At 42.3% G+C, this 230,686-nt stretch carries 192 protein-coding genes, 1 tRNA gene, 1 other RNA gene, 5 pseudogenes and 1 CRISPR repeat array (2 of these 200 only partly in view); of the genes and pseudogenes, 105 read left to right on the top strand and 94 right to left on the bottom strand.

Annotated features, from left to right (window positions below; genetic code table 11):
• Positions 1–455 carry the final stretch of a sensor histidine kinase gene (locus HUN01_RS13525; RefSeq protein ID WP_181931709.1) on the top strand. It extends 823 nt beyond the left edge of the window, so the window shows 455 of its 1,278 coding nt (coding positions 824–1,278); its start codon lies off the left edge, out of view; its stop codon occupies positions 453–455.
• 228 nt (positions 456–683) lie between these two features.
• On the opposite strand, the pseudogene HUN01_RS13520 reads toward HUN01_RS13525, so the two are convergent.
• Both HUN01_RS13520 and ald read right to left on the bottom strand, forming a co-directional pair.
• Positions 684–2,014: pseudogene (locus tag HUN01_RS13520) on the bottom strand (IS4 family transposase).
• 416 nt (positions 2,015–2,430) lie between these two features.
• A CRISPR array of direct repeats spans positions 2,431–3,995; the repeat unit is 37 nt; unit sequence GTTTCAATCCCTAATAGGGATTTTGATGAATTGCAAT.
• 301 nt (positions 3,996–4,296) lie between these two features.
• On the bottom strand, positions 4,297–5,388 hold the full coding sequence (gene ald, locus HUN01_RS13515) for an alanine dehydrogenase (protein ID WP_181931708.1): 1,092 nt from the start codon (positions 5,386–5,388) through the stop codon (positions 4,297–4,299).
• Between the two features lie 436 nt (positions 5,389–5,824).
• On the opposite strand from ald, the gene HUN01_RS13510 reads away from it, so the two are divergent.
• The 6 genes from HUN01_RS13510 to HUN01_RS13485 all read left to right on the top strand — a co-directional run bounded on the left by HUN01_RS13510 (position 5,825) and on the right by HUN01_RS13485 (position 11,958).
• On the top strand, positions 5,825–5,995 hold the full coding sequence (locus HUN01_RS13510; RefSeq protein WP_012410338.1) for a chlorophyll a/b-binding protein: 171 nt from the start codon (positions 5,825–5,827) through the stop codon (positions 5,993–5,995).
• Between the two features lie 375 nt (positions 5,996–6,370).
• On the top strand, positions 6,371–6,664 hold the full coding sequence (locus HUN01_RS13505; RefSeq protein WP_181931707.1) for a hypothetical protein: 294 nt from the start codon (positions 6,371–6,373) through the stop codon (positions 6,662–6,664).
• Between the two features lie 136 nt (positions 6,665–6,800).
• A complete protein-coding gene (locus HUN01_RS13500) occupies positions 6,801–7,808 on the top strand; it encodes a WD40 repeat domain-containing protein (RefSeq protein ID WP_181931706.1) in 1,008 nt (335 codons plus the stop codon).
• Positions 7,809–8,474: 666 nt separating this feature from the next.
• On the top strand, positions 8,475–9,527 hold the full coding sequence (locus HUN01_RS13495) for a permease (RefSeq protein ID WP_181931705.1): 1,053 nt from the start codon (positions 8,475–8,477) through the stop codon (positions 9,525–9,527).
• A gap of 63 nt (positions 9,528–9,590) precedes the next feature.
• A complete protein-coding gene (locus HUN01_RS13490; protein WP_181931704.1) occupies positions 9,591–10,364 on the top strand; it encodes a TIGR03943 family putative permease subunit in 774 nt (257 codons plus the stop codon).
• A gap of 94 nt (positions 10,365–10,458) precedes the next feature.
• Positions 10,459–11,958, top strand: a complete 1,500-nt coding sequence (locus HUN01_RS13485) for an Ig-like domain-containing domain (protein ID WP_181931703.1) — start codon at positions 10,459–10,461, stop codon at positions 11,956–11,958.
• 300 nt (positions 11,959–12,258) lie between these two features.
• Here HUN01_RS13485 and HUN01_RS13480 read toward each other — a convergent pair whose 3' ends face one another.
• From HUN01_RS13480 to HUN01_RS13470, 3 genes are all read right to left on the bottom strand, one after another.
• Positions 12,259–13,041, bottom strand: coding sequence for a sulfite exporter TauE/SafE family protein (locus HUN01_RS13480; protein ID WP_181932679.1), 783 nt, complete (start codon positions 13,039–13,041; stop codon positions 12,259–12,261).
• A gap of 328 nt (positions 13,042–13,369) precedes the next feature.
• Positions 13,370–14,656 (bottom strand): sulfite oxidase, encoded by a 1,287-nt coding sequence (locus HUN01_RS13475; protein ID WP_181931702.1) that lies wholly within the window; start codon positions 14,654–14,656, stop codon positions 13,370–13,372.
• A gap of 39 nt (positions 14,657–14,695) precedes the next feature.
• Complete coding sequence (locus HUN01_RS13470) at positions 14,696–16,246, bottom strand: aminotransferase class V-fold PLP-dependent enzyme (protein ID WP_238846246.1); 1,551 nt, start codon at positions 16,244–16,246, stop codon at positions 14,696–14,698.
• A 1,012-nt stretch (positions 16,247–17,258) separates the two neighbouring features.
• On the opposite strand from HUN01_RS13470, the gene HUN01_RS13465 reads away from it, so the two are divergent.
• On the top strand, positions 17,259–18,803 hold the full coding sequence (locus HUN01_RS13465) for a hypothetical protein (RefSeq protein WP_181931701.1): 1,545 nt from the start codon (positions 17,259–17,261) through the stop codon (positions 18,801–18,803).
• On the opposite strand, the gene HUN01_RS36075 is transcribed toward HUN01_RS13465, so the two are convergent.
• Together HUN01_RS36075 and HUN01_RS13460 are read right to left on the bottom strand one after the other, a co-directional pair.
• Positions 18,800–18,931, bottom strand: a complete 132-nt coding sequence (locus HUN01_RS36075) for a hypothetical protein (RefSeq protein ID WP_257798169.1) — start codon at positions 18,929–18,931, stop codon at positions 18,800–18,802. The genes HUN01_RS13465 and HUN01_RS36075 overlap by 4 nt on opposite strands.
• A 23-nt stretch (positions 18,932–18,954) precedes the next feature.
• A complete protein-coding gene (locus HUN01_RS13460) occupies positions 18,955–21,099 on the bottom strand; it encodes an NAD(P)/FAD-dependent oxidoreductase (RefSeq protein WP_181931700.1) in 2,145 nt (714 codons plus the stop codon).
• Between the two features lie 161 nt (positions 21,100–21,260).
• On the opposite strand from HUN01_RS13460, the gene HUN01_RS13455 reads away from it, so the two are divergent.
• The gene (locus HUN01_RS13455) at positions 21,261–21,494 is read left to right on the top strand and encodes a hypothetical protein (protein WP_069071020.1); all 234 of its coding nucleotides are present in this window, start codon (positions 21,261–21,263) and stop codon (positions 21,492–21,494) included.
• Between the two features lie 237 nt (positions 21,495–21,731).
• Here HUN01_RS13455 and HUN01_RS36070 read toward each other — a convergent pair whose 3' ends face one another.
• Positions 21,732–21,857, bottom strand: a complete 126-nt coding sequence (locus HUN01_RS36070) for a hypothetical protein (RefSeq protein ID WP_257798166.1) — start codon at positions 21,855–21,857, stop codon at positions 21,732–21,734.
• A gap of 468 nt (positions 21,858–22,325) precedes the next feature.
• Here HUN01_RS36070 and HUN01_RS35350 point away from each other — a divergent pair.
• The 3 genes and pseudogenes from HUN01_RS35350 to HUN01_RS13445 all read left to right on the top strand — a co-directional run.
• A pseudogene (locus HUN01_RS35350) lies at positions 22,326–22,505 on the top strand (Rieske 2Fe-2S domain-containing protein); the annotation flags it as partial.
• Positions 22,506–22,918: 413 nt separating this feature from the next.
• A complete protein-coding gene (locus HUN01_RS13450) occupies positions 22,919–23,074 on the top strand; it encodes a hypothetical protein (protein ID WP_181931699.1) in 156 nt (51 codons plus the stop codon).
• Between the two features lie 72 nt (positions 23,075–23,146).
• On the top strand, positions 23,147–24,721 hold the full coding sequence (locus HUN01_RS13445) for a mechanosensitive ion channel family protein (RefSeq protein ID WP_181931698.1): 1,575 nt from the start codon (positions 23,147–23,149) through the stop codon (positions 24,719–24,721).
• 90 nt (positions 24,722–24,811) lie between these two features.
• Here HUN01_RS13445 and cimA read toward each other — a convergent pair whose 3' ends face one another.
• Entirely contained in the window at positions 24,812–26,503 is a 1,692-nt protein-coding gene (gene cimA / locus HUN01_RS13440) for a citramalate synthase (protein ID WP_181931697.1), read from the bottom strand.
• A gap of 75 nt (positions 26,504–26,578) precedes the next feature.
• Between cimA and HUN01_RS13435 the strand changes: the two genes are divergently transcribed.
• From HUN01_RS13435 to HUN01_RS13415, 5 genes are all read left to right on the top strand, one after another.
• Entirely contained in the window at positions 26,579–26,917 is a 339-nt protein-coding gene (locus HUN01_RS13435) for a 2Fe-2S iron-sulfur cluster-binding protein (protein ID WP_181931696.1), read from the top strand.
• Positions 26,918–26,934: 17 nt separating this feature from the next.
• Positions 26,935–27,330: a hypothetical protein gene (locus tag HUN01_RS13430; protein ID WP_181931695.1), complete on the top strand. Its 396-nt coding sequence runs from the start codon at positions 26,935–26,937 to the stop codon at positions 27,328–27,330.
• Positions 27,331–27,547: 217 nt separating this feature from the next.
• Entirely contained in the window at positions 27,548–29,551 is a 2,004-nt protein-coding gene (gene thiO, locus HUN01_RS13425) for a glycine oxidase ThiO (protein WP_181931694.1), read from the top strand.
• A 227-nt stretch (positions 29,552–29,778) separates the two neighbouring features.
• Entirely contained in the window at positions 29,779–29,958 is a 180-nt protein-coding gene (psb34, locus tag HUN01_RS13420) for a photosystem II assembly protein Psb34 (protein WP_181931693.1), read from the top strand.
• Positions 29,959–30,362: 404 nt separating this feature from the next.
• Positions 30,363–32,576 carry a tetratricopeptide repeat protein gene (locus HUN01_RS13415; protein WP_181931692.1) on the top strand — a complete coding sequence of 738 codons (2,214 nt, stop codon included), beginning with the start codon at positions 30,363–30,365 and terminating at the stop codon, positions 32,574–32,576.
• 179 nt (positions 32,577–32,755) lie between these two features.
• On the opposite strand, the gene HUN01_RS13410 is transcribed toward HUN01_RS13415, so the two are convergent.
• From HUN01_RS13410 to HUN01_RS13400, 3 genes are all read right to left on the bottom strand, one after another.
• Entirely contained in the window at positions 32,756–33,880 is a 1,125-nt protein-coding gene (locus HUN01_RS13410; protein WP_181931691.1) for a site-2 protease family protein, read from the bottom strand.
• A gap of 397 nt (positions 33,881–34,277) precedes the next feature.
• On the bottom strand, positions 34,278–35,111 hold the full coding sequence (locus tag HUN01_RS13405) for a sulfurtransferase (protein ID WP_181931690.1): 834 nt from the start codon (positions 35,109–35,111) through the stop codon (positions 34,278–34,280).
• Between the two features lie 56 nt (positions 35,112–35,167).
• Positions 35,168–35,587 carry a DUF6220 domain-containing protein gene (locus tag HUN01_RS13400; RefSeq protein ID WP_181931689.1) on the bottom strand — a complete coding sequence of 140 codons (420 nt, stop codon included), beginning with the start codon at positions 35,585–35,587 and terminating at the stop codon, positions 35,168–35,170.
• Positions 35,588–35,951: 364 nt separating this feature from the next.
• On the opposite strand from HUN01_RS13400, the gene HUN01_RS13395 reads away from it, so the two are divergent.
• A complete protein-coding gene (locus HUN01_RS13395; protein ID WP_181931688.1) occupies positions 35,952–36,614 on the top strand; it encodes a LuxR C-terminal-related transcriptional regulator in 663 nt (220 codons plus the stop codon).
• Positions 36,615–36,713: 99 nt separating this feature from the next.
• On the opposite strand, the gene HUN01_RS13390 is transcribed toward HUN01_RS13395, so the two are convergent.
• The 3 genes from HUN01_RS13390 to HUN01_RS13380 form a co-directional block, all read right to left on the bottom strand.
• Complete coding sequence (locus HUN01_RS13390; protein ID WP_181931687.1) at positions 36,714–38,426, bottom strand: putative bifunctional diguanylate cyclase/phosphodiesterase; 1,713 nt, start codon at positions 38,424–38,426, stop codon at positions 36,714–36,716.
• A 542-nt stretch (positions 38,427–38,968) separates the two neighbouring features.
• Positions 38,969–39,658 (bottom strand): 5'-methylthioadenosine/S-adenosylhomocysteine nucleosidase family protein, encoded by a 690-nt coding sequence (locus HUN01_RS13385; protein ID WP_181931686.1) that lies wholly within the window; start codon positions 39,656–39,658, stop codon positions 38,969–38,971.
• Positions 39,659–39,697: 39 nt separating this feature from the next.
• Positions 39,698–39,904 (bottom strand): hypothetical protein, encoded by a 207-nt coding sequence (locus HUN01_RS13380; RefSeq protein WP_181931685.1) that lies wholly within the window; start codon positions 39,902–39,904, stop codon positions 39,698–39,700.
• 101 nt (positions 39,905–40,005) lie between these two features.
• Between HUN01_RS13380 and HUN01_RS36570 the strand changes: the two are divergent.
• From HUN01_RS36570 to HUN01_RS13325, 11 genes and pseudogenes are all read left to right on the top strand, one after another.
• Positions 40,006–42,742 (top strand): annotated as a pseudogene (locus HUN01_RS36570) (efflux RND transporter permease subunit).
• Positions 42,742–43,794, top strand: coding sequence for a hopanoid-associated sugar epimerase (gene hpnA / locus HUN01_RS13370; protein WP_238846244.1), 1,053 nt, complete (start codon positions 42,742–42,744; stop codon positions 43,792–43,794). Before HUN01_RS36570 ends, hpnA begins: the two are co-directional and overlap by 1 nt.
• A gap of 42 nt (positions 43,795–43,836) precedes the next feature.
• Entirely contained in the window at positions 43,837–44,856 is a 1,020-nt protein-coding gene (gene hpnH / locus HUN01_RS13365; RefSeq protein WP_181931684.1) for an adenosyl-hopene transferase HpnH, read from the top strand.
• 26 nt (positions 44,857–44,882) lie between these two features.
• A complete protein-coding gene (locus tag HUN01_RS13360) occupies positions 44,883–45,224 on the top strand; it encodes an alpha/beta fold hydrolase (protein WP_181931683.1) in 342 nt (113 codons plus the stop codon).
• A gap of 718 nt (positions 45,225–45,942) precedes the next feature.
• Positions 45,943–46,464, top strand: a complete 522-nt coding sequence (locus tag HUN01_RS13355) for a phycocyanin subunit beta (protein ID WP_069068364.1) — start codon at positions 45,943–45,945, stop codon at positions 46,462–46,464.
• Positions 46,465–46,561: 97 nt separating this feature from the next.
• Positions 46,562–47,053: a phycocyanin subunit alpha gene (gene cpcA / locus HUN01_RS13350; RefSeq protein WP_012411562.1), complete on the top strand. Its 492-nt coding sequence runs from the start codon at positions 46,562–46,564 to the stop codon at positions 47,051–47,053.
• 162 nt (positions 47,054–47,215) lie between these two features.
• Entirely contained in the window at positions 47,216–48,028 is an 813-nt protein-coding gene (locus HUN01_RS13345; protein ID WP_181931682.1) for a phycobilisome linker polypeptide, read from the top strand.
• 150 nt (positions 48,029–48,178) lie between these two features.
• A complete protein-coding gene (locus tag HUN01_RS13340) occupies positions 48,179–49,048 on the top strand; it encodes a phycobilisome linker polypeptide (protein ID WP_181931681.1) in 870 nt (289 codons plus the stop codon).
• Positions 49,049–49,115: 67 nt separating this feature from the next.
• The gene (locus tag HUN01_RS13335) at positions 49,116–49,373 is read left to right on the top strand and encodes a phycobilisome linker polypeptide (protein WP_181931680.1); all 258 of its coding nucleotides are present in this window, start codon (positions 49,116–49,118) and stop codon (positions 49,371–49,373) included.
• The gene (locus tag HUN01_RS13330) at positions 49,373–50,218 is read left to right on the top strand and encodes a HEAT repeat domain-containing protein (RefSeq protein WP_181931679.1); all 846 of its coding nucleotides are present in this window, start codon (positions 49,373–49,375) and stop codon (positions 50,216–50,218) included. The genes HUN01_RS13335 and HUN01_RS13330 overlap by 1 nt, the downstream gene beginning before the upstream one ends.
• A 170-nt stretch (positions 50,219–50,388) precedes the next feature.
• Positions 50,389–51,114, top strand: coding sequence for a HEAT repeat domain-containing protein (locus HUN01_RS13325; protein WP_181931678.1), 726 nt, complete (start codon positions 50,389–50,391; stop codon positions 51,112–51,114).
• A gap of 118 nt (positions 51,115–51,232) precedes the next feature.
• Here the strand turns inward: HUN01_RS13325 and HUN01_RS13320 are convergent, their stop codons facing one another.
• Both HUN01_RS13320 and HUN01_RS13315 read right to left on the bottom strand, forming a co-directional pair.
• Positions 51,233–51,955 (bottom strand): nuclease-related domain-containing protein, encoded by a 723-nt coding sequence (locus HUN01_RS13320; RefSeq protein ID WP_181931677.1) that lies wholly within the window; start codon positions 51,953–51,955, stop codon positions 51,233–51,235.
• A gap of 116 nt (positions 51,956–52,071) precedes the next feature.
• Entirely contained in the window at positions 52,072–52,722 is a 651-nt protein-coding gene (locus HUN01_RS13315) for an HD domain-containing protein (RefSeq protein ID WP_181931676.1), read from the bottom strand.
• A 283-nt stretch (positions 52,723–53,005) separates the two neighbouring features.
• On the opposite strand from HUN01_RS13315, the gene pruA reads away from it, so the two are divergent.
• Complete coding sequence (gene pruA / locus HUN01_RS13310) at positions 53,006–55,978, top strand: L-glutamate gamma-semialdehyde dehydrogenase (RefSeq protein WP_181931675.1); 2,973 nt, start codon at positions 53,006–53,008, stop codon at positions 55,976–55,978.
• 434 nt (positions 55,979–56,412) lie between these two features.
• Entirely contained in the window at positions 56,413–56,685 is a 273-nt protein-coding gene (locus HUN01_RS13305) for a hypothetical protein (protein WP_181931674.1), read from the top strand.
• A 216-nt stretch (positions 56,686–56,901) separates the two neighbouring features.
• Here HUN01_RS13305 and HUN01_RS13300 read toward each other — a convergent pair whose 3' ends face one another.
• From HUN01_RS13300 to HUN01_RS13280, 5 genes are all read right to left on the bottom strand, one after another.
• Positions 56,902–57,111, bottom strand: coding sequence for a ribbon-helix-helix domain-containing protein (locus tag HUN01_RS13300; RefSeq protein WP_181931673.1), 210 nt, complete (start codon positions 57,109–57,111; stop codon positions 56,902–56,904).
• 589 nt (positions 57,112–57,700) lie between these two features.
• A tRNA-Pro gene (locus HUN01_RS13295) sits at positions 57,701–57,774 on the bottom strand.
• Between the two features lie 50 nt (positions 57,775–57,824).
• Positions 57,825–58,190 carry a DUF1818 family protein gene (locus tag HUN01_RS13290; RefSeq protein ID WP_181931672.1) on the bottom strand — a complete coding sequence of 122 codons (366 nt, stop codon included), beginning with the start codon at positions 58,188–58,190 and terminating at the stop codon, positions 57,825–57,827.
• A 28-nt stretch (positions 58,191–58,218) separates the two neighbouring features.
• A complete protein-coding gene (locus HUN01_RS13285; RefSeq protein ID WP_238846378.1) occupies positions 58,219–58,764 on the bottom strand; it encodes a hypothetical protein in 546 nt (181 codons plus the stop codon).
• Between the two features lie 177 nt (positions 58,765–58,941).
• On the bottom strand, positions 58,942–59,178 hold the full coding sequence (locus HUN01_RS13280) for a DNA-directed RNA polymerase subunit omega (protein WP_069068377.1): 237 nt from the start codon (positions 59,176–59,178) through the stop codon (positions 58,942–58,944).
• A 161-nt stretch (positions 59,179–59,339) separates the two neighbouring features.
• Between HUN01_RS13280 and HUN01_RS13275 the strand changes: the two genes are divergently transcribed.
• A complete protein-coding gene (locus HUN01_RS13275; protein ID WP_069068378.1) occupies positions 59,340–59,759 on the top strand; it encodes a fasciclin domain-containing protein in 420 nt (139 codons plus the stop codon).
• A gap of 192 nt (positions 59,760–59,951) precedes the next feature.
• Here the strand turns inward: HUN01_RS13275 and HUN01_RS13270 are convergent, their stop codons facing one another.
• Positions 59,952–61,415, bottom strand: coding sequence for a glycoside hydrolase family 13 protein (locus HUN01_RS13270; protein ID WP_181931670.1), 1,464 nt, complete (start codon positions 61,413–61,415; stop codon positions 59,952–59,954).
• 560 nt (positions 61,416–61,975) lie between these two features.
• On the opposite strand from HUN01_RS13270, the gene HUN01_RS13265 reads away from it, so the two are divergent.
• The 5 genes from HUN01_RS13265 (at position 61,976) to HUN01_RS13245 (ending at position 67,406) form a co-directional block, all read left to right on the top strand.
• Positions 61,976–63,703, top strand: coding sequence for a S8 family peptidase (locus HUN01_RS13265; RefSeq protein WP_181931669.1), 1,728 nt, complete (start codon positions 61,976–61,978; stop codon positions 63,701–63,703).
• 114 nt (positions 63,704–63,817) lie between these two features.
• Positions 63,818–64,117: a hypothetical protein gene (locus HUN01_RS13260; protein ID WP_181931668.1), complete on the top strand. Its 300-nt coding sequence runs from the start codon at positions 63,818–63,820 to the stop codon at positions 64,115–64,117.
• 228 nt (positions 64,118–64,345) lie between these two features.
• The gene (locus HUN01_RS13255) at positions 64,346–65,635 is read left to right on the top strand and encodes a glucose-1-phosphate adenylyltransferase (RefSeq protein ID WP_181931667.1); all 1,290 of its coding nucleotides are present in this window, start codon (positions 64,346–64,348) and stop codon (positions 65,633–65,635) included.
• A gap of 73 nt (positions 65,636–65,708) precedes the next feature.
• Positions 65,709–66,278 (top strand): AAA family ATPase, encoded by a 570-nt coding sequence (locus tag HUN01_RS13250; protein WP_181931666.1) that lies wholly within the window; start codon positions 65,709–65,711, stop codon positions 66,276–66,278.
• 120 nt (positions 66,279–66,398) lie between these two features.
• Positions 66,399–67,406, top strand: a complete 1,008-nt coding sequence (locus HUN01_RS13245) for a DnaJ C-terminal domain-containing protein (RefSeq protein ID WP_181931665.1) — start codon at positions 66,399–66,401, stop codon at positions 67,404–67,406.
• 120 nt (positions 67,407–67,526) lie between these two features.
• Here HUN01_RS13245 and HUN01_RS13240 read toward each other — a convergent pair whose 3' ends face one another.
• The 4 genes from HUN01_RS13240 to HUN01_RS13225 all read right to left on the bottom strand — a co-directional run bounded on the left by HUN01_RS13240 (position 67,527) and on the right by HUN01_RS13225 (position 71,166).
• Complete coding sequence (locus HUN01_RS13240) at positions 67,527–68,759, bottom strand: RNA-guided endonuclease InsQ/TnpB family protein (RefSeq protein ID WP_181931664.1); 1,233 nt, start codon at positions 68,757–68,759, stop codon at positions 67,527–67,529.
• Between the two features lie 149 nt (positions 68,760–68,908).
• Positions 68,909–69,589, bottom strand: a complete 681-nt coding sequence (locus tag HUN01_RS13235) for a glutathione S-transferase family protein (protein WP_181931663.1) — start codon at positions 69,587–69,589, stop codon at positions 68,909–68,911.
• Between the two features lie 182 nt (positions 69,590–69,771).
• On the bottom strand, positions 69,772–70,308 hold the full coding sequence (locus HUN01_RS13230; protein ID WP_181931662.1) for a peroxiredoxin family protein: 537 nt from the start codon (positions 70,306–70,308) through the stop codon (positions 69,772–69,774).
• A gap of 246 nt (positions 70,309–70,554) precedes the next feature.
• Positions 70,555–71,166, bottom strand: a complete 612-nt coding sequence (locus HUN01_RS13225) for a peroxiredoxin (protein ID WP_069068387.1) — start codon at positions 71,164–71,166, stop codon at positions 70,555–70,557.
• 130 nt (positions 71,167–71,296) lie between these two features.
• Here HUN01_RS13225 and HUN01_RS13220 point away from each other — a divergent pair, with 130 nt between their 5' ends.
• Positions 71,297–73,495 (top strand): amylo-alpha-1,6-glucosidase, encoded by a 2,199-nt coding sequence (locus tag HUN01_RS13220; protein WP_181931661.1) that lies wholly within the window; start codon positions 71,297–71,299, stop codon positions 73,493–73,495.
• A gap of 408 nt (positions 73,496–73,903) precedes the next feature.
• On the opposite strand, the gene HUN01_RS13215 is transcribed toward HUN01_RS13220, so the two are convergent.
• Positions 73,904–75,937: a serine/threonine protein kinase gene (locus HUN01_RS13215; RefSeq protein ID WP_181931660.1), complete on the bottom strand. Its 2,034-nt coding sequence runs from the start codon at positions 75,935–75,937 to the stop codon at positions 73,904–73,906.
• Positions 75,938–76,349: 412 nt separating this feature from the next.
• On the opposite strand from HUN01_RS13215, the gene HUN01_RS13210 reads away from it, so the two are divergent.
• The 4 genes from HUN01_RS13210 to HUN01_RS13195 all read left to right on the top strand — a co-directional run bounded on the left by HUN01_RS13210 (position 76,350) and on the right by HUN01_RS13195 (position 81,804).
• Positions 76,350–76,781 (top strand): EamA family transporter, encoded by a 432-nt coding sequence (locus tag HUN01_RS13210; protein WP_181931659.1) that lies wholly within the window; start codon positions 76,350–76,352, stop codon positions 76,779–76,781.
• A gap of 285 nt (positions 76,782–77,066) precedes the next feature.
• Positions 77,067–78,125 (top strand): IS630 family transposase, encoded by a 1,059-nt coding sequence (locus HUN01_RS13205; protein WP_338044505.1) that lies wholly within the window; start codon positions 77,067–77,069, stop codon positions 78,123–78,125.
• 416 nt (positions 78,126–78,541) lie between these two features.
• Positions 78,542–79,813 (top strand): Pvc16 family protein, encoded by a 1,272-nt coding sequence (locus tag HUN01_RS13200; protein WP_181931658.1) that lies wholly within the window; start codon positions 78,542–78,544, stop codon positions 79,811–79,813.
• Positions 79,810–81,804, top strand: coding sequence for an ATP-binding protein (locus tag HUN01_RS13195; protein WP_181931657.1), 1,995 nt, complete (start codon positions 79,810–79,812; stop codon positions 81,802–81,804). The genes HUN01_RS13200 and HUN01_RS13195 overlap by 4 nt, the downstream gene beginning before the upstream one ends.
• Before the next feature lie 144 nt (positions 81,805–81,948).
• Here the strand turns inward: HUN01_RS13195 and HUN01_RS13190 are convergent, their stop codons facing one another.
• Positions 81,949–82,659: a Uma2 family endonuclease gene (locus tag HUN01_RS13190; protein ID WP_181931656.1), complete on the bottom strand. Its 711-nt coding sequence runs from the start codon at positions 82,657–82,659 to the stop codon at positions 81,949–81,951.
• A 344-nt stretch (positions 82,660–83,003) separates the two neighbouring features.
• On the opposite strand from HUN01_RS13190, the gene HUN01_RS13185 reads away from it, so the two are divergent.
• The 5 genes from HUN01_RS13185 to HUN01_RS13165 all read left to right on the top strand — a co-directional run bounded on the left by HUN01_RS13185 (position 83,004) and on the right by HUN01_RS13165 (position 91,001).
• A complete protein-coding gene (locus HUN01_RS13185) occupies positions 83,004–84,164 on the top strand; it encodes a hypothetical protein (protein ID WP_181931655.1) in 1,161 nt (386 codons plus the stop codon).
• Positions 84,165–84,286: 122 nt separating this feature from the next.
• Positions 84,287–86,038: an eCIS core domain-containing protein gene (locus HUN01_RS13180; RefSeq protein WP_181931654.1), complete on the top strand. Its 1,752-nt coding sequence runs from the start codon at positions 84,287–84,289 to the stop codon at positions 86,036–86,038.
• Between the two features lie 333 nt (positions 86,039–86,371).
• On the top strand, positions 86,372–88,294 hold the full coding sequence (locus HUN01_RS13175) for an eCIS core domain-containing protein (RefSeq protein ID WP_181931653.1): 1,923 nt from the start codon (positions 86,372–86,374) through the stop codon (positions 88,292–88,294).
• Between the two features lie 62 nt (positions 88,295–88,356).
• Positions 88,357–88,977, top strand: coding sequence for a HEAT repeat domain-containing protein (locus tag HUN01_RS13170; RefSeq protein ID WP_181931652.1), 621 nt, complete (start codon positions 88,357–88,359; stop codon positions 88,975–88,977).
• A 668-nt stretch (positions 88,978–89,645) separates the two neighbouring features.
• Positions 89,646–91,001: an aromatic ring-hydroxylating dioxygenase subunit alpha gene (locus HUN01_RS13165; RefSeq protein WP_181931651.1), complete on the top strand. Its 1,356-nt coding sequence runs from the start codon at positions 89,646–89,648 to the stop codon at positions 90,999–91,001.
• A gap of 24 nt (positions 91,002–91,025) precedes the next feature.
• On the opposite strand, the gene HUN01_RS13160 is transcribed toward HUN01_RS13165, so the two are convergent.
• The 5 genes from HUN01_RS13160 to HUN01_RS13140 all read right to left on the bottom strand — a co-directional run bounded on the left by HUN01_RS13160 (position 91,026) and on the right by HUN01_RS13140 (position 95,878).
• Positions 91,026–93,422, bottom strand: coding sequence for a helix-turn-helix domain-containing protein (locus tag HUN01_RS13160; protein ID WP_181931650.1), 2,397 nt, complete (start codon positions 93,420–93,422; stop codon positions 91,026–91,028).
• Positions 93,423–93,542: 120 nt separating this feature from the next.
• Positions 93,543–93,848, bottom strand: coding sequence for a PIN domain-containing protein (locus HUN01_RS13155; protein WP_181932677.1), 306 nt, complete (start codon positions 93,846–93,848; stop codon positions 93,543–93,545).
• Between the two features lie 766 nt (positions 93,849–94,614).
• Entirely contained in the window at positions 94,615–94,878 is a 264-nt protein-coding gene (locus HUN01_RS13150; RefSeq protein WP_181931649.1) for a hypothetical protein, read from the bottom strand.
• Between the two features lie 86 nt (positions 94,879–94,964).
• Positions 94,965–95,393 carry a hypothetical protein gene (locus HUN01_RS13145; protein ID WP_181931648.1) on the bottom strand — a complete coding sequence of 143 codons (429 nt, stop codon included), beginning with the start codon at positions 95,391–95,393 and terminating at the stop codon, positions 94,965–94,967.
• 86 nt (positions 95,394–95,479) lie between these two features.
• Entirely contained in the window at positions 95,480–95,878 is a 399-nt protein-coding gene (locus HUN01_RS13140; RefSeq protein WP_181931647.1) for a hypothetical protein, read from the bottom strand.
• 239 nt (positions 95,879–96,117) lie between these two features.
• On the opposite strand from HUN01_RS13140, the gene HUN01_RS13135 reads away from it, so the two are divergent.
• Both HUN01_RS13135 and HUN01_RS36565 read left to right on the top strand, forming a co-directional pair.
• Positions 96,118–97,374 carry an alkaline phosphatase PhoX gene (locus tag HUN01_RS13135; protein ID WP_181931646.1) on the top strand — a complete coding sequence of 419 codons (1,257 nt, stop codon included), beginning with the start codon at positions 96,118–96,120 and terminating at the stop codon, positions 97,372–97,374.
• 97 nt (positions 97,375–97,471) lie between these two features.
• Positions 97,472–97,549 carry a hypothetical protein gene (locus HUN01_RS36565; protein ID WP_420832811.1) on the top strand — a complete coding sequence of 26 codons (78 nt, stop codon included), beginning with the start codon at positions 97,472–97,474 and terminating at the stop codon, positions 97,547–97,549.
• Positions 97,550–97,552: 3 nt separating this feature from the next.
• Here HUN01_RS36565 and HUN01_RS13125 read toward each other — a convergent pair whose 3' ends face one another.
• Both HUN01_RS13125 and HUN01_RS13120 read right to left on the bottom strand, forming a co-directional pair.
• Positions 97,553–97,966: a putative toxin-antitoxin system toxin component, PIN family gene (locus HUN01_RS13125; RefSeq protein WP_181931645.1), complete on the bottom strand. Its 414-nt coding sequence runs from the start codon at positions 97,964–97,966 to the stop codon at positions 97,553–97,555.
• Positions 97,963–98,202 (bottom strand): hypothetical protein, encoded by a 240-nt coding sequence (locus tag HUN01_RS13120; protein WP_181931644.1) that lies wholly within the window; start codon positions 98,200–98,202, stop codon positions 97,963–97,965. Before HUN01_RS13120 ends, HUN01_RS13125 begins: the two co-directional genes overlap by 4 nt.
• 251 nt (positions 98,203–98,453) lie before the next feature.
• Here HUN01_RS13120 and HUN01_RS13115 point away from each other — a divergent pair, with 251 nt between their 5' ends.
• The 3 genes from HUN01_RS13115 (at position 98,454) to HUN01_RS13105 (ending at position 101,132) form a co-directional block, all read left to right on the top strand.
• On the top strand, positions 98,454–99,389 hold the full coding sequence (locus HUN01_RS13115; RefSeq protein WP_181931643.1) for a ferritin-like domain-containing protein: 936 nt from the start codon (positions 98,454–98,456) through the stop codon (positions 99,387–99,389).
• A 23-nt stretch (positions 99,390–99,412) separates the two neighbouring features.
• The gene (locus HUN01_RS13110; protein ID WP_181931642.1) at positions 99,413–100,171 is read left to right on the top strand and encodes an isoprenyl transferase; all 759 of its coding nucleotides are present in this window, start codon (positions 99,413–99,415) and stop codon (positions 100,169–100,171) included.
• 448 nt (positions 100,172–100,619) lie between these two features.
• The gene (locus HUN01_RS13105) at positions 100,620–101,132 is read left to right on the top strand and encodes a hypothetical protein (RefSeq protein ID WP_181931641.1); all 513 of its coding nucleotides are present in this window, start codon (positions 100,620–100,622) and stop codon (positions 101,130–101,132) included.
• A 118-nt stretch (positions 101,133–101,250) separates the two neighbouring features.
• On the opposite strand, the gene HUN01_RS13100 is transcribed toward HUN01_RS13105, so the two are convergent.
• From HUN01_RS13100 to trxA, 4 genes are all read right to left on the bottom strand, one after another.
• Positions 101,251–102,180: a GUN4 domain-containing protein gene (locus HUN01_RS13100; RefSeq protein ID WP_181931640.1), complete on the bottom strand. Its 930-nt coding sequence runs from the start codon at positions 102,178–102,180 to the stop codon at positions 101,251–101,253.
• An 18-nt stretch (positions 102,181–102,198) separates the two neighbouring features.
• Positions 102,199–103,080, bottom strand: coding sequence for a hypothetical protein (locus HUN01_RS13095; protein WP_181931639.1), 882 nt, complete (start codon positions 103,078–103,080; stop codon positions 102,199–102,201).
• A gap of 260 nt (positions 103,081–103,340) precedes the next feature.
• Positions 103,341–103,505 carry a hypothetical protein gene (locus tag HUN01_RS13090; protein ID WP_181931638.1) on the bottom strand — a complete coding sequence of 55 codons (165 nt, stop codon included), beginning with the start codon at positions 103,503–103,505 and terminating at the stop codon, positions 103,341–103,343.
• A 240-nt stretch (positions 103,506–103,745) separates the two neighbouring features.
• Complete coding sequence (gene trxA / locus HUN01_RS13085) at positions 103,746–104,063, bottom strand: thioredoxin (RefSeq protein WP_181931637.1); 318 nt, start codon at positions 104,061–104,063, stop codon at positions 103,746–103,748.
• 604 nt (positions 104,064–104,667) lie between these two features.
• Between trxA and fabG the strand changes: the two genes are divergently transcribed.
• Positions 104,668–105,414, top strand: a complete 747-nt coding sequence (gene fabG, locus HUN01_RS13080; RefSeq protein WP_181931636.1) for a 3-oxoacyl-[acyl-carrier-protein] reductase — start codon at positions 104,668–104,670, stop codon at positions 105,412–105,414.
• 258 nt (positions 105,415–105,672) lie between these two features.
• Here fabG and HUN01_RS13075 read toward each other — a convergent pair whose 3' ends face one another.
• Positions 105,673–106,755, bottom strand: a complete 1,083-nt coding sequence (locus HUN01_RS13075; protein ID WP_181931635.1) for an MraY family glycosyltransferase — start codon at positions 106,753–106,755, stop codon at positions 105,673–105,675.
• A 158-nt stretch (positions 106,756–106,913) separates the two neighbouring features.
• On the opposite strand from HUN01_RS13075, the gene groL reads away from it, so the two are divergent.
• The 7 genes from groL to HUN01_RS13040 all read left to right on the top strand — a co-directional run bounded on the left by groL (position 106,914) and on the right by HUN01_RS13040 (position 115,294).
• Positions 106,914–108,587 (top strand): chaperonin GroEL, encoded by a 1,674-nt coding sequence (groL, locus tag HUN01_RS13070; RefSeq protein WP_181931634.1) that lies wholly within the window; start codon positions 106,914–106,916, stop codon positions 108,585–108,587.
• A gap of 301 nt (positions 108,588–108,888) precedes the next feature.
• Positions 108,889–110,031 (top strand): magnesium/cobalt transporter CorA, encoded by a 1,143-nt coding sequence (gene corA / locus HUN01_RS13065; RefSeq protein ID WP_181931633.1) that lies wholly within the window; start codon positions 108,889–108,891, stop codon positions 110,029–110,031.
• Positions 110,032–110,095: 64 nt separating this feature from the next.
• Entirely contained in the window at positions 110,096–110,791 is a 696-nt protein-coding gene (locus tag HUN01_RS13060) for a hypothetical protein (protein WP_069068953.1), read from the top strand.
• Positions 110,792–110,839: 48 nt separating this feature from the next.
• Positions 110,840–111,274: RNase P RNA component class A (gene rnpB, locus HUN01_RS13055), an RNA gene on the top strand.
• A gap of 124 nt (positions 111,275–111,398) precedes the next feature.
• On the top strand, positions 111,399–112,118 hold the full coding sequence (gene rnc, locus HUN01_RS13050) for a ribonuclease III (protein ID WP_181931632.1): 720 nt from the start codon (positions 111,399–111,401) through the stop codon (positions 112,116–112,118).
• Positions 112,119–112,210: 92 nt separating this feature from the next.
• Positions 112,211–113,272: a Gfo/Idh/MocA family protein gene (locus HUN01_RS13045; protein WP_181931631.1), complete on the top strand. Its 1,062-nt coding sequence runs from the start codon at positions 112,211–112,213 to the stop codon at positions 113,270–113,272.
• Between the two features lie 519 nt (positions 113,273–113,791).
• The gene (locus HUN01_RS13040; RefSeq protein WP_203219535.1) at positions 113,792–115,294 is read left to right on the top strand and encodes a tetratricopeptide repeat protein; all 1,503 of its coding nucleotides are present in this window, start codon (positions 113,792–113,794) and stop codon (positions 115,292–115,294) included.
• Between the two features lie 60 nt (positions 115,295–115,354).
• Here HUN01_RS13040 and HUN01_RS13035 read toward each other — a convergent pair whose 3' ends face one another.
• On the bottom strand, positions 115,355–117,484 hold the full coding sequence (locus HUN01_RS13035; protein ID WP_181931630.1) for a sensor histidine kinase: 2,130 nt from the start codon (positions 117,482–117,484) through the stop codon (positions 115,355–115,357).
• 296 nt (positions 117,485–117,780) lie between these two features.
• Here HUN01_RS13035 and HUN01_RS13030 point away from each other — a divergent pair, with 296 nt between their 5' ends.
• The 3 genes from HUN01_RS13030 (at position 117,781) to HUN01_RS13020 (ending at position 120,318) form a co-directional block, all read left to right on the top strand.
• Positions 117,781–118,521, top strand: a complete 741-nt coding sequence (locus tag HUN01_RS13030) for a RibD family protein (protein WP_181931629.1) — start codon at positions 117,781–117,783, stop codon at positions 118,519–118,521.
• A 142-nt stretch (positions 118,522–118,663) separates the two neighbouring features.
• Positions 118,664–119,845, top strand: a complete 1,182-nt coding sequence (locus HUN01_RS13025; protein WP_181931628.1) for a GNAT family N-acetyltransferase — start codon at positions 118,664–118,666, stop codon at positions 119,843–119,845.
• 89 nt (positions 119,846–119,934) lie between these two features.
• Positions 119,935–120,318 (top strand): DUF4346 domain-containing protein, encoded by a 384-nt coding sequence (locus HUN01_RS13020; RefSeq protein ID WP_181931627.1) that lies wholly within the window; start codon positions 119,935–119,937, stop codon positions 120,316–120,318.
• A gap of 74 nt (positions 120,319–120,392) precedes the next feature.
• Here HUN01_RS13020 and psb32 read toward each other — a convergent pair whose 3' ends face one another.
• On the bottom strand, positions 120,393–121,130 hold the full coding sequence (psb32, locus tag HUN01_RS13015; protein ID WP_181931626.1) for a photosystem II repair protein Psb32: 738 nt from the start codon (positions 121,128–121,130) through the stop codon (positions 120,393–120,395).
• A gap of 540 nt (positions 121,131–121,670) precedes the next feature.
• Between psb32 and surE the strand changes: the two genes are divergently transcribed.
• From surE to HUN01_RS12995, 4 genes are all read left to right on the top strand, one after another.
• A complete protein-coding gene (surE, locus tag HUN01_RS13010) occupies positions 121,671–122,351 on the top strand; it encodes a 5'/3'-nucleotidase SurE (RefSeq protein WP_181931625.1) in 681 nt (226 codons plus the stop codon).
• 147 nt (positions 122,352–122,498) lie between these two features.
• Entirely contained in the window at positions 122,499–123,122 is a 624-nt protein-coding gene (locus HUN01_RS13005; protein WP_181931624.1) for a hypothetical protein, read from the top strand.
• 87 nt (positions 123,123–123,209) lie between these two features.
• Complete coding sequence (locus tag HUN01_RS13000) at positions 123,210–123,863, top strand: PAP/fibrillin family protein (RefSeq protein ID WP_181931623.1); 654 nt, start codon at positions 123,210–123,212, stop codon at positions 123,861–123,863.
• Between the two features lie 75 nt (positions 123,864–123,938).
• Entirely contained in the window at positions 123,939–124,664 is a 726-nt protein-coding gene (locus tag HUN01_RS12995; protein ID WP_238846242.1) for an MGMT family protein, read from the top strand.
• 65 nt (positions 124,665–124,729) lie between these two features.
• On the opposite strand, the gene HUN01_RS12990 is transcribed toward HUN01_RS12995, so the two are convergent.
• Positions 124,730–125,389 (bottom strand): hypothetical protein, encoded by a 660-nt coding sequence (locus HUN01_RS12990; RefSeq protein ID WP_238846240.1) that lies wholly within the window; start codon positions 125,387–125,389, stop codon positions 124,730–124,732.
• A gap of 208 nt (positions 125,390–125,597) precedes the next feature.
• Here HUN01_RS12990 and HUN01_RS12985 point away from each other — a divergent pair, with 208 nt between their 5' ends.
• Positions 125,598–125,771, top strand: a complete 174-nt coding sequence (locus tag HUN01_RS12985) for a hypothetical protein (RefSeq protein ID WP_181931621.1) — start codon at positions 125,598–125,600, stop codon at positions 125,769–125,771.
• A 191-nt stretch (positions 125,772–125,962) separates the two neighbouring features.
• On the opposite strand, the gene HUN01_RS12980 is transcribed toward HUN01_RS12985, so the two are convergent.
• Together HUN01_RS12980 and HUN01_RS12975 are read right to left on the bottom strand one after the other, a co-directional pair.
• The gene (locus HUN01_RS12980; protein WP_181931620.1) at positions 125,963–126,358 is read right to left on the bottom strand and encodes a hypothetical protein; all 396 of its coding nucleotides are present in this window, start codon (positions 126,356–126,358) and stop codon (positions 125,963–125,965) included.
• A gap of 173 nt (positions 126,359–126,531) precedes the next feature.
• Positions 126,532–126,756 (bottom strand): hypothetical protein, encoded by a 225-nt coding sequence (locus tag HUN01_RS12975; RefSeq protein WP_181931619.1) that lies wholly within the window; start codon positions 126,754–126,756, stop codon positions 126,532–126,534.
• Positions 126,757–127,151: 395 nt separating this feature from the next.
• Here HUN01_RS12975 and HUN01_RS12970 point away from each other — a divergent pair, with 395 nt between their 5' ends.
• Positions 127,152–127,592 carry an Hsp20/alpha crystallin family protein gene (locus HUN01_RS12970; protein ID WP_181931618.1) on the top strand — a complete coding sequence of 147 codons (441 nt, stop codon included), beginning with the start codon at positions 127,152–127,154 and terminating at the stop codon, positions 127,590–127,592.
• A gap of 123 nt (positions 127,593–127,715) precedes the next feature.
• Here the strand turns inward: HUN01_RS12970 and HUN01_RS12965 are convergent, their stop codons facing one another.
• The 9 genes from HUN01_RS12965 to HUN01_RS12930 all read right to left on the bottom strand — a co-directional run bounded on the left by HUN01_RS12965 (position 127,716) and on the right by HUN01_RS12930 (position 137,000).
• Positions 127,716–129,896 carry a CHASE2 domain-containing serine/threonine-protein kinase gene (locus HUN01_RS12965; protein WP_181931617.1) on the bottom strand — a complete coding sequence of 727 codons (2,181 nt, stop codon included), beginning with the start codon at positions 129,894–129,896 and terminating at the stop codon, positions 127,716–127,718.
• 193 nt (positions 129,897–130,089) lie between these two features.
• Positions 130,090–132,081 carry an FHA domain-containing protein gene (locus HUN01_RS12960; RefSeq protein ID WP_181931616.1) on the bottom strand — a complete coding sequence of 664 codons (1,992 nt, stop codon included), beginning with the start codon at positions 132,079–132,081 and terminating at the stop codon, positions 130,090–130,092.
• Positions 132,078–132,185, bottom strand: a complete 108-nt coding sequence (locus HUN01_RS36370; RefSeq protein ID WP_336884945.1) for a DUF6760 family protein — start codon at positions 132,183–132,185, stop codon at positions 132,078–132,080. The genes HUN01_RS12960 and HUN01_RS36370 overlap by 4 nt, the downstream gene beginning before the upstream one ends.
• A 38-nt stretch (positions 132,186–132,223) precedes the next feature.
• Entirely contained in the window at positions 132,224–132,607 is a 384-nt protein-coding gene (locus HUN01_RS12955; RefSeq protein WP_181931615.1) for a phage tail assembly protein, read from the bottom strand.
• Between the two features lie 352 nt (positions 132,608–132,959).
• A complete protein-coding gene (locus tag HUN01_RS12950; protein ID WP_181931614.1) occupies positions 132,960–133,307 on the bottom strand; it encodes a hypothetical protein in 348 nt (115 codons plus the stop codon).
• Positions 133,308–133,318: 11 nt separating this feature from the next.
• Entirely contained in the window at positions 133,319–133,813 is a 495-nt protein-coding gene (locus tag HUN01_RS12945) for a phage tail protein (protein ID WP_181931613.1), read from the bottom strand.
• Between the two features lie 22 nt (positions 133,814–133,835).
• Positions 133,836–134,291 (bottom strand): phage tail protein, encoded by a 456-nt coding sequence (locus HUN01_RS12940; RefSeq protein WP_181931612.1) that lies wholly within the window; start codon positions 134,289–134,291, stop codon positions 133,836–133,838.
• 177 nt (positions 134,292–134,468) lie between these two features.
• Positions 134,469–136,130 (bottom strand): phage tail sheath family protein, encoded by a 1,662-nt coding sequence (locus HUN01_RS12935; RefSeq protein WP_181931611.1) that lies wholly within the window; start codon positions 136,128–136,130, stop codon positions 134,469–134,471.
• A 30-nt stretch (positions 136,131–136,160) separates the two neighbouring features.
• A complete protein-coding gene (locus HUN01_RS12930; RefSeq protein ID WP_181931610.1) occupies positions 136,161–137,000 on the bottom strand; it encodes a Pvc16 family protein in 840 nt (279 codons plus the stop codon).
• 1,011 nt (positions 137,001–138,011) lie between these two features.
• Here HUN01_RS12930 and HUN01_RS12925 point away from each other — a divergent pair.
• From HUN01_RS12925 to HUN01_RS12905, 5 genes are all read left to right on the top strand, one after another.
• Complete coding sequence (locus HUN01_RS12925) at positions 138,012–139,130, top strand: sensor histidine kinase (protein WP_181931609.1); 1,119 nt, start codon at positions 138,012–138,014, stop codon at positions 139,128–139,130.
• Positions 139,131–139,156: 26 nt separating this feature from the next.
• A complete protein-coding gene (locus HUN01_RS12920) occupies positions 139,157–139,837 on the top strand; it encodes a response regulator transcription factor (protein ID WP_181931608.1) in 681 nt (226 codons plus the stop codon).
• A gap of 43 nt (positions 139,838–139,880) precedes the next feature.
• Positions 139,881–142,019, top strand: coding sequence for a substrate-binding domain-containing protein (locus tag HUN01_RS12915; RefSeq protein WP_181931607.1), 2,139 nt, complete (start codon positions 139,881–139,883; stop codon positions 142,017–142,019).
• Positions 141,997–142,638: an FHA domain-containing protein gene (locus tag HUN01_RS12910; RefSeq protein WP_181931606.1), complete on the top strand. Its 642-nt coding sequence runs from the start codon at positions 141,997–141,999 to the stop codon at positions 142,636–142,638. The genes HUN01_RS12915 and HUN01_RS12910 overlap by 23 nt, the downstream gene beginning before the upstream one ends.
• Before the next feature lie 94 nt (positions 142,639–142,732).
• Complete coding sequence (locus tag HUN01_RS12905) at positions 142,733–143,779, top strand: anthranilate phosphoribosyltransferase family protein (protein ID WP_181931605.1); 1,047 nt, start codon at positions 142,733–142,735, stop codon at positions 143,777–143,779.
• Positions 143,780–143,812: 33 nt separating this feature from the next.
• Here HUN01_RS12905 and HUN01_RS12900 read toward each other — a convergent pair whose 3' ends face one another.
• Positions 143,813–145,231 (bottom strand): LCP family protein, encoded by a 1,419-nt coding sequence (locus HUN01_RS12900; RefSeq protein ID WP_181931604.1) that lies wholly within the window; start codon positions 145,229–145,231, stop codon positions 143,813–143,815.
• Positions 145,232–145,516: 285 nt separating this feature from the next.
• On the bottom strand, positions 145,517–145,879 hold the full coding sequence (locus HUN01_RS12895; RefSeq protein ID WP_181932674.1) for a hypothetical protein: 363 nt from the start codon (positions 145,877–145,879) through the stop codon (positions 145,517–145,519).
• A 211-nt stretch (positions 145,880–146,090) separates the two neighbouring features.
• Between HUN01_RS12895 and HUN01_RS12890 the strand changes: the two genes are divergently transcribed.
• The gene (locus tag HUN01_RS12890) at positions 146,091–147,248 is read left to right on the top strand and encodes an AI-2E family transporter (RefSeq protein WP_181931603.1); all 1,158 of its coding nucleotides are present in this window, start codon (positions 146,091–146,093) and stop codon (positions 147,246–147,248) included.
• Positions 147,249–147,270: 22 nt separating this feature from the next.
• On the opposite strand, the gene HUN01_RS12885 is transcribed toward HUN01_RS12890, so the two are convergent.
• Complete coding sequence (locus HUN01_RS12885; protein WP_181931602.1) at positions 147,271–148,602, bottom strand: serpin family protein; 1,332 nt, start codon at positions 148,600–148,602, stop codon at positions 147,271–147,273.
• A gap of 370 nt (positions 148,603–148,972) precedes the next feature.
• Complete coding sequence (locus HUN01_RS12880; RefSeq protein ID WP_181931601.1) at positions 148,973–150,568, bottom strand: S8 family serine peptidase; 1,596 nt, start codon at positions 150,566–150,568, stop codon at positions 148,973–148,975.
• 152 nt (positions 150,569–150,720) lie between these two features.
• Between HUN01_RS12880 and rpe the strand changes: the two genes are divergently transcribed.
• A complete protein-coding gene (rpe, locus tag HUN01_RS12875; protein ID WP_069069288.1) occupies positions 150,721–151,428 on the top strand; it encodes a ribulose-phosphate 3-epimerase in 708 nt (235 codons plus the stop codon).
• A gap of 778 nt (positions 151,429–152,206) precedes the next feature.
• On the opposite strand, the gene HUN01_RS12870 is transcribed toward rpe, so the two are convergent.
• The 6 genes from HUN01_RS12870 to HUN01_RS12845 all read right to left on the bottom strand — a co-directional run bounded on the left by HUN01_RS12870 (position 152,207) and on the right by HUN01_RS12845 (position 159,231).
• On the bottom strand, positions 152,207–152,677 hold the full coding sequence (locus HUN01_RS12870) for a HetP family heterocyst commitment protein (protein ID WP_181932673.1): 471 nt from the start codon (positions 152,675–152,677) through the stop codon (positions 152,207–152,209).
• A 31-nt stretch (positions 152,678–152,708) separates the two neighbouring features.
• Complete coding sequence (locus tag HUN01_RS12865; RefSeq protein ID WP_181931600.1) at positions 152,709–152,975, bottom strand: hypothetical protein; 267 nt, start codon at positions 152,973–152,975, stop codon at positions 152,709–152,711.
• 1,322 nt (positions 152,976–154,297) lie between these two features.
• Complete coding sequence (locus HUN01_RS35340) at positions 154,298–154,552, bottom strand: cysteine peptidase family C39 domain-containing protein (RefSeq protein WP_238846238.1); 255 nt, start codon at positions 154,550–154,552, stop codon at positions 154,298–154,300.
• 374 nt (positions 154,553–154,926) lie between these two features.
• A complete protein-coding gene (locus HUN01_RS12855; RefSeq protein WP_181931599.1) occupies positions 154,927–157,332 on the bottom strand; it encodes a GH116 family glycosyl hydrolase in 2,406 nt (801 codons plus the stop codon).
• A gap of 158 nt (positions 157,333–157,490) precedes the next feature.
• Entirely contained in the window at positions 157,491–158,324 is an 834-nt protein-coding gene (locus tag HUN01_RS12850; protein WP_181931598.1) for an ATP-grasp domain-containing protein, read from the bottom strand.
• Between the two features lie 37 nt (positions 158,325–158,361).
• The gene (locus HUN01_RS12845; RefSeq protein ID WP_181931597.1) at positions 158,362–159,231 is read right to left on the bottom strand and encodes a hypothetical protein; all 870 of its coding nucleotides are present in this window, start codon (positions 159,229–159,231) and stop codon (positions 158,362–158,364) included.
• Positions 159,232–159,366: 135 nt separating this feature from the next.
• Here HUN01_RS12845 and HUN01_RS12840 point away from each other — a divergent pair, with 135 nt between their 5' ends.
• The 5 genes from HUN01_RS12840 (at position 159,367) to HUN01_RS12820 (ending at position 163,165) form a co-directional block, all read left to right on the top strand.
• On the top strand, positions 159,367–160,287 hold the full coding sequence (locus tag HUN01_RS12840; protein ID WP_181931596.1) for a metallophosphoesterase family protein: 921 nt from the start codon (positions 159,367–159,369) through the stop codon (positions 160,285–160,287).
• A 4-nt stretch (positions 160,288–160,291) separates the two neighbouring features.
• Positions 160,292–160,831, top strand: a complete 540-nt coding sequence (locus HUN01_RS12835) for a GAF domain-containing protein (protein ID WP_181931595.1) — start codon at positions 160,292–160,294, stop codon at positions 160,829–160,831.
• A gap of 47 nt (positions 160,832–160,878) precedes the next feature.
• Positions 160,879–162,138 (top strand): AAA family ATPase, encoded by a 1,260-nt coding sequence (locus HUN01_RS12830; protein WP_181931594.1) that lies wholly within the window; start codon positions 160,879–160,881, stop codon positions 162,136–162,138.
• A complete protein-coding gene (locus tag HUN01_RS12825) occupies positions 162,135–162,779 on the top strand; it encodes a retron system putative HNH endonuclease (RefSeq protein ID WP_181931593.1) in 645 nt (214 codons plus the stop codon). Before HUN01_RS12830 ends, HUN01_RS12825 begins: the two co-directional genes overlap by 4 nt.
• A 92-nt stretch (positions 162,780–162,871) precedes the next feature.
• Positions 162,872–163,165 carry an antibiotic biosynthesis monooxygenase family protein gene (locus HUN01_RS12820; RefSeq protein WP_181931592.1) on the top strand — a complete coding sequence of 98 codons (294 nt, stop codon included), beginning with the start codon at positions 162,872–162,874 and terminating at the stop codon, positions 163,163–163,165.
• 51 nt (positions 163,166–163,216) lie between these two features.
• On the opposite strand, the gene pcrA is transcribed toward HUN01_RS12820, so the two are convergent.
• On the bottom strand, positions 163,217–165,541 hold the full coding sequence (gene pcrA / locus HUN01_RS12815; RefSeq protein WP_181931591.1) for a DNA helicase PcrA: 2,325 nt from the start codon (positions 165,539–165,541) through the stop codon (positions 163,217–163,219).
• Positions 165,542–165,719: 178 nt separating this feature from the next.
• Here pcrA and HUN01_RS12810 point away from each other — a divergent pair, with 178 nt between their 5' ends.
• The 4 genes from HUN01_RS12810 (at position 165,720) to HUN01_RS12795 (ending at position 168,445) form a co-directional block, all read left to right on the top strand.
• Complete coding sequence (locus HUN01_RS12810) at positions 165,720–165,971, top strand: hypothetical protein (RefSeq protein ID WP_181931590.1); 252 nt, start codon at positions 165,720–165,722, stop codon at positions 165,969–165,971.
• 459 nt (positions 165,972–166,430) lie between these two features.
• Positions 166,431–167,399 (top strand): sodium-dependent bicarbonate transport family permease, encoded by a 969-nt coding sequence (locus HUN01_RS12805; RefSeq protein ID WP_181931589.1) that lies wholly within the window; start codon positions 166,431–166,433, stop codon positions 167,397–167,399.
• A gap of 4 nt (positions 167,400–167,403) precedes the next feature.
• Positions 167,404–167,715: a P-II family nitrogen regulator gene (locus HUN01_RS12800; protein WP_069068948.1), complete on the top strand. Its 312-nt coding sequence runs from the start codon at positions 167,404–167,406 to the stop codon at positions 167,713–167,715.
• A 16-nt stretch (positions 167,716–167,731) separates the two neighbouring features.
• On the top strand, positions 167,732–168,445 hold the full coding sequence (locus HUN01_RS12795) for a carbonic anhydrase (protein ID WP_181931588.1): 714 nt from the start codon (positions 167,732–167,734) through the stop codon (positions 168,443–168,445).
• Positions 168,446–168,586: 141 nt separating this feature from the next.
• On the opposite strand, the gene HUN01_RS12790 is transcribed toward HUN01_RS12795, so the two are convergent.
• From HUN01_RS12790 to aroF, 3 genes are all read right to left on the bottom strand, one after another.
• The gene (locus tag HUN01_RS12790) at positions 168,587–171,844 is read right to left on the bottom strand and encodes an efflux RND transporter permease subunit (RefSeq protein ID WP_181931587.1); all 3,258 of its coding nucleotides are present in this window, start codon (positions 171,842–171,844) and stop codon (positions 168,587–168,589) included.
• A gap of 61 nt (positions 171,845–171,905) precedes the next feature.
• Positions 171,906–173,345 (bottom strand): efflux RND transporter periplasmic adaptor subunit, encoded by a 1,440-nt coding sequence (locus HUN01_RS12785; protein WP_238846236.1) that lies wholly within the window; start codon positions 173,343–173,345, stop codon positions 171,906–171,908.
• A gap of 351 nt (positions 173,346–173,696) precedes the next feature.
• Positions 173,697–174,566 carry a 3-deoxy-7-phosphoheptulonate synthase gene (aroF, locus tag HUN01_RS12780; protein ID WP_181931586.1) on the bottom strand — a complete coding sequence of 290 codons (870 nt, stop codon included), beginning with the start codon at positions 174,564–174,566 and terminating at the stop codon, positions 173,697–173,699.
• Between the two features lie 1,105 nt (positions 174,567–175,671).
• Between aroF and HUN01_RS12775 the strand changes: the two genes are divergently transcribed.
• Positions 175,672–176,166 (top strand): hypothetical protein, encoded by a 495-nt coding sequence (locus tag HUN01_RS12775; protein ID WP_181931585.1) that lies wholly within the window; start codon positions 175,672–175,674, stop codon positions 176,164–176,166.
• Positions 176,167–176,315: 149 nt separating this feature from the next.
• Positions 176,316–176,963, top strand: a complete 648-nt coding sequence (locus tag HUN01_RS12770; protein ID WP_069068944.1) for a pentapeptide repeat-containing protein — start codon at positions 176,316–176,318, stop codon at positions 176,961–176,963.
• Positions 176,964–177,398: 435 nt separating this feature from the next.
• On the opposite strand, the gene HUN01_RS12765 is transcribed toward HUN01_RS12770, so the two are convergent.
• The 3 genes from HUN01_RS12765 to HUN01_RS12755 all read right to left on the bottom strand — a co-directional run bounded on the left by HUN01_RS12765 (position 177,399) and on the right by HUN01_RS12755 (position 182,273).
• Positions 177,399–179,165 (bottom strand): tetratricopeptide repeat protein, encoded by a 1,767-nt coding sequence (locus HUN01_RS12765; RefSeq protein ID WP_181931584.1) that lies wholly within the window; start codon positions 179,163–179,165, stop codon positions 177,399–177,401.
• A gap of 278 nt (positions 179,166–179,443) precedes the next feature.
• A complete protein-coding gene (locus tag HUN01_RS12760) occupies positions 179,444–179,701 on the bottom strand; it encodes a UPF0175 family protein (protein ID WP_181931583.1) in 258 nt (85 codons plus the stop codon).
• A 181-nt stretch (positions 179,702–179,882) separates the two neighbouring features.
• Entirely contained in the window at positions 179,883–182,273 is a 2,391-nt protein-coding gene (locus HUN01_RS12755; protein WP_181931582.1) for a tetratricopeptide repeat protein, read from the bottom strand.
• Positions 182,274–182,407: 134 nt separating this feature from the next.
• Here HUN01_RS12755 and HUN01_RS12750 point away from each other — a divergent pair, with 134 nt between their 5' ends.
• Positions 182,408–182,656, top strand: a complete 249-nt coding sequence (locus tag HUN01_RS12750; RefSeq protein ID WP_181931581.1) for a hypothetical protein — start codon at positions 182,408–182,410, stop codon at positions 182,654–182,656.
• A gap of 527 nt (positions 182,657–183,183) precedes the next feature.
• On the opposite strand, the gene HUN01_RS12745 is transcribed toward HUN01_RS12750, so the two are convergent.
• The 3 genes from HUN01_RS12745 to nfi all read right to left on the bottom strand — a co-directional run bounded on the left by HUN01_RS12745 (position 183,184) and on the right by nfi (position 186,646).
• Positions 183,184–185,142 (bottom strand): FHA domain-containing protein, encoded by a 1,959-nt coding sequence (locus HUN01_RS12745; RefSeq protein ID WP_181931580.1) that lies wholly within the window; start codon positions 185,140–185,142, stop codon positions 183,184–183,186.
• 182 nt (positions 185,143–185,324) lie between these two features.
• Entirely contained in the window at positions 185,325–185,873 is a 549-nt protein-coding gene (locus tag HUN01_RS12740) for an FHA domain-containing protein (protein ID WP_181931579.1), read from the bottom strand.
• A 107-nt stretch (positions 185,874–185,980) separates the two neighbouring features.
• A complete protein-coding gene (gene nfi / locus HUN01_RS12735) occupies positions 185,981–186,646 on the bottom strand; it encodes a deoxyribonuclease V (RefSeq protein WP_181931578.1) in 666 nt (221 codons plus the stop codon).
• A 243-nt stretch (positions 186,647–186,889) separates the two neighbouring features.
• On the opposite strand from nfi, the gene HUN01_RS12730 reads away from it, so the two are divergent.
• The 6 genes from HUN01_RS12730 to HUN01_RS12705 all read left to right on the top strand — a co-directional run bounded on the left by HUN01_RS12730 (position 186,890) and on the right by HUN01_RS12705 (position 190,613).
• Positions 186,890–187,411, top strand: a complete 522-nt coding sequence (locus tag HUN01_RS12730; protein ID WP_181931577.1) for a hypothetical protein — start codon at positions 186,890–186,892, stop codon at positions 187,409–187,411.
• 184 nt (positions 187,412–187,595) lie between these two features.
• Positions 187,596–188,621 carry a DUF4429 domain-containing protein gene (locus HUN01_RS12725; protein WP_181931576.1) on the top strand — a complete coding sequence of 342 codons (1,026 nt, stop codon included), beginning with the start codon at positions 187,596–187,598 and terminating at the stop codon, positions 188,619–188,621.
• Positions 188,622–188,721: 100 nt separating this feature from the next.
• On the top strand, positions 188,722–188,943 hold the full coding sequence (locus HUN01_RS12720; RefSeq protein ID WP_181931575.1) for a type II toxin-antitoxin system HicB family antitoxin: 222 nt from the start codon (positions 188,722–188,724) through the stop codon (positions 188,941–188,943).
• Positions 188,936–189,169, top strand: a complete 234-nt coding sequence (locus HUN01_RS12715) for a hypothetical protein (protein ID WP_181931574.1) — start codon at positions 188,936–188,938, stop codon at positions 189,167–189,169. Before HUN01_RS12720 ends, HUN01_RS12715 begins: the two co-directional genes overlap by 8 nt.
• Positions 189,157–189,516, top strand: coding sequence for a type II toxin-antitoxin system VapC family toxin (locus HUN01_RS12710; RefSeq protein ID WP_203219534.1), 360 nt, complete (start codon positions 189,157–189,159; stop codon positions 189,514–189,516). The genes HUN01_RS12715 and HUN01_RS12710 overlap by 13 nt, the downstream gene beginning before the upstream one ends.
• A 131-nt stretch (positions 189,517–189,647) precedes the next feature.
• Positions 189,648–190,613: an aldo/keto reductase gene (locus HUN01_RS12705; protein WP_181931573.1), complete on the top strand. Its 966-nt coding sequence runs from the start codon at positions 189,648–189,650 to the stop codon at positions 190,611–190,613.
• 34 nt (positions 190,614–190,647) lie between these two features.
• Here the strand turns inward: HUN01_RS12705 and HUN01_RS12700 are convergent, their stop codons facing one another.
• The 7 genes from HUN01_RS12700 to purC form a co-directional block, all read right to left on the bottom strand.
• Positions 190,648–191,901: a DNA cytosine methyltransferase gene (locus HUN01_RS12700; protein ID WP_420832797.1), complete on the bottom strand. Its 1,254-nt coding sequence runs from the start codon at positions 191,899–191,901 to the stop codon at positions 190,648–190,650.
• Between the two features lie 19 nt (positions 191,902–191,920).
• Positions 191,921–193,087 carry a lipid-A-disaccharide synthase gene (gene lpxB / locus HUN01_RS12695; RefSeq protein ID WP_181931571.1) on the bottom strand — a complete coding sequence of 389 codons (1,167 nt, stop codon included), beginning with the start codon at positions 193,085–193,087 and terminating at the stop codon, positions 191,921–191,923.
• Between the two features lie 177 nt (positions 193,088–193,264).
• On the bottom strand, positions 193,265–194,083 hold the full coding sequence (gene lpxA, locus HUN01_RS12690) for an acyl-ACP--UDP-N-acetylglucosamine O-acyltransferase (protein ID WP_181931570.1): 819 nt from the start codon (positions 194,081–194,083) through the stop codon (positions 193,265–193,267).
• A 305-nt stretch (positions 194,084–194,388) separates the two neighbouring features.
• Entirely contained in the window at positions 194,389–194,913 is a 525-nt protein-coding gene (gene fabZ / locus HUN01_RS12685) for a 3-hydroxyacyl-ACP dehydratase FabZ (protein ID WP_181931569.1), read from the bottom strand.
• Positions 194,914–195,012: 99 nt separating this feature from the next.
• On the bottom strand, positions 195,013–195,861 hold the full coding sequence (gene lpxC, locus HUN01_RS12680) for a UDP-3-O-acyl-N-acetylglucosamine deacetylase (RefSeq protein WP_181931568.1): 849 nt from the start codon (positions 195,859–195,861) through the stop codon (positions 195,013–195,015).
• 205 nt (positions 195,862–196,066) lie between these two features.
• The gene (locus HUN01_RS12675; RefSeq protein ID WP_181931567.1) at positions 196,067–198,631 is read right to left on the bottom strand and encodes a BamA/TamA family outer membrane protein; all 2,565 of its coding nucleotides are present in this window, start codon (positions 198,629–198,631) and stop codon (positions 196,067–196,069) included.
• A 119-nt stretch (positions 198,632–198,750) separates the two neighbouring features.
• Positions 198,751–199,488, bottom strand: a complete 738-nt coding sequence (purC, locus tag HUN01_RS12670; protein WP_181931566.1) for a phosphoribosylaminoimidazolesuccinocarboxamide synthase — start codon at positions 199,486–199,488, stop codon at positions 198,751–198,753.
• Between the two features lie 686 nt (positions 199,489–200,174).
• On the opposite strand from purC, the gene HUN01_RS12665 reads away from it, so the two are divergent.
• Positions 200,175–200,450, top strand: coding sequence for a DUF7219 family protein (locus HUN01_RS12665; protein WP_181931565.1), 276 nt, complete (start codon positions 200,175–200,177; stop codon positions 200,448–200,450).
• Between the two features lie 120 nt (positions 200,451–200,570).
• Here HUN01_RS12665 and HUN01_RS12660 read toward each other — a convergent pair whose 3' ends face one another.
• From HUN01_RS12660 to HUN01_RS12645, 4 genes are all read right to left on the bottom strand, one after another.
• Entirely contained in the window at positions 200,571–203,210 is a 2,640-nt protein-coding gene (locus HUN01_RS12660; protein WP_181931564.1) for a GAF domain-containing protein, read from the bottom strand.
• 156 nt (positions 203,211–203,366) lie between these two features.
• A complete protein-coding gene (locus HUN01_RS12655; protein WP_181931563.1) occupies positions 203,367–204,497 on the bottom strand; it encodes a glycosyltransferase family 4 protein in 1,131 nt (376 codons plus the stop codon).
• Between the two features lie 234 nt (positions 204,498–204,731).
• A complete protein-coding gene (locus HUN01_RS12650; RefSeq protein WP_069074701.1) occupies positions 204,732–205,886 on the bottom strand; it encodes an NAD-dependent epimerase/dehydratase family protein in 1,155 nt (384 codons plus the stop codon).
• Between the two features lie 177 nt (positions 205,887–206,063).
• Positions 206,064–206,585 (bottom strand): hypothetical protein, encoded by a 522-nt coding sequence (locus HUN01_RS12645; RefSeq protein WP_181931562.1) that lies wholly within the window; start codon positions 206,583–206,585, stop codon positions 206,064–206,066.
• 431 nt (positions 206,586–207,016) lie between these two features.
• On the opposite strand from HUN01_RS12645, the gene HUN01_RS12640 reads away from it, so the two are divergent.
• The 3 genes from HUN01_RS12640 (at position 207,017) to HUN01_RS12630 (ending at position 209,474) form a co-directional block, all read left to right on the top strand.
• A complete protein-coding gene (locus HUN01_RS12640) occupies positions 207,017–207,370 on the top strand; it encodes a slr0373 family blue light stress response protein (protein ID WP_181931561.1) in 354 nt (117 codons plus the stop codon).
• A gap of 99 nt (positions 207,371–207,469) precedes the next feature.
• Entirely contained in the window at positions 207,470–208,981 is a 1,512-nt protein-coding gene (ycf46, locus tag HUN01_RS12635) for a stress-responsive protein Ycf46 (RefSeq protein ID WP_069074698.1), read from the top strand.
• A 142-nt stretch (positions 208,982–209,123) separates the two neighbouring features.
• Entirely contained in the window at positions 209,124–209,474 is a 351-nt protein-coding gene (locus tag HUN01_RS12630; RefSeq protein WP_015136553.1) for a DUF1257 domain-containing protein, read from the top strand.
• 201 nt (positions 209,475–209,675) lie between these two features.
• On the opposite strand, the gene HUN01_RS12625 is transcribed toward HUN01_RS12630, so the two are convergent.
• Positions 209,676–210,035 carry a hypothetical protein gene (locus HUN01_RS12625; protein WP_181931560.1) on the bottom strand — a complete coding sequence of 120 codons (360 nt, stop codon included), beginning with the start codon at positions 210,033–210,035 and terminating at the stop codon, positions 209,676–209,678.
• Positions 210,036–211,248, bottom strand: a pseudogene (locus HUN01_RS12620) (ISAs1 family transposase).
• Between the two features lie 331 nt (positions 211,249–211,579).
• On the opposite strand from HUN01_RS12620, the gene HUN01_RS12615 reads away from it, so the two are divergent.
• Positions 211,580–211,882 (top strand): molybdopterin cofactor-binding domain-containing protein, encoded by a 303-nt coding sequence (locus HUN01_RS12615; protein WP_238846234.1) that lies wholly within the window; start codon positions 211,580–211,582, stop codon positions 211,880–211,882.
• 48 nt (positions 211,883–211,930) lie between these two features.
• Positions 211,931–212,893, top strand: coding sequence for an XdhC family protein (locus HUN01_RS12610; protein WP_181931559.1), 963 nt, complete (start codon positions 211,931–211,933; stop codon positions 212,891–212,893).
• Positions 212,894–213,118: 225 nt separating this feature from the next.
• On the opposite strand, the gene HUN01_RS12605 is transcribed toward HUN01_RS12610, so the two are convergent.
• The gene (locus HUN01_RS12605) at positions 213,119–218,476 is read right to left on the bottom strand and encodes a translocation/assembly module TamB domain-containing protein (RefSeq protein ID WP_181931558.1); all 5,358 of its coding nucleotides are present in this window, start codon (positions 218,474–218,476) and stop codon (positions 213,119–213,121) included.
• Positions 218,477–219,282: 806 nt separating this feature from the next.
• Here HUN01_RS12605 and HUN01_RS12600 point away from each other — a divergent pair.
• A complete protein-coding gene (locus HUN01_RS12600; protein ID WP_181931557.1) occupies positions 219,283–219,951 on the top strand; it encodes a nucleotidyltransferase family protein in 669 nt (222 codons plus the stop codon).
• On the opposite strand, the pseudogene HUN01_RS12595 reads toward HUN01_RS12600, so the two are convergent.
• The 3 genes and pseudogenes from HUN01_RS12595 to HUN01_RS12585 all read right to left on the bottom strand — a co-directional run.
• Positions 219,941–220,976 (bottom strand): annotated as a pseudogene (locus HUN01_RS12595) (IS630 family transposase); the annotation flags it as partial. The gene HUN01_RS12600 and the pseudogene HUN01_RS12595 sit on opposite strands and share 11 nt — an antisense overlap.
• A 175-nt stretch (positions 220,977–221,151) precedes the next feature.
• Positions 221,152–221,349 (bottom strand): hypothetical protein, encoded by a 198-nt coding sequence (locus tag HUN01_RS12590; protein ID WP_181931556.1) that lies wholly within the window; start codon positions 221,347–221,349, stop codon positions 221,152–221,154.
• A gap of 16 nt (positions 221,350–221,365) precedes the next feature.
• Entirely contained in the window at positions 221,366–221,527 is a 162-nt protein-coding gene (locus HUN01_RS12585) for a hypothetical protein (protein ID WP_181931555.1), read from the bottom strand.
• Positions 221,528–221,793: 266 nt separating this feature from the next.
• Between HUN01_RS12585 and HUN01_RS12580 the strand changes: the two genes are divergently transcribed.
• The 4 genes from HUN01_RS12580 (at position 221,794) to HUN01_RS12565 (ending at position 228,839) form a co-directional block, all read left to right on the top strand.
• Positions 221,794–223,356, top strand: a complete 1,563-nt coding sequence (locus HUN01_RS12580; protein WP_181931554.1) for an ATP-dependent nuclease — start codon at positions 221,794–221,796, stop codon at positions 223,354–223,356.
• Between the two features lie 221 nt (positions 223,357–223,577).
• Entirely contained in the window at positions 223,578–226,217 is a 2,640-nt protein-coding gene (gene gyrA, locus HUN01_RS12575) for a DNA topoisomerase (ATP-hydrolyzing) subunit A (RefSeq protein WP_181931553.1), read from the top strand.
• Complete coding sequence (lnt, locus tag HUN01_RS12570; protein WP_238846232.1) at positions 226,198–227,859, top strand: apolipoprotein N-acyltransferase; 1,662 nt, start codon at positions 226,198–226,200, stop codon at positions 227,857–227,859. Before gyrA ends, lnt begins: the two co-directional genes overlap by 20 nt.
• 575 nt (positions 227,860–228,434) lie before the next feature.
• Entirely contained in the window at positions 228,435–228,839 is a 405-nt protein-coding gene (locus HUN01_RS12565) for a hypothetical protein (protein WP_181931551.1), read from the top strand.
• 188 nt (positions 228,840–229,027) lie between these two features.
• On the opposite strand, the gene HUN01_RS12560 is transcribed toward HUN01_RS12565, so the two are convergent.
• Positions 229,028–230,032, bottom strand: coding sequence for a transaldolase (locus HUN01_RS12560; protein ID WP_181931550.1), 1,005 nt, complete (start codon positions 230,030–230,032; stop codon positions 229,028–229,030).
• 261 nt (positions 230,033–230,293) lie between these two features.
• A protein-coding gene (pyk, locus tag HUN01_RS12555; protein ID WP_181931549.1) for a pyruvate kinase crosses the window boundary here: on the bottom strand, positions 230,294–230,686 show its 3' end. The gene runs 1,038 nt beyond the window's last position; only the last 393 of its 1,431 coding nucleotides appear in the window; its start codon lies off the right edge, out of view — the gene reads right to left on this strand; the stop codon is at positions 230,294–230,296.

Genomic DNA, 230,686 nt, shown 5'->3' with positions numbered 1-230,686 from the left:
TGCAGCACCGCCTCAAAGGTAATGGCGATCGTCCTGCTATTGAAGTTATTAAGAGTTATGGAATAATACCAGAGATAAATTGCTATCTCGGTCAGATGAATCAAGTATTTATGAATATTCTAGCTAATGCAATTGATGCTCTTGATGAAGCTCTGATATTAGGTAAAATCAGTGATCAAATTCCTCAAATTCAGATTACTACAGAAGTAGATTCCGAACAATGGATTGTAATTCGGATTGCAGACAATGGTACCGGCATTCCTGAATCTGTGAAACAAAGGCTGTTTGAGCCTTTGTTTACCACAAAACCTGTCGGTAAAGGCACTGGACTCGGCTTATCAATTGCCCATCAAATAGTTTTGGAAAAACACAATGGTACATTGGAAGTGAATTCTCAAATGGGGATGGGAACCGAGTTTACAATTAGAATTCCAATCATAAGTACCCCAGATTAAAAAAACATACTTATTATGATTAATACCAAAGGGCGAATATAATTCGGGACTATACAGACAAAACCCACATGATAATGGTTTCAAGTTCCTGGAGTCTGCGTATCCTTCGCAAAAATTGCAGGTTAGTACTCTGTCAAATTCATTTTGGCGGTTAGAGGATGTTTGAAAAGTCATGATTGATGTATCAAATATTTTTTACCCCACCCTAACCCTCCCCTTGCAAAGGGGCTACCGTGTATACACAAGTCCATCCAGAGCGAGTTTCCAGCCGATAAAGATGGATTCAAATTGTCTTAAACCATGAACAAGGGTAGGCATTCCAGGAGGCCTACCAGAGGTATAACCAGACCATCCACCAAGTCGAGCAATGATCCAAGTAGCCCAGGGCAAACAACCCCGTGGATAAGGATTTTGTAATTTTTTGGTATCGCCTTCAACAGAAGATTGAAGTCCTAATAAGCATTGCTGCTGCTTTTGACAAAAGGTAAGCTCGGCAGAAAGTTGAGTATTATCGCGTCCCTCAACCATTTGTAAGGTTCGCACGGCTACGGACAAAGCAAGGATTGTTAGGCGTTGAATTGCAATACTAGACTCTAACTGAGTCGCTTCGATATTCAATCCAGCTTTTTTGAGAGTGGCAAAAAGTTGTTCAATCTTCCATCGCCATCCGTACCACTTAATGACTCGCAGTGCCTGTTCCAAGCAGACAACAACGTGAGTTGTCAGCAACCGCCAATGAATCGGTTCTTGTCCTGCGGGTGGTTGGACTTCCAGAGCTTCAACAGCAAAAAGGGTAACACTAGGAGGATAGCCAAAAACGCCTAATTTATCGGGGCGTTGAATCTCAACTTGTCCACAACGAAACAATAAGCATTGCTTCTCTTGGCATTCGCTTTCGACGTGAGTCTGCGGGAACGTTAATTATATAAGTACCTTCACAAGGCTGCTGACTTAAGTAGTCGAATAGTGATTCAGACCGCCCTAACAATCGACGATCTTGGCAAGCTCTTATCAGTAAATGATTGTTTTTATTGGGTACAGTTGCAAATTCCTCAAATAAATCCGATTCGCGGTCGCCAATATGAGTTACCATTTTTGCTCCACCCACTTCAAAGCATCGCTTACTACTTTCTGCCGATGCTAACCATTTGTAAGATTCTTTCTCCTCAATTGGTAAATTTTGATAGTCACGAGTTATGTTTATCTGCATGGTTTATAGCTCGGCTCCACAGTTTTACTGTGCTTAACCCCAGTGGAAATCCACTCTCACCATCTAATACCAATGTTGGATGGATATAAAACCCGACATCTGTGTTATTGCCTACTACTCCTAATCCTGGCGGTGACAGCCTACCTGCATGAGACTGCAAGTTAATCTCGCTAGTATCGCTAATCGCTAATACGTGTCGTTTTGCCAGATGAAACTCGCAATCATCCGAAAGGCTACGTACTAGTTCTGATAGTGTTACGTTTTCATTCTCCAAAAACCGATAATAACCCATCTGTTCTGCCCAATTTCGACTTATTTGCCGGATATTTATCGATTGGTGCTTACGAATCGCCTCGTATAATGCTGCCCCCTTTTTATCAGCCTTGGGTCTCCAAATGCCGTTCCTGGTGTCGTCGAAGCGTGAATTAAGATTGGATTATCCATAGTTTTTGCTTCTCAAAAATCCTCTGCACCTACTTTACATCCGACTTGTGTATACACGGTAGTTGCAAAGGGGAGGGAACTAGATTTTCTATTTCCCCCCTTTCCAAGGGGGGATTAAGGGGGGTAATTCGACTTGTGTGTACTACCGTAGCCCTTTATAAGGAGGGATTAAGGGGGGTAATAATTCGATTAAAATTACAACATACGACTTTTCAAACAACCTTTTAGAGAGACGCGATAAATCGCCGTCTCTACAGGGAATTTATCCTTTGATGAATTGCAATATTTTGAACTTAATTATGTTCAAACTCTGATACCAAAGTTTCAATCCCTAATAGGGATTTTGATGAATTGCAATCCTATGGCTTTGACGGCACAAATTTTATTAACACGTTTCAATCCCTAATAGGGATTTTGATGAATTGCAATGTTGTTATGTCGGTTATCTCCATAAGTAAGTGTGCAGTTTCAATCCCTAATAGGGATTTTGATGAATTGCAATGATCAAATCCAGCCACATCATCCCATAGGCTGTTGTTTCAATCCCTAATAGGGATTTTGATGAATTGCAATTTGCGTCACGTTGAGGGATTTGTTTTATAGCGTTTACGTTTCAATCCCTAATAGGGATTTTGATGAATTGCAATCTACTGACGATCTATCTTATTTTGTGAACGTTCCCGTTTCAATCCCTAATAGGGATTTTGATGAATTGCAATATCATTACGCTCGTGAAGCTGGGCAAGATACGCTCGTTTCAATCCCTAATAGGGATTTTGATGAATTGCAATAATATCGGCTTCTAATTCAGCCCATTCCTGAAATTCGTTTCAATCCCTAATAGGGATTTTGATGAATTGCAATACCATTTTACTTTATGATTATTGTGGTAATTGGAATGTTTCAATCCCTAATAGGGATTTTGATGAATTGCAATAATATCAACTTTTCCCGCTTTCCAATCCTGATATTTCTTTGTTTCAATCCCTAATAGGGATTTTGATGAATTGCAATAGAGTTGCGAGAATTGCTTGCTGATGTTCGGTTTGTTTCAATCCCTAATAGGGATTTTGATGAATTGCAATGAGGGATTGATTAATTTTCCCAAAAGATTAAACTGTTTCAATCCCTAATAGGGATTTTGATGAATTGCAATGTCCTTTCATCATGATACAAAGTGTTTTATGCCAGTTTCAATCCCTAATAGGGATTTTGATGAATTGCAATTTTAAATGCTATGGCTGTTTTACAATTCCCAAATATTAGTTTCAATCCCTAATAGGGATTTTGATGAATTGCAATTTTAGGCTCTACAAAGCGTTGGAAGTTTGCAAATGAACCGTTTCAATCCCTAATAGGGATTTTGATGAATTGCAATATCAAAAAAGTAAATTCTTATTCGATCTATATACGTTTCAATCCCTAATAGGGATTTTGATGAATTGCAATTTGAAACTCTTGAACTATCTACTGTTTAGCCTTTTGTTTCAATCCCTAATAGGGATTTTGATGAATTGCAATCTCCCCGTTTGCAACTTAAGACTGTGCGCCGCTTCACTCCTGTTTCAATCCCTAATAGGGATTTTGATGAATTGCAATCAAACATAGAATACACGTATACGCACTACGCTAAAGTTTCAATCCCTAATAGGGATTTTGATGAATTGCAATACGTAAACTTTCTGGATATGCGAAATTCTTCAGTGTTTCAATCCCTAATAGGGATTTTGATGAATTGCAATTCTTATATCTTGTGACACGGACGGAGCCTTCTATTCGTTTCAATCCCTAATAGGGATTTTGATGAATTGCAATCTTAGAAGATTTAGGAATTAAGGTTTATCATCCTGTTTCAATCCCTAATAGGGATTTTGATGAATTGCAATCGCTGGCGTCCGAAAGCCTTGCTGTATTTGGTTTTCAAGGTGCAGTTGCGCGAATGAGTGAATCATAGCACAGGGAATAGTAATAACACAAGATACAAATCGCTGAAAACCAGTTCCCATAAGGTGCGCGGATGGTTTAAAAGTACCATTACCCTCAAAGCCTTGTATAGATGCAACATACAGGCTTTTTTGCCCCATCTCATTTTGTACACCTACCCATCCGCGCATTTGGCAAGGAAATTAGTCTAACTAGCGATCGCTATCACCATTAAAATAAGCGATCGCCTAGCACTTGCAAACCTTAATTGACCAAATCAGGGAATACCTCTTGCACAGCCGGATGCACTAAATGATGATTCCGCACGTTCACACCCTTAGCTAATGCTGGGTTAACTTCCAGTGCCATAATTCCCAAATTTGCCAACTGGACAACATAAGGTAATGTACTATTATTAAGTGCCTGAGTTGCTGTCCAAGGTACTGCTCCTGGCATATTGGGAACGCCATAATGCACCACACCCTCTTCAATGTATACCGGATTAGTGTGGGATGTGGGGTGTAAGGTTTCTATGCAACCACCTTGGTCAACAGCTACATCAACTATTACAGAACCAGGACGCATTTGTTTGACCAATTCCCGGGATACTAATATTGGTGCCCTACGTCCTAACACTAAAACTGCACCGATGAGTAAATCTGCTTCTTTAACGGCGGCTTCAATATGAGCAGAGTTGCTGTAAAGCAATTCGACTCTAGAGCCAAAAAGAGTTTCTAAATAAGATAAACGCTCGACACTCACATCTAAAATCTGGACGATCGCACCCATCCCCACGGCAATTTTAGCTGCTTCTGTGCCGACAACGCCGCCACCTAAAATTACTACTTTTCCTGGTTTGACTCCAGGGACACCGCCCAAAAGTACACCTCTACCACCTTGCTGACGTTCTAGGAATCTGGCCCCAAATTGTACTGCTAGCCGACCGGCAATTATGCTCATGGGGGTGAGCAAGGGTAGTTTGTTAGCACCAGGTTGTTCTACAGTTTCGTAGGCGATCGCAGTTGTGCCACAATCAATTAAATGCTCTGTCAATTTGCGATCGGCTGCTAAATGTAAATAAGTAAATAATATCTGCCCTTTCTGCAAAAATTTATACTCAGATGTCAGCGGCTCTTTAACTTTAACAACCAATTCTCTATTCCAAGCTGTTTCTGATGTCGGGACAATCTCGGCTCCAGCACTTTTGTAGTCGTCATCAGAGAATCCAGCACCATTACCTGCTTGCGTCTCGACGAAGATGCTATGACCATTTTCTCGCAGCACCCGCACGCTAGAAGGACTTAAACCTACACGAAATTCTTGATCCTTATTTTCCTTGGGAACGCCGATTTCCATATATCGCCTCTGATATTTTTTTTGTTTAACTGTAGCCTGCCAATCTCAAGCTTGCTACTTCTGTCTTGCTACTTCAGTATTAGAGATAGCTGTATTAGAGATAGCTAATCTCTGTTCTAAGTTTCTCAATTCAATCTGAGTAGCCCAAACTCTTGCCCTTGACTATTGCCCCAGTATTTATACAATATATAAAGAATAGTAACAATTTATTAAAAGACCGATTGTATAGCTCCCGACTAGGGAGCTTTTGCTGAATTTCTCAAGTCATCTTGGTATTCAAGCACTGCAATCAGCTTTTAAGCTACCAAGCGTAGGGTAAAAGTTAAGGGGAAAAACGAATCTATTCCTTTAACCTTTACCACTTCTCACCACTTTCCCCGACTTCTGCTGCGAAGTCTGATATCATGTCCCGTTTGCCGAAAAAGGTTTCTTAAAAATGACACAAACACAACCAACGATTACACCCAAACTAGAGGAGCCTAAGTTTGGCTTTAACGAATATGCCGAACGCTTGAATGGTCGAGCTGCAATGATTGGCTTCGCTTTGATGTTGGTGATTGAATATGTCACCAATCAAGGGGTGCTATCATGGCTGGGTCTGAAATAGTGCCATCAACAAGCACGATATTGAAGTTGTAAGCTAGTAATTAAAAGAGTTTTAACCAGCTGGAACAACCAGTTGGTTTTGACTTTAACAATTGATAGCCAAGTACTTCACCTTAAATACTTTAATTAGACTTATTTATAAATAATTGACCTAGAATGTAAGCAAGAGAGGAATGGAAATACCTATTAGTGATTGAAATATCATAGACTTGCAACTAATATATGCAAGGTATATGCAAGGCAATTAATGAGTAAACTTCCTCCCCTACTAAAGAAAATCATAATTAATGCCTGCCTTGGATAAGAAAGGCAAATGACGGGTGAGGTATTCTGGGTAAATATACACAAAAGGTGAACTGGAACCAACCAAGCTGTGATGAATGCTGTATTACCTCGTTTTTTGAAGTCAACTTACCGAAAAGAGCCAATAGTCACTGTATTGATGACGATGGGCGTTATGGATGCCCTGATTGGCGGTTTGAATGATAGCTGGTCATTGTTCGCTTTTGGTTTGGGAACAGCAGGGATAGCGCTCGGCTTTAAGTTGTGGCGTGTCCAACAGCGTCGTCCCTTACCAGAGGAACCTGTAGTGCAACATTATTTGCCCTCTCGTTCTTCTAGTCCGCCTTTACCAATGTTAAGCATTTCTAAGAAAAAACCACCTCTTTAGGATATGCAGAGTTATTTAAGTAATAACTCTGCAAAATGTATTGGGGTAACCGTATCTATAAAAGTGAGGAAAAAGAGTGAGTAGTGAGGGAAGAGGTGGGGGTAGTTTTCTGCGTCCGTATATTATCCTGGCATTTATGGCAGCTGTTGCCCTTCCAGTGATTACCTGGGAAGGGTTTTACATTCATCAAGCTCATGCTGCCGTTGAAGTAACGCCAAATTCCCAAGCTACCAGCAGCTTTGGTAATGCCCAACTACTTTACACACTTAGAGGACATAAAGGAACCGTTAAATCCCTCGCTTTTAGTCCAGATAGCAGAATACTTGTGAGTGGAGGTGCAGAAAACGAGGGTATAATTCGCCTCTGGAATTCCGCAAACGGCAAAAAGTTGGCGGATATTAACAAAGCACACAAAACATCTGTAGAATCTTTAGTTATTTCGCCAGATGGTCAAACCCTTGTTAGCTGTAGTAATGACAACACGATTAACCTCTGGAGCCTGAAAAATTTTAAATTTAGCCGCTCTTTTGTCGGACATACCAGTAACGTCTTATCTTTAGCGGTGTCTCCTGATAGTAAAGTTCTCATTAGTGGAGCTTTGGATGGGATTCGTATATGGGATTTGCTACAGCAACGCCCTCTAGGAACTCTAGTACGCTTTGATAATTTGATTTATACCCTAGCTATTAGTCCAGATGGACAGACCTTGGCTAGTGGTGATAATAAGGGTGTAATCAAGCTGTGGAATTTGAGTACTGGTCAATTAGTTAGTGAATTGCCAGCTCATTCTAATGGTGTGAGCGCTGTAATCTTTACACCAGATGGACAAACATTAGTTAGTGCAAGCCGCGATCGCACAGTCAAACTGTGGAATATTAATACTGGAGAAATAGTCCGCACCCTCACAGGACATAATAACTGGGTAAATGCGATCGCCATTAACCCTGATGGAGAAACCCTTGCTAGTGCTGGCAGGGATGGGATTAAATTGTGGAATTTAACTACAGGCGAGTTGGTAAATACACTAAGTGGACATACAGACTGGGTAAGTGCGATCGCTTTTAGTCCAAATGGTAAAATTCTTGCCAGTGGTGGTTTTGATCAACAAATCAAGATTTGGGGGATTCCACCAAAACGTAAATAATCACGATGGTACAAAATAATCGTGAATTAGTGAAGTATATCCCCGACTTCTTAAAGAAGTCGGGGATCTAAATTGTCTTATATTTTGACGAAAAGGGGACTGGAGACTAGGGGATAGGGACTTTCAGCATTTACCCAACTCAGCACTCAGCACTCTTCATCGTGTTTGCTAAACTGTGGTCTTGCATTTTTAGAGTTTTTATAGTAAAAAATCAACCAAAGCTCAGATCAGATTTTGCGAGAACTAGCCAAAAGCAATCATGGTAGTAACCAAGAGCAATGTCTACGACGGGCTACGCCTACCCCAAATGTTCAATAACTGTGAATACTTGATGAAAATACAGCCAAGCTAATATCTTATCCAGCAAATTACTGTAAGTATAAACATAGATAACTTCAAATCATCTATGCAGCTACTTGCCCTCTAGAACGGAACAATTTCTGAACTTAGACAATCTTAGAAATGGTCATCGTCAGTAAATGCACTCAGGTAAAAATTACTATCTTGGCTGAAGCAAAGGTTTGTAGCGTTTAAGCGCTATTTGAAACGTAGGATAACTTGCTACTTAAATGATGTTTAATTTTCCCGAACTGCTTTTGATCCCCATTTCGATAGAATGACTAGGCAGAACCCTAAAACTCAAAACCGCTTTTGACTGCGACGCCCATGAATCAATTGAACAATGGTTTTACGATATTTCTAAGTCTGCTAGTCGAGGCGATGCCTTTTTTGCTTCTTGGGGTTTTATTCTCCAGTTTGCTGCTATTTTTTGTTGATGAGCGCAAACTAGTAGAAAAAATGCCCACAAATCCGCTGCTGGGTGCTTTAGTTGGCAGCATGATCGGCTTTTTATTTCCGGTGTGTGAGTGTGGGAATGTACCGGTAGCGCGGCGGTTCCTAATGCAGGGAGTACCCACACCAGTCGCAATTGGTTTTTTGCTAGCAGCACCAACAATTAACCCAATTGTAATTTGGGCAACTTGGACAGCATTTCGAGATCAGCCAGAAATAGTGGTCTTACGAGTCGTATTTTCCCTAGCAATTGCTACAATTATCGGGTTTGTTTTCAGTTTTCAAAAGGACTTAAATCCCATAGTCCAACCTGCGATCGCTCGTTATATGAAGTTTAATCCACCCGCGCAGCCTGAAACTAAACGCCGTGGTAAGCGTTATCAAGTACAACAGGAAGCACCTGTATCGAATCTCTTGCAATCCGGGACTTATATCTTAGGGGGAAAAGCAGGTATACCTCTGCGGATAGATCCTAGTGTGGTACCGCCTACCTTAATCTCTACCACCAGTAAACCGCTGGGAGATAAACTCCGCTTAGTGGTGGATAATAGCATCCAAGAATTGCGGGAATTGGGCGGAGTGATGATTTTAGGAAGTGCGATCGCTGCGGCCATTCAAGTTCTAGCCCCCCGTGACTTAATCCTCAGTTTAGGTGCTGGGCCTATTAGCTCAATTCTGGTGATGCTGATATTAGCAGTAGTAGTGTCAATTTGTTCTACAGTCGATTCTTTCTTTGCTCTATCTTTTGCCTCAACCTTTAGCAGTGGTTCATTACTGGCATTTCTCGTCTTTGGGCCAATGATTGACATCAAAAGTGTTGGTTTGATGTTATCTATTTTTAAACCCAAAACTATCTTTTACTTATTTGCTGTAGCAGCACAGTTGACATTTCTGTTCACTCTTTTTCTGAATTTACACGTCTTTTAAAAAAACATTTGTCATTTGTCCTTTGTTAATGACCAATGACCAATGACCAATGACTAATGCCTAATGACTAACAAAAATCCCAAATCTAAAATCCTAAATCTGTTACTCCCTTGGCTGGATGCCCTAGCAATTACAGCTTGGGGTGTTTTGATGTTGAGATATTGGCAAACTAACAAGCTTAACCTATTGATTCACCCAAATTTCTTTGGGTTGGTGATTGTGGCTGGTATCGGCTTCATCATTATTGGTTTATTCAAGATGCAGGAACTTTGGAAACGGCGTCGCCGTGATGTGACGCCAAACATGCAGCATATTAGTTTATTTCCCCCTGGTTGGGGCAGTGCTTTCTTGTTGATTACAGTGATTCTAGGTTTTATTATTACACCGCAAGTTTTTGCTAGTGATAAAGCACTCCAAGGGGGTGTGACTACTGATTTATTGGGAAGCACACGTGTTAAACCTCAAGCCTTTCGGGTTACTGTTCGTCCAGAAGAGCGATCGCTCGTAGACTGGGTACGCACCCTCAATGTCTATCCAGAACCAGATGCATATACAGGGCAAAAAGTCAAGGTGCAGGGATTTGTGATCCACCCGCCCGATATAGGAAAAGAATATTTGTTTTTAGCACGATTTGTCTTAACTTGCTGTGCAGCAGATGCTTACCCTGTGGGATTGCCCGTTAAACTACAAAATAATCAAGAGCGTTACTCCCCTGATACCTGGCTAGAAGTTGAAGGACAAATGGTGACAGAAAGTTTGGGAGATAAACGCAAACTTACCATTGCCGCTACCTCTCTCAAAAAGATTCCTCAACCGGAGAATCCTTATAGTTATTAGTCATTAGTCATTAGTCCTTTGTCATTTGTGGATGACTAACGACCAATGCCCAATGCCCAATGCCCAATGCCCAATGCCCAATGCCCAATAATCAATGACTAAATCTAAAGCATTTATTCAACCACTGGATCGGATAGCGATCGCACTAATGCTACTGCTGAGTGTGCTGATTGGGTTACTCGTATTGCAAGGTGATGTGGTAACTGCTCGTGTCCGGGAATTTACCTGGCAAAATCAACAAATTGGGGCAGAAGATAACTCCTTCACCCTCACCTTCAGCCGCCCAATGGAAGTAAAAAGCGTCGAGGAGAACTTAAAAATTGAGCCACCTCTAGCAGGTAAATTCAGTTGGGCAGGGCGGCGGATGGTTTATACGCTAGTGACACCAGCACCTTATGGCACAAATTATAAAGTGCAGTTACAGGGAGCCAAAGATAAGTTTGCCCAGCAAGAAGGCAAAAATCGGGTGATACAGGCCTTTACAGGTAGCTTCCGCACACGCGATCGCGTCATCCTTTACATCGGAACCAATCAAGAAGAACAGGGACGATTAGTTCTTTACAACTTAACCGAAGAGCAAAAAAGGGTACTTACCCCCAAAGATTTGGTAGTAATGGACTTTGAATCGTTTCCTGATGGCGAGAAAATTTTATTTTCTGCTCGCACCAGCAACAATCAAGACTTACTTTCAGCCCAGCTGTACACAGTGACAACAGGCGTTTCTGGTAAATCTGAACAAGAAGTAGAACCAGCAGGTAGAGTTGACCTGATTTTAGATAGTAAAGATTATCAAAATCTCAAATTTGACTTATCACCTGATGGGGAAACTATTGTCATCCAGCGGGGAAACAAAACTAATCCCGGCGACTTTGGACTATGGTTTATGCCAGCAAACAGCGACGGTTCAGCAGAAAAACCCACCCCTAAACGTCTGCAAAGCCAACCTGGGGGAGACTTTATGATCACACCAGATAGTCAAGCCGTAGCAGTTGCTCAAGGACAAGGGGCAGCAATTCTACCACTGCAAGGTGATGCTAGCAAACCCCTAGATTTTCTACCGCAGTTTGGTTTGGTACAGGCTTTCTCCAAAGATGGCTCTCAAGCAGCGATGGTAAAATTTAATACAGATTACACGCGAGATTTGTTTTTAGTGACAAACCAAGGTGTGCAGAAACAACTATTAAAAACTACAGGCTCAATTCTCAGCTGCCAATTTGACATCGCCTCACCCACTCTCTACTGCTTGCTAACACAGCTAGTATCCAAAGAACAATATATAGAACAGCCTTATGTGGTGGCAATTGATCTGAAAAGCGGACAACAAAAACCACTGCTAGTACTGCCTCCTGCTCAACGAAATGTGCAAATGAGTTTATCTGCCGACGGTTTAGGCTTGTTATTTGACCAAGTAGTACCGCAGACAAATCCCCCAACATCATTGCCCCCAAACACTTTGAAAACTGATGATGGAGATGCGATCGATACCAGTAGCCTGTGGTTAATGCCTCTGTTGCCCATCGCTGATGCTGAGACAGTTGAAATTAGACCAGAACAACTCCCCTTTGCTGGATTTCGTCCCCGATGGCTACCCTAAGATGATATTCCGAAAATTTACGTCTATCAAGCTGAATAAAAAATATTCGTTAGTAGTAAGGACTTTAGTCCTAGCTTTGGGGACTGAAGTCCCCACTACAAACTGCTTCTTATGGGTAATTTGGCTGACATCATAATAACGGACGAAATGAGCGATGTTTAGCGACAAACTGCTTTGCGTCTACGCTTCCACGGTCAAACTAACTTTTAATATATTAGGTAATTTTAGATTCCCAACTTTTTAGAGAAGTTAGGAATCTTTTTTATAACAAGCTGACAAATTGTCATTTATCGAAGACTTTTAAACTATCACTTGATAATTTATCCAAGCTTCCCAAAAAATATAGATTGATAGTATTCCTAAGAAAATACGAAGTCCTAAACTCACTGTGGAATCTGGTAGTTTTGGCAATGTGCGAGTACTCATTTGAACGCCTAAAAGACCTCCACATCCCAAAACTATACCTTGAACAAACAGAATATTTCCCTCTAATGTGTGTCCTGTACAGGCAGCTAAAGCAGTGATGACAATTACACCCAAACTAGTTTGAATTGCTACTTTAATGTCTTCTCCTAGTAGCAACATTTGCAGTGGCACCATAATCGTACCGCCACCTAAGCCGAATAAACCTGCTAAAATACCTGCTGCTCCCCCAGTGCCGATTTTAGAAACTAATGGGTTAAATATTGGTGCTGTATTCTCTGTATCTTTAAAGGCCAATTGCTTGCGAAGCTCAATCAAATAGATATTAGCGAGTAGGATGATGCCAAATGTAAAAAGTATTATATAAGATGGAATTTTATTGGCGAAATATACACCTATTCCAGTAGTTAGAAAAGCTGGAATTCCTAAGTAAATTACTCGTTTAAAGTCAAAGTAGCCCATCCACCAATTCTGCAAACTTCCAGAAATTGAAGTAATTACAATAGCAAGACTACTAGTAGCGATCGCCTGAACGGGAGTATAGCCTAGTGTGACTAAAAGAGGAATTGTGACAATACCGCCACCTATTCCTAAAAGTCCAGCTATGACTCCAGATATTAGACCCCCCGTCACTAAAATCAACCAACTATAATCAATCATAAATAGGTCTTTTTCTAGAGAACTGATAGTGCTGAGTGGGCATTGAGCATTGGGCATTGGGCATGGGGCATGGGGCATTGGGCATGGGGTATGGTTATTAATTAACGCGATGTGCGACTTATTCTTGAAACCCCACTTCCATTCCTCTCTCCGAAAGGTCGATAGGCTTTAATTTTTGCTGCCCTTCCAGCAACAAAAGTTTTTCCGCTTCCCTCTCCTCGTAGGAGAGGGTTAGGGAGAGGTAGGGAAGGGGTTGGGGGTTAGGTCTGAGAGAAAGTCGCACACGGTGTTAATTATTCTCCTTATCCCCTTGTCCTCCTCATCTGTTTCATCCCCGTACTGTCACCGGATGGCTAACAATGCCTCCGTATAGCAATCCAGAATCATTCCACGGAACTGTACTCGGTTGTGTATTACCTAAATTGTCAGTAGCACGAGCTTGGAGAAAATATTCCCCAGGAATTGGGTTCCATTCAATGTCCCAGCGTACCCATGCAAATGGAAAGTTTGGTTCTCTGAGTCGTGCGAATTGCCAAGTTTTACCGCCATCTAGGCTGACTTCCACACGCGTAATCTTTCCTTTCCCAGACCAAGAACGTCCACGCAGTAAGTGAGTTCGAGCCGAAAGTGTAGCAGGCCAAGCCAACTCGAAAGCGCTCTTAACATTTTGATAGGTAATCAGCTTACCTTTATATGGTGCGATCGCTGGATAATCTGCACCAACCAGCACCATTTGCTCTGTCACCCACTGGGTATATATCGGTGTTTCCGAAACTTCAATCCGCTCAATCCATTTAACGTTGGCGTTTCCTCCCCAACCAGGGAATAAAACACGGCATGGCTGACCGTGATCTGGAGGTAATGGTTCTCCGTTCATTGCATAGACAACGAGCGAGTTATCTGCTAATGCCTTACTAATTGGAACTACACTGCTGAACTTGGATTTATTTGTCTCCTTTGAATCCAGCGAATCCACATCTGCACCCTCTACTAGTACATCTTTCGCTGTGGCTTTCAATCCAGCTCGCTCTAATAACATGCCAAGCGGTACACCAGTCCACTCAGCCACACCAATAGCTCCAAGTCTCCATTTTGCTCCAGAGAGTGGTGTGTTGTAAGCTTCTTCAAAGAAGCGCCGACCATTAGCAGCACACTCAATAGCACAAGTGACTGAGATGGACGGCATGGCAACGATTTCATCGTAAGTGAACTCACAAGGTGCAGAAACGCCAGTTCCGTGAATCTTCAAACGCCATGTAATCGGGTCAAAAGGGGGAGGTGTATGGCGGTTGTGAACATAGAACCAATCATTTGGTACTAAATAACCACGCCCATACATTGCTTCCCAGTTCATCTCTAATGTGCCTTTGCTATGAGAGATATACCCTGGTGGCAATGGCTTAAGTATTTTACTGCCTTTAGTTTTAATAGCTGTCTGGCTGTGAGCAGGTGCAGGTTTAGCTAACCCAGCGACGGCTGTTGCACCAACCATAGTGGCTAGTATTTTTAGAAAGCGCTGGCGCGAAATACCTGCATCTGTACTTTTTTGCCAGATACACTCATCAACCCGTGCCTGTAAGTAATCTTCCTGATCAAAGAGGTTTTCATCGCTCAAGCTATTACCCCCTTTTAATTCGTAATTCGTAATTCGTAATTAAGGCACAGAGAATAAGGCTTGATGAAGGAGCAGGGGAAATAGGGGAAGAACTATTGCCCAATGCCCAATAAATGCCCTATGCTCTGAAAAAACTAGCTGTTTATTGCTTGTCCAGACACCAGTCATCTGATCTTGTGTGTAGTTGGGCAAATAATGAGTCAATCCGTTTTTAGCTATTTGAGCGATCGCATCTATAAAGCGATCGCAGTCTTCCAATGTATTATATACAGCAAAGCTGGCTCGGATAATACTAGGAATGTTGCGCGTAATTCCTCTGTCTACTTCCTTGGCAATCTCACAGTCTTGCTCGTCTGAAATATTCTTGAGTTTGCGAATGTATTCATAAGTGCAGAAAGCCCCAGCCCGAACCCCAATGCCATATTCTTGTGCCAGAATTTCTGCTACTAAGCGTCCATCAAACCCATCAATATCAAAGGGAATAACATGGGCTAAATTATCTCCGGGAATATGTACTTTGACCCCAGGAATCAGCCCCAGCCGTGTATATGTGAATTCAACTAGAGAGTGTTCATACTGGGCGATGCGATCGCGTCCTAATGCTTCGATAATTTCAATCGCCTTAGCAATGGCGATCGCACCCATTGCGTTTGGTGTTCCAGGGTCATGGGCCCGTTCTGTATAAAAACGTTTTATTTCTAGGTTTCTGGTGATATAAGGCAGGTTTCCACCCCCGATTTGATAAGGGTAGGAGCTATCAAAAAATTCCTTTGGCCCCAGCAAAACCCCAGTTCCATAAGGGGCATACATTTTGTGTCCAGAGAAAGCCACAAAATCTAAATGACATGGGTCATCATCTGCACCCATGTTTACTTGTTCATGCTGAATTAACTGACACACATCGGCAAATATCTTTGCACCATACCGATGTGCTAAAGCTGCAATTTCGTAAATCGGGGGCCTGTAACCTGTAATTGTTGAAGCACCTGTAATAGTTACTAACTTAATTTGCTCGGCTTCGGGGAGATTTTGATGTGCCTTGAATATATCCTCAATTTCTGCAACACTTACACTTCCATCCGGCTGAGTTCTGTACTGCACAACTTCGTCTCTAGTGACCCAAGGTAACAGGTTGGATGAATGCTCAATATCAGAAACTAAGATTTTCCCAGGTTTTTTTGCCCAAAGTGTGGCGGCTCCATTAATTGCTTCTGTTGTATTCTTCGCAAAGATTACATAGTTGTCTGAAGATGACCCGACAAAATCCCGAATCACGTTCCGACTAGCGTCATATTCTCGTGTCGTAATGACGGACTTTTGCCCAGAACCTCGATGCACACTGCCATAAGTGTCAAGCATTTCATCCACATGCTGCTTAAGGGTTGCAAAGGGAGTGGTTGTAGCTCCATTATCCAAGTTGACGTACTTGACATATTTTCCGTTAAGAGTTTTCACCTTAAAAGATAGAGATTCATCTGTGAATAACGGTCTGATTTCTTTATCCCAAAAACTGTCAAAATTTTCTGCAACCAGCGGTAATTGGGCAGCTTCTTGCTTTATATTTGCGCCCATTGCAAGTACGTCAGTCATCTTTAGCACCCCTATTTTAAATTTGGATTTTTTGGACAAGCCTAACTGCCACAACGCTTTAGTTCGCGCCACATTTATATAAATAGGCAGTAATCATGGTCTTTATAACTACTTTGTTGCTAGTGAAAAACTCGGTTATTCCAATTATTCTTTAATAAGTTAATTAAAAATGATATCCGCACTAGTACTTAATTAAAATCAAAACTACGTCAATAAAAATACAATGTAAATAATATTGATAAGTAGTCAAGTATACTTTAGACAATTTTCTTGTGGTCATTAAAGAAACTTGACATATTGAAGGTAAGTTGATATGAAAAGTCTCTCACTAACTAAGCCTGGAATTGCCGACTAGGACTGTATTTACTGAGAAAAAAGCCCATACTAAGTTGAGATTACTCTTTAAAAAAAATTTATTAATTTACTTAGGTAGTTTGCTACCCTTTTAAGAACTATTTATAAGTATTTATTCGCATTTGTCACAATTTCCTAACATTGCAGTTATGGCAGAAGCTCTTAGTTGTTTGCTGACATTAAATAGCGATCGCTCAGATTACAGAATTATCATCAAATAGTAGATACTTGTATCGACATCTATCTTAAGTAAGAAATAAGTCAGTACAAAATTGTGTTGAAGAAGACATTTTTGATTTATATCTTAAGACGGATGCGGTTACAAAAAATAAACTATAAGGTGAGGCAGTTTTTTCATGTAGAAAAACTTCATCAGCTAATAAAGCTTAGTTTTTAACGCATTAGGTTTCTCCTCCCTCCCGCCTACCCTCGAAGGCAGCCCAAGTTCCCCTTCCACCTCTTCTTGACGGGGCAGAGCATCATAGTGTTATAACGGCATCAGTCTAGATACAAAATAGGGAACACCAATTGATGATTAATTGCTGGTGCTTGGAGAGAGTTAAACTTAGCTTCTAGAGCAAACCCTGATTAGACACAGTTAATAAGCAATGCTAATGCCAGCACTGCTGAATATTTTTAAGCGGGTGAGTCAAGAGTGATGAATGAAGCTGACACCTCAAACAAGGGGGCTGTGATGGAATCCCTAAATTCTGCTAATTCGCCACAATCAGAGCAGGCGAGTTGTCCCTTTTACTCAGTTGTGCCTAATGACAATATGACAGTTAGAAAACTGCCACTCCTCATGCCAGCTGAAGATACACAATTTTCACAAGATACTACCCAGCAGGACTGGGTTGCAGAGCCTGAAAGCGACAAACAGGCACTTATTGACTCGGAATTTCAGAACCTGCTGGCATTGAACGAAGAATTACGTGCAGCTAACAATAACTTGTATGAACAAGTAGAGCAGCTAAAAGACAACCTAACTGAGTCAGAAAAGGTTTTGCAGTGGCAGAAAACGCGTTCCAGCGTTAGTGAGTCGATGCTCAACCAACATACCCAGGAACTGGCGGCGGCTCAAGAACAGATAAAGTCTTTATTTCAACAATTAGAAACTGCTGTACAAACTGTTCAACGCCAGGAAATTTTCATTGATACTTATAAAGCACAGCTCCAAATTAGCCAACAACGCCTTGCCCAGCTAGAGCGAGAATGTACATTGTTACACACTAACAACAGCGAACAGTCTCAGCAGCTATTGCAGTCAGAAACTGCTTGTCGGGAGTTACGTACTAGACTGATGCGACAGCAACGCCAGACGCTGCAATTCAAAGCAGCTCTAGAAAAATGTTTAGATACATCGGTTCCTAGCTATGACTCCCTAGAGGATGCTGCAAAACATCCTAAAGATATAACTAGTGGACAAGGAAGATTCTCTAGAAAAGCTCGGTCTTTATTTCCGAATGCACATCCAATTCAACCTTGGTCAGCAGAACCAGAATCTTTGAGTGATGATCTAGATAATTCTTGGGGCGAACCCTCAGCACCAATCCCATTCCAAAGAAATGAAGCCACTCCGACGCCATCATCTCCTTGGAACTGGACAGTTAAGAAAGATACGCCAACACCAACACAGCCAGGATCATCTCCAGAAATTGATGATTCTTCAGATACAACGGAAGTTGTTTCACCTTTGGGTTCATCTTCATCAAATTTAGATCAGCAATTAGATAGTCTAATCCAAATGTTTTTTACTTCCCAGCCTGCATCAGTATCACCACCACCACCTGCGAAAACTGATGTAGGTGATTCCCCCATCTGGGAGACTTTAGCAACAATCTTAGAAGACGATGAAGAACTAGAAAATCCACAGAAGGAGCAGTTGGAGGCAGAAATAGATCCCCCTGCAACTACCTCTAATTCTTGGACAACAGATTCTGTGCTTTCACCAGCCAATAACTTACCGATTTCCTCCACTCCACCTGACACTGAGACACCTCTTGGAGAAACTGAAGACTACTGGTCAGAAGTTTCCCAATTGTCACAGTTAGAATTGTCGGCAACTGATTTCTCCCCAGAATCATTAGGTGATAACACCAATGATGCTAATTCACCCTCACCTGTGGTTTATCCCCAGCGTCCACCCAAGGGGCGTAAGTCATTGGCATCTGTAGAACTGCCGAATTTTCGCCCCAAGAGTTAAGAGTGCTGAGTGCTGAGTGCTGAGTTAGGAGTTAGGAGTTGGAAGTTGGGAGTTGGGAGTTGGGAGTTGGGAGTCAAGTGAGTAATGCCCCATGCCCAATGCCCCATGCCCAATGCCCCATGCCCCATGCCCCATGCCCAATGCCCTATGACTAATGACTAATTCTTACTTCTGGCTTCGGAATTATGGCTTCTGGGTTGGATTTTACTACCTGACTGCGCGATCGCGGTTTGCCTGTGGCGATCGCATAGTTAATCGCCAATAGCCACAGCCACAAGCCCGGATTCCGGGGTTCTAGCCAAAAACCTACCCGATTCAAGAAGCGCGGCAACCACGGACTCAGCAAAGCGCTGATTAGGGCATGACGACCAAAGTTGAAATAACTACCAAGCCATCTGAGCAAATCCCTGGGCCCAGCAAGTTCCCAAATCCATAAAAGCAAGGCAGGATTTTTCCTAGCGGCTTTAAGCGCGAGGCGGTTAAAGGTTAACCAATCACACCGATCTTTGATGAAGTTATCTGCTACCTCTGGCGGTTCGTCTGCCAACAGCCCAAAAAAGGTGTTGAGCATGGAGTTAATCCGCTGGGGTGGTAAAAATTTTCCTGTGGGTACCATCATCCCTTTGGAAAATAGCCAAGTCACTGAAACGTTGCTTTGGTAAGCGCGTATTTGGTTCAAGTGGCGGAAACTCAACAAGTCATGTTTGAGAGCAGTATCCAACAGCATTGTTAAGCGCTCTAAGTTGCGAACTAGGGAACCAAAACCGGTGAAGACGAGGGGAGATTGGAGTGATGCGGCATCACCGATCGCAATCAATCGATCAAAGGCAACTGTGCGATCGCGACTTCCCAGACTAAAATGCCCAGGTATATACCCAAATGTCGGCTTCTTCCACACCAATTTGTCCATATCGCACCTGCGATACTCTGGCAAAATTGTGAAAAAGTCCTCGTACATCTCTAGCAAGGAACCGGGATTTTCAGCATTGACTTCGTGGTAATGAAATAAATAAATCGTTAGTTCATCATCTGCTGCGGGAAACAATTCCCAAATCAACTGCCTTCCCCGCGAAATATCCCCATGACTGTAAAGAACGTCCCCATATTGGGAATCCCATACTCCTGGCTCAAATCCGCTCTGAATTGCCGCTCCCACTGTTGGACACACACTATCAAAAGCACGACCACCATTTAATTGCCAAGCGATGGGGGACGCAGTTCCCATTGCATCTATTAGCAATCGTCCACTTACTTGCTTCTCAATCTGACTGGGCAAGTGCTTGACTTGCAAAACTACTTGTGATATATCAATATCTGCACGGATAAACTCTGTTTCATCCCAAATTTCACCGCCAGCCGCTTCCAGTTTTTGCCCACACATTTGGAGCCATTTTTCGGAATCTAAACCTAAATTTAGGACTGTGGGTGTGTGGAGGACGGGCGATCGCAGTTTGGCTGGATTATTAGCATCAAAAAACTTATTGAATCCGTCTTTGTATTCTCTGGCAATGATGGTTTCTAACTCAGCGGGGGTGACTAAACCCAGATTAACCAAGCTTTGAATCTCATCGCGGGAAATATTCCATTCTCGGTTCATTCGCCCAAAGGGCATCCGTTCCACCAGCAGGACTTTATATCCTAGTTTTGCCATCAGTGCTGCATGGATTGCGCCTAATGCGCCACCGATGTAGATGATGTCGTACTGAGGATTAGGGATTAGGGATTGGGTATTGGGATTACCTTTTACCCAGTTCCCAGTCCCCAGTCCCCTGTCCCCTTGACTGGAAAACACCACCTGCCGGGGTTGCTGCGGATTCCGTACCCCTTCGCGCCATCGTTGTTCCCACCAGTAGGCACGCGTTAGATCATATTCACCGTTAGGCATTTTCTGAAAATACTTGACGGTGAGGGGGTAAGCAGAGCCTAGTGCTGCGAAAATCGATTGCTGGGATAAATCAATTGCTGGCGGTTCTGGGTAATGATGCGGAAAACGGCTTCTGATTTCTTTAGTCAGGCGTTGCAGAATTTGTCCTTCACAGGGAAAGGGTTGTTCTGCCCAACGAAACACTTTTAGATAAGTAGTTCGTTGTACCGACCAGACAAATACCGAAAGTTCCGCAGGCAAGTTTTCGGAAAGAGCCACTCCAATAGTTGTAGTAGCACTGGGTATTTTGAGGCGAAAGCCTTCCGAGGTAAGCACTTTTTCTCCATTGCCGGGTTCAAAATCTGTTTGTAACCAGTTACGCACAGTTGCTATATCCGGAGTTGGAATTTCTAAATAAAGGATTTCTCTCATCTTTTCCTGACATCTCCGATCAATCTACTCACTAAGACAGATTTTATTAAGGCACAAAGTAAGGTACACTCCGCCCTAACTAGCTTCGTAAAGATTCAGTGAAGAAATTTTAAGAGTTTGTCAAATTTATTGTTCATTTTGTATTTCTGTAAACCCACGCCATGAATTATCCCATTCCAGACAGTCCCCAAGAAATTATTGACCTACGACAACAGCCGATTGATGAAGAACTAGTTGCTAGTGCGATCGCTGGAGTTATTAAAATTGTCCGCGCTCAAGGTCAATCTTTGGAAGAATTAACCGCTCAGTTGCTAGCAGATGATTCACTGCTGGATCAGCAACAACGTCGCTGGTTGAGCCAATTAGTAGCTCAATCCTGGGAAAATTTCTCCTAAAACCTTGTATATGATAAAGTTTTTGTCGCAGCATTAGATTTCTAGGTCTGTACCTAAATGTTAGCGATGCCTGCGGCGGGCTGCGCCTACGCATTTTAGGTATAGGAGTAACATGCCTAGAATTGGCAATTGGGTTGCTATTTTTGCATTTAAGGCACAAAAGGCACTAACTTAACCATATCAGCACTGGGCACTAGAAACTCAATCAGATGCGTCAAAGCCAGCCTAAAAATAGAATTACTCAAAACGGTTAGCCTTCTGGATTAGTTGCCAAATCAGCCAGTTTTTTTCAAGTAAATCGAAGGGTTGGAATTTCAATGTTTCATGTCGATTCACCTGATAACGATCATCGGCGCTAAACACATTGCTAATCTTACTGATGAAGGGTGATGTGGATTCTTCAGTTTTTTAGTGGTTCAGATAAGCCTTTTTCTCTTCCCCTGCACCTCTTACCGGCCTCAACGGATAATTCCCTTAAGTGAACCGTATTGGGTTAAAGGGCGGTTAAACGCCAAAAGTTAGATTCAAGTTTCTAACGCATTATCAGATTTTTTCTTTTCCCTAGTTGTTTAGGTAAGATTGTTTTTCACGAATCATTGAAAAGTATTTAAGTAAAACTTATAAAAAAAAACTAATTAATTTATATAGCTTATTTATTATCTTAACTGTCTTAACTGTCCTTGCATTCTTATTAAAAGTCTGAGACGTTAAGAAGCGTTAAGTGTGGTGTTATGCATTCCAAGCAATTTGGAGAGTTTAAACAATGATAACCACAACAGCTAGCAAATTAGCAGCAAATACCTGCAAGCTTGAGCAAGTCTTTGTTAGTGCTGGAAAACTGCCTATCAGCTACCTACAAGTGCAGACCGTTTAGTAATAGAGTTTAGGAATTGGTTCGATCGCTATTGTCACGGACAACTACCTTGGAGCGAAGTTGGAATCAATGTTTCACCAAAACGGAATATCAATAGCGATCGCCAGCAAATCCTTGATCGCTACAAACAACACACCCCAATACTGCTCGGTTAAGGATTTTTAACTCGGAATTGGGTTTGGGGTAAAGGTTAAAGGGTAAAGGTTAAAGGTTTTTTCTTTCCCCTTTCCCCCGCCCCTTATCCCCAGAGGGGGCCCCACCTTCCCCTTTTCCCCAAAACCCGACAAGTATTGCAACACACCCAACATTGTCGTAGCTGTCGAGAAGCATTTTTGGTTGTGCAACGCTTGCAAGCAGTGCTTTTAATCTACTTTGTGATTACTGTTTGCGCTGTTGCTCTCCTTCCCGATCTATGGTGTACACACAAGTATGAAATCGCTAATTAACCAATGTTTCACCCCACCCTAAACCTCCCCGATGCATTGGGGAGGGAACTAGATTTTTCTTGTTTCCCCTCTTGGCAAGGGGGGATTAAGGGGGGTAATTTGACTTGTGTGTACACCGTAGCCTTCCCGATGGATTACAACTGACTCTGGGTTTACCCTTAATAGCGATCGCACTATTAGGTCTAGGAGCTTACGCTTGGGTGAGATTCTGGGTTCATCCAAGATTTTACTTTGTGGACTACATCCATGCACACAGATAGAAGCAACTTTCAGGCACTTTTGCAGTAGTTCCCTGCTGAAATTCAATAAATGAGCCAACAGATACTCACAAGATGAATATATTAATTATCCTGGGTGAAGTCATATTTTTAATAGTCTTTTTCTCGCTGTTGAACTGGCTGATTGGCATAATCTTTAAGCAGGTTACTAAAGTTTCTTGGCTTCAAGGAATAACTGCAAATATCACATTCCTGCGCCGGAGTATCAGCAGACTTTTAATTTTAATTTCTGTGATTCTATGTCTTGTGCTGATTGGTGTGAATGGGATGGTGATTTATCGAGGTGGAAACCTTCAGGAATTTCAACTTAATCTTATTCGCAGTCTTCCTACTCAATTTTGGATCAATATTTTTACGGCAAGCTTGAAAAGTGTAAGTTTGCTATTGCTAGTTAAATTTAGCATACCACCTTTAAAGCGTGGTATAGATTGGGTCTGCAATTACGCAAAGAGAGCCGATCAAATAAAAGCTAATGATGAGAGTACTGAGGCTTTTTTTAAAGTTTTAAAAAGAATTATTATTCATACTCTCTGGATATCTTCTTTTATCATCTGTGCTAAATTTCTCTACCTCCCAGAAGTCATTCCCAAGTATATTTACATCGCTTTAAAAATATACATCATAATTACAATTGGTTTACTAATTATTAAAGCTGTTACTACCATAGTTGATACTCTCGACGCACTGAGTCTTAAATACTCTAATTCTGACAATCTACTGCGTTTATACGAGCGTTTATGCCATTTAATTCCCCTCTTCAAAAAATGTTTGGAATACATCCTCTATGTTGGCATAGTAAATCTTGTTGTTCCAGAAATAGAATTTATCGCTTGGATAAATGCTTATACACCTAGAATTGTGCAGATTATTGGGGTTTATTTTATTAGCAATGTTTTGATTGAAGTCGCTTACTTTATTCTTGATGAGTTCTATTTAAGAACTACAAATTTAAATGACTCACAGCAACAGAAACGGCTGACGCTGATTCCCTTAATACGGAGTTTTGCCAAATATTTCATCTACTTCACTGCCGGAGTTACTATACTCAAGCTGATTGGCATTGATCCTGCGCCTATATTAGCAGGTGCGGGAATTGTGGGTATAGCAGTTGGTCTTGGAGCGCAAAACCTAATTAATGATGTTGTTAGTGGATTTTTGATTTTATTTGAAAACTATTACTTGGTTGGTGATTATGTTGAAGCCGGCAAAATGGAAGAGAGAAGTGTTGAGGGGATTGTAGAGGCGATTGAATTGCGAACCACTCACCTCCGTCATCCTGATGGTCAATTGCAAATTATTCGTAATGGGGATATTGGATCAATTGTCAATTTCTCTAAACAGTATATATATGCAAGAGTGGAAGTTAGCGTTTCATATAACTCCAATTTAGATCATGTGTATAGAGTGGTTGACAAGGTAGGACAGGAGTTAAAGGCGGATGAACAGGATGTTATAGAACCCACGCGGGTAGCTGGAATAGAAAATTTCGGCGAGAATAACCTATTGCTGCTGACGCTGACAAAAGTCAAGCCTGGAAAACACCTTCATATTCAGCGTGTTCTCCGCAAGGTATTAAAGGATACTTTTAGTCAAGAAGAAATTGAAATTTGTGGTTTTTCCAAGAATTGATACTAATAGGGTTGCACGAAAAAGGGAGGCGATCGCCTCCCTTTTTCATTGATCAGTGTAAAATTTATTTACACCATTGAGTGCTATTTGTCAACTAGAAGCTTTCACCGCCGCTTCCGCTTGGGAGTGTAATAACAAACCGTATTCCAAGCCCTCCACCACAGCTTGATAGGAAGCCGCCAAAATATTGGTAGAAACCCCTACCGTCGTCCAGCGTTGGCGACCATTGCCCGATTCTACCAACACACGAGTTTTTGCCGCAGTGCCCGTGTGTCCGTTGAGAATCCGTACTTTGTAATCTGTCAAATCAAAGGTTGCAATTTGGGGATAAAAGTTCACCAAAGCCTTGCGTAACGCTGCATCCAAAGCTGCCACGGGGCCGTTACCTTCCGCCGCCTCCAAAATATTTTTCCCTTCAACAGCGACTTTGACAGTAGCTAGGGCATTGCTAGTTTCTTTCCCCTCAATCAAGTCACAGTGGACTTGGAAACCTTTGACTTCAAAAAACTTCTGGCGATCTCCCAAAGCTTCGTGCATCAACAGCACAAAACTAGCCTCGGCTGCTTCAAATTGAAATCCTTCACTCTCCAAATCTTTGAGGCGCTGGAGAATTTCCCTGGCCTCTGCCTTTTGCTGATCGAGTTCAATGCCAAAACTGCGGGCTTTGGCTAAAACATTGCTGAGTCCAGACTGTTCAGAAATCACAATGCGGCGACGATTTCCGACTTGTTCCGGTTGAATGTGTTCGTAAGTCAGGGGATTACGTTCCACAGCTGATACATGAATACCGCCCTTATGGGCAAAAGCCGAACGTCCCACAAAGGGAGCATGTTCATCTGGCGCGAGGTTGACGACCTCACTCACAAAACGACTAGCTTCTGTAAGTTGTGTGAGCTGGTCTTCTGTGATACAACTGTAACCCGCCTTCAGTTGTAAATTGGGAATTAACGAACAGAGGTTAGCATTACCGCAACGTTCACCATAACCGTTAATTGTGCCCTGTACCATCTTTGCCCCTGCCATCACGGCAGCTATTGCGTTAGCAACCGCCATTTCCGAATCGTTATGAGTATGAATTCCAATTTGGGGCATTGGGGATTGGGCATTGGGCATTGGTGATTGGGTAGATTCTTTCCCCATGCCCCATGCCCCATGCCCCATGCCCCATTCCCCAGTCACCTTGACTACATCTTGAACAATTTGGCTAATTTCGTGTGGTAAAGTGCCACCATTGGTATCACAGAGGACTAGCCATTCAGCACCAGATGCGATCGCAGCCTCTAATGTCTGTAAAGCATAATCTCGATTGTGCTTGTAGCCATCAAACCAATGTTCGGCATCGTAGATAATGCGACGACCTTGAGAACGGAGGTACTCAATAGTGTCGCGAATCATCGCCAAATTTTCTTCTAATGTCGTCTTGAGTCCTGTTGTCACATGTAAATCCCAAGACTTACCAAAAATCGTTACCCAGCGAGTTCCCGCAGCCAAAATATCCTGTAGCATCGGTTCGGTGGCAGCAGTAGAATTGGGGCGTCGAGTCGAACAAAAAGCAACAATTTCAGCTTGTTTTAGCGGATCTTCTTGAAGTTGCCAGAAAAATTGTACATCCTTGGGATTGGCACCAGGCCAACCGCCTTCAATGAAGGGAATTCCCAGTTGATCAAGTCTACGGGCAATGCGTAACTTATCTTCTATCGATACCGATAGCCCCTCGCGCTGAGTGCCATCCCGTAGTGTAGTGTCATAGAGCCAAAGTTGAGGTGAGGAATTTGTGGTCATAAAACTGGGACCGACGAGACAACTTTCGAGGCAATGTGTCAATATACAACAAAAAGCCAGTTTGGCAATTTAAAAATGCCTAAAGTACTAGCTGAAGGTAAAACAATTGATTGCGAACAGGGAAGCAATCTCCGAAAAATTTTGCTGCAAAATAGTATTGAACTCTACAATGACGGTGCTAAGGTAATAAACTGTCGGGGCATTGGCAGTTGCGGTACCTGTACGGTTAAGGTAGAGGGCAAAGTATCAGCAGCGAATTGGCGTGATCGAGCACGGCGTTCGCTTCCTCCCCATTCTCCTACAACAGACTTGCGTTTAGCCTGTCAAACTCAGGTTTTGGGCGATGTGAAAGTGACAAAGTTTGATGGATTTTGGGGACAAGGTTCTCGAATAGTGTGGACACCAAAAGGTTAAAAAGGAGTTAAGACAAGATGGGTAGATGGACACCCTTAATTTTAATGGCTGGAGGTTTAGCCATTCTGCTTGGTACATTACTGGGCATCAACTTTCCTATGGGCGTACAAAGCGCTAACGCTCCCAGTGACAAGAAATCACAAGTCCTGCCAGCTAATATCAATGTTAATAGCAGTGCTGGCAGCAAGAATGAGGAAACTGCAACTGAAGGAAATGAAACTGCTGAAACTAACGAACCCAGACGTAGTATTGTAGCTCCAAGACCTGACAACAGGAGTAGCGTTGCTCAGAATCCTTCTGATGACTCAACATCACCTGCTGACAGTACAACAGATGGCACAGATACTTCTGGAACAGACACGCCATCAAGCGATGTCAATCAAGGCAACGAACCAATTCGAGCTTTATGGTAACTGAACAGTGCTAAGTTCTGTTAGCGGTAGCGGGGCGTTTAGCTCGTAACGAGTGCTGAGTAAAAAATAAAATTAATTGCACTCAGCATTCCTGATGAAGATAGATCCGTCTTTAGTTACGAGTTATAAGTTATAAGTTATGAGTTATTAGTTATGAGTTATTAGTTATGTACTAATGATAAATGGCTAATGATAGATGACTAATGACTAATGACTAATGACTAGTGAGACTGTAATTATTGGTGGCGGCGTTATTGGTTTAGCGATCGCCATTGAACTAAAACTGCGCGGGACACAGGTCACCGTGCTTTGTCGTGACTTCAAGGCTGCCGCTACCCACGCCGCCGCTGGGATGTTAGCACCAGATGCGGAAAACATTTCTAATGAGGCAATGCGCTCCTTATGTTGGCGATCGCGTGCTTTATATCCTGACTGGACGCGCAAATTAGAAGAACTGACCGGCTTAAATACTGGCTACCGTCCCTGCGGTATTCTCGCACCCCTCTTTGAAGAGGCAGGGCAGGGAGCAGGGAGCAGTGAGCAGGGGGAAAATTCCTCTCCTCTGCACCCTTCCCCCTGCCCCCCTGCCTATTCTCCGGCTTACTGGTTAACCAAAGAGGCAATTCATCAATATCAGCCAGGATTAGGAGCAGATGTAGTAGGTGGGTGGTGGTATCCTGAAGATGCACAAGTTGATAATAAGGCTCTAGCTCAGGTATTGTGGACGGCGGCTGAGTCTGTTGGTGTTGAACTGAAAGACGGGATTACAGTAGAAGCATTTTTACAGCAGCAGGGACAAGTAGTTGGCGTGCAAACCAATGCTGGAATAATTCGCGCCGCGCACTATGTTTTAGCTTCAGGTGCTTGGTCAAATGAATTGTTACCATTACCTGTACGTCCCCGAAAAGGACAAATGCTGAGTGTGAGAGTACCGGAATTTGTACCAGAATTGCCCTTAAAGCGAGTTTTATTTGGACAGAATATTTACATCGTACCAAGACGCGATCGCCTTGTTCTTGGGGCAACCAGCGAAGACGTTGGCTTCATCCCTGACAATACCCCAGAAGGTATTCAAAAATTACTACAAGCTGCTATCCGGCTGTATCCCCAACTTAAGCATTATCCCATCCAAGAATTCTGGTGGGGATTTCGCCCAGCCACCCCTGATGAGTTGCCCATCCTTGGCACTAGCCACTGTCAAAATTTAACCCTTGCTACTGGTCATTACCGCAACGGAATTCTACTTGCGCCCATAACCGCCGCATTGATTGCCGATTTCATTTTGGAACAAAAGTCTGACCCTCTGCTTTCAGATTTTCACTATTCGCGCTTCCAGTCCAAGCCATCTACCTCCACCCCAATGCTGACTAACTCTGCCAATTTCTCTAATGGGCACCGTACCCTAGACACGATGAATCGCGTTTCTACAGATTCCCCATTAATTATTGCTGGTAAAACCTTTCAATCTCGTTTGATGACGGGAACTGGTAAGTATCGCAGCATTGAGGAAATGCAGCAAAGCGTCGCTGCTAGCGATTGCCAGATTGTCACCGTAGCAGTACGACGGGTACAAACCAAGGCCCCCGGACATGAAGGTTTAGCTGAAGCCTTAGATTGGACAAAAATCTGGATGTTGCCCAATACCGCAGGTTGTCAAACTGCTGAAGAGGCGATTCGGGTAGCGCGTTTAGGGCGAGAAATGGCGAAATTGTTGGGACAGGAAGACAATAACTTTATCAAGTTAGAAGTAATACCAGACCTTAAGTATTTACTTCCAGATCCAATCGGGACGCTGCAAGCCGCAGAACAATTAGTCAAAGAAGGTTTTGCAGTATTGCCTTATATCAACGCTGACCCCATGTTAGCCAAGCGCTTAGAAGAAGTAGGCTGTGCTACGGTAATGCCTTTGGCATCGCCAATTGGATCTGGACAAGGGCTGAAAACAACCGCCAATATCCAAATCATCATCGAAAATGCAGGTGTACCAGTGGTGGTAGATGCAGGTATTGGTTCACCCTCAGAAGCCGCTCAGGCAATGGAATTGGGAGCAGATGCCTTGTTGATTAATAGTGCGATCGCACTTTCTCCAAACCCAGCAGCAATGGCTCGTGCGATGAATTTAGCAACAGTCGCCGGTCGTCTAGCATACCTTGCTGGCAGGATGCCTATTAAAGACTACGCCAGTCCTAGTTCACCTCTAACTGGAACAATTACTAGTTAGGGAATGGGGAATGGGGAATGGGGAATGGGGAATGGGGAATGGGGAATGGGGAATGGGAGAAGAGTGTTTTCCCCTTTTCCCCCCGCACCCCACTCCCTCTGCCTCTTTTCAATGCCCCATGCCCAATGCCCCATGCCCCAATAATGTAACGATTTGTCTAGCAGTTTCAGAGCGGATCTAGCATTTATGTAACATTAAATGAACAATAAAGATAAAGGAATTAATTCATGCCCTATACGAATGAAGAAGGCGGTCTTCTGAATAATTTTGCCCGTGAACCAAAGATTTATCAAGCAGAACCTCCCACGGAAGGGCAAAAACGAACTTATATCTTACTAGGAATCGCTGCTACAGCTTTGGTTGTCGGTTTGATTCTAGTCGCCTTCTTTGTTTCTAAGAGCAGTTGAGCATAAAACATTTTAATAAAATTTCAACTTTTTTATAGTTTTTCAGGTTCCAATCTTAAGAGGGGCCTGCTTTTTTATTTTTTGTTAAAATTGAATTAGCAATTAAAGTATAATTACATACTTTATTATTTATGTAGAGATGAAGGCTTAGTTTATCCTAAGCAGCACAATATCTACTTAAAAATAATTTTTATTATGAGTTTAGTCCACTTGGATGCACCCAGAAAGGTGATATACACTGCAATACTTGTCGGTTAAGGGGAAAAGGGGAAGGGGAAAGGGGAAAGGGGAAAGAAAAAACCTTTAACCTTTACCCTTTAACCTTTTCCCCAAACCCAATTCCGAGTTAAAAATCCTTAACCGAGAAGTATTGATATACACTGTGTTTTGGCTCTTTAGCCGCTATGAGCGTGAATGATACTGCACACAACAATAATTCTACTTGGAATCGGCAAGTATACCACCGCCTGAAACTTGCCCTAAGTCTTGGTTTACGACGACAACTTTTTTTAGCTGTATGTGATGATTTACACTTAAGAAATCAGGTAGCAGCCCGTTTGCATTCTACATTGGCTTATCCTGTTGGACAGGTGCTATATCAGTCATCAAATGCTCAGGAAAATAGCACTCCAGCTTATCCGCGATTAGTCACATTGCGTTTGAATTTAAATGATCCCGATCCCATAGTCCAGATTAATCAATGGTTGGCTAATTATCCCCCGCCAATTGTTGGGGCATCAAAAGATACGCCTGGAAGACCTTTTCCAGTACCAGCATTTCAGATTGTAGGCGTGGAGCATCTCACCAAGCAACCAGTTGCGACACAGCGTTTGTTTTTGCACTATCTCCGCTTAAGCGAACAATATTTTTCTACACAAGAATCCGGCAGATTCTTAGAATCTAACTTACTGTTGTGGATACCGCGCCCTTGGTTATCTGCTATTAAGCAATCAGCACCACAATTTTGGCGTTCCAGGACTGGTGTATTTGTGTTTGCTGGAGAACCCACACCAGCAACTCAGAATTCCGGCTATCCAGAACGTTTTTCTAATTCCAGAAGTTTGGATTTAGGAAATATTGAGCAGTCGATTTTAGATGAATCAGTTAACCAAGAAGAACTTAGAACCGCAGCCACCGGGTTAAACTTTGAAAATAATTCCGATTTCCCCGCAGAGATACAAGGGAATGGCATACATAAAACCCAGGAAGTTTCGCCGTCAACAGCAGATTTATTGAAGGTTGCGCCACAACAGCAGGAATCTACTACTAGATATGGTAGTGGGAGTAATAATCAATCGCTGTCGTCTTTATCTTATGTTAGTAGTGAGTTAACGGAGCTAGTAATCGCAACAATCAACACAAATACTACTCAAAATACTGAGAATTATTTACAACCGCAGCAGATTTTGTTGGAGATTGAAAAATTACACGAAAATCTTGTTTCAGCGGAGATACTGGCAGAAGCTTATCATCGATTGGGTACTTTATACCGTCTTCGGATTGAACAAGGAGAGTCAACCCTAGAAAACCTGATGGTAGCAATTATTGCCTATCAGGAAGCAATTAGCTATGACGAAAGCTCACCGCAACTCCCAGATATCTTGAATGATTTGGGTACACTTTACTGGATGTTATACCGTACACCACCCAATTCGGAGGAAGGACAAACTTATATAGATCAGGCAATAGAATTTTATCAGTTGGCGTTAAAGATGATTTCGCCCCAGACACATTTGGAAACTTACGCTCGTGTGCAAAATAATTTGGGGACTGCTTATGGTGACTTAGCTCGTTTTTCTCACCCATCTGAAAATTGGCAGCAAGCAATTTTAGCTTACAGTGAAGCACTCAGCTATCGTACAGCCGATATGGATTCATTAAAGTATGCGGCTTGCCAGAACAATTTGGGTACTGCTTATTGGCATCTGGGTCAATATAATCAACCGATTGTACATTTAAAGAAAGCGATCGCAGCTTACAATGAAGCACTTGTACACTACAACCCCGAAGAGGAGCCGCTTAAGTATGGCATGATTCAAAATAATATCGGTACTGCCTGTTGGAATCTGGCACAATACGAACAACCTGCCCAAAATCTCCAGCGAGCTATAGTTGTCTACACCGATGCTCTCAAGTATCGCACTCCAGCTAATGTTCCCAGTGCTTGCGCCGCTACACAAAATAATCTGGGTACTGCCTACTGGCATCTAGCAAACCTATCTCAGACAACTAAAGAGGCACGGCAAAAGTATCTGAAATTATGTATCAGCGCTTATGAAGAAGCTATAGCTTTGGCTCACTCACTTAGCGGGACTTCTTTAAGTTTTGATTTGCTTGCCTCTTATAATAATTTGGGACTAGCCCATTATCAGCTAGTAATAGATAAGTCTTTTAATGGCGATAAAGCAATACGTTCTCAACACTTAGAAATAGCATTAGATAACCATTTACAAGCCTTAAAGGGATTAAGTAAACAACCAGAGGCTTATCAAACAACCTTCGCTTATGTGGTGAAAACTATTCGTGCTTTTCATAATGAATTAGGGATACAGGGGCAAAATCTAGCTTTATCTAAAGTTCCTAGTCAGTTGTTACCAGAGATTTTGTCAAAATTGTGAAGAAGGCAGGAGGCAGGAGGCAGGAGGCAGGAGGTAGGAGGTAGAAACTCTCTATAATCTGATGCGTGAGTCCTGCATGTTGTACTTCAGTTACTTGCAAACTGCTGCAATTATAAATAAAAATTTAGAGAAGCTATTAATAGCTTCTCTAAAAGGGTTTGACGTTTTTTGAGATAAATCTATGCAGGGTTAGGTTGAGTTCGACTTTGAAGTAGCTGGATAATTGCAGCTTTTTCTAAGATTCCAACTAGAACGCCATTCTCACGAATCACGGGAAGTACAGATAGCTTTTGTTGTTCGAGTAGCTGCATGACTTCCAGCAGAGGTTGATCGGATTGAACTGTGGTAGATTCAGTAATTGGTCGCATGACTTCTTTAACTTGAGTTTCTGACCACATTACTGTTGGGATGCTTCGTAAATTATCAACTGCGATCGCACCTACTAATTGTCCATCATCATCAGTCACTAAGAACCGATGCCAGTTTTGCCCACTGATGACTCGCTCATCGGCAAACTCTCTTAAGCTAAGATTACCAGATACAATCGGGCTGTCATGAGTTACAGCATCTTCGGCTGTCAAACCTGTGAGTTTTTCTTGCACTCTGGCAAATTGAGCCGCATTACCAGCATTTTGCAACAAGAAGAAGCCAATTAACAAATTCCAGATGTTACCGAAGTTGCCAAAGAATAGTAGGGGAACTATACCTGAAAGAATTGCTACCCAACCAAAGATTTGCCCAACTCGACTAGCAAAGGTGACACCTTTATAAGGATTACCTGTAATTTTCCAAACGATGGATTTCAGTATATTTCCGCCATCTAAAGGTAAGCCAGGAATCAGGTTAAATAGAGCTAGTGCCAAGTTAACAGAAGCTAGAACACCAAGAATTGCAGCTAACGGCCCTGATGCAGTGGTAGTAACACCAATCGCTGTAACGATACCGCACAATAGTAGACTTACTATTGGCCCTGCGATCGCAACCCAGAAAGCCTCACCTGGGGTTTTCGACTCTTTTTCTAAACTCGCCAAACCGCCAAATATAAACAGTGTGATGGATTTTACATCAATCCCCTGACGAATAGCAACGAAACTGTGGCCTAATTCATGGGCGACGACAGAGGCAAATAACATCAGCGCTGTCATCAATCCTAGTAGCAAAGCTAATCCCGCAGATAATTGGGGAAATTGTGCCGCCAGTCCACCGCTATAACTCCAAGTTACTAAACCCAGAACTAAAAACCAGGACGGATGGATATAGAAGGGAATTCCGAAGAGATTACCAACGCGAATTGTGCCATTCATGTCGTTCACCTTTGATTTCAGCTTTGAGAAGTTTGTTTTTGTCCTTCTCGATGTCTCTAGTGTAACGAAAGGTTAAGATATTTTAATCTTCGTGACGGTAGTGGTGTCCGTCTGTAAAGGTGCGGTTATTGGTAATCAGGAGGCAGGAGGAAAGAAGTTACTAACAAAAAGTTGTGAGTATAGCACAATACAGTTCAGATAAGACCAAAACACTTGTAGAGACGGCGATTTATCGCGTCTCGAAAACCCACAATTTTGTACAATTAGCCCCTAACTCAAGCGCATTAGGGTATAGCAGCCCACTAGTATAAAAAAATTGTATCAAGAGGCGCTGTCGATGTGATCCAAAGCGTCCTCGATCCTTAAGTGTCGATTCCTTCTGCCTCCTGCCTTCTCACTACCTCTCAATGGCTACATCAGGCAGGCGACTCCATTCATTCCAAGAGCCATCGTAATTCCGAACATTGGGATAGCCCAATAAATACTTCAAGACAAACCAGGTATATCCAGAACGCCCGCCGATGGCACAGTAGGGAAACACTTCCTTATCAGCTGTAATCCCCTTACTGTGATAAAGATTTTTCAATTCGTTGAATGATTTAAAAGTTCCATCCTCGTTGAGAGTTAAGATATGCTCAAGATGGACTGCACCTGGAATATGTCCAGTACGTTCACCTTCTTTTGGTGGTTGATCGAAAAACCACTCACCACAGTATTCTTGAATTGTTCGGACATCTAACAACACGCAATCGCTTCGACCTATCGATGCCTGAACTTCATTATGTAATACTCGCAGATGAGCATCAATACCTCTGGCACGGTAATCAGTAGAAGCAAACGTAGATAACTCAGTTGCTAGTGGACAACCTTCTGATTTCCATTTTTGATAGCCGCCATTGAGAACTCGTACATTTTCGTGCCCAAAGACTTTCAATAACCAGAAAATCCAGGCTCCTGTTCCCGGATAACTGCCATAAGCAATCACTGTGGTGTCATTGGTGATGCCTGAACGTGCCATCAGCTTCTCAAAAGCGATCGCATCCCAATTCACCTTCAAATCAGGCAATAGTAAATCTCTAAAGAAGTTCCAGAAGACAGCACCAGGTATGTGAGCATTTTTGTATGGCTTTGGGCTGATATCCACTTCAATAATACGGACATTTGGATCGTTGAGATGATCTGCAAGCCACTGGGTATCAACGAGAACTGATGGATCGGCGTATTGAGACACTTTTATTTCTCCTGTAATAGCGTGAAAAGAATTGAAACTTGTGTTTTCTCAACGATTTAGTCTTGGTTGTGGTTGGGAAATACGATGTGCGATGTCCGATGCACTAGGGTTGTGGAAATAGAGAATAAGGAAAAGCCGATGAGTGGATGGAACACTGCTAGAGGAAAAGGAGTGTGTAAATGGATTGTGAGAAATTGCAGTCCTAGCAGTACTGGCATACTTGCTGTAAGGCTTTGGATTCTTCGAGGAAACGGAATTAAAAACACCCATACCAATAAAATTAGTGAGAGTCCGCTATATCCTCGCACGAGCCAAATATGTAGATTCCACCAATCAGAGTTGTAAAAGTAAGCCATTCCAACACTGAATACTTGGGTTGCTAAACAGAGATTGAAAAACACTGCTGCGATAAAAAAACTGATTTGAATCCAGCGCTCGGATCTCTGTGTATCATCAATGCCAGAATTTACATTCATGGTTAAGTAATCCAAAAAAGCAAACAAATAGTCATTGGTCATTGATGAATGGCACTAAGTAAAGATACAGCCCTTGCTCTAACTGGTTCCCAGCCTAGAGGCTGGGAAACCATTCTGGGAGGCTCCGCCTCCAGTAGCTTGACAAGAGGCAGAGCCTCTTTAAATGCATTCCCAGCCTCCAGGCTGGGAACAAGACGACACAAGCCTTTGGGCTTTTCTTAGTGCCATTCGGTCATTGATAAAGAGTTTGTTAGTACATACCTTGCAAGAGAGTGGCTAAAAAACTAATGACAAATGACAAAAGCTAGGATAAGTCTGGTTGTTATACTGCGCCTAGACCTCGAAAGGGTACAATTTGCCAATCATGATTGCATTACAAACTCTATTTCATGCAATTGCTCAAGCTAAAGATGAACAGATGTTGCGATCGCACATATCCGTAGAAGTGAGTGAGTATTTTTCAGCTACACGATGTGGGCTGTTCTTCTTTGCCCAAATTTCTCAAATTGACAGCAAGATTCAAAAAACACTGCAAATTGCATTATCACCGCAATACAATCCAGTTGCACGCTACTTGCTAGAACGCCATGCCCCTGTTCATGAAGCTTTGGTAGTAGAACCTAAGACATGGAAGTTGATTTGTCCTCGTGCTGACCACTGGCACGTCATGGCAGGGCCAATTGTCAATAATGGTAAGTTAGTGGGCGTGGTAGGTTTGACCCGTGAGCAAGGAATGCCTGCATTTGATTCACAAAATCTCACAGATTTAAGTGCCATTTGTCTGCACATTTCTACTTGGGTGGCAATGGCGAGATTGCAACAACCACTATTACAGACAGAGCTTTTAACACCTCGTGAAATGCAAATTGCTTCCTTAGTGGCTCAAGGACAAACCAATGCAGAAATTAGTGCTGAACTTTGGATTACTGAAAACTCTGTCAAGCAAGCCTTAAAAAGGATGTTTCGCAAGCTTGAGGTTTCATCTCGTACTCACATGGTTGCAAAGCTTTCCACTGTTTCAAAATAAATGACCTTTTATTCGCTTCATTTCCCCCTGACAACCATTTTTATGAAATATTAAACTGAAACGCTATCAGGGGGGAGATTTTCTGGCTTAAGCATTCACTTATGCTGCAATTGTCTCCATCTGCTGAGAACTTTTCTGCAACATCTGGACAATTATATCAGCGGGAACAGGACAACTGAAATAGAAACCCTGACCTTCGTGACATCCCTGCATTTGCAGGTAGTCAAGCTGTTCTTGGGTTTCCACACCCTCTGCGGTGATTTTCAACCGGAGGCTCTTTGCGAGGGCAATAATGGCATCAGTGACGGCGGCGCTATCAGGATTGGACATGACATCTTGTACAAATGACTGATCAATCTTGAGCATATTCACGGGAAAGCGCTTCAAGTAGTTGAGGGAAGAATAACCAGTGCCGAAGTCATCTAGTGCCAACCATATACCCAGTTCTCGTAATTCTTTTAAAGTTTTAACCGATCGCTCCATGTCAGCCATCAAGAAGCTTTCTGTCACTTCCAGTTCCAAGCAAGATGCTGGGAGTTCCGTCTCCTCAAGGACTTGGCTGACGATTTCAACTAGATGCGGTTGTTCAAACTGTCGAGCTGACAGATTCACAGATATCCGAATTGGGGTAAATCCAGCAAGTTGCCAAGCACGGTTTTGGGCACAAGCAGTTCGCAAAACCCATTCATCAATTTGTACGATCAAACCATTGGCTTCTGCGATCGGAATAAATTTTGCAGGAGAAATCAAACCTAATGTAGGATGCTGCCAGCGAACCAATGCTTCCATCGCTGTAATTTGTCTGCTGTGTAAATCAATCAGAGGTTGATAATAAACCAGCATTTCATTACGCTTAAGCGCTCCATATAATTCATTTTCTAAACTCAGTCGCTCCTGTAACTGAGCATTAATTTCCGGCGAATAGAATTGGTATTGGCTACGCCCTTGCTGTTTCGCCTGGTACAGTGCCATGTGAGCCTGTTGCAAGAGTTGATCTACGCTATTACGATCATTTAGTCCATTAATTGTAATGCCGATACTAGCGGTGATATGAATCAAGTTACCCTCTAAAGAAAAAGGTTTACTCAGAGTACTTAACAGCAACTGAGATAGCTTAATCACACTTTCAAAAGAAACAATTTCTATGCGGGCGATGGCAAATTCATCTCCGCTTAAATGGGCAAGAATATCTGTTTTCGCCACACAGTTTGATAATCTCTGGGCAACTGTTCTTAACAACAAATTTGTTGTCTGAGGCTCCAACCCATGACTCATACCAGTGAAATCATCAATACTCAGCAAAAAGACAGCGACAAGGCGCTGGTTGTTTTCAGGTTGAGATAGGGTCTGATAGAGGCGATCGCGAAATAAATCACGATTGGCTAATCCAGTTAGATCATCATAATTACTGATGTAGTGAATTAATTCATCTAATTTGTGAAGAGTTTGTGAGGTATCCGCCATCAATGTACCCGCTTCATCAGCAAATTCTGTGGGCAATCCAGGTAGGGTTTTGGTGTTCAGATAATTTTGCAATGCAGCAGATGTCAAAATAACCGGTTTGAGGAGGTGGTGTATTGCGTAGAGGGTGGCAGCCGTACCTGCTAATGTCGCCAATAGAGCAACAATCATAACTCGCGCTGCCATCTCTAAGGAGTAAGAGTTTGAGATCACGAAACTGAAAAGTAAGGTCAAAAGTGGTACGTGAGTGCCCAAAAATGCCACCAACATGATTTTAGCGGTGTAACTTTTCTTGAGCCATCCGAAATTAGCTAGGAACGAGTACAGGTAGAGGTTGTTATTGAGCTTCATAAATTCTGTTTAATAGTTGGTAAATTAGTTCCGAGCTATGCTGACAAAAGAGGATTTTTGATTAATAATCCAGTGGAATTAGCTCTCATGGAACCCAACCCTGATCAGGTCATATATTATGATTCCCAATATCGCTTTCTACTTGATATGTATAACGATAAAGTTTCTGTAAAACTTATTCCAAAAGTGATTTCACAATCACTACTGAAATTATATTGATTGTTACACTATTAATATTTATTAGGTTGTCTTAATGTGATATATAGGAATCCGCTTTACGAATTTGCGTATGCAAGCAATTGGAAATAGGCAATTGGAAATAGGAAAGAAGGCTTATTAGTTGTACTGAGTTTTTTCAGAAATCAAATATGAGTCCTATGAAAAATCATTTTTTATAACGAACCGCAGAGGCGCAGAGAGAATAAAGAGATATTTTTAGCAATTAATTATTTAGGATTGCTATTTGTTGTAAAGGCACAGCAACGCTATGCCACTATTGGGTGGTCTATTTACCTGACAATTGCTGTAACAGATGCAATAAATTATTTCTGGCTATAGCCTGAAAAGAGCAGATTTGTAACTTGCTTTAACACCTTTAATGCTGTTAATGAACCTCGAATCAGCCGAGCAGCAGCAATGGGTTGTTGAAGCATTCCCATCGCTAAAGGAAAAGGGTTTAGGGAGCCATCAGAATTAATTGCTGATGTGAGATCGGGGATATTATGCTGACAATCATCGCTAACTACTCGCAGTATTGCTACGTCTACCCCAGCGGCATTGAAAAACTCTAGGGCGGTAAATCCTTCCATATCAACAACATCAGCCGCTAAAGTTTCACCCAAATGGCGTTTTTCGGCAGCAGACCAAATCACGCGATCGCTTGTCAGTGACTTGACTAAGGAGACTTTATCTGATATATAAGAGTGCAATTGTGCTGTAAAAGTGCGATCGCATTCTTGCCGCCTTCCCTGATAAATACAATCTTGATACAGCACAATATCACCAACTGTGTGGCGATCGCTTAGGCTGCCACATATACCCATAATCAGTACTCTGGATTTTGGAGCTATCAATTGGGATTGTTGCAGATATTTAAGCAAAGGCTTCATCCCAACAGGTATGGCTACTACTGTTGGGATAGAGCCAGTAACGCCGCTTAATCCGCGACACACAGCTTTATATTCTGCTCCTTGAGGCACCAGAATTGTGTTGATAAGTGGAAAATTAGACATTAGCGCTCTTGAGAGTCTGAATTCTGACTTCTGAATTCTTCATCTTTGAAGTTCGATTAAATATTGGTTCATTGAAAGCGACGGGAAACTCCATCCCCAGGTGTCTGTAGAGGGATAGTCGCCCCGTCGCTTGGGGCATTGGGCATTGGTATGTTCTTTCCCATGCCCCATGCCCCATGCCCGATTCCCCATGCCCAAAAACTCCATCCCGCAAGTGGCGTGGAGTTTTTCATATTTGAGTGACAATAAGTAATATTACCGTTTGGTGAGGATCAAAACTCGCAAACCAAAGCCGATTGCTGTAGCATGACTAAATAATTGTGTCACCCACACGATAATTTTCCAAGATGGTAAAGCTTCGTAACTCAAAATCCGCACGAGAACTCTTCAATATCTCTAAATTGGCGATTCAATTTTCGTGGCTGACGGTGAGTTTTTGGATTGCCGTAACGGTAGCTGGTGTTCTGGCTTTCAGTTCTCTTAAGTATGCTTTGTTTCCAGATATTACATTTCCAGTGGTGGTTGTAAATGCTACAGCCCCCCTGACAACTGCCCTGGATACAGAGGCGAAGCTCACCCAACCCCTAGAAGAACGCCTCCGCTCCCTAGAAGGACTGGAGAATATCCGTTCATCTACTTATCCTAGTCAAACAGCCGTTGCCCTCTCTTTTGCCGTTGGAACTAATTTAGAAACATCAACAAAAGAAGTTGAAGCTGCTCTCAAGCAGTTGACTCTACCTCAAGGAGCAACTTCCAAAATTATTCCCCTGAATCTAAACGAGTCAGCCGCCATTAGCTATGCCATTGAGAGTCCGACGCGGAATCTCACAGATTTGACAAAATTGGCGCAAGATGAAATTGTCAGTGCGATCGCTAAACTACCAGGAGTTCTGAAAGTTTCATTGCTAGGCGCTGCTACTGCAACTCCTCCGGTAAATCCAGCGAATGCGAGTGCAGCGGCTCTACCCCAGGGTGGCGCAACATTAGTCAGGTTTAATGGCCAAGATGCACTGGCATTTCAGGTAATCAAACGCGGTAGCGCTAACACCTTAGAAGTAGTGAGTCTAGTTGAAAAAGAAGTTCAAAGGCTACGCTCTACCCTCAAGGATGTTAACCTCACTTTAGCTGCCACCCAAGCAGAATATATCCGCCAAGCCACTCAGTCAACAATCGATGCGCTGATGGAAGCCGTTGTCTTGTCGATAGTGGTAATTTTTCCTTTTTTATGGAATTGGCGGGCAACTCTCATCTCTGCTTTGGCGATTCCGACATCTTTGTTGGCGACGTTTATCGTCATGGCAATTTTTGGCTTCAACCTAGAAACGATTACATTGTTGGCTTTGGCCTTAGTTATTGGCAGTGTCATCGATGATGCGATCATCGATGTCGAAAACATCATGCGGCACATTGATGAAGGGGAAACTCCTCGCCAAGCCGCTTTTTCAGCTACAGATGAAATTGGCTTAACAGTCATCGCCACCACTGCTACAGCAGTAGCGGTTTTTTTGCCCATTGGTTTGATGGGAGGAGTCATCGGACAGTTCTTCAAGCCATTTGGAATCACAGTTTCAGCAGCCATGATTGCTTCAACATTGGTTGCCCGTACATTGTCACCAGCCTTAGCCACTTATTGGTTAAAACCTGCTAATTCAACTCCCCAACACCGCCAGGAAGCAAACATCTGGGCGAATTTTACCCGATTTTACAGAAACTTACTCCACTGGTCTTTAAACCACCGCAAGACAGTCGTCGCATTAGCCATACTTAGTTTTATTGCAGGTATGGCACTGAGTCTACTAATTCCCAAAGGATTTATTCCGAAATTAGATCGCGGCGAGTTCAATATTACTTACACCGCCCCCTTGCCGAGTATTCCTGGTAGAGCAGAGGGACAGGGGAAAGATTCTAGTCTCCAATCCCCAATCCCCAATCCCCAATCCCCAATCCCCCAATCTCCCATTCCCCATCCCCAACCCCTTAAACGATTCCCTAGAGGTTGCTAAGAAACTAGAAGATGTAGTGAGAAAATCTCCAGTAGTGGAAACAGTCTTTACTACTGTTGGTTCTCGTGAAGGTGAACCAAATAAAGGTACGCTTTATGTGAAGCTCAAAGAAGACCGCAATATCAAGACTGCGGAAGTACAAGACCAATTACGCTCGTCTTTGCCTAATCTGCCTGGTGTGAGTACCAGTGTGGAAGATATTCAATTTGTTGACACTGGTGGACAAAAACCTTTACAGGCGTCACTACGAGGCGATAACCTCCAAAGCCTCAGCAAAGCTGCCCAGGCAATTAAAGAGCGCATTGAGAAACTACCGGGATTTGCTGATGTGACTGTAACAAGTGAAACAAATCCACAGGGTACAGTTTTTCAAATTGAGCGGCTCAACAATCAAAGGGTCGCCTATATCAGTGCCAATTTGGGCAGAGATTTGTCTTTAGGTAGTGCCACAGACCAATTGGTAGCGGAAGCCAAAGCAGTGTTACCTGCTGGTGTAACTTTAGACTTGGGAGGAGATTCTGCCCGCCAAGGTGAAGTATTTGCTAGTTTTGGCACTACTTTGGTATTATCAGCACTCTGTATTGTTGTGGTGCTGATTTTGCTGTTCAAAAGCTGGATAGACCCAGTAGTTATTGGTGTTTCTTTACCCTTATCAATTGTGGGGGCCATGCTGGCCTTGCTCTTTACCAAGAGTGACTTTGGCATGATCTCGCTGATTGGTTTTGTATTTTTGTTGGGACTAGCAAACAAAAATGCCATCTTACTGGTAGATTACATCAACCAACTCCGTAAATCTGGCTTAGACCGCACAGAGGCAATCCTCAGAGCAGGGCCAGTGCGCCTCAGACCAATTATGATGACCACAGCCTCCACCCTCTTAGGAATGCTACCGATCGCATTGGGTTTTGGTGCTGGTTCTGAATTGCGATCGCCAATGGCTGTTGCGATCGCTGGTGGACTCGTAACTTCAACTATCCTCAGTTTAATTGTCGTGCCAGTCGTCTACAGTATTTTGGATGATTGGTTTCCTCGATTTCAGAAGCAGGGGAGCAGGGGAGCAGGGGAGCAGGGGGGAAGTTGATGCAAGTCTTTGTCACGGGGGGTACTGGTTTTATTGGCGCTCACTTGGTACGGTTGCTTCTGCAACAGGGATATACAGTAAAAGCGCTGGTACGCTCAAGCAGTAATTTGGAGAACCTACGCGGTTTGGATGTGGAAATTGTCAAAGGCGATTTGAATGATCCAAATCTCTGGCAACAAATGAGAGGTTGTAAATACCTATTTCATGTGGCAGCCCATTATTCTCTGTGGCAAACAGACCGAGAGTTACTCCACCGTCATAATGTCCTGGGTACGCGCAATATTTTGGCAGCCGCTCGCAAAGCTAACATTGAGCGCACCGTCTACACCAGCTCAGTGGCAGCAATTGGGGTAGGATCATCAGGGGAGGTTGTGGATGAAACACATCAGAGTCCCTTAGAAAAGTTGGTGGGTGACTACAAAAAGTCTAAGTTTCTGGCTGAACAAGAAGCCATGCAAGCCGTTGCTACAGGTCAGGAGGTAGTTATAGTCAATCCCAGCAGCCCCATTGGCTCGTTGGATATCAAGCCTACCCCGACGGGTGATATAATCCTGCGATTTTTGCGGCGACAAATGCCCTTTTACTTAGATACTGGTCTAAATTTTATCGATGTGCAAGATGTGGCATGGGGGCATTTACTGGCTTTGCAACGAGGTAAATCAGGCGATCGCTATATCTTAGGTCATCAAAACCTCAGTCTAAAGCAACTACTTGAACAACTCGCCGATATCACCGGTCTAAGCGCACCTCAACGAACCGTACCCCCTTGGTTACCCCTTAGCATTGCCTGGGTTGATGAAAAGATTCTCGCACCCTTGGGAAAATTGCCCTCAGTGCCATTGGATGGAGTTCGGATGGCGAAACAACCTATGTATTACGATGCTGCAAAGGCTGTCCGAGAGTTGGGTCTACCCCAATCTTCGCTGAATGGGGCACTCAAAAATGCTGTAGATTGGTTTGTTGCTCAGGGGTATGTCAACCCCTCTGGGAAATTCAAAATTCAAAATTCAAAATTCAAAATTGAAAACCCCACAGATAAATCTTGGGGTTGAGAAAGTGGTGCATTTATCTTTAAAAGAGGAGCGATCGCAACAATGGCAGTTAATCTACAACAAGCTATGGATATCGGGAAGTATCTTGTTACGCAGCGTTTGAAAGGACGTAAACGCTTCCCCTTAGTATTGATGTTGGAACCTCTTTTTCGGTGTAATCTAGCTTGTACGGGTTGTGGTAAAATCCAACATCCAAAGGAAATTTTAAAGCAAAATCTCACCCCAGAACAGTGCTTTGCCGCAGTGGAAGAGTGCGGCGCACCGGTTGTCTCAATTCCTGGGGGAGAACCTCTGCTACATCCCCAGATTGATGAGATTGTTCAGGGATTAATTGAGCGCAAGAAATATATTTACTTGTGTACCAATGGTTTGCTGTTAGAAAAGAGTCTAGATAAGTTTCAACCTTCCCCTTATCTAACTTTTAGTGTGCATTTAGATGGAATGCGGGAGTTGCATGATCAGTGTGTCGATCGCCAAGGTGTTTTTGATATTGCTGTCAAAGCCATTCGCGCCGCTAAAGCTAAAGGCTTTCGTGTTACAACTAACACCACTATATTTGAGGGGACTAAACCCCAAGATATGCAAGAGTTCTTCAACTTTCTGGAAACACTAAATACTGACGGGATGATGATTTCTCCCGGCTATAGTTACGAGTGGGCACCAGATCAAGATCATTTTCTCCACCGTGAACAAACCCGCGCCCTCTTCCGAGAAATTCTGGCTCCATACAAAAGTGGTGAGAAAAACTGGAACTTCAATCACAATCCGCTGTTCCTAGATTTTCTCACTGGCGAGAAGGACTACGAATGTACGCCTTGGGGTAGCCCTAGTTATAGCGTTCTCGGTTGGCAAAAACCTTGCTATCTGCTGAACGAAGGTTATTACTCTACCTTCAAGGAATTACTGGCACAAACTGACTGGAGTCAATACGGCCAGAAGAGTGGTAATCCCAAGTGTGCCGATTGTATGGTTCACTGCGGCTACGAACCCACCGCCGCAATGGATGCAATGCAACCGCAAAATATGGCACGCGCCCTTGGCAGTGTGTTTGGCAGGAATTAGTAGGTATTAAATAGTACATACTAAGGGTGCGATGCCTGCCTGCTCACAATACGTATAATCGACTTTCTCGGATGCATCTTCCCGTTTATGTCTGCGGTGGTCGTTACGATGGTATGTCTTCTCCTGCTAATCTTGAGAAAATGTATAAAAAAATACCAGATGCGTATTTAGAGTTCTTTAAGGGTGGTCATCGCTTTCTTTACCAAGATACCCAAGCATTTAAGCGAATCATAGCGCAATATAGTTCAGATAAGACCAAAACACTTGTAGAGACGGCGATTTATCGCGTCTTGAAAACCCACAATTTCAATTTTGTACTATTAGCCCTTAACCCAAGCGTATTGAATCATAGCGTTTCTGCAAGATAAATTCGATTAGGTAATTGTACGATCGCATTGTTGACTCTGGCGATGAATCTGCGGTTGCAGTGACCTTGGCAGAAGCTAGAAGTAGCTAATATTACACAAATTTAGATTGCGATGCCTGCGGTGGGCTACGTCTACGCATTCTTTAAGGGATTTCCGTTGAAGGAGTTAGGAGTTAGGAGGCAGGAGGCAGGAGGCAGAAGGTCTTACCTCAGTTGGGGATTCAGACCCCTCTTGAATAAAAGCAACCAAATTTTTAATTTGGTGGGGGTCTTAAACCCAAGACCCATCTGGTCGCGGCAGGAAGCAGAAGAATACTGCCTATTTCATTAGCTTTTTAGCTTTTTTAAAACTGGAGAGTGATTTTTGTCATGCGGTACTAACGTCTCATAAACTAAAGAGACAAAGTGTTAACTTATGTAAATCAGATTAACAAACATAACAATAATTTGTAATAAATAATGATGCGGCAGCATTGTATAAAGAGAACTTGGAAGTAAAAAACAACATCTTAATCAGGTTTTCCAGTCGTTCGCAGAAGTTTGAAGTTTTCTAACAAAAGTTTTAATCTGAAAGCCTGGAGATCGTAAACTTATTCCGTTGGATGTCTGTTTTAGACCTTTCGTAACTCGTCAGGCAGTGCTGACATCGAAAAATAAACTGAACCATTCAGTTTTGAGTCCAATTATTCTTAACCGAGCAAATTAGGAGATTTAACGCAATGGTTTTAGATGCATTTGCAAAAGTAGTTTCCCAAGCTGATACACGTGGGGAATATCTCTCCGATGCACAATTGGATGCATTGAGCGAACTAGTCAAAGATGGTAACAAGCGTGCAGATGCTGTTAACCGTATTACCAGCAATGCATCAGCTCTTGTTGCTGCTGCGGCTCGTGATTTGTGGGCAGAACAACCCCAATTGATCACTCCCGGTGGTAATGCTTACACCAGCCGTCGTGCAGCTGCTTGTATCAGAGACTTGGACATCATTCTTCGCTATATCACCTACGCTATCTTTGCTGGCGATTCCAGCGTGCTAGATGACCGCGCCCTCAATGGCTTGCGTGAAACCTACTTAGCATTGGGAACCCCAGGAGCTTCAGTTGCTGTTGGTATTCAAAAGCTGAAAGCAGCTTCTTTGGCAATTGTTAACGACACAAACAACATCACCAGAGGCGATTGCAGTGCTTTGGCATCTGAAATAGCTAGCTATTTTGATCGTGCTGCTGCTGCTGTTGCTTAAGCAAAGCTTGCATTGCTGAATGTTGACTAAATAATTGTCCATCCATAGGACAAAACAAAATTTCAACCATAACGTTTGTAAAAGGGAAATACCAAAAATGACAAAAACACCTCTAACTGAAGCAATTGCATCAGCAGATTCTCAAGGTCGCTACCTCAGCAGCACCGAAATTCAAGTTGCTTTTGGTCGCTTCCGCCAAGCACCAGCTAGCTTACAAGCAGCAAAAGCATTGAGCGCTAATGCTCAACGTTTGACCGAAGGTGCTGCTCAAGCAGTGTATAACAAATTCCCTTACACCACCCAACAACAAGGCCCCAACTTCGCGTCTGATGCACGCGGCAAAGGCAAGTGTGTTCGTGATGTTGGCTACTACTTGCGGATTATCACATACGCTTTAGTTGTTGGTGGCACAGGCCCCTTGGATGATTTCTTGATTTCTGGCTTGGCTGAAATCAACCGGACTTTTGACCTGTCTCCTAGCTGGTACATTGAAGCTCTCAAGTACATCAAAGCTAACCACGGTCTAAGCGGCGACCCAGCTGTTGAAGCCAATTCTTACATCGACTATGTAATCAATACTCTAAGCTAGAGTGTTTCTTTAGCCCGGAGAGGAAATCAGCTCTTATGACAAGTAAGTTCTATGAGTTGTTTACTTCTCCGGGCAGTTTTATTTTCAAAAGACTGTTAAAAGACTAGAAAAAAATTTTCTAAAAAGTTTTCAGTTTTGCAGTTAAAACTGAGGAGGTTAAGGATGGCGGCTTTGGGACAAGCAGCAAGATTAGGGATTGGAGCATTTGAAAACTCAGCACTGGTAGAACTACGTCCCGATAGAACAGAAGCGGATGTGGCAGTGGTTATCCGAGCGGCTTACCGTCAGGTTTTGGGTAATGCATATCTACTAGAAGGAGAACGTCTAGAGAGTGCAGAATCACTGTTGCAGCAAGGTGCAATCTCCGTCCGGGGATTTGTGCAAGCTATTGCTCAATCGGAACTCTATCGGGATAAGTTTTTCCACTCCAATTCCCAAACTCGGTTTATCGAGTTGAATTATAAGCATTTATTGGGGCGTGCCCCGGAAGATGAGTCAGAGATTTCGTACCATGTTGAGCTTTACAACTCAGAAGGTTATGAAGCTGAGATTAATTCCTACATTGACTCACTAGAATATCAAGAAAGTTTTGGCGAGAACATTGTCCCCTACTATCGAGGCTTTAAAAGTCAAGTAGGACTGAAAAACGTTGGATTTGGCCGACTGTTCCAACTGTATCGGGGTTATGCCAATAGCGATCGCGCTCAAGGGCAAAAACAAGGACGGCTAACCTGGGAAGTGGCTAAGAATCTAGCCTCACCCATTTATCCAGTCTCCGCCGGAGCCTTAACAGGACTCTCTACAGGTGGTCGTGGAGAAACATACCGCATCAGAGTGCTACAAGCAGCTTCCCCGAACTCAACAGTAGTGCGGCGCGGTACTGCGGAATTGATCGTACCCTACGAGCAACTGTCTAGTAAATTGCAGCAGTTGAATCGCAAGGGCAGTAAGGTTATTAGCATTACAGCCGTATAAATAGAGATTGGGGACTGGGGACTGGAGACTGGGAACTAGGAATTGGGGACAAGGAGGACGAAGGGGATAACCAATACCCAATACCCAATACCCAACGCCCGATCCCTAATCCCCAGTCCCCAACTATTAATTACAAAAGGAAAATTACCAATGGCTATTACAACAGCAGCTTCCCGTCTGGGAACAGAACCTTTTAGTGACCAGTCTCCTGTGGAATTGCGTCCTAATGCAACCAAAGAAGACATTGAGAGAGTAATTTCTGCGGTCTATCGTCAGGTGTTGGGCAATAACTACATATTGACATCTGACCGCCTCACAAGTGCTGAATCTATCCTGCGCGATGGTAAAAGCACAGTACAAGAGTTTGTACGTCAAGTAGCTAAATCAGAACTGTACAAATCCAGGTTTTTCTACGACAACTTCCAAACTCGCGTCATCGAACTGAACTATAAACATTTGTTGGGTCGTGCTCCTTATGATGAGTCTGAAGTGGTTTATCACTTGGACTTGTACCAAAACAAGGGATATGAAGCCGACATTGATTCTTATATTGATTCACCAGAGTATCAATCTAGTTTTGGTGAAAATATAGTCCCTTACTATCGCGGTTTTCAAACCCAAACAGGACAGAAAACTGTAGGATTTAGCCGGATATTCCAACTTTATCGCGGCTATGCGAGTAGCGATACCTCCCAACTTAAAGGGAAATCTTCTCGCCTTGCTAGCGAACTAGGTCGCAATAGTGCATCCATCGTTGTTCCCCCCTCTGGTGGCCCCTCTGGCTTTTCATACGTTGCTTCTGAAAAAGGCGTTACCCCCAACAGTACTTTTGGTGGTGCGGGAACTTTTGGTAAAGAAGGCAGACTTTACCGCATTGAAGTGGCAGGCGTTTTTGGTGCCGGGTATCCTAGCACACGCCGTGTAAATCAAGCGGTGATCATACCTTATGAAGAACTATCTACTTACTTCCAGAGAGTGGTAAAACAAGGTGGTAAAATAGCGAGTGTGAAACCACTTTAGTATCATTTGTCAATAGTCATTATTAATGACTATTGAAAACTTAAAACTTAAAATTTGGAAGTGATTTATGGTTGGACAAATTGGTAGTAGAAGTAGTAGTCGTTACTTTCGATATGAAGTAGTGGGTCTGCGCCAAAGCGAAGAAACCGAAAAAACTAATTATCCCATTCGTTCTAGTGCCTCTGTGTTTTTCACAGTACCAGAGAACCGAATGAATCAAGAAATGCAGCGGATTACTCGCTTGGGTGGGAAAATAGTCAGCATTCAGCCATTAAACGCTGAAGCTAAAACAGATAGCGAACAAAGCGATCCTCCTTCTTCATAATGAATTTCAGTCCGCAGAAATTTGAAGATTTGTCACCGACAGGTAACTCTGGCGATGGTGAATCTTTGACAGTAGAGCAGGCGATCGCTAATCTTGAGAGTGCAGATTTAGGTCTGCGCTTTTATGCTGCCTGGTGGTTGGGTAGGTTTCGGATATGTGAAGCAGCTGCGGTGACAAAATTGATCGCAGCTTTAGAGGATGAAGCCGATCGGACACCAGAAGGCGGATATCCTCTACGACGGAACGCCGCTAGGGCCTTAGGGAAACTAGGCGATCGCCAAGCAGTCTCACCTTTAATTGCGTGTTTAGACTGCTCAGATTTTTATGTGCGGGAAGCAGCAGCACAATCTTTAGAAATGCTGGGCGATCCGGTTTGCATTCCCCCCCTGATTAAGCTATTACAAGTAGGCTTGCAGGGAGAGCAGCTGATATCAAAGCAGCCTGATTTATCTCAACCCTATGAGGCCATTTTAGAAGCCTTGGGAACCTTGAAGGCAACTGAGTCTACCCCTTTGGTAAAACCATTCTTAGAGCATCCAATTGAATTGGTGCAATATGCTGCTGCGAGAGCTATGTATCAATTAACCCAAGAACCAGTTTATGGAGAACGGTTGGTAAAGGCTTTGGCGGGTGAAAGATTGCAATTGCGTCGAGCAGTGTTAGCAGACTTGGGAGCGATCGGATATCTACCCGCAGCAGATGCGATCGCACAGACTCTTGCCGAAAATAGCCTGAAGCTCATTTCTCTTAAAGGATTACTAGAACATCAAGTTAATCACACAGCAGCAAGCACTTTGTCAGCGGGTGCAATCAAAGTGATTAATTTAATGGACTCGCTGTTGTAGTCCTAAGTTCTAAGTAATGAGTTTTCATTAATACGTTTAAATCAAATGTTTAATACACATAAACCTCCAACCCAACTGCAAAATCAGGGCTAGGGGGTTTATGTATGATGTCAACTACGGAGAAGTTCAGCTACAATTGGCTGACCACTAATGACTCATGAAAAATTATTATGAATAACAATGACCTAGCCCAAATATTGATTCGTGCTGTGGAAGAAGCAGACTCTTCGGATCGCTTATTAGACGCAGTTCAGGAGTTAGCAGCAGCTCGTATAGAGGAATCTGTTCCTACTTTGATTGCAGCTTTGGGCTACAACAATCCAGGAGCGGCGGTGGCGGCGGTAGATGGGCTGATTGCGATCGGGGAAGCCGCAGTACCGTCACTATTGGAACTGATTGATGACTACAACTACAGTGCTAGAGCTTGGGCTATTCGTGCCTTAGCGGGAATTGGCGATGTCCGGGCGCTGGATACCTTGTTAGAGGCAGCAAAAAACGATTTTTCCTTAAGTGTGCGGCGGGCAGCTGCCAGAGGATTAGGCACTTTGCGCTTGCATCAACTACCTACTGAGAAAGTGGAATCTGTTCAGACTCAGGCATTAGAGGCACTATTACTAATTTCTCAAGATCCAGAGTGGATAGTGCGCTATGCAGCAGTGACGAGTTTAGAAACACTAGCCATTGCAATAGCAGTCACTTTACCCGATCAAGCGTCACGGATTACAGATCAACTTCAGCAACTGCTCGATACAGATGCCGATCTGGGAGTTCGCACCCGTGTAAAGTTTGCACAGGAAAAAATTCAGCAGCAACAGCATCAAGAAGTTTTTGCACCGAAAAGAAAGCTACAAGATGCTGAAGTTGAAGTGCCTCATCGTGGTGGTGGCAGACGTTAACTAAGGGATTTCCAGCAAATTTATAAGTGATACCAGAGGGAGAAGGCAGCGACTATTGGTATATTGCCTACACATCAATGGCCAAGCCTTCTGCCTAACCCTCGCGCACTTCATAAACTCAAATTATAGGATTCTGACGCTTAACAGGTTTGGGCTTAGGAATCGGTTTAGTATTTGTAGGAAGTATCAAGTTTTCAACGGCTTGGGCAATTGCCTGCACTTGCATTGGAGTTAAACAATCAGGAGAACTATTTATCATCTGTAGCAGTGCAGGGATACCTTGTAAAACTGGAACTGAGCAATCATTTGCTCCTATCCATGTAGCAATTGGGAAGACTAGTGGAGCCGCAACAAACCCATTAGGAAGGTTAGGCATTAATGAAGTAATCCACTGACTAAACATTTTCTGATGGTAAATACTTTGAGAAGTCGGACTATTGTCAACTGCTACCCAATTGTTACCTTCACGCCGTTTCCATTTATCTTTATAAGCGCTAAATGAACCTTTCCAGGTTTTGACCTCTACTAAAAAAACACCACTTTCACCGATAATTAAATGGTCTATTTCCGTTAGAGAGCCTGAGTTAGTGGGGATGAAGGCATTATTAAATATCACCCATGTATCGGGGAAAGATTGCAAAAGTAGTGATACTCCCCATTCCCCCATATTGCCTTTGAATTTATTTGTTGTTTGCTTAAATTCAAACATGAATGAACCCAACCCACCTAAAAAGCCATCACCTAATCTTTCATGAATTTCTTGGTGTTTGGTAGATTTTTTGGTGTCTATTTTTTGTTGGAATACTGCCCTAAGCGAGGGTGATTGTTGAAGAGTTCTCATCAAAATTGTAGTAATATTTGTCAGTAACTGCCATTTTTAGAGTTCCCAGAATTGGAGGGAAATCGCTCTCCCCTAATTCATATAGAAAAAATTTCATGTTACTAACAGTGATAAAGCTAACGAGACAACAAAGATTGAATTTCTGCCTGGATATTGCCACGGGCAGATGGTTCGGCGAACTCTAACATTAAAGGCGTAAAGTAGATACGCGATCGCTTTAAAAATCGTTCTAAAACCTGCTGACGACCTGTGATATACTCTGCCTCTGACACCCAGCCATATTCCTGGCGAATGGCATGGGTGTATTCTCCATACTGCACTTGGTTAGTAGCCAAAATCGCTAAATCTGCATCAAGTAAAACTTGGCTATCACAATCATCTACCGCAGCTTGGTGGTCTTTAGTGTTCAGAATAAGACGGGTGACAGTAGCTATGATACTTTCTGGAATACCCAAATTACTCAGCAACTCCAAAGCATAGTCTGCGCTTCGTTCTTCATTATCTTGAGCTTCAGTGTCATATACTACATCGTGGAACCAGGCAGCTAGTTGAACAGCAGCTAGGTTGTAGGTGTAGCCTTGTAAAATCTGAATTGTGCTGAGGACATGATCAATGTGTTTCAGTGTATGGTAATAGCGACCAGGGGTAGAGTAAGCTGCAACCAAAGAATTAAAGGCTTTATCAGCCGCTACCTGGTCAACGCCAAAGGGTTGGAGTGTGTGTTGCCAGTTAGAAAATAAAATATGCGTGAGGTTTTCTGTAGGCATAAATGTAGTATTCACACTCTTAGTACGACTGAGCTAATCTATTGTGTTGCAACATCTGTCAATCAAGTTAGAAATAGATCAACAAAAGGATAACATTTGTTATTCAATTGGGCATTGGGCATTGGGAATTGGGCATTGGGAATTGGTTATTAATTCTTCTTGCTTACTCCCTCATCTTCCGTTACTCCCCACTAAATATGGTGACAGCCAAATGAAAGCGTCAAAATAGAAGACACAGGCTTTGAACAAAAAGCCTCGCCTTGATTAACGGAGTTTATTATCAGTGGTATTACAAGTACAAACAAGCACCTACGAAGCTAAAACCCAAGAAATTGCTAAACAACTTCTCGCCGCAACGCAGGAAAATCGTTCGTTTTTTTCTTCCCTGCGCGATCAAATGCGCTGGGATGATAAATTACTAGCTTGGGCGATGAGTAATCCTGGGTTGCGGGTGCAACTATTTCGTTTTATAGATACATTACCTGCTTTGCACAGTAAATCAGAAATTGCCTCACATTTACAAGAATATTTAGGAGATGAATCTGTAGAATTACCGGCAGCTTTGAAGGGAATGCTAAACTTTGCTAATCCCGATTCGATGCCAGGACAAGTTGCTGCTACAACTGTTGGGACAGCGGTTGAGACTCTTGCCCATAAATATATTTCTGGGGAAAATATTAAACAAGTCATCAAAACAGTTGAACGACTGCGAAAAGAAAAAATGGCTTTCACCATCGACTTACTTGGTGAAGCCGTAATTACCGAAGCCGAAGCGCAGTCTTATCTAGAACGCTATCTAGAATTAATGCAACAATTGGTGGAAGCATCAAAGAATTGGTCAGCTATCCCGGCTATTGATGAGGCTGATGGCGAAGCAATCCCAAAAGTTCAGGTTTCTGTTAAGTTAACAGCGTTTTATTCCCAATTTGATCCTCTGGATGCTAAAGGTAGTGAGGAGCGAGTTAGCGATCGCATTCGGATTCTCTTACGTCGTGCTAAAGAGTTGGGCGCAGCTGTGCATTTTGATATGGAACAGTATGCCTACAAGGATATAACTCTCAGCATCCTGAAAAAACTCTTACTAGAAGAAGAGTTTCGGCAACGCACAGATATCGGCATAACAATCCAAGCATATCTGCGTGATAGCGAGCAAGATACCAAAGACCTAATTTCTTGGTTGAAAGAACGTGGTTATCCCTTGACAATCCGTTTAGTGAAAGGCGCATATTGGGATCAGGAAACTATCAAAGCAGCGCAGAAGCATTGGCCACAGCCAGTTTACAACGATAAAGCGGCAACTGATGCTAACTTTGAAATTATCACTCAGCTGTTGTTAGAAAATCATCAATATGTGTATTCTGCCATTGGTAGCCATAATGTGCGATCGCACTCTCGCGCCATTGCCATCGCTGAAAGCTTAAATGTTCCTCGCCGTCGCTTTGAATTACAAGTCCTCTACGGGATGGGTGATAAAGTTGCCAAGGCGTTGGTTGATAAAGGTTATCGGGTGAGAGTTTACTGTCCCTACGGTGAATTATTGCCTGGAATGGCGTATTTAATTCGCCGATTGTTGGAAAATACCGCTAATAGTTCTTTTTTACGGCAAAATCTGGAAAATCGACCAATTGAGGAATTATTAGCAGCGCCGATTGTCAAAGAAGAAAAAAACTCTTTAACTCCTAACTCTCATTTCCTCGGTGCTGCTGATACCGATTACGCAGAGGAAGAGGTGAGAACAAAGACGGCGCAAGCTTTCCAAAGTGTTCGTCAACAGTTGGGTAAAACTTATTTGCCGCTAATTAATGGGGAATATGTCAAAACACCGGAATATGTTGATTCTCTCAATCCTTCTAATTTCAGTGAAGTAATTGGTAAAGTTGGGTTGATTAGCGTTGAACAGGCAGAACAGGCGATGCAAGCTGCAAAAACGGCGTTTTCTGGGTGGAAGAAAACACCAGCTAAACAACGCGCTGATATTTTGCGGAAAGCTGGTGATTTGATGGAACTCCGCCGCGCTGAACTTTCAGCTTGGATAGTTTTGGAAGTTGGGAAACCTGTTAAAGAAGCCGATGGAGAGGTTTCGGAAGCGATAGATTTCTGTCGGTACTACGCTGATGAGATTGAACGGCTAGATGAAGGTGTGAATTATGACATTCCTGGCGAAACTAATCGTTATATTTACCAGCCACGCGGTATTGCTGTAGTAATTTCTCCCTGGAATTTCCCGCTTGCGATCGCTTGTGGAATGACTGTCGCAGCTTTGGTTTCAGGTAATTGCACTCTCCTCAAACCTGCGGAAACATCTTCTGTAATTACGGCAAAACTCACAGAAATCTTAATTGAGGCTGGCTTTCCCAAAGGTGTATTTCAATACGTACCTGGCAAGGGTTCTCAAGTCGGCGCTTATTTGGTAAATCATCCAGATACTCATGTAATTGCTTTTACAGGTTCTCAGGAAGTCGGCTGTCGAATTTACGCAGAAGCGGCAACTTTGAAACCCGGACAGAAGCACATGAAACGGGTGATTGCTGAAATGGGTGGCAAGAATGCGATTATTGTCGATGAAAGTGCTGATTTAGACCAAGCTGTTGTGGGAGTAGTACAGTCAGCATTTGGTTACAGCGGCCAAAAATGTTCTGCCGCCTCCAGGGTGATTGTGCTGCAACCGATTTATGATGCCTTTGTGCAGCGATTGGTGGAAGCGACAAAATCCTTGAATATTGGGGAAGCAGAGTTACCAAGTACCCAAGTTGGCCCAGTGATTGATGCTAATGCCCGCGATCGCATCCGCGAGTATATTGAGAAGGGTAAGGCAGAAGCACAACTAGCCTTGGAATTGTCAGCACCCGAACAAGGATATTTTATCGGGCCAGTTATCTTTAGTGAAGTATCGCCAAATGCGGTAATTTCCCAGGAAGAAATTTTTGGCCCGGTGCTGGCGGTAATTCGGGTGAAAGATTTCCAGGAAGCGTTAGCAGTCGCCAACGGTACAAACTACGCCTTGACTGGCGGACTTTATTCTAGAACGCCTTCCCACATTGAGCAGGCGCAGACAGAATTTGAAGTCGGTAATTTGTACATCAACCGCAATATTACCGGAGCGATCGTTGGACGGCAACCCTTTGGTGGATTCAAACTTTCTGGAGTAGGTTCTAAAGCAGGTGGCCCTGATTACCTCCTGCAATTTTTGGAACCACGTGCGGTGACAGAAAATATTCAGCGCCAAGGTTTTGCACCAATTGAGGGTGCAGATTAAACTACAAGAGTAGGTAGGGTATATGCCCTACCTATTTGATAAAAATCGCTCCAACTTGCATTAATACAATGACAAATATATTGGCAGGTTTCGTGTGAGTATTCCTTTCGATATAGTCATATATGAATATGCTTTACCGCTCGAATCTCAGCAATTAGATGCTTGGAAATAGATTTGCCTCAATGTTTTAATATTATTAAAGAATCTAAGTCTATTAGAGGATATTTAAAAAGTGGTTAGCTGTGATTTCAGGCACTTATTGATCCCTCTGATAAATCCTTCAAAAGGGGGAAAAGAATCAAATTTAAGGGGAATTTAGGGATATATATAAGTTTTACTACTGACGAGATGACTTTGAAAACATCCTCTGACCAATAAACCATCCGGTAATTTTTGTAGATTAATAACCTTTAGCTAAGTGGCGATTTCAAATAATGGAAAATACATTAGTTGATAAAACCTTCCGTGACAGCGATGGCAAAATTGTTTTGGCACAGATGCCAAATTTACCGCTTATTGTTTGGATAGTAACTAGTTTACTAGCCCTAATTTTTACAAGTGGCAAAATTAATATAGTATTAGACGTACTGGCAAATGGCTCCTTGTTTACTTGGGCGTGGCTGGAATTATTTCAAGGCGTTAATTATTTTCGGAGAGCGCTAGGTCTTGCTGTATTTATTGCTATTATCGTATCAAAAATTCAGTAGTTATAACCGACTAAGTAACTAAGCCAAATTATTTATATATATAGGAACTCGATTTGATTCCTGAACTTACTTGCGTAGGAACAGGAATCCCTAACTATATTACAAACCAAGATGGATTATTAAATGCCAGATTGGAACAGACAACTCGATTTGGTCATAATTTTGCCAAGATTTCGCGTAATCAAAAAAACGACCGTCCAGCACATTTATCTTGATTTATTTTTGAAGCCTAGCTAATTCCGAAACTTCAGAATATGGCGGCTTTTCACATACTTCCGCATTCTGAACCTCTAAAGAACGCAGCAATTCCCGAATCACATCAGTAGCGGGTCTTCCTGTTTTTGCACAGTATTCTTCTAGTTTCTGCGCTTCTGTTGATGTAAGATTTACTGTCAGTCGTTTGACAGCCCATTTTTTATTGACCATTTACTTTTACTATTGCTATATTACTCCTCGTAGAGAAAATTATACCTTTGTTTCTAAGTCTATCCTAATGTGGGTTTTAGCCTATTTAGAGGACATCAATCTGGATTCCCAGATAATTGACGAAACTTCGACCTTCAACTATTGTTTGTAGTTTCTACACTGTTTTTTCTAGCCGTTTCCACGTTATTTGCGATTGTTACTGGATTACACAAATCGCGGTGACACGTTTTTCTCCAGAATTTTAGAGGATCGTTTGCAGACATGGGTACGCCCTACAGAACTTACAACTACGTCGAGTTCAGGTAAATACACTTGCGATCGCACCACTAATTAATCTTGCTTGATCACCTGCTTTATCTGTGGTGCTTTTCCAGTACTAGCTTGTGCCAAAGGAGCATCTTGGGCGTGCTAGCGTTATCGCGATCGCTGTGGTTGAGTGGCTAAAAAAAGTAACCTATAAGGTAAATGAAGGATGTTATATTTTGTGTAGCAAGTAATTGGTATGGTTAGATCAAGCTTTTCAGGTAAAAAGCCATGAAAAAGCCCGCCAGTTCTTTTAAAAAGACTAGCAGGTATGGCTTATCATCAATCGGAGCGGCGGGATTCGAACCCACGACCTCCACTACCCCAAAGTGGCGCGCTACCAAGCTGCGCTACGCCCCGGTCAGAATTACTATCATATAGCAAAACTCTAGAATAATCAAGAGGTAAATTTAAAAAACCTTCAGCATCCCAGTAGCTTGCAGTAAATCTGGAACAGCAGAAGCATCCCATTTACCTTCTACACATCGCCCTGTATTCAAGATGAAGCGCAAACTGTAAGCATGAGAATAGCCTTCCACCTCCATCCATAATAAATCGCTTTCGGCTTCACAAGCAATTTTTTCCTCCTCCATTAATTCAGTTGCGAGTTGCTTCATGGTGTCTGCTAGCTGGGCTAATAGACGGCAAAAATCATTCAACTCGGCTTCGTTTAACTCAATTGCCCAATCATCTGTACCGACTAAACCTTTAAATTCGAATGCATCAGGGTTCCAGCCAATGCGCCAACCAAATCCGCTTTTGACAACGCGTTCCATAAAAAGTTAGGAATTAATAACTCTCTCGTTATCTTAGTAAGTCGGCACCTCCCCCTTGGGATGGCTGTGGGGTAGTTGATGTACTAGGACTCGGTGCGATATTGGGGCTAGGGGATAAGGTATTTGGGACAGGAGGATTAAATATATTCACTAATACTTGTACTAGAGCATCTCGCTGGCTGCGGGTGAGACTTGTGATGGTTTTGCGATCGCCTTCTAGAGGATTTTCCCGCAGTGAATCATTCCCTGGATAGCTAGCATCATACATAATTTCATTCGCACCCAGGTAATCAGCTAAAGTCAGCTTCCAATCCAACCGATAAGTTGGGGCCCGCCCTTTGGTATAAATGTGATATCTAATCAGGCGATTTACCAGGGTGTTGTTTTCGGCAACTTTCCCATTTTCTTTGCTGATATAGTTATTTTCCCGTGGGAAATCTGGCAATTGCTGATATACCACCTGCCAAACATCGCTAGGAGTGATTCTCTGCGCGTATGCAGGTTGGATACTAAATAAATTTCTATGTATTGATTTGCCCGTTCTTGAACCCACAAGAATTACACCTACTACCATTAAGGTAAAGAGTAGTGAATGCGGAGTTCCAAGTTTTGAGAGTATTGATCTAGGTAGAAGTTTTTTCTTTTTCATAAAACGATATTTTGAAATGAGAGTGCTATCACACTGCATTTTCACTCAGCACTGGCTTAACCCTAGCTATCCGCTAACAGCACTCTCAACTCAGAACTATTTTTATAGTTCGCCGATAATTTCTGGCTGAGTCAACTCATCGGACATTTCAATAATTGCCCTTAGCACTGGCTTCATCATCGCATCTTCGTTACTTTCAAAGTCTTCATAACGCCGACGTTTAGCACGATTTGCCACCTGAACCGTAATGCGGTAACGATTTGAGGCTGCACTAATCAGATCCTCAGAACGGTGCATAATCTGAGATTGAGTTGTCTCGAACTTAGAACGCTTTAGCATAATCAGTGGTTTTTGGGGTTACTCTCCAGTGTAGCAGTACTGATAAATCTACTGCTGTGTGTTTAATTGCTAGCAACCTCTCTCTTGATAGAGGTTGAGAGTGTTTAAGTCACTATAAATTACTTATAAATAATATTACCTGACTAAAGTCACACATCCTTATGGCTGACCTTGTGGAAACTGCTGTCAACGCGGGAAACTTCAATACCCTGGTGAAGGCTGCTAAAGCTGCAAATCTCATAGAAATTTTGAAAAGTCCTGGTTCTTTCACACTATTTGCACCAACTGACGAAGCCTTTGCCAAGCTGCCAAAGGGAACTTTAGATTCGTTACTACAAGATATCCCCAAGCTAAAGAAAATTGTGGCGTATCACATCGTTAGCGGGGATGTTCGCTCTGATGACTTAGTACAGATTAATGAGGCAGAGACACTTGAAGGGTCAATTGTAGCCATTGAATCTGCCGACGGTAAATTTAAGGTGAATAACGCCAATGTCCTCAAAACAGATATTCTTACAGACAATGGCGTGATCCATATTATTGATGCGGTGTTGATGCCTGCAATGGTGGCAGGGAAGTAAGGGCATTGGGCATTGGGAATTGGGCATTGGGCATTGGTTATTATCCTCATCCCAATACGGTTTGGTTAAGGTTTTTTGATGAAAATTATAGATCCAAAGACGCGATAAATCGCCGTCTCTACAAGGATCAATCTTTCGTCTTGACGGCGATTTATCGCGTCTCTTGCCTTAACCGAACTGTATTTCCCTTCATCACCCTACTCTCAGGATGCACCCACTGCGTGCAGGAACAGTCAACGACAACTGCTGAGTTTCTCCTTCACTATTCCACTCAACTTCAGCAGTGCCATATAACAGCTTGTTGGGTTGAGTACGCAAACTGGCGATATCTGCATTTGCTGTTGCCGAACTTGTACCAGCGTTGACGGCAATTATCAACTCCTCTGTTCCCAGAGTTCGCGCAAAGATATAAAGTTGTCCTTGAGCATGGAGGACTTGGTAATCGCCTGTACGTAGGGCTGGGTAAGTTTGGCGCAGGGCAATTAATTGACGATGAGTATTGAAAATTTCTTGATTCCATTTACTCTCTAAAGGAAAGCCACGGCGCGAGTCGGGATCTATGCCACCAGGTAAACCAACTTCATCACCATAGTAAATACTAGGGGCACCAGGAAAGGTGAGTAGCAGTAGAGTTGACAATTCCACACTGGCTATATCGTCGCCTGCAATGGTCATCAATCGGGCTGTATCGTGACTAGCGAGTAAATTGAGTTGAGTTAGCTGAATTTCCCACGGGTAAAGTTGCAGTACTTCCTGAATCTTGGTGGCGTACTCGGCAGCAAATAAAGGTGGATAAGGTTGATAGTCACGGCTTTGGACTTGTTCTAAGACTACGCGATCGCCAGCTGCAAAGGCAATTGTTGGCCCGGTAAATAGATAATTCATCACCCCGTCAAATTGTGTCCCATCCAACCACTGGCGGGAATCTCCCCACACTTCGCCCACAATGTAAGCTTCGGGATTGATGGCTTTAGTGCGATCGCGAAATTCCTGCCAAAAACCAGGAGTTTTTATTTCAAATGGTACATCTAATCGCCAACCGTCGATGCCGAATTTAATCCAATATTCGGCAATCTCCATAATGTATTCCCGCACTTCTGGATTGTCGTGGTTAAATTCTGGCAAAGCACGATTTCCAGCCCAACCCCCGTAATTGGCAGGTAAATCACCAGTGTACGGTGCTAAAGGCCAGCCTTCAATTTTGAACCAATTTACCCAAGGGGAATGGGGCCCATTCTCTAAAACGTCATGGAAAAAGAAAAACCCCCGGCTGGAATGGTTAAACACCCCATCCAGAACGACTTTGATATTCCGTTGATGGGCTGCATCGAGCAATTCTTTAAAAGCTTCGTTGCCCCCTAACATCGGGTCAACTTGGTAATAATCGTGGGTATGATAGCGATGATTGCTGGCGGATTGAAAAATGGGTGTGAAGTAAATCGCGTTAACCCCCAAATCCTGGATGTAGTCTAAACCTTCCATGATGCCCCATAAATCGCCGCCTTTATAACCCTGGAGGGTTGGCATAGCATCCCAATCTTCCCAACGGGCTTCGTGCAACAGCCGTTTGCGCGGCTTTTTACTTCTAGCAAAGCGATCTGGGAAGATTTGGTAGAAAACAGCGTGCTTTACCCAGTCTGGTGTTTGAATTTGCATGAATAACTTTTTGTACGTTCAGAAGCGATCGTTGCAAATATTAGCTTCTTTATGGCTCTTACTTATGATAGAGAATCTGTAATTTGTCATTTGTCATTTGTCATTTGTCATTTGTCATTTGTCATTTGTCATTAGAAAAATAACTGACATACTGCACCTCCCATGCCCCATGCCCCATGCCCCATGCCCCATGCCCCTTTTTATTTTTCTTCACTTTGTCCGTAATGATTTAGGCAGACCTTGGATTAGTTTAATAGCTTCATACAAATTACCTGTTACCCCAGTTTTGGGTAATTCCTAGATGCAGCTGCTCAAAGATGTCTCGCGAGCCACAGCAAATCGCTATTAAGGAGACATAATTCAGGAATATGAGTTATTAATGAGCAATTGTCTTAGGAAGAACTTACCGCCTCCTAAGCTTATTTGATGTTATCTATGAAAAAAAATAGATAACTATAGTCGCATCAAATAATCAAGTCCAAAAAACTACGATCTAGAGCGGCTGGTCTTACTAAAATAACTACTTTGCTTTCAGTAAATAAATTGAATTTGAGGTAACAATGAGACACGAAAAACTTTCTCCCGGACTACTTTTGGCATTTCAAGACTATCAACATGAAGGAGATCAAGCTTTAGTTACACACAAGCGATCGCTTGGCATCATTGCCCACAAAAGTCCAGTCAAACCCACTAAGAGTGTCGTTTTTATCTACTGCGACCCTGATGCAGACTTAAGTTACTTATCACAATATAATATAGAAGTCAATCAAAATTCTGGAAGTGTGCGAACAGCTTTCTTACCATTAGATAGTTTAGATGTCTTATCTGAAGAAGATGTGATTCAGCGAATTAAGCCATCACGCAAACTTCATTTGAGGATGGACACTGCACTAGAAAAAGTCAAACTACCGGAGTTCAAAAATAAAACCGGATTGACTGGTAAAGGAGTAATCATCGGCATTATAGACAGTGGCATTGATCCGAAACACCCCGCCTTTGCTGGACGAATTTTACACATTTGGGATCAAACACTGCCAGGCCCAGGAGTCGCAGAGGGCGGCTATGGGGCTGAATTTACGGGAGCGCAACTGACAGTTTCTCAGGATACTAGCGGTCATGGTACTCACGTTGCTGGAATTGCCGCCGGTGCTGATGCTAGCTATGGCGGTGTCGCACCAGAAGCGGAATTAGTTGTCGTCAGATCAGATTTACAGGATGCCCACATTGCTGATGGCGTCCGCTACATTTTCCGAATTGCTAGAGAGTTGGGACGCCCAGCAGTAGTAAATCTCAGCTTGGGTGGACACGCTGATGCCCATGACGGTAGTGATTCACTTTCAAAAGTCATTGACGCCGAAACTGGCCCTGGAAGAATTGTTTGCTGTGCTGCGGGTAACGAAGGAAACGATAACATTCATGGACAAGCGACGATACCCAGTGGACGCACCCGTGGTATGCGCTTTAATGTTCCTTTGAATCAAGTAGGCATAGTTTGGTTAAACGCTTGGTATGCCAAAGACAGCGAATTGGAAGTGTCTGTACGGAGTCCTAACGGTTTTGTCACCCCCTTCCAAAAAATCATTACTGACGGCAACGCCGCACAAGATTACCAGTTACCAGATGCACGGGTGCAATTAGCGACACCAGGGCCAGATCAAGCCAACAGCGACCATAATTTCTTTGTGCAAATACGTGGTATTGGCCCCTCACAAGTAATGGGAGGTGTTTGGCAGCTACGAGTCCGCAACACTTCTTCTACTGATGCACGTTTAGATGTGTGGACACTAGATGACACTTCGTCAGTGTTTTTCACAGGTAAAAGCGTGAAGGATGCAGTAAAAATTGGTTCACCAGGAACCGCCAGCAGTGCAATTACAGTTGCCGCCTATACAACTAAAACCAGATACACAGATATTGATAACCAAGTGCGAGAAATGGGCTTAGAATTACATACTATTTCGGAATTTAGTAGTGAAGGGCCACTACGGAATGATGGACACAAGCCCGACGTAGCAGCACCAGGAGCAATGATTATTTCCACGCTTTCTGCCGATGCAAATTTTGACCGCTCATCGATGATTAATTCCAAGTTTGTGGTGCAAGCTGGTACTAGTATGGCGACACCGTTTGTGAGTGGGTTAGTGGCACTGCTGTTGCAGCGCGATCCCAAACTTGATCCGGCTGCTGTGAAAGACTTGCTACGTAAAAATAGTGCCATTCCCGGAAAACCCGCAGGCACATTTGATGACAAATGGGGTTATGGAGTGATTAACGCTTTAAATCTGTAATTAGACTGAGAAAGGTGGATATTATTTCTGTACAAGGATAGGCGATAATAACCTATAAATTTGATAGGTTAGGGTAGGCATAAATTGCCTACCATCTTTACTAAGGAGTTGCTGATGAATTATCAGAAACTAGATGCCGCTCTTGCTACAGCGCTGAATGATGTTCAAGATCCAGAAGAAACTAGTTTAGGGGTTTTCATCCATACTGAACCAATTTTAGATTCTGGTGCGATCGCTGTTTTAGAAAGTTTGGGCGTTAATGATGTTACTAGTGGCAAAGATATTTTCACAGCAACACTGTCAGCAAATGCTATTTCCCAGTTGTCAGAGGAATCTTGGGTGAAGTATTTGAAGCGATCGCAACAATTGCATTTACTAAGTATGAGAAAAAGTTTAGGTAGCTTCAATGTTTGATACAATGCTTTCTTGATTTCTAGGGTGTAGCCTTCACCGAAGGTGTTGGCACAGCCATGATCATCCAATTAATACAAATGTTCTATTTATTTATTTGCTAGCAGCACTATCCATCCTCAGCAGCATTTTGTAAAATTCATCCCTGAGAATATTTGATCCCCCCTTACTTGTGGTGGCAGACAGTCCTAAACTGAGAGTGAGAGTTGAAAGGCAGCTGGGAGAAATTTTGTGAAAAAAGTTTTATCAATCATTCTTGGTGGTGGCGCGGGTACTCGGCTTTACCCGCTAACCAAACTACGCGCTAAACCAGCAGTACCAGTAGCGGGGAAGTACCGCTTAATCGATATCCCTGTCAGTAACTGCATAAATTCCGAAATATTCAAAATCTACGTCCTGACACAATTCAACTCAGCTTCTCTGAATCGTCACATCGCCCGTACCTACAACTTTACTGGCTTCAACGAAGGCTTTGTGGAAGTACTAGCTGCACAACAAACGCCAGAAAACCCTAACTGGTTCCAAGGTACAGCCGATGCAGTGCGTCAGTATCTGTGGTTAATGGAAGAATGGGATGTAGAAGAATATCTAATTCTCTCAGGCGATCACCTCTACCGCATGGATTATCGCCACTTTATCCAGCGCCATAGGGAAACGGGGGCTGATATTACTCTCTCAGTCATCCCCATCGATGAGCGCCGCGCCTCAGATTTTGGTTTGATGAAAATCGATGACTCCGGTAGGGTAATTGATTTTAGCGAAAAACCTAAAGGCGAAGCATTAACCCAAATGCAAGTTGATACAAGTGTACTGGGATTATCAAAAGAACAAGCCAAGCAACAGCCTTACATCGCCTCAATGGGGATTTATGTCTTTAAGAAAGAGGTTTTGTTCAAGTTGTTGAGAGAAGGTACAGAAAGGACTGATTTCGGTAAAGAAATTATTCCAGATGCCTCTAAAGATTACAACGTTCAAGCTTACCTTTTTGATGATTACTGGGAAGATATTGGAACAATTGAAGCATTTTATCATGCTAATTTAGCCTTGACTCAGCAGCCCCTGCCACCTTTTAGTTTCTACGACGAAAAGGCTCCAATTTATACCCGCGCTCGCTACTTACCTCCAAGTAAACTATTAGATTGCCAGGTAACAGAATCAATTATCGGCGAAGGTTGTATTTTGAAAAATTGCCGCATTCAACATTCAGTTTTAGGAGTGCGATCGCGGATTGAATCTGGCTGTGTCATTGAAGAATCTTTGATCATGGGTGCAGATTTTTATCAACCTTCTGTGGAACGCCAATGCAATGTAGAAAAAGGTGACGTTCCTGTAGGTATTGGTACTGACTCGATTATTCGCGGTGCCATCATCGATAAAAACGCCAGCATCGGTCACGATGTCAAAATTATTAATAAAGATAACGTGCAAGAAGCTGAACGGGAAAATCAAGGTTTCTACATCCGCAGTGGCATCGTCGTCGTGCTGAAAAATGCTGTAATTCCTGATGGAACCATCATTTAATAGTGCTGAGTGCTGAGTTGTGAGTGCTGAGTTAGGAGTATAGTGCTGAGTTAGGAGTTAGGAGTTAGCAGTTATGAGTACAACATCTAATCACTCCTCACTCTTCACTTCTTACTCAGCACTCAGCACTCAGCACTCAGCACTCATATTACTGATTGGTCTTCCAGGTAGCGGTAAGTCAACTTTGACAAAACAATTACTGGCAGAATGCCCCCAGATGTCGCTGATTTCTACGGATGTCATCCGGGGGCAACTGTTTGGTTCCCAAGCCGTTCAGGGACCGTGGCTGCTGATTTGGCGCGAAATTGAGCGGCAATTTCAGCAAGCTATTTCCACCGAAAATACAGCTATTTTCGACGCCACCAACGCCCAGCGCCGCCATCGTCGTGAGGTCATTGCTTTAGCTCGTAATTTGGGCTTTAGCCAGATTACGGGAATTTGGGTTGACACACCAGTTTGGCTGTGTTTGGCACGTAATAAAAGGCGATCGCGTCAGGTTCCAGAAGAAATTATTTTGCGGATGCACCGTCAACTCCGGGATGCTCCCCCAAGCCTAGAAGAAGGACTAGATAACCTGATCCGCTTATCAGAAAAATCAGAGTACGGAAATTGCGATCGCTTGGTGAGCGAGAACCACACTTGATTTTATATATTTTTTGTTAATTTAAAATCAGATTCTTTTTGTTTGGCACTATACCAGACAAATTAAACATCTCTCATCTTAAAAAAAAACATAACGGGAATTTCTATAGGAGGCTGGTAGATGGCTGCAACCGACTTCAAGGACTATTACGCTATTTTGGGAGTTAGTAAGACTGCCAGTCCAGAGGAAATTAAACAAGCTTTTCGTAAATTAGCCCGCAAATATCACCCTGATGTCAACCCAAACAACAAACAGGCAGAAGCACGCTTCAAAGAAGTTAGCGAAGCCTACGAAGTTGTATCAGATCCAGATAAACGCAAAAAATACGACCAATTCGGTCAATATTGGAAACAAGCTGGTGAAGGTTTCCCATCTGGCGGTGTTGGTGCCGATATGGGTAACTTTGACTTCAGTCAATACGGCAATTTTGATGAGTTTATTAATGAGTTGCTAGGACGCTTTGGTGGTGCTGCCCCTCGTGGTGGGCGACAAAGTTACTCACAAAGTTACTCTCCCCGTAATCCTACGGGTGCGCCAAGTGGTTTTGGCGGCTTTAACGATTTTGGGTTTCAAGATGCAGGTGCAGGTACTAACCAGGATAGTGAAGCTGCGATCGCTCTAACTTTTGCTGAAGCATTTAATGGTGTGCAAAAGCGGTTCAGTTTAGGTAACGAAACAATAGATGTCCGCATCCCATCTGGTTCTAAAACTGGTACTCGCCTGCGCGTGCGGGGCAAAGGTCAAATCAACCCCATGACTCAACAACGTGGGGATTTATACTTAAAAGTTGAACTTCAGCCGCACTCGTTCTTCCAAATGGAAGGCGATAACTTGATGTGCGAAGTGGCAATCACACCAGATGAAGCTACTTTGGGAGCATCTATTGATGTACCCACTCCGGATGGTTCAGTTAATGTCAAGCTACCAGCAGGGGTGCGTTCTGGTCAATCTCTGCGTTTACGTGGCAAAGGTTGGCCTCTGGCCAAGGGTGGACGCGGCGATCAGTTAGTGAAGGTGGCGATCGTTCCACCAAAAGACCTCAGCCAACAAGAGCGGGAATATTATGAAAAAATCCGCGCTATACGTACTTATAATCCCCGTAGTCATTTGAACCAAGTCAGGCTGTGAATATTTTGGATTTGTAGAGACGCATTGTAAAGCAGCAGAAAGTGCTGTTTCGCGTCTCTACTGCTGATGAATTCACCCTGAGTTTTGCTGCGCTATTCTGGCCGCCATGACAGACGTGAACTACCCACACTGACTTGGAGTACCAAGTACAGTGTTGGCTTCTGTAATCACGAGGGAGTGCCGCAACTTGGACTTTCGCCCTAGTTTTGGTCTTACCTCCCCTCCTACAGCAGAGACGGCTGAACCTTCCGCCTTTATCATTCTGATACCCTCTGCTCTAATATTTGCGGCTGCGTTTGCATCCCGCGAATGATGAGTATGACAATGAGGACAAGTCCACTCACGGACATCCAATAGCATTTCACCTATTTGATAGAAACAATTAGAGCAAAGCTTAGAACTGGGGAACCATCTATCAATCTCAACCAACTTTCCACCTCTGCGTTCTAGCTTATAGGCTAAAAAGTTAGTGAATGTTCCCCATCCTGCATCAGATATTGATTTTGCTAATTTGTGGTTACAAACCATGCCCTTGACATGAAGATTTTCTACTATGACAGCTTGGCTATCGCTGACCAACTTATAACTAAGTTTATGCAGAAAATCTTGCCTTGAGTTACTAACTCGTTCGTATACTTTAGCAACAACTTTTCTATATCTATTTCTTGAATTACTCCCTTTAACCTTACGTGCTAATTTCTTTTGCTTACGCTTGAGATTTTTTTCATGTTTTGCAAGGTGTTTAGGGTTATCGTAAAAAGATAATTTCTCGCCATCGGTTACGACAGCAAAGTGTTTTAGTCCTAAATCAATGCCATAAATTTTACCTTCTAAAATAACCGGATTTTCACCATCCAACTCAGTCAGGATAGATGCAAGGTATTTCCCAGAGGGTGTTTTGCTCACAGTAACAGTCTTTATTTTCCCCTCAATGAGTCTATGTATTTTGGCTTTAACTATCCCAATATTACCAGGGAGTTTGACATTCCCATCTACAATCTTGACGTTTTGAGGATACTGGATAGACTGCTTACTATGCTTGGATTTGAACTTAGGAAATCCAGCACGTTTCTCAAAAAAGTTCTTATATGCTGTGGTCAAATTGAGTGTTGTAGCCTGTAAAACTTGACTATAACAGTTAGCCAACCACACCGTCCCTTCTGCCTTTTTGAGTGTAGGAAGAAATGCGTTGAGCGCTGCACGGCTAAGTCCTTTCCCCGTCTCCTTATAAGTTTCAATTGACTTATTTAGGGCATAGTTCCACCACCAACGAGCGCAACCAAAAGCTTGAGCTAGTTGATTTTGCTGTTCCAGTGACGGATATAAACGGACTTGTACAACCTTGTGTAACACTCAACATCACCTCCTTGATGCGCTTATTTTACCATAAATATATATTCTGATAAAGCACTAAAACAAAACAATTGTTGATTCGTCATACATCTAATATTTCTTTTTGCTATGCAAAAAATTAATATTAGATGCAATCCTTATCAACCGCCTTATATCCCGCCACTGATTTGGAGTACCAAATTCAGTGGGGGACTTACGGCGTAATAGTTAAAAGCTTCCATTGCTTCCGGTGTAGTCTCGGTAGTTTGCCACGATGGACGTACAATTAAGCGATCGCGCCAAGCATTTAATTTTGGATATTCACTCAAAGATATGCCTACCATTGGCATCAAAGGTACTACAGTCCCAGCAACAACTTCGGTGAGAGTGAGGTTTTGACTACCAAAGTAAGGGCGATCATCTAATAAATTTTCAAAAAACTTCAGCACTGTTGAAATTTTCTGCTTCGCTTGCTCAATTTTTTCTGGATCTGCTCCAGGAAATCCTAATATTTGAGGTAAAAACGTGGTGGTTGCTGGCAAAAGCTCATTCACTGTTACCAGTTGTACCATGCGTGCGATCGCTAAATCCTTGGCATCTTTAGGCAACATCGCAGGTGTAGGGTATTTTGCCTCTAAATAGTCCAGAATTGCTAAAGATTCTACTACATTAAAGCCATCATCTACCAAAACTGGAATGTGATGGAAAGGGTTAATTGCTAAAAAATCTGGTTTAAATTGCTCCCCATTCAGTTTTATCTCTACCAATTCAAACTCAAGTCCTTTTTCCAGCAGAGTAATCCAGACGCGGCGCGAGTTGGGAGAAATTGGCGCGTGATAAAGTGTCAGCATTAGAAAACCTCACAGCTTTATAATTAGGCCGAACATTGCCAATCTTACACCTTATACTCCAATACGGTTCGGTTAAGGTTGTTTGATGAAAATTTTAGATCCCAAAGACGCGATAAATCGCCGCCAAGACAAAAGACTGATTATTGTAGAGACGGCGATTCATCGCGTCTCTTGCCTTAGATTCAATTGAATTGTTCTAACAATGTCTCAACGCTAGCATTGTGATCTAAAAAAGAAAATAAATGCCAGTAACGAAGTTTTCCTTGTTTATCTAATACAAACTGTGCTGGCAAAGGCGCTCCCAGTGCTTGTCCTACTTGGTAAGTACGAAATATTCGACAGCTAGGATCACTCAATAACGGCATTTTTAAACCTAAATCCCTCACAACTATTTGACTCTGCCGTTCATCGGTACTAGTAATCATTAAAACTTCTATACCGCGATTTTTGAATTGTTCGTAGTTTTCATTTAAAGCTTTAATGTGAGGAAAACAAAAGGGACAATATTGTTTTTCAGTAAATATCCGAGTAAAGGCAATTAACACTGGTTGCTTACCTTTATAATCAGACAACTTTACTAATGCTCCGTTGGTAATATCTGGCAATTGAAAGTCTGGTGTTCCCACTCCCAATCTGAGTTTATTGCTAGCTGGAACTGGCAAAAAGTTGCGGAAGAATCGCTCATTTAATAAGCCACTAAAATCAGTTGAAGTAAGCATAATAAAATTTTAGATTTTGGATGATCAAAGATTTATTGGATAAGCTTTTGGGCACTTTATAAGTCACAATCTTTGTTAAAACTGATATATTTTTAACGTTGATTATGTAAATATCATTTTATGAAAAAACCACAGATAAATACGGAGGTTGACATTGTTTAATGTTTATCTCTGCTTATCTGTGGTTTTCATTGATTTTGCTCTCAACTCCAACAGGATGGATTAGAGTTTGCTAGCTAGGGAAATTTAGACAGCAGAGAAGTAAACTTTAGACTTCACTGGATCAGGGTTCATTGTCTTGTCACCAGGTTGCCAACCAGCTGGGCAAACTTCATCGGGGTGAGACTGAACATACTGAATTGCTTGTAATGTCCGCAGGGTTTCATCAACGCTGCGACCAAAAGCTAGATTGTTGATGGTGGCGTGCTGTATGATACCATCTTTATCGATGATGAACAGACCACGCAAGGCAATGCCAGCTGCTGGGTCAAGAACGTTGTAAGCGGCGCTAATCTCTTTCTTGATGTCGGAGACTAGAGGATAATTTAGGTCGCCGACGCCACCAGACTTACGATCAGTTTGAATCCAAGCGAGGTGGGAGAATTCACTGTCAACGGAAGCCCCAAGGACTTCTGTATTGATTTTCTTGAATTCTTCGTAGCGATCGCTAAATGCTGTAATTTCAGTGGGACAAACAAATGTAAAGTCTAGTGGGTAGAAAAACAGGACGACATACTTACCGCGATAATCGGAAAGTTTGATTGTCTTAAATTCCTGATCTACCACAGCCGTTGCTGTGAAATCGGGAGCTTGCTGACCAACGCGGAGGCTTCCTTCGGTTCCGTAAGTAAGGGACATTAACCTAATTCTCCTTTATCGGTTTAGTAGCGTTGAAATTGGGTCAAGTAAAACTCACCCATCCACGCTCTCACAGTTTAATTACGATCTGTTACGACTATATCATACTCATAACGATTTTGAGTAGCAAATGTCTGATTTAGATACAAGAGAATGGTTGCTCACCAATGGCTTGGGAAGTTTTGCCAGTGGTACAGTTTCTGGTGTCCGCACCCGCACTTATCATGGTTGGCTGTTTGCCGCTACAAATCCACCCTCTGGGCGGACTCTGTTGTTTTCGCACCTAGAAGCTAGCTTAGAAGTATTAGGGAAAGTTGTGGCACTGGGGACAAATTTTTGGGGTAACGGTCAGATTGAGCCAACAGGCTACAAACTGCTACGCTGCTTTGATATTAACCCAGTTCCAAAATGGACTTGGGGACAAGATAACTGGCAGTTAACAAGACAATTGTTGATGCCCTATGGCTTGGTGGGGACTGGGGACTGGGGAAGAAGCAGGGGAGCAGGGAGCAGAGAGCAGGATGAAAATTTCTCTCCTCAGCACTCCGCACCCCGCCCCTCTAATGCCCAATGCCCAATGCCCAATGCCGCCCATGCCCAATTTTGCCATAGGACTTTAATTCAGTATCGCTACGATGGAACTGAAACAGCGATTTTACGGTTGCGACTGTTGATAGCAGAACGTGACTTTCACCATCAGCAGACTGCTAGTGAAGAATTAAAGTTTTCACAATTGCTAGGGCAACAGCAAATCTGTCTACAAGCAATCAATTCTGGGCGCTTCGGTATACCTTGGCACTTGCGCTGGACACAAGGAAATTATCAACCAGATGCTGTTTGGTATTGGCATTATGGATTGTCTGAGGAGACGAAACGGGGATTAGGCGACAAGGAAGACCTTTATAGTCCTGGTTACTTGATAGTCACACTCCAACCAGGAGATGCTGTGACTCTAGAGGCACGAGTAGGTTTTCCTGACTCGGTGTCAGGCGTTCTCACCCCCAAAACCTTTGCAGAAGCCGTGGAGGCAGAGCAAGAACGGCTCTCACAGATTTTTGGATGGAGTCAGGAAGGCAGAGAGGCAGGGGAACAAGGGAGCGGGGGAGCAGGGGAGCAGGAGAATAATTACGAATGTCCAATGCCCCATGCCCAATGCCCCATGCCCAATGCTCAATCCCCAATCTGGCAAAAACTACTCAAAGCAAGCGATCAGTTTATCGTCTATCGAGCCTCAATTGCAGGCCCCACAGTCATTGCTGGTTATCACTGGTTTAATGACTGGGGACGCAACACATTAATCTCCTTACCGGGGTTAGCACTAGTTCCCCAGCGCTTTGATTTGGCAAAAGGAGTATTACGGACTTTTGGGCATTATTGTCGCCAGGGTTTGATTCCTAATGTATTTCCTGATATCAATGGTGAACCAATTTATAACAGTATCGATGCGGCGTTGTGGTGGGTTGAAACTTTAGGACTTTATTTAGAAGCTACCCAAGACTGGGAATTTTTGGCAGAGCAATTCCCCGTAGTGCAGCAAATCTACAAAGCATTTGTTGGTGGTACACATTTCCATATTCAAGTTGATGCTACTGATGGGCTAATTAGTTGGGATGCTCGTGGTGTAGCCCTAACTTGGATGGATGTGGTAATTGATTCACACCCCGTCACTCACCGTCACGGGAAGCCAGTGGAAATTAATGCGCTGTGGTATTCTACTTTATGTTGGTTGAGTCAGTGGGCAGAGCGCTTGAGCCAACTTAATTTTGGTGAGCCAGTGCGTCTCACCAAGCAAGCACAGCGTTATGCTCAACAAGCGCAACACGTGAAAACCTCGCTGCAAAAGTTCTGGAATCCTCAGTTGGGCTATTTGTACGATACTATTGAGCCGGACGATCGCCGGAATTTCCAAGTTCGTCCCAATGCCGTTTTGGCGCTGTCACTGCACCATTGTGGGTTTTCTGTTCAGCAAGGGTGTCAGATATTAGATTTGGCAACTGCCAGCTTGCTTACCCCCTATGGTCTTCGCAGTCTCGATCCAGGAGATCCAGAATACAAAGGGAAATACGAGGGCAACCAAGAGCAACGCGATCGCGCTTATCATCAAGGCACTGTTTGGGCTTGGCTAATTGGGCCATACATTCGGGCTTGGCAACGTTTTTACCCACAACAATCGCTGCCTTTTGATTGGCAACCTCTACTAGATCACTTCCTATTGGACGCTTGTCTTGATTCTATTTCTGAGATTTTTGATGGAGATGTACCTCATACACCCAGAGGTGCGATCGCTCAAGCTTGGTCAGTTGCTGAAGTAATCCGTCACATTAAATAATGCTAGGTTCTGAGTGCTGACTTTGAAGAAGAATTCAGAGGTCAGAATTCAGGAGTTAGAATCAAGAAGCTCGCGGACTCGCTAACGCTGCGCTATCAGTGGCGGGTTTGAATCCCCCACTGTCTTGTTGACCACTAAATCTTCTCTTTCAGAGACGCTGCGCGAACGATTTAGTGGGGGTGCAAAAACGCCCTTGATTCATCCGCCAGTCGCACAAAATACCCAACTGAATTCTGGCTCCTGACTCCTGAATTCTGTTTTGATAAAAAATAGCTGTACATTCACAAATTAGATGTCGTAGTTTAATAAATTAATGTCGCTAGTTTTATCCTGATAAACCCCTGTTCTAGATTTTAAATCTCTTTTACCGAAACAGGATATGGAGTGTTGATATAACTAATTAGCTGATTAGTTCTGAATGCGCTGATCGCTATTAGGTAAACCTTGCTCCTTATTTGGCTCTTTACCAGATTGCGATTGAGTAGATATAAAAGTTACTAATGCCAGAGTCATTCCAATGGCAAAGACCACTCCCAGGATTCGCAAAAAATTGGGAGTAATTCTTGTAGCTAGCTGCTCACTTAGCCTTGGTTGGTAAATAGTGTCATCCGTTGGCACTTGTTGTCTACCTTGACTAGATACTGGTCGCGGTTGATATAAAGTTACATCTCGCGGCACTTGTTGCCCATTTTGACTAGATCCAGGTCGCGGTTGAAACAATGTCCTATCTGGTGGCACTTGTTGCCCACTTTGACTAGATCCAGGTCGCGGTTGAAACAATGTCTTATCTGGTGGTACTTGTTCTCCACGTTGATTAGCCCCAGGTCGAGGTTGAAACAATGTCTTATCTGGTGGTACTCGTTGTCCGCTTTGATTAGCCCCAGGTCGCGGTTGGAACAAAGTCTTATCTGGTGGCACTTGTTGTCCACTTTGATTAGCCCCAGGTCGCGGTTGAAACAATGTCTTATCTGGTGGCACTTGTTGCCCACCTTGATTAGACGCAGGTCGTGGTTGATACAATGTCACATCCGGTTTGTTGGCGTTCGGATTATTCACAGGACTCTGTTGACTTTGCTCAATTGGGTTAAATGGTCTCGGAACGGTTTCGTGATTTGAACCTTGGTTGTATCCAGATTGAAGGGGAGGAATGGTTTCCTCGGATTGGTTTTGCTCAATCGGGTTAAATTGTCTTGGAATGGTTTCGTGATTTGAACCCTGATTATATGCAGATGGAGGACGCAGAATAGTGTCGTCGTTCGATTGTCTTGGAACGGTTTCGTGATTTGAACCCTGATTATATGCAGATGGAGGACGCAGAATAGTATCGTCGCTCGATTGTCTTGGAATGGTTTCGTGATTTGAACCCTGATTATATGCAGATGGAGGACGCAGAATAGTGTCGTCGCTCGATTGTCTCGGAACGGTTTCGCTATTTGAACCTTGATTATAGGAAGATTGCCCACTAATCTGGTCGGGTACACTAGTAGTCCCGGTGGCAAATTTGGCAGCAGCTTGCAAAGCCTGATTCAGTTCTGCTACGGTTGCAAATCGGTTTGCTGGGTTTTTGTGAAGACATTTCATCACCACCGCTTCCAATTGTATGGGTAAATGCTCACAGCCTGGTTGCGATCGCAGTGGTTTCGGTGGCTCATAAGCATGAGCTAATACCCAAGAAGCCTCACTGATATGACTACCCTTAATGCTGATTCCAAATGGGTCGGCTGCACTCAGCATTTCATAAAGGATAATCCCTAAGCTGTAAATATCACCTCTAGCATCCAAGTTTTGATCGCTTTGGATCTGTTCAGGAGGTGCGTAACGAAATGTACCGATAAATGTACTAGTTATATTTGTAATATTGGAATTTTCTGAAGATTCACTCCGAATTTTGGCAACACCAAAATCCAAAACTTTGACCCACTCTCCCAAATCTGTAGGTACTAGAAATATATTATCTGGCTTCAGGTCGCGGTGAATTACCTGAATATGTTCAGTGGTTTTGCCACCTTCCCGTTGCAGAGTCACTCCCTGATGGGCAAGCTGTAAACCCTTGCAAACTTGCGCCATAATCTTCACCGTCCGCTCAACAGATAGCCGCTTTTCGCGCAGCAATAATTGCCTGAGCGTTTGTCCCCGCAAATATTCCATCACATAAAATGGAAAACCTTCTGGGGTAACTCCACAGTCACTAATCTTAACAATGTGGTCACTTTGCAAAGCAGCACAAACTGCCACTTCACGCTCAAAACGCTTTCTCATTTCTAATGATGCCACCAGCGTATCTTTGAGCAACTTCAACGCTACCTGTTGACCAACACGGGTATCCGTTGCTAGGAAGACTTCTCCCATGCCACCCCCGCCTAACCGTCTGTCTAAACGGTATCGCTGGTTATCACCTACAAAGCGACCATTCCAAGAATTTGAAGAAGGTGGGGATTTCATCTGGGGGAACCCATCCTAGTTACTTTAAAGTGTTAGCTTTAGTCCGAGATAGTACTAGTATTACAAATATGATTGCTTGCTTCGTAACCTAGATAAATATTAGTAATATATGCTACCAGCATTTTTCTAACTATACCCAGCTTAACATAAAAGTAATGCTAGCAATTTGATAAAATGTTTAAAATTAAGACCTATGACAGTTGAAATTTGTTCCTAATGTTAAGTTAATGCAAAGTTGACGAAAGTAATAGCTTCAGTAGTGCTGAGTCTTGAGTGCTGAGTAACCAAGAGAGGGAAGCGGCAAAGCGCAAACTACGAACCTAACAAGTCAAACTTGACAGATGAGTAATTTATGCTAGCAAGATGAGCTTAAATTACACTGCTAATTTTGACTAGTGAATCAGGAGGCAAGATGGAAAGCAACACCAGAGCATGGTGGATATATGCATTATTTTCGGCTGGCTTTGCAGCATTGACAACTATCTTTGCCAAAATTGGCATAGAAAATGTGAATCCTAATTTAGCAACAGCAATCCGAACTGTTGTCATCTTAGTAGTTGCTTGGGGGATTGTACTTTTTCAGGGAAATGTAGTTAATATCTTAGCTATACCCCAAAAAACCATGATCTTCTTATTATTATCTGGACTATCTACAGGGTTATCATGGATTTTTTACTTCCAAGCCTTACAAGCCGGAAAAGCCTCTCTTGTAGCACCAATTGATAAATCAAGCTTAGTATTAGTTTTATTATTTTCAGTCATTTTTTTGGGAGAATCCTTAAGCTGGAAGATTATTTTAGGAACTGGGTTAATATTCATAGGTACTTTAGTTTTAATCATTTAAAGTCTTAACTAAGCTCGACTTTATCCCAAATTCAGAACTTGGTTCCCTGGATACGGCAAAAACTTTTTCCATATCACTAATTCTCGTTAAAATCGAAAAAGTAAAACTACCGTCACACAAAGTTTTCAGTATCAGCTTGAACATTGCCGAAAAATGGATAAAGTCGAGCTAAGAGGATGTTTTAAAAGTACCGGAAGGTATAATTTTGCTGTTATAGGAATCATATTTGATTTCTGAAAAAAACTACGAGATAATACGGACAGAATATTTGTCTAATAGCTAACAATGATAAACCAGCATCTACAAGCCGCGATCGCAGAACTACAAGAATTTATAGATGATCGCCCAGATGCGCGTGAGGTGAGGAAAGCGTTGGCAGTCAAATTGGTTTATCAAGGCTACAAGTATGAGGAAATTCAAACAATTTTAGATGTGTCACTGGGTTCGATAACAAGCTGGAAGCAAGCTTATGAGGAAGATGGAATTTCGGGACTGCGCCTGAACCACAAGGGAAAAAAAAGTTACTTAACTGCTCAACAACGAGAAGAAGTTTTAAGTTGGTTGCAAACAAAAGAATGTTGGGAACTTGGTGAACTCGAATATAAATTGGCTTTTGAATATGATGTAACTTATGAGTCAAAGCGGAGCTATTATGACTTATTTGATGCGGCAGGAATTAGTTGGAAGAAAACTACTTCTTTAAATCCAAAAGCTGACGAGGACGCTGTTGCTGCAAAAAAAAAAGAGATTGAAACACTATTGGCAAGGCATCGGCAGGAAATTGAAGAAGGAAAGTTGAGAGTATTGCTGCTTGATGAGTGTCATTTAATGTGGGGAGATTTAAGTGGGTATGTCTGGGGAAAAACTGACCAAGAAATAGCAGTGAGAGTTGTTAATATACGAGACAAACAGACATACTACGGGGCAGTTGACTATCTGGAGGGAAGCTTACTACTAAAAGCGTATAACGCAGGTAACTCAGAAAATACAATTGATTATCTACGTTATTTATTAGATCAGTCCCCCCAATCAAAGATTACTTCTTTTTGGGATGGTGCTTCTTACCATCGTTCACATCTGGTTCAAAACTTTTTAGGCGAGGTAAACCAAGATTTGTCTCAAGAGGAGTGGAAAATTCACTGCGTCCGCTTTGCTCCTAATTGCCCGTCACAAAATCCAATTGAGGATATTTGGTTACAAGCTAAAACCTGGGTGCGGCGTTTCTGTGCCTTGATTCCTTCGTTCTCACATCTCAAATGGATGTTTGAGTGGTTTATCCGGCACACTACCTTTGATTTTGCGACTCTTCAAATGTACGGAGCTTTTTCAGAAATCAAATATTAGTCCTATATGTAGGAATCCGCTTTGATTTCTGAACTGATTTGCGTGGTGCGCGTTCGCGGAGCGTGTCGCAGACAAGCGCAGCGCAAGCGCGATAGGCAGGCAATAGGCAATAGGCAATAGGCAATAGGAAAGAAGGCTTCTTAGTTGTACTGAGTTTTTTCAGAAATCAAATATGAGTCCTATAGACTGCATGAAGTTTAACGAAAAATTAAGCTAGGGGACTTTGCCCCTTGCCAAGCCTTCTTAATTGAGATGCTAAGTGCATTTATGCAGTGCTGTACTAATAGCTGCTAATATGCATTTCTATACCCTGCGGATAGTCTCTGCTACAGAATATTTAAAGTTTTGCAAAATATATTCTGTCAATGTGCTCTAGCGTACATGATTAATATGTGCTATTGCCATGAGGAATAAGGATGAGTAATGTGCTCTCTATAGCCGCAGTGACAGCAGTACTTAAAGTCTTGCTGGAAAATGGTTTAGTCAGCGATCCGATCGCTGCTAGTGTTGGTGATGTGATTGTAACTGCCCTACCGCCTGATCGAATTTCAGTTGAAGCTGACGAGCGTGCCCAAATTAACCTCTTTCTCTATCAAGTGACGCAGAATCGCAATGTTGATTGGGTATCTCAAGAATTTCGGAGTAGGCATTCGCGTATTAATGGAAACCCGCGCTCTCCAACTCCACCACTAGCTCTTGACCTCCATTATTTGCTAACAGCCTACGGAGCCAAAGACTTTCAGGCGGAGCTATTACTGGGATACGCAATGCAATTATTACATAAAACACCAGCTATCACTTCAGATATTATTGAGAATACTTTAATAAATGCATCTACAACCAATACCTCAAGTGCTTTTTCGCAAGCTGTAGCAACTGTGTCCGTATCCGATTTAGCTGAACAAATTGGGCAGATAAAATTGACTCCAGAGTTTTTTAATATGGAAGAAACTTCTAAGTTATGGTCTGTTTTACAAACGCACTATCGACCTTCAGCTACCTATCTGGCATCAATGGTATTGATTGAAAGTAGCAATGACAAGTCTGAAAGTTTCTCCATGATGCCTTTGTCTCAACCGAGTATAGAGCAAGTTATAGCTCCGGCAAAGACTGATCAAATGATTGTTGCAGGTACAACATTAGTCATTCGTGGTAAACGTTTACGTGGTGAAATCACACGAGTTCGTTTGGGTAATACGGAGACATTACTAGTACCTCAAGAAGTAAAAGAAACGCAAATCAGTTTGTTAGTCCCGCCAGATTTATACGCAAGCGTACAGGGTATCCAAGTTGTCCATCTGACAATGGGCAATGCAGGGCAAACAAATCATCTCGTTGAATCAAACGTTGCGGCTTTTGTTCTCCATCCAACAATTACAGCATTTGTCGCTCAAGTGGAAAATAGCGGCGACAATTTACGCACGGCAGAAATTACCGTTAAATTCCAACCTAAAGTAGGTAAGGCACAGCGGGTAGTTTTACTACTCAATGAGGTATCAGGTGATAGTCAGGTAGCTTACTCTTTTTTGGTTGCACCACGCACTGAAGATACTGATGTAGTTACGATTCCTGTAAAAAATGTGAAGCCAGGAACTTATATTGTCCGGGTGCACGTAGATGGAGCAGAAAGTCCACTGTTCAAGAATCAGTCTGGAGCTTATGATTCGCCACAGGTGGCTATTTTATGAATCCGACAACAATTAATCGCAATTGGGATGAAGCAAACTACTGCTACTTATCAGCAGCCCTAGCCGTGGTGCGTGGTATTTTAGAAAATCACACGGCAAAAGAGCAAAATCAACCAGAGGAGGAAAAGCAAGCTAATTTACAGCAAGCGTTACAGAAAGCTGCTGCTGCTATGCCTGCACCATCGACATTGGAGAGAATATGCAAAATGTTTAGCCTCTCATCCTTTGAACGTGATTTATTGCTGTTGTGTGCAGGTATGGAGTTGAATGGAGATTTTGCGAAATTGTGTGCTACAATGCACGGGGATTTGCAACGAGCTTACCCAACCTTGAGTTTAGGTTTGGCAGCTTTACCTAACGTCCACTGGGATGCGATCGCTCCAAATGCTCCCTTACGTCATTGGCGATTGATTCAGATTGGTGACGGTCATGCCCTGACCCTCAGTCCCCTAAGAATTGACGAGCGGATTTTACATTATCTCACGGGCATTCAATATCTTGATGAACGCTTGGCTGGCATCATTGAGCCATTACAAGAGATTAGTGATTTAGTACCCTCTCACCAAGATTTAGCAGAGCGAGTAGCGGCAGTTTGGTCACAAGCTTACAAGGTTAAAAGCTTGCCAGTTGTTCAGTTATGTAGTAAGGAAACTACTAGCAAACGCGCCATCGCTGCTAAAATTTGTCAACTCCAAGGTTTAAACCTGTGGGTAATGCCTGCACAAGTCATTCCATTAGTACCTAGCGAGTTGGATAATCTCATCCGCCTGTGGACTCGCGAGACGATTTTAAGTAAGTCTGCTTTACTTATAGACTGCAACGAACTGGATACCAATGATACAGCACGGCTAAATGCGATCGCTCGTTTTATCGAACGTACAAAGGGCTTTTTAATAGTTACTAGTCGGGAACGCATCGGCTTATCACAACGCCTAGTAGTTAATTTTGACGTATATCAACCAACTAGCAAAGAACAAAGTGCCGTTTGGCAAGATGCACTAAGTACCATCGCACCGCAAATGAACGGGCAAGTTAAAACCCTAGTGGATCAGTTTAACCTAAGTGCCCCAACTATCCGCGCTGCTTGTGCAGAAGCCGCAGGACAGTTAGCACAAACACCAGACAACGATAATATCAGCGATATTTTATGGGATGCTTGCCGTGTACAAGCACGTCCGCGCTTGGATGAACTCGCCCAACGGATTGAGCCATCGGGTGATTGGGAGGACTTGGTATTACCAGAGGCACAGAAACAAATTCTTCGGGAAATTGCGGCTCATGTCCGCCAACGTAGTACTGTATATAATAATTGGGGTTTTGGTGCCAAGAGTGCGCGGGGATTGGGAATCAGCGCTCTATTTGCAGGTGCTAGCGGCACTGGTAAAACATTGGGAGCAGAAGTACTGGCCCATAAATTGCGCCTCGACCTCTATCGCATTGACCTATCATCGGTAGTCAGCAAATATATTGGCGAGACAGAGAAGAATCTGCGCCGGGTATTTGATGCAGCAGAACAAGGCGGCGTGATTTTGTTATTTGATGAAGCTGATGCTTTATTTGGTAAACGGAGTGAAGTTAAAGATGCCCGCGATCGCTATGCCAATATTGAAGTTAGCTACCTATTGCAACGCATGGAAAGCTACCCAGGTTTAGCAGTCCTAACTACCAACCTGAAGAGTTCAATTGATACAGCCTTTCTGCGGCGGATTCGCTTTGTGGTGCAGTTTCCCTTCCCGGATACAACGCAACGAGCGGAAATTTGGCGACGCGTCTTTCCAGCCGAAACCCCAACCGCAGATTTAGATGCTCTCCAACTTGCACGGCTAAATGTCGCTGGGGGTAATATTCGTAACATAGCCTTAAATGCAGCTTTCCTCGCTGCCGATGCTGGGGAAGCAGTGCAAATGAAACACGTATTGCGGGCGGCTCAAACAGAATATAGTAAGTTGGAGAAACCCTTGACTGATGCAGAAGTTGGAGGATGGATGTGATTTTACAAGAATCCCCGTCGATTTATCGCGGGGAGTGTCAAGAACACTCTCTTCGATCCCACAAATCCATTAGAACTCTTGCAAAAGTTTTTGTGATATGTCTAGGACAGACTGTACCTACGCAAACTACCATAGTAAGCAAAATTACTCTGGTAATTCACCAAATCTTTCCCGATAGCGAGCAAGCATGGACTCCACTTGGGCAAGTTGCTGTTCGGCTTGTTGGCGCTGTTGCTGTTCTTGGTGTGCTACTTCTTCTGGCGTGGGCGTCAGTTGTCCATCGGGAGTGAAAAAGCGCAACTTCGATTCATAAATTCCCAAATATAACTGCAATTGCTGACTCCATAACCAACCTGCTTCATTTGTTTGCAGTTCTTGATAACGACCATCTAATAAATGAAATCCTTTAAATTCTAAACTTACCGGGTCAAACCAAAAATAATCAGGAGTCCGCCAAATATCTTGATAGATTTCCTTTTTCAACCCTCTATCAGTAGCAGCTGTTTTGTCAGAAAGAATCTCTACAATCACATTTGGGTATTTGCCATCTTCTTCCCAAACTACCCAGCTTTTGCGTATTTTGCGTTGGGTATTTAAAACTACAAAGAAGTCGGGGCCTCTAAATTGCTCAGACTTGCGTTGACGCGGACTGTAATAAATCGTCATGTTACCGCAAGCGTAAAAATCTTGACGCTCCTGCCACAACCATTCCAAACACTGAATCAACAGCAGTATTTGCCGCAAGTGAAGTTCTGTTTCCAAAGGTGGTTCATCACTGTATAAATCACCAGGAGGAAATATAACATCTTCTGGTGTGTCTTCTAAAATTATTCCTAAATCTTGAGCAGAAGACATAATAATTTCTATTTTGACAAGATAAATCTAACTTATAGCGGTTATCGACAAGCGTAAAGTACAATTTTGACCTCTCTCCAAACCTCTCTCCTTTTAGGAGAGAGGCTTTGAATTGTTCCCCCTTCCCGAAGCGGGCAGGGGGTTAGGGGGTTAGGTCTATTTGCATATTTGTACCTCAACGGATTGAAAATGGCTATAACCCAATTCATTCACCGCTTTCTATGATTATAAGTCTTGCTCGCACAGAGCCACTGCTGGCATAGAATAATTTCTACTTAAGTAGATAGCGATCGCAACTCAACAAACTGTATAATTTAATCCAAAAATGTGCTTGAGGATGTGAGATGAGCGATGTCTACGACGGGCTACGCCTACTTGGGCCCAAGAAAGCAGGTACATCCACTTTTTCAAATCCATCGCTTCTCTCACCAACATCTCCAACGCTGGCAAATCCAACACGCGGTTTTGGCATCACAAACAATTTCCCAATCCAAACTGCAACTGAGGTATCAAAGGACTTTCATGAAGTGCAGTCTGCTGGTGAGCAATCATTGGAACCAGAAGCTATTTCAGAAAAGCCCCTTAGTCATGACATTAGTCGAATATCGCTGTTTCATCCACAGGCAAAACGTCAACTAGGAAATACTTATCAGCCGGAAACGAATTGGGTAGCTAGTCGGGGAGGAGAAATTATCCCAGAAATTTTGCAGCGTCAAAGTCTTGCTTGTGAGGATGGAGATACTTCGGTAATCCAACGAGACGAAACTAGTAGTTTACCACCGGTTCCCAACTACCAACTTACTCCCCCTTCATTACTGCAACCTCCCGATCCTACCTCACGTTATAAACTGGGTATGGATATGCATTTGCAACTCGATCCCCAGTTTCAAGCAATGATCATGCAGCATGTTCAACAGCAGTTGAATCCGGCAACGATTCGACCTTTCCTAAATCAGATAAATTTAGGAGTCTTACCTACTCCGGGGGCTGGTAGTCCTAGCACACCCAACCCATTTGCCGCCCCAACAGTACCTGCGGCTTCTCCAACCGTACCTGCGGGTGCGGGGCCAGACACTTCCCGAACTGCAACCACAGGGGATTTGGTACAAGCGATTATGGCTGTTCCTGCGATCGATGGTGCTTTGACTTCGTTGCAAACACAAGCAAGCGATCGCATCCAACAAGATTGGCGACGCTTAAGCACAGGAGGGCAGATTGGTGTTGTTAGCACTACAGCCCTAATTGGAGTTGGAGCGCTAGCAGGCGTTCTTTCCGATCCAACCGCTCGACGGTTTGCACTCGATCAACTCAATGGACGGACGTTACCCGTACCTGGATTGAACTGGTTGCGCTTGGAAATTAATACAGGTGGCGACAACCTGATGTTAGGAATGCATATAGATGTCGGACGATTGTTACCTCCCAGCTTAGGTTTTGGTGCGTCTTCTCCCACTGCGATCGGTGGCCCACCTCAACCAGAACCTGGTGTTCCTGGTCAGCGTTGAACCAAGGATTTTTGAGAAGTTAAATTCAGGTGTGGAATAGGATAATTTATACTAAAGTCCATAAGGATTTGATGCAGACAAATTGTATCCTATGTCTTAGCGGTATATGGAGGAAAGTTGAGATGAGCAATGTCCAAAGACAAGCCGCTTTGCATCCAGGTAACCTTGGGCGTGAAAAAGCAAATACATCCACTTTTCTGAATCCATCCCTTGCCTCACCAAGTATTCCGACACTGGCGAACCCGATACGCGGCTTTGGTCTACAAAGAGTAATAGAGGCATCACCAGACCTTCAAGAGGCGCATTCTGTTGATGGGCAACTAGTAGAACCAGAAGCTATCAAACAATCGCCCCTGAGTCATGACATTAGTCGCATGTCATTGCGTCCACAAAAAGCTTTGAACAAAGGCGTAGTGAATAGATCCGAAAATTCAGTCATCCAGGGAAGCGGTATAAAAAATGCCTCTTATGGAGTCGATGTTGTGTCTCCTAGTGGTGGACAAAATCTTCCAGAGCCTGTCCTGGCAAAGATGCAAACGGCATTCAGTACAGATTTATCGGATGTAAAAGTTCATACAGACGGTCAAGCCGAAAAGTTAGGATCTCAAGCTTTCGCATCTGGTAATAATTTACATTTTGCTCAGGGTAAATACGACCCGCAAAGCCAGTCTGGTCAAGCCTTAATTGGACATGAATTAACCCATGTAGTGCAACAGCGACAAGGGCGGGTCAATATACCACAACTAGCTGGAGAAGGGAATTCCATAGTTGTGCAAGACCAGGCTTTGGAGGCAGAAGCTGATATGCTAGGTAATCAGGCGGCAGCTAGCTCTGAGGTGGACAGCAAGCAGTCTATTCAAGCTAAGAAAATAGATGGAACTGTAAGCAACGCAGTCCAGCAAAAGCCAATTGTGCAAAATGCTCTACCAGTGATTGGTGCAATAACTGCTTGGGGTGGTACTCTTGCAACTGAATCAGCAGCAGCAGCAGCAACAGTAACAGCAGCAACAATTCAAGGTCTTCAAGCCGCAGCCCAAGTAGGAGGTGCACTTGCTCCTGGACAAAGCGGTGTCCAAAGCGTTCAACTAGATAATGGATATATGTCACCTGTAGACAAACAAAAGCTACAGTTGATTACTCAGTATCGTCTGATTAATGCCTACGTGAGTCACTGGAAACGACAGCATCCTGATGTACCCTTAGCTCCACCGGCTCAGGGAACTGCCCCAACGCCAGCCCCAACTCCAGCAACTCCAACACCAACCCCAGCAACTCCAGCCCCAACCCCAACAACTCCAGCACCAGCTGCTCCCGATTCACCTAATCAATCTGGTGGCACTTTGGATTTAGCCATTTTAGAAGCTGTGAAGGCAGAAGTTCAGTTGCAGGTTGAAACACTACTCAATACAAACCAAAAAACATTAAACAGCATAGAGTATATCTGGTCAGACAGTGGAGATCACACCGCAGATTCAATCGGTACTGTTGGAGCGGTTGAGTTTAGTAATCTTAGAGGAACTTTTATTAAGGAAACTCTGCAATTAAGTAGTGATGCGGCTCAAATCCCGAACTTAGATCCGCCGAGCCGGGGACAAGAAATGGATGTGAGACAATTCCGAGGTGGAAGTATGCGCCGGGGTTCTTCAATGTCAATTGGCTATGGTGATTCACTATCCATCAATTTGACAGGTAGCGGCCCGACAATTGACCATGCAGGCAACTATGGACATGGAGAACACACTTACTCTACTGACTGGAATTGGGATGGCAATACGACACAAGGAGATTTTCCTCTGTATATTCAACCCGATGGAAAACCTACATTTGCTAGTACAAGATGGAGAGGCGAACCAGATGATAATTCCTACTTTTAGCGATCGCAGATAAATTTTCTGGAACTTGATCGCAATCTACACTCCAGGGATAGGTGTGATCCTTTACACTTATCCCTCTTCTGTCACTCTCCGAAAACATTTGCCTTTTCTAAAATCTAGAGCTTTTGTATAACAAGCGATTGCGCGATTATTTTCTAATAACAAATACAAGTCCTATTTTTTTCTAATAGTATAGCTTGTATTGATTGCCTCATGAGGCTTCTAGCGATCACTTTCCCGGAAAGTGACAGAAGAGGGATAAGTCGATAGCGATTGCAACTAGACAAATTATATAATGTCTGTTACTAAGAATATTGATGGAGGGAAGGTGATATGAGCGATGTCGGACGACAAGCCACTGGGAGTCTACACACGCTTGGGCGCCAAAAATTAGCCACATCAACTTTTACAAATCCCGCCCTTGCCTCCTCAACTATTCCTACACTAGCTTCTCCAACACGTGGCTTTGGTTTACAAACAAATAATCCTTCAATCCAAAGACTAACTGAAGCATCAATTGACCTTCAAGAGGCGCAGTCTGTTGATGAGCAATTATTGGAACCACAAGCCATCAAACAACAGCCCCTTAATCACGACATTAGTCGCATATCCTTGCATCGTCCCCAGGCAAAACTTACAGTTGGTGCGCCAGACGACTATTATGAGCAGGAAGCCGATAAAGTCGCCGATCAAATCATGCGAATGGCTAAACCTCAGCCCATAGATTTGCCGGATACACAGACTCAAGAGGAAGTACAAACCAAGCCTTTAGCAGCTGCCATAACTCCCCTAGTGCAAAGGGAAGCAAGGCCAGAAGAGGAAGAAGAATTGCAAACAAAGCGATCGCTACAACTCGCTACAAATGGTAGCTTCCAGACTGGAGACAATTTTGAAACTCGGCTAAACAGCAGTGAAAGTGGAGGAAGTCCGCTACCACATACAGTACGTTCCTTTATGGAACCCCGCTTTGGCACTGATTTTAGTCAAGTGCGGGTACATACAGGCAATGAAGCAGTGCAAATGAATCGGGATTTGAATGCCCAGGCGTTTACGCACAAGCAAAACATTTTTTTTGGTGCAGGCAAGTCACCAGGGAATGATGCATTAACCGCCCATGAACTGACTCATGTAGTGCAGCAGACAGGTGCAGCCCAGAGAAAATTAATTCAACGGGCAATTAACCCTACATACGACCTGACTCACGGTACTTTTGAAGTAAATGCCACACCAAATGGCGCAAGTCTACCTATTACTATTCGTTTCAAACCCAAAACCACTGCTCCCTACTCTAACCAGATTGGACTGATTCAGATTGTGCGTTTGACAAATGCTACCGGCACAAATGTCGAACCTCAATCTTTACCTGCGGCTCGTGGTGCTAGTCTACGCACCACCGCTGATGCCACCACAGGAGTTGAGGGCGGATATTTCACTGATGTACTGCACAATGATGCACCTGCCCACGGTGGTACAGGAACCAATGCCCCAGCCGGAAGTGCTTTACCTGCTCAGTATCCCTTTGGTAACGATCCAGCCCAACCCAATCCTGCAACCCCTGGACTTTCGCGGCCTTCATCCAGTGGTGCAAGCGGAGCTACTATCGGTTACAAACGCTCGGATGATCCCAGCGATATCAAAGCAGCAGAGCTAACCGACGCCCCTGGAGGGGCTGGTGAGTTCAACTTCGACTTTCAGACGGTGGCTAAGGGAGAAGACACCATGACAACTTACGGTGCGCTTCATTGGGGCTTCCAGATTCGTGCCGGTAAAGTTGAGAATGATCAAGCGTCAGCACAGGAAGGGCAATCTGCAACTTTTGATGTGGCTCTGGAGAAGCATCGGGATTTCTACGTGCATGAACCAGTAATTTTTTACTTTGATTTCGACAGCGACCAACTCAGTTCCACCGAAACAGGCAAAATCGATACATTCTTGGATTACCTGCGGCGCTTCCCTGATGTAAATGTTACTCCTGAAGGTTTCGCCGACAGGCGCGGTGGTGCGTCGCAGCACAACCTGGATCTGTCTTTACGCAGAGCCGAAGCAGTCGGGGCAGCCCTGCGTGCTAAGGGTGTAGCTGAAGCTCAGATTAGTGCTGTAACTATCGGCTCTGGAGCAACCGAAGACTTTACCCCTGATGCCACTACTAACCAAGATACAGAAGCGAATCGTCGGGGTAATCGCCGGGTCGTTTTGAACTTTAGGCATGTGCCAGCAGCAGCACCAGCACCAGCAGGAGGAGGAGCGACACCGTGATTTGGAGAACGGCAGGAATATTCATAACAGTTTTGATACTGTTAGTTGGAGGAAATTTGTATATGAATAATCAAGACGCTACCGCGACGCCTATGGAGCAGATCAAAGCACGGCTCTACTCCACAGATCAAGACACTAGCGGTTTAGCTCTGGGTGAATTGATCCGTTTAGGCAAACAAGCTACCCCTGTTTTGTTGGAAGCCTTGACTAATTCCAACCCCCGTACCCGTCGGCTTGCCGCTGAAGGACTGAGCGAAATTGCCGACCCCGCCAGTGCCGATGCTTTGTTCCAAGCCACCCATGACACTAATGGAGAAGTGCGTGCCCGTGCTGCCACTGCCCTACACCAATTAGGGGATAAACGTTCATTGGCCGCTTTGGTTGCCACCCTTGACGATTACCCTGACATCCTGCACAATCCCTACACAGCTTCGATGTATCCTTTAATGCGGGGTGGGAAAGAAGTTTTGCCTTTGGTTGTTCCTTTGCTAAAAGCACCTAATGATTTGACTCGTGAACGAGCTTTTTTGATTGTTAAAGCTGTGGTGAGTAAACTACCCCAAGGGCAAGACTGGAATCAGTTATGGCAGAGTTTAGGAAGTTATGATCCCATAGGGCCACAGGCAGAACGCGACAAAGCTGCTCAACAATGGGAGGAATGGTTGAGCAAAGAATTACTATAGCTGTAGCCAATCATATTAAGACATAGACTGTGACACTAAGATAAGCCCAAAGTTTTGTCCTGTCTGCTTCCCAGCCTGTAGGCTGGGAAGCAGACAGGACAAGGGCTGTGTCTTAACTTAACGTGAGTTCGATGAACCTCTCCCTCCCAGCCTGCCTCTGGGAAACGGAAAGGGAGGAGCAACGAAAAATTCAGCTTTTTGCTCCCCTCTCCGTGTCTGAGAGGTGGGGGGAGAGGTCAAATAAGACTTGTCGAACTCACCTTATTTAATTTTTTGTAAGCAAATTCACCTTTCTTGACGCCGAAGGTAGGTTGTAAATATTCCTAAAAAATTGAATGTAGAAGAAGTATTTGAGATACTCTTCAGTAAGTTACAGCAGTTTTCAAGTAAATCAAGTACAAAAGACAGGACTCAAAATAAGACACAAAGAGTTTTTGCTTCCTGCCTCAAAACTCATAACTTTGTACTTCATGTAAAAGAAAACTGCTGTAATTGCAGAAAGTTAAGTATAAACACCTCACTACTAAATATAGTGATGGTTAATTTGTACTTTTAATCTTAGAAAAGTTTAGTAGAGAAAACTTAGATTACTAACAAATGAAGCCACCGCTACAAAATTGGGATAATTATTTCTGAGGACATATACTAATAGAACTCTGGAGAAAACTATGACATTAGAAACAAAACAAATACAGGTAACACCAATAAATTCTGCTTTTGAGACTCTTGAATCTCAGTCAGAATTTAATTGGAGAAAATGTTGGTATCCTGTATGTTTTCTGCAAGACTTGCCTATAAATCGCCCTTATAGCTTTTCACTATATGATGAGCCTTTTGTTTTATTTAAAAATACAGATGGAGAGATTACTTGTTTAACCGATTGTTGTCCACACCGTGCAGCTAGACTATCTGATGGACAAATTATTGACGGTAGAATAGAGTGCTTATATCATGGTTGGCAATTTGGCCAAGATGGTCAATGTTTGCATATTCCCCAGTTAGCAACAGAGGCGAAGATTCCTGTTAGTGCTTGTGTCTCATCCTTTAAAGTTATAGAACGTCAAGGAATGATTTGGATTTGGGCTGGAGAAGTTGAAACAGCTGTTGATGAGTTAATACCAACTGTACCAGATTTGGATAAACCGGGATGTTTTAACTTAGATTACATGCGAGACTTACCTTATGACCAAAGCTATTTTATTGAAAACGTTATTGACCCAGCGCATATTCCTATTAGTCATGAGGGCATATTTAGCGATCGCACTGAAGCTCAACCACTAGAGATGGAAGTCCTTGAGAGTTCCCATCAAGGAATTCGTGGAAGGTATCGAAAGACAAAAAAACCCAATCAGCCTTGGCATTTATTAGATTTTGTTGCTCCCAGTTTAGTTCTTTACAGAATTGGGAATGGACATGAAAGCAAGTTTTGGGGATCTGCTTTATATTCAATTCCCCTCAGTAAAAATAGATGTCGGGTTCTCGTCAGAAATTATAGTAACTTTTTTGATTTTAAGACGAAGTTAATGCCTCCTTGGGTAGATCATATAATGATCCGCAACAAAGTATTGGAAGGTGATATGCCAATAGTTGTTGAACAAAAGGGACAAATTGAGCGGTTAGGAAAAAATTTACAAGAACTGTATTTACCGCTCAAAACATCAGACGTATTAGTAGTTGCATATCGCAAATGGTTAGATAAATACGGCTCGTCTTTGCCTTTTTATCAAGGTTATTCTACTGCAAAAAATATTGATAGTAGCGAAGATAGTCAACATTTAAAACCCTTAGACCGATTTTCCCAACACACACTTATCTGTAATTCCTGTAGCCAAGCTTATAAGCTAACCAAACGATTACAACAAAGCTGCGTGGGAGTTGCGATCGCTTTCGCGGCTATAGCAATACTTACAGATGCTTCTGGAATAAAAATAGCAGCAGTGTCTGCTGCTGTAGCATTAATTATTTTGGCAGTTATGGCTCAGAGACTCAAAACCCAATTTGAGGATTCCTACAGTCGCCATTAATAAATTGGTATTGCACTACGTCACTCAATTACTGTGACACAAATTTGAGCACCGCAAGTTGAAAATTTTTTCAACTTGTTTCGGTGCTTTGATTTCTGTAAATAGCTGAATTGCTCTATTAAAATTTATTTGACTTTCATCAGACTTGGCCATCTTTTGATTAGTTAAACCCAATTGAAAATAAGCTTCTGCTAGATCACATTTTGCTCCTATTTTATCCAAAAGTTCGATTGCTTCTGTATGATTAGCAAGAGCTAATGCAAAATCTGTTTGTTGCCGATGGATTTCTGCTAAACCATTGAGTGTTTTGGCTTTTACCTGCATATAGTGACTTTCTTCAGCAAAGGTCAAGGCTTGGTGGAATATTTGATTAGCCTGGGAAAAGTCTCCTAAATTGACGTAGGTTTGACCCAAAATTTGCATGAAATAGACAAATCTTCCAGTCTGTTCCACCAATCTTTCATTCGTAATATTTTGATAAGCTACATCTGCTAATTGATATGAGGCATCACGCAAACCTAAATAAGAATACACCAAAGCTAAACAGACTGAAGCTTTCTCTGCCCAGCGATGATGTTCGGTATTTTGAGCAAGGTAAATTACTTGTTGAAATAACTTTGCGGCTGCCTCTAGTTCCCACAAATCTATTTTGTAAAGACCAATACTTAATAAAGAATCTACTTCTAGCATTCTCAAATAGTAAACTTTATGTTTATTTTCTGGCTGAGGTACAAGTGATTTGAGTGCTTGGTTTGCCAGAGTAATAGTCTTTTCTTGACAAGCGATCGCTTGAATAATCTTACCATTTATCCAATATAAATCACCCAATATATTATAAAGTTCGCTAAGATTATGGTCATCTTCGAGATTTTTAACAACTTGACTAATTGCCACAAGTATCGGTTGAATTAAACCCATCCGATACAACGTACTGCCAAGAGGCAAAAACTGTTGCCATTGATTATTTCGGCTTTTTAAAATGACCTTTCCCGCCAACTCAAATTCGTTAATTTCGATGTAGTGATAATATGCTTCTAAAGCTTGCAAAGCATCTTTAAAGGTTTCAATTTGCTTAATACTAACTGTCCAAAATTCTGCGGCTTTGTGGTTGGCAATTTCCCATTCATCGCTGGGACGTAAACGTGCGATCGCTTCTTTCCGAATCACCGGATGCAGCCAGTATTCACCTTTATCACACTCCACCAAAGACCGATTTCTCAAGGAGGCGATGATTTGGCGATGTTGGTCAGATGGGACATCCCACAGTAAACAAAACAACCCTTGTGATGGGATGGTCGGTATATCTTGGTAACGATAACATCCCAAACGGCAAAGCAAGCGATAGGCTTGGGGATCAAGGGCTTGCAGACGATTGATTTGACTTACCGCTAAATTTTTTAAGTCGGTTGCTGCTAAAGGATCGGCATGATTTTCTTGCCAATAAAGAACCATGTCACCGTCGAAATCCTCCTGAATTGAACCGCAGAGAATTCCCATTGCTTTCGCATTACCGCCGTATGTGCGATGCATGATTTGCAAAGTTTGCGAGTTGATAGTTAACCCACGGTTGCTAAAAAACTGTTGCCATGCACTTTGATCCAAGCCAGGAAGCCGATAGTGATTCACATTTAGCCCAGGTTCACAAAGGCGATCGCGGCTAGTAATTAGAGTAACAGATTGCACTCTAGCGTCAGCCAACACCCGCAATAGTTCTACATAGTTGCGGTGGGAAGCAATTAACCCACCTTGTTGATCCAATGCAGGTTCGAGATTGTCGATTAATACCCCAATTCGCCGATTGTGGAGTTGGCGCTTGAGTCGTCCCAATGTCACCCCAAATTCTACCCCAGGTTCTTGATCAAAATCTTGTTTGAGCCATTCCTCTACTACTCGTTCGGCGGGGGTGATATTCTGCGTTTCCTTCGCCATCAGCAGTTCTAAAACCAAGTCAAACCCCTGAGTTTGCAGATATTGCTGCGCTAGAGTGGTTTTGCCTAAACCGCCTTCACCTTGGATGACAATGACTTTCGATCCTTGATTTACCAAAGTATTTAAGTGAGCGATCGCTGCTGTTCGTCCAATAAAATTGGTATCCTCTAATTTTGGGGTGGGATGTGGCGATCGCGAGTAATCAATCAGACTGGATGATATCGCAGTTGTTTTTCTCAGAACCCGTTCTAAAGTAGCGCGACAATTACTCTTGGTAATTTTTTCTCGCAAGACTTTAGAAAGCAGCTTCCATAACTGAGAACCAGCATCCTTGGCGTGTCCTTCCGTACAACCGTAAGAATGAGCGATATCTAAGTATTTTCTACCCAACCAAACTTGCACAAGAATCACTTTTTGCAAATCGCTCAACCGTTCCCCAGTCTGAGGGGGAATTGTAGCGTCTAACCATGCTAATGCTGCTTCAGCGTCCATTGCGTAACGACAAGGGGAGTTCAGATTTTAGGGACAACTATAAATCACTTTACAGTTATACTGCTGGAGTTTTCGGATAAGATTCTGTGAATCCGACTTTTTTCCCGACTTTTGCAAACCTTATTCAAAATTCAGCAGCAAGTTATTGAAAGGATTGCTGTTATTCCAACGATAGGTATTAAAGTCTCGTTTATCAAGCGTCAAAATCCGTCCATGTCCCAGATGTTCTGCTAAAACAACCAGAGAAGCATCTGCCATATCCATTGGCAAATCTGCATATTTTTCCATAACTTCAACCATACGTGTAATATGGTGACTTCGTAAGTCGAACACCTCAAATGCTTCCTGTGCAACCTCTCTCAAAAAACTACATTGAGCATTGTTACGACCTCCTCTGGCAAGAAGAAGGTAACAAGTTTCGGTAATAACAGGGTAAGTAGTATCCCTCTTCTGTCACTCTCCGGGAGAGCGATCGCTAGAAGCCTCATGAGGCAATCAATACAAGCTATACTATTAAGAAAAAATAGGTCTTGTATTTGTTATTAGAAAAGAATCGCGCGATCGCTTGCTATACAAAAGCTCTAGAATTCAGAAATGGCAAAAGTTTTCGGAGAGTGACAGAAGAGGGGTATCCCTCTTCTGTCACTTTCCGGGAAAGTGATCGCTAGAAGCCTCATGAGGCAATCAATACAAGCTATACTATTAGAAAAAAATAGGACTTGTATTTGTTATTAGAAAATAATCGCGCAATCGCTTGTTATACAAAAGCTCTAGATTTTAGAAAAGGCAAATGTTTTCGGAGAGTGACAGAAGAGGGGTATCCCTCTTCTGTCACTTTCCGGGAAAGTGATCGCTAGAAGCCTCATGAGGCAATCAATACAAGCTATACTATTAGAAAAAAATAGGACTTGTATTTGTTATTAGAAAATAATCGCGCAATCGCTTGTTATACAAAAGCTCTAGATTTTAGAAAAGGCAAATGTTTTCGGAGAGTGACAGAAGAGGGGTATAGCGGTTCCCGATCTAGTGAGGTACGTTTTTAAAGCTATTAACCTTGGTGAGCAAGATTTGGGTGTACCTCATTTGCCTGGGAAACGCTATAACTAGTGGTTCACTGAGAGTATTTAAAACTTGTAGTGCTAATTGATGGTATTGATCGTTTTGGTTCCCAAGTGCCACGAAAAAGCCAGTATCAGCGATGATCATACTTTTCTTGCATTAGCGATCGCACAATGGTTTCCGAATTAGCAGCTAAGTCAGTTTCTCCTTTGAAACAGCCGATAAATTTACTTTGCTTGAGTTTAGCTAACGGATCTGTTTTTTGTTGCTGAAGTTGTTGATAGCGCAGTTCAATCGAAGATTTAATTGCCTCTACTGTATCTTGGTCAGCCTCCTGTTGAATATATGCAAGCTTTTGAGCATATTCTTCATCTAGCTGAATCTCAAAATTCTTCATCGCCACTAACTTAGAACGTTTACCTAAAGTATATCGTCCGCGTCGAATCGTCTAGAATAAAACTCATTAGGTAACATCAGCACCATCTACCCCTCATTGTCATTACCGTTATATTTAATAAACCAATTTGTAGTACTAACAATTCCTGCTGTTAGACACTGGGTTTTGATCCTTTGTAGTTTCTCGTTTACTCTAGCTTGAAGAGAGTCTAAAATTCGTTCAGCCTTTTCTGTCATTGCAGCTACATATTGCCTCGTTTTTGAAGTATCCTCTGTATTCGCCCAAAAATCTTTTTGCTCCTCAAACCATATTTCTGCTCTACTGACTTCATCAAATGTATAACCTAGTTCTCGCATGGCTTCGTCATTAAGTTGATCAGCTATACATACACGCATACGCCATAAACAATCTTCTAAGGTGCCATAGTAGCAATCTTGCTTTTCACCGTCAGGTGCGTTATTATCCTGTCTTACGAACATCCACTTACTCTCATCTGGATATTTGCTATTAACCATAAGCCTTTTCGTTATGGAATGGGTTATTTACGGGCTGATTACCGAGATTTTGCCACACAACGAATCGCACCTAAATTCTTCTTCAATTAGCTCAATCTTGTAATAGTCAAAATTAAAGTTCCACGATTGTTAAAATACATTATTGGAACATCATTGGCATAACAAAAAAACTCCCCACTTGAAGAAGCTTTATATCTCTCCAATTTCTTTCCAATTAAGAACTCTTGTTCACCAGATTGACCAATATTCCCAATTAGGGAAAACCAGTTTTCGTTTGGTTTTCTTCGGAACATCTCAGCCCAACTTAGCCACGGTTTTGTATACCCATCTGCATCACTTCTAATCTTGGCATCATACCAAAACTGTTCTCCTTGTACTTCAAACTTATAAGTTGCTCCTATTTCTAGAAAAATACCAGTGGCGTTCCAGTATTTGTGAGCGTCTATTATTGTTTCTGATGGAGAGCCAATTTGTAGCTTTGTCATTTTTGTATTAATTTTACATAATTGTAACGATAGAATAGGAACTTCACTTATTAAATACGAATAATAATTTGCTGAAGAAAAAACATTAAAGAGATAAGTTTATAAATTTGTATTACTTCAATGCATTGAATAATCTTTTTTTAACCTCTTATTAATTTGAAAAACTTACTCTTCCTAGATAATTGAGGCTAGCTATTTGCAACAACTTAAGCCTCATCCAGAACATCAGGGAGTAGACATTGAATTTATCGAGACGTCAGTTTTTTACCCTGGCAGGGGCATCTGCTACAGGTGCTGTCCTTCTATCTCCTTTGCAAGCATTTTATGCTAAACCTGCGATCGCTGCTGGCCCCTACGGCAATTTAGTGACTGACCCCAACGGAGTATTAGATTTGCCAGCTGGATTCACTTACCGCAGACTGTCCGAAACAGGCCAAACAATGAATGATGGTTACTTAGTGCCGGGTGGTCACGATGGGATGGGTGCTTTTGCCGGGTCTAATGGCAATACGATTCTAATTCGCAATCATGAACTCGGTACTTCTGGCAACGGTGTGGGCGCTCCCAGTGGCAGCAAGTACAACACAAATGCAAGGGGCGGTTGTACTAAATTGGTTGTTAATTCTTCCCGTAACTTGGTAGAACATCGGGGTGTCCTAGCGGGAACTATTCGCAACTGTGCCGGTGGCCCTACGCCTTCAGGGTCATGGTTAACCTGCGAGGAAACTTTTGAAACCAATAACGGCAAGAAGCATGGTTATGTGTTTGAAGTTCCCAGTAGTGCAAATACTTTTGTCACCCCCGTCCCACTAACCGCTATGGGGCGTTTTAATCACGAGGCTGCTGCTGTAGACCCCAACACAGGGTATATCTACATGACAGAAGACCGGAGTAATGGGCTTTTCTACCGCTTCATTCCCAACCAAACCAACAACCTGAGTGCTGGCGGCACGCTATACGCTTTAAGGATTATAGGGTCGTCTGGAATCAACACAGCTACGGGTTTCCCAAAAAATACGCCTAGGGCGGTGAACTGGGTACAGATTAGCAATCCTGATCCCACATCTGATACTGTCAGAACAGCAGGGTATAACAGCGGTGCCGCTAGGTTTTCAGGTGGGGAAGGCATCTTTTATGGCGGTGGTTATGTCTACTTCACTTGCAAGAGTGGTAGTAGTTCTGGAAATGGGCAGATTTGGCGTTATTCGCCCGCTAATAATACCGTTGAACTCTATATTGAACCCAACAATTCTAGTGTGCTAGACAATCCAGACAATCTTGTGGTTTTCCCCAACCGGGATATTTTCCTCTGTGAAGATGGGGATGGAACGGATTACATTCTGGGCATTACTCCCAGTGGCAGTCTTTATAAGTTTGCGAAGAATGCCCTCAACACATCAGAGTTCGCCGGTGTCTGCTTCTCCCCCGATGGTCAGACGATGTTTGTCAACACCCAGAGTCCAGGAATAACCTTTGCTATTTGGGGTCCCTGGTAACGCTACATCCTATTTCAGCCTAGTCAGGGTGGGAGCGATCGCCCTGGCTAGGCTCTTATCGTGACTTCAAATCGGGAAAAAGAGTTTATCGAGTGATTTGGGATCAGAACGCCTTATCAGTGCCGAGAAGGGATTTCAAAAAATTGTTGTTGCAGTGAAAAGCTTTGTCGATTGAAGCTTATTGCCTCACATCACAAACTAACCTTTTAAATAAAGACAGAGAAATAATAGTCGTGTTTAACAAAGTTTGCGCTTCATTAAAATCAGCATCACCCGTAATAAAAAAATCTGCTCCTGCGGCAATAGCGCAAGCTAAAAACTTTGCATCTTTCCTATCTCTGGGGAAATCAACCTCCACATCCACATTAATTAGTGTTGTCACTGAATCAATTAAATAAACCCATCTTTCGTATTGTGCCTCAGTTAATTTTAAGCGAGGACGCTTTAAAACTTCTTTATACTCTGCGATAATCTCTGCCGATACAACCCACTCAAAAGCAGAATTAGCAATCACAAATAAAATCACTGCCTCTGGATTTTTATCAGCTATAGCAGCAGAGATTACGATATTAGTATCAATAATAACTTTCATTCTCCCCGTCTATAAGCTTCAATTTCTGCTGCTATCTCTTCATCAGTTAAAGGATTATCTGCGTGTATTGCTTGTATTTCTTTGAATAACTTTTTTAATTCTTCTGCTAAAGTAATCTTTTGATTATCGTCTGTTAAAATAATCACCTCAACTCTCTGTCCTGCTTTAAATGGTAAATCAGATAATACTAACTGCTTTGGATCTGCAATGGTGATATATGTTTTATAAGCGTTCATGATTTATCCTGTTACTCAACTTTTATCTACCCTTGTTCTAACAATTTCGCCACATTCTCTGCAATTCTCTCTTCTAACTTTGTAAAGTCGTCTTAGAAGTGCAAGGTTTGAAACCCAAATTTTCTATAACCAACTTTTTCCCCGACTTTTGCAACCCTATCACATAAAACTGCCGACTTCAGCCGACTGACAAAACAAAGTGCGATCGCTTAGGCTATTGGGCATAGAGATAAAAATTTAAGTATAAAAATATGCTTAATACCCTCAGCCCAATCACAGAAGACTTAGCAGGTCAAAGCTATCCCAGCCCTTATTACTTGCAAACACAGCGCCGCATTCGCTCACTCATAGACAAATATATTGCAGTCGAAAAACTACATGATCGTCTGCAAGATTTACCGATACAGTTTGCTAATCCCCAACCGCGTCCCTGGAAACCCATTGATTGGCAAACGATTAACCGCAATCAAATTATCGGCTTAGACGCAGAGGTATTTTTATCTATATTGATAGGTGCAATGGACACAGAAGCTCCTATTCGTGGCTATACCCAAACCAGTCGGCAGTATTTGGAAAAATTGCATCCTCAAATGGCTCGGTTTGTGGGTGGAACTGTCGGTGAAGATGGTGAACTGCTAGAACTTGGTTTGTGGGAAAAGGAAGAACGCCAGCACACACCTGCATTAATCAAAGTCTACACCCAATTAACAGGCGAGAAAATTACCCCAAAACTTCGGACTGTTAGAAGCTATCTTCCTACAGATGACGCTCACGAAGACTTATATCGCCACGGCTTACACCGCATTGCTACAGAATACGGTGCCACCTGTCTTTATATTTGGTTGATGGCTCACACCACTGGCGCACTCCAGGATGTTTTAGAAGAACTAGCACAGGATGAAATCAACCACATGACCAAATTCTGGGGGTTTGGAGTCTGGACTTTCCCTGATACTGGGTTGATGCGAATTGGACGCACGCTGATCAAAACGCGATCGCAAAACTATCAACGTAACAACCTCACTCGTACTCTCCGCCGCATGATGGCTACCCTCAACTGGAATGCTTGGTCATTAACCAACAAAACAACTCTCCTCTTCACCTTCACCTACACAATGCATCGCTTGTGGAGTTGGAACAATACCCTCACACCAGAGTATTTACAAGATTTATTTGAAACTAATTAGTCAAAACAAAGGACAAATGACAAATGACAAGTGACAAATCAAAATTACCCACAGATTTAAACCCCCAAAAAATACCCCAACATATCGCCGTGATCATGGATGGTAACGGACGATGGGCAACCAGTCGAGGATTACCGCGCATCGCTGGACATCGCCAAGGAGCAAAAACACTCAAAGAACTATTGCGTTGTTGCAAGGATTGGGGAATTAAAGCGTTGACAGCTTATGCTTTTTCAACAGAAAATTGGCAGCGTCCTGTTGAAGAAGTGAATTTTCTGATGCATTTGTTTGAGCGATTACTACGCCGCGAGTTGGCTCAGATGCATCGGGAGGGAGTGCGAATTTCATTTATTGGAGATTTATCAGCTTTACCCAAGTCTCTACAGATAGAAATGGAACGTTCAATGGCAGAGACGTTGAACAATCAAGCAATCCACTTTACTGTTGCAGTCAACTACGGAAGCCGCAACGAAATTACCAGAGTTTGTCGTCAAGTAGCTCAACTCGTGGAACAGGGCGAACTCAGTGCCCAAGAAGTGAATGAAAGTCTTGTAGAACAACACCTCTACACCGCAGACACTCCAGAACCCGATTTGCTGATTCGTACCAGTGGTGAGATGCGATTGAGTAATTTTCTCTTATGGCAAATGGCGTATACAGAGATGTATTTCACCGATATCTTTTGGCCAGATTTTAATAGAGAAGCATTTTATCAGGCTTTGTTGAGCTATCAAAGTCGCGATCGCCGTTTTGGTCAAGTTAAAGCTTCACTGTCAGCTTAGTGTAGCAACCACCAGACATCCCCTCAAAACTAACCCAGACAGTTTTTGCCATGAGCGATAAAACAGGAGTCAGAATTCAGAATGGGCTACGCCCTGCTACGCTAACAGAATTCAGAATACTCTACCCATAAAGGGATGAGTTTTAAGGCGAGAATATTTTAATTTTTTTCGCGTCACTTGCAGCCAAGGTTTTAAACCAATATTCATTACCCAGTCCTACAGAATTAAATTCTGAGTTCTGACTCCTGACTCCTGAATTCTTCTCATAAAGTAAAAGCACCCACATTACCACGATTGGTATATGAGCGCTAACAAATAAAAACATTATCGAGGATAATCTATCTGCTATGACAGACCGAAGTAACTATAAGAATAGCAGGGACTGGGTAAATAAACTGCAAGGGTAGTTACAAATGTTTTGTTAAAAATATTACTTACCGTAAATGTGATGCTTGATTTAGGCAAAATCCAATCGATTGCGACATCTTATTCTCCTCAAGAACTCTTTGCTGCCTTGGTTTGGCAGCGTCGGTTCAATGAGTTTGATGGCGAAGAAGTGATTACCGACCTTTCCAACCACAGAAATTTATGGGCAAGCTTTCTGTTTACAAAACCAATTTTTGCACCAGATGAAAACGGTTTAAGCTTTGGTGGTATGGTCGATACCCTGCTTGCGATGGCAAACTATCGTCCCATGCCTGAAACCAGCATTATCCATTTCATTGCCTATCCTGCCGATACGCTATACATTCTGACAGAGAACCAAGATACAAAAGTGTCTGAGCTTTTAGATTTGGGCAAAAAGTGGCGAGCTGACTCTGTAGAGGTAAGTGATGGCACGAATGAAGACTACGGTTTGCGGCTTCAGCGCCGACTGAGAACTCGATTGGAAGGAGCGCTATTGGGTGAGGATGTTCACCAGGATTGTGATGCGGTTGTTGTTTGCTATTGGTGGGATTGAATTCTTGAAATATCTCAATCAGAATAATTGTGGACTAAAATCTGCTGTGCAAAAGTGGTGCGATGCCACGGCGGTCTATGCGAAACCTGACACTTGGGCTATCTTCAGTGATCAAGTACTAGTATCGTGACAGAAAAATATTAAGTCGGCGCTGAAGTGCACTAATATTTCTAGAATCTAAACCCACTAACCGAGATACAGATGGAAAGTGTCCTTTAGGAGCATCTAAGGTGAAAGTATATTCTTCATATTTAACCCATTCACTATTGGCAAGACTTGCTAGCCATCCAACTTTATAAGCAAAGCGCTTACAATCTTTCTTGGCTTGCCAAATACCATGTTGGACGCTAAAACCAAATCTGCCTTCACTATATTGAACCCAGAGCTTATTAATAATATAAAGGTCATGACGAGGAAATTTTTGGATTTCTCCACTATCTAAAAAACCTTCTCCTTCACGATCACATATTTTGAGCATAGTAGAATAGGTTTCTTTATCAGCTTCCTGCCATTTTTGTTCTGCTAATAGCTCCTGCAATTTTCTATAATCAATACCAGAAGTATGAGATACAAGAGTTAATTCTGCTGCCAATTGAGATAGATGTAACTGCACATCTGATAAAGATTTAAGAATTGACGTTTGCGAATCTGTCTCCAAAACGTGAGATGGCAATTGAGATATTTGTTCTTTTATTTGACGTAATTCTTCAAAAATTATATAATTTGATTTTTGTTCATCAGTCATAATTTCTTTCAAAGCTTGTAGTTCAGTTTGAGCAGCTAGTGAGGCTTTTTGAGTCTCAGCTAAAGCCATCTGAGCTTCTATTGCCGTTTCTTCATTATTGGCCAATCTCTCCTGCATAGTCTGAATCTCAGATTTTGATCCCTTTATTTCCGTTTGAAAGCTTGCAAGATTTAATTCAATATTATACAAATTAGTATTTGCTTTCATATCCTGCAACTCTTCACGGCTACGCCTGAGCTCTTCGATTGCTTTTTCGTAATATCCTAATGGTGTTTTCCAGTTATCATTACCTGCTTTGAACATAAAATAACTTTGCTTATTTTATTGCTTATCTATTAATAATATTTGTGAAAATTTATTCTCTGGTATAACATTGTTTTTTAAATCATAATTATTCATGATGCTATGCCAAAACTTACAAAGTAAACCATATTTTATCCAGTCTTTAATAGCTCGATTTTTCAATTCGGGAGAATTTCTTACTAAAGCAGCCATCATAGCGGCATTTTGTTGTAATTGTCCATAAATTTTCAATACCTCGTCAATAGAAGTATTTTCATCTAACTTACTCAGTTCATAGCATTCGCTTAACTCATAAAGCTCAATATCAGACAATAGACCACCAGGCTTCCATGCTATTTTGAGTCTTTGTCTACATTTATCAAGAGGACTGGGTAAGCCGTGAACTAAATATTTTTTCAATTCATTCCGAATTAGTTCAAGTTTGCCATCTATCAGTTCAGAGATTTTATCAACTATTTGATTAGCATCTTGAAATAGCTTATTTTCCAAATATTCGATTCTTTCCAAGCTCTGCTCAATGCTGTTTTGAGACAAGCTAATCGCCTGCATTACAGCTAGTGACATTTGATTAATTCTGTTTTCTAGATAAAAATTACTTTGACTAACAGTGTCCGTCAGGGCTTTTTCACGAATGTTATCTATTTTATCAAGGTAATATTTAACTTTTTCATCTGTGGTACTCAACAGATATTCAATGTCAACTTTAATTTTACTTTCTAATTCCTCGGTCTTTTCTATCGCGTGATTAATGCTTTCTTGAGCTATATAATCAAGCTTGTCAGCTAAAGGGTAAACTTTGTCATCAAACAAGTTACCTATTTCCTTGCTACTGTCTCTCACAACCTCCTTAGCTGCACTCTCAAACTGTTTAACAAGACCTCCAAATAGCCATCCCATCATTTATCCACATCCTTTGAGAGCATAATTAGTAAACAGATATCCTCCCAAAAATAACACTCCTTTTTAGGAGTGTCGAGATAAAATAATGGCTAATAAATTAGTAGAAATTCGGTGGACGATTATCGAAATATTATTTAGTGTTTGACAAAAATATAGTTGCTTTGCCCAAAATATGTTGTGCAAAACTAGTGCGATCAATCACTACACTAAAAATAAAATGAATAACCCTAGCTCATCGTAGACGTTGCCCTACAGATAACCTAATTATTTCTTTTGCCTGATTTACCAGTTAGATTTGAAAATTGGTGCTTTTCTATAACCCGCTCAATCTGGCAAGTCACCGCATTTATTCTATGTTTAACCTTATCAAAATCAATATTCACCCAAATATAGGCTTTATCTGGTCTTTGTTGTTTAGTATTCATATATTGCTTTACGTGTCAAGATATTTTGTTATATCTACACAATATATCTTTCTCAACTTCTAAACTACTTTCTCTAGACGTATAAGTAAATATGCTTAATGTTTACTTAAGATTTATCAGATTTATCTGCTAGAAATTCAATCAAGCAGTAATTTAATTAAGGTGCACAATTACTATTTACTGAAAGAGACGCGATATTTCGCGCCTCTAAGAACCAAAATCAAAATTCTAAGTGTTAGCTTAAATCTTTGTTTGTAGATATTGCACCAACTGCGGTGCTTGCATCACTCCCTCTATCCGATCCACAGGCTTACCTTGCTTAAACAGTACCAGGGTTGGGAGAGAAGCAATTTTATACTCAGTAGCCAAATCTGTGTATTTTTCTGTGTCGATTTTGACAATTCGTAGACGATCTTTAAGTTGGGCATTGACTTGCTCTAAAATTGGCACCATCATCTGACAGGGGCCACACCAGTCAGCGTAAAAATCTACTAATACAGGCACATCAGAAGCGGACAGCATATCATCAAAACTGTTAAATTCTTTTTTAGTTGCCATTGTGACACACGCCGATTTTCAATTGTTTGTTTCAATAGTAATTCTTAGAAAATAAAATAGGTATAGGATTATGGGTTTTGTTGGGAAAAGATTAGATTAGTTAATATAGACTGATTTGCCAGCCAAAAACCTTAAATAATTATAATAAAACACGTATACTATTTTATTTTATGCATATCCATTAGATATGTATTTAAACTTATTCTGACTAACCAACAAATTATAGAGGCGTTCACGAGAGTGATGTCTACAACAGTGTAGCTGCTATAGTTCCTAGTCTATTCCAATTAAGTGATGTCTACAACGGGCTATTCGGTGACGCAGCTATAGATAAATCAACAATATATTGCTTCAAGTTATTCATCCATTAACAAAAAATAACTCATAGATATTTAATTATAGTAAAACGTTAATTTGTCTAAATTAAGTTATATATATCTAGCTAAAAACGAGGTAGAACTTTATCTATTTAGATATCTAATTTGCATCATGCCAGCAAGATTGTCATCCCGCAAGAGTTAGATTTTATTCAGACAATATTCAGATGTTCCCGAAATCACCATAAGATAATTAGCGCGGTATTTCTAAGATTGAGGAACATTAAATGACACTATTACAAGATAAAGTCGCAATTATCACAGGTGCATCACGAGGAATTGGCCGAGCGATCGCAATTGAATTAGCCTCACAAGGAGCGATCGCAGTTGTCAATTATGCCAGTTCTAGCGCTGCTGCTGAGGCGGTTGTTACAGAAATTACAGCAGCCGGAGGTCAAGCGATCGCTATCCAAGCAGACGTTTCTAAAATCGAGCAAGTAGACGCACTAGTTAACGCCGTCATGGAAAAGTTCAGTCGTGTGGATATTTTGGTCAACAACGCGGGTATTACTCGTGACACACTGCTTTTGCGTTTGAAGCCAGAAGATTGGCAAGCTGTGATAGACCTTAATTTAACTGGTGTTTTCTTTTGTACACGCGCCGCCAGTAAAATTATGCTGAAGCAGCGATCGGGGCGGATTATCAACATTACCTCCGTTGCGGGGCAAATGGGCAACCCAGGTCAGTCCAACTACAGCGCCGCCAAAGCAGGTGTAATTGGTTTCACCAAAAGCGTTGCTAAAGAACTAGCTACACGCGGTATCACCGTTAACGCCGTCGCCCCTGGATTCATCACCACCGACATGACCAGCGATCTCAACAACCCCGAAGATATTCTGAAATACATTCCACTCGGTCGTTTCGGTCAGCCCGAAGAGGTCGCTGGGATGGTGCGCTTCCTCGCTGCCGATCCCGCTGCCAACTACATCACTGGACAAGTCTTTAACGTCGATGGCGGCATGGTAATGGCCTAAATAGTAATTTTCGTAGGTGCGTTATACCGAAGGCTAACGCACCTATTTTATCAGGTGATTTCAGTCGCAACGACACAAGCAAAGTACCCCTGCGCGGACTAACGGCAATTAAATTTTCAATCTAAAATCCAAAATTTAAAATCTAAAATTCAGTCAAGGCAAAATTGTGCATCACCAAATAGCCAGTCCTAGACATCGCTTCCATACAGAAAATAAACCATAGTAGGGCTAGCATTCTAATGCCCACCCTACAAGCAACTAAGGCTGTTGGCGTATCCTTTGCCAGACAGTAAAGCCCAAAAGAAGGATAATGCTACTGGCGGTAGTCAGTATCACAGCCAAACTCATACCTTGTATTCTCATCGCCAGCAAGTTAAAAACTAAGGTAATTGACCAAAGCGTGAACGCAGCATTGCGCTGGGAAAGTCCCCAAGCGAGTAAGCGGTGGTGCAAATGGTCTTTGCCAGGAGTACTGAGAGGGTTATTTCCTGCTAGTAGCCGCCGCACAAATACTTGAGTGGTGTCTAGCACTGGTAACAACAGAAATAAAACTGTAGGAATTAGTGCATAAAGTGTGTTTTGTTGCAGTTTTCCTAAAATGCTAGTTGCTGCCAGCACATAGCCAAAAAAGTATGCTCCGGCATCACCCATAATAATTCGTGACGGATGGAAATTATGGCGCAAAAAGCCCAGTGCAGCACCTCCCAAGGCTGCGAGTACCAAGATTGCCGCTGCACGGTTGTTAAATTGAGCTGCAACCCCCAACAAACTCATGGCGGTAATAAAGCTGATTCCTCCCGCCAAGCCATCCATACCATCCATTAAGTTAATGGCGTTGGTAATCCCTACTACCCATAGTACTGTCAGTGACATGGACAGGAGAGAGTCGATGGGGGTGCCAAACATCACTTGAACACTGATGCCATTAGCTACCAGCAACAGTGCCGTGACAATTTGCGCCCACAATCGAACAGAGGGCGGTAAGCCGAACTGATCATCGATAAAGCCCACAAGGACTAATATCGAACCCCCCAACAGAATAGTGAGCACCTGAGCCAATACGTTTTGGAGTTCGATCGGTCGTAAAAGGCTAGCTAATACCAGCGCGGCAATCACACCCGCGTAGATAGCTAGCCCCCCTGCATTGGGTAAAGGTTCTCGGTTGAGTCGCCGTGCGTTAGGTTGGTCAGCCCAACCTACTCGCAAGGCAAATTTTCGTACTGTCGGAATTAAACGCCAAGTTACAAGCCAAGCCAATAGGAACGTAAATACTACTGCCAACCAGCCGGTGCCGCTAGGGTCGGCAATACCGAGGGACTTAAGGGAGTTGTCTAGATTCATCTCCCAATTCAAGCATTACTGCCAGTATCTAATATGAGCATCACCTGTATATTAATCAATTTTTTTTATTTCCATTTGTAACTTGAGCCGCTTGAGAGATTAGCACTCTTGCGCTGTGAGTGCTAAATTGTCTAATGGAAGCGCTGGAGAAATGAAACATGGCAAAAATTATTGCATTTGACGAGGAATCGCGGCGAGCTCTAGAAAGGGGTGTTAACGCCCTTGCCGATGCCGTAAAAATCACATTAGGGCCCAAAGGTCGCAATGTGCTTTTAGAAAAAAAGTTTGGCGCACCTCAAATTGTCAACGATGGTATCACTGTTGCCAAGGAAATTGAATTAGAAGATCCTTTGGAAAATACTGGTGCAAGACTCATCCAGGAAGTAGCCTCAAAAACTAAAGATGTCGCTGGGGATGGTACAACCACCGCCACAGTTTTAGCACAAGCCTTGATTCGAGAAGGTTTGAAGAACGTCGCGGCAGGTAGTAACCCTGTTAGCTTAAGACGTGGGATCGACAAAACTATTGAGGCACTGGTACTAGAAATTGCCAAGATAGCCAAGCCAGTAGAAGGAAGTGCGATCGCTCAAGTTGCTACTGTCTCTGCTGGTAACGATGAAGAAGTTGGCCAAATGTTAGCCCAAGCAATGGAAAAAGTCACCAAAGATGGTGTCATTACCGTTGAAGAATCTAAATCCCTCACAACTGAACTAGAAGTGGTTGAAGGGATGCAGATTGACAGAGGTTACATTTCTCCCTACTTCGTCACCAACAACGAGCGGCAAATTGTGGAATTTGAAAACGCTCGGATCTTGGTGACAGATAAAAAAATCAGCAGCATCCAAGATTTAGTGCCAATTTTGGAAAAAGTTGCCCGTTCTGGTCAGCCCTTGCTAATTATCGCTGAAGATGTCGAAGGTGATGCTTTGGCAACTTTGGTAGTGAACAAAGCGCGGGGTGTACTGGCTGTAGCTGCCATTAAAGCGCCTGGGTTTGGCGATCGCCGCAAAGCTTTGTTAGAAGATATTGCCATTCTCACCGATGGACAGTTGATTTCTGAAGAAATCGGCTTGAGCTTGGATACTGCTGCTTTAGAAGCGCTGGGAACTGCCCGCAAAATTACCATTGACAAAGAAAGCACCACCATTGTAGCTGGCAGTGTTACCAAGCCAGAAGTACAAAAGCGGATTGGTCAAATTCGTAGACAGTTGGAAGAAACCGATTCTGAATACGATCAAGAAAAACTCCAAGAACGCATCGCCAAGCTCGCTGGCGGCGTGGCAGTGATTAAAGTGGGTGCGGCAACCGAAACCGAACTCAAAGACCGCAAACTGCGGATTGAAGACGCGCTGAACGCTACTAAAGCTGCTGTGGAAGAAGGTATTGTTCCTGGTGGTGGGACAACTCTAATTCACTTAGCTAAGACGGTAGAAGCGATTAAAAAGACTTTACAAAATGACGAAGAAAGAATTGGGGCTGATATTGTCGAACGAGCGCTAGAAGCCCCCTTACGCCAAATAGCAGACAACGCCGGTGCTGAAGGTTCTGTAATCGTCTCTAAAGTCCGGGATAGCGAGTTCAACATTGGCTACAACGCTGCTACTGGCGAATTTGAAGACTTGATTGCTGCTGGTATTATCGACCCTGCCAAAGTCGTGCGTTCAGCTTTGCAAAATGCTGGTTCCATTGCTGGTTTGGTCTTAACCACTGAAGCGATCGTTGTTGAAAAGCCAGAGAAGAAATCCGCTGCTCCTGCCCCTGACATGGGCGGTATGGGAGGCATGGGTGGCATGGGTGGCATGGGCGGCATGGGCGGCATGGGTATGTTCTAACTTCTGCTCACCCAGATAAATATTTTTTAAACAGTTTGTCTTACCCAGGCAAACTGTTTTTTGTAGCATTGCTGATTCAGAGGCGATATGTTATACCAATTCGTAATTCGTAATTCGTAATTTGTCAGATTTAAATCTGACTGATGACTAAATTATCAACCTAAATAATTGCGTAATTTAGAAATTATAGTCTTTATATTGATTTTTGTAAGATTACGTGTAAGTTATCCTTATGTACTTTGTTATTTACAAATGACAAATGACAAATGACTAATGACTAATCACTATTAGGTAATGTTTTATGGCACGAAAACTGCGTCGCCTTCCCAAAATAGTCACCAAGCTATACGAAGATGAATTCTATCACCAACCAGGAACTTTACCAGGAACCATAATTATTGATGCAGATGCTCCGCTACCGATAATTTTCTTAATTGACTATAATCAAACCAATTTCATTCGTGAACAAATAGCAACTCCAGAGGAGTGTCTCCCCTATCTTGATGCAGAATCGATTTCTTGGGTAGACGTACAAGGTTTAGGTAGTCAAGACATATTACAACGATTGGGTAACGTCTTTGAGTTACATCCTCTAGTTTTAGAAGATGTAGTCAATGTACCAGAGCGTCCCAAAACCGAGGATTATGAAGACCAATTGCTATTCATTGCCTGCATGGTAGTACCAAAGGAGAAAACATGTGGTTTTTATAGTGAGCAAGTAAGTTTAATATTAGGGAAAAATTATTTGTTGACAGTACAAGAGGAACCAGAACATGATTGCTTTGAAGCAGTGCGATCGCGAATTGAAAAAAATAAAGGTATCATCCGTAAACAAGGAGCGGATTATTTAGCTTACGCTCTGTTAGATGCGATTATTGATGGCTTTTTCCCAGTACTGGAGCTTTATGGAGAGCGAATCGAAGAGTTAGAAGAGGAGGTAATAGTCAAACCAACGCCACAAACACTACAAAATATTTATCAAATTAGGCGAGAATTACTGCAACTACGTCGTGCTATCTGGCCCCAACGAGATGCAATTAATTCCTTAATTCGAGATGGTAGTGAACTAATTGGCGAAGAAGTACGAATCTACCTGCGAGATTGTTATGACCATACAGTGCAAGTGATGGATATGGTGGAAACTTACCGAGAACTATCATCTGGATTAATGGATGTGTACCTTTCGGCAGTGAGTAATAAAATGAATGAAATTATGAAGGTACTAACGGTAGTTTCAACAATTTTTATTCCACTAACTTTTGTGGCTGGAATATATGGTATGAATTTCAATACTGAAAAATCGCCATATAATATGCCTGAATTGAATTGGTATTGGGGCTACCCAATTTGCTTGGCAGTTATGGTAGCGATCGCACTTAGTTTGCTATTCTTTTTTTGGCGACGAGGCTGGCTGCAAAATTCTGTAGTAATCAAGCGCAATTAAAGATTTGAGATGAGCGATGAGTCAAATATATATTCATTAGCACCGGGAGTTAAGATTCTGAGTTATGAGGAGTAGCGACCAGAATTTAGTAGTTTTGACGATTTATATTATTGGTGTCTCATACGTTTTTAACCGCATGGTTGAATCCATTGATGACCAAGTTAAATTTGAGTTTAAAAAAGGAATCGTTGATGAGCAACTCAAAGAACAAAATCTCGACGACAAAATTGGAATTTCCTTTAAACTTAAACCCTCATACGCAATTGAAGATTTGAAAGATTTAGGAATCAGCATAGAAAATAAATCTGAGAATGTTGCCGTATACGTTGACTGGGACAATAGTTCTTTAGTAGTTGAACATAGCAAACAATCGCGGCGTGTGATTCGGAAATCACCAGACTTAACCCGCGACTTAGCAGTACCCCAAAGTCCTAGCCTGATTGCTCCCAAAAAAACACTTTCTGAAACAGTGACAGCAGAAGATGTATTCGAGCGCGATAAAGAAGCTGGAACCTATTCAGCCAAAAAACCACTAATTGATATTAACGGGCTACAAAAAGGGCAAAAAAAGCTGTACAACGACTTTATCAACAGAAGAAAAGAGTTGGACTTTTCGCTGCAACTAGTGCTAAGGATATCTGAGGTGCGTTTAGGTCTAGCCCCAGGTCGTGATTTTCCTCCCATTAGTATTATCAATTGTCCTTTCACAGTCAGGAAACTACCTTGGACTTACGCTCTACCTTGGAATAAAAAAAAGTAATATCAACCAGACAGACTATGCCATCCAAGATTACACTGGATCTAAGGAGAGAGTAGACGCAGGCGGTTGCAGATCAGTCATAGTCACTGGTTTGAGGAAAGTCCGGACTCCCGAAAGACCAAACTTGCTGGATAACGTCCAGTGCGAGCGATCGTGAGGATAGTGCCACAGAAAGATACCGCCAAGAATAGGGAATAGGGAATAGGGAATAGGGAATAGGGAAAGCAAAACCCCACTCCCCACTCACCACTCCCCACTCCCCAATCTTTGGTAAGGGTGCAAAGGTGCGGTAAGAGCGCACCAGCAGTATCGAGAGGTGCTGGCTCGGTAAACCCCGGTTGGGAGCAAGGCGATAGGAACTACGGTTGGTCTTTTACCAGTTCCGCTCAATGAGAGCCGCTAGAGGCGTCTGGTAACAGGCGTCCCAGATAGATAACTGCCCTCGCAAGAGAACAGAACCCGGCTTATGTACTGCTCTCTCCCCCTTTTTTTAGTGCTGAGTTAGAAGAGACGCGATGAATCGCGTCTGTACAAGAGTTAGAAGTTTGTATTTTTCCCCTGCCTCCCCTGCCCCCCTGCCCCCCTGCCCCCTTCCCCTTGTTATGTAATGTCCCTTGCCTATCCACGCCGTCAACGGCAACTTGAAAGTTTAGTCCAAAAATTAGGTTTGTCGCTAGAAGCACCTATAAAGTGGGAACTGCTAGATTTAGCGCTCACTCATCCCACTGTTTCTGATTCGGCAAATTATGAACAGCTGGAGTTTGTTGGCGATGCAGTGGTGCGCCTGGTTTCGGCTGTTGTGTTATGGGAAAATTATCCTGATTGTCCCGTAGGGGATTTTGCGGCAATTCGTTCGGTATTGGTGAGCGATCGCATCCTCGCCCAATTGGCCAGAACTTATGGTTTAGAGTTATACTTACTCGTTGCTGGCAGTGCTACCGCTGATAAAGTTGGTCTAGAGTCACGACTAGCAGACGCTTTTGAAGCAGTTCTGGGTGCACTTTATTTAAGTACTCAAAATCTAGAACTGATCCGCTCTTGGCTAGATCCCCACTTCCTACAATTAGCAACAGAAATTCGCCTTGATCCTGCCAGACTTAATTACAAAGCTGCTCTCCAAGAATGGACTCAGGCACAATTTAAAGTTTTACCAGAGTATCGGGTTGTGGAAGTTAGTCAACCGCACCGTAATCATGAACGTTTCGTGGCTGAAGTGTGGCTGCACGGAACCAAGCTAGGATTTGGTAAGGGACGCTCAATCAAAACCGCTGAACAAGCCGCAGCCAAGGTAGCTTTTTTAGCAATCTCTAATCCGGAAAACCCCTGAACTCAAAAGATTACAAATAAACTGATAATCAGTTGCTAGTCATTTGTTATTTGACTAATGACTAATGACCAATGACAAGTGACAAATAACTAATGACAAACCAAATTAAAATTGCTGTCATCGGAGTTGGACGTTGGGGAGTGCATCTGCTGCGAAATTTCTTAGCACATCCCGAAGTAAATGTAGTTGCTGTAGTAGATCCTCATCCAGAACGATTAGCAGCGATAAAGCAGCAATTTGACTTAGATGAAAATGTATTATTAACAACTCAATGGCAAGATTTAAAGAAAGTGCCAGGGTTGACAGGAGTGGCGATCGCTACTCCTGCTACCACTCACTATGATTTAATTAAAGATGCTCTCCAACACGGATACCATGTTTTGGCTGAAAAGCCACTAACTCTTGATCCCGCCGAATGTCGGGAACTTTGCCAGTTAGCAGAGCAGCATCATTTAATACTCATGGTTGACCACACTTATTTATTTCACCCAGCAGTTGAGCAAGGGCAAACTGTAGTACAGGCGGGTAAATTAGGTGATTTACGCTATGGCTACGCGACGCGCACCCATTTAGGCCCTGTCCGCCAAGATGTTGATGCGCTGTGGGACTTAGCTATTCACGATATTGCGATCTTTAACGCTTGGCTAGGTCAGATGCCTGTGAAAGTACAAGCAACGGGTACGGTATGGCTACAGGGGCAAGCCAATAGCGAAATAACCCACTTTCCATCCCAAGGTTTAGCCGATCTAGTATGGTTAACACTGACATATCCAGATGGCTTTCAAGCTTATATTCATTTGTGCTGGCTAAATGCTGATAAGCAGCGACGGCTGGGGATTGTAGGTAGCCTTGGTAGTTTGATTTTTGATGAAATGTTGCGATCGTCACCTCTAACGCTTCTATATGGCGAGTTTGAACAGCAGGGTAATCATTTTATTCCGGGAAATCAAAGACAGGTAGTGCTGGAATTAGAACCGGGTGAACCATTGGGGCGAGTTTGCTCTTGTTTTGTTGACTCTATCCTCAACAATACTCCCTCAGAGGTTTCGTCTGGCTGGGTAGGCACACAGTTAGTAGAAATTCTTGCTGCACTAACGCTATCTCTTGAGCAAGGCGGCCAACCTGTTTTTCTGAACAACTCCCCTCAAGTGTAATTTTCCGTTAAATAAAACTTATCCAAAGTTTCCTCTACTACACCTTTAGAGGTTGTTTGAAAAGTGTTTCGCTGTGACTTTAGGCACTTTGAGATCCCCCTAAATCCCCCTTAAAAAGGGGGACTTTGATTCTGGTTCCCCCCTTTTTTAAGGGGGGTTAGGGGGGATCTAAAACTATTTGATACCGACAAAAGGACTTTTCAAACATCCTCTTATACTACAGTCTACGAAGCTCCGAGATTTATTAACGGAGTTCAAAGGCTCATTAACGAAGCTCTGAGGTTCATTAATGGAGTTCAAAGACTCATTCACGAAGCTCTGAGGTTCATTAACGGAGTTCAAAGACTCATTCACGAAGCTCCGAGGTTCATTAACGGAGTTCAAAGACTCATTAATGAAGCTCTGAGGTTCATTAATGAAGTTCAAAGACTCATTCACGAGGATTTATCAAAAATTCATCCGGTTTTTAGCGATTTTCGGGTAAGTCCTGATAAAATCAGCTAACGTATGAGCATGATTATGCACAACCGTATATTTACTACTTTATTTTTAACTCTATTTCTGGCTACCACACCCCAGTTTGTAGTTGCTCAAAACAATATTGAACAGCTATTTAAACAAGGCGACGCTGCCGAATCGGTGGGTAATAACTCCCAAGCAGAGACAATTTGGCGGAAAGTTTTACAAATTGAACCCAATAATGGCAAAGCTTATAACAATTTGGGTAATGCTTTGCGGCGACAGGGAAAACTAGAGGAAGCATTAGCGGCGCACCAGAAAGCATTACAACTCAATCCTAATGATGCCGAAGCTTACGTTGGTATGGGTAATGTGCTAAATGCTCAAGGAAAACTAGAGGAGGCATTGGCATCTTTTCAGAAAGCCTTGCAACTTAACCCTAACTTGGCTACTGCTTACAATGGTCTAGGCAATGTGCTGTATGGACAGAAAAAATTAGATGCAGCAATTACCGCATATCAAAAAGCGATTCAACTAGATCCCAAATATGCTTTTGCTTACATGAATCTAGGTAGTGTCCTGAGAGAGCAAAAGAAATTAGATGCAGCAGTTGCCGCCTTCCAAAAAGCAATTCAACTCAACCCTAACTATGCTGAGGCTTACAACAATCTCGGCATTGCCTTGAGAGAGCAAAAGAAATTAGATGCAGCAGTTGCCGCCTTCCAAAAAGCAATTCAACTCAACCCTAACTATGCTGAGGCTTACAACAATCTCGGCATTGCCTTGAGAGAGCAGAAGAAATTAGATGCAGCAGTTGCCGCCTTCCAAAAAGCAATTCAACTCAACCCCAACTTTGCTTATGCTTACTACGGTCTCGGTATTGCGCTGTATGACCAGAAGAAATTAGATGCAGCAGTTGCCGCCTACGAACAAGCAATTAAACTCAACCCCAACGATGCTAATGCTTACTACGGTCTCGGTATTGCGCTGTATGACCAGAAGAAATTAGATGCAGCAGTTGCCGCCTACGAACAAGCAATTAAACTCAACCCCAACGATGCTAATGCTTACAACAATCTCGGCAATGCCCTGTATGGACAGAAAAAATTAGATGCAGCAGTTGCCGCCTTCCAAAAAGCCTTGCAACTTAACCCTAACTTTGCTTATGCTTACAACAATCTCGGCAATGCCCTGAGTGACCAGAAAAAATTAGATGCAGCAGTTGCCGCCTTCCAAAAAGCAATTCAACTCAACCCCAACTTGGCTGGTGCTTACAACAATCTCGGCATTGCCCTGAGTGACCATCTAAATATTGAAGGAATACGACATTTAGGAATTTTCCCGGAAAAAAAAGGTATAGAAGCGCGGTTTTTTGGGAAGACAACAGAGATTCAAATCGGTCTAGATCCTGATTTTCCAGTTTCGAGAATCCGGGGTAGCTGGTTAGATGGCGTTTTACCTCGCGATGCGATTATTGCGCTGTTCTCTTTTGGGGCTGCTACAGTTGCAAATCTTCTATCTTGGCTATTTAGTAACACTTCTAAATCCGCGTCAAAACCATAGCCGTTAGGAGTGAGGATTCAAATTTATTATTTTGAATTTAGAATTAGAGTCTAGTAAAAATTACCTTTCAGAAGCCCCATTTGCATAAACTTCTGTTTTTGGAATACTTACCAAGATAGTTTGCTGCGGCGAAAAGCTAATCTCGTAAGTCTCGTTCCCAAGTAACACCTGGAATTTCATCGACTTCTCTTTGTTTACAACTGCTTTTACAGATTTGTTGCTCCCCACAGAGGGGCTTTCCCCAGACTGCTGTAGGCTAGAGTATTGGTTTGCTTTTGCCCCCTTCTTCCCAGAGGAAAATCCCAAATTCCCGACATTTTCTTCTTTGTTGTCAACAGGTAACAGCGAGATATCAATCAAGGGTAAGGTAATCTTTAGTGTCGTACCTTGATGAAGTCCGGTACTCTCAAGAGTAATGCTGCCTCCCATAAGTTCGATTAAGTTTCGTGAAATTGCGAGTCCGAGTCCAGTCCCTTCAAACTGACGCGCAGTTGTGCCATTCACCATCACAAAGGGGCGAAATAGTTTGTGCTGTTGATTGGGATCAATGCCTATACCTGTATCTTTAACTATTACCACTACTTGAGATTTACCATTACTAGATTGAATTTCTGTAGCAATGGTGATGCTTCCTGTGTCGGTGAACTTAGTAGCGTTGCCAATAACATTAATTAGCACCTGCTTCAGTTTTGCTGCGTCTGCTTTAATTGGTATTGCTTGAGGATCTAACTCGCATTTCAATTGCAAGCCCTTTTGTTGAACATTAACTGATTGTAAATTAATCACCTCTAACAATATTTGTCGGAGGTCAAGAGGTATGGTGACTACAGAAAGCTTACCTGCTTCGATTTTAGAAATGTCGAGTAAATCATTAATAATACTTAGCAAATGAATTGTTGTTTCATCGGCACGTTTGAGGAAGTCCATTTCTTCTTCGCGGCTATCACATAAGCCATCTTTAACCACGCGAATGCAGCTAATAATAGTATGTAATGGGTTTCTCAATTCATGAGAAGTCGTAGCCAAAAACTGGCTTTTAATCTGGTTAGCGCTTTTTGCTTCTTTCCAAGCTATTTCTAGTTCTTCTGCCCCAGCTTTGAGCCTTTCTACCATTTGGTTTAATGCTTGGGCCAGCTGATTGAATTCCCGGATTTGAAAATTCTGCGGAACTGGTTGTGCGGCGTGGTGAGAGTGAATATTGAGAGCGTAGTCTCGCAATTCTTCTACAGGACGTGCCAAGTAAGGAGCTAAATATAGGGATGCTAATAAACTTGCACCAATTAAACCGACTGTCAAAACGATGAGAATTAGTTTGATTTCCTCTAAACCAAAAAGCGCATTATCGACGCTAGTAACAGCTAAGACTATCCATTTTTCCTGCTGTTGTTGAGTAAGTGGATTTGTAATAGCTGTATAGCCAGCCAGTAATTCTTCACCATCTGTAAAAGATAAATTTATTGAATCTTTTCGTCCTGCAATGGCATTTTTAATTATGCTCTTGAATTGGGAAGAATTTGGATGTTGATTAATATTAGTTCCCACCCAGCCTGTCAATGGGTGCGCCAAAACCGTCCCATCTTCAGCAATCACTACCATAGCACCTGTGAGCGATCCTGGTGGATTTAAGGTTTGTTGGTATAATGCAGACTGAATACTTAAACTATAAATTGAATTTTTTTGGCTATCGGAGACTGGTGCAGATAGCACTACTTGCAGTTGATTTTGTGTGTTTCTTTTACCAGTCATTCCTGTCTTTGACGGGAAGATTGTTTTGACATCAATTCCTTCACTAGGTAAAGGTAATGTCAATTTTCCAATTGCTTGATCCCCACAGCTATTAGCAATTATTTTTTGGTTTAGCAGATCCGTTAATTGAATGCACTCAATACTGGCTGGAAGTTGTTGCTTTAACTGCGTGAGAATTTCTTGCTCTTGTATGGGTGAACCCGATGGAATTACTGTTGTTTTACTTACAGTCAACAAATTAGCTTTTAAGAGAGCGATCGCATCTTCAATTCTCTGTCCTTTACTGATGGCGCTTTCTGTTAAATTTTGACGTGCAGTTCCCAATATGCTAGAACGTGCCTTATTCAAGGCAACAATCTCACCTATAAGTAAAACTGGAACAAACAGCAGCAATATTCTCGTTACTAAAATTCTACGAAAGGAAGATTGGCGAGAATTAGTCATTGAGTGTCTCACTTTGCATCCGCAAACCACAACAGCAAAGATATGTAATTAGACGAGCTAGATGAGACATTTTATTAAATTATCAGAATTTTATTTTCAATGTTTAAAAATAACAAATTGCTATAATTTAAAAAGAAACGTAGTATACCAAAACTCATATATGGCAAATGGAAAAGCGATTTGTGTTGCATAGAAATACAGTGGTAAAATCGGCAAATATTACCTTGTAAGCATAGACTTTTTTTTGAGAATCTACACACTAGCAAAGAGAATATTCAAACTATCAAATCAATCTAATGTTGCAACATCGTCCTCATACTACAGTTGTTTTAGCAATGAGTGCAGATGGCAAAATAGCAGATTTTAAGCGATCGCCTGCTCGGTTTGGTTCAAGGGTTGATAAAGCACACTTAGAAAAACAAATCGCTGCCGCTGATGCCGTTTTATTCGGTGCTGGTACTCTCCGGGCCTATGGAACAACACTTACTGTATCAGATCCAACTTTAGTAGAACTTCGGGCGCAAGAGGGAAAGCTTCCGCAGCCAGTTCATATAGTGACTACACACTCTGCAAACCTCAATCCGGAAATTAACTTTTTTAAGCAACCAATTAGACGCTGGCTACTCACGACAACAGCGGGAGCAGTTTCATGGAAAAAACGCTTACAGACATTTCACTCAACTCTGGGAACCAGAGCACAAGAGTGCCCTCTAGAATTTGAGCAGATTCTAGTTTTTGAAACACCAACACGAGAAATTGACATTCCCGCAGCTTTAAAACATCTAGCCAATATACATATAACACGCTTGGTAGTCTTAGGTGGAGGTGAATTAGTCGCTTCCTTACTGCAATTAGATTTAATTGATGAATTATGGCTGACTGTCTGTCCGCTGATTTTAGGTGGTAATACCGCACCAACACCTGTAGAAGGGAAAGGATTTTTACCCGATTTAGCTCCCAAGTTGCAACTTCTAGAAGTTCATACCGTTGAGCAAGAAGTGTTTTTGCACTATCGCCTACAACGATCAGCAGATTAGATTAAGCTAAGTTAAGTTATTTATTGGGCATGGGGCATGGGCATGGGGCATTGGGCATTGGGCATTGGGTATTAGTTATTCCACTCTTGCTCCCCCTGCTTCCCCTGCTCCCCCCTGCTCCTCTTCCCCCCAATCCCCTAATATGGTGGAACAACTTAAGCCTCGCTATTCTGTCGTTTGGACGAACAAAATCGCTGAAGTACCCCAAAATGCCTGGAATGCTTTGGCAATGCCACTCAAAACGCCGTTTTTAGAATGGGAGTGGCTAAACAATCTCGAAACTTCCCAGAGTGCTACGGCTAAAGCTGGTTGGTTGCCGAATCACTTGACATTGTGGCGAGATAGAACGCTGATTGCTGCTGCGCCACTTTATCTTAAAGGACATAGTTCTGGTGAATTTGTTTTCGATCACCAATGGGCAGAGTTAGCCGATCGCATCGGAGTTCAATATTACCCAAAATTGCTGGGAATGACACCGTTTACTCCCGCTGAAGGTTATCGGTTTCTAATTGCCCCAGGAGAAGATGAGGATGAAATCACTGCGATGATGGTGCATGAAATTGACACTTTCTGCTCCAAAAATCGAATTTCTGGCTGTCATTTTCTCTACGTTGATCCCCAATGGCGTCCGATGCTGGAACGACATGGCTTTACAACTTGGCTGCACCACAGCTACGTCTGGGAAAATGCTGGCTTTAAAACTTTTGATGACTACTTGAAGGTGTTTAACGCCAATCAGCGCCGCAATATAAAGCGGGAACGCAAAGCTGTGGAGAAAGCAGGTTTACGATTACAACCGTTGACTGGTGATGAAATTCCTCAGTCTTTGTTTCCCTTGATGCATCAATTCTATGCTGATACCTGTGATAAGTTTGGCTGGTGGGGTAGCAAGTATCTAACACAGCGGTTTTTTGAGCAGCTATACACCGATTATCGCCATCGAGTCTTGTTTATTGCTGCATATAGCGAACAAGATAACTCTTATCCTTTAGGAATGTCCTTTTGTTTGTTTAAAGATGACAAACTCTATGGACGCTATTGGGGGAGTTTTCAAGAAATAGATTGCTTACATTTTGATGCTTGCTATTATGCGCCAATTGAGTGGGCGATCGCTAACGGCATCCAAATTTTTGATCCTGGCGCAGGTGGACGCCATAAAAAACGGCGCGGTTTCCCAGCTATGCCCAATCATAGTTTGCACAGATTTTACAATAATCGTTTAGGACAAATTATCCGTCCCTATATTAAGGAAGTGAATCAACTCGAACAGCAGCAGATTGAGGACATTAATGCAGAGTTGCCATTTAGTAACCGAGATTCTTAATATTTGTCAAGGTAGAGGGTGAACGACGAATTACACTTGATATAGAGTATAAAAACCCTCAAGAAAGAAAATTTCTTTTTATAATGCTTATGGATTTGATAGTTGAAAATTTGGTCGCAATTGATGATAAACTTTCCCAGCGTCATATTGACCTTGATCCCGGTGGATATTTTATTATTTACTTAGATCGAGATGCAAGGTTAATTTATGCCAAGCATTTTACAAATGTAATTGACGATCGCGGTTTAGCTGTCGATCCCGAAACGGGAAAGGTAATTCCGGCGCGAGAAAAGGTGGAACGAACTTACACGACAGTTTTTAGCGCGAGAACGGCGAAAGAACTTTGCGTGAAGATTTTTGAAGAAACTCAGCCCTGTGTTGTAACTCAATTAAATCATGCAGCTTATTTGGGTCGAGAATTTGTTCGGGCTGAGGTGGCTTTAGTTACAGAACAAGAGTATGTTCAGGATTAAGCCAATTTTAGATTTTTAATTTTGGATTGAAGGAAAATCTAAAATCTAAAATCTAAAATTGAATGATTCTCCCATTACCCATCAGATGACGGCTGATTTATCTGATAGATATAATAAGTCGCCATTGGGATAACGGTGGCGGCAATTAACAATCCTACGACCCAAGCAGTAGCGTTACCTTGGTCGGTTTCTTCTGCTTTCTTGAAAGTGCCTCCAACCTGGACATTATCAATTATTTTGGGTGGGCCTGGATCGGCTTCGCCAGAGAGAACGGCGACAAGGCGATCGCTCGCATCTAGAAATGCCTGGTTGTATTTGTTACCATTGCGTAACGGCACACTTACTGTTTCAGTAGCTACGCTCTCGGCAATAGAGTCTGTGAGTAAAGGCTTGACTTGATCCCCAGAAATAATGGCGGTACCATTGGTAACCGTATCAATAACCAACAAGGTTTGATTAGCTTGGGCTTCTTTAGTAGGAAACCATTTTTTAAACAGTTCTTTGCTGAAGCTTTCTGGTGTTTCGCCATAATCGAGGCGGCGAACAGTAACAATTCTAACTTCCTTATCTGTTTGCTTTGCCAAATCCTCGAAAGCGCTGCTAATTTTGCCTTCATTCAGACGGCTGATGACTTCAGCTTGATCCAAAACCCAGGTGTCATTTCCTGCTTTGAGATTGGGTATTTGATACACACCTGTGGCTAAAGCCGGTGTAGCAAACAGCGAGGCTGCTAAAATAACCATCACCAAAGGTAGAATTAGCCGGATGAGGTATTTTTGACTGCTAAATAGTTGTTTGAGGAGCTGTTTCATTGTGTGATCCATAAGACAGACTTGCACCCAAAATACTACAGAACCACTGCAAAAATCACCTTGTTCCTGGTTTTCTCAAGTATTAAATTTCTGCTACTGCTAGCAGATATAGATTGTACGGGATTATTTTGATCAAACAGAATAAAAGCGTCAGTCGTCAGAATGGGCTAAACCTTAGCTATCCGCTAACAGAATGAATTCTGTATGACTGGCGGATAGCGCAGCGTCTTGATTCTGACTCCTGAATTCTGACTCCTGAATTCTTCTTCAATGCACAAACTTGTGATTAGGGCGGTTGCAAGCATTAACTTGACTAACACTTTTGCTAGTGACAAGAAATACCGCCCATTTTGGGGATTAACCCAAATACTGAGGGCGGAATTTGCAAACCATCTAGAAATCATATCGTATGATCAATATTTTTGGCAGAATCAAGCATATTTTTTCATATCTGCAAGTAGCTTTTGCTGTTATACCCTTTGATGGATGATATCTGCATTTTTCTGATATTTTAGCTAAATCTATATCAATAATATAAACATGACCATAATTTTAACTAACGACGACGGTATTGATGCCCCTGGTATCCGAGCGCTGCTGAAAGCTGTAAACGGCAAAAATACTATTATCGCTGCTCCTGCTGATCACCAGTCTGGCTGTGGACATCAAGTTACTACCACTCGTGCCATCAACCTCCAGCGACGTTCTGAGACTGAGTATGCGATCGCAGGCACTCCCGCAGATTGTGTGAGAATTGCAATTACACAAATTACCGCAGATGTCAAATTTGTCCTTTCAGGTATCAACGCTGGGGGGAACTTGGGAGTCGATGTTTATATTTCTGGTACAGTTGCGGCTGTACGGGAAGCTGCAATGCACGGTATACCCGGAATTGCTATTTCTCACTATCGCAAAGCCAAACAGGATTTTGATTGGGATCTAGCTGCCAAATTCACAGCTGAAGTTTTAGTGGACTTGCTCAAGCGTCCCCTAGAACCAGGAAGCTTTTGGAATGTCAACTTACCGCATCTACAACCAGGAGAAGCAGATCCTAATGTGGTGTTTTGCCAAGCTTGTACCAAACCTTTGCCCGTGAACTATCGAATTGAAGGCGATGATTTTTATTATGTAGGGGAATATGGCAAACGCGATCGCACTCCTGGTAGCGATGTGGATGTATGTTTTTCCGGCAATATCGCCGTAACTCAGTTAAGGGTTTGACATTCAGTTAGCTTAATTTCAGGGCTATTTGGACATTGGGGAGAGCTATGACTATGTTTGTGCGATCGCGATCAAAGTTTTCAAGGATTTGAAATCTGCTAAAGTTTCAGTGGTACTGAACACTAATTTCAAAAAAAGGATAACAATATGCAGTTTATTAAAATTGTTCTTGTCGCCCTTGTATTAATGGTGAACCTGGTAATTGCTCAACCCTCTTGGGCAGGTAAGGATTTTACAAAGGGGGCTGACTATGCTGAAGTAACTCAGGCGCTCAATCAACTTCTAACTGTAAAGGATACACCTGAGCAAGCTGGCTATACACCTGAGCAGTTTCAGCAGCGACTGGCACAATTACAGTCTCAGAAAAATATTATAGAAACAGCTAGAAAGCGGGCGCAGTGCCGCAATGAAACTGGAAAGACTTTAGCTGTCTATGCCAATAAGCCAAAAAAATCTCCAACCCAACTCTACTTCCTGGGCACAGGAACAATCACAGATGATGATTGGGATTGCGATGGCATTTACTTACCCGCAGGTTCTCAAGTTGTTCTAAGCCCAAACACTCAACCACAAGAACTGACTGAACCAATCGCCGTTAAGTTTGTCGATGGTACACAGTCTCTTGCTAGAACCAATCTAGCCACTGGTGCAATTGAATTGAATGTTGAACCCGCCAAAGTATTTAAAACGGGTGAGAGTGGCTGGTTGCTCCCCACTTTTTCCCAAGCAGATATAGATACGCAAATTCCTACCCCACAACTCATTGACTAATCTCATCTAGATAATTCAACTTTTATGCATTGACCTTATAAAAGTTGAACTAAAGCAATAGGATATGTAAAAGAAAATCTTCAACCATTGAACAATCAACTTTCAATTAAGGAAAAATTACAAGCCACGCTTGAAAAGATTCAAACAAAAAGCGATGGCTCTCCCATTACCGATTTGCAGCTAGATAAAACCTTAGCCGCAGAAATTGAACAATTGACGACAGAACTAGAGAGCGTCAATCCCAATCTCCATCCTCTTCTCTACGCTACTTCTTTGCTGGAGGGAACTTGGCAACTGCAATACTCCACAGCTAGAGAAATCCGTTCTTTAGTTTCTCTCCCATTCGGATTAAAGCTGGGTAAAGTTTATCAAGTGATTGATGTTGCAAACAAATTGTTTTTCAATATAGCTCAAGTTAAACATCCTCTGGGGATAGTATCGGGATATGTCAAAGTGACAGCTAGCTTTGAGCCAGCCAAAGAAGATTTAGAGCCTCTACCGAACAAACGTATCAACGTCTATTTTGACAAACGTTACCTATCAATTAAGAAGATTGTTGGCATTAATACCCCTCAATTAAATCCATTTAAGGTTTTCCCAGCTAATAATCCTACTAGTAGAACTCCCACACTGGATATTACTTACTTAGATGAAACCTTAAGAATTGGACGTGGAGGAGATGGCAGTTTATTCATTCTTCGTAAATCTGATGATTTACCTGAATTCACCTCCTCAACATGAAATTGATCGCGCCACCGAATGAATATGGCTCTCTCAATAATGCATCTTTTCACTAAGGTAAAATCAGGTTCTACAATGGTAGAGCTTAAAACCTTAAATTTAAAGGTAGGTCATGGTATAGAAGGAGATATTAATGCCGATGCTATAAGTCCCAGACAAATTTTAATTGTTAGGAATGAAGATATTTTAGACTTATCAATTCAGCCAGGAGATTTGCGGGAAAATATTGTGGTTACAGGTATAGAATTTGATAATTTTATCCCTGGATCTCTATTAACCTTTGAAAGTGGTGCGGCAATTCGTCTAACTTTTCACTGCGAACCTTGTAAGCGAATAGCCCACTTGGTAAAATCATTAAAAACCATCCAATATAAAAGAGGAATTTTAGGCGTAGTTATTAAATCAGGTAAAATCCAAGTTGGTAGTAATTTTCAGCTTAAAACTAATGAATTTACTGCATTATCTGAAAATCCATATCAACGATTTCTAAATTTTATCATCAAAATTCCAAGTGGAAAAGTAGTTACATATAAACAGATAATCAAAGGGATGGGAGTAGATAATAGTTATCTAAGAGCTATTCCTACTTACCTGAAAAAAGCCTCGGATACTGATTATCCGGTACATAGAATATTAGACTCTCAAGGTTATTTGATAACTTATGTTAATCAACAAAAAAATAAGTTAGAGGCTGAAGAGATTAAGGTTTTATCTGACACAGATGTATTGGGAAACTTAAACAAAAATTTTGTACATATTAAAGATTATCTATGGGAAGATTACACTCTATATTTAGAATAGTACTGTTGGTTTCATGATATTTGTAATATAACCTGGTATTTTGGTAGGGGAAATGCTTAGTTTCATCAAGATAATCCCTGATTTTTGATTTGTTTAGATGTAGCTTCCATAAAGTCAATAAAAACTTTTATAAGCTTATGAATTCCCTCGCTACCTCCTGCAATTAAACCTCCTGTCAGTAATGCATCTAAACAACGAAAAATAATTACTTGGATTGGATTGTCTAAATCAATAACTACAAGTGGTTCAATTGAGCGAATACCTATTGCACTCATTAAAAGACCGAATAAAAGGGATGTCCATAGGGCAATTATTCGTGTATCAGATTTATAGGCCGCTCTTTGGCGCTCTTTTTCATTTATATCATCAATTTGTGGTTTGAATATTTTTAACGAGTCTTGTTGATTTTGGGTAAAATTTTGAATGATTTGCTGTTCTAGACTCATTCCTTCAGGCGGTAATCCACTGATTTGATTTGATTCTAGAGAAGGAAACTGTTTCTGTTGGGCTTCCATAAGTCTTATTTTCTCTGAGACTAGAGTCTTTTCTTGCCGAATACTAATATCTAATTGCTCGATAAAAGAACCGCGCCAAGTAGTTAGAAAAACCTCTAATGAACGTTCCAACAACAAAGAAATAAATAGTTGCAATGAGAGTAGCTGGACAATATCATTAAGCCCAAATGGTTTTAAAATAAATGGTTTAGATGATAACCAAGTTGACAAAGTTACTATTAGAAAACTAATAATGATTAATACAATAAATAGAGGAGAGTCTGGAGAAAGCTTTAGCAACGTATCTATACTCCTGTTTTGCGTCACATATTTAGTACAGCCTGGAGGTGAGAACTACACCTGCTGAGTAACTTAACAACGTTAATTTGATAGAACAGTAAATAATTTGTGACTCCACACTTTTTTTCAGGAGTGTGATATGCCCCACTGTGAGAGCGATGTCTTTAACGGGCTACGCCTACGTACCTTGGTGGTAGCAGGAAGCATTCCAGAAGTAAACACTAGGCTTCAAATGCACGGTGCGAAGTGGCGATCGCATTTCCTCCCCGTTTTCTCTCGAAAAGGTGCGTTAGGGAAAGGGAGGCGACGCTAGAGCAAGCAGCAACCGTAGCACCAACTAAAAACCCCTCCAAGCTAGAAGGGGTTAAAGTAATTTTTGCTAATGGGATAGTGATTAAGAGGAGACAGCAGCTTTTCCTGCTTTGTAACGGATTTTCTGATCAAAGCAACGAAATGATAGTACAGCATTTTATAAATCCATTACGAACCTCTGCAACGCTGTACTTAGTAAGATAAATTACTGGTGTTGTCAAATGATGTCAGCTGCGACTCAACAGCATTTAGATAACCTCTATCATTCAAAGCTTGTACTGGTAACTTTTTAGCATTGACAGCAGCCTTAACCACATCTAGTCCAGTCAGCTTTCCTGTTTGGTATTGAGATACCAAAGCGCTACCACTAGGAATACCCTGTGCTTTCAGATTACCTTGATAAGCGAGAAATGCAGCATCAAAGGGTTTGAGATAGCTGACGTTCGTAGAATCAGTAGATAAATTGTTAGAGTTGATAGCTATAGGTTCGCCACTATTATTAGTAGCTATTTGAGCGCCACCAATTCCAGGCAATAAAGCAATAGAAGCAACAATGATTACAGAATCTATCAATGTGGAGAGTTTCATAAGATTATCCTTAGTTAAAATAAAGTGCAGTTAGTGTTCTTGAGTAATAGAGTCTTATTTTTTATCAGTCTTAACCTCCTGCACTCAGGTCACCTGAACGGTTGATTTGTTCCTCACCCGTTCGGGTGAACTAGTTGAGTTTAATAATTGAAAAATTGAAAACATTCCACAGATCATTCAAAGTTGCTAAGACCCATCATCTGATAAGCAATAACAGCAGTATCAAAGGGTTGGAGGTAATTGATATGTGTAGAATGGCTGCGTAAACTATTAGATTTGATAGCTGTGTTGATTAATGTGCCACTCTTGCTATGAGTGGCTATTTGAGTCCTAGCGATTCTAGGTAGAACACTAGAATCAACAATGTGGGCAAAATTGAGCGTGGGAAAGAGTTTCATCGCTGATGTTGTGTTGGTTAATAAATTGGGAGTAAAGTTCAGGACAAACTTGAACAGATATATATTTAACTGAGGTAATCTAAAAATTTATGCAGCGCTATCACTCACTTATAGGCATAGCCCAACCTAGGCGTTGCATTTCTGCACTATCCCCTTCAACAGCAGTTTATTACTTAACTTTAATTGATTATAATTTGTATGTTCGGTTTACCGAACATACAAACTAGAGTAAACCGTAATCTTTTTTGTATGTCAAATTTAGGACGGTAATCATCAATAAATTAGTGCTAATAACCGAATTTACATCAGGTTAGATTTTAAATAGTATGAATACGTAAGCACAAATTGAAGTGCAAAACTAATTAAATAAAAGCTCACTACTGCGGGGAATAGTTATGACACTAATTCGTTTAAATACTTCGAGTCAAATTGACGGTGTACAAGATTTAATTAACAGTTTGTTTCAAGATAGTGGAATAGCATCTGTATTGTTTGACAGAGACTTAAGTAATGTTCCTGCTGCTGAAATCCAAGAAACTGAAGATGCAATTCATGTGAAGCTAGAACTACCAGGGGTGGAAACTAAAGACCTGGATGTGCAAGTCACAGAAAACGCTGTTCACATTAGCGGTGAGCGGAAGTCTGAAACAAAAACAGATGAAAAAGGTGTTACTAGAAGTGAGTTTAATTACGGTAAATTTCAACGCGTAATTCCTCTATCAGTTCGGATTCAAAACACTAAGGTTAAGGCAGATTATAAAAATGGTATCTTGAATCTAATACTGCCTAAAACTGAGCAAGAAAAAAACAAAGTTGTCAAGATTAATTTAGAATAACCTGCTAACTAATGGTTTGCGCTCAGACTACTTTACCTCCAATGATTGATTGAAAATAGTTAAAAGCTTGGTCATGTGAGTGACCAGGCTTTTTTTAAGCAATTTAGCGTTGATCAAAAAATACTAAAGACTTTCGAGAGTTTTCAACACTTCTGCCGCTGACTGATATCTTTGAGTGAAGTCAAAATGTACCATTCTATTTAAAATAATCACTAACTCGTTTCTAGCCTCAGTTAGTTCGCGCCAATGTTGCCAAACCTGTTGATTCCCATCAGATTCTTTTGAAATAATTATTTCACCAGTGTTTGTGTCTCTACGAAATTCTCTTGGTTCTACCCCAGTTAAACCTTGTATTCCCATAATTCCCAACGCATAAATATCGCTGTTGAGTTTTGGCAATCCGCTCATTTGTTCAGAAGGTGCATAATTAGGAGTGCCAATTGAAATGGTCTGAGCTTCTTGCTGCTGAGGTTGAATTTGTTTAACAGCACCAAAGTCAATTAAAACAATGTGCTGATCTGATTCTCGTCTAATCAAGTTACTAGGTTTAATATCTCGATGGATGACGCCATAGCTGTGAACAAAAACAAGCACGTTTAAAACTTCTTTGAGTATCTCCACAACTTCAGCTTGTTTGAGTCGCTTCCCAGAAGATAGCTCTTTATCTATAGCGTGCCCTCGAACAAATTCTTGGACTAAAGAAAATTGTCGATTTTCTTCAAAAAAAGCTAGCAATTGGGGAATTTGTGGGTGCTTACCCAAAGTTTCTAAAATTTCTGCTTCAGCGTCAAATAGGCGTCTGACGACATTTAAATATTCTGCATCTTGGCGGGGAGGTCGCAACTGTTTAACCACACATTGCGGATTACCAGGGCGCTGGATATCGTCAGCTAAATAAGTATTGCTAAATCCTCCAGAACCCAAGGGTTGAGTAATTTTGTAGCGGTTGTTTAGTAACGTGCCTAACGAAATTTCCTGCCCAATGGAATCAGCAATTACCGTTGGCGCTTCATTGGCGGCATTGCCGCGCTGTCGTAAAAGACCTTGCAATTCCACAATTAATTGTTGGTGTTCTTGAACCCGCTGCGTAATTTCTTTTTGCTCTTGCTTCGTTTGATAAGCAGTATAAGTAAGGACACTCCCGGCGGTAAATACTAACCCCAACGCCGGAGATATTACTGGCAACCATCCAGCTTGGGTAAAAATGACAAAATTAGCTCCAAATAACACTGCAAGGGCTGTTGCTCCTGCTAATCCTAAGCCTAGTGGATGTTGAATTCGCCATACTAACAACCCACCAACTAAAGTCCATCCCCATATCAAAAGGACTTCACCCCACTCAGGCAAAAACCAAAATAGAGGCTGTTTGTTAAGAACAGCACTGAGAATTTGACTAACGCTGTGGGCATGAATTTCAATTCCGGCTATTTTGCCAGAATTATCTGACTTACCACTAGCAAATGGCGTATTAAAAATATCATTTAAACTATTGGCTGTTGAACCAATTAAAACGATGCGGTCTTTGACCAAATCTGGTTTAACTTGATTTGCAAGTACTTCTGTAATAGTTACCTGCTGGGCGACCTGATGACTAGAACGGTAGTTAAGCAGGATTTGGTAGCCATTGGTATCGGCTTTTTTATAACCGCCAGCGTTACTTTGCAGAGGTTTAAATACAGTATCTCGTAATTGTAGTTCCTTTTTTGGGGTAAATTCTAGTTGGATGCCTCCAACTTCTAAGTATTTGAGTGCGAGTTGTAAGCTAAAAGAATAGGTACTTTGACAAGAATCGGACTCCTCTGCATTTACCAATAAGAGGTTGCGGCGAATTGTGGCATCAGTGTCTTCTACGACATCATTAAATCCTACTCGCTCTGCTTCAACCCCTTTTGGAGGTGCTATTCCCGGATTGTTAGAACCAGAATGTTTGCAGATAGGAATGATGATATCGCTCTGTTGTAGGCGTTGCAGGAGTTTTTCATGACCAGGCTGTACTGGTAAGTCACGAAATATATCTAGACCAATGGCTCGCGGTTCATAAGTTTCAAGTTTGCCTAACAGTTGGTCTAGAAGTTCACCAGACAGGGGCCAATTCCATTTTTGGATATCTTTTTCAGTTAAAGCAACTATCAACAGACGAGCGTCTGGGCCTGGGTCGGCACGTAATTGCATCATTTGGTCGTAGACTTTCATTTCCAGAGGCTCGAAAACCCCAAGTTTTTGAATGCCTACTAGTAAAAGTGTAGCGATCGCACTTGAAAGAATAACTGGCTGTCTAAATAAAGTTTTAAAATTTGCAACCATCTTTTTAAGTAGGTTTTACTTTAAAATATACGGATATTTTTAGATTAATTTTTAATATTGAAATTATTCTACGCAATTTGCAACTTTTCAAAAAATATAGTAATCATATTTTACTTGCAAACACTGAAATACTAAGATCCCCGACTTCTTTAAGAAGTCGGGGATCTTTTTGTTCGTAACTCATTTAGAATTGCTATATCTGTTTAAGATAATGCACGATCGCTTCTGCTGTTGGCAAATTAGTTGCCAGTAAAACTTGATTAATAGTGCATAATCTCAGCAGTGCTTCTTCATTTGCTTGACCAGACTGAGGTTGCAGCAAATCTCTCAGGAAAATAACTGCTAAAATTTCTCCTGCTCCAACCAATGAAGCAATTGTTTGATATCCTCCAGAAGTTGGTGCAGGGGTTTGTTGACTAATAGTTATCCCTGCTTGTTGATGTAAGACTTCACTAACAGATGGCCACGTAATTGTAAAGCTCTCTGAGAAAAATTCCTGATATTGAGAAACAAATTCAGCAAGTTCTGATTTCTTGCTTTCGTGAGCAATGAGTACTATATTTCTTTCAATGAGCGTTTCTTCTGGAGTTTCCTGAAACTCATCTTCTTTTACTTCAGGAACTTCTTCAATAGTCTGACTGATACTCTCAGTAGCTTCACTTTCTGTTGTTTCCGAAAATTGAATATCAGCTGAGTCAGAAACTTCACTTACTTGTGCAGGAATATCATCAACATCTACATTGACTTCTTCAGTACTCGTATTACTCGAATCAATGTATTGACTGCTGAAAACTTCCGAGAGGTTATCATCAAGCGTAGTCAATGTTTCAGGAACTTCATTGACTGTTTCATCAGCAGCAGAACTAGATTCTACTTCATGAACATCTGCGCTGTCTTCTGCTGTAAGTGATGTATCTAAATCTACAACTTCATCACTGATGTCCTGTGTAGCTTGGCTGAAGGGTTCTTCCGGCTGAATATCCGCTCCTTCAGGAATTTGACTGATAGCCTCATCAACATCTGCACTAACTTCTTCTATAGCTGGCGTATCCAAATCTACTACTTCATCATGAGTAGCTTCTGGAATGACACTTTCTTCCTCAGATACTTGGTGAAAAATATCGCGCGGCTGCACATAGGTGACTTCTGCTGCTAGTGCTGCCTCCCACTCTGCATCTTCATCGGAAGTAGATTCTGCAATGGTACTCTCCTGTGCAGGAACTTCGTTGAAAATATCACGCGGCTGTACGAAGGTGACTTCTGCTTCCAGTGCTGCCTCTAACTCTGCATATTCATCGTAGCTAGCTTCTGGAATGGCACTTGTATCACGCTGCTGGACGATAGTAGATTCTGCCGCCAGTGCTGCTTCCAAGTCTGCAACCTCGTCGTCGGTAGCTTCTGGAAGGATACTTTCTTCTTCAGGAGTTTCAATGATGTTTTCAGGTGGAGCGATCGCATCATCAGCTACAGTAAAAGAAACTTCCTCACCATCTTCGCTGACTTCTGCAACTTCTACTTCCTCAACATCTGCGCTAATTTCTGCTGTAACTAAACGCAAATCCACAATTTCATCACGAACATCGTGTGGAACTTCGCTGATTGGTTCTGGTGACTGAATGATGTTTTCAGGGGCGATTATCTCAACAACCGGGATGACATCATCATCTTGACTAGAAACAACTTCGGAGATTTCGCTGATTTCTGGGGAAGGTGTTTCTACTTCGGGATTAATTGGTGTTGCAACTTCGTTGACTACTTCTGGCGCTGGTGTAGCAACGTTAGGAGTGCTGATATTTTCAGGCGATCGCGGCCGAGAAAACAGTGAAGGATCTATAATTCTAAAGACTGTCTCTGGTTGCTCATAAGCAGGAGCAACTGCTTCTAAGATCAAAACATAATCTGCAATCCGAATAACGTCTCCATCGCTCAAAGAATATGGTCGATCTTTTTCAGCTTGTTTCCCATTAAATATTGAGCCATTTCTACTGCCAAGGTCAGAGAAGTAGTAATTTCCACCTTTCACAAAAAACTTAGCATGTACCCGACTGATATCAGGGCTATCTAGAAGTAAATCAGAATCAGGAGAACGACCTATTAGCCATTCTCCTCTCGGTGTAGTTTCTATGGTAAGGTCAACTTCTTTGACTTCATTTAAAGTTGGTGAGTAGCTAACTTTTACTTTCATATTAATTTTTGGTTAATTTTATTGATTTCCGCTACCCAGCGCTGACGGGTAGTGTGTTCTAAATTTAAAATATCATCTTGTGACCAGTGGAAATGATAAGCAATAAAAGCTACCTCCTCATATAAAGTATCAGAGGGGTAGCTTAGGACTCCCCCGCTAGTTCTAGCTCCACTGAAAATTGAGTATTACAGTGGGGACATTGTGTTGGAATATGTACATTCCCTTGCTGATTAATTCGATTGTAAAATTCTCGGAGATAGGCAATGTCATGTAAGAGCAGTCCTTCGAGTAAATCAGGACTAACAGAATTGAAACTGCCCAAGCGAGTGATAACCCGTGCAAGCATCACCAAAACACCGTAAGCTGGATTTTCCTGAACTCCGCGTTCTTGTTGCACCAAAATTTCATCTTTGGCGGTGGCTAAACGCATCACCCCATGACGATGTACTCGTTGTTCTCCATCACTCAATCCTCTAGGAAGAGTGAAGGCAAATTCTGTGCAGAGAGTATCCTTTTTACGGCGCATAGGTTATTTAATTTTTTAATTTGGGCATTGGGAATAGGGCATTGGGCATTGGGCATTTGACTGGTTCCTAGCCTGAAGGCTGGGAACCCATTCTGGGAGGCTCCGCCTCCTCTTTGTTGACAAGAGGTAGAACCTCTGCGAATACATTCCCAGCCTGGAGGCTGGGAACGAGGCTAATACTCGTGAATGAGTCTTTGAACTCCGTTAATGAGTCTTTGAACTCCGTGAATGAGTCTTTGATACTCGTGAACGAGTCTTTGAACTCCGTTAATGAGTTTTTTTTCTATTCTCCTACACTCCTGCTCCCCACTCACTCATCCCTATTCACCATGCCCCATGCCCCATTCCCAATTCAATTATGAAGAAGTGCTTCGGGAGAATTTACTGTATCTTCTGGGATGGAAGTTTCGCCTTCCAAGCCATTGATTCGTCGGTAAAAATCTTGGAGGTAATTTAAATCTTGGGAAAAAAAGTTTTCCACAATTGCAGGAGTCACTTCTGATAAAGCACCCAAGTGGGTAATCACTCGCGCCAAGATAATAATTGTCGCATAAACGGGATTAGCTTTAACGCGGGGGTCACGCAAGGGTGCAATTTCGTCTATCGCCGTTGATAAACGCATTACACCTTTACGGTGGAGGTTGCCTTCAGAGTCTAGATACCCCTTTGGCAGTGTAAATTCAAACTCTGTGGGAAACATACTCCTCCTAATTACTTCACGCGTTTAAATTCCTCAAAAGCAACCTCCACCTCCTCAATTTCGATGTCATGGCTGCGGGCGTTGACATCGGCAATTTTGTAACTTGCGGGCCAAGCACCGGCTAATTCAAATCTAGCTACTTCTTGATTTGCCTGATTATAAATAGATAAAGCAACAAGTCTACGTTGCTGTGACCAATTACCCTTTTCGACTTTTTCAAACCACTTCCAAAAATCCATAGAGTTGGTGGTACCTCTACGCAGTGTGAGATTACCACTCTTGGGATTGCTAGGAAGCTTAGTTCTCACCACCTGACCTTTTGATTGCCCTTTTGTACCCCAGGTTTGAGAAGTAACTTCAGAAATTTCAATTACCTCTTGGGTTCTTTTGAAGCCTTGACACTCCAAAAAAAAGCAATTGGCATCGTTTTGACCTTCTAGTGTCAGCTCCAAATAGAACCGATGGGCTGTCAGAACTTCTGGAATTCGGCTTGCGGATTGTACCACTGTTAATTACTGCAAATGCTAATTATTTGATTCGTTTAATTCCTTCGTGAACCAATTCAATAGTTTCATTCGCCATTTCACCACCAGAAGCAGTTAGGGTAGGCCCGGTGTATTTACAGGGATAGCAATTGACAATGTTCCAGCGTGCTTTTTCAGAGCCTTGTTGGTCGTAAGCAACTACCGAAGCAGTCTTACGATTCTGTGACCACTTGCGAGGATCACCCATATCTTCGTTACAATCTTGATACCATTTATAAAGGTCTATATCAGCAGTGGCGATAACCTTTACTGTAATGTTGGTAAATTTCACAACGGTTGGTGTAGCTTGGCGCATTAGTTTACCGGCTTTAGATGAACCGTGAACTTCTTGCGCTGGTGTATTTTCAACGCCTAGTCCGCTAATTTCTTTGATGAACTTATCAGTAATTCCGTCAGCCTCGAAGTAAAATTTACAAGAGGTTAAAAATTCGCCTGACATACTTTTAGATTCCTTTGTGTGTGGTTAATTTTGGGAATGGGGAATGGGGAGTAGAGAGCAGGGGAGGCAGGGGGAGCAGGGGGAGCAGGGGAAGAAGAACTATTGATGATTGACCAATGCCCCATGCCCCATGCCCAATGCCCCATGCCCCATGCCCCATGCCCAATGCCCCATGCCCTATTCGCTATCTTCAATGCCATTCCATTGGCTGATGCGGAAAACAACAAATTCAGCCGGTCTGACGGGACAAACACCGACTTCAATATATAAACGTCCTAAGATTCTGGTTTCTGGTGGGTTCAATTCTTCGTCGCACTTGACATAAAATGCTTGTGCTGGAGATGCACCAAATAAAGCACCTTCACGCCAGATGCGCTCTAAGAAGTTACTGACGGTGCGGGTTACACGCGCCCACAAATCTTGGTCGTTCGGTTCAAAAACTACCCACTGTGTCCCCAATTCTAGGGATTTCTCGATATAGCTAATTAATCTACGCACACTGATGTAACGCCACTCTGTTTTATCTGGCTCAACTAGGGTGCGTGCGCCCCAAATGCGGATACCTCGGTTCGGGAAGCTGCGAATGCAATTTATTCCAAGTGGGTTTAATAATTCTTGTTCGCGGAAGTTTGTTTCATAACCCAAACCAATTACGCCTCTGGGAACTTCATTTGCAGGCGCTTTGTAAACTCCTCTGGTTTCGTCGGTGCGGGCCCAAACTCCCATCACATGACCACAAGGAGGTACTAAAATTGGATTACCGCGATCGCGTGGATTAGGTACTTTAATCCAAGGATAATAAAGGGCCGCAAACATCGAACGACGGTTAAATCTATTTAACCACTCCACTACTTGCTGAGGTTTGACGGCATCCGGTGGCGCATCCAGTACAACCATCCGGTTGGGCGGGTTGGGAATATCGCCACTGGCAGAACCCTCGCACATACTAATCATCAGTTCGATGATGCCGTGAACTTGATCTAAATTAAGTATCTGCTCTTGATAAGCCCGCATCACATCAGGACAGGCCAGCATTGTGATTTCATCAACTTCAAAGATACCGCGTACCCCGGTGCGATCGTCTCGAACCCCTTCCAAATTTTGCGAAAATCTATCAGGTGGGGCTGCGACAATGGGCGGCGCTAGTTCATATTGACCATTAACAGGGCGACGAGCTAAAGGTTGTCCGCTTTGAGTTATGTCTTCTACAGTGACATACATGGAATTTCTCAATGCCGCCAGCGCATAAGTTGCTGTTTGACCAGCAGGTTCGCGGTTCATTGTCAAGTTTTCGTATTGCTCTAGAAGTTCATCTCCCCGACGAATTTCGATGGTGAAATATTCACCCGTATTTGGAGGCGCTTCTCCTTCAGTACCTTCAGGTAGGGCGCGGGGTGAACCATCAATAATTACGATATTTACTAATCCACCCGATGCTTGCTCAGGGCGCAAAGTAAAGCGGAGGGCTGGACGATTACCTCGAGCGTTAATTCGTAAGTTAGCCGGTTCTGGAGTTGCTGGTCTGGGTGCGCCTGGTAACTGAGTCCCAATGCTTGTTACCCAGCAACGACCGCCACCATTCATAAAGTAGCCGTAGACTGAAAAGGGTAAATAGGCGTTGAAGTCGGTGAAGCCATCAGAGTTGGGACGCGCAAAGTAGTTTAAAAATTGCGTCCAAGTGGTTACTAGCATGGGCTTGTATAACTCAGCCCCACCGCGAACATCTTCAGTAAAGCCGACAAATCCGGCAACTGCTGTGCTAACACCTTCAATTGGTCGGCTACCCCGGTCAATTTCTTCAATGTAGACACCAGGAGCAAAGTAATCAAGTCTAGCCATGAAAGTCCCTCCAAGTCAGTAAAAATCTAATTATTCAGGAGTTAGAAATATTTCTTTGAAAGTATGACTTTGGTTATCTACCAATGCATTAACGTTTTGGGGTAAATAGCCAGGATGATTCAGAGTCAAAACATAATTACCTAAATGAAGGTCTTCAAAGAAGAACAGCCCTTCTTTAGTAGTTAATATGGATTTTTCAGTTCCCCTCACAGCTACTTCTGTCGCTACCAACGGCAGATTTGTCACCGCACTTTTGACAATACCTGCGATCGCAACTCGTCTAGTTAGAACTAAACTGTCACTATCGCGAGACAATTGATTTCGCAAATTGAAAATTCGCTCCCAAACCAAAGGTACTGGAGTCGGTTGTGGCTCGAAGGGAATTGTAACTGTCAAATATAAGGCTGAACGCAATGGCACGCTGAGAGCGCTCCATAAAGAACCAATCTCAATTGGCGGCTCTAGGGCAACTGTCAGGTTCAAATTACCATAGCCCCGTAATTCCGGAACCAAAAACTCCTCTTCCAAGGTGCGATGGCGCAACAGCACAGTCAAAGCCTCACTGATAAAGTGATGCTCACCTAAAGCTGTTCTATCCCACGCTGTTAATAGCAGCGAAACATCAAACCAAGCGGGTGCCCAATTTACAGTAGCAGGTTGTAGAGCGCGTGTTAGCTTGCGTTCAACTTGCCTACCAGAATGTTGTACCTGCTTACTCTCACGGATATCAAAAATGTATAAATTGAGAGTCGGGCCTGCTCCCTCTTCCCTCCGATTACCAGGATGGCTAAAGTCAATTTGCTCTGTACTGGTAAGTGAGGTTCCTCCAGCTAGAATTTCGGCTAAAGTTTGAAGAACAAAGATAAGCATGAAGGTGTTCTGCTGGTAGCTAATCCAGATGCATCTACAGTATATGTATCAGTCTTCTAAAGTTAATTAGACTTTTGTCGATATTTTGGGATTGGGCATTGGGCATTGGGCATTGGGCATTGTCTCTCTGTTTGTCCACTCCCCACTCAGCATTTGCTCAGAATGATTGAGAAAGCTAGTACCGCACGGCGTAAATAAGCCACCCATCTTAAACGTCTGAAACCCTTGCAAACAATTAATTACAAATTCCGAATTCCGAATTCCGAATTCCGCCTTGCGGTACTAGTAGTCTTTCAATAATTGATGGATAAATTCCCTGTAGAGACGGCGATTTATCATAAATAAAAGGGTTTAAGACCCCTACATATACATATAGCACCCATTTCAGTCGGGGTTTAAATCCCCGTCTGAAATGTCTTTAATTTTGAATTGTTAATGCGTCTCTCTAACCGTCAAAATGAATTTGACAGACTACTAGAGAAGATTTAGATTTTCAAAAATCCGAAAAGCGGTAACTTCAGTTTGTAGATTTAGTCTGGAGTAGTTCTTAATCAGACGCACTGCATTTTTTTGTGGGGTGGGCAATTTTACCATTGGTGTTAAATGTGAAAGCCATCTTAGAAAAAGCTTTTAGATATGTCTCGTTCCCAGTCTCCGACTGGGAATACCCATCGTTGGGGCTGCCGCCTCTAGACTTGCGGCAGAGCCGCTTTTGAGTTGCATTTCCAGCCAGAGGCTGGAAACGAGATTTAAAAAGGGTTTTACCTCAAGTTGACAGCAATAGCGACACACTTATCTCACAAAAGTTATTAAGCCGTGATTAATATAACTACTATATGCTTGTATATACTTATAAAAATGAAATGCAGTATTGAATGTAAACTTAATAATTCTTTGTATTAATTGGTTACAAAGATAACTTAACAAAAAAATAAACATTCCTGAGACTGCATAATTTTATACTGGTCAGCAGAAAAGTAAAATATTTGGTTGCAAAAAGCGAGTGAAGCTATGACACTAGGCTTTTCTGTACAAAAATTAGAAAATGGCTCTAATTATTTGAATTCCTCAGAAATTCAGAGCTTTTGTCAGCTTGAGTCTGAACAGTTAACTAGTCAATATCCAATTTTTTTCGCTCGGATTGTCTATCATGATTCCTTATTGAGAGCTAATCAGGAAATTATAAATTATGGTCAAGACCAAGCTCCTTTTTCCCAAAAAACTTTAGCTTATTTGCGCTCAGAAGTATGGTTTACAGATTTTCCACCTGCTTTGACTTTACATGAATTGAGACTTAAGGACTTTTCATCCATTTCCTACATTTGTCCCATATCCTATAGAAATCAAAAACCTGAATACATTCAAATTATTACTCGTGAACCTCTCTCATTAAATTTGCAATTATATGTAAAACGTTCTGCGATGCTCCTGAGTAACTATATAGATATTTACTTAAACTATGGAAGACAAAAAACTGAAATCCAACTCCTGGAAGACATCCTGCATCGAGTAGGACATCAATTACGTAACTCTCTAGGACTGATAGGATTGTATGCACATAATCTATGCTTAGGATTAAAGGATAGTCCTTGGCAAGAACAAGCAACAATCATCGGCGAAAGCATCCAAGATTTAGATATTAATTTAAACGAACTGATTGATTGCGGTCAAAGTGCAAAATTAAGAGTAACACTTCAAGATTTAAGAAGCTTGGTAGTTGAAAGTATCACAAATTTACAACCTCTAATTAATCAGAAAAAACTTAAAATATTGATTCCCGATACATCGACAATACTGAAGATAGACAGATTACAAATAAAACAAGTATTTGATAACATCCTCAGTAATGCTGTTCATTTCAGCCCTAATTCAGGAACTATAACTTGTAGCTGGCAGATTTTTCAAGATGAAGTTTTAATTAAAATTTCCGACCAAGGTCTAGGACTATCTCAAGAAGATTTACAAAAAGTATTTACCCCATTTTATTCCCGGCGTAAAGGAGGCACAGGACTAGGTTTAACTATTGCTAAAAAAATTATTCTGGATCATCAAGGAAGTATCTGGGCGCAAGTTTTATCAGAAAGCGGAGCACAATTTTCTATAATTTTACCTCGACCAAGAAGTAGATAAATAATTCGTAATTCTTAATTAAAAAGATGGCTAATGATAGCAAGAAACTTTCGGTTTTGCTGGTAGATGACGAAGAACGCTTTCGTCAGGGGTTACGTACTCTTCTGAATTTTTATAGTATTAATTCTGCATTACCTGTAGAAGTTATGGGTGATGCGGATTCTGTAGAGCAGGTTTTAAAGTTTACAACGCAGAAGTGTCCAGATTTAATTTTGCTGGATATGCAATTAAAAGGATGTGATGGGATTACAGTTTTAGCACGGCTTAAGGAAACTGCTTATACTGGCAAAGTTTTAGTATTATCGGCTCATCAAGAAGACGACTGGATTTTTAGAGCAATGCAAGGGGGAGCCGCAGGTTATGTGTTTAAAAATCGTTTAGCAACCCAATTGTGTGAGGCTATTGACACTGTTACAAGGTCAGAAATTTACCTACCTTCAGAAGTTGCTAGTCGATTTTTCCGGTTTTTTCAGGCTTATTCAGATTCTTGTGTAAAAGCATGTCATGAAGTGCATTTAACCGAAAGAGAGCAAGAAGTTTTATACTGGTTAACTCAAGGTGCTTCTAATGAAGAAATCGCTAAACATTTATATGTAACAGTTGCTACTGTTAAGGCGCATCTCACCAGTATTTTTGAAAAATTGAAGGTTACTAGCCGGACTCAAGCGATTGTGACAGCCCTCAAGTTAGGATTAGTTCACGCTTGAGCGCGACGGAAGTAATCGGCGCAATTCACGAAACTTTTTGTATATGCCTTCATTTGAATCTTTATATCAAGAATACCCCTGCTCGTATAATTCTCCCTTAAGTTGCGATCGCCCTTTCCAAACGGCGCAGCAAATCAAGGGCGCTAAGTTTTGCTTGGAATGTGGTTTTCCAGCAACTTTACCACAGGAGGCTGAGATTAAAGGAAATCAGGGGACTTATCAAATAGCTAGTTTTATTAGTGTTCGGGGTTTAGGCCGCTTATATTCAGGTATCCAACTCAAGGACAAACAGCCTGTAATCATCAAAGAATACCTGCTACCCAATCGTTGTTTTAATGAAAACGAGACTCAAAAGCGCAAAGAGACTTTCAAACGGGTGGGTGGGATAAGTTTAGCCGATAGTCGAATTCAAAACTTCCGTCTTGTGGAAACAAAAGAAGCGATCGCAGATGAAAAAGGAGAACGCTGTTATCTAATTACTCAAGGAATAGAGTCATCCCAAACTTTAGCTAAGTATCTCATAGAAAAAGGAGCAATGACATCTTCTGATGTTCGTGAGGTACTAAATCAAGGTTTGCAAACTCTCCAGTTTCTCCACACCCAAAAGCTGCGTTTTCCCTCAAATCAAACACAACTCGGTATAACTCACGGCAACATCAGTTTAGATAGTACCTTAATTAAAGTAGAAAATAATCAAAAGTTTTCCATATACTTTTGTGATTTAGCTATCTGGGAAAACTTATTTATTCCACCCATTATTCCTCAACCCGCTCCCGCTAGACCTGAGCAAGATTTAGAATCATTAGGATTACTAGCCTTTTATTTATGGACAGGACGGACAACTAATTTTTTATCAACCCAGCCTCTCGATCCTAGAGATAATCAACAATGGCCAGATACCGATAGCCATTTAAAGCAGTTTATTTATCGACTAATTGGTTTAGAAACTCCTTTCGATAACGCAGAAACGGCTCGTCAAGCACTGCTACAACTTCCCAAAGAAGATCATGGCAAAGGTTCAAGTTCACTACGTTCGCCAGCTTCTAAAGAAACAGCAAAGCGTTTCCCAATGCCCTTAATATTGCTAGTAATTATGGCGTTATTACTACTCGGTGGGGGAATTTGGTATTGGTTTTTGGGCAGGAAAACTGATAGTCCTAATCAATATATACTATGGTCTAGACTTGTGCGAAATTTCTCAGAGGTTCCCAACGTTCCTTCTGGGCAATTTACTTACACAGGAGAAAAAGAAAGTACGTGGAGTTATGTTTTAACGCAACCAGTAGATAACAATCGTTTAGGAGATTTATTGACCAGACCAAAGCCAGATGCAACAGCAACATTTAAGTATGAATCTGTTTTGTCAGCAAATATAAGTAATCCAATTAAAAGTATTGAAGAAATCCAAACAAACAAAAAAGATTTTGCAATCACTAGTTTAGTAGAAAATATCACAGATAAACTTGCTAAAAAACAAGTTGCTTATGATGGATTAATTGTTTTTGTAGCATTTAATAAAAGAGACTCAAATCTTGCTAATGCTCTGGGGGGACAAATCAATCTTGAGCAATTGCGTCAAATTTACACAGGCAAAATCACTAATTGGCAGCAGATTAATCCCAAACTTCCAAATCTACCGGTGAAACCTTTTGCCCCAAATGAACCAGAAGCAATCAGTAAATTTCAGGAAATAGTTCTCAAAAATGCTCCTCAAGACGAAGCTTTATTTGCAGCGAATGTTACTAAACTTGATACAACAAAAACCCAAAACCAGATCCGCAGTGAAACTTTAGAGGGGCGAACCACCGGTATTATCAGTTTCGGCATTATCAGTAAAACTTGGAAACAGTGTACTGGTTATCCGCTAGCGATCGCAGATGGTAGAAAGTCAGCTATTCAACCTCTATTTCAAAAACGCGATCGCCGCTCAATTAATCCCTCAGATGACTTATGTCAGCATGATGATTATTATGTTGATGTCACAACTTTCCAAAGCTACCCTCTGGGATACCCTATTTTTGTAGTGTACCCTAAAGACAGCAACCGCCTGCCTGGTGGTTCTACATTTGCCCAGATGCTAACTACTCGTCAGGGTCAGTGTTTACTTAGTAAAGTAGGTCTTGTAGCTTTACAACCTATGCCTGATGATATAAACTCCTATGCCTGCAAATCGGTGCCCTAATCCCAGTTGCGAATATTTTAACCGTGCCCTGCCTAACAATGCTAAGGTTTGTCCCTGGTGTTCCACTCCCGTGGGTAATGTAGTTGCTCCAACACCACAACCACCTATTCAACCACAGCCTAGTCAACAACCACCCAGTCAACAACCGCCAGTTCAGTATCAACGACCAGCAACAGACCAACCTTATCAGGCTCCCCAACAAGCTCCCGTTGATTATTCAACAGTTTATCAGCCACGGGTTTCTTATCCACCAACACCGCCTGTTTATACTCCCCCGCCTCAAAGAGCGCCAGTCTTAAAGCTGATTCATAGCACTGGAAGAGAATTTAACCTTGTTGGGGAAGGAGGCTATATTGGTCGCCGCAGTCAGAGTCCAGGAATAGCGCCGCCAGAAATTGACTTAACCGGCATTCCCAGTGAAGGAATAGTCTCTCGTCGTCATGCGCGAGTCGATTGGGACTGGTCGCAAAATTCATACATGATTGTTGATATGAGTACAAATGGTATTTATTTAAACAACACCTCTCTAACTCCTGGTATGCAATATCGCCTACTTAACGGTGACTCACTGCGATTTGGTCAGGATAACCTAGTCAACTTCACCGTATATATTGTGTAGTAAATTCGTAATTCGTAGTTCGTAATTCGTAATTCAAGGTTACTAATGACCAATGACAAATGACCAATGACAAATGACAAATGACCAATGACAAATGAGCAATATATTTCGGGAATTTCTGCAAAAAGTAGGTAGTGGAAGTCACACGAGCGAGAATTTAACTCGTATAGAAGCAGCCACCGCTACTAAAATGATGCTGTTGGGTGAAGCGACACCAGCCCAAATCGGCGCGTTTTTGATTGCTCATCGAATCAAGCGTCCCACGGGGGAAGAGTTAGCCGGAATGTTGGATGCCTATGATGAACTGGGGCCAAAACTGCAACCAATAGCCTCTGCTCGACCAGCGATCGCACTTGGCATCCCTTATGATGGCAGAACACGCACAGCACCAATTAGTCCGGTAACAGCTTTATTACTCGCCGCAGTGGGACAACCAGTGATAATGCATGGTGGCGATCGCTTACCAACCAAGTACGGTTTACCCTTAATAGATATTTGGCAGGGTTTAGGAGTCGATTGGACTACCCTACCACTGGCAAAAACTCAGCAAGTATTTGAGCAAACGGGAATTGGCTTTATTTATCTACCTCAGCATTTTCCCTTAACTACAAGTATTTGGGAGTACCGCGACCAACTTGGCAAACGTCCGCCCTTGGCGACAATGGAGTTAATTTGGTGTCCTTATGCCGGCGATGCTCATGTAATTGCTGGGTTTGTCCATCCGCCAACAGAAGGAATGTTTAAGATCGCTCTGGGGTTGCGGGGAGTAACAAAATTTACATTAGTGAAAGGATTGGAAGGTAGTTGCGACTTACCGCGCGATCGCACTGCAATTATCAGCTTATCTTCATCTGTAGCATCCCAAGAGGTAGAACGATTGCACCTCGTACCGCGCGATTACGGCTTTACTACCAAGAACGTACCCCTTGGAACTACTGAAGAATTAGTGGCAGATATTAAGGAAGTTTTAGCAGGTAAACCAGGTGAACTAATGCAAACAGCCTTATGGAATGGCGGATTTTATCTATGGCGGAGTGGTATTTGTCCAGATATGCCAGAGGGTTTAGCTAAAGCAGAAGAATTATTAACCAATGGTGTGGTAGCAGCTAAACTCCAAGAACTCAGCCAGTCAGTAAATTAGCCGTAACCAGTGTAATTAATTACGAATTACGAATTACTTACTCAGCAAATCCTCGAAAATAGATTTTTGTTGCAACCAATCTTGACCTACTTGGATACTTATATCCGAGCCGAGGTTGCCCGTACTTTCCACACGCACTTCTCCAAATCCCAAAGTGTTGCGAATTGATTCGGCACTGTCACCATCTCCTTGTTGGGCGACAATGTGAGTTACCTCTAGAGGTTCACCCCATGCTTTGGCTATATAGACGTTGCGATATCCAGATTTTTCCAAGGCGCTAATTAACGGTTGGAGGTTAGAGCGATCGCCACCTGTGCTATCTTGAATTGCTACACGCAAATAGCGTGGATTAGCCATCTCCTGTTCCTGGTCTGATTCCAAACCAAAGTGCTGAACCATGAGTTTGGCAATTCCATCTTTGTTAGGCAACCAATAGCTAGCATCATACTCATTCTTCTCGCTAAAGCGACCTGGCAGCATTAACATCTGCATATTAGAGCGATTTGTCCGTACTCCAAAACCCAATAGTGCCACTAACTCTTCAACAGTCAAGTTTGTATCAATGTGGTCTTTCACTACATCAAGAACTTTAGGTAATTGAGCAACCGTAGCTGGGTTGAGTGTTTGATCCATCAAAGCACGCATGACCATTTGTTGCCGCTGAATCCGACCAATATCACCAAGTTCATCATGACGAAACCGCAGCAATTGTAGTACCTGATCGCCGTTGAGATGCTGCTTACCCGCCTTCAAATTGATGTACAAATGCTGAGAATCATCTTGATATTTCATATCTTTGGGGACGTAAACTGTTACACCACCCAAAGCATCAATCAGCTTACCAACTCCCAGAACGTTAATTCGGACATAGCGATCAATTCCCGCCCCACCTAAGAGATTACTGACGGTTTTAGCAGTTAAAGCTGGGCCACCTTCAATATTGGCAGAATTAATTTTTTTCACTCCATACCCTTCTATTCGTGTACGGGTATCTCTGGGAATGGAGAGCATAACTATTTTTTTCGTCTCTGGATCAAATTTGACCAAGAGCATCACATCCGCAAGACCATCAAAGGAGTTTACTTGGGGCAGATATCTCAGGTTTTTGGTTTCTTCAGGAGGGTTTTGGACATCTGGAGGAAGTACGCTCATCCCCATGACTAAGAGATTGACTGGGCGAGTTAATTCTGAAAATCGCATCACACCTCCAGAGATGCGATCGCTATCAAACACAGCCTCATCCTGTGGACTTAGCTCGGCTTGTTGCAAAGGTGTACTGGTCAAAGACACCGCCAAAAGCGCCCCCGCAGTTGCGGACACCATTGCAATACCACTCATACCTACCCAAAACCACAGCCAACGTCCTGATTTGGAGTTCTGGGGAATTTTTTTATTGGACTTTGAGGCTTTTCCCGACTGGTTTTCTTCTGCCGAACTTCTTTGAATGGTCACAGACTTCCTCACACTTACTCACTAATCAAATTCGGTAAATTTGCAGACTAAAAACATCCAAACAAATCAACCCATAATAACTAACTCTTAATTATCAGTGCTAACTTTTTTAATGTAGTGTCAACCACAACACTTATAGCAACATTTTTCTTTATTTTGGGCCAATCTAGAGATGTTTTATTGAAGTATGGCAATAATAAACTGGATTTGACTAGATATATGGATAAATCAATCGTAAATTTTTAGAAATACGTAAAAATACTGACAAATTATCACTCTAAAAAATTAAGATAAATACTTGCCAAACACTCGTTCTGCTAAATTACTAAACCCTGGTAAACGACCAGATTTGCCTTGCATCAGGCGCAAAATCAACCAGACACTTACTAAAAAATAACCAGATGTGAGAAAACTATTCAGGATAAATAGACGTAGCGGAAAAAAATCTGAAGTTGCTGTTCCGGTAGTTAATAATAGATATCCTAACAGCCAAGTAAGTGCCAAAGTAATAGACAGACGACTAATAGCAACTTGTTCCCGACTACCCTGGCCCCGATAGAGTGTCCACAAGGATGGGAAAAAGCCAATAATCGGAACCAAATATAAAAGTAATTGTGTTTTGGGCATAGGGCATGGGGCATTGGGCATAGGGCATTGGGCATTATTATTCTCTCCCTGCTCCTCTGCTCCCCTGCTCCTCTGCTCCCCTGCTCCCCACTCCCCATTCTCTTTCGGCTCAAAATTATTCATTGGGGTTAGTCTAACTCCTAAACTAGAAGGATGAATAAGACTCATATATTTAGAGATAATAAGCTGTAAAGAAAGATTTAACTTAGTTCTATTCCGCAATCAGCTCAAAATGCAGACACGCAAGCTACTCGACTGGTGGCAAACATTCACTCCCATAGCGCGAATCGGGGCGATCGCGCTATTCGTTCCGCTGCTAGTTCTCAATGGTTGGGCACTTTCGGTATTTTTTAATTATTTTCATTCTCTCATAGTGATTTTAGTTGGAGCCTCAGTGCTAGCATTTCTGCTCAACTACCCCGTGAGTTGGATGGAGCATCATGGTGCAAGGCGAGAGCAAGTCGCTATCCTAGTATTTCTCTTGGCTTTATCGATTTTATTGGCGTTGGGTGTGACACTTTTTCCTCTGGCCCTTACCCAAGCTCAACAACTGGTGGCTCGTTTGCCAGAGTTAATTGACTCTGGACGCTCTCAGTTAATGATATTAAACGAAAAAGCTGAGACTTTTGGCTTACCGATTAACCTTGATGCTTTGGTTGTGCAAATCAACGATCGCGTCAAAGGACAATTGCAAGCGATCGCTGGACAAGTTTTAAATCTGGCTGTACTCACAGTTACTAGTCTGCTAGATATTCTCTTAACGATGGTTCTGACCTTCTATCTTTTACAACATGGCGGTGAACTTTGGCAAAGCTTAGTCGAATGGCTACCGAATAAATTTCGCGATCCTTTCTCTCAAACAGTCCGCCTCAGCTTCCAAAATTTCTTCATCACCCAGTTGATTTTATCTACCTGTATGGCCTCAGCCCTAATTCCTACCTTTTTGTGGCTGAAAGTGCCATTTGGGCTGCTATTCGGACTAACCATTGGACTCATGGCTCTTGTCCCCTTTGGCGGTTCTGTGGGCATCGCTCTGACTACACTATTGGTAGCGTTACAAGATTTCTCAATGGGTGTGAGAGTGTTGATAGCAGCAGTAATCATACAGCAAATTCTTGAAAACTTAATCGCCCCCCGAATTTTAGGCAGCTTTACAGGTTTAAATCCAGTTTGGATTTTAATTTCGGTCTTGACAGGGGCAAGAATTGGTGGACTGTTGGGTGTAATTGTGGCAGTACCCACCGCTGTAGTCATTAAGACTGCTTTAAGCGCCTTGCGTCTTGGTAGCGAGACAAACGACACCGCTACAGCTGCATCCCTTACCGCAAATGAATCCCCGAAAGCTGACGGTAAAAACACTCTAAGCATTTCTGAAGCGACATTACCCTAATTGAAGGAGGCAGGAGATTTTCTCACTGCGGCTCGATGATGGAACCCATAAACAAAATACTTCCCGTCTGATTATCCCTAATCGCACAGAAGAAGGGACGGTCAACAATCATTCGGAATGGTTCTGGCTCATCTCTCAAAGATGTTGCTACTATTCCCACTGAAGTAGCCGCAGCCGCTTCGGTTCCTTCTTCGTTCACTTCGACAAAAGTTTTATGTTTAACTTGGCTAATGGCAAAATTTTTACCCATGCCAGAAAAATTGGCTTTGTTACTGAAAGCCTCTTCCATGCCTAAAGTTTTCAAGGCATCATTGAGTGTAACGTCATAATCTGTTTTGAAGCGGGGTAAGCGAATAAATCCTTCTTGTTTGTTGAACTGAGTCATCCATTTTTCCCAGTTCTCAACATTCAAGTTTTGATAGAAAGTTTTGAGGTTAGAGTTTTCTTTGGGTAGGAAAATGTAAAAACTGACTTTACCATCTTGACCGTAAGGTAAACTAACAGCCTGAAATTGTTCGCTTTCATAGTATCTATAGTCACCCTTCTGTGACATCATTGGGTGTTGTTTTTGCCTGCTAGATGTGATGTAAAAAGGGTGTTGAGCAGTTTGTGCTTGGTCAAACTCGTTACTCCAATTACCTTTAAAATATATGGCATTAATCAGAAATAAAACTTGGTTTGGTTCAATTTTTTCAACTATTTTATTAATTTTGCCATTAGTATTTTCTTTTACCCAATTATTGATAGTACTAGATGCGGCGGCATCTTTAAAGTTTAAATTGCTGACTTTAGCTTGATAGAAATCCTGGGTTCTTTTAAGGAAGTCTGGCGCAAAGCTAACATCTTGATTTGCCCAAAGTGAGTTAGCGATATTCAGTTGCACTTTCGCATCCGAATTGTCTAAAAGCTGCTTTAATGCCGCCGCGTAAGAAGAGTTGATTGCTGGTAGATTTATCCCCTGTAATTCCAGAGTTTTTGCCATTGCTTGTTGAGTCGAGCCACTAGCACCGTTGTAGGTCATAGCAAGAGCGATCGCGACACTCGAAGGTGAGATAAAAACATTATTCTCACCTTGATCATTTTTCAGAACTTCTGAAAACAGTTTGAAGCCAAACTTATTGCTAGACTCAACGATTTTTGTATCCGTATTGACTGTTTTTTTTTGCAATGGATTTTCTGGCTGAGGTAAACTAGATTGGGCAAGGGCACTTTTATTACTCTCGACTTGAGAACACCCTAATACACTGAATAGAACAACACTTGCAGCTGCCAAAGCATAACGTCTGCCCAGACTAACACCGTAACGTCTTTGCAGGAAATTTTCTTTTGCATCACTAAACTTCTGCCGATTCATTCTGCTACCTCACTTGCCAAAGATTCCCGTTCTGTGCTTAGAGTTGACGCAGATACTGTGTCAATGATTAACTATTGCATTTGCTCTAATAGAAAAATCGGCTGTTACAGTTTCTGTAACAACAAGTTAGTGATTGAGAGCAATTAAACACAACTTCTGAGAGTTGCTAATTCCTAATTGAGGCGGCTATGCAGACGAGTTATGAAAAACTTTGATTTCTAGGAGTTTTTCTATTTTAGACACAAACGTATTGTAAGCTACGTAATCACAAAATAACCACTTGTGTTGGATTCTGATAGATAGAATAAACGTTTCTCAATGGTATGAAATACACAATTTTCGTAGGGACGCACGGCTGTGCGTCCCTATTTCAATTGATAGGTACACTCCACCAAGCTAAACTATAGGGTTGAGTCGCTTCATTGAGCTTTTGACGAAACTGGACGCGGATTTTGTAATTGCCAGTAGCCGCAACTGGGCAGAAAATATGTTCTACACTATCGATTTGGCTGATTGAGGAGCAAACAGCACCAGCATCTGAATTTGGAGCATCAGATTTTACCAGATAAAGATCGAGATTGTTCAAACCGCGATCGCGAAAATTTTCGCCCACATCATATTGCTGGTTTTTATTTTTATCGTTGAGTTCCACCAATCGATCCCAACTCAGGGTCACAGCAACAAAGCTCCCCTGCTTTAACGGTTTTGCTAATATATAATCCACAGAAGCGCCAACATCGACTGTGCGATAATCCCAACCAATAGCCGGCACCGCACCTGATGCTTGCCATTTACCAGCACTAAATTGCTGATAAGCGCGAGATACATTTAAATGACCTGCTCCCATTTGGGCATCTAAGGGAATCTTTGAATCTTTGTAAGCATCAGAATCTAGCCAGCTTTGATTTTGTTTATCAATTAGTGTCCGAGTCATTCCCAAGCGCAAGCCATCACCGCTATCTAAAATTTTGTCTGCTGAATTCAGTAATACAGCTTTCATGACTTGATGACGCCGAGCATCAATGCTCCAGTTGCGTTGTTTTGTCCGCATCTGTCGGTCAGCAAGTTCTTGCAACACAGCAACAGTAGCCGTAACTTGAGGCGCTGCAAAACTCGTACCTGTCACTTTGTTCAATTTGCCATCTGGATTGAGCAAAGGTAGGTTATTTCCAGGAGCAACTAAACTGATAGCGCGACGCCCATCAATATTAAATTCCTTTCCAGCTAGCCTTCCACTCACTCCTTGGTTAGCACCCGCCAGATTAGCCACGTCTACTTTGTTAAAAACTCCCCCTCGGCGGGATGAAAAAGCCACGTTCATTCCGTTAAAATTATCTGTAGGGATGGGAATACCGCCCTTACCTTGGTTGCCTGCGATCGCATACAAAACATCGTGAACGCGACTAGACCAGTCAACACATAAAGTTAGTAAAGCATTGCCGTCTAAAGTAGCCTCCGGTCTAGGATCGCGGCTCAGAGGTTCACCAAAGCTAAAGTTAATGGCACGGACATCACCACTATTTTGTAGCGCTATGTGCTGGGCCGATAAGCACTCTTCTGGTTGACCCATATTTTTAGTGGAACCCACCGCCGATGAATACAGCCGCGCTCCCGGAGCAACTCCCGGCAAAGCTTTGTCTTGACTCACCATGACACCAGCAACATTGTAGGCGTGAGGGTCAACACCGCTATTAGACTTAGCTGGCCCATTGCGTAAGAATACCGCCGCTAATGATATAGCACGATTCTTAGACACCGCCTTATCCCACCCAAACATTCCCGGTCGGCCAATTTCTACTTGACCAATAGCAATCTTACGACCAATTAAATTATAAGGAGGTTGGTGTAGCTTCAGAGCATCAATGCCGTTAGTTCCCAGTGCAGATTCTAAAGCTGAAGCAATTACCGGCACACTCAAACAAGAAGCACTTAATCCCAAAATTATCCAGGTTAGTTTTTTAGTCATTAGTCATTAGTTATTAGTCATTCAATTTTAGATTTTGAATTTTGGATTTTGGATTGAAGGAAAAATCTAAAATCTAAAATCCAAAATTATGAGTCTTGCTCAATGTTTTGTTACAATGCGTACAGACGAGGACGCTTAAAAACCCACTAGCCATGACCCAAAACCTATCTCAAAAGCCCATTGTAATTGCTCCATCTATCCTATCAGCCGATTTTAGTCGTCTGGGTGATGAAATTCGCGCCATAGACGCGGCTGGAGCAGATTGGATTCATGTTGATGTAATGGACGGTCGTTTTGTACCTAATATTACGATAGGCCCTCTGGTTGTGGAGGCGATTCGTCCGGTTACCACCAAGCCACTGGATGTCCACTTGATGATTGTGGAACCAGAAAAGTATGTAGAGGGATTTGCTAAGGCAGGTGCGGATATTATCTCCGTACATGCAGAGCATAACGCTTCCCCACACCTACACCGCACCTTGGGGCAAATTAAAGAGCTTGGTAAGAAAGCTGGAGTTGTACTGAATCCTGGTACCCCTCTAGAGCTAATTGAATACGTTCTAGAATTGTGCGATTTAGTACTGATTATGAGCGTCAACCCTGGTTTTGGTGGTCAAAGCTTTATCCCTGGTGTGTTACCCAAAATCCGCAAGCTTCGCCAAATGTGTGACGAACGCGGTCTTGACCCTTGGATTGAAGTGGATGGAGGACTGAAGGCAAACAATACCTGGCAAGTTTTGGAAGCGGGAGCCAATGCAGTTGTCGCAGGTTCCGCTGTATTTAACGCTAAGGATTATGCTGAAGCCATTACAGCAATTCGCAACAGCAAGCGTCCTAGCCCAGAATTAGCTAAGGTTTAATCCATTTTTGGATTAACTATTCTCCACAAAAAAAGGTGGGCAAATTGCTCACCTTTTTTATGTGTAAATAAAAAAACTGGAAGCTATTCAAGTTTTGAACCTCCAGTAGTTACTATATAAATTGAAAGTTTAGAAACCAGAGTTAATCCAGGTTGGGAGGACTAGGATTACAATAGTTAAAAGAGAAGCGTATGAGCTATTAGTTCTACCAGTCAATAAAGCGATTTCACCGTAACTTTTCTATTTCTGTTCCTGGTATTGATGTTAAGCGTTTGCTTTATTAACTAAAGCAACATCAAGCACAGGATAGGGAGTTTTATAAGCATCACTTGCACCGTCTGCAGTCGGTTAAAGCTGTATAAAATTTGGATTGGGGGAATCCACCTCCCCAAATTCTCTTTGCTCAAACTTCCTCAAAAATAGAACCACCAGTAGCAACGGTTAGATCATCAGTCTTGGTTTAGGAGTTATTTACTCCATGAAACGCTGACTACTTTTGTAATCAGTTTGATTTATTTCATAGTCAGAACTAATCATTGATTTTATTTTTTAAAATTAACTTGCTTGCCAATCACCTCTATGTTGGTTTAAGTTGTAGTTGTTATTAGTTTACCAATACTGTCAGTATATATTTGCCATTTTGGCAGATTTTTGCAAAGAATTATCAAATTCATCAGTGCTATAGAAAACCTGCCATGCTATAAATTTTAAATTAGCACAGCAGGTTCTCAGAGACTTAATCACCTCTAGGGCAGAATCTAGTGATTCAAAATATTTTTTAATTGAATCCACAAGATTTCAAGGAAATGTCTTGAGCATTCTCTGGTTTTAATGGTGACTTGCTTGATTGATGTTCGTTAATGTGCTGTGCCAATCTCTGGTCTAAACTACCACCACGGATTTCTGTTTTTTTCTTTCCAACTACTTCCAGATAAGCTAGGTCTTTAATTTTGCTTAAGCAGCTTGATGATACATTACTATCAGACCTTGAATCATTAGCGTGTTTCAGCATTTTTAGATTTTCACTTTGCTGTTGTTTTGTTCTGTTAGCTTGAGAGTTTTCTTTGAGCAATCGATTGTAGGTGCGATATGGAATGTAATGGAGAGGATTATAACCACCAAATCTCAGCATTAAAACACATGCCCAGGAATACTTCCCAGCAAGAATTGCTTCAACTACTTTGTCAAATTGTTGAGCCTTGACTGTCTTATCTAAGTTGCTACTAATGCCAGCAATGTCTTGATTCATCATAGTTTTTATTTATCTGGGATGAAGTAAACTAGTTCAGGTTCTGCGATTGTTGCTGTTTCAATTGAGGTGTACAGACTGCACTAGCCTTTTGCAGCTGTTGAATCGCTTCTCGGAAATTATCAGCAATGGGACTGTGTTGGATGTTGACAAGAGATGAGAATTCATCAATCAACAGACGTATACATAACTTTCCCAAGCTCTGATTGACTCTTGCAGCTTTGAGCGGTAAAGACTCAGGCTGATGATTCTTTCCATGAACTGACCTTTGATTAAAAACTTGATTGTTTTTAATCAAGTTTGTTGGCTGCTCAGTCTTAATTATCCAGATTCCCTCCAATGAATGGAGGAAACTGTAGCTTTTACTTGTTAGTAAGTGAAAGTTCAAAATTTATCTTTTGTCTTCTCGTGTGACTGATAGGACAAAATCTTAGTGTGATTATTGGTAGATGTAGTTTTATCTTCTTAAACTTTCTCAACTCCTAATTCAATAAATTTTCTCTGTTCAAACGGTTGTATTTCTTACTACTGTTGAATTAGGCATTTTCCGGGAAAATCGCATATTTTTTTGGATAGTGGAGAAAATTTATTTATCTTTGACCGTTAACAACGTCATTCGTATTTATACTATTTTTTGTCGTTAATGTCATCTACTAAGTTAGCAGATTTATAAGCTAAATTTACTGAATGTATTCTGATACTTACTTGTGTCTTGTGCAACTTTTACTTTTGTCCCTCTTTGCTAATTCATGAGGGGTCTTACCCCTCACACAATATCAATTTAAACCCTTTAGTATTGTCGAGTCACTAAAAGATATTACCACTAAGTATGATGTAAAACAACTTCTAAAAATAGTAAAAAATAGAGAAGAGAAAGTCTTAACAGCTATAGCTTTGAACCTATTTTTCAATAGGTTCAATTAGAGGATTATATCTATTAGCCTTGTATTTCTTGATTTACAAGAACTACAGCTTCAGCATGTCTACATGAAATCGCCGTAAACTGATCATGAATATTTCATGATTATCAGTCAGCAATTATAGATAGCCTAGTTTTAAAATAAAATTACTGGCTATGGATAATAAATATATAGATATAGGAATCGTAAGTTGTTTAAAGAATCTCAGTACTCTTGTAGGGTGTGTTAGCAGATCGTAATGCACCCTACTTATATTTCAAAAATAAATAATAGTCTTATAGTTTTAATTATCATCATTACAAGTAAAACGACCATAGCTGGATACTTTTACCAAAAAAGATGTCGCAGACTAAGGCTGTACAAGATTAAATAATTTTGTAATAGAGATAAAGCAGCTAACACAGAATATTATTAAGCTGATTTAGTAGTAAATTTTTTATGTATTAATCTTTAAAAGATTTATAAAATTGAGATTAAAAATGTAGTGGTAGTTAGACTAAATAGTAGTAAAAACACCAATTACCATGAGTTATTCATGAATGCCTTGCTCAACAAGAATATCTCGGTCTAGAACACTGCGCTGTTAAGGTAATGCGCCAAATATCCAAAATCAGGAAGCTGATGGCAAAGACATTAAGGGAAAAGAAGCTTTATCCTGTTGAGCTAACTTCAAACTCTGGATGCGAAAGCCACGCCTTGCCTATGGTTGGGAAATCAATATGCGATCGCTCTTAACTCTCCAGACAACTATATAATGAATTTCTTGCCAATAAGCTATCCGTGGGTTATAATGTGAGTCCAGCTTACTAAGACTCGCCCTCACTAATAGCGCTTCATATCCCAAAGTTTGGGCTGCTTTTGCTAAACCCTGGAGAGATAGACTTCTATAATCTACCCGCGCTAACTGACGCAAAGTGTAGAAGTTTAAACATAAGCTCCAGTATTGGCTAATCATTGCCAAGCACGTAGCACGACGATCTGGTGAACTTTGTTGTTGAGTAAAGGAATAGGAATGCCATAACCTAGCCTTTGATTGTGAACATAGTCTGGGAAATATTAGCAATATTTATCGCTAAAGCTAGTAATATTTGCATTTTTTGAAACAGTAGTCTTGAATTCTCAATCCTTCAACTCTTACCATTACTGTAATTTTCCTTCACTTCCGGAAACACTCGGAAAATAGAATCACAAATCTAGACTCTGCCTTCTCAGATGAAGATGGGCTAAATTTGGCAACGTGCGTATTATACATGGAATATGACTGTTGGTAGGGGTAGCTGTATACCCCTACGTGTGTTGCATGAAAACGAGAATGGCTTTGACCGTTAATCAATTAATAACTAAGTAAATTCCCCAAATCGCCATTGGTCGCAGGTAAGTGCTAGCGCGGAAAGTACCCGCTGCGGTGATAGCTTCAGGTGTGCGAAATTGCAGACCATTTTCATAAATTTGCTGCACCACAGCTTGCGTTAACCTTAACGCTTCATCCTTCATTCCCATCTGCACGAGAAAAGCCGCCAGCCCAAAGTTTATCCCTGTCCAAACTTCTAGGGGGTGAGTAGCTTGGGGATTTTCTGGTGAACCGTCAGGACGAACACCATTAGCAGCACCAAACTCACCATTGCAGAATTTCAAAAAGCAGGCATCATAAACAGTGTTTAGGGCAGAAAGGGCGCGATCGCTCGGTACAATATCAGGTAAATCCAGCAGACGGGCATAAAACTGTCCGCACAATTGATCTGCCATCACCACATCGGAACCACTTTCACTATCAAGTTTGTAATATTGCCCATTCCAGAGTTTTTCTTGGTAAATAGGAAGAGATTGTTGTAACCAAGTTTCATAGATGGATTTTTGCGCCGCCAACTCTGTTGTGTTACCTGTCTGGTAAGTTAATAAAATATCGCTAATTGCGATCGCAGCCTCCAGCGCCGCCAACCACAATCCACCACAATAGGCGCTGACACCCTGTAACCGCCAATCATCAAAGGTTTGGTCAGGCGCACCAGAATTTTCGGGAATCCCATCGCCATCAAGGTCAAAAGTTTTCAGGTAGTCAAGGGTTTGAACGATCGCATTCCAACAATCTGCCAAGAATTCTACATCGTCAGCACCCGTGAGCAGAAAATCACGGTACACTTGCAAGACAAAATCACTACCCAAATCTTTCCACAAATTGCAGTCTTGATAGCTGGTGTAGTTAGTTTTCTCCCAAACGTGTTCGTTGGGTGCGCCTAAATCGTGGGGTGTTGCACCTGCGACTTTACGAACTGCAATCGGGCTTTCTGCCTTAATTGTCATGTAATAACCAATGATTCGGGGAGTATCATCACCTTGAGGAATCGCCCGTGCAAATGCCCGAATCACCGACTTTTCTAATTCTGGAAATAGCATCAGCAGGGCAAAAGAGCCATACAACCGCACATCTAGACTTTCATACCAGCGGTAATCTAAGCACTCCAGCACCGCAAACTGACCGATGGGGTCAAGTTCTGATGCTGCACTCCAGAGAGTACCGCCGCTGGTGAGGTCATAAAGCTCATTAAATAGAGCCATTTTAAACCAGTCGGGTAAATCTTCTCGGTCGAGAATCGGTTTTTGCCAACTTTGAATTTGCGATCGCCAGGTTTGGTATTCTTGTAACGCAGTCGATGCGATCGCCCAAGCATTATTTCCACTTTTACCAAAAAAGTCTGTATATCTGCGATAATAATCAACCCCAGCCGCAAATTCTGTAATGGGTAAATCCCAAGCCAGGACAAAGGGGATTTCGAGAGTTTCGCCTGGTTGGAGAGTGAAACGGAGTGCGATCGCAGCCCCTAATTGTGTATTATCTATTGCTGGAGTCGGATCTAGATAATTAGGCAAAGAACCATCTTTAGCAAAGCTTTCCCATATTTCCTCACCCGTTCCTTCTGGATTCCAGCGGGTGTGGTGGAATAATTCAACTTGGGGATGTTTCAGCGTCGCAATACACCAAGTTCCGTCACCTTCTTGCAAAGCATCACTACCAACCCGACCTAATACACAACCAAACTGTTGTGTATTTTCAACTATTTGGTTATAGTTTCCTTGACTTTCGCCCCAGCGTGGTTGGTATTCGTAAACCGGACTACCATCATCGCGCACTTGCACTTGGGGAGATTTGAGGGCATTAGTAAACCAGCCCACCATATTTTGCCAAGTCAGCATAATGCTGAGAGTAATAGGTGCATCTTTGGGGTTGTGGGCATTCCAGAGGAATAGTGCCACAGGGTAGCTAGTTTCTTGATAATTACCTGCCCAGACTGGTGAAAACTGCTCACAAGTCAACTGTGCTTGAAATACATTTTCATACACAAACCAGCTACGTGGGTATAGCGCGTGATAATTGCCCGTTCCTTTTGTGTCGGCAAGTGTCGGATACCACTGCCAAGCTTGGAGAGTGCTATCATCGGGTGCTTGCGTAGACAAAGCGTAGGCTTGGGAAGATGTACCATTGGATTCAAACACACTGAATTGACAAGCGGGAACGTTTTTGAAGGTATGTTCACCACCGTCGATATGCCACAGGTTGAAATCTCCCCGTGAAGAACGACCAATGCAACCTGCACCAAAGCCACCTAAAGGCGTACCATGCCAAGGGCCATCATCAATATTACTTGCGTAGCGGACGGTATAAGGTTTGTCCCAGCCTAAGCCGATAGGACGGCTCCAAGTACAAGAGGGAATTTTCGGGGAGAGTTGATTTGTCATCACCTGATGTTACAGCGTGCAGTTACGTCAATGAAGACTAACGCGATGTGTGATTTTTCTCAAGTAAAATGCGGTGATAGCATAATAATGTTTCAATCTTGGTTGAAGAAGGCAGTTCTTGCTGGAGGCTTCAGCGCTGGAGAAACAATTAGACGGTGTTATTTTGAAGCTAGGCTAATTATCATTTTTTCAAAAATTTTCAGCACATGTTCCTCTCCATTGTCTCTAGTAAAAATGCTAAAATTTGGGTGAGAATTGATTTCAATTAACCAATATTGATTATCTCGGTCTAATACGATATCTAAGCCACCATAATCAAGGTCTAATTCTTCAAAAACTGGTTTAGCAAAATTAGCAATATCTGACAATATTTGTGGATCGTTAATATACTTTGCTTTTGCACCATTCCAGTGCAGAGGGCTAAGATTCCCTGCAAACTCTGCATTACTTATATCTTTTTCATAGAGCAAAACTAACTCTTTATTTAAGAAAACTGCTCTATATTCAGATTTTATGTCAATAAATTCTTGAGCAAGAGCGACATAATCATACTTTTTAAAATTGACATTAAAAATTTCTTTTAAAGCATTTTCGATTTCATCTTGATTCTGACATAAAAAGACGTTATGTCCGCTAGAGCCAGAATTTCTTTTAACAATCACTGGCGTTTCAAAATTTTCTTTTATTTCTAATACGATATTTTGAATAGTTGGAAATTTTAAGTAAATTTTATACTCTATGTCACAAAAAGGAGAAAGAAAACCTATTGTCCGAGGAAGTTTAACTTTTTTATTTAAAACATGGTAAGTGTATTCCTTATCTTTCATAAGATGTGATACTGCTTGATTAATCAACGGAGTGCTATAGTTACAAAAATAATGGGGTTTATTATTGAGTTTTATTTTGATTAAGTTTTCAGCAGGATGAATAACTTCATAGCTGATGTTTAAATTGTTACAAGCTTGCAGCAATAGAGAAACGTTGTCTAACATAAATACTTAAAGTTAAACCTCTAAATTACGAATTATTTTAACTTGTTGTTTGCCGTTTAAAAATCACTATCTCAGTACCAACAACTGGGTTACGAGCTATTAGCCTCTTTTGGGAGTCGATAATTTCTAAATGGGTAAAATCAAGTTCTTGAGAGCGTTGTAATATCTCCGCAGCTAGTTTGTCTTGCTGAGATTCTTGGAGAGTGTACCAATCATCACTAATTTTGACTGTAAGATTACTCGTGCGAAAGTTGGCTTCAATTGACTTTATCAGACCAGAGGCAATGCGATCGCTAATTTCGGCTACCTGATTTTCAATAGCTGCAATCAAGGCTTGTTCTGGTGTCAATTCGATGATTGGTGTCGGCGTTGGCGTGGGAGTTACTTCTGGTTCCGGTTCCGGCGTTGCTGGGGTGGTTTCTACTTCTGGCGGCGGCGTAATTTCCTCTGGTGGTTGTGGTTCAGGTGCAACTGACTCTGGTGGAGTGGTTATCGTTGGTGTTGATACAGGAACCTCTTCAACCGGGGGAACTGCTGCTATTTCAGTAGGTTTACCAGTCAAGACAGTCGTAGTTGTCCAAACAAGAATTACAGCAATTCCAGTAACAATTCCCGTCAAAGCTGTATCTGATAACTTTGTTGACAAATTTGATGGTAAAAACAAGCGGATTGTCCTTAACAGTCTACCCCATCGCAACTGAAGCTGCTGGAAAACACTGGGTGTTTCCTCAGTACCAGGTGGGGGTGCTGTCTCCAGTTTGTCTACCGTTGTTTCTAAAACCCCAATTGTTCCTCGGAGAAGTTGGATAATTTTAGCCTTCCAAAATGGCTGAACTCTCTGGTAAGGTTTTTGGGGAGGTTGAGTTACTTGCTCATCCGTCGATTTTGACTGATTGTCTTGTGACATGGAACTTTCACCAAAAGCAGCGAATCAAAGACAAACAACGTATATTATTACTGATGCTGCCTTCTTTTGCCTTAATGTATCATTTCATTGCACATTGCTTCGGCTAATCTGACTATTTATTAAATTTGGTGAGCTATGAAACTAAAACGCCGTCAATTTTTATTTTTAAGTAGCCTCAGCGCCATTAGTACAGGATTTTTTTCCTGGATGTTAGTTCGTCAAAATAATCAAAGTGCTGATATTACTGATTTAACAACAGCTATAGCCGCCAACCCAGCCAAAAAAGACTTGTTATTACGTTTTGTGTCTGTAGCAGATACGGGGACTGGAGCTAAAGGACAGTATGCTGTGGCTGGAGCAATGAATGCATATCACAAACAAAATCCTTATGATTTAGTCGTTTTAGCTGGAGATAACATTTACAATAACGGCGAAATCGAGAAAATTAATGCAGTTTTTGAGCGTCCCTATCAAGCTTTGCTAAAGCAAGGTGTGAAATTTCAGGCTTGTTTAGGTAATCACGATATTCGTACTGCTAATGGTGATCCGCAAGTCAAGTATGCCGGCTTTAATATGAAGGGAAGACGCTACTATACATTTAGCCGTGGCTCTGTACAATTTTTTGCTTTAGATACCAACAGTAATGCTGATTGGAAAAATCAACTACCTTGGTTAGAAAAAGAATTAAGTCTTAGTAAAGCTCCTTGGAAAGTTGTATTTGGCCACCATCCAATTTATTCATCTGGTGTCTATGGGACTAATGCAGAGTTTATTAAAACTTTTACTCCGCTGTTTCAAAAATACGGCGTTCAAGTTTATATAAATGGTCACGAACACCATTATGAACGCACTCGTACTATTAATGGAACGACTTATTTAATTACTGGTGGTGGTGCAGGTACTCGTCCTGTCGGGCGTTCAGAATGGACAGAGCATTCTGCTGAGAAGCTGAGTTTTGCAGCGTATGAGGTGTATCCAGATAGAATAGAAGTAAGTGCGATCGCTACTGATAAGCGCGTTTTTGATAAAGGTATTATTCAATTAAAATCAGCTTAGTTAGATGACTCAGCCAGAACTTCCTTCTGCACTCAGCAATATTATAGAATCATCTCAAACACCAGATGCTATATTTTCTGCATTATTGCCAGCCATAGGCGATTTTTTACAATCCGACAGATGTTTTCTATACCTGCACAATCCACAAAATAACCTTGGTAGAGTTGCCTTTTGTTGGATTCGCACTCCAGATGTACCTACCGTCTACAATGAAAAATGGGAAGCGCAACCCCCAACTTTAGTAGATGATGATCCGATGTTTGCGGCTGCACTACGTGCTGAACCTTCAATCTTTGTCGAAGATGTAGAAACTGCTGATTCTCAAGTCTTAAATCAGGAATTTGAACAGAAGTATTTTGGACATCGCGCCCTTATTCATGCTCATATCCGCCAGGATGGGCAACTCTGGGGAATTTTACAACCATGCATTTTTGGTCATCCCAGAGTTTGGACTGAATATGAACGAGGGGTAATTAATAATCTTGTCGAGAAAATCACACCTATTGCAGTTGATTATGTAAAATCTGCTTCTGATTCGCTGTAGGCTGGGCATTACCCACCAAGTAAATTATATTCAGCCTTATTAAAACTATGAAAGTCAAGCGCCTGAAAATGCAATCCTTCCGTGGAATCGGCGATTTGACCCTGGAGTTCGATGAAGCAGAGCCAACGGTATTTATTGGTATCAACGGCGTAGGTAAATCGAGTATTATTGATTGCCTTGCTATTCTTCTATCGCGTTTTACTAGCTCGATTCAACACTCAACATCTTCGGGAAGAGTCTTCAGAGAGGAAGATATCACTAATGGGCAAAAGGAAACACATAACGAAATCACTGTTTCCTTAAATTCTGAAGAAGCAATATGGTCTCTAACCAAGGTACATAAAGGATTAAGCAAAGATACTAACACTAACCTGTCAGCTATAACAAAGGTTGCTGAAAATATCAAAAAAGATTTATATATATCTAATCAATTAAATATTCCTGTCTTAGTTTATTATTCTACCAATCGTGCGGTGTTGGATATTCCTTTGAAGATTCGCACAAAGCATTCATTTGAACAAATAGATGTATATGAAAACGCACTTACAGGAGTAGGAAGTGAGTTTAGAATCTTCTTTGAATGGTTTAAAAAACAAGAAGATTTAGAGAATGAGTTACGCCTGGAAAATAATTCTAGTTATCGAGATAGGCAATTAGAATCAGTCAGGCAAGCCATATCTTCATTAATACCGAGTTTTTCTAATTTACGCGTGCGTCGTTCCCCGCTAATGAGAATGACTGTGCAAAAACAAGGTAAAGAACTTATAGTTAATCAGCTATCTGATGGGGAGAAATGCTTGCTGGCAATGGTGGGAGATTTAGCAAGACGATTAGCAATAGCCAACCCAGGTTTGACAGAACCACTCGAAGGTGAGGGTGTTGTTTTAATTGATGAAATTGAGTTACACTTACACCCCAAATGGCAACGGGAAATTATTCCAGCTTTGACAAGAACATTCCCTAATTGTCAATTTATCGTCACTACTCATTCGCCTCAAGTAATTAGCCAAGTCAAGCCGGAAGGAATTTTTATTCTAGAAAAAACAGACGAAGGTGTTGTTGCTAAAAAACCAGAAAGTTCCTTTGGGAGAGATAGCAATCGCATTTTAGAAGACCTCATGGGTGTTCCAGAACGTCCGCAGGAAATTAAGGAAAGTCTTTTAGAGCTTTTTCGACTAATTGATGCTGGAAATATTGAAGGTGCTAGGCAATTGCGTCAACAATTGGCTATTGAAATTGGAGCAGATGAGCCAGAGTTTATTAAAGCAGATGTACTCATTCGGCGGAAGGAAATTCTCAATAGATGAAGTATATAAAAAAGGTTGCAAAACCGATTAGCTTAAATAAATGGAATAATAAGCTTGGCAGTAAGATACTTCCTTGGAAAAAATTCAAAAAATCAGTGAAAAATGATGTGTTCGATGCATTGCTGTGTGAACAAGGTTATATCTGTTGTTACTGTGGTGCTTCGATCATAAGGAATGAATGCCATATTGAACACTTGAAACCCAAAAGTATTTATCCACAATTGACTTATGAATACACAAATATCATGGTGTCATGTCAAGGTGAAGATGAAAATCAACCTCGAGTACCAGTACATTGTGGTCATAGAAAAGATAACTGGTACGACGAGCATCTGATGGTTTCGCCTCTAGAAATAACCTGCACTGATTTTTTCAAATACCCTGCTTCTGGCGAAATTCAACCAACAGATGAAGCAGGCAAAAAAGCTGCTGCTGAAACAACGATTGAAAACCTTGCACTCAATATCAGCAAGCTGCAAAATATGCGTAGGCTAGCAATTGACGCTGCATTGCTTGCTACTTATGGTTTAACTGAAGCAGAAATACAGCTACTTGCTCAAGGTTATGAAAAACTGGATGCCAACGGGAGATATACTCCGTTTTGTGCTGCTATTAGCTATTTTTTCAAGAATTATTTTTAATTCAATAAAGTGTTTGCATAGGGGTAGCCCGTCGTAGATATGCATTCAGATTAAACTAAGTAACATTAACTTAATTCTCACCGCGAAGTTATATGATTCTTGAGGCAGTTATGCTTAATGTCAAATCTGGACTAGAACCGGATTTTGAAGCTGCTTTCAAAAAAGCTTCTAAAATTATTTCTTCAATGGACGGATATTTATCCCATGAATTGCATAAATGTATAGAAGTCCAAGGGAAATACTTATTACTTGTCAGATGGGAAACTTTAGAATCTCATACTGTAGGATTTAGAAATTCTGCTGAGTATCAAGAGTGGAAAAAACTCCTGCATCATTTTTATGAACCATTTCCCACTGTTGAACACTTTGAAGAAATTGAAATATGAAAAACAAGATTCCCTACTTTTTTGAAAAGTTGGGAATCTATGGTTTTATTTTCAAACTTTTTGCAACTGTGCTACTCTTGGATCAACAATTTTCTGCCCCAAGCTGGCAAATTTAATTGCTACAGACATTTTATTACCTGTTCCAAATACATGCGTGATTTCACCAAGCCCAAAAGTTTTATGTAATACTCTATCGCCCACTTGCCAATTCTGTGTTGAGTCTTGTTTACCATTAGAAGTAGAAGCGCTTTTGGTATAACTTTGACGGCTTGCGCGTTTGGTAGATAATAACTCTTCTGGTAATTCGTCGAGAAATTGCGATCGCATCGCAGGTTCACGAGAACCATACAAACGACGTTCCCGCGCGTGTGATAAAAATAACCTTTCTTGGGCGCGAGTAATCCCCACATAACACAAGCGGCGTTCTTCTTCCAAAGATGCGGGATCGCCCAGCGAACGGTAACCGGGAAATAGCCCTTGTTCCAATCCCACCAAAAATACCACGGGAAATTCTAAACCTTTGGAAGCGTGCAAAGTCATTAAAGAAACGGCTGTTTGCCCTTCTTTTAATTTATCATCAGGATTTACGGCTTTGTCGCTAAGAAAGTTTTGTAAGGAAACATCTTCGTTTTCTTCTTCTTCTTGAAATTCGATTGCAGCATTGTAAAGTTCCTGAACATTTCTTATCCGTTCTTCATTCTCATCTGTATCTTTGCTTTGCAAATCTTGGATATAACCAGAGTCTTCCAGCACTATGTTTACAAGCTCAGGAACGGAAACTGTTGCAATTTGTTCTTGCCAACTCTGAATCATTTTAGCAAAGTTATTTACCGCTTTCGCAGACCTTCCAGCTAATGTATTAACTGAGGTTTCGTCGATGAGAATTTCCCACAGAGTCATCCCTAATTCATTAGAGGCATTTTCTAAAGCATCAATCGTTGCTTTACCAATTCCCCGCCGAGGAGTATTAATAACTCGTAATAAACTTACTGTATCAGATGGGTTAGCGACCGCTCTTAAATACGCGATGACATCTTTGATTTCTTTGCGATCGTAAAACTTAATTCCTCCTACAATCGTGTAAGGAATTTGTTTTTCTACTAACAATTGTTCAAAAGGACGAGATTGGGCGTTTGTGCGATAAAGTATGGCAAAACTACCCCAGTTCAACTCTGGATTTTGGTTTTCTAAAGTACGAATTTGATTAATCACAAATGCCGCTTCTGCAAGTTCCTCATCGGCTTTGTGACAAGTAATCTGCTCACCCGGCCCCCGCGTCGCTTTGAGGATTTTATCAATCCGTTGGGTGTTATTTTCAATTAGTTCATTCGCCGCTTGCAGAATATTTTCACAAGAACGATAGTTTTCTTCCAGCTTAACCATCGTTTGAGTGTCATCATCTACTAAACCATCACCAAAATCTTCCTGAAATCCAAGTAAGATGGTGAAATCTGCCATCCGAAAGCTATAAATTGATTGGTCTGCATCGCCAACAACGAAAACTGAGCGATTTTGCCATTCCCATTCGCTCTTTCTGGTTTCGCCGTTAGTCACCAATAAGTGGATGAGTTGATACTGAGTGCGGTTAGTATCCTGATATTCATCTACAAGGATATGGCAAAATTTACGATGCCAGTAACCCAATACTTGCTCATTTTGCTGAAATAATATAGTCGGTACAAGAATAAGATCATCAAAGTCGAGAGCGTTGTTTTGGGCTAATTTATCTTGATATAAATTGTAGACTTGGGCAATTACCCGTCCGCGATAATTGGGTTGGTCTTGCTCAAATTCTTGGGGCGATAAACCTTGATTTTTCGCGTTACTAATAGCGTAGCGAACAGAGCGGGCGTCAAACTTCTTATCGTCTAAATTTAGCTGTTTATTAACAATTTCTTTAATCAGAGTCATCACATCTGATTCATCAAAAATAGAGAAATTGCGATTCCAACGCCGTCCTTTTTCGTCTACGTATTTTTCAATATCAAAACGGAGAATACGAGAAAATAGACTGTGGAAAGTGCCACACCACAAATCTTTGATAGTACTTTTGTAAACTTGCGATCGCAGTTGGGTTTGTTGATATTCTGTCAACAAATCCAATCGCTGACCGTGTTGTTTCATCGCCAGTTGTTCTGCAAACAGGCGTTGAACCCGGTCTTTCATTTCTCGCGCAGCTTTGTTGGTAAAAGTAACCGCCAGGATATTTTCTGGATCAACACGGTGTTTCAGAATCAGATTCGCAATGCGATAAGTCAGCGCTCGTGTTTTACCGGAACCCGCGCCAGCAACAACTAGCAACGGGCCGCAGTAGTGTTCGACGGCTTGACGTTGGCTAGGGTTAAGGTGACTGAGAAAGTCGATGGTTGTTGTCATGGATGTGAAAAAGCGATGTCTCCGACGGGCTAGGCCTACGCCTGGCGTCACATCAATAGAGAGTTGCTATTGCCCAGGTTACAATATCTTAACGAAACTTGGTCAACAAAGATTGTGTAGCAATCTTCTTAACCAGAATGGTACTGTATCATGATTTATGTAGAAGTAAGAAAAAGCTATGCTGTCAGTCAAAGGCACATTCCAAAACGGTGTAGTTCATCCTAACGAACCAATTGAAGGGCATGAAGGGCAGTCAGTTATAATTGTGTTTGTCGAAGAAAACCGCACACCTCAGCCAGCAACTCCAGAAGACTCAGATTGGGATAAGCTGAGGCAGTTGATTAAAAACTGTGCAGTTGATACAGATATTAGCGATTTGGCACAGCAGCATGACCATTATCTCTATGGAATGCCAAAGCGAGAATCATAACCTTGACGAAAGTTTTTGTCTTCACATCTGCCTGGATTACTCAAGCCTTTACATCTAACCGTCATTTTGAGCAAGCAGGATTTACAAAACTGTTGTAAATCAAAAAATCCTGGGATTTAACCAAGGTTTGTGCAGGAGCAATTCATGAATTGCCCCTACAATACGTTAATTTTTTCTACGCTAAATAGGTTGATCGCGAGTTCTTCTTACACTTTCTGTCGTAAGATCAGCGACGGGGAATCCAACATCAAAAAATGTTGGGCAAGCTCTCACTTTTTCCGTTCTCAGCGCTGTTTAACACCTAACCAATAAGTATTGTCACCAATAGGACGATTCACTCCTTGAGTACCCAATTGACATTGGGTAACGATACACGATACATCATGATTCAACCTTTAAATTTTTAAAGATGAAAAATTTCTTTAATTTCAGGTTTAACCAATACAAGGAGGGGTGGATATGGATTTGAGCTTAATTGTATCCAATATTTTGAATCCGCCAATCCTGTTTTTCTTTTTAGGCATGATTGCTGTTTTTGTCAAGTCTGATCTAGAAATTCCTGCACCAATACCCAAACTATTTTCGTTGTATCTGCTGTTTGCCATTGGTTTTAAGGGAGGCGTAGAACTAATCAAAAGCGGTGTAACTCAGGAAGTAATTCTAACACTCGCGGCAGCAATGATGATGGCTTGCATTGTTCCAATTTATACCTTTTTTATCCTGAAGTGGAAATTGGATACTTACGATGCGGCTGCGATCGCAGCAACCTACGGTTCGATCAGTGCCGTCACCTTCATTACAGCTAGCGCCTTTTTGACTGAGCTTGGCATCACTTTTGATGGTTACATGGTAGCAGCCCTTGCCCTGATGGAATCCCCAGCGATTATAGTTGGTCTAATTTTGGTGAATATATTCGCCGCCGATGGAAAGCGGGACTTATCGTGGCCGGAAGTTTTACAAGAAGCATTTCTTAATAGTTCAGTTTTTCTCCTAGTTGGCAGTCTCTTTATAGGTGTCTTGACAGGAGAACACGGTTGGAAAGTATTAGAACCCTTTACTCAAGGGTTATTTTATGGCGTTCTCACCTTCTTTTTACTGGACATGGGATTGGTCGCTGCTAGAAGAATTAAAGACTTGCAAAAAACCGGAGTTTTCCTGATTTTATTTGCCATACTAATTCCTATACTCAATGCAGGCATTGGGTTGGTAATTGCCAAATTCATCGGTATGCCTCGCGGAGATTCGCTGTTATTCGCTGTATTGTGTGCCAGCGCTTCTTATATTGCTGTTCCAGCGGCGATGCGGATGACTGTTCCAGAAGCAAATCCCAGCCTGTATGTTTCTACCGCTTTAGCGGTGACATTTCCGTTCAATATTATTGTGGGAATTCCGCTATATCTCTACGGAATTAACCTATTTTGGAGCTAATAATATGCACGTAGTTAAAAAGATAGAAATTATCGCCAACTCCTTTGAGCTTGCCAAAATTTTAGATAATTTAGACAAGTCGGGTGTACATAATCATGCCGTAATCCGAAATGTTGCTGGTAAAGGATTACAAGGAACAACAGAAGATTTAGACATGACTATGCTTGATAATGTTTACATCCTGGCCTTTTGTATGCCAGAACAACTCAAGCCTGTTGTAGAAAATATCAAACCACTTCTCAACAAGTTCGGGGGTACTTGCTACGTTTCTGATGTGATGGAGATTCGCTCTGTCAGATGTGTTGCGTCAATGTAAGAGAGTTATAAATTCAATGAAGCATTTCATAGAACGTCGTGACTTTTTAAAGTTAGGAATGACCGGGGCATTTGGGATGATGTTATCTGCCAGCGATTTACTCTGGCGGGTAGAACAGGCTAAAGCTGACGAAATTCACCCAGCCCCCACTCAATCCCTTAGTCCCGATGCAGCCTTACAAAAGCTGGTAGAGGGAAATCAGCGATTTGTTGATCATCATCCCCAATACCCGGATCAATCTGCGTTGCGGTTGCAGGAAGTTGCTCAAGCTCAACATCCATTTGCAACCATCCTCAGTTGTGCGGATTCACGAGTGCCCGCAGAAATTGTTTTTGACCAAGGCATTGGGGATATTTTTGATGTTCGGATTGCCGGAAATATTGCCACACATGAAGCGCTTGGCAGTATTGAATATGCGGTTGTATTGTTAGGTAGTCCGCTGCTGATGGTAATGGGTCATGAGCGTTGTGGGGCTGTAACCGCCGCTGTACAAAACGAATCGTTACCCGGTGATATTAGTACTTTTGTGAAGGCAATTAAGCCAGCCCTAAAAAAGGTCAAAGATCAGCCGGGTGATGCGGTTGAAAACGCTGTTGTGGCAAATGTGCAATATCAAATTGAACGGTTGAAGCGATCAAAGCTTTTAACTGAGCAGGTGGAGGCGGGAAAATTGAAAATTGTGGGGGGTCGTTACGATTTAGATACAGGGAGAGTAATTATTATTACTTAGTTCGGCAAACCTCAAATTTCAGAAAGGAGCGATCGCTTTTAGTTTTCCATAAGAGATAATCGCGATCGCAAATCGAAAAAGTCTCTTGCCCCCTGATGTCTAAATGATAAGTCTTTAGCCAAACACGATATCAGAGAAGTGTCAAATTGCCTGTTTGCGCCAATTGCGTTTTTGAAGTTTGGTTTGCCAAGACTCCATGTAGGTGTAGAAAACGGGCGTCAAATAAAGTGTGAGAAACTGCGAGAACACCAACCCCCCAACTACAGCTAAACCAAGGGGACGACGTGTATCTGCACCGGCTCCCAAACCGAGGGCGATAGGCAGTGTACCCATGAGTGCTGCCATTGTCGTCATCATGATGGGGCGGAACCTCACTAAGCAAGCTTCATAAATAGCATCATAAGGAGTTTTGCCATTTTGACGGGCAATAATTGCAAAGTCAACCATCATGATCCCGTTTTTCTTCACAATGCCAACCAACAGGATGATGCCCACGAAGGCGTAAATATTCAAGTCAACTTGAAACAGCAATAGGGTTAGTATTGCCCCAAATCCAGCGGAGGGTAAGCTAGAAAGGATTGTCAGCGGGTGAATGAAGTTTTCGTAGAGAATCCCCAAAACGATATAAATCACTAAGATGGCAACCAGCAATAACATTCCTAAGCCCTGAATTGATGACTGGAATGCCTGTGCGGAACCTTGGAAGGCTGTACTGATAGTTGGTGGTAGTGTTTGACGGGCGATTTGCTCAATTTTCCCGGTGACATTACCGAGCGATACTCCTGGTTTGAGGTTAAAGGAGAAGGTGACAGATGCCAGTTGCCCTTTGTGGTTTATAGTCAAGGGGCCTACATCTTTGCTCAAGGTTGCTACAGCATTGAGAGGTACGAGTTGCCCACTGGGGGTACGAACTGAAAGTAAATCTAGGGCATTGGAATTTTGTTGATATTTTGGTTCCACACCCATAATTACTTGGTACTGGCTATCAGGGGCGTAGATGGTGGAAACTTGGCGAGTACCATAGGCATTACTCAGAGCAGTTTCAATCTGATTAGCCGTCAACTCTAGAGCCGAAGCTTGGTCGCGGTTGATGTCTACTTTTACTTGAGGATTCTTAATTTGCAAATCGCTGTTGACATCTTGTAAATCTGACATTGTGCGGAGCTTGTTTTCCAGGGCTGGAGCATACTGGTAAAGCTCCTGGATATTGGGAGTTTGCAGAGTAAATTGATACTGTGCTTTTGTCTGTTGGCCACCGACATTAATGGCTGGAGGATTTTGCAAGAAAACCTTGATTCCAGGCACAACTGACAACTTCGGTCGGAGTTCCTGCACAACTTCATCAGCACTGAGATGGCGCTCATGGCGGGGCTTAAGTTCGATTAAAATTCTGCCAGCATTAGCGGAAGCATTTGGCCCGCCAGCCCCCACACTAGAGTTGATAGAATCGACATTAGGATCACGATAAGCGATCGCAGCTACAGCTTGTTGATGTTTTACCATCTCATCAAAGGATATATCCTCTGATGCTTGAGTAGTTGCAGTGATTTGTCCAACATCTGCGTTGGGAACAAACCCTTTAGGCACAATTATAAATAGATACACTGTTGCTACAAGAATCGCTCCCGAAATCACCATTGTCGTGCGGTGATACTTGAGTGATTTCTTCAAACTCCAATCGTATCCGCCCAAAATCACATTAAAGATATTTTCTGAAAAATTGTAGAGACGACGGTTGAAATTTTGGATTCGGGATTGGAGACTAGGGACTGGGGACTGGGAATTAAGAATTTCTCCCTCATCTTCCCCTGCTCCCTCATCCTCCTCACTATCTTGCTCATGATGAGGTGGACTCAAGAATCTGGAACACAGCATTGGCGTTAAACTTAGGGATATTACGCCAGATACTAAGATTGCAACGCTGATTGTAACGGCAAACTCACGGAATAGTCGCCCCAAAATGCCTTCCATGAACAGTATCGGGATAAATACTGCCACTAAGGAGATGGTCATAGATAAAATTGTGAAACCAATTTCTTTAGAACCATTTAGGGCGGCTTCCATACGGCTTTCACCCATTTCCATGTGGCGGACAATGTTCTCTAGCATGACTACGGCATCATCAACCACGAAGCCAACTGAAAGGGTCAACGCCATCAGTGATAGGTTATCGAGAGAGAAGCCCAGTAGCACCATGACTCCAAAAGTCGCTACGATCGAAAGCGGTACTGCCAAACTGGGAATGACTGTAGCAGAGATATTGCGGAGAAACAAAAAGATTACCAGCACCACCAGAGCGATGGTGAGCAACAGCGTGAATTGTACATCATCCACCGACTCGCGAATTGACTGGGAGCGATCGTAGAGAATATCCATGTTCACAGCCGCCGGAATCTGTGTGCGGAAGGTGGGTAGCAATTTCTTAATTGCATCCACTACTTGAACAGTATTAGTTCCCGGTTGGCGCTGAATTGCTAAAACAATCGCCCGAACGCCAGAATTTTGGATTTTAGATTTTGGATTTTGGATTGAGGACTTGTCCCCTGCTTCCTTACTCTCCTTTTTGACAGGAAAATACCAACTTGCTATTTTGTCATTTTCTACACTGTCCAGGACTTGACCCAGTTCGCCTAGCTGCACTGGTGCGCCATTTTGATAGGCCACATTTAGGGAGCGATAGCTGGCGGCATCGTTAAGTTGACCGTTTGCTTGGATTGTAGAATTCTGCTGTTGACCGTAAAGTGTGCCAGTAGGTAGATTAACATTTCCATTTGCGATCGCACTTGCTACTTCATCAATTCCTATCCCCTTAGCACTCAGCGATTCCGGATCAAGCTGAATTCGTACCGCGTATTTTTGGGAACCAAACACCTGCACCTGCGCTACCCCATCCACCATTGATAGACGTTGTGCCAGCAATGTCTCAGCATACTTGTCTACAGTTGATAGGGGCAGAATAGACGAGTTGAGGGAGATATAAAGCACTGGCTGATCCGCCGGATTTACCTTTCGGTAAGATGGGGGATTAGGCATATTAGTCGGTAACTGCTTCGCTCCCTTAGAAATAGCAGACTGCACATCCAATGCTGCACCGTCGATATCCCGATTCAGGTCAAATTGCAGCGTCAGCTGTGTAGTACCCAAAGAACTGGTAGAGTTCATTGAACTCAATCCCGCTATACTAGAAAACTGCTGCTCTAAAGGAGTTGCTACAGAAGCAGCCATCGTTTCTGGACTAGCTCCAGGCAGGTTAGCTGTTACCTGGAGTGTCGGATAATCTACATTAGGCAGGTCGCTAACGGGTAGCTGTTGGTAACTGATCAGCCCAAATATCAAAATGCCAACCATAACTAGGGTTGTCATGATTGGACGCCGGATAAATAGCTCCGAAATGTTCATCTTAGTAGTTTGTCATTGGTCATTGGTCATTTGTCATTTGTCATTTGTCATTTGTCATTTGTCATTTGTCATTGGTCATCTTTTCCATCACCTCTGCCCTTCTGCTTCCTACTTCCGGTTTCACTTGGACTGTGGCACCAGGTACTAGGTTGAATTGTCCATCAGTGACTACTTGTTCGCCTGGTTTCAAGCCTTGCTTAATTACCGTTTCATTCCCAACGGTGTCACCTACGGTAATTGGACGAATTTCTGCTGTTTTGTCAGGTTTGACTACATACACAAACTGCCCTTGCTGTCCACTTTGTACCGCCTGGGAAGGAACAGTAATGGCATTTGGTTCTTCGCTGAGTTTGAGTACTACATTGACAAATTGCCCCGGAAACAGGCGCTCATCAGCGTTGGCAAAAGTACCCTTAAGTTGAATTGTGCCTGTTTGGGTATTGACTCCACTATCGACAAAAGTGAGTTCGCCTTGTACTGGATGCCCTGGATCTTTAGGAGGTAAAGCATCGACTTTTAACTTGCCGTTATTAGCACTGTATTTTTTGATATCTGGCAGCAGTCGTTGAGGAATGGAAAAGTTGACGTAAATCGGTCGAATTTGGCTGATTGTAATTAGCGGATCATCGGCATTCGCCTGTACCAAGTTTCCTTGATTTAGCTTCAGGCTACCTGTGCGTCCAGCAATTGGTGAGTAGATAGAACTGTAGGAAAGCTGAACTTTGGCATTGTCGATCGCAGCTTCATCTGCCACTACCACTGCCTCGGCATTTTGTACATCTGCTTGGGCTGCTGCGATCGCTGCCTGAGCATTTGCCACTCCCTCTTGATCTGCCTTCACAGTCGCCTGTTGAGCCGCAGCACTGGTCTGATATTGTTCAGCCTGTTCTTTACTGATTGCCCCTTCCTTGAGCAAACTAGCATAACGTTGAGCTTGCACATCTGCATTTGTTGCCTGGGACTTATCCTTCACTACATTCGCTTTTGCCTGGTTCACTTGGGCGATCGCTTTTAACACATTTGCCTGTGTCTGTTTTACCTGCGCTAAATCTTTGGCTTTGGCAGCATTAGCTTGCATCAGCGCGGCTTGTAGAGGACGCGAATCAATTTTAAATAACAAGTCTCCTTTCTTAACGTTCTGTCCTTGCTGAAAATAGACGCCAGTAAGTTGTCCGCCGACCTGAGATTTGACAGATACCGTGGAATATGCTTCCACCGTTCCCGTCGCCGATAGCTGTATTGGAATCGTTTTTTGAGTTGCAGTGGCAACTACCACTGGCACAGCTCGTTTTTTCCCTGCTTCTTTGCTACTTGATTGGGCGTCAGTTGCATTACAAGCACTACACAAGTAGGTAAGACCTAATATAAGTAGCGAGAACTGCCCTCTTTGAATAATGCTTTGAAAACAAGGAATAGTTTGAGCAGGCAAGGGCGAAGGCTCTATTGTCTGAATAGGGGCTAAACAGCGCATATCAACAATCTGGGGGAAAGTGGGAAGCACAGACACGTATTAGCTTGTCATTAGACATCGCATTTTCCGCAAAATGGTTGGTTGCGATTAACTCTAATTAGACAAGTACAATAGTTAGCTAAACTAAATATTAGTGTACTAATGATTGCTGTTTTAGCCTACCCTTTTGGAAAGAAATTGTTGTGAAACTGTTGTGACTTTGGTATTAAGTTATTGTGACTTTATTTGTATATACAAGATTGGGTTGACAAAATTGTTTGAGAGCAAATGGAATAGCCTAAGTAACAACTTCCTTTAACGAAAGCGATCGCTGTTTGTCTTTATGCCAAAATAAATATTTTGACTCAGACATTCAAGCGATCGCCTCGCCTCAATTGAAATTTAGGCAGCCAAAAAAATCGGGGCAGGTTCCAAACCCGCCCCGGCTTCTGATATACTGCGCCCAACGGCTGTTGCTACAGGCTTTAAACTATTAACTAAATGCACCATATCTTCTAAAGAAAGTGCTTGACGGGCATCAGAAACAGATTTTTCTGGTTCTGGGTGACACTCAATAATTAATCCATCTGCACCGCAAGCGATCGCAGCCCTAGCAACAGGTGCTACAAGTTCCCGTTTACCGACGGCATGGGAAGGATCTACAATCACAGGCAGGTGAGTGATTTGTTTGAGTGCTGCTACTGCCCCTAAATCCAGGACGTTACGAGTGTAATCATCGAAGCTACGAATACCGCGTTCGCACAACACCACATCAGGATTCCCGTGGCTGAGGATATATTCAGCAGCCATGACAAATTCTTCAATTGTCGCTGCTAAACCACGTTTGAGTAGTATTGGTTTACCAGCTTGTCCCAAAGCTTTGAGTAAGTCAAAGTTTTGCATATTTCGGCTACCAACTTGAAGCATATCAGCGTGGGCGGCGACTACTTCAATTTGGGAAATTGACATCACCTCAGTGACAACTGGCAGATTGTAATGCGATCGCACCCTTGCCAAAATCTCTAATCCTTCCACTCCCATACCCTGGAAAGCGTAGGGAGATGTCCGGGGTTTGTAGACACCCCCACGCAACCCATGCACCGATGCAGTAGCTAGTTTTTGGGCGACTATCTGCATTTGTTCTAAGCTTTCAACAGTGCAGGGGCCGCCAATAATTACCAGTTCTTTGCCGCCGAAAGCGACTGTTTCTGAGATTTTAACGATTGTCTGGTGGTTCACATGGGATTGTGCGGCAAGTTTGGCATTAATCATGGTTTCATTCTCCTGAAAAGTAAGTAATTAGTGATTGGGGATTGGGGAATGGGGATTAGGGAGTGGGGAAAAAAGTTAGAGTGGTAAGGTGCAAGGGAGAAGATGGCCCCCTGTGCTTCCCAGTCCCTAGTCCCCAATCCCAAATAACATACAAAAAAGCCCGAAACCTTTAAAAGTTCCGGGCGCGTTCTGATTTATCGGCATAACGCTATTTACCCGGAACTTAGTCTGGGCCAAAAGTAAAAGCCATAAAACCAGCTAGTGAAATAAGTCATAACGATGAAATTCTCCTTAAAAAAACAAAAACCGCAGAGTTTGCTCTGCGGTTCATCGGGCGGTTTCCATTAGAAAACTCGATTCACTCCCGATGAACCACCCTAAACCAAAAATAAAAGTAGGAATTTGTGTTAAGCATTTGCGGGGCTTTTGCTGGAAAACTAAAAAACTATACCTATATAAGGTAACAATATCAGGAAGAGTAAGCAGTGTCAAGACCTCCACAAACTATAAAAAAGCGATAGACTCATTACAACTGTGAGGATCAAGACTATAAAGCTTTGGGGAATTCAAAATCACGCCCTGTTCTAAATTGTTTGGTGAAGTACTAGTGCAGCATGGCAAAAATAACTATCCAGTAAAAAAAGGTTAAAAAGCTAATAAAGCTTACTTGCCTGACTCCTGCCTCCTGCCCCCTACCTCCTGCCTCCTGCCTCCTTGCATTAGTTGCTTGTTTGCGTAGACTAAGAAAGCGGCTTGTTATTTAAATATCACCGTATTTATATAAGTTTACAAATATTTTTGTGTCATGACTAATGGGTAGTGTAAATATCAAAAATTAATGGTGAAAAATCTAAAAATTGAGAATATGGCGATTTTCTAACGAATAGAATACAGCCAACTTAAGTAAATCAGAGAGAATTATAAGCGGTGGCTTCCATCCTTTAGAAGTTCAAAGAGCCAGGATTGAGAAGTTAGAATATATAATTCTCCTGACTTATGACCTCATCTTGCGAAAGCTTATTGCAGACAATTGACAATCGCCATACATTATTCTTACCCAAGCCCTCATTGACAAGATCAAATTTTTAGGATCATCAGTTTCATTATGCCTAGTTCCAAAATCTTAGCCCAATCTTTCGACTATCATGGAGCTTACCCCTGCCCAGTCTGTCGGATAGGTAAGATTTCTCACATGCCATTGATGGAAGCTATGGCTTGTGACTTTTGCCAAGAGATTTTTACAGTCAACTTAGAACTACAGCAAATCAAGATGCCTTCTAGGCAACCACCCTTAACTTGGCGTTGGAATGGGTTTAGTTGGACAGAAGGCCAGCTAGAAGGTGTGGAATTAGGTTGGGGCTATGGACTAGCAGCAGCAGTTTTTGTAATTCTTCCCACTACTCTAATTGGCATAGTAGCTTACTATTTTCCTGCTAATCTGAAGGAACCCATTACCTGGATGCCATATATTTGGACGATATTAACTTTTTTATCACATTTATCAATTATTGTTTGGATTTTTATTGAAGTCTATCAGATTCCAGTTGCAGCATATTGGAGAGCGATCGCTCGATGGAGAAATGGGGAAATGAGGCACTAGGGACTGGAAAACAACTCTTATCCCAATCCCCAGTCCCCAGTCCCCAATCCCCAGTCTCCATGCCCAATGCCCATAATCAATAACAAATGATGCAGCGGATAGATGGCTCCATCACTCATAATTAAGTTGATTGTCCACCAAAATATCGTATGAGCGATCTGGAGCGGTACTATAGAGTTTTGGAATTAGAGCCTGGAGCAACACTTGAGGAAGTGAACCAGGCTTACAAAGATTTAGTCTTTGTTTGGCATCCCGATCGCATTCCTAAAGACAATCTCCGTTTACAGCAGAAAGCACAAGATAAGCTGAAAGCCATAAATGAAGCTCGTGAAAAATTGCGCTCTCTAAAAACCAAACCTCAAACCACATTTAATTCACCGCCACCTCAACAAGAAAAACCATTTCAAACAACCCAGCAACCACCAAAGCAAAACTCAGACTTGAGTGGCAAAGACTACAGTCGGGCAAATTTGAGCAATAAAGACTTATCTGGCAGAAATCTGAGTTATGCCAATTTGAGTGGTGCTAATCTCAGCGATACTTTTATGCACAAAGTCAACCTCAGAGGTGCGAATTTATCTGAAGCAAATTTATTTCGGGCAAACCTACTTTTAGCGGATCTCAGGGAGGCAAATTTACGTGCTGCTAATTTGATTGGTGCGGATCTCAGTGGCGCCGACTTGCGAGGAGCCGACTTGACGGGAGCGCGGATTCGCTCTGGTGAGCGTCTTCTGGTTAAACTAATTGGTACTAACTTAGCAGGGGCAATTATGCCTGATGGTTCAATTTTTCAATAACCGAGGTTGCATCATCACACAGAGTGCATAAATTAATCACTTGAAGAAGAATTCAGAAGTCAGAATTCAGGAGTCAGAATGAAGACGCAGGAGCGTCTGACTCGCTAACGCTGCGCTATCAGTGGGGGATTCAGACCCGCCACTGATTGAAGACCACTAAATCTTTGATTTAGTGGGGGTTTTAAACCCCTGGATTCATCCACTCTTTCGTTCAAAATTCATTCTGAATTCTGGCTCCTGACTCCTGAATTCTGTTTCGATAAACAAGCAAACAGGCAAATTAAAAAAGTAATATGCCTGTTTGCTTGCTCAACATACCAAAATGAAGACTCAAACTGCCGAACATATTGCAAAAGCGATCGCAGAGGCTACCAAAAACCCCAACATCCAAAAACGCATATTTATTCTTTGGAAGTTCCTTCAGAGGTGCGATCGCTAATTATATACTTCTCTTAAAAAGCTTGTATAGTTTGTCCGAACCGTCATAGTAGTAGGATGACTTATACCTAAAGTCCGTTCACAAATTTTCAAAGCTTGCTCAAATAAGGGTTTGGCTTTCCTATAGCGTCCTCTATAACGGTAGAGTGCTGCGAGATTGTTCAGACTGATAGCGACATCAGGATGGTTATTTCCCAGTAAGCGTTTACTCAGTTCTAAAGCTTGCTGATACAGTGGTTCGGCTTCGCTGTAGCGTCCCGTAGATTCGTAGAGTTGTGCTAAATTGTTCAGGCTAGTGCCAACATCGATATGTTCTTCTCCCAGCAGGCGTTTTCTCAGTTTTAAAGCTTGCTTAAGTAAAGGTTCGGCTTCGCTGTAGCGTCTTGTATAACAGTACAATGCTGCTAAATTGTTCAGACTCGTGGCAACATTGGGATGTTCTTCTCCCACTAGGCGTTTCCACAGTTCTAAAGCTTGCTGATACAGCGGTTCGGCTTCGCTATAGCGTCCTGTAGATTCGTAGATTAATGCTAAATAGCTCAGGTTAGTAGCGACATCGGTATTTTCTTCTCCCAACAGGCGTTTTCTCAGTTCTAAAGCTTGCTCAAGCAAGGGTTCGGCTTCGCTGTAGCGTCCTGTGGATTCGTAGAGTAATGCTAAATTGCTCAGGCTAGTGGCGACATCAGCATGTTCTAAACCGAGACGATTTTGAGTCAATTCTACACACTGTTGCAACCAAGTTTCTGCTTGCTGATAAAGTCCTTGACTTTGATAAAACCAGGCTAGTTTGGTAAACAGAGTGATTAGATTTTCATCGCCCAGATATTGGGATAAATTAGTTGCAACTTCTGCAATATGTGGGATATGTGGAGTGAGGTTGAGAATATCTTCAGGGTTAGGCTGTTGCGGAATCAGCTTTGCTACCTCTAACATCATCGCTGCAAATTTAGTTTTTGCTTCATCCGCTTCACTTGATTGATCCAACTTCATTTGAAAAAGTTGCCGAATCAGTGGATTTAGACGATAAATTCCTTTACTTTTCTGTTGTAGTAAATGTAATTCTAGTAAATCGTCTATGGCTTTCTTATTGAGTTGTTGTTTTTGATCATCTTCTATCGTCTCAACAGATAAGGGAATGTCAGCTAAGGCACACAAACTTAGCAAACAGCCAAAGCTTTGTGCATTTTCATCCAATTGTTCCCAATTTAATTCAAAAGCTTCAGCTACACCGTATTCATAAGATATCAATGAGTTAGCATTGACTACTGGTTCATGTTCCACTCGTTTCTTCTCTAGCCGCTTCAGCAGTGTTTCCAGAGACAAATCTGGTATCTTATCCAAATATCGCCCCACTAACTCTAACGCTAAAGGTAAATATCCTAAAAATTTACAAATTCTTCTCGCAAACCAAGCTTTTTGTTGCAGTCGTTCCCGAACCACCAGCGTTTTTAATAATTTCATCGCCGCCAATGGTTTGAGGATATCCAATTCGCTATTATATTTTGCGCTCAGGAAAGCTTGTAACTTTTGTAGTTTGTTTCGACTGTTGGAAATCGCTAACTCAGGATAATTCTGGGCAAACTTGTCATATACCTCACCAATCCACTTTCTGAAAGCAGCAATATCAACCTTTAATTCGCTGGCAAGTTTAGCTTCATTTTTTCCTAAGTTTTCTGTCTTAAAATACCTTGCAAAAGCTGCCGTTTGCTCTAGAGATAAGCCGTTAGTAGCAGCTTCTTTGGCTAGAAAATTAGCCCATTGCATAAACAGCTTGTAAATATTTACTTTTATTCTAGCTTTGTCTCCATTGGGAAATCTTCTCTCTTTGGGGTATAAATCCTATTCGCATAAAAGCATTTAAAAGCATTAACATAAGAATCAAACCGCCAAGAAAGAGAGAAGAGGGAGCGATCGCCATTTGAAGTTAGAATTGATGTGCGATCGCTATTCCCCTGCTTGTTGTCTAAGTAAATTCACCAAACTATCGGATAACTACAAACCAGCGTCACGCAAAGGTTGAATTCCAGGAGATATGCTTGGGATTAGTCCACGTCTTTTGCCAGTTCCTGGGCTAACTCTTGGGCAGTATATTGTATAAAATCTACTTGGTAGCGTGATAAGGCATTAATAAATTCAGCACGAGTTAGCCCAGCAATCTCTGCTGCTTTGGCTTGTGAGATATCGCCTAATTCATACCATTTAACTGCGGCGGCAATTCGCATTTCTTGGATAAATTCTTCAGGATTTTTACGAAGTGCGGAAAATACTGTTTCTGGTAATTGGATAGGCACTGTTCGCATAATTTTATCCTCAAATTTGGCGTTTGGAATTTGAAACCGCAAAGCGATGTCACGACGGGCTACACCTACGCTCTATTCTTTACTGTACTTTGGTTATGAGGGAAATAACGCTGCTAAAGTTTGAACGACTACTGATGTGTGGCATCAATTTGGTGTGATTTGGGGAGAAAAGGTGCGATCGTTAGCGATATGCTTCTCTCAAAAATCTTGCATAATTTCCCCGAACCATTATTGTATCGGGATGACCTTCACCTAAAGTACGTTCACAAATTGCCAAAGCTTGCTCAAATAAGGGTTCGCCTTCACTGAAGCGTCCCGTAGAACAGTAGAGTCCTGCTAGATTGTTCAAGCTAGTTGCAACATCAGGATGGTTGTCTCCCAACAGGCGTTTCCAAAGTTCTAAAGTTTCTAGATGCAGGGGTTCGGCTTCACTGTAGCGTCCTGTAGACTGATAGAGTGTTGCTAGATTATTCAGGCTAGCGGCGACATCGGGATGGTTATCTCCCAGTAAGCGTCTTCTCAGTGCCAAAGCTTGCTGAAACAAAGATTCGGCTTCGGTGTAGCGTCCTGTAGATTTATACAGTGCAGCTAGATTGTTCAGGTTAATAGCAATATCAGGATGGTTGTCTCCCAGTAGATGTTTTTTTAGTTTTAAAGCTTGCTGAAACAACAGTTCGGCTTCGCTGTAGCGTTTTGTAGAACTGTAAAGTAATGCTAAATTGTTCAAGCTATTGGTGACATCGAGATGGTTGTCTCCTAGCAGGTGTTGTCTTAGTTCTAAAACTTGCAGATACAGAGGTTCGGCTTCGCTGTAGCGTCCTGTATAACGGTAGATTTCTGCCAGATTGTTCAAGCTAGTGGCGACAATAGGATGGTCATCTCCCAGCAGGCGTTTTGTCAGTTCTAAAGCCTGCTTATACATGGGTTCGGCTTCGCTGTAGCGTCCTGTAGATTTATGAAGTGCTGCTAGATTGTTCAGGCTAGTGGCAATATTGAGATGTTCCAAACCCAGGCGATTTTCAGCAATTTTTACACCCTGCTGCAACCAAGGTTCTGCTTGCTGATAAAGCCCTTGGCCTTGATAAAACCAGCCTAAGCCTGTGAAAGGCGCAATTAAATCCTCGTCGCTGAGATATTGGGATAGGTAGGTTGCAACTTCTGCAAGGTGGGGGATATGTAGAGTGAGGTTGAAAATATCTTCACGATTAGGCTGTTGAGGAATTTGCTTTGCCACCTCTACCATCTGCGCTACAAAAGCAGTTTTCACCTCATCTGCATTACTTGACTCATCCAACTTCATTTGAAAAAATTGCCGAATCAGTGGATGTAGACGATAAATTCCTTTACTTTGCCATTGTATTAAATGCAGTTTCCGCAACTCAGCTATAGCTTTCTCCCAGAGTTCTTGTTCTTCGTCATCTTTTATCCCCTCAACAGAAAAAGGAATATCAGCCAAAGCATACAAACTCAGCCAACAGCCTAAACTTTGTGCTTTCTCATCCAATTGTTCCCAACTCAATGCAAAAGCTTCAGCAACGCCGTATTCATAACGCATCAATGGGTTAGCCTTGGCTATTGCTTCGTGTTCCAGTCGCTTTTTCTCTAGCCGCTTCAGCAGTTTTTCCAGAGACAAATCCGGCATTGTATCCAGATATCGCCCCACCAACTCTAACGCCAAAGGCAAATATCCCAAGAATTTACAAATTTCTCTCGCAACCCAAGGTTCACTTTTAAGCCGTTCTCTATCAACCAGCGATTTTAATAATTTCATCGCCGCCAATGGTTTGAGAACACCCAAAGGTAATTGCGGCAAAGTTCTATCAAACCCCAGGCGCGTTGTCAGCAATACTTTAAACCGGGTTGATTCTGGGGGTAGATAAGGCTGAACCTGTGTTTTGTAGTCGGTGACATCATCAAACACCAGCAGTACTTCACCTTGTTGCCAATTTTGCCAGCAGTATCTTAGCCTATCTGCTAATTCCCAATCGTCCGGTGCAATGAGTTTAAATTTTAATTCAGCAAATATGAGAATCTGGCTTCCGATATCTATTGCTTGTGCAGATAACCAGCAAACCCCACCTTGATAATTCTGCAAATGCTGTTTGGCGTATTGAGTAGCGAGTTCAGTTTTGCCTACTCCACCCATACCCGCCACAGCTACAATGGCAACTTGCCAAGATGTTTGTAATTGCTCGTGCAGTTTTTCTAGTTCCGCCTCACGTCCCACAAATTTTTCAAATGGGACAGCAGGGGGAATATTTTGATGAATTTCTTTAATTGTGGGGCGAACATCTTGCCCGCCATTATATTTGTTTGTCAAACAAGCCCGTAACTTTTCCAGCTTACCGCGACTATTAGAAGTGGCTAATTCAGGATAACTCTTGGCGAATTTGTCATATACCTCAGCCATCCGCTTTTTGAAAGCAGCCGCACCAATGTTCAACTCGCTGGCAAGTTTTGCCTCACTCTTACCTGAGTTTTCAGTCTTCAATCGCTCTACAAAAGCTGCCGTTTGCTCTGGGGATAAGCTATTAGTAGCAGCTTCATTGGCTAGAAAATCAGCCCATTCCATAGACAGCTTGTGAGATTTCTTCTCGATTCTACTTAATTTCTACTTTCTCTCTACTTTGTCTCCATTTTTAGGGAATCTCCTCTTCTTCTGGCAGAAATACGATTTGCATAGAAACATTTAGAAGAGGTTTAACCATGAAAACTGCCTTAACAACTCCAGTCAATTCCAATCAAACCACCCAAACTTCGCAATTAATCCCCGCCTCGCCAACATCGGTAGAAAATCCATCTACCTGGATGCGAAACGGGGACAGTCCTACTGAAATCATCCTCGCGGTGGCAATTTTAACATCATTGTCAATTGGGGGAATTGCCTCTGTGATTGTGGCGATTACGGGTTTAGTTAAAACTTTAGTACGCCCGACAAGCGAAAAAACAAAGTAAGAGTACTGGCAAAGGGAAATTCTTCGCTTCGTTGCTATCCCGCCTTGGAATCAATTCCGAGGCTAATAGCCTAAGTCCGTTCAAACGGACTAAATTTTAGTTAATTTGAGTCAGTTTTAACTGACTTATGCTGTTAGCCTGCGATTTGAATCGCAGGTGGGCTGAAAGTATCGCCCGTAACTTGAGCCTTTGAGCCTTTTAACCTCAACGTTGAGCCTTTTATCCTCGACGTTGAGCCTTTTATCCTCGACGTTGAGCCTTTTATCCTCGACGTTGAGCCTTTTATCCTTGACGTTGAGCCTTTTATCCTCGACGTTGAGCCTTTTATCCTCGACGTTGAGCCTTTTATCCTCGACGTTGAGCCTTTTATCCTCGACGTTGAGCCTTTTAACCTCAACGTTGAGCCTTTTAACCTCAACGTTGAGCCTTTTATCCTCGAAGTTGCGCCTTTTATCCTCGAAATTAGGATTTGCTACTCAAAACAGCCAGATAAATACTCTATCCCTTCTGCCCCCTGCCTCCTAATACTAAGGTGACTGATTTAACACCCACTTCAACCATTGCCTAAAGGAACTTATAGTATTCAAACGATGGACTCCAGGCGCATGGGCAGCGGATAGTCCATCAACCGCGACTAATGCGGCGTACTGCAAGCCCAAGAAACTATCAACTGCTGCATAAGGGCCACCTAAAGTAATCGCCCCAGCCGCATACATTTGACCTCTATCACTACGCATTTCTACCAATTCAAAATTGTTCGCTACAGTCAATCGCCCCAGGTGATTCACTGGGAGATTGTAATGTTTCACCAAATCTGCTAATAGGGGATTGGCATCTACCTTGGCATCCAGTCCAGTAGCGTCAACAATAAAATCAGCTAGCAATTTCATTTCCCCAAAGCTTTGTTCTCGGATACGGGTAATAGTCCGGTTTTGGGCATCTCGTTCTACATCCAGAACCTCACCGAAGGTAATTTGATACCAGCCTTCGCTTAACCCCTGGGCAGTAATTTGCTGCCAGTCTTGGCGGTCGGCGGTGGTAGTTCCACCCCAGTCTGCTAGTAAACGTTTGCGTTCATCGGGGGTGGCTTTTTCTAACATTGCCCGGAGTTCGCCGCCCCAACAGGCTTTCGGCCAGTTAAATGGTTGAAATTCGTAATGATTTTTGACTAAGCGCTGGGTATTTTGAAATTTGTTGCCTTGGGGTTTAGGCGATCGCATTAAATGCAAAACTGCAATATTCCGATTTCGTTTTCTAGCTTCGTAAATGCGCTGCACAATCCGCGAAGCCACAATTCCCCGCCCCCGAATCAACACCGTACCACCATGTTGCTCTAGTTGCTGATAAACATGATCATGGGCTTCATAAGCATTAACTACAGATTTAAAATCTTGATATTTTTCTCTATAAGCTTGCAAATCTGGGAGAAACTGAATTGCTGGATACCCAGTAGCTAAATGTAAATAACGACTAACTAAAAAAGCATAATTTCCTGGGGCGCGAGAATAGGCTATGCAATATCTGCCATCATCAGTTTTGCGAATTCCCCTAACTCGCCCATAGCGATAAATTTGATTCCAGCCAATGCGCTTCGCCTCTCGGTCTATGGAATCAAAGACATTACCCGCACGGGGAGTATAAGTTTCTGCAAATGTTGGTTCAGCAAACACTTGCCATAAATACTTGAATGCTGAATTTATCTGTCCTTTGGCTAAGTCTCCCCAAGCTTCTCGCAAGGCATAACTAGGCCAGCCCCAAATATTATCAGGACAAGAGTCAGAATTAGAACGCAGTCTTTCATATAAGGGAATTTGCGAATTCAAGCAAAGGCGTTTGTAACGGGCATAAGGTTCCGCCTCTAATCCCAAAGCCACAATTTTGTCAGCACGCACACCACTAATTCGCAGCAAGTCAGCCCAAACGAAGCTACCCAATCCCGCCCCGATCGCAAGATAATCAGATTCATCTACTGGTAATCCTGTAGCATGAAGTGCTTGCACAGAAACCTTTTGAGCCTGAAATGCCAATGGCGGGAAATTACTTGCCACGGGCGTTAGCGGCTGGACTACAGGCAAACTGGGGTCTGGGTGATTGGTATTTGCGTTGAAATGAATTGTTGAAGGGGGGCTGGTATCTGGTGCAGAGGTGCTAGCAGCAAATGTCACCGTTATCATATAGGGGCCAATTTGCAACGTATCGCCATTAGCCAGAAAACTACGAGTTTGTGGTTGACCGTTGACATACACACCGTTAACGCTGCCTTGGTCAATCACCACCAGATGGTCTTGTTCCCAGTCAATTAGGGCATGATAGCGAGAAACTTCGTTACTGTTAAGCAGCATCCTAGAAACCCGAACTCCCCTGAGTTCAGCAGGTAAACGAGGGAATTCTCGACCAAAAGCGATCGGCATATTCAACCTTGGTTCTCGCCGTTCACCCGTCGCTGGATCGTCCCAACTCAATTGGATTTGTAAGTCATTTGTCATTGGTCATTTGTTATTTGTCATTGGGCATTGGGCAATACGATTCAGTTAAGGGCTAAGTGTACAAAATTGTGGGTTTTCGAGACGCGATAAATCGCCGTCTCTACAAGTGTTTTGGTCTTATCTAAACTGTATTGAGGCATTGTAAATTGGTTATTAATTATACTCCCTCATCTCCCCACCCTCTAATTCCTTGCTACTAAAACACTTACTGCCGCAGCTAAAGATGTCCCACACCAATGACAGCCAATTTGTAGATTCTCTCCTGGGGAAACTTTATGACATTTGGGGCATTCTAAGCCATAAACTCCTGGCGGTGGTGCGGGGGGTGTTGATGGATGGTGGTAATGTCCGAGATTTACTGGTGGATTGGGTGGCAGCAAAATTGTTGCTGGAATGCTACCTGTGGAAACGCTAGTAACATTGAGTTTTATTTGTCCCAAAGAGATACTAGTGCCCTGAGTTAAAGGCATTTCACCTTGGACTAATTGCCGTCCATCGATAAGGGGGGGATTTTGCGATCGCAAATTCCTGATATAAAAGCGCTGTTGCTGGTGATGAAAAAATATTTCAACGTGTAAACCAGAGACAGTGGGGTGACTCAGAACAATATCGCACCGGAGGGGGTCACGGCCGATACGGACAGTACCATGATTTTGACTTGGCTGTTGTTCGTAAATGTTCTGAGTTTTATCTTGACCAGCATCATGCCACTGTAAAGTTAGTGTGTTCATTGTTCTAACTTCGTAAATCGTATTTAGCTATTTCAACATCTTCCTGTGCGATTCCTAACACGATTGAGTAGGTGCAAGCAAGTATTTAGAAAAAACTTCAACAAGCTTTATTTCGCCGACGCTAATTTATCAGCAATGCGTGTAGTTTCTGGCAGCCGATATTTTGGCGTGCAGCGTAATACATAGTCAATTGCTGTCGGTAAACTAATTCGATGACCACTGGAGATGTATAGAGGTTTTACTCCTGTGCGCGATCGCAAAACTACCCCAATGGTTTCACCGTTATATATCAGTGGTTGCGTGCTGCCTTTGGTTTCTGCCAATTCCTCATGCTTACCTATCAACCTGGACTTGGCTACACCAATTGTTGGTATATCTATAAGTAACCCCAAATGGCTAGCTATACCTAATCTCCGGGGATGGGCAATTCCCTGACCATCACACAGAATTATATTTGGTGTTGTTTTAATCTTTTCCAGGGCATCGAGAACGGCTGGAATTTCCCGAAATGAGAGGAACCCAGGAACATAAGGAAAGGTTGTAGGACGGTGTGCTAGGCTTGTCTCGATTATTTGCAAATCAGGAAAACTCAGTACTGCGACAGCTGCACGGCTAATTGTTCCATCAGCTTCAAAACCCATATCCACTCCAGCGACGTACTGAATAGGTTCTTGCAGTTGATCCTCAGTAATTACTTGATCTCGCAGCTTTTCTTGGATAACTATGGCTTCTTCTAGCGTCGAGGGCCAAGCATGATCTCGATAAAACTTCATATTTAAAATTTGAATTAAACTGATTAATATTAATCCTATTAATTTGGCAAGCACAAAAACACTAGTTTTTGATTTAAAAACAGAGAAAATATAATTTTTGCAAAAGTCTGTGAAAGACTATCTTTATAGTAGACATTTTAGCCCAGCTTAGTTGATATCTTGCATCATAATGTTACTTAAGGCTGTCAAGAGGGAATCCTGAGAATATAAGTTTATTTTCCCAGAGTTTTTCTTTTACTGGTTATGACACAGCCAAATATTCTAAAGCTTGCAAGACAGGGAGATTCCCAGGCGATCGCATCTCTAATGAACCGCCACCTACACGCCAAAGGGATCACTGCAACAGTTGCCTTTAAAGATACTTGTTTAGAGGTAATGCTAGAATCTGTCCAAGTACCAAATCAGCAAATTTTAGTTCCATTTATCCGCAAAGGGTTAACAGCTTTAGGGGCTGCATCTGTTGAAGTAGTGAAAGTTTATGGACAACAAACTGGTAAAGAGTTTCCAGCTTGGAGTAAAGAGTTTGATTTGGGCATAATAGAAGCTGAAATAGAAGCAGTAGATAATGAACAGTCTTCTATTAATCCTCAAACTCTAACTATTTGTATTAACTTAAGCGGCGATACTGCACAGGGATTAACAAACCAAGATTTTGAATTTATTGCCAATCAAATAAGTACTGATATTTTATCATCTTGTACCGACGTTTTTATTCAAAAAGTAAGTATTAGCAATGGTAGCTCCGTGATTACAAAAGAACGCTAGTATATAATTGCGCTCACGCAGAGACACAAAAAATAGTCTGAAAGCGGTGTTTTTTCAATAAATATAATAAATATAAGTATATTTTCAATATAAGGCTTCAAAGATTTGGAAAATGTTGCTTTTGCCTGTGAATAGGGAAACCTGAGATAGAAGATATTTTCTCAGTTTTTCGGATTTATTGGTTATGACACAGATGAATCTTTTAGAACTTGCTAAACAGGGAGATGCACAAGCGATCGCATCTCTGATGAACCGTCAATTACAACCCAAGGGTATCACTGTAAAAGTAGCGCTCAAGGATGCTTGCTTACAGGTAATGCTAGAATCCGCCCAAACACCAAATCAGCAAGCCTTGGTTGCATTTGTCCGCAAAGGTATAGTTGGCTTAGGTGCTGCATCTATTGAGAGAGTAAAGATTTACGGACGACAAACAGGCGAGGAATTTCCAGCTTGGAACCAAGAGTTTGAGTTAGTAGTAGATGCTAGTTCAATGCAGTCCTCTATCAATACTTATTCAATTTTCTCCAATGACCAGAACCAACAGCTAGAGTCACCTGTAGTTACTCATAGAAATTTGCAATCGAAAATTGCGTCAGAAAACTTAAGAGATAATAATATATATTACGAAATTGAAGGCAGTAATGGTCAAATACGATTAACTCATAATCGTATAATTATTTCAAGGAAAGGAACAACCGCATTTATAACTCAAGGACTTAAAGGTGATAAGGAAATTCCTATTAGTCGAATTACAGCTATGCAATTTAAGCGTGCTGATGCTTTGACAAAAGGATACTTACAGTTTTCTATCCAGGGTGGGATTGAATCAAAAGGCGGAGTGTTTGCAGCTGTAAGTGATGAAAATACTGTTATGTTCAACGAGTTAGAGCAACTTGAATTTGAGGAAATAAAGAGATATGTTAATAGTGTAATAGATACTGATCCTCTTGCTTTTGATGAACTTAGATTTTTAGAGCTTAAAACACTTAGAGAATTAAGAGTTAAAGATAACAAGGAAGCAGCAGAAAAAGTAATAACGTCAGAGAAAATTTTCTGGGACAAGAAAAAAAAGCTATTACTTATAGCTACGATTGTATCTTTTGTTTTTGTTTCACTTGCACCGAATGGTTCTATTTTGCACGCTTTTGCTGGAATTTCATTAATAATAAGCGGTGTTTTTCTCTGTATGGCTTGGATTAAAAGTCAGTAAAAAAAAACTAGATATTGTTTGCAAAAACAAGAGCGCACCTCAAAGCTAAACTAGAAAAAGTAGTGCGTTCGCTCGACTATATGTATCAAAATAAAACCCTATGAAGACCAAAACATTAACTGCTATTCTTCACAAAGAAGAAGATATGTATGTTGCTGAATGTCCTGAAGTCGGAACAGTTGACCAAGGTGAAACAATTCAAGAAGCTCTTGCTAATCTTAAAGAAGCTACAAGGCTATATCTAGAAGAATGTCCTTTGCTTGACATTGATCCTGATGAAATGGGATGTTCGACACTAATGAGGATAAATTATCATGCTTAATGGACTCAGACAACAGGCGATCGTCAAACCTGGCGGTATAGTAGAAATCTGTTCTCCAGAACTTCCAGCAGGTGCAACTGTCGAGGTGATAGTCCTTCTGGAGTCACCCCCAGAGCATTCTAAAAAACCTCTAACTAGCTTTCTCGGATCTGCTAAAGGTAGTTTTGCGACACCTGAAGAAGTGGATAAGTTTATTCGCCAAGAACGAGATGCATGGGAATTCTAGATGCCATTCAAGGCACACGGATCTACCTCGATACCAACATTTGGATCTATGCTGTAGAAAGATATCCCGCATTCATCCAAGATTTAACTGAGTTATTCCAAAGTATTGACCAAGGTAACTTGAGTATAGTAACTAGTGAATTATCACTTGCTGAAGTATTGGTAAAACCTTTCCAAAATCAGAACTTAGCTCAACAGACAACTTACAAACAACTGATTAACAATTCTCAGAATTTAACAGTGATTCCTGTCAGTCGTCAGATTTTAATTGAAGCTGCTCAACTGCGTGCCAGTATTAACATTAAATTACCAGATGCTATCCATGCAACAACAGCACTTTTGGCTTAATGTTCTACTTTTCTAACTAACGATCGGCGCTTTCAGAGCGTCCCTAATCTATCAGTAATTTTTGCTTTCTAAGATTAATTCTCCTTAGCTAAGATATTAGAATAAAAGTAATTTCGCCCCCGAAGCCAATCATGACAGAAGGAAAAACGCGGCGTAATTTCCTAATTACCAGCATTGCTGTGACTAGCGGTATTGTGGCAACTAATGCCTTACAACAAAATACTACCAACATCGCAACACCGCCAGCAATGATGCCAGAACGGTTACTGGGACGCACGGAAGTAAAACTCCCTATCTTTGGTTTAGGAGGAGCAGGACAAACGCCGCTATCCTGGGAAGGAAAAGAAGGTGATGCTGTGGCAATTATTCAAAGAGCTTTAGAACTTGGCATTCGCTATTTTGATACAGCCGCTAGTTATGGGCCAAGTGAAGATTATTTAGGCAAAGTGCTACCACCCCATCGCTCAAAGCTGTTTCTAGCAAGCAAGACTGATCAAAGAGATCGGGATGGAGCATGGCGAGAATTAGAGCGATCGCTTAAACGTCTCAATACAGATTATCTCGATTTGTGGCAATTGCATCACGTCTCTTTTTCTGAAGAACTCGACACCATCTTTAGTCCATCTGGTGCAATTAAAGCTTTAGAAGAAGCCATACAACAAAAATTGGTGCGATTTGCAGGTATTACCGGACATCACGACCCTCAAATAATTGCCGAAGGGTTACGTCGCTATCCTTTCCACACTACACTGATTCCTGTGAATGCCGCCGACAAACACCACCCACGTCCATTTATCCCAGTAGTTCTACCAGTTGCTCAAGAAAAAAATGTCGGTGTGATTGCGATGAAAGTCCCGGCTTATGGGCGGCTGTTTAAATCAGGTGGTTTGACAGGTATGGAGCAAGCTTTAGGTTACACAATGTCTCAGCCTGGAGTTCATTGTTGTGTAATTGCCGCAGAGACAGTCTCACAATTAGAGAATAATGTCAAGATAGCGCGGGCTTTTGTGCCTCTTAAAAAGGAAGAATTAACAGCGATCGCACTGGCAACTGCTAACATCTGGGAAGATAGCACATTTTTCCGTGCTTGGACTTAGCCCAACCTTGCACATATTACAAAGTGTATTCTTCTTAGTCACACTGATAATATTGTGCCGCTTGCGACATATTAAATTGTAATAGCTTCTCCTCTCCCAACTTGTATCGGAAACTCGGCTTAAAAGGCGAAATATTCAAACTGCGAATAATTTCTGACGCCACAGCCTTAGCTAGTAACGGTGGTACAGAGTTACCAACTTGCCGAAATCCGTGCCATTTGGTTACATGAAATCTAAACCAATCTGGGTAAGAGTGCAATCTCGCCGCTTCCCTGACTGTGATACAGCGGGGCGTAATCGGATGAATCGGTCTAGGAGATGTGAAAGAACCTCTGTATTTGTCTGTTCCGGCTCTTAAAGTATTACAGACACCAGCAGGATGGAGCTTATAAAAACGACTAATTTTTTCTCTCTCGCCTTGTTGAGTCTCCTGGAAACGTTGAATAGTTTCCGCAGAATGCTTTGTTCTTAAACTTGAAGAAAGTATTCGCAAATCATATTCACGTTTGTAAGAATAATCATCCTTGAGGCATTTAAGACCGCGAAGGATAAAAGCATAGTTGCTAGGTTTTTCGTATTCTGCTACAACCCAATCTCTTGTTAGTAACTCAGGATATTTTTCTATTTCAGGTAAATCTCTAATTGCATCCCATACTGTAGGACTTAATGGAATATCAGATTTTTTTTTAGAATTTAAATTATTTGGTAATGCTTGTTTAGTAATTGGTTGAGGGTATTTCGGTAACTCTACATCCTCCCTTGCACCTATAAGAAATAATCTCTCACGGGACTGTGGTACTCCATAATTTGCAGCGTTGAGAATTTGGTAGTTTTCTTCTACTTTATAGCCGTAGATTTTAAATTCGCTAATTAAGCTTTGGAGGATTTGTTTATGTTCACCAACCGTTATCCCCCGGACATTTTCCATCACAAAAAATTTCGGTTTTAGCTCAAAAACTAGCCGATGAAAGTGAAATACCAAAGAATTTCGGGGGTCATCAACAGCCCGTTTACCGATTAAAGAAAATCCTTGACATGGTGAGCCACAAATTACCACATCAATTTCGCGATCGCCAATCTTAGACCGATTCCTAATTTCTTCCCCAGTTGTATCCACAACACTTTTACATAACACTGAGCAATAAGGGAAGTTAAACTCATGTGTTGCACAGTGGATCGGGTCGATTTCCACAGACGCCAGTACATCAAAACCAGCTTGCTCAAAGCCAAGAGTCATACCGCCCGCGCCAGCAAACAAATCAACTGCGATCGCTCTTTGTTTTTTCATCTCATAAGCCATAACACCTCTAAAGGGATTGGGGCAGCATTTGCAAAATTTCTTGAGCAGCGCGATCGCACACTCCAATTTCTCCCAAACTCTGCCGCATTTCCTCATAATCTGCCAAAGTTTGCTCTCTGCGACTGGGATTGAGTAGCAGTTCCATCGCTGCTTGGATAATATTCTCTGCTGTGGCTTCCTCTTGTAAAAATTCTGGCACAATTGGCTTCATCACTACTAAATTGGGTGGCGATGCAAAGCTTATAGAACCTTTGAGCATTTTACGAGCTATCCAAGCAGTCAGGGCACTGAGGCGGTAAACTACAACTTGCGGCACGTTTAACAGAGCCAGTTCTAGGTTGACTGTACCAGATTTGCTAATGGCTAAATCAGCAGCAGCAAAAACTTCCTTTTGTTGACCTGATACAACTGTAGCCCGCAAACCGTAACGCTCAATAGCCTCCTCAATTGGCTGTCTATAGACTTCCAGCGATAGGGGAATCCAGAAACGAACTTCAGGTAATTTAGCTTGAATAGTTTGGGCGGCTTGAAAAATAATTGGTAAAAGATATTTTAGTTCTTGGCGGCGAGAAGCGGGGAGGAGTGCGATCGCAATTTCTTCTGGTGCAATCCCCAGTGTTGCACGGGCTGCTTCCCTACTAGGAGCATCTTGCATTCGGTCAACCAAAGGATGCCCTACCCAACTAACTTTTGCCCCTTGCTCACGAAAATAACGCGCTTCCTGTGGAAAGATTGCCAAAAGCTTATCTGTAAAACCAACAATCCGGTTAGTTCTACGCAAACTTAATGACCAAGCCCACTCTTGGGGAGCAATGTAATACACCACAGGCACATCTGGTAACTGCCGTTTCATGTAAGTCCCAATTCCTATATTCGGACTCATGTAATCGATCAGCACCACTAAATCAGGTGGATTTTGTTTTAAGGAAGCGATCGCCTGACGTTGCACCTGGAGAGTCGGTAAAATATAAGGCAGCCCTTCTAAAATACCCATTGAGCCAATACTACTAGTATTACCCAGTAAAATTGCCCCAGCCTCTACCATTTTTTCCCCACCCAGCGCCACAATCTCTAATTCCAACCCAATCACTACAGCTTGACGCTTCAGCGCTGTAATTAGTAGCGACCCTTGTAAATCGCCAGATACTTCGCCAGTGCTGATAAAAATCCGCATTTGATAATTGGTAATTAGTAAAAACTTAGGAATGAATAGTTAGAAGTGAGGAGTTAAGAGTGAGGAGTGAAAAATTCAATTCATCAACTCATAACTCCTGTAGAGACGCGATTAATCGCGTCTCTACTCCCACCTTTTGTACAGACGCGATTAATCGCGTCTCTCCTAACTCATAATTCACGATTCATCACTCGTGCCTTTTTTCCCTCTACCGGGAATCAAGCCACGCCTTCCTGGCATCTGAGAAAGTAGCATAAAGCGGCGCAGATGTTGCAATTCTTCGCTATTCCCTAACAATTCCAACTGTTCCAAAGCATCCTTAAAGGACAAATCAGAGCGGTAGAGAATGCGGAAAGCTTTTTTCAGCATTTGCAAATCTGTTGAGTCCATACCAGACCGTTTGAGTCCGACAAGGTTGAGGGTTCGCACCCGCGCTGGATTTCCCTCCACGAGCATATATGGAGCCACATCCCGGTCAATACGTGCCATACCTCCCACCATTGCGTGTCTACCAATATGTACAAATTGATGGACACCTAAAACCCCACTCAGCCTAGCGCGTGATTCTATATGAACATGACCTGCCAACGCCACAGAGTTAGCAATCACAACCTGGTCTTCAATCACGCAGTTATGAGCCACATGGACATAAGCCATTAGTAAGTTACCATCACCAATTACCGTCGCTTCACCAGCACCGGTCGCGCGGTTAATGGTAACGTACTCACGAATCAAGTTGTTATCACCAATTTTGACCCAGGTTGGTTCTCCCACAAACTTGAGATCCTGGGGTTCCATGCCGATGGCTGCACCTGTAAAAATCTGATTTTGCGCCCCAATTTCACAAGGCCCCTCTAGCACTGCATGAGCGCCGATTATTGTTTCAGGGCCCACTTTGACATGCGCTCCAATCACAGCATAGGCACCGACTTGCACTGTATGGTGGAGTTCCGATTTAGGATGAATTACAGCAGTTGGATGAATTAGCGTTTTCAAGGGTGAATCTCCAGAACTGTCTTGATAAGTCAGCGCCAGGTAGGGTTTTTGAGGCAGCGTGTTACTCTGGTTAAGAGAGTTGTACAGACTACCGTCCTATCGAGGCGACTGGTAGAGCGTAAAGTATTTCAGTGAACGAAAGTGTCGGGCAAAGCAAGTTAAGTGTGTTCGAGTAGCATCTCGTAAAGAGGGCGTCGAAAATCAAGAAATTATCAGATGCTGTTGTGGATTTTTTTTAACTGTTATCCTTTTTCAGGATTCAGTTGGGGCATTTCACGGCTATGCCAGACCACGAAAGCAAACTTTTAGTTAACTAGAGAAAACATTAATTCCCCTTCACAAGCAAGTTGACCGTCAACTTCGGCACGACCTTGCATCTTACCGAAACGACGTTGTTTTACCCATAACAGTTCCACTGTCATGACTAGTTGATCCCCCGGTACGACCTGGCGGCGAAAGCGAACTTTATCGATACCAGCGAAGACAAACAGCCCGCCTTCTACCGAAGACATTTGAGTTAGGACAATGCCCCCAACTTGTGCCATTGCTTCGACAATTAACACCCCTGGCATCAGTGGACGTTCAGGGAAATGTCCTTGGAAATGGGGTTCGTTGATGGTGACATTTTTAACGCCAACTGCTTTTTTACCTGGAACGTAGTCAATTATTTTGTCTACAAGTAAAAATGGGTAGCGGTGGGGTAGCAATTTCTGAATTTCTTCAGATGTGAAAGTCGTTTTAATCACAGAACTGATTGTAGTCTCATTTATAGCCTGTGTTTCGGTAGATGTAGTCGTATCGATGGTATTCACTTCAGTGAGAATTGACATTGGCCGTGTAGTTGATTTTTCATTTTAAAGTTAAGTAGGCAGGCGTATATCCAAAGCCTTAATAATCCTGGATTTTAAGCTTTAGTTCTAATCCAAAATCTAAAATCCTAAATCTAAAATTCTTTGAGCCAGTTGAATGTGTAAATTATGACTGGCTTTATACGCCAAGAAATGAGCACGAGGAAAAGTTCCTAGTAAACTTAAATCTCCTACTAAATCCAAGATTTTATGACGGACTGGCTCATTTGCAAATCTCAATGGTGGATTTAGCCAGCCTTCTGGTCCACAAACGAGTGCATTATCCAAACTACCACCTTTGATCAACCCTGTTTTTTGTAAGTGTTCAATTTGATGCAATAACCCAAAAGTACGAGCAGGAGCAATTTCCGCAGCAAAGCTAGCAGAAGCTTCTCCTAGTTCAGCGGTTAGTGACCAACTATGCCATTGATTACCAATGGCGGGCAGGTTAAAATCAATACCGTAACTAAAGCGGGTTTCTGGTGCTGGGAGAGCAGATACAAAGGCATCCTCTTGATAAACCCATATTGGTTCTGTAACAGCCAAGGGAACTTGGTTGTTAACGGGTTGTGATACTAAACCAACTTGGGCAATGTTGGTTGTCCACACACTTGCTGAACCATCTAAAAGTGGGACTTCTGGACCATCAATTTCAATCCGGGCATTATCCACGCCCATACCCGAAAGCGCTGCCAACAAATGCTCTACCGTGCGAACAGATACCTCACCCTTACCCAACTGAGTTGAGAGAACAGTGTGACTAACTGCCCCAACTTGGGCTGGAATAATCGGCAAATCGGGTAAATCCACGCGCACAAAGTAACGTCCACTTCCCGCCTCAGCTGGTAGTATCCGTACCTGAGTACTCACACCGCTATGCAGTCCCACCCCTATTTGGGTGATTTCCGCTGCTAGAGTGTGTTGTTGCATAGCCGAAAAGTCAATATATTTCCTTTAGTATTGTTCATCGTCTGTTTTGGTAGAATCCCTGATATTCTCCTAAAAATGTCATTAATCCCTTTATCGGAACAGTATTGAGGTAAATGTAAAAATTAGCAAGCTAATCCAAAAAAGATAATTGTCATTTGTCCTTTGTCCTTTGTCCGATTGTGATTCACTAATGACTAATGACTAATTAAAACCTTTCGCCAATACCGAAATTAATCCGGCTATCACCATCATCGTTAATACCGTAGTCAATCCGAATTGGCCCCAGTGGAGACTGAACGCGAACGCCAAGACCATAGCCGAAGCCACTACCATTTTTGTTCAATACTTCAGCCGCCCTAGTACTAGTTCCCAAGTCGGTGCCGAGATCAAAAAATAGTGCGCCGCTGACTACTGAAAAAACTGGAAACCGATACTCAACTGATGCTTGCACATAAGAGCGTCCACTACCTAATGCTCCTTCTTCATAACCCCGGACGGAATTGCTACCGCCAATGGTAAAGGCTTCGTAGGGAGGCAAGTCACCAAGGATAGTTCCTGCTTGCACATTAAATGCTAAAGTTTGTGCCCCTTTAGTGAGGTTAATCAATTGGACAGGTAAATATTGGCTGTAGCTACCTCGCAATCTGGTAAGGAAAATATTACCTTGTCCCACAGGCACTGACTGGTCTACCCCGAAGCGGAGATAAGAACCGCTAGTGGGTTGCAGAGGGTTATTACGGAGATCGCGCTGTGCACCTAGTTGCAATAGCACTAAATCATCTTCACCTGAACCAGAGAAGCTCAATGGAACATCTGTTCCGGGGATAAGGTTGCCATTATCATCGAATACTGCACCATTTTCTCTGACATCGCCCTCGGCATCACGGGCTGAAACTCGTTGATACTGGAAACCCGCTGAGGCAGTCCATACTGAACTTTTGTAGGGATTAGCAGATAGGGGACGGGTAAAGGTGACACCACCACCTAGACGGAGAATACGGGGGCGATCCTGAGAATCTGTATTACTAGGATTAACTGGGTCAAATGTTCTAATATCTTGATCTTTGCCATCAAAAATCAACGAAATGGAACTACGGCGGAAAAGATTGGTTGTGTAAGAAGTCCGGTAAGGATCTCCCGCAATCCAGGGGTCTGTGAATCGCAGGTCAAACAGCAGTTCCCGTTCTCCCACCTGCACTTCTGCCCCAAGTTTTTGGTTTCTACCGTTCAGATTCTGCTGTTGATAGCTAACTGTTCCAAAAAGTCCGCTAGCAGAACTAATCCCTGCCCCAGCCGCAATAGAACCACTGCTACGTTCAGCGACATTCACTACTACATCTACCTTGCTGGGGTCAGTACCAGGGTCAAGGGACACATTCACATCTTCAAACAGTCCCAGTCCATACACGCGCTGTAAGTCTCTTTGGACTGTGTTGCGATTGAATACTTGTCCTGGCTTCAACTCCACTTCTCGTGTAATGATGTAATCTTGTGTTCGTCCCCGAATAGGTTGTCCCTTCTCGTCTGTCTCCTGACCATCTTTATTGCGGAATCGGACTCTAATATTCTCTACTACCCCTTCTGCTACTTGTAAGGTAACAACTCCACTTTCAGAGACTTGTGGCGCTCCAATCACGTTGGCTAGTACGTAACCTTGGTCTTGATACCGCTTATTTAACTGCTTGATGCCTTCTTGCAAGTCACGCAAGTTGAGGATTTTGCCATACTGATCCTTAAATACTTCATCCACAGTATTAGCTGGGAGTACTGAAGCGACACCAGTGCCAGGATTGGCTTGCACTTCTACTTTGCTCAGGACGGGGTTAGGCTGCACAACAAAGCTCACCCGCACTCCCAAGGGGGTATCTTCTGGCGCTGCTTGGACGTTGGAGAAGAAGCCAGTCCCAAAGATGGCGTTAATATCTTCTTGGAGTTGGCTGCGGGTTGTCGTTTGTCCTGGTTGGGTACGAATTACTCTGTAAACTTGGTCTTCTAGTTCTGATGATAGTTGCCCAGTCTGTGATCTAATTACTACTTCCGACACTAATACACGGGGGTCATTGGCTTCTGGGGCTATGTTGGGTTGTGTATTTTCTGGAGTAGTGCCTGGGGCTGGGGCAGGTGTTCGTTGTTGACTATCTGGAAATGGAATGTCGGGAGTGGTAGATGGCTGTTGAATATCTCCTGGAGTTCCTGGGCTTGGGGCAGGTGTTCGTTGTTGACTACCTGGGAGTGGAATATCAAGAGTGGGAGATGGCTGTTGAGTATCTCCTGGAATTGTGGGTAATACAGGTTCTGTTACAGGGGGATTGACATTTTCTGGGACTGGAGTTGTCTCAGGAGTTGGGGAAGGCGTTGTTTGTTGAATTTCTGGCGGTGGAATGTCTGGAGCGGGAGACGGCTGTTGAGTAGGGCTAGGAGTTATTTCATCAGGGGTTTGTGCCGTTTTTGATGTTGTGGAGGTTGGCACTATTAACCCTGGGGTCGCATAGGCGTAGCCCAACCCAGGCATCGCTGCTGGATTGGCAGGATAAACTGCAACAATGCGGGATTTCTCCGCCTCTATAACACCAGTGGAATTAGGTCGAGATTCTAGACTTTTACTAGAGTCAACCTGACCTGTGTCCTTTTCTGGCTGCTGATTTGTTTCTAGTGTCAAAACTTCTGTTGTCTGTTTTGAACTGTTGGCGGTTTCTGCATTTGCACTCAAAGAACCGCCCAAAGGGACTGTAATTGCTACTACTGCCAGCAATACGGGAGATAAACGCATTTTACTTATGATTCCTCTTCACGACCACACACCATCAAAATTAGTCATTAGTCATTGGTGAACAACAAAGGACAACTGACAAATGACAATCCACACGAGTTTAATTGATTTTTACCCACTTAACTATTACTCTCTACTGCTTTTAGTACTCTTTGTAAAACCTCCTGGTAAGCATCCTCTACATTTCCTAAGTCTCGGCGAAAACGGTCTTTGTCCATTACCCGGCGGTTTAAGTCTTTTTCTGCGGTATCCCACAAACGGCAGGTGTCGGGGCTAATTTCATCTGCCAAGAGCAACTGCTGTTGTGAGTCCAAACCAAATTCTAGTTTGAAGTCTACTAGAGTAATGCCGCACCGCTGCCAAAAATTATTGAGAAATTCGTTGATTTGCAATGCAAGATGTGTAATTGCGTCTACTTGTTCCGCAGTAGCTAGTTCTAGCAGGTATAGGCGATCGCGTGTCAACAATGGATCTCCTAACTGATCGTTTTTGTAATAAAACTCTACCAAAGGCTGTTTCAGAATTGTACCCACTGGTAAACCTGTTTGCTGACACAGACTACCAGCAGCAATATTTCTGATCACCACCTCTAAGGGTAAAATCTTTACTGCTCTCACCCGCATCTGATTCGGGGCAGGGCTATCGATAAAGTGAGTCTTTACACCATAAGCCTCTAGCTGTTTAAAAAGCTGGCTGGAAATGCTACAATTTATTTTTCCTTTCCCTTGGATATTGCCACGTTTTTGGGCGTTAAACGCCGTGGCGTCGTCCTTAAAATCAGCCAACAGGATTTCCGGATCGTCCGTTGTATAGAGAATTTTAGCTTTGCCTTCGTATAACTTGGAATTAACAGACATGGTGGCAGGTAAAGTTTTAGGCGATGGACACAAGTTGTCCTTTGAGGCTTCACCATTTTATCTTTAGTTATTAACTATTAGCCATTGTTGAAGAGGAAGCGGATCTACCGATAATTGGGCAGAGGAAAACAAGGGAAATAAAAGGGACAAGGAGAACACGGAAAATAACCATGCCCAACGCCCCTAAGATTGCTGAATCTGACTTCTCACGGGTTCTGGAAAACCTCTGCTAAATATTCACTACTAAATCTCTAACTTTTAACAGAGGACAATTAGCTTTGGTATCTAGTATATTCTGCTAAGTAGTTTTACTGTTTAAACTGTAGCTATTCTTGCGGGTAAATTTTAGCAAGATATACGGATATGCTTTAATTGTTTTTGACTCCGGGTTTCGACTGAAGTTAATTACAATTGGAACTTCATAAATTAAGATGAGATAAATTGACAACTGGGAGGAAAATCAAATATTCTCTCTAGTTACTTTAGCAGAAACTTTTTTCTGTAACATTTACAACAAAAGTATTTTAAGCTTTCTCCTTTAGTATCAAAATCTGAGTCAACCAATTCCTACATCACCAATTGAAAAAGGAGTTGAATGATTTGATTTCCCCAAGTCTGACGAAAGTAAAGATCAAGGCAGCTAGTGAGTCAGCTTAAGAGATCCAAACACAAAGTAAATTGAATAAATGGAAAAAAACATAGTGAACAAAGATGATTTTCTCTTTCCTCGTGGCCGCTACTACGGTCAGGTAAAGCCAGAAAACTTGGTTTTTAATGCAAATCTACAGGAATTTGCCCAGCGAGTAAGCTACATTTGCAATTTAGAAACAGGTGGAAAACTGCCTCCTGGTGAAGCTTACAAACAAATAAAGGAACTATGGAAACAGTTGAAACACTCAAAGAAAGAACTGCGAATTGGCGAAGACCCGTTTCAGGATGACCAGGGAGAGGTTCAAGATTGAAGGCGAGATGCAAAGATGGGGGAGAAGTAGGGAGCAGGGGAGTAGGGAGCAGGGGAGCAGGGGAGCAGGGGAGCAGAATTAATAACCAATTCCTCATGCCCCATGACAAAAGACAAATGACTACTTCGTAAGCATTGTCCAGACACCATCCCAGTATTCTGGGGGCGGCGTTTGTTGATAATTATGTGCACGTTCTAGGTGGATATCAACAGCTTGGTCTTGGGGTTGGATGCATTTGGCGGCTTTAAAACTGGCGATCGCTTGTGAGAAGTTGCGCGATAAATAAGCCGCGCGTCCAGTATGATAGTGAAACAAAAACTCTTGGATTTTGGCATCTAGGGGAGTATTGCGATCGCCAATTAACTCGTAGATATTAACTGCCTGGTGTTTCCCTTTGACTCGGATTTTATCTAACTGGCGCACCCAAATGCGATCGCTGCATAATTGGTAAGTAAATTCACTTAAAAGAATATCACAACCATAATCCTTGGTTACCGCTTCCAAGCGCGAACTCAAATTTACGCCGTCCCCAATTACGGTGTAATCCATCCGTTTGCGGGAACCAATATTACCCGAAACCACATCCCCAGAACTAATCCCAATACCAATACGAATTTGTGGCTGCGCCTGGACAATTCGCCGCTGGTTAAATTCCTCTAGGCGGCGTCGCATATCTAATGCTGACTGTACAGCCCTCCACGCATGATTTTCTGTCAGTGGTAGCGGCGCACCAAATACCGCCATTAAGGCATCACCAATAAATTTATCGAGAGTGCCTTCATAGTTAAAAACTGCCTCCACCATTGTTTCAAAATACTGATTGAGCAGCAATACCACTTCAGCTGCACCGAGATTTTCCGTAAGTGTTGTGTAGCCACGGATATCAGAAAACAGAATGGTTACTTCCTTGCGTTCGCCTACCATTAAAGCATCTTCCCCTAAAGCCATAACTTGTTCGGCTACATGGGGCGTCAGGTAGCGGGACATGGTAGTTTTCATCCGTTTTTCCTGACTAATGTCTTCCAATACCACCAAACCACCGCGGACACCGCCTTCTGGGTTAGTTAGGGGATTAACAGTGAGATTGATACTGCGCTCTAGTGTTTGTACTTCATCAGCGGTGAGAAATTCAGATTGGGGAGTGAGGGGTAGATTCCAGGGAATGAAAAAATCGGGGTTAGTGCGATCGGGTACTGCTAAGATTGAGTGCTGAGTGCTGTTAATGGGGCTTTTAGCCCGTGCTGTTAGTGGTAGCGTAGCGTTGAGCCAGTGCTGAGTTTCAGTCATCACTCGACATTCAGGAGTCAGAACTTGATAAAGTCCCAGTATCAAACTTTGCTCTGGCACATAATGTTTAGCTCCAGTTTTTAAACTATCTTCTAGTCGCATTTGGAGATTTTCAATTGGCACAACTTCCCAAACTAAGCGGCCAATCAAATTTTGTTCCCACAACAGCTTGTTGTTCTTGCTATTAGCATCTCCTATCGGACAACCCAGCAATTCCAGGGCCGCATCATTAATCGTAACAATCTGTCCTGCCATATCTGTAGAAATCACAGCATCTGACAGACTTTGTAAAATATCTTTTTGATACTGTTTTTCTAACAGCACATTTTCAAACAGGCGGGCATTTTCTAAAGCAATTCCTGCCTGAATATTAAAAGCCCGCATAAATTCTTCATCAGAAGCAGTAAAACTGCTTTGTTGCTTATTAATTAATTGCGTGACCCCAATCAATTCATTTGCAGAATTAAATACTGGCAAACACAGGATATTGCGAGTAACATAACCAGTTTTGCTATCTGTCGTTGGGTCAAATCGGGGATCTTTATAGGCATCAGAAATATTTAAGGCTTCACCAGTGGAAGCTACATAACCAGCAATGCCACGGTTAGCCGGAATGCGGATTTCTATCAAGTTTGTGCCATCCGCTGCCGCTGCAACTTTCGTCCAGAGTTCGCTCATCTCTTTACGATATAAAAACAGCGTGCTGCGGTCTGCTTGCATTAAAATCCGAGCTTGCTCCATGACTATCTGCAAAGTTGCTTCTAAATCAAGACTTTGGCCCAGTGTCTGAGTTGCCCGCAACAAAGCCGTTGCGCCTCTTTGATTACGAGCGGCTACATAAAAAGATTGGCAGCTTTCCAGAATAATACCAATAGAAGCAGCAAAGTCTCGAAAACGTTCTTCATCATCATGATTAAATGGAACATTCCCGGTTTTATTAGCCAGTTGCACTACCGCGACAGTCTGGTTTTTGCTACTAATAACGGGCATACATAAAATATTACGGATTTTGTAGCCCATTTGTTTTTCAAGTTCTGGGCTAAATAGGGGATGAGTATAAGTTTCAGATATATTGAGATATTGACCGGTACTGGCAACATGACCGGGGATACCCACTGTAATGGGAGTACGAATTTCTAAGAATTTTTGGCTATTATCTTGAGGAACTTTTGACCACAATTGACCTTTGTCATAGTCAACTAAAAAAATGGCTGTGTGTTCTGCTTGCAGTATTTGACCAATTTTGAGTGTGATAGCTTCTAGCACCTTCTCCAACATAGTTTCTAGAGCTTCATTATTGATCAGTTCAATGGCTCTAAGAAATTGCTGGAACTCAGCTGTTATGAAGTCGAGTAAGCAAACAAATTCATTAACAGATAAGTCTTTGACGCGACGCAGTAGAGCGTGAGTACGATTAACTTGAGTCAGTTCAGTTAATGTAGCCAAGACGCTGCCAGGATTGGGGAGTGTCACGTTGCTTCGCTCCGAATTAAAAATTCAAAATTCAAAATTAATAATCCCCATAAATAAATGGGCTTGTATCATAAGTCTGTTTTGGGCATAGCACATAGGGCATGGTTATTAATTCTTCTTCCCCTGCTCCCCCTGCTCCCTCATCTCCCCACTCCCTTATTTTGCTAACTGTTGAGAAAATATTACCTTTTGGTAATAATCTTGTAGCTGCCTGGTGGCAGCTGCCCAACCCCAACTTTCTGCTTCCTGGCGAGCATTTTGACGAATGATGTCTCGTTGTTGTTTTTGTTCTAAGAGGCGGACAGTAGCAGCTAACGCTCCTTGAACATCTGCTGTTGGCTCAAAAAGATATCCATTGACTCCATCAGTCACAATATCAGGAATTCCCCCCGAACGGGCTGCTACCACCGGACAGCCAGCTGCCATTGCTTCTAGTAATACTAAGCCTAGTGTTTCTGTACGGGAGGGAAAGATAAAGGCATCAGCACTGGCAAAAGCAGAACCTAACTCTTGCCCCATGAGATACCCAACAAAATAAGTGTTTGTGCCAGCAAAGTGTTTTTCCAGTGCTTGACGGTGGGGCCCATCCCCAACCAATGCTAACCGCGCTTGGGGAATTGCCTCTAAAATTGGTTTGATGCGCTCAATTTCTTTTTCAGCAGAAAGCCGCCCAACGTAAAGTAGCAATGGACTTTGTGGATGGTTTTGTGATAGCTGCGATCGCATCTCTACATTAGCTAAATCGGGGTGAAATAATTCCGTATCTACCCCACGCTGCCATAAATCTACACGTTCAATACCGTGTGCTGTCAGTTCCTCTATCATTGCTGTGGAGGTACACAGATTCAAAGCTGCTTGATTATGAGCGCCTTTCAACAGTTCCCAAAGAACACCTTCCAGCATACCCAAGCCATAATGCTGGAGATATTGGGGTAAATGGGTATGGTAAGACGCCACTAAGGGTATTTTGAGGATTTTGCTGTAGAATATGCCTGCTAAACCCAAAACGGCTGGATTTACGACATGAATAACATCTGGCTTAAACTCTTCTAAAACATAACCAATAGCTGGGCGGGGTAATGCCATTTGCAATTCTGGATACAATGGCAGAGGAAAGCCACTAACGCCGTAAACTTTAGCGCCTTTGTGTTCTGTGATGCCTCCATCAGGGGCAATCACCATCACTTGATTACCACTACGCTGTAGATGATCAACAGTATGGCGTAGGCGCGTTACAATGCCGTCAACCTTGGGTAAAAAGGTTTCGGTAAATAGAGCAATTCTCATATAAAACTATTCAGTCCAGGCAGATAATCTCAGCTTAAAAGTGCATTTTGCTTTAAACACAGAATAAACTGTCTCGTGTGCTGCAATCAATTTTGCACAGTCAAAATAACTGTAGTAAACGGCAATATTTAGTAGTAGCTGGACGATACGCCTGATAAATAATTACTGGTTGGTCGTCATATTGTGCTAAAATACGACGACCAATTTTAGACCCACGATTTACTGGGGTTTAACTTAATTTCTGTGCCAAGAGACTTTAGGCAGAATTTGTTTGTGATCAACTCGTTTCTGATACTTGATGGCAAAGTTTAGCAGAGAATCGAGTAGAGAATCAGAGAGCAAGTGAGGCTGTAAACCTAAATCGAGCAATTTTGTATTTTTAGCGTTGAAATAATGTTCTTCTTTTTCAACTCTGGGATTATCTAGGTGATTGATTTCTACGCTCAATCCCATAGCGTTACCAGCTTTTTTCACCATCAAGGCCAAGTCGCCGACGCTGAATTGTTCGGTAAATTGGTTAAATACGCGGAATTCACCTGGTTGTGCAGGGTTAGCGATCGCTAATTCTACACATCTTACTGTATCCCGAATATCTAAAAATCCGCGAGTTTGTCCACCTTTACCGTAGACAGTTAAGGGATGTCCAATTGCTGCTTGAATACAAAAGCGGTTCAGTGCTGTACCAAACACACCATCGTAATCCAGGCGATTAATCAATAGTTCGTCCATTCCCGTCTCTTCGGTTAAGACGCCATAAACTACACCTTGATTTAAATCTGTTGCCCGCAATCCCCAAATTCGGCAAGCAAAGTGGATGTTATGACTATCATGGACTTTGCTTAGATGGTACATTGAACCGGGCTGCTTGGGATAAGGTAGGGTATCCTTGCGTCCATTGTGTTCAATGGTGATATACCCTTCTTCTATATCGATGTTGGGTGTACCGTATTCGCCCATCGTTCCCAGCTTCACCAAATGACAGTCCGGGAAATCTTCCCGCATGGCGTACAGTAAGTTCAACGTCCCAACTACATTATTGACCTGGGTAACAACTGCATGTTCTCGGTCAATCATGGAAAATGGGGCCGAACGCTGTTCGCCAAAATGCACCAGAGCATTTGGCTGAAATTGCTGTAATGTTTTATGGAGAAACTCGTAATTCGTAATATCGCCGATGAACAAGTCGATCGATTTACCCGTCAAATCTTGCCAGCGCTGGAGACGTTGTTGAATTAGTGCGATCGGAGTGAGAGTTTCAACACCAAGTTCATTATCCCAGTGCCGCCGCACCAAACTATCTAAAATTCCAACTTCATAACCTCGATTGGAAAGGTAAAGAGCAGTTGCCCAACCGCAATATCCATCACCACCAATAACCAGGACTTTCATCTTCACCAGTTTTTACTCGCTGATAGCTAAATCTATCAGGTTTCTGTACCCTCTTAATCATCATTTTGGGGGAAATGTGGATTTTGGGGAATTGGAGAGTGGAGAAGAAGTAGGGAGTAGGGGAAGCAGGGGGAGAAGCGGGAGAAGAATTCACAACTAATGTCCAATGCCCATATTTCAGAACTTTAAAATCCGATACTGCTGGGCAATGTAATAAAACAAACGATAGTAATCTGGAAATTCTTGGCTCTTGCTTCGTCCCTGCAAATAGTATTTCACTTGACTCTGAGTTAGTGTCAGTGTCATTGAACCTACTTGTTGATCAACTTCTACAACCATTACCCCAGATACTCCTTGGGCGGTCTGAAAGTTGTGTTTCATCTTTTTTACAGATTCTTGAGCATTTGGTAGCTGATGACTTGCCCACCCCCGAATTTCCACTGAGTTATCCTGTGGTGAAATAAACGCAATTCCATCACCATTTTCTGAGGCTGCTAAAGAAGTCCAGTTACTCGGATATGGAAATTCAAAGCCATAACGGGAGTTGCTATAAGTTTTCCAGGCGATCGCTCCGGCGTTATTAAAATCATTTGCAGTACAACCCCACAGGATTATTAACAGGGCAATGACTCCGCTAACACTGGCGGCAAACCGATAAATTATTCGCCCCAAACTACAAGTTTTATTAGCAGTCGCCATTTACATTACACATTTTGTCAAAGTCACTGATTTTATAGAAATACCAGAAACTCAGAGATTGCACCATTCTCAATCAGCCAACTAGTACCGCAAGGCGGAATTAAAAATTAAAAATAGAAGATAGCGTAAGGGTTTTGTTGATTGGGAATGGGTGGTTTATTTCCGCCGTGCTGTACTAGTAGTCTGCCACATTAGATTTGTAGTCAGCGATAAATCGCTCAATTTCAAGGGTTAGAGCCACTGACTACGAACCACAACCCATGAAATTTTCTGCTGTATACAGTTGGTGATGGCTATTTATAAATAGCATCTCAATCGAGAATGTAAACGAATGTAACAAAATTGGCGTCAAAACGCTTTACTGTCTTGACAACTAATAAAAGAACCTATAACTTGATATACATACCCGGGTAAGACCGTTAAAGAGTTATATGCAAACGCAAACTAAGCAAAAGGTCACTTTGTATTTATCGCCAGAGTTGCACAAGAAACTGAAGATTCGTTCAGCAGTCGATTCCGAACCAATGTCAGAGCTTGCCGAACGTGCCCTCGTTTTTTACCTATCTAATTCAGAATTGGTTGACGAGGCAGAAGATTCTTCTTATGGGCGGACTCATAGAGTTTATTCATGCCCAACTTGTGATAGTTCACTAGTCTTACGTGATGGGGAACTGGTTGCTTTGGGCAATCAACCAGGATTAGTTGGTCAAGAGCATCTTTCCATTGATGAGATGGATCAAGATGAAACCAATCCCAAAGGTGAGGAAGAGTTAGTTCCTTGCTAAATAATAGATAGGAATTATGAATTATTCATTCATGATTCGGTTGTCTTTACCAGAAGCAATGTCTCTACTGTCTCTATAAGGTCTCAAGTAGGTCGAAGTATGAAAGAAGAGCTCAATATCCTAATTCAAGCTCAATACCCTTTAATCTACCTTGTGACCTCCGAGGAAGAGAGGGCCGAGCAAGCAATTTCCACAATCGCTCAGTTGTTAAAGCCCCAGCGCCGAGTATTTATTTGGACAGTAACACACGGGATTGTGGAGTATGGTCAACCCCGGAATGTCACCCAACATAATACCGTGTCCCCAGAGGCGGCGATTGAGTGGATCATCCGCCAGAAAGAACCAAGTATATTTATTCTTAAAGATTTACATCCCTTTATAGATGCGCCTGCGACTAACAGATCGTTGCGTGATGCGATCGCTAGTTTCAAAGGTATGCAGAAGAACATCGTTTTGATGTCTCCGATGCAACAAGTGCCTATAGAACTGGAAAAGGAAGTTGTCGTTCTCGACTTTACCCTGCCAGATATGGTTGAGTTGAATAAAGTACTAACTCACCATATAGAGCAAAATCGTGGTCGGCGGCTGACAACAGAAGCCAGAGAAAAACTACTCAGAGCCGCTTTGGGTCTAACTAAAGATGAAGCTGAGAAAGTCTACCGTAAGGCACAGGTAACAACAGGGCGATTGACGGAAGATGAAGTAGATATCGTTTTATCTGAGAAAAAGCAGCTAATTCGGCGCAACGGCATCTTAGAATACATTGAAGAAGATGAAACCATTGATGCTGTAGGTGGCTTAGAAGAGTTAAAAAGATGGCTCAAGCAACGCTCTAACGCTTTCACAGAAAGAGCCAGAGAGTATGGTTTGCCTCAACCAAAGGGGATGTTAATTCTAGGTGTTCCCGGTTGCGGTAAGTCATTGATTGCCAAAACTACTTCCCGGCTGTGGGGTTTACCACTGTTGCGGTTGGATATGGGGCGAGTCTACGACGGCTCAATGGTGGGACGAAGTGAGGCAAATCTGCGAAACGCCCTGAAAACAGCAGAATCTATTTCTCCAGCAATTTTGTTTATCGATGAATTAGATAAATCCTTTGCTGGTAGTGGAGGTTCCTCAGATTCCGATGGGGGGACTTCAAGTAGAATCTTCGGCTCTTTCCTCACATGGATGCAAGATAAGAAATCACCAGTGTTTGTCATGGCAACCGCCAACCGTGTAGAACGCTTACCTGGCGAGTTCTTGAGGAAAGGACGCTTTGATGAAATTTTCTTTGTGGATCTGCCAACACCAGAAGAACGGCAGGATATTTTCAATATCCACCTGACGAAACGCCGTGAAGACATCTCTCGATTTGATCTTGAGCAACTAGCTAAGATGTCTGATGGCTTTTCTGGGGCAGAAGTTGAGCAAGCGATCGTTGCGGCAATGTATGAAGCTTTTGCCCAAGATCGGGAGTTCACCCAACTAGATATTATTGCTGCACTGAAGGCAACATTGCCGCTGTCTCGAACGATGCAAGAACAAGTAACGGCTCTGAGAGATTGGGCCAGACAGCGCGCACGCCCCGCAGCATCCTCCGTAGCTGAATATCAGCGAATGGAGTTTTAAAAGCTTTCCTCTGCCATCCCAGGGGGAAAGGCTAGCTGAAAATGCTAGCAGTTATAAGAAAAGCCGCATCCTAATTAAGCGCGGCTTCGCCCAAAACAAACCGTTGTCGTTTTTCTCAATCTTCTCATTGGAGGAAACCCAAATGTCTCACTTTAGCACCCTGCGTACCAAGATCACCGATGCCGAAATCCTCAAAGCTTCTTTGCGCGACCTCGGTATCAGCGTAAAGACTGAAGCTGATGTCCGTGGTTATAACGGTCAGCGTGTCCGTTCTGACATCGTTGCCGTGTTGGAAGGCGAATATGACCTCGGCTGGTCTCGCAATAGCGATGGTTCTTTTGACCTAATCGCTGACTTGTGGGGCGTTGCTAAAAAGCACAACCAAACCGAGTTGATCAACTCAATCAACCAAAAGTATGCCGTTAACAAAACTTTGGCTGAAGTAAAACAGCGCGGTCTGCAAAACGCCAATGTGAAGTTGGTATTGCAATAACAATTTCTCTGCGCGTTCCCAAAGCTGCACGGGTTAACCATATAAATAGCGGTTAGCCCGCTTTTTTATCGGGACTGAGAAATAAATCTCAGTCCCGATTTTTATATCCATATACCAAATCTTTCATGTGTTGACCTAGCACAATAATTGAGCTACCAACGAAACAAGGTTAGTAGCTTAATATAAACTTACAAAATATTTCTACAGCTTGAGGTTTACTGTTTTTTTGAGTGACTGACTCAGCGCATGGATAGAATTAATTAAAACTGCTAGTCTTTCTTTGAAAGGCTGACTGAATCCTGGGTAATCTTTAGGAGCATTATTTTGGAAGTATTGGATTTCGCTAGAAATGAGATCAGCTAATCTGATCGTTTCCTTCTCAATAAGTTCTACTTCTTGTTTTGATGCGTTGACTTTAGGTATCAAACCTTCAATTTCAAAGGCGCGGCTATTGGCTTCTTTACCAATTTTCTTATTTTCATGTTTTAAAAATATTCCACTACCAACTAAAGCTGCACCTCCAAAAGCCCAGCCAACAGGCCCAGGGTAAGAGCATCTCAATTAGGCTTGACATAAGGGCTGAGAAGAATTTGATGTATAGTCAATGAAAGAAGAACTGAGAACTCGAATCATGTAATCGTTATCCATACCAGTGCGTTTCATTTTTTGTCGGAGACTACGTTTGTAAGTCTGTTCACGATTGAGAGCATTGAGAGCAATGCGTCGTAAAAGAGCAAAATTCCGGGGACTGTGAAAAGAGCGAATGCGACAAGAATCCGCTCTTTCAGAGCCGCTACGCGAACAGCAAAAGTACAATCCAGAGTCCAGTGAGCTTGGTTTTCAATGCCCCAATGTTTGCGGATAGCTCGACCTAAAATTTGAGCATCACTGTGTAAAGAAGTTAGATAAAATTGAACATCACGAGTAGTTTTGTTCCAAAGATGACGCTCTCGGACAACCATAACCACGGTTTGAAGTCCAGCCCAAATTTTGGGTTGATAAAGTTCACCAATGGCAGAAACTGGAATAGACCAAACTTGACGGATTTCCGTGCGATGATGTCCTTTTTCAATTCGTTGGTCATAACTGATATCAATGCCTTGAAAATCCTGTGCAGCAGCAGTTTGAAACCATTGTTCTATTTGATGGTAGAGAGTCGGATGATTTGCCTTGAGTGCCAGAACATAATCTGCTTTTTGATCAATAATCTTTTTGGCAATCTCAGTCTGTGTCCCCATTGCATCAATGGTGATAATAGCGCCTGTAATATCTAGTAACTCTAATAATGCGGGAATAGCTGTAATCTCATTCGTTTTGTCTTCCACTTTCATCTGTGCCAATACCAAATTTTGTTCACTTGCCCAGGCACTAATCATGTGCAATGCTGCCACGCCTTGATTTCGGTCGTAAGAACCCCTAATTGTCTTTCCATCTATGGGAATTATCTCTCCTCCCATCTTTGTCACCAGAGTTTCTACCCATCTCAAAAAACCACGATTCAATTCTTCTGGATTGATGAACTCAAATACCCGTCGGAAGGTGTCAGACGCTCTCTACGAGACGCTAAAAGCGAACGAAGACTCGCTAACGCTACGCTATCAGAAGGAATTCCATTTGGTAATTCCAAAAACTCTTCTAACCACTGTTGCTTGCTGATGCCATAATTTTCGATGTCTTCCCACCCTTGCGCTCCGCCAATAACTGCCAGAATTGCAATGACTAAGATATCTGTGAGTTGATGTTTTTTAGTCCGCTCTACTCTTGGATCTTTGATTTCTTCAAAATGCTTGACTAAACTCTATTGAATAGCTTCAATCGATGCCACCTGTCCAGGTTGGGGCTGATGACGATTTTTACCAGATTTAGTTTTAAACCCCTCTCTACGAGACGCAGCACGAACAGACATAAAGCTTAATTTTTTAAATTTTTCCTTGAGAGCATTAAATTTTTCTCACTTATCTTGCTCTGATGTCAAGTACATTTTTTATCTAGTCGTTTATCCTTATCTTGTCTCTTTTGTCAAGTTCATAATATACCAAATTAGATGAGCTTACCCTGCAATTAATCCGCGAATTTGTCACGGACAAGCAATGGGGGGAGTAGCAATGGGAATTGGCTATGCTTTAAATGAAGAACTATTATTTGATAAACAAGGATGTATTTTAAACCCCACATTACGAGAATATCGCATCCCCACAGCGGCAGATATGCCACCAATAGAAGTAATTTTAGTAGAACAAGCCGACCCTCACGGCCCTTATGGCGCTAAAGGAGTTGGGGAAATCACCACCAATTGTACAGCGCCAGCCATAGCAAATGCAATTCGCGCTGCGATCGCGACAGATTGTAGACTATACGAACTCCCCATAACACCCGAAAGGGTTTGGCAAAAACTAAACAACTTTTAAACTGAAACTCTTTTCTTCCTTTGTGTCCTTTGCTGTTCGTCATCATCAATGCTTGACTTCTACCAACAACTAGCAAAAACCTTAAAAAAAAGCCCTGTAGTTTTAGCTACCGTCACCAGCATTAAAGGTTCCACACCCAGAGAAGTAGGTGCGAAAATGTTCATTAGCGCCGATGGTAAAATATTTGGAACAATAGGCGGTGGTGCTGGAGAAGCAAAAGTTTATCAGCAAGCTTTGCAAGTACTGCAAACAGGTAAAAAACAATTTGTAGAAATTGATTTATCTGGCGCACCGCAACGAGAAACTCAAGGCGTTTGTGGTGGCATAATGCAAATATTATTAGAGTTATGGTCAGGGAGTGAAAGCTTAAATTTAGTTAATCAGATTATAGATACTTTAACATCTGGGCGTTCTGGAACAATTATCACGCCCTTTAATACACATGAAAAACCTTACTTACTACTAAAAACAGAGATAATTGCATCTTTACACACCACAGCATTAATTGAACCTTTGCTAGCGCCACCAACACTTTTGATTATTGGTGCAGGACATATTGCTGTTTCTCTAACGCAGGTTGCAAAAATAGCAGGTTTTCAAGTTATTGTACAAGACGATCGCTCAGAATTTGCCACAAAAGAAAGATTTCCTGATGCATCGCAGGTGTTAGCAGAACCTATCACGTCAATTCAAGAGATATTAGAGAAAAATACTAATTTATATATCGCTTTAGTTACTAGAGGTTATCTTCAAGATTTAGCCGTTTTACCCTTGCTACGTAAGCATCCAGTAAAATACATCGGCATGGTTGGTAGCAATAAACGAGTCACCACTGTGTACAAAATCCTGCAAAATGAAGGTTACGAACCGGAATTTCTACATCAAATATATGCACCAATTGGTTTAGATATTGGTGCTTTAACGCCAGAGGAAATTGCAGTTAGTATCTGTGCTGAGTTAATTAAAGTTCGTCGTGGTGGTTCTGGGACTTCTTTATCTGAAAAAATTTAATTCTGGAAATTATAGAGCTTCTCAGTTGAGTTTAATACAGACGTAAACACTAGTACAGCACGGCGGAAATAAACCACCCATTCCCAATCAATAAAACCCTTACGCTGTCTTCATTTTTAATTTTTAATTTTTAATTTTTAATTCCGCCTTGCGGTACTAGCCCCTTCCCTACAATGGCTACGGTGTACACACAAGTCTCTTGACTGACAATGCCAATGCAGTAATTTAAAATCGAGTTTCATACTCAACTAATAATCGGTTTTCATCTCCCAAATTACTTGAGCCTCGCATCAGAATTTCGTCATTGACTCGATATAGGACGTTGTAAAGGAAAGATTCATTGCTAGAAAGAGGACGTGATAAAGAAAGAGATACATTTCTATTGATGTCAAACACACCTTCTGCTGATAAATTAAGAATTGAACTTCTGGATGCTTCGTTGGTAGATGGAGTAGGAAATATCCGAAATTCACTGAAACCAACAGCCTGTCCGATCGCAGTGATTGTTCCTTGTAAACCACCTAAAATGGTAGAGCTAGCGAAATTAGTCAGCCCTTGGGTTGCATTTGTTTGACCGAAAGAACTTAGAATCGAGCCACCCAACAGAGCAACTATTTCTCCTCGACTACGATTGGGTTCACTCGTAAGTTCTAGATTGTCGCCCAATCTACTAGCTGGCCCGTCCACCCTGGCTTGAACGCGAACGCTACGTAAAGTCCCAAAATTGTTTACAGAAACATCACTAATTTCAGCAGACAATGGTGATTCCAATATTCGACTGTTCCTTGCTGATGCTTCCGGAACAATTGCAATCAGTCGGACATCCAGATTTGGGTCAAGTCCTTGACTGGGAATAAACTGCGCGGTGTGGTCGAAGCCCCGCGCTAAGGTAAATTCAGTGGAAAATATGCTCAGTCGTCCTCCTGTCAAGCGAATGACTCCTTCAGGAAGCGGCTTGGCTAATGTTCCATTAATGGTTAAGTCGCCTCTTGCGTCAAAGCTCAATATCGGCTGACTAAAAGCGGCTCCTCCTGGTACAAAGTCGAGTAGAGACTGACTGGTAACACGAACATCGTCGTCTAAAGTCAATTTTAAATCTGCAAACTCTATAGGTAAATTGGGTGGAGTTACTGCGCTAGTGCTACTTTCTGGCGTAGCTACTGGTTCAGCGCTATTCTCTGGTGTAGGTTTGAGGTTAGGGTTAACCCCTTCTCTATTTATGACATTAGTATTAGCCTCTGCTGTCGCTGCTGCTGTTTTCTCAGCAGTAGCCGAACTTCCAATAATCACCTGACCATCACTCAGTCGAATATCTCCACCAATTACAGGTTTTAACGCTGTTCCGCGAATTACGATATCGCCGCCGACACCGCCTTCATACAGTCCGGCAATTTCAAAGTCGAGTTTGTCTGCTATTGAGACTGTGAGAGGATTTGCTGCTTGCTGAGGCTCAAAAATCGGCAGGATGCCTGATACATTTATTTGCCCTTCGTTGTAAGTACCTTGGATACTTTCAACATTCACAGTATTACCATTAAATTGCGCTGTTCCTGTGACATTCGTTAAAGGTTCAGATAAAGCTTCAGCGCGAAAAGTTGCATTATTAAGTGTGGCATTGCCGTTAATAATCGGTTCTTCTAAAGTACCTTGAACATTTAAATCTACTTGTCCTTGACCGTCTACCCAAGCGACTTGATTGTTGGTAAACAGGTTTAATAATGCCAATCCTTCATTGTTCACATTGGCGTTGATGCTGATTTGATTGCTATCGGGTTGCACTTCGGCAAAAGGTAACGGAGCAGGTACGCTACCTGTAATGACAACTGGCTGGGTTCCTGTCACTAATAAGGTACTGTCAAAATTCAAACGAGCATTGTTGTAATCAAAGTTCACTTGTCCTGTTTGCACAGGTTGTTTGTTAAGAGTCGCATTTGTTAATGCCACTTCCCCTTTCACACTAGGGTCTTGTAAAGTACCTGCTAATGTGGCATCAGCATTTACATTACCAGTGATATCTACGGGGTATTGTTCAATGAAAGGCTCTAAAAGTGATAAAGGTAAACTTGCTACATTTAAGTTTCCAGATAGTTGCTCAGTTCCTAACTGTCCCGAAAACGCTATTAGTCCTTGATTAATTCCAACACTTAAGGGCGAAAGTGTAACAATTCCATCGGCAAAACTGCCTTGAGCAACTACTTGATTAATTGAATAATCTCCCCATTGCCAATTAGCACCTTGAAAATTAAAGCCGACGTTCAACCCAGATTTTAATGAGCCACTAGCTGTAATTGCTCCACTCAAAGCACCTGTTAATTCTGCAAGGCTGGGCAAAGATGAAGTTTCTTGTGTCTCTTCTTGCCGTTGTTGTGCTATGGATGCTGTAATTTTTGAGAAATATGCTAACTGTGTTTTCAAATCTGCATCGGGCAAACTGATAGACTCGGTGTTAAGTGCCTCTGCTCCTGCTAATGTCGGTGGCTGCAACCCAGTACCAAGGTCTTGAAAGTCGAAGATATTGAATGCTTGTAAAAGTCTCTCAATTCTGGTTTGACCAAAATTAGCTTGGAATTGAAATTGCGGGTCATTCCCTGTTTGCACATTTCCACTGAGGGCGATGTTGCTATCGCCAATCCGCAATTGACCATTAGCCAAGCTAGCAGTACCATCAGCATAATTAATGCTGCCGCGAAATTCATCTGCTGCTACTCTGGCAACACGAGGCTGTGCGATCGCAACGTCTCCCGCAATGGCATAATTATTTAGATTAACAACTAAGTTTCCCGATAGTTGCCCTCCCAATGGTTGCAGTTGATTGTTAGGTAAAAATCCCCCAATCAAAGCGATGGGAAACTGTTGGGCGTTGATGAGCAAGTTATCTCCCTCAGTTCTACCTGTAGTGATAGCTTCATCGCGCTGTACCAAAAATGAAGTTGGACGATAATCTGCACCCAGGTTCAACGCTATCCTATCTTGCTGCCCAGCTAATCGCAGACTTGCCCCCTGTCCCCCTTGAAAATTCACGTTTCCGGTTAACAGTGGGTCAAAGGCCAAGTTACTTACCTGGAAATTCCGCAGCCGGATATTGCCATTAGCTTGCGGTACATCTGGAGTCCCTGTAACTTGTCCCTTAAAATCAAGTAACCCTACTATGGCTACATCACCAGGAACTTCAAAGCCAGTATTTTGTAAGTTGAAATTCTGCGCCAGTACATTTAAATTAAATCCGGCAATTTCCGGTGCGCCAGTTGGTGGAAACTGAATAGCGATCGCACCATTAGCACTCAATCCTGGGGTACTTGCGTTTTCAACTATAATCTGCTGCCCATTCCATTGAAATTGAGCGGTGAGCGGTTTTGCCAGCAGCGCTACTCCTTGGGAAAGGCGGATTTGTCCGGCGGCGCGAATATCTGCAAGCTGGAAAGATTCTGTTGTACCTGCTAACTGAATGTTGCTATTCAGCCGTCCTCGCAGTTCTGGTGAAAAACGGTTGAGTTGAATTTGAGAAGTACTGACAACCCCTTGCCAACGTTGTTGTGCCAGTTGACCTCTAGCTCTGACTGTCCCGCCTGCGACATTCAAAACCGCATCTGGCAAAAGGATATTTTTTCCTTGTTGAGCAACAACAACTCGTCCGGTAGTGGGATAGGTGGCGGTAGGCGCTTGCACCCGCGCTACTGCTTGTAATTTGCTCAGAGTGCCGGAAATATTGGTATTTGCGGATACATTGCCAATGGTGATGCCGGGTGAAGAATTGTATGCTCGTGCGATCGCATCCCCTGGTAAATTTTGTGCTTGAACATTCAATGCTACCCTACCTTGGGGTGCAAGCTGAAGTTGACCGCTAGCCGTTATTTGCCCTCCCACCTCTGGATTTGCCTGAACACGGGCAACATTCACGTTTAAGGGATTACCCAGAGAACCAGAAACTCTAGCGTTCGCAGATATACCACCAATATTGAGCGGGGTTGAAATATTGTAACCTTGAGCGATCGCATTTCCTGGTATACCTTGAGCTTGAATATTTACGCCTACCTGACCTTGGGGAGCTAGTTGAATTTGACCATTGGCTGTGATTTGTCCCCCAGCTGGCGGCGTCACTTGAACATTAGAAATATTGAGGTTCAAGGGCTGTTTGCTAAGTGAGCCAGAGATTTGTGCTTTTGCTGAAACATTCCCAACTGCGATCGGTAGAGTCACGCCATAGCTCCGTGCTAGTATATCCCCTGATATACCATCAGCTTGAGCGCTAAACATTACCTCATCTTTCGCTCCCAGTAAAGCTTCACCGCCGCCTGTAATTTGACCACCGGCTGCGGGGACAATATTCAGATTGGAAACAGCAAGTTGAGATGCAGTTTCAGAAACATTCAAGCGGAAATCAGTGTTGATAGTTTTAAATTGAATGCGGTCAACTTGAATAGGTTTAGTGTTACTTACTTTACCGCTCAGGACTGGTTTCTGAAGTGCGCCTAGTACTTGAATATTTGCTTGAATTTCCCCATTAGCCGGGACTGTCGAATTTACATTCAATGTATCTAAGATATTTTTTGCACTAACAGGTTTTATCTGAGCAGAGACATTAAAACCTGTTTGAGTATTAATTGTTCCATTAGCAAAAAGGGGAACTTTGCCAATGTTTGTACTCAGATTATCTAAAGTAACTGTCTGACCTTGAAATATAAATCTCCCATTAAAATTAGAAACCTGCTGAGGAATATTTGGAATTTTAGCAGTGACTTGATTAGCGCTAGCTGTTCCTGTAACGGCTATTTCTGATAGTTTGGGTGGAATCTGAACCCCTAAGTCAGCATTTAAATCTCCTGCTTGCAGAGCAATAGGTAACTGAATTAAACGACTGATATCAGATGCTTTTAAATTTTGTGCTTGCAGTTGGAGGTTAGTTTGTTGAGCTTTTAATTGTGTTTCGCCAACAATTTTAACAGCGCCTCCCCTAGTGAGTTGAGCATTGATGTCATAACCAATTCTTTGATTTTGCTCTGAAAATCGGGCAACACCACCAACTTGATCTAATATTACCGAGCCTTTCGGTTTAGTTGGTGCGGCGAATGGCATCAACTCGACATCGCCATCTTGAATTTGAAGCGTCTGCAACTCAATTTGAATAAAACCTTCTCCTTCCCCCGCCTTAATTTGAGTTGTCACCCAACTATCATCTTTTTCCTGTTGGATGTAGACATTAGGTTGAACTAACGTGACATTTAATCCTAGTTTTCGGGTAAAAAGAACTTGCAACGGCGAAAACTGAACCTCTAAGCCTTTGACAACCACCTGATCTGAATCAGTGGGAGTTGCTGGTATCGATAGAGAGCTAAATCTTAGACTAGAAAGCGAAAAACGTTCAACATTCCCAACTTTTACGGGACGCCCAAGCAATTCTTGAAGATTTTGTTCCACTAATGGCGCTAAATCTTTATATACATAGCTTCTAGCCCACCAAACACCAACTCCAATTCCAACCAGCAAAACCCCACCCAAAGCCAAACTGGTACGTCCTAAAAGCAGGAGCCACACACGACGATTAGGTGGTTCCTGATTGTTTCCTGAATTGGGAGATGGCGTCATGATTGTTACCAGTACCAGTACTTTTTTCTGGAGTAAGGCTAGAGACAGTTGTATTAACTAGTCACAAGCTATGTTTTCACAATATTAGGACTTAAGCAAGAACTTTGCAGAAAAGTGCTTATATTCTCTATTAGAGGCTGCGCCAAAGAGACGCACTGCAAAGCTATCTATGTTATTTCATAATTTGGCGTAATTATTTAATATATTTTGAGTAATATGTCATCAGATATTATTTGTGTTGGTCTTCAATTTTGGAAATATTGCTGAAATTAGGACAAACATTTAGAAGTTACTAAATCTGGGCAGTATTTTAAGGTAATTCTATAATCATTTAAATTGAAGATATATTTTATTAAATAAAATATTTTCCTGAATAAATTAGGTAATGTTTTATTATTAAATTACTTTGTGATAACTCCTGTATATACAACTCTGGTTATAGAAATTAATCTTTGTAGAATCTAACTTAGTATAGATGACGATGGTAAATAATCTTAGAGGATGTTTGAAAAGTCCTCTTGTCGGCATCAAAAATTTCCGATCCCCCCCATTTTTAAGCTACGGTGTATACACAAGTATGAAATAGCTGATTAAACAAGGTTTTACCCCACCCTAACCCTCCCCTTGCAAAGGGGAGGGAACTAGATTTTCTTGTTTCCCCCCTTGGCAAGGGGGGATTAAGGGGGGTAATTTAACTTGTGTATACACCGTAGGCTTTTTAATGGGGGTTAGAGGGTATCTAAAAGTGCCTAAAGTCACAGCGAAACACTTTTCAAACAACCTCTTAGATTTGGGAGTAATGTAGAGTGGAATGTCACTTCCGGAAGCTAGATTTAGATCCCCGACTTCTTCAAGAAGTCGGGAATCTGAGTAGCAACTTTGCTATTGTCCTCGCAGCGGGTAAATCTACTCGCATGGGTACTTGCAAAACCTCACTCCCTTGGGGTGAAGGTAAAACATTATTAACTTATCAACTAGAACAGTGGTTAAGTGTAGATTTTACCCCTGTTGTAGTTTTAGGTTCACACAACAGCAATAAACAAAAAGATTGTCCTGATGGCAGTTTCGCTGTAATTAATCCTCATGCCAATGTTGGTAAAACAACTTCTCTGCTCACAGGATTGCAACATATTCCTCCGAACTTTGAAATATTAGCAATTTCCGCAGTTGATCAACCCAGAGAATTAGAGATTTACCAGCGATTAATTTTAGCACACCAAGACAATTCAGCAATGATTACTGCACCCAGTTATGAAGGGAATATGGGACATCCATTGTTATTCAGTAATGGGATGCGATCGCACTTACAAAATATCAGTGAAGAAAGCTTAGGTTTACGTCAAATTATCAAAGAATTTTATCCAGTAATTCATCAAGTTAAATTTGATAATCCGGCTGTACTATTAGATATCAACACGCCGGAAATATATCAAGAACAACTGCATAATTTGAGATGGTATAGGACTAATATTTGATTTCTGAAAAAGCTCCGTACATTTGAAGAGTCGCAAAATCAAAGGTAGTGTGCCGGATAAACCACTCAAACATCCATTTGAGATGTGAGAACGAAGGAATCAAGGCACAGAAACGCCGCACCCAGGTTTTAGCTTGTAACCAAATATCCTCAATTGGATTTTGTGACGGGCAATTAGGAGCAAAGCGGACGCAGTGAATTTTCCACTCCTCTTGAGACAAATCTTGGTTTACCTCGCCTAAAAAGTTTTGAACCAGATGTGAACGATGGTAAGAAGCACCATCCCAAAAAAGAAGTAATCTTTGATTGGGGGACTGATCTAATAAATAACGTAGATAATCAATTGTATTTTCTGAGTTACCTGCGTTATACGCTTTTAGTAGTAAGCTTCCCTCCAGATAGTCAACTGCCCCGTAGTATGTCTGTTTGTCTCGTATATTAACAACTCTCACTGCTATTTCTTGGTCAGTTTTTCCCCCAGACATACCCACTTAAATCTCCCCACATTAAATGACACTCATCAAGCAGCAATACTCTCAACTTTCCTTCTTCAATTTCCTGCCGATGCCTTGCCAATAGTGTTTCAATCTCTTTTTTTTTTGCAGCAACAGCGTCCTCGTCAGCTTTTGGATTTAAAGAAGTAGTTTTCTTCCAACTAATTCCTGCCGCATCAAATAAGTCATAATAGCTCCGCTTTGACTCATAAGTTACATCATATTCAAAAGCCAATTTATATTCGAGTTCACCAAGTTCCCAACATTCTTTTGTTTGCAACCAACTTAAAACTTCTTCTCGTTGTTGAGCAGTTAAGTAACTTTTTTTTCCCTTGTGGTTCAGGCGCAGTCCCGAAATTCCATCTTCCTCATAAGCTTGCTTCCAGCTTGTTATCGAACCCAGTGACACATCTAAAATTGTTTGAATTTCCTCATACTTGTAGCCTTGATAAACCAATTTGACTGCCAACGCTTTCCTCACCTCACGCGCATCTGGGCGATCATCTATAAATTCTTGTAGTTCTGCGATCGCGGCTTGTAGATGCTGGTTTATCATTGTTAGCTATTAGACAAATATTCTGTCCGTATTATCTCGTAGTTTTTTTCAGAAATCAAATATGATTCCTATAATAGATTACAAACAAGATTCCCGACTTTTTGGAGAAGTCGGGAATCTGAACTTTATGATTACTCTTTCACAAACCCAATCATTGCTCAGTTGGATCATCAATCATTTCCGGTACTAAAGCTGGGTTACTTTTACGTTCTTCTGGTGATTGCTCCCGAATAACATCATCTATTCTCGCAGGGTGTTTGATTTTGTCCAGCACCTCTGGACTTAATTGTGCTGCATCACCTTCTGGATTAGACTTTTCAGCTTGACTAGGAACTGTTTCCTTATTCATCACTATTTCCTGAAACTTATACGCCAAGCTTAAGTTCTTCTAGGGTGAGGTACACACTATCTTCGGACTTAATTTTACGCAGCGATGGGGAAGAAAAGCGATCGCTGTAGACCAAATATGTATAAGCCTTTTTCCAAAGGTGCGGTGCGATCGCTACAATCTGCTGTAGAAGACTCAATTTAGCCCAAGCAGGCAGACGCGATGCAAGTAAATTGCTAGAGGCGTTGGCACAAGCACAAAGTGAATTAAAGGCTGGGTTGGGTTAATTGTATTTTTGTAGTGTAAGTATTTTAACAGCCTGTAAATTTTAATACAAATAGTAGGGTGGGTTATTTTCCGCATAATCCACCCTACTATTTGTATTCACGTAAGTAGTACGCATGAACTAAATTACGTGTTATCCTTGATTAAATGTATTTATTCCTTGCTCTAAAACTAAGTTTTATGTGGATTTCTGAAATTAACTTGAGCAACTTTAGATGCTTTTCTGATGCGAGTATTGAATTGTCTAAAGGAATTAATTTGATAGTAGGTTCAAATAATTCCGGGAAATCAAGTTTGTTGAAATCAATTTTATGGGTTCAAAAAGGCTTTAGTTTGGATTGCAAAGATTTACGAATATCCCAAAACAATGGATATGTTAAACTGCGGTTCAATGAAGCAAGTCCAAACTTTTTAAATCGAAATCCGGGACAAGAAATTTCGTTCAGAGGAGATATATCAAGAAATGTTATTAGTCTCGATTTAATCGATAATAAAGGATCTACTTTTATTTCAGGAATTGATGTAGGCAATGAGCAAATTTCAAATCAAGAGCCTAGAAATTTTATATATCCATATCTCTCTAAAAGAAAAGTTGCAGGTTTTCACGAATCAATAAATCTGAATGCAGCAAATTCAGTTAGAGGTGATCTGTATAATTTATATGCAAAAATTGACCGCATATTTAATCCTCAAATGCCAGCAAATGAACAATATGTTCAAGCTTGTCAAGATATAATAGGTTTCCAAATTACATCAACTCCTTCGCAGAATGGTAAGCAGGCTGCTTATGTAGTGACCAATCAAGAAAATATACCATTAGATGCAATGGGTGAAGGTGTTGCTAATTTGGTTGGATTAATTGTAGATTTATGCATGGCTGAAAATCAGTTGTTTCTGATTGAGGAGCCAGAAAATGATGTGCATCCAAAAGCATTGAAGAAACTTCTTAATTTGATTACTGAAAAATCTATAAATAACCAATTTATAATTACAACACACTCTAATATAGTTGCTAAATATTTGGGTGCATATCCGAATTCTAAGCTTTTCTCAATATCAATGGAGTTTCAAAATCGGCTACCTACATCACAGATAGAAAAAATAGAGAATACTCCAGAAGATAGACGGCACATTCTTGAAGAATTAGGGTATGATTTTTTCGATTTCGATTTATGGTCAGCTTGGTTAATTCTTGAAGAATCTTCAGCAGAAAGAATAATCAGAGATTTTCTTATACCTTGGTTTTACCCTGAGTTAAAAGGTCGGCTACGTACATACTCCGCTAATTCACTCAGTGAAGTTGAAACTAAGTTTAGAGATTTTGATAATCTATTTGTCTTCTTACACCTGCAACCAATTTATAAGAATTTAGCTTGGGTAGTTGTAGATGCAGGGGAAGAAGAAGCGAAAATTATTGAAAAATTAAAAAGTAAATATACTCTCAGTGGTTGGAATGAGAGTAATTTTCTTCAGTTTTCTGAGCATGATTTTGAACGATATTATCCAGCAGAATTTAAATTAAAAGTAGACACTGTACTGCGAATGCCACCCGGACAACATCGGCAAAAAAGTAAAGATGCTCTCCGCCAAGAGATAATGACTTGGATTCATGAGAATCCTCATAAAGCAAAAGATGCGTTTCAAGACTCTGCTTCAGATGTTATTCAGGTTCTTCAACAGATACAATCTTGCCTGAGTATAAATTCATCGTTGAGGTTTAAATCAAATGGAGAGCTATCTTGAGACTTAAATTACTATTTCCATTTCAGGAAACTCAAAGTTAGAACTTGGAGCAAAGCGAGGAGCATCTACCAAGACGCTTGACTTAGCTGCCCAGGCAATAAAAAGCAATATATGCTAAGATTGTATCAAATTATAGCAATTATTCAAGAGCAATTTAGAATAATTTTGCGCTTTGTTGAGTAAAAAAGCTAAAATCTACGATTTTTGGAGATTTTTAGGTTATGACAACCTCACAGGAGAGGATTATCCCGATAGACTTGCGAACCGAAATGTCGCAGTCTTATCTGGAATACGCCATGAGCGTGATAGTGGGTCGGGCGTTGCCAGATGCCAGGGATGGTCTAAAACCTGTGCATCGTCGCATTCTCTACGCAATGCACGAGCTAGGTCTACTTCACGATCGCCCCTTTAAGAAATGCGCCCGTGTGGTCGGGGAAGTGCTGGGTAAATATCACCCCCACGGCGACACGGCAGTGTATGATGCCTTGGTGCGGATGGCGCAGGATTTTTCCATGCGATCGCCCCTAGTTAACGGACATGGTAACTTTGGTTCGGTTGACAACGATCCGCCAGCCGCAATGCGGTACACAGAATGCCGCTTACAAGCTTTAACTAGTGCCGGTTTACTCCACGACATCGAATTAGAAACCGTAGATTTTGCCGATAACTTCGACGGTTCCCAGCAAGAACCCACAGTTTTACCAGCACGGATTCCCCAATTGTTGCTCAACGGTTCCTCTGGGATTGCCGTGGGCATGGCAACCAACATTCCGCCGCACAATTTGGGCGAATTGATTGATGCTTTGGTGGCTGTAATCCACAATCCAGAAATCACCGATCTCGAATTAATGCAGTATGTCCACGGCCCAGACTTTCCGACTGGGGCGCAAATTTTGGGAACATCTGCCATTCGAGAAGCTTATACTACCGGGCGTGGTTCCATTACCATGCGTGGTGTCGCTAACATTGAAACCGTTGAACAACGGGGACGACCAGATAGAGAAGCAATTATCATTACCGAATTGCCCTATCAAACCAATAAAGCGGCGCTAATTGAAAAAATCGCCGAAATGGTGAACGAAAAGCGGCTAGAGGGCATCGCAGATATCCGGGATGAAAGCGATCGCGACGGGATGCGAGTTGTCATCGAACTCAAGCGTGATGCTTATCCCCGCGTCGTTCTGAACAACCTCTACAAGCAAACGCCACTGCAAGCCAATTTCGGCGCAAATATGCTGGCGTTGGTGAATAGTGAACCCCAAGTCCTCACTCTCAAGCAGTTCTTAACCGTCTTCTTGGATTTCCGTATCGAATCCATTGCCAGACGCACCCGCTACGAACTGCGGAAAGCCGAGGAACGCGATCATCTCCTACAAGGGTTATTAATTGCCCTATCCCAGTTAGATCCGATTATTGTCTTGATTCGCCATGCGCCCGATGCGCCCACAGCCAAAGGTGAATTAATCACAACTTACGGACTCTCAGAAGTTCAAGCAGACGCGATTTTGCAGATGCAATTGCGGCGGTTGACTGCCTTAGAAGCAGACAAAATTCGTCTGGAACACGATGAATTACAAGCAAAGATTACCGACTTGCAAGATATTTTGGCACGTCGGGAGAGAGTGCTGGAAATCATTGAAACTGAAGTCGGGCAACTGAAAACTAGCTTTGCTACACCCCGCCGCACGGTAATTTTACCAGGGGAAGGGGAATTAGACGATCGCGATTTAATTGCCAATGAAAAAGCGATCATTTTGGTGACAGAGCAAGGCTACATCAAACGGATGCCAGTCAACACCTTTGAAGCCCAAAGCCGCGCTACCAGAGGTAAAGCCGCAGCCAAGGTGAAAGATGATGACACCATTGAGCATTTTTTAACTTGCTGCGATCACGACAGTATTTTATTCTTTAGTGAGCGTGGTGTCGTTTACTGCCTGAGAGCTTATCAAATTCCAGCGAGTTCGCGTACCAGTCGCGGGACACCAATCGTCCAAATGCTACCGATTCCCAAAGAGGAAAAAATCACCTCGATTGTACCGGTTGACGAGTTTAGCAGTGAAGAATATCTGGTCATGCTCACTAAGGGCGGCAATATCAAGAAAACCGAATTGGCAGCCTTTAGTCATATTCGCGCCAATGGTTTGATTGCCATTTCCTTAGAGGAAGGCGACCAACTCCGCTGGGTGCGACGCGCTAGAGTAGAGGATAGCGTAATCATTGGTTCTCGTAACGGGATGGCGATTAACTTCCGGTGCAACCACGAACAACTGCGTCCTTTAAGTAGGGCGACTCGTGGCGTGAAAGCCATGAAACTCAAGAATAAAGATGAACTGGTGGGTATGGATATTCTCCCCGCAGCAATTCTTGAAACTTTGGATGTTACAGAAGCCGAAATTGAAGATATCGAAACAGTCGAAGCAGTCGAAGCAGTCGAAGCAATCGAAACAATCGAAGCAGAAGATATCGAAATTACCGAAACTACTGAAGAGTCCGCAGAAGTGCCTAGCACTGGCGTAGTTGGCCCTTGGGTGTTGGTAATTACAATGGGAGGATATGGTAAGCGCGTACCCGTTGCCCAATTCCGTCTGCAAAATCGTGCTGGACAGGGTTTAATGGCAACCAAGTTCAAAAACCGCAAAAACAAAGACAAGTTGGCAACTTTACGCATTGTCAACAATGATGATGATGAAATCATGATGGTGACAAATCGCGGTATTATCATCCGTCAAGCGGTGAATGCAATTTCGATCCAATCGCGATCGGCAACTGGAGTCAGAGTGCAGCGTTTAGATGAAGATGACGCCATTACCGGAGTGGCAATAGTTCCACCTGATGCTGTCGATGCAGAAGAAGCAGAGTAAAAAGCAGGGGGAGCAGGGGAAGCAGGGGAGGCAGGGGGAGAGGTTAACCTCTTTACTGCCTTACTTGATTGCCTTAGCTAGTGGCATTTTAATGGGGCTAACCGTTGCCCCTGTCGGCGCATGGTTCTTGGCTTGGATTGCCCTAGTTCCCTTATGGGTGCTAATTGTCACTTCAGCCAAAAACCAAAACCAATCCCCCCCTGCTCCCCCATCTCCCCCTGCCCCCCCTGCTCTCTTCTGGGGTATCGGTTATCACGGTGTCGCCCTATCTTGGATTACCGGAATTCATCCAATGACATGGTTGGGTGTTCCTTGGTTGCCGAGTTTGGCAATTACTCTTTTTTGTTGGGGATTTATCAGCCTCTTGGGAGGCGTATTTGTTACTATCTGGGCGGCTGTAATGGTTCGCCTAGCCGAACAAAAACCGTGGCTACGTATACTTATTGGTACAGCCGTCTGGTGCGGCTTAGAGAGCCTTTGGAGTGCTGGCCCTCTGTGGTGGAGTTCCCTTGCTTACACCCAAAGTCCGCACAATCTCGTAATTGTACATCTGGGACAACTCTCTGGGCCTAATACTGTGACAGCAGCAATAGTTGCTGTTAATGGTTTAATTGCTGAAGCGTATATAAACCGCCAAGATACCAAGATGTCATCTGCGTCTTCTCTAAGAGACGCTATGCGAAGGCAGTTCGTTAATAAATACTTAGTTGTCGCCACAGGACTATTAATTACCTTACACCTCATTGGTTTTATCTTATATAGCCGTCCCATCGCCCAAGTACCAGAAGCAGCCTTGAAAGTGGGGATTATTCAGGGTAATATCCCGAACCGACTTTTACGAAGTTCCGAAGGGTTTCGTCGCGCTCAAGAAAATTACACCAATGGGTATTTAACTTTAGCAGAGCAAGGTGTAGATGCAGTCCTCACCCCAGAAGGAGCCTTACCTATTTTCCAGCGCAACTTGATGGAAACTGCTTTAGTCGCAGCAGTGAAGAAAAAAGGTGTAGTTGCTTGGATTGGGGCTTTTGGCGAACGGGGAGACAGTTATACAATTAGCTTGTTTACTTTCAACAATAAGGGTGAAATTGTCAGCCGCTACGATAAAGCCAAACTAGTACCATTGGGAGAATATATCCCCTTTGAAGAAATTTTAGGCGGACTAGTTCAGCGTTTGTCACCTTTGGAGGCACACCAAGTTCCTGGTTCAGCAAATCAGATATTTGACACTCCATTTGGTCGTGCGATCGCTAGTATATGTTACGAATCTGCTTTTCCTGAACAATTTCGCTATCAAGCTGCGGCGGGTGGGCAATTTATCCTCAGTTCTTCTAACGATGCCCATTACAGTGCATCCATGCCATTCCAGCACCATGCACAGGATATCATGCGGGCAATTGAAACTGATCGATGGTCAGCACGGGCAACTAATACCGGATATTCAGCCTTTGTAGATCCTCACGGTAGAACCTTGTGGATATCTGGATACAATACCTACGAAACTCATGCCGAAACAATTTATCGGCGACAAACACAAACTTTATATGTGCGTTGGGGTGATTGGTTAACACCGTTGTTGTTGATATCCTCTGGAGGAGTTTGGCTGGTAATTAAATTTAGCAATACAAAGAAATTGAGTAATTAGCAATCAGATATTTTATTCTAAATTGAATTACTGTTAATTACAGTGTAAATAATATTGCTGGTGTATTGTTTCTCTTTCTCTTAGAGATTTTAAAAAAGTCTCAGTTTTCTTAGAGAATATTTTAAAAGTCCTCTGGTCGATAGTAAAACGTTTTAGATCCCCCCCCTTTCCCCTTAAAAACTACGGTGTACACACAAGTCTGAAATAGCTGATTAATCAAGGTTTTACCCCACCCTAACCCTCCCCTTGCAAAGGGGAGGGAACTAGATTTTCCGGTTTCCCCCCAATGCATTGGGGGGATTAAGGGGGGTAATTCGATTTGTGTGTACACCGTAGTTTTTAAGGAAGTAGAGAGAATCTACAAGTGCCTAAAATTACATTTGACCACTTTTAAAATATCCTCTTCTGATTATTTATACACACAGTTTGATCCAATTTACAATTATCCATAAGGCTGAAATTTAAATACAATATTTCATACCAAATTAAGTTAAAAAAAACTATATAAGCGATAATTTGCTGACTTTAAGGTGTTTTAATAAAGTTATTACCGAAAGTCTAGTAGAAGCAAAAACATGAAAGGTTTCAGGAAGTTATCCTCAATAGCGCTATTGCTATGTGCCTTTGTGTATCCGCCCTCATTAGCTGAAGCAAAAGATATTTCTTTAGATAATGCTCGCAATGAACAGAGCGCTGCACCAGAAGCTAATCTAGTTGGAGATAAAACTGGAGAGCTTTTAATTGCTCAACGGCGGTCAGGAAGATACCGAATGATCCGACGACGGCAGATTATCCGACGGCGGCAGCCCTTAAGACGATACCCAAGTATCCGGCGGCAGCCCTTAAGACGATACCCAAGTATCCGACGGCAGCCTCTCAGACGAAACCAAAGTATCCGACGGCAGCAGTTAAGACAACGGCAAATTATCCAACGACGGCAGCCTTACGGACGATATGAAAATATTCGCCGTCGTTATTAACGACGGCTGATGTCAATACTTGTCGGGTTTTGGGGAAAAGGGAAAGAAAAAACCTTTAACCTCTTCCCTTTAACCTTTTCCCCAAACCAAATTGTGAGTTAAAAATGCAAAATCCGAGCAATATTGCGGCTGATGTAACTAACTAGTGGTTAGTGGTTTAACCACTAACCACTAACTATTATTATCTTTTAATGGCTTGCTACTACCTCTCCTTCAAGGCGAACTAGTCGGTCTGCCAAAAGTTTCTCAAGGTCTTCTAGTGCCTTGGTAAAACCTTTGATGCCCTCGTCTAGTTTGTCGGTTGCCATGCGGTCAGCAGCGTGCATTTTGTCATAGCTAGCTTTGTCAATGGATATCTTTTCGATTTCCAAGCTTGCTGCCTTCGCGGGGTCAAGTTTACGTGGCAGTTCTGCAACAGTTGACTGCAATTCAGCCAAAAGTGATGGTGAAATGGTCAGTAAATCACTACCGGCAAGTTCAGTAATTTCACCAAGGTTACGGAAGCTAGCTCCCATAACTTCGGTTTTGTAGCCGAATTTCTTGTAGTAGTTGTAGATTTTGGTGACTGACAAAACTCCTGGATCTTCGGCTGCTGGGTAGCTATCGCGTCCGGTATCTTTTTTGTACCAGTCGAGAATCCGACCAACGAAGGGAGAAATTAGGGTGACGCCGGCTTCTGCACAGGCGATCGCTTGGTGAAGACCAAACAACAATGTAAGGTTACAGTGAATACCTTCTTTTTCGAGAATTTCCGCAGCGCGAATGCCTTCCCAGGTGGTGGCAATTTTAATTAAAACGCGATCGCGGCCAATTCCGGCAGCTTTATACTGGGCAATTAAGTCCCGTGCCTTAGTCAGGGTAGCTTCGGTATCGTAGGACAAGCGAGCATCCACTTCCGTAGACACGCGACCGGGAATGATTTGCAAAATCTTTAATCCAAAGGCAACTGCTAAACGGTCAAAAGCCAAAGAAACTATCTGTGCTTGGGTGGCTTCGGCTCCAGCATCTTTCTTCGCCTGAAGTAAAGTTTGATCGACAATTCCCTGATATTCTGGCATTTGCGCCGCAGCAGTAATCAGAGAAGGATTGGTGGTGGCATCTTGGGGTTTGAACTTTTCAATTGCCTTGATATCCCCTGTATCTGCGACCACAACAGTCACTTCTCGCAATTGTTCCAGTAAATTCTTAGACATAAAAGACTCCGTGATGTTTGTTTAGGATTTACTAGCGAGTGCTGAGTGCTGAGTGCTGAGTGCTGAGTTAGGAGTTAGGAGTAGAGACACAATTAATCGCGTTTGTACAAGAGTTATTAGTCTCCTCCTTGTCTCCCCAGTCCTTAGTCCCCAATCACCAGTCCCCAGTCCTTAGTTCCTTCAATTCTGATTCTGGCAATTTTTCTTAATCATTGCCCAATTTTGCTTACTATCTTGAGCCACAGCCTTATTCTAAGTGCCTTATGCTGAAATTGGCTGTCCAATGGAATGCACTTTGATTAAACTAGTTGTGCCCGATTTACCAATTGGAACACCAGAGGTAATTACTACTTTATCGCCCTTATTCGCTAAACCCATGTCTACAACTGTGTTCACCACATTGGTAAACATCTCTTCGGCATTGTGGACTGGTGGGATCAGCAAAGCTTCCACACCCCAAGAAAGCGCTAGTTGGCGATAAGCGGTGATGTCGGAGGTGAGGGCAATAATGGGAGAAGTAGGCCGGTATTTAGACACCATTCGCGCCGTACTTCCTGATGAAGTGTTACAGAGAATTGCCCGTGAGCCTGTTTCATAAGCGATGCGACAGACGGATTCTGCCACAGATTCGGTAACGCTAAGACTGCCTGCTTC

The organism is Nostoc edaphicum CCNP1411 (assembly GCF_014023275.1).
In the GTDB taxonomy this organism is placed as follows: domain Bacteria; phylum Cyanobacteriota; class Cyanobacteriia; order Cyanobacteriales; family Nostocaceae; genus Nostoc; species Nostoc edaphicum_A.
Note: the sequence above shows the minus strand (reverse complement) of the source record. Positions and strands in the feature narration are given on the sequence as shown.

Excerpts from the sequence above, each read along its gene's own strand:
- HUN01_RS13265 (WP_181931669.1), top strand. The coding sequence starts at position 61,976 with ATGAGACACGAAAAACTTTCTCCCGGACTACTTTTGGCATTTCAAGAC.
- aroF (WP_181931586.1), bottom strand. The coding sequence starts at position 174,566 with ATGATTAATGCCAAACTTGCCGCACAATCCCATGTGAACCACCAGACA.
- HUN01_RS12615 (WP_238846234.1), top strand. The coding sequence starts at position 211,580 with ATGGGAATTGGCTATGCTTTAAATGAAGAACTATTATTTGATAAACAA.
- HUN01_RS13020 (WP_181931627.1), top strand. The coding sequence starts at position 119,935 with ATGGATTTGATAGTTGAAAATTTGGTCGCAATTGATGATAAACTTTCC.
- HUN01_RS13285 (WP_238846378.1), bottom strand. The coding sequence starts at position 58,764 with ATGGTAGTAGGTGTAATTCTTGTGGGTTCAAGAACGGGCAAATCAATA.
- HUN01_RS13090 (WP_181931638.1), bottom strand. The coding sequence starts at position 103,505 with ATGAATACTAAACAACAAAGACCAGATAAAGCCTATATTTGGGTGAAT.
- HUN01_RS12960 (WP_181931616.1), bottom strand. The coding sequence starts at position 132,081 with ATGAAAGTAAAAGTTAGCTACTCACCAACTTTAAATGAAGTCAAAGAA.
- HUN01_RS13480 (WP_181932679.1), bottom strand. The coding sequence starts at position 13,041 with ATGATTGATTATAGTTGGTTGATTTTAGTGACGGGGGGTCTAATATCT.
- hpnH (WP_181931684.1), top strand. The coding sequence starts at position 43,837 with ATGGCAGTTAATCTACAACAAGCTATGGATATCGGGAAGTATCTTGTT.
- HUN01_RS13220 (WP_181931661.1), top strand. The coding sequence starts at position 71,297 with ATGTCTGATTTAGATACAAGAGAATGGTTGCTCACCAATGGCTTGGGA.
- HUN01_RS13250 (WP_181931666.1), top strand. The coding sequence starts at position 65,709 with ATGAGTACAACATCTAATCACTCCTCACTCTTCACTTCTTACTCAGCA.
- HUN01_RS35340 (WP_238846238.1), bottom strand. The coding sequence starts at position 154,552 with ATGATTAGCCAATACTGGAGCTTATGTTTAAACTTCTACACTTTGCGT.
- HUN01_RS13060 (WP_069068953.1), top strand. The coding sequence starts at position 110,096 with ATGAGGAGTAGCGACCAGAATTTAGTAGTTTTGACGATTTATATTATT.
- lpxC (WP_181931568.1), bottom strand. The coding sequence starts at position 195,861 with ATGCAACAACACACTCTAGCAGCGGAAATCACCCAAATAGGGGTGGGA.
- HUN01_RS12580 (WP_181931554.1), top strand. The coding sequence starts at position 221,794 with ATGTGGATTTCTGAAATTAACTTGAGCAACTTTAGATGCTTTTCTGAT.
- HUN01_RS13160 (WP_181931650.1), bottom strand. The coding sequence starts at position 93,422 with ATGGACGCTGAAGCAGCATTAGCATGGTTAGACGCTACAATTCCCCCT.
- HUN01_RS12855 (WP_181931599.1), bottom strand. The coding sequence starts at position 157,332 with ATGACAAATCAACTCTCCCCGAAAATTCCCTCTTGTACTTGGAGCCGT.
- HUN01_RS13075 (WP_181931635.1), bottom strand. The coding sequence starts at position 106,755 with ATGAATCTAGACAACTCCCTTAAGTCCCTCGGTATTGCCGACCCTAGC.
- HUN01_RS13110 (WP_181931642.1), top strand. The coding sequence starts at position 99,413 with ATGACAAGTGACAAATCAAAATTACCCACAGATTTAAACCCCCAAAAA.
- HUN01_RS13235 (WP_181931663.1), bottom strand. The coding sequence starts at position 69,589 with ATGCTGACACTTTATCACGCGCCAATTTCTCCCAACTCGCGCCGCGTC.
- HUN01_RS12940 (WP_181931612.1), bottom strand. The coding sequence starts at position 134,291 with ATGTCAGGCGAATTTTTAACCTCTTGTAAATTTTACTTCGAGGCTGAC.
- HUN01_RS13200 (WP_181931658.1), top strand. The coding sequence starts at position 78,542 with ATGAGTAATGTGCTCTCTATAGCCGCAGTGACAGCAGTACTTAAAGTC.
- HUN01_RS13410 (WP_181931691.1), bottom strand. The coding sequence starts at position 33,880 with ATGAATGGCACAATTCGCGTTGGTAATCTCTTCGGAATTCCCTTCTAT.
- nfi (WP_181931578.1), bottom strand. The coding sequence starts at position 186,646 with ATGAAGTTTTATCGAGATCATGCTTGGCCCTCGACGCTAGAAGAAGCC.
- HUN01_RS12970 (WP_181931618.1), top strand. The coding sequence starts at position 127,152 with ATGACACTAATTCGTTTAAATACTTCGAGTCAAATTGACGGTGTACAA.
- HUN01_RS12640 (WP_181931561.1), top strand. The coding sequence starts at position 207,017 with ATGCAAACGCAAACTAAGCAAAAGGTCACTTTGTATTTATCGCCAGAG.
- HUN01_RS13485 (WP_181931703.1), top strand. The coding sequence starts at position 10,459 with ATGACTAAATCTAAAGCATTTATTCAACCACTGGATCGGATAGCGATC.
- HUN01_RS12755 (WP_181931582.1), bottom strand. The coding sequence starts at position 182,273 with ATGGAATGGGCTGATTTTCTAGCCAATGAAGCTGCTACTAATAGCTTA.
- HUN01_RS12675 (WP_181931567.1), bottom strand. The coding sequence starts at position 198,631 with ATGCGTTTATCTCCCGTATTGCTGGCAGTAGTAGCAATTACAGTCCCT.
- HUN01_RS13125 (WP_181931645.1), bottom strand. The coding sequence starts at position 97,966 with ATGAAAGTTATTATTGATACTAATATCGTAATCTCTGCTGCTATAGCT.
- cimA (WP_181931697.1), bottom strand. The coding sequence starts at position 26,503 with ATGACCACAAATTCCTCACCTCAACTTTGGCTCTATGACACTACACTA.
- HUN01_RS13245 (WP_181931665.1), top strand. The coding sequence starts at position 66,399 with ATGGCTGCAACCGACTTCAAGGACTATTACGCTATTTTGGGAGTTAGT.
- HUN01_RS12880 (WP_181931601.1), bottom strand. The coding sequence starts at position 150,568 with ATGACTAAAAAACTAACCTGGATAATTTTGGGATTAAGTGCTTCTTGT.
- HUN01_RS13275 (WP_069068378.1), top strand. The coding sequence starts at position 59,340 with ATGGCTGACCTTGTGGAAACTGCTGTCAACGCGGGAAACTTCAATACC.
- HUN01_RS12655 (WP_181931563.1), bottom strand. The coding sequence starts at position 204,497 with ATGAGAATTGCTCTATTTACCGAAACCTTTTTACCCAAGGTTGACGGC.
- HUN01_RS12840 (WP_181931596.1), top strand. The coding sequence starts at position 159,367 with ATGAAACTAAAACGCCGTCAATTTTTATTTTTAAGTAGCCTCAGCGCC.
- pcrA (WP_181931591.1), bottom strand. The coding sequence starts at position 165,541 with ATGACAACAACCATCGACTTTCTCAGTCACCTTAACCCTAGCCAACGT.
- gyrA (WP_181931553.1), top strand. The coding sequence starts at position 223,578 with ATGACAACCTCACAGGAGAGGATTATCCCGATAGACTTGCGAACCGAA.
- HUN01_RS13290 (WP_181931672.1), bottom strand. The coding sequence starts at position 58,190 with ATGGAACGCGTTGTCAAAAGCGGATTTGGTTGGCGCATTGGCTGGAAC.
- HUN01_RS12560 (WP_181931550.1), bottom strand. The coding sequence starts at position 230,032 with ATGTCTAAGAATTTACTGGAACAATTGCGAGAAGTGACTGTTGTGGTC.
- HUN01_RS12630 (WP_015136553.1), top strand. The coding sequence starts at position 209,124 with ATGTCTCACTTTAGCACCCTGCGTACCAAGATCACCGATGCCGAAATC.
- HUN01_RS13100 (WP_181931640.1), bottom strand. The coding sequence starts at position 102,180 with ATGTTCAAAGCAGGTAATGATAACTGGAAAACACCATTAGGATATTAC.
- HUN01_RS13385 (WP_181931686.1), bottom strand. The coding sequence starts at position 39,658 with ATGTCTAATTTTCCACTTATCAACACAATTCTGGTGCCTCAAGGAGCA.
- HUN01_RS12895 (WP_181932674.1), bottom strand. The coding sequence starts at position 145,879 with ATGCCCAATGCCCCATGCCCTATGCCCAAAACACAATTACTTTTATAT.
- rpe (WP_069069288.1), top strand. The coding sequence starts at position 150,721 with ATGACCCAAAACCTATCTCAAAAGCCCATTGTAATTGCTCCATCTATC.
- HUN01_RS13025 (WP_181931628.1), top strand. The coding sequence starts at position 118,664 with ATGGTGGAACAACTTAAGCCTCGCTATTCTGTCGTTTGGACGAACAAA.
- HUN01_RS12745 (WP_181931580.1), bottom strand. The coding sequence starts at position 185,142 with ATGACAAATGACTTACAAATCCAATTGAGTTGGGACGATCCAGCGACG.
- rnc (WP_181931632.1), top strand. The coding sequence starts at position 111,399 with ATGTCCCTTGCCTATCCACGCCGTCAACGGCAACTTGAAAGTTTAGTC.
- HUN01_RS13345 (WP_181931682.1), top strand. The coding sequence starts at position 47,216 with ATGGCGGCTTTGGGACAAGCAGCAAGATTAGGGATTGGAGCATTTGAA.
- HUN01_RS13300 (WP_181931673.1), bottom strand. The coding sequence starts at position 57,111 with ATGGTCAATAAAAAATGGGCTGTCAAACGACTGACAGTAAATCTTACA.
- HUN01_RS12830 (WP_181931594.1), top strand. The coding sequence starts at position 160,879 with ATGAAAGTCAAGCGCCTGAAAATGCAATCCTTCCGTGGAATCGGCGAT.
- HUN01_RS13495 (WP_181931705.1), top strand. The coding sequence starts at position 8,475 with ATGAATCAATTGAACAATGGTTTTACGATATTTCTAAGTCTGCTAGTC.
- HUN01_RS12805 (WP_181931589.1), top strand. The coding sequence starts at position 166,431 with ATGGATTTGAGCTTAATTGTATCCAATATTTTGAATCCGCCAATCCTG.
- HUN01_RS13040 (WP_203219535.1), top strand. The coding sequence starts at position 113,792 with ATGCACAACCGTATATTTACTACTTTATTTTTAACTCTATTTCTGGCT.
- HUN01_RS13355 (WP_069068364.1), top strand. The coding sequence starts at position 45,943 with ATGGTTTTAGATGCATTTGCAAAAGTAGTTTCCCAAGCTGATACACGT.
- HUN01_RS13180 (WP_181931654.1), top strand. The coding sequence starts at position 84,287 with ATGAGCAATGTCCAAAGACAAGCCGCTTTGCATCCAGGTAACCTTGGG.
- HUN01_RS12665 (WP_181931565.1), top strand. The coding sequence starts at position 200,175 with ATGGAAAAAAACATAGTGAACAAAGATGATTTTCTCTTTCCTCGTGGC.
- HUN01_RS12820 (WP_181931592.1), top strand. The coding sequence starts at position 162,872 with ATGATTCTTGAGGCAGTTATGCTTAATGTCAAATCTGGACTAGAACCG.
- HUN01_RS13170 (WP_181931652.1), top strand. The coding sequence starts at position 88,357 with ATGAATAATCAAGACGCTACCGCGACGCCTATGGAGCAGATCAAAGCA.
- HUN01_RS36075 (WP_257798169.1), bottom strand. The coding sequence starts at position 18,931 with ATGGGGCATGGGGCATTGGGCATGGGGCATTGGGCATGGGGCATTACT.
- HUN01_RS13185 (WP_181931655.1), top strand. The coding sequence starts at position 83,004 with ATGAGCGATGTCTACGACGGGCTACGCCTACTTGGGCCCAAGAAAGCA.
- HUN01_RS13205 (WP_338044505.1), top strand. The coding sequence starts at position 77,067 with ATGATAAACCAGCATCTACAAGCCGCGATCGCAGAACTACAAGAATTT.
- HUN01_RS13190 (WP_181931656.1), bottom strand. The coding sequence starts at position 82,659 with ATGTCTTCTGCTCAAGATTTAGGAATAATTTTAGAAGACACACCAGAA.
- HUN01_RS12710 (WP_203219534.1), top strand. The coding sequence starts at position 189,157 with ATGGGAATTCTAGATGCCATTCAAGGCACACGGATCTACCTCGATACC.
- HUN01_RS13435 (WP_181931696.1), top strand. The coding sequence starts at position 26,579 with ATGCCTAAAGTACTAGCTGAAGGTAAAACAATTGATTGCGAACAGGGA.
- psb34 (WP_181931693.1), top strand. The coding sequence starts at position 29,779 with ATGCCCTATACGAATGAAGAAGGCGGTCTTCTGAATAATTTTGCCCGT.
- HUN01_RS12590 (WP_181931556.1), bottom strand. The coding sequence starts at position 221,349 with ATGAATAAGGAAACAGTTCCTAGTCAAGCTGAAAAGTCTAATCCAGAA.
- HUN01_RS12910 (WP_181931606.1), top strand. The coding sequence starts at position 141,997 with ATGCCTGCAAATCGGTGCCCTAATCCCAGTTGCGAATATTTTAACCGT.
- HUN01_RS12845 (WP_181931597.1), bottom strand. The coding sequence starts at position 159,231 with ATGTCACAAGACAATCAGTCAAAATCGACGGATGAGCAAGTAACTCAA.
- HUN01_RS12795 (WP_181931588.1), top strand. The coding sequence starts at position 167,732 with ATGAAGCATTTCATAGAACGTCGTGACTTTTTAAAGTTAGGAATGACC.
- HUN01_RS13140 (WP_181931647.1), bottom strand. The coding sequence starts at position 95,878 with ATGACAAAGCTACAAATTGGCTCTCCATCAGAAACAATAATAGACGCT.
- HUN01_RS12800 (WP_069068948.1), top strand. The coding sequence starts at position 167,404 with ATGCACGTAGTTAAAAAGATAGAAATTATCGCCAACTCCTTTGAGCTT.
- HUN01_RS12965 (WP_181931617.1), bottom strand. The coding sequence starts at position 129,896 with ATGGTTGCAAATTTTAAAACTTTATTTAGACAGCCAGTTATTCTTTCA.
- trxA (WP_181931637.1), bottom strand. The coding sequence starts at position 104,063 with ATGGCAACTAAAAAAGAATTTAACAGTTTTGATGATATGCTGTCCGCT.
- HUN01_RS12870 (WP_181932673.1), bottom strand. The coding sequence starts at position 152,677 with ATGAATCAAGACATTGCTGGCATTAGTAGCAACTTAGATAAGACAGTC.
- HUN01_RS13150 (WP_181931649.1), bottom strand. The coding sequence starts at position 94,878 with ATGAAGAATTTTGAGATTCAGCTAGATGAAGAATATGCTCAAAAGCTT.
- HUN01_RS13320 (WP_181931677.1), bottom strand. The coding sequence starts at position 51,955 with ATGAGAACTCTTCAACAATCACCCTCGCTTAGGGCAGTATTCCAACAA.
- HUN01_RS12765 (WP_181931584.1), bottom strand. The coding sequence starts at position 179,165 with ATGCAATGGGCTAATTTTCTAGCCAAAGAAGCTGCTACTAACGGCTTA.
- HUN01_RS13260 (WP_181931668.1), top strand. The coding sequence starts at position 63,818 with ATGAATTATCAGAAACTAGATGCCGCTCTTGCTACAGCGCTGAATGAT.
- hpnA (WP_238846244.1), top strand. The coding sequence starts at position 42,742 with ATGCAAGTCTTTGTCACGGGGGGTACTGGTTTTATTGGCGCTCACTTG.
- HUN01_RS12995 (WP_238846242.1), top strand. The coding sequence starts at position 123,939 with ATGGTAGAGCTTAAAACCTTAAATTTAAAGGTAGGTCATGGTATAGAA.
- HUN01_RS13340 (WP_181931681.1), top strand. The coding sequence starts at position 48,179 with ATGGCTATTACAACAGCAGCTTCCCGTCTGGGAACAGAACCTTTTAGT.
- HUN01_RS12985 (WP_181931621.1), top strand. The coding sequence starts at position 125,598 with ATGCCCCACTGTGAGAGCGATGTCTTTAACGGGCTACGCCTACGTACC.
- HUN01_RS13415 (WP_181931692.1), top strand. The coding sequence starts at position 30,363 with ATGAGCGTGAATGATACTGCACACAACAATAATTCTACTTGGAATCGG.
- HUN01_RS13460 (WP_181931700.1), bottom strand. The coding sequence starts at position 21,099 with ATGAGAGAAATCCTTTATTTAGAAATTCCAACTCCGGATATAGCAACT.
- ald (WP_181931708.1), bottom strand. The coding sequence starts at position 5,388 with ATGGAAATCGGCGTTCCCAAGGAAAATAAGGATCAAGAATTTCGTGTA.
- HUN01_RS12645 (WP_181931562.1), bottom strand. The coding sequence starts at position 206,585 with ATGGCGACTGCTAATAAAACTTGTAGTTTGGGGCGAATAATTTATCGG.
- corA (WP_181931633.1), top strand. The coding sequence starts at position 108,889 with ATGGCACGAAAACTGCGTCGCCTTCCCAAAATAGTCACCAAGCTATAC.
- HUN01_RS13390 (WP_181931687.1), bottom strand. The coding sequence starts at position 38,426 with ATGAAGCTCAATAACAACCTCTACCTGTACTCGTTCCTAGCTAATTTC.
- HUN01_RS12730 (WP_181931577.1), top strand. The coding sequence starts at position 186,890 with ATGACACAGCCAAATATTCTAAAGCTTGCAAGACAGGGAGATTCCCAG.
- HUN01_RS12565 (WP_181931551.1), top strand. The coding sequence starts at position 228,435 with ATGAAAGGTTTCAGGAAGTTATCCTCAATAGCGCTATTGCTATGTGCC.
- HUN01_RS13165 (WP_181931651.1), top strand. The coding sequence starts at position 89,646 with ATGACATTAGAAACAAAACAAATACAGGTAACACCAATAAATTCTGCT.
- HUN01_RS13005 (WP_181931624.1), top strand. The coding sequence starts at position 122,499 with ATGCAGTTTATTAAAATTGTTCTTGTCGCCCTTGTATTAATGGTGAAC.
- lpxB (WP_181931571.1), bottom strand. The coding sequence starts at position 193,087 with ATGCGGATTTTTATCAGCACTGGCGAAGTATCTGGCGATTTACAAGGG.
- fabZ (WP_181931569.1), bottom strand. The coding sequence starts at position 194,913 with ATGTCAATTCTCACTGAAGTGAATACCATCGATACGACTACATCTACC.
- HUN01_RS12930 (WP_181931610.1), bottom strand. The coding sequence starts at position 137,000 with ATGCTTATCTTTGTTCTTCAAACTTTAGCCGAAATTCTAGCTGGAGGA.
- HUN01_RS12770 (WP_069068944.1), top strand. The coding sequence starts at position 176,316 with ATGAGCGATCTGGAGCGGTACTATAGAGTTTTGGAATTAGAGCCTGGA.
- HUN01_RS12700 (WP_420832797.1), bottom strand. The coding sequence starts at position 191,901 with ATGAAAAAACAAAGAGCGATCGCAGTTGATTTGTTTGCTGGCGCGGGC.
- purC (WP_181931566.1), bottom strand. The coding sequence starts at position 199,488 with ATGTCTGTTAATTCCAAGTTATACGAAGGCAAAGCTAAAATTCTCTAT.
- HUN01_RS12720 (WP_181931575.1), top strand. The coding sequence starts at position 188,722 with ATGAAGACCAAAACATTAACTGCTATTCTTCACAAAGAAGAAGATATG.
- HUN01_RS12650 (WP_069074701.1), bottom strand. The coding sequence starts at position 205,886 with ATGAAAGTCCTGGTTATTGGTGGTGATGGATATTGCGGTTGGGCAACT.
- HUN01_RS12825 (WP_181931593.1), top strand. The coding sequence starts at position 162,135 with ATGAAGTATATAAAAAAGGTTGCAAAACCGATTAGCTTAAATAAATGG.
- HUN01_RS12955 (WP_181931615.1), bottom strand. The coding sequence starts at position 132,607 with ATGCGCCGTAAAAAGGATACTCTCTGCACAGAATTTGCCTTCACTCTT.
- HUN01_RS13305 (WP_181931674.1), top strand. The coding sequence starts at position 56,413 with ATGGAAAATACATTAGTTGATAAAACCTTCCGTGACAGCGATGGCAAA.
- HUN01_RS13510 (WP_012410338.1), top strand. The coding sequence starts at position 5,825 with ATGACACAAACACAACCAACGATTACACCCAAACTAGAGGAGCCTAAG.
- HUN01_RS12705 (WP_181931573.1), top strand. The coding sequence starts at position 189,648 with ATGACAGAAGGAAAAACGCGGCGTAATTTCCTAATTACCAGCATTGCT.
- HUN01_RS13280 (WP_069068377.1), bottom strand. The coding sequence starts at position 59,178 with ATGCTAAAGCGTTCTAAGTTCGAGACAACTCAATCTCAGATTATGCAC.
- HUN01_RS13445 (WP_181931698.1), top strand. The coding sequence starts at position 23,147 with ATGAATATATTAATTATCCTGGGTGAAGTCATATTTTTAATAGTCTTT.
- HUN01_RS13315 (WP_181931676.1), bottom strand. The coding sequence starts at position 52,722 with ATGCCTACAGAAAACCTCACGCATATTTTATTTTCTAACTGGCAACAC.
- HUN01_RS12890 (WP_181931603.1), top strand. The coding sequence starts at position 146,091 with ATGCAGACACGCAAGCTACTCGACTGGTGGCAAACATTCACTCCCATA.
- HUN01_RS13400 (WP_181931689.1), bottom strand. The coding sequence starts at position 35,587 with ATGAATGTAAATTCTGGCATTGATGATACACAGAGATCCGAGCGCTGG.
- HUN01_RS13500 (WP_181931706.1), top strand. The coding sequence starts at position 6,801 with ATGGCAGCTGTTGCCCTTCCAGTGATTACCTGGGAAGGGTTTTACATT.
- HUN01_RS12950 (WP_181931614.1), bottom strand. The coding sequence starts at position 133,307 with ATGTTTCCCACAGAGTTTGAATTTACACTGCCAAAGGGGTATCTAGAC.
- HUN01_RS12775 (WP_181931585.1), top strand. The coding sequence starts at position 175,672 with ATGCCTAGTTCCAAAATCTTAGCCCAATCTTTCGACTATCATGGAGCT.
- HUN01_RS13230 (WP_181931662.1), bottom strand. The coding sequence starts at position 70,308 with ATGCTTACTTCAACTGATTTTAGTGGCTTATTAAATGAGCGATTCTTC.
- HUN01_RS12975 (WP_181931619.1), bottom strand. The coding sequence starts at position 126,756 with ATGAAACTCTTTCCCACGCTCAATTTTGCCCACATTGTTGATTCTAGT.
- ycf46 (WP_069074698.1), top strand. The coding sequence starts at position 207,470 with ATGAAAGAAGAGCTCAATATCCTAATTCAAGCTCAATACCCTTTAATC.
- HUN01_RS13490 (WP_181931704.1), top strand. The coding sequence starts at position 9,591 with ATGACTAACAAAAATCCCAAATCTAAAATCCTAAATCTGTTACTCCCT.
- HUN01_RS13455 (WP_069071020.1), top strand. The coding sequence starts at position 21,261 with ATGAATTATCCCATTCCAGACAGTCCCCAAGAAATTATTGACCTACGA.
- HUN01_RS13215 (WP_181931660.1), bottom strand. The coding sequence starts at position 75,937 with ATGAAATCCCCACCTTCTTCAAATTCTTGGAATGGTCGCTTTGTAGGT.
- HUN01_RS12610 (WP_181931559.1), top strand. The coding sequence starts at position 211,931 with ATGCTTGACTTCTACCAACAACTAGCAAAAACCTTAAAAAAAAGCCCT.
- HUN01_RS13035 (WP_181931630.1), bottom strand. The coding sequence starts at position 117,484 with ATGACTAATTCTCGCCAATCTTCCTTTCGTAGAATTTTAGTAACGAGA.
- HUN01_RS13470 (WP_238846246.1), bottom strand. The coding sequence starts at position 16,246 with ATGACTGACGTACTTGCAATGGGCGCAAATATAAAGCAAGAAGCTGCC.
- HUN01_RS13430 (WP_181931695.1), top strand. The coding sequence starts at position 26,935 with ATGGGTAGATGGACACCCTTAATTTTAATGGCTGGAGGTTTAGCCATT.
- fabG (WP_181931636.1), top strand. The coding sequence starts at position 104,668 with ATGACACTATTACAAGATAAAGTCGCAATTATCACAGGTGCATCACGA.
- HUN01_RS13225 (WP_069068387.1), bottom strand. The coding sequence starts at position 71,166 with ATGTCCCTTACTTACGGAACCGAAGGAAGCCTCCGCGTTGGTCAGCAA.
- HUN01_RS13330 (WP_181931679.1), top strand. The coding sequence starts at position 49,373 with ATGAATTTCAGTCCGCAGAAATTTGAAGATTTGTCACCGACAGGTAAC.
- HUN01_RS12920 (WP_181931608.1), top strand. The coding sequence starts at position 139,157 with ATGGCTAATGATAGCAAGAAACTTTCGGTTTTGCTGGTAGATGACGAA.
- HUN01_RS13175 (WP_181931653.1), top strand. The coding sequence starts at position 86,372 with ATGAGCGATGTCGGACGACAAGCCACTGGGAGTCTACACACGCTTGGG.
- HUN01_RS13325 (WP_181931678.1), top strand. The coding sequence starts at position 50,389 with ATGAATAACAATGACCTAGCCCAAATATTGATTCGTGCTGTGGAAGAA.
- HUN01_RS12725 (WP_181931576.1), top strand. The coding sequence starts at position 187,596 with ATGACACAGATGAATCTTTTAGAACTTGCTAAACAGGGAGATGCACAA.
- HUN01_RS12715 (WP_181931574.1), top strand. The coding sequence starts at position 188,936 with ATGCTTAATGGACTCAGACAACAGGCGATCGTCAAACCTGGCGGTATA.
- psb32 (WP_181931626.1), bottom strand. The coding sequence starts at position 121,130 with ATGAAACAGCTCCTCAAACAACTATTTAGCAGTCAAAAATACCTCATC.
- HUN01_RS13030 (WP_181931629.1), top strand. The coding sequence starts at position 117,781 with ATGTTGCAACATCGTCCTCATACTACAGTTGTTTTAGCAATGAGTGCA.
- groL (WP_181931634.1), top strand. The coding sequence starts at position 106,914 with ATGGCAAAAATTATTGCATTTGACGAGGAATCGCGGCGAGCTCTAGAA.
- HUN01_RS13195 (WP_181931657.1), top strand. The coding sequence starts at position 79,810 with ATGAATCCGACAACAATTAATCGCAATTGGGATGAAGCAAACTACTGC.
- HUN01_RS12790 (WP_181931587.1), bottom strand. The coding sequence starts at position 171,844 with ATGAACATTTCGGAGCTATTTATCCGGCGTCCAATCATGACAACCCTA.
- HUN01_RS13210 (WP_181931659.1), top strand. The coding sequence starts at position 76,350 with ATGGAAAGCAACACCAGAGCATGGTGGATATATGCATTATTTTCGGCT.
- HUN01_RS13095 (WP_181931639.1), bottom strand. The coding sequence starts at position 103,080 with ATGATGGGATGGCTATTTGGAGGTCTTGTTAAACAGTTTGAGAGTGCA.
- cpcA (WP_012411562.1), top strand. The coding sequence starts at position 46,562 with ATGACAAAAACACCTCTAACTGAAGCAATTGCATCAGCAGATTCTCAA.
- HUN01_RS12980 (WP_181931620.1), bottom strand. The coding sequence starts at position 126,358 with ATGAAACTCTCCACATTGATAGATTCTGTAATCATTGTTGCTTCTATT.
- lnt (WP_238846232.1), top strand. The coding sequence starts at position 226,198 with ATGCAGAAGAAGCAGAGTAAAAAGCAGGGGGAGCAGGGGAAGCAGGGG.
- HUN01_RS13335 (WP_181931680.1), top strand. The coding sequence starts at position 49,116 with ATGGTTGGACAAATTGGTAGTAGAAGTAGTAGTCGTTACTTTCGATAT.
- HUN01_RS13105 (WP_181931641.1), top strand. The coding sequence starts at position 100,620 with ATGCTTGATTTAGGCAAAATCCAATCGATTGCGACATCTTATTCTCCT.
- HUN01_RS13120 (WP_181931644.1), bottom strand. The coding sequence starts at position 98,202 with ATGAACGCTTATAAAACATATATCACCATTGCAGATCCAAAGCAGTTA.
- HUN01_RS13270 (WP_181931670.1), bottom strand. The coding sequence starts at position 61,415 with ATGCAAATTCAAACACCAGACTGGGTAAAGCACGCTGTTTTCTACCAA.
- HUN01_RS13395 (WP_181931688.1), top strand. The coding sequence starts at position 35,952 with ATGATTGCATTACAAACTCTATTTCATGCAATTGCTCAAGCTAAAGAT.
- HUN01_RS13505 (WP_181931707.1), top strand. The coding sequence starts at position 6,371 with ATGAATGCTGTATTACCTCGTTTTTTGAAGTCAACTTACCGAAAAGAG.
- HUN01_RS12935 (WP_181931611.1), bottom strand. The coding sequence starts at position 136,130 with ATGGCTAGACTTGATTACTTTGCTCCTGGTGTCTACATTGAAGAAATT.
- HUN01_RS12835 (WP_181931595.1), top strand. The coding sequence starts at position 160,292 with ATGACTCAGCCAGAACTTCCTTCTGCACTCAGCAATATTATAGAATCA.
- HUN01_RS12810 (WP_181931590.1), top strand. The coding sequence starts at position 165,720 with ATGCTGTCAGTCAAAGGCACATTCCAAAACGGTGTAGTTCATCCTAAC.
- HUN01_RS13115 (WP_181931643.1), top strand. The coding sequence starts at position 98,454 with ATGCTTAATACCCTCAGCCCAATCACAGAAGACTTAGCAGGTCAAAGC.
- HUN01_RS12605 (WP_181931558.1), bottom strand. The coding sequence starts at position 218,476 with ATGACGCCATCTCCCAATTCAGGAAACAATCAGGAACCACCTAATCGT.
- HUN01_RS12740 (WP_181931579.1), bottom strand. The coding sequence starts at position 185,873 with ATGAACACACTAACTTTACAGTGGCATGATGCTGGTCAAGATAAAACT.
- HUN01_RS12750 (WP_181931581.1), top strand. The coding sequence starts at position 182,408 with ATGAAAACTGCCTTAACAACTCCAGTCAATTCCAATCAAACCACCCAA.
- HUN01_RS12905 (WP_181931605.1), top strand. The coding sequence starts at position 142,733 with ATGAGCAATATATTTCGGGAATTTCTGCAAAAAGTAGGTAGTGGAAGT.
- thiO (WP_181931694.1), top strand. The coding sequence starts at position 27,548 with ATGACTAGTGAGACTGTAATTATTGGTGGCGGCGTTATTGGTTTAGCG.
- HUN01_RS13465 (WP_181931701.1), top strand. The coding sequence starts at position 17,259 with ATGAATGAAGCTGACACCTCAAACAAGGGGGCTGTGATGGAATCCCTA.
- HUN01_RS12885 (WP_181931602.1), bottom strand. The coding sequence starts at position 148,602 with ATGAATCGGCAGAAGTTTAGTGATGCAAAAGAAAATTTCCTGCAAAGA.
- HUN01_RS13045 (WP_181931631.1), top strand. The coding sequence starts at position 112,211 with ATGACAAACCAAATTAAAATTGCTGTCATCGGAGTTGGACGTTGGGGA.
- HUN01_RS12850 (WP_181931598.1), bottom strand. The coding sequence starts at position 158,324 with ATGTTAGACAACGTTTCTCTATTGCTGCAAGCTTGTAACAATTTAAAC.
- HUN01_RS12760 (WP_181931583.1), bottom strand. The coding sequence starts at position 179,701 with ATGCGAACAGTGCCTATCCAATTACCAGAAACAGTATTTTCCGCACTT.
- HUN01_RS12925 (WP_181931609.1), top strand. The coding sequence starts at position 138,012 with ATGACACTAGGCTTTTCTGTACAAAAATTAGAAAATGGCTCTAATTAT.
- HUN01_RS13145 (WP_181931648.1), bottom strand. The coding sequence starts at position 95,393 with ATGGTTAATAGCAAATATCCAGATGAGAGTAAGTGGATGTTCGTAAGA.
- HUN01_RS12915 (WP_181931607.1), top strand. The coding sequence starts at position 139,881 with ATGCCTTCATTTGAATCTTTATATCAAGAATACCCCTGCTCGTATAAT.
- surE (WP_181931625.1), top strand. The coding sequence starts at position 121,671 with ATGACCATAATTTTAACTAACGACGACGGTATTGATGCCCCTGGTATC.